The 226486-nt window shown below is 69.6% G+C and carries 200 protein-coding genes, 2 tRNA genes and 1 pseudogene (1 of these 203 cut by a window edge); 103 read left to right on the forward strand and 100 right to left on the reverse strand.

Annotated features, from left to right (window positions below; translation table 11 throughout):
• Positions 1-100: 100 nt before the first annotated feature.
• The gene (locus ASC98_RS32165; protein WP_162249308.1) at positions 101-2719 is read right to left on the reverse strand and encodes a LuxR C-terminal-related transcriptional regulator; all 2619 of its coding nucleotides are present in this window, start codon (positions 2717-2719) and stop codon (positions 101-103) included.
• A 292-nt stretch (positions 2720-3011) separates the two neighbouring features.
• On the opposite strand from ASC98_RS32165, the gene ASC98_RS23070 reads away from it, so the two are divergent.
• Entirely contained in the window at positions 3012-5744 is a 2733-nt protein-coding gene (locus ASC98_RS23070; protein ID WP_200957070.1) for a YncE family protein, read from the forward strand.
• Positions 5745-5753: 9 nt separating this feature from the next.
• On the opposite strand, the gene ASC98_RS23075 is transcribed toward ASC98_RS23070, so the two are convergent.
• Positions 5754-6302, reverse strand: coding sequence for a carboxymuconolactone decarboxylase family protein (locus tag ASC98_RS23075; RefSeq protein ID WP_056814861.1), 549 nt, complete (start codon positions 6300-6302; stop codon positions 5754-5756).
• Between the two features lie 139 nt (positions 6303-6441).
• On the opposite strand from ASC98_RS23075, the gene ASC98_RS23080 reads away from it, so the two are divergent.
• The 4 genes from ASC98_RS23080 (at position 6442) to ASC98_RS23090 (ending at position 8865) form a co-directional block, all read left to right on the forward strand.
• On the forward strand, positions 6442-7314 hold the full coding sequence (locus tag ASC98_RS23080; RefSeq protein ID WP_056814863.1) for an AraC family transcriptional regulator: 873 nt from the start codon (positions 6442-6444) through the stop codon (positions 7312-7314).
• 48 nt (positions 7315-7362) lie between these two features.
• The gene (locus ASC98_RS30795; protein ID WP_157598061.1) at positions 7363-7518 is read left to right on the forward strand and encodes a hypothetical protein; all 156 of its coding nucleotides are present in this window, start codon (positions 7363-7365) and stop codon (positions 7516-7518) included.
• A gap of 11 nt (positions 7519-7529) precedes the next feature.
• The gene (locus ASC98_RS23085; RefSeq protein WP_056814867.1) at positions 7530-8048 is read left to right on the forward strand and encodes an O-acetyl-ADP-ribose deacetylase; all 519 of its coding nucleotides are present in this window, start codon (positions 7530-7532) and stop codon (positions 8046-8048) included.
• Positions 8049-8151: 103 nt separating this feature from the next.
• Positions 8152-8865 carry a DUF899 family protein gene (locus ASC98_RS23090; RefSeq protein ID WP_056814869.1) on the forward strand — a complete coding sequence of 238 codons (714 nt, stop codon included), beginning with the start codon at positions 8152-8154 and terminating at the stop codon, positions 8863-8865.
• 29 nt (positions 8866-8894) lie between these two features.
• Here the strand turns inward: ASC98_RS23090 and ASC98_RS23095 are convergent, their stop codons facing one another.
• Positions 8895-9914: a zinc-dependent alcohol dehydrogenase family protein gene (locus ASC98_RS23095; protein WP_056814873.1), complete on the reverse strand. Its 1020-nt coding sequence runs from the start codon at positions 9912-9914 to the stop codon at positions 8895-8897.
• A 100-nt stretch (positions 9915-10014) separates the two neighbouring features.
• Here ASC98_RS23095 and ASC98_RS23100 point away from each other — a divergent pair, with 100 nt between their 5' ends.
• Together ASC98_RS23100 and ASC98_RS23105 are read left to right on the forward strand one after the other, a co-directional pair.
• Complete coding sequence (locus tag ASC98_RS23100) at positions 10015-10878, forward strand: LysR family transcriptional regulator (protein WP_056814877.1); 864 nt, start codon at positions 10015-10017, stop codon at positions 10876-10878.
• Between the two features lie 113 nt (positions 10879-10991).
• Entirely contained in the window at positions 10992-13169 is a 2178-nt protein-coding gene (locus ASC98_RS23105; RefSeq protein WP_056814880.1) for a hypothetical protein, read from the forward strand.
• A gap of 45 nt (positions 13170-13214) precedes the next feature.
• Here the strand turns inward: ASC98_RS23105 and ASC98_RS23110 are convergent, their stop codons facing one another.
• The 5 genes from ASC98_RS23110 to ASC98_RS23130 form a co-directional block, all read right to left on the reverse strand.
• Complete coding sequence (locus tag ASC98_RS23110) at positions 13215-14621, reverse strand: MFS transporter (protein WP_056814883.1); 1407 nt, start codon at positions 14619-14621, stop codon at positions 13215-13217.
• Positions 14618-15247, reverse strand: a complete 630-nt coding sequence (locus tag ASC98_RS23115; RefSeq protein ID WP_056814887.1) for a TetR/AcrR family transcriptional regulator — start codon at positions 15245-15247, stop codon at positions 14618-14620. Before ASC98_RS23115 ends, ASC98_RS23110 begins: the two co-directional genes overlap by 4 nt.
• A gap of 423 nt (positions 15248-15670) precedes the next feature.
• Positions 15671-17209: a hypothetical protein gene (locus tag ASC98_RS23120; protein ID WP_157598062.1), complete on the reverse strand. Its 1539-nt coding sequence runs from the start codon at positions 17207-17209 to the stop codon at positions 15671-15673.
• Positions 17206-17697 carry a hypothetical protein gene (locus ASC98_RS23125; RefSeq protein WP_056814891.1) on the reverse strand — a complete coding sequence of 164 codons (492 nt, stop codon included), beginning with the start codon at positions 17695-17697 and terminating at the stop codon, positions 17206-17208. Before ASC98_RS23125 ends, ASC98_RS23120 begins: the two co-directional genes overlap by 4 nt.
• 74 nt (positions 17698-17771) lie before the next feature.
• Entirely contained in the window at positions 17772-18638 is an 867-nt protein-coding gene (locus ASC98_RS23130) for a LysR family transcriptional regulator (protein ID WP_056814893.1), read from the reverse strand.
• A 104-nt stretch (positions 18639-18742) separates the two neighbouring features.
• On the opposite strand from ASC98_RS23130, the gene bla reads away from it, so the two are divergent.
• Entirely contained in the window at positions 18743-19636 is an 894-nt protein-coding gene (bla, locus tag ASC98_RS23135; protein WP_056814896.1) for a class A beta-lactamase, read from the forward strand.
• A 4-nt stretch (positions 19637-19640) separates the two neighbouring features.
• Here bla and ASC98_RS23140 read toward each other — a convergent pair whose 3' ends face one another.
• The 6 genes from ASC98_RS23140 to ASC98_RS23165 all read right to left on the reverse strand — a co-directional run bounded on the left by ASC98_RS23140 (position 19641) and on the right by ASC98_RS23165 (position 28630).
• Positions 19641-21557, reverse strand: a complete 1917-nt coding sequence (locus ASC98_RS23140) for a bifunctional diguanylate cyclase/phosphodiesterase (RefSeq protein WP_082542067.1) — start codon at positions 21555-21557, stop codon at positions 19641-19643.
• A 12-nt stretch (positions 21558-21569) separates the two neighbouring features.
• Positions 21570-22106: a YfiR family protein gene (locus ASC98_RS23145; protein ID WP_162249309.1), complete on the reverse strand. Its 537-nt coding sequence runs from the start codon at positions 22104-22106 to the stop codon at positions 21570-21572.
• Between the two features lie 148 nt (positions 22107-22254).
• Entirely contained in the window at positions 22255-24006 is a 1752-nt protein-coding gene (locus tag ASC98_RS23150; protein WP_200953063.1) for a beta-1,3-glucanase family protein, read from the reverse strand.
• Between the two features lie 181 nt (positions 24007-24187).
• Entirely contained in the window at positions 24188-26206 is a 2019-nt protein-coding gene (locus ASC98_RS23155; RefSeq protein WP_235581363.1) for an ATP-binding protein, read from the reverse strand.
• Positions 26203-26811, reverse strand: coding sequence for a YfiR family protein (locus ASC98_RS23160; RefSeq protein ID WP_082542070.1), 609 nt, complete (start codon positions 26809-26811; stop codon positions 26203-26205). Before ASC98_RS23160 ends, ASC98_RS23155 begins: the two co-directional genes overlap by 4 nt.
• 1 nt (position 26812) lies before the next feature.
• On the reverse strand, positions 26813-28630 hold the full coding sequence (locus ASC98_RS23165; RefSeq protein ID WP_162249310.1) for a TonB-dependent siderophore receptor: 1818 nt from the start codon (positions 28628-28630) through the stop codon (positions 26813-26815).
• A gap of 175 nt (positions 28631-28805) precedes the next feature.
• On the opposite strand from ASC98_RS23165, the gene ASC98_RS23170 reads away from it, so the two are divergent.
• A complete protein-coding gene (locus tag ASC98_RS23170) occupies positions 28806-29516 on the forward strand; it encodes an SDR family NAD(P)-dependent oxidoreductase (protein ID WP_056814909.1) in 711 nt (236 codons plus the stop codon).
• Positions 29517-29531: 15 nt separating this feature from the next.
• Here ASC98_RS23170 and ASC98_RS23175 read toward each other — a convergent pair whose 3' ends face one another.
• Entirely contained in the window at positions 29532-30095 is a 564-nt protein-coding gene (locus ASC98_RS23175) for an NADPH-dependent FMN reductase (protein ID WP_056814911.1), read from the reverse strand.
• A 324-nt stretch (positions 30096-30419) separates the two neighbouring features.
• Here ASC98_RS23175 and ASC98_RS23180 point away from each other — a divergent pair, with 324 nt between their 5' ends.
• Positions 30420-30827, forward strand: coding sequence for a hypothetical protein (locus ASC98_RS23180; RefSeq protein ID WP_056814914.1), 408 nt, complete (start codon positions 30420-30422; stop codon positions 30825-30827).
• 198 nt (positions 30828-31025) lie between these two features.
• Positions 31026-32597 (forward strand): methyl-accepting chemotaxis protein, encoded by a 1572-nt coding sequence (locus ASC98_RS32170; protein WP_056820527.1) that lies wholly within the window; start codon positions 31026-31028, stop codon positions 32595-32597.
• A gap of 78 nt (positions 32598-32675) precedes the next feature.
• Here ASC98_RS32170 and ASC98_RS23190 read toward each other — a convergent pair.
• The 6 genes from ASC98_RS23190 to ASC98_RS23220 form a co-directional block, all read right to left on the reverse strand.
• Positions 32676-32751 (reverse strand) — tRNA-Thr (locus ASC98_RS23190).
• Between the two features lie 27 nt (positions 32752-32778).
• Positions 32779-33816, reverse strand: coding sequence for a class 1 fructose-bisphosphatase (locus ASC98_RS23195; protein WP_056814917.1), 1038 nt, complete (start codon positions 33814-33816; stop codon positions 32779-32781).
• Positions 33813-36509, reverse strand: a complete 2697-nt coding sequence (gene pepN / locus ASC98_RS23200) for an aminopeptidase N (RefSeq protein ID WP_056814920.1) — start codon at positions 36507-36509, stop codon at positions 33813-33815. Before pepN ends, ASC98_RS23195 begins: the two co-directional genes overlap by 4 nt.
• A gap of 15 nt (positions 36510-36524) precedes the next feature.
• On the reverse strand, positions 36525-37187 hold the full coding sequence (locus ASC98_RS23205; protein ID WP_235581364.1) for an HAD family phosphatase: 663 nt from the start codon (positions 37185-37187) through the stop codon (positions 36525-36527).
• Positions 37187-38291, reverse strand: a protein-coding gene (gene prfB / locus ASC98_RS23210) for a peptide chain release factor 2 (RefSeq protein WP_156154857.1) whose coding sequence is annotated in 2 segments (ribosomal slippage) — positions 37187-38209 and positions 38211-38291 — 1104 coding nt in all. Because the reading frame shifts where the segments join, the coding sequence is not laid out codon by codon here. The genes ASC98_RS23205 and prfB overlap by 1 nt, the downstream gene beginning before the upstream one ends.
• Before the next feature lie 77 nt (positions 38292-38368).
• Positions 38369-39319 (reverse strand): alpha/beta fold hydrolase, encoded by a 951-nt coding sequence (locus ASC98_RS23220; protein WP_056814923.1) that lies wholly within the window; start codon positions 39317-39319, stop codon positions 38369-38371.
• A gap of 128 nt (positions 39320-39447) precedes the next feature.
• Here ASC98_RS23220 and ASC98_RS23225 point away from each other — a divergent pair, with 128 nt between their 5' ends.
• The 4 genes from ASC98_RS23225 (at position 39448) to ASC98_RS23240 (ending at position 42947) form a co-directional block, all read left to right on the forward strand.
• Positions 39448-39693, forward strand: a complete 246-nt coding sequence (locus ASC98_RS23225) for a hypothetical protein (protein ID WP_157598063.1) — start codon at positions 39448-39450, stop codon at positions 39691-39693.
• 114 nt (positions 39694-39807) lie between these two features.
• Positions 39808-40383: a hypothetical protein gene (locus ASC98_RS23230; protein WP_056814928.1), complete on the forward strand. Its 576-nt coding sequence runs from the start codon at positions 39808-39810 to the stop codon at positions 40381-40383.
• Positions 40380-42548 (forward strand): toll/interleukin-1 receptor domain-containing protein, encoded by a 2169-nt coding sequence (locus ASC98_RS23235; protein ID WP_056814931.1) that lies wholly within the window; start codon positions 40380-40382, stop codon positions 42546-42548. The genes ASC98_RS23230 and ASC98_RS23235 overlap by 4 nt, the downstream gene beginning before the upstream one ends.
• A gap of 12 nt (positions 42549-42560) precedes the next feature.
• The gene (locus tag ASC98_RS23240; RefSeq protein WP_056814933.1) at positions 42561-42947 is read left to right on the forward strand and encodes a hypothetical protein; all 387 of its coding nucleotides are present in this window, start codon (positions 42561-42563) and stop codon (positions 42945-42947) included.
• A gap of 316 nt (positions 42948-43263) precedes the next feature.
• On the opposite strand, the gene ASC98_RS23245 is transcribed toward ASC98_RS23240, so the two are convergent.
• A complete protein-coding gene (locus tag ASC98_RS23245) occupies positions 43264-45762 on the reverse strand; it encodes a winged helix-turn-helix domain-containing protein (protein ID WP_056814936.1) in 2499 nt (832 codons plus the stop codon).
• Positions 45763-46032: 270 nt separating this feature from the next.
• Here ASC98_RS23245 and ASC98_RS23250 point away from each other — a divergent pair, with 270 nt between their 5' ends.
• Genes ASC98_RS23250 through ASC98_RS23265 form a run of 4 tightly spaced genes read left to right on the forward strand, consistent with a single transcriptional unit; the run spans position 46033 to position 50107 of the window.
• Positions 46033-46734 carry a serine aminopeptidase domain-containing protein gene (locus ASC98_RS23250; protein WP_056814939.1) on the forward strand — a complete coding sequence of 234 codons (702 nt, stop codon included), beginning with the start codon at positions 46033-46035 and terminating at the stop codon, positions 46732-46734.
• 55 nt (positions 46735-46789) lie between these two features.
• On the forward strand, positions 46790-47299 hold the full coding sequence (locus ASC98_RS23255) for a GNAT family N-acetyltransferase (protein WP_235581365.1): 510 nt from the start codon (positions 46790-46792) through the stop codon (positions 47297-47299).
• Positions 47300-47318: 19 nt separating this feature from the next.
• Positions 47319-49043 (forward strand): acyl-CoA synthetase, encoded by a 1725-nt coding sequence (locus tag ASC98_RS23260; RefSeq protein WP_056814944.1) that lies wholly within the window; start codon positions 47319-47321, stop codon positions 49041-49043.
• Positions 49040-50107: an aldo/keto reductase gene (locus ASC98_RS23265; RefSeq protein ID WP_056814947.1), complete on the forward strand. Its 1068-nt coding sequence runs from the start codon at positions 49040-49042 to the stop codon at positions 50105-50107. Before ASC98_RS23260 ends, ASC98_RS23265 begins: the two co-directional genes overlap by 4 nt.
• Positions 50108-50147: 40 nt before the next feature.
• Here the strand turns inward: ASC98_RS23265 and ASC98_RS23270 are convergent.
• Both ASC98_RS23270 and ASC98_RS23275 read right to left on the reverse strand, forming a co-directional pair.
• Positions 50148-51146: pseudogene (locus tag ASC98_RS23270) on the reverse strand (thioredoxin family protein); the annotation flags it as partial.
• A gap of 105 nt (positions 51147-51251) precedes the next feature.
• Positions 51252-52274, reverse strand: a complete 1023-nt coding sequence (locus ASC98_RS23275) for an alpha/beta fold hydrolase (protein ID WP_056814954.1) — start codon at positions 52272-52274, stop codon at positions 51252-51254.
• A gap of 160 nt (positions 52275-52434) precedes the next feature.
• Between ASC98_RS23275 and ybaK the strand changes: the two genes are divergently transcribed.
• The 5 genes from ybaK to ASC98_RS32175 all read left to right on the forward strand — a co-directional run bounded on the left by ybaK (position 52435) and on the right by ASC98_RS32175 (position 56039).
• On the forward strand, positions 52435-52926 hold the full coding sequence (ybaK, locus tag ASC98_RS23280) for a Cys-tRNA(Pro) deacylase (protein ID WP_056814957.1): 492 nt from the start codon (positions 52435-52437) through the stop codon (positions 52924-52926).
• Between the two features lie 44 nt (positions 52927-52970).
• Entirely contained in the window at positions 52971-53684 is a 714-nt protein-coding gene (gene plsY, locus ASC98_RS23285; protein ID WP_056814960.1) for a glycerol-3-phosphate 1-O-acyltransferase PlsY, read from the forward strand.
• Positions 53681-54040 carry a RidA family protein gene (locus ASC98_RS23290; RefSeq protein WP_047587532.1) on the forward strand — a complete coding sequence of 120 codons (360 nt, stop codon included), beginning with the start codon at positions 53681-53683 and terminating at the stop codon, positions 54038-54040. Before plsY ends, ASC98_RS23290 begins: the two co-directional genes overlap by 4 nt.
• 95 nt (positions 54041-54135) lie before the next feature.
• A complete protein-coding gene (gene hemP, locus ASC98_RS23295) occupies positions 54136-54357 on the forward strand; it encodes a hemin uptake protein HemP (protein WP_056814963.1) in 222 nt (73 codons plus the stop codon).
• Positions 54358-54455: 98 nt separating this feature from the next.
• Positions 54456-56039 carry a methyl-accepting chemotaxis protein gene (locus ASC98_RS32175; RefSeq protein WP_056814966.1) on the forward strand — a complete coding sequence of 528 codons (1584 nt, stop codon included), beginning with the start codon at positions 54456-54458 and terminating at the stop codon, positions 56037-56039.
• A gap of 361 nt (positions 56040-56400) precedes the next feature.
• Here ASC98_RS32175 and ASC98_RS23305 read toward each other — a convergent pair whose 3' ends face one another.
• From ASC98_RS23305 to ASC98_RS23330, 6 genes are all read right to left on the reverse strand, one after another.
• Entirely contained in the window at positions 56401-57033 is a 633-nt protein-coding gene (locus tag ASC98_RS23305) for an L-threonylcarbamoyladenylate synthase (RefSeq protein ID WP_056814970.1), read from the reverse strand.
• 11 nt (positions 57034-57044) lie between these two features.
• A complete protein-coding gene (locus tag ASC98_RS23310; protein WP_056814973.1) occupies positions 57045-57971 on the reverse strand; it encodes a DMT family transporter in 927 nt (308 codons plus the stop codon).
• 10 nt (positions 57972-57981) lie between these two features.
• A complete protein-coding gene (locus tag ASC98_RS23315) occupies positions 57982-58854 on the reverse strand; it encodes a 3',5'-nucleoside bisphosphate phosphatase (RefSeq protein ID WP_056814977.1) in 873 nt (290 codons plus the stop codon).
• A gap of 64 nt (positions 58855-58918) precedes the next feature.
• The gene (locus ASC98_RS23320) at positions 58919-60025 is read right to left on the reverse strand and encodes a PQQ-dependent sugar dehydrogenase (RefSeq protein WP_056815391.1); all 1107 of its coding nucleotides are present in this window, start codon (positions 60023-60025) and stop codon (positions 58919-58921) included.
• Positions 60026-60030: 5 nt separating this feature from the next.
• Positions 60031-61755 (reverse strand): single-stranded-DNA-specific exonuclease RecJ, encoded by a 1725-nt coding sequence (recJ, locus tag ASC98_RS23325; RefSeq protein WP_056815394.1) that lies wholly within the window; start codon positions 61753-61755, stop codon positions 60031-60033.
• 8 nt (positions 61756-61763) lie between these two features.
• Positions 61764-62696, reverse strand: coding sequence for a hypothetical protein (locus tag ASC98_RS23330; RefSeq protein WP_056814980.1), 933 nt, complete (start codon positions 62694-62696; stop codon positions 61764-61766).
• A gap of 86 nt (positions 62697-62782) precedes the next feature.
• On the opposite strand from ASC98_RS23330, the gene ASC98_RS23335 reads away from it, so the two are divergent.
• Genes ASC98_RS23335 through sixA form a run of 4 tightly spaced genes read left to right on the forward strand, consistent with a single transcriptional unit; the run spans position 62783 to position 67279 of the window.
• A complete protein-coding gene (locus tag ASC98_RS23335; RefSeq protein WP_056814984.1) occupies positions 62783-63655 on the forward strand; it encodes a UDP-2,3-diacylglucosamine diphosphatase in 873 nt (290 codons plus the stop codon).
• On the forward strand, positions 63652-64734 hold the full coding sequence (locus tag ASC98_RS23340; RefSeq protein ID WP_056814986.1) for a glycosyltransferase family 1 protein: 1083 nt from the start codon (positions 63652-63654) through the stop codon (positions 64732-64734). The genes ASC98_RS23335 and ASC98_RS23340 overlap by 4 nt, the downstream gene beginning before the upstream one ends.
• A complete protein-coding gene (ppk1, locus tag ASC98_RS23345; protein ID WP_056814988.1) occupies positions 64731-66812 on the forward strand; it encodes a polyphosphate kinase 1 in 2082 nt (693 codons plus the stop codon). The genes ASC98_RS23340 and ppk1 overlap by 4 nt, the downstream gene beginning before the upstream one ends.
• A gap of 5 nt (positions 66813-66817) precedes the next feature.
• Entirely contained in the window at positions 66818-67279 is a 462-nt protein-coding gene (gene sixA, locus ASC98_RS23350) for a phosphohistidine phosphatase SixA (protein ID WP_056814991.1), read from the forward strand.
• Positions 67280-67357: 78 nt separating this feature from the next.
• Here the strand turns inward: sixA and ASC98_RS23355 are convergent, their stop codons facing one another.
• Entirely contained in the window at positions 67358-67876 is a 519-nt protein-coding gene (locus tag ASC98_RS23355; RefSeq protein WP_056814993.1) for a type III secretion system chaperone, read from the reverse strand.
• A 234-nt stretch (positions 67877-68110) separates the two neighbouring features.
• Between ASC98_RS23355 and ASC98_RS23360 the strand changes: the two genes are divergently transcribed.
• Genes ASC98_RS23360 through ASC98_RS23375 form a run of 4 tightly spaced genes read left to right on the forward strand, consistent with a single transcriptional unit; the run spans position 68111 to position 72747 of the window.
• Complete coding sequence (locus ASC98_RS23360; RefSeq protein ID WP_056814994.1) at positions 68111-69103, forward strand: cytochrome-c peroxidase; 993 nt, start codon at positions 68111-68113, stop codon at positions 69101-69103.
• A 23-nt stretch (positions 69104-69126) separates the two neighbouring features.
• Positions 69127-70932, forward strand: coding sequence for a DAHL domain-containing protein (locus ASC98_RS23365; protein ID WP_157598064.1), 1806 nt, complete (start codon positions 69127-69129; stop codon positions 70930-70932).
• 47 nt (positions 70933-70979) lie between these two features.
• Positions 70980-71921: a response regulator gene (locus tag ASC98_RS23370; protein WP_056814996.1), complete on the forward strand. Its 942-nt coding sequence runs from the start codon at positions 70980-70982 to the stop codon at positions 71919-71921.
• Positions 71922-71958: 37 nt separating this feature from the next.
• Entirely contained in the window at positions 71959-72747 is a 789-nt protein-coding gene (locus tag ASC98_RS23375; RefSeq protein ID WP_056814998.1) for an NUDIX domain-containing protein, read from the forward strand.
• A gap of 84 nt (positions 72748-72831) precedes the next feature.
• Here ASC98_RS23375 and ASC98_RS23380 read toward each other — a convergent pair whose 3' ends face one another.
• Positions 72832-74499, reverse strand: a complete 1668-nt coding sequence (locus tag ASC98_RS23380; RefSeq protein ID WP_056815000.1) for a Na/Pi cotransporter family protein — start codon at positions 74497-74499, stop codon at positions 72832-72834.
• A gap of 83 nt (positions 74500-74582) precedes the next feature.
• Between ASC98_RS23380 and ASC98_RS23385 the strand changes: the two genes are divergently transcribed.
• Positions 74583-76151, forward strand: a complete 1569-nt coding sequence (locus tag ASC98_RS23385) for an ABC transporter substrate-binding protein (protein ID WP_162249311.1) — start codon at positions 74583-74585, stop codon at positions 76149-76151.
• Between the two features lie 119 nt (positions 76152-76270).
• The gene (locus tag ASC98_RS23390) at positions 76271-78979 is read left to right on the forward strand and encodes a glycoside hydrolase family 76 protein (protein WP_157598065.1); all 2709 of its coding nucleotides are present in this window, start codon (positions 76271-76273) and stop codon (positions 78977-78979) included.
• A 4-nt stretch (positions 78980-78983) separates the two neighbouring features.
• Here ASC98_RS23390 and ASC98_RS23395 read toward each other — a convergent pair whose 3' ends face one another.
• Entirely contained in the window at positions 78984-79799 is an 816-nt protein-coding gene (locus ASC98_RS23395) for an IclR family transcriptional regulator (RefSeq protein ID WP_056815008.1), read from the reverse strand.
• 193 nt (positions 79800-79992) lie between these two features.
• On the opposite strand from ASC98_RS23395, the gene ASC98_RS23400 reads away from it, so the two are divergent.
• The 6 genes from ASC98_RS23400 (at position 79993) to ASC98_RS23425 (ending at position 84512) form a co-directional block, all read left to right on the forward strand.
• A complete protein-coding gene (locus ASC98_RS23400) occupies positions 79993-80346 on the forward strand; it encodes a hypothetical protein (RefSeq protein WP_056815010.1) in 354 nt (117 codons plus the stop codon).
• Positions 80347-80442: 96 nt separating this feature from the next.
• The gene (locus ASC98_RS23405; RefSeq protein ID WP_056815013.1) at positions 80443-81207 is read left to right on the forward strand and encodes an ABC transporter substrate-binding protein; all 765 of its coding nucleotides are present in this window, start codon (positions 80443-80445) and stop codon (positions 81205-81207) included.
• Positions 81207-81896, forward strand: coding sequence for an ABC transporter permease (locus tag ASC98_RS23410; RefSeq protein WP_056815016.1), 690 nt, complete (start codon positions 81207-81209; stop codon positions 81894-81896). Before ASC98_RS23405 ends, ASC98_RS23410 begins: the two co-directional genes overlap by 1 nt.
• A 10-nt stretch (positions 81897-81906) precedes the next feature.
• Positions 81907-82596 carry an ABC transporter permease gene (locus ASC98_RS23415; protein ID WP_056815018.1) on the forward strand — a complete coding sequence of 230 codons (690 nt, stop codon included), beginning with the start codon at positions 81907-81909 and terminating at the stop codon, positions 82594-82596.
• Positions 82597-82614: 18 nt separating this feature from the next.
• A complete protein-coding gene (locus ASC98_RS23420) occupies positions 82615-83733 on the forward strand; it encodes a succinylglutamate desuccinylase/aspartoacylase family protein (protein ID WP_056815021.1) in 1119 nt (372 codons plus the stop codon).
• A complete protein-coding gene (locus ASC98_RS23425) occupies positions 83733-84512 on the forward strand; it encodes an ABC transporter ATP-binding protein (protein ID WP_056815024.1) in 780 nt (259 codons plus the stop codon). The genes ASC98_RS23420 and ASC98_RS23425 overlap by 1 nt, the downstream gene beginning before the upstream one ends.
• A gap of 17 nt (positions 84513-84529) precedes the next feature.
• Here ASC98_RS23425 and asd read toward each other — a convergent pair whose 3' ends face one another.
• Together asd and ASC98_RS23435 are read right to left on the reverse strand one after the other, a co-directional pair.
• Positions 84530-85378 (reverse strand): archaetidylserine decarboxylase, encoded by an 849-nt coding sequence (asd, locus tag ASC98_RS23430; protein ID WP_056815026.1) that lies wholly within the window; start codon positions 85376-85378, stop codon positions 84530-84532.
• 67 nt (positions 85379-85445) lie between these two features.
• The gene (locus ASC98_RS23435; RefSeq protein ID WP_056815028.1) at positions 85446-86354 is read right to left on the reverse strand and encodes a dienelactone hydrolase family protein; all 909 of its coding nucleotides are present in this window, start codon (positions 86352-86354) and stop codon (positions 85446-85448) included.
• A 198-nt stretch (positions 86355-86552) separates the two neighbouring features.
• Between ASC98_RS23435 and ASC98_RS23440 the strand changes: the two genes are divergently transcribed.
• The gene (locus tag ASC98_RS23440; RefSeq protein WP_056815031.1) at positions 86553-87398 is read left to right on the forward strand and encodes a hypothetical protein; all 846 of its coding nucleotides are present in this window, start codon (positions 86553-86555) and stop codon (positions 87396-87398) included.
• A 3-nt stretch (positions 87399-87401) separates the two neighbouring features.
• On the opposite strand, the gene ASC98_RS23445 is transcribed toward ASC98_RS23440, so the two are convergent.
• From ASC98_RS23445 to ASC98_RS23455, 3 genes are all read right to left on the reverse strand, one after another.
• A complete protein-coding gene (locus tag ASC98_RS23445) occupies positions 87402-88280 on the reverse strand; it encodes an ion transporter (protein WP_056815033.1) in 879 nt (292 codons plus the stop codon).
• Complete coding sequence (locus ASC98_RS23450; protein ID WP_056815034.1) at positions 88280-89278, reverse strand: Gfo/Idh/MocA family protein; 999 nt, start codon at positions 89276-89278, stop codon at positions 88280-88282. Before ASC98_RS23450 ends, ASC98_RS23445 begins: the two co-directional genes overlap by 1 nt.
• Before the next feature lie 74 nt (positions 89279-89352).
• Positions 89353-89814, reverse strand: coding sequence for a GNAT family N-acetyltransferase (locus ASC98_RS23455; RefSeq protein WP_056815036.1), 462 nt, complete (start codon positions 89812-89814; stop codon positions 89353-89355).
• 80 nt (positions 89815-89894) lie between these two features.
• Between ASC98_RS23455 and ASC98_RS23460 the strand changes: the two genes are divergently transcribed.
• Positions 89895-89970: transfer RNA gene (locus ASC98_RS23460), tRNA-Ala, on the forward strand.
• Between the two features lie 135 nt (positions 89971-90105).
• On the forward strand, positions 90106-90270 hold the full coding sequence (locus ASC98_RS30800; RefSeq protein WP_157598066.1) for a hypothetical protein: 165 nt from the start codon (positions 90106-90108) through the stop codon (positions 90268-90270).
• Between the two features lie 123 nt (positions 90271-90393).
• On the opposite strand, the gene ASC98_RS23465 is transcribed toward ASC98_RS30800, so the two are convergent.
• The 9 genes from ASC98_RS23465 to ASC98_RS23505 all read right to left on the reverse strand — a co-directional run bounded on the left by ASC98_RS23465 (position 90394) and on the right by ASC98_RS23505 (position 99896).
• On the reverse strand, positions 90394-91620 hold the full coding sequence (locus tag ASC98_RS23465; RefSeq protein WP_056815039.1) for an AGE family epimerase/isomerase: 1227 nt from the start codon (positions 91618-91620) through the stop codon (positions 90394-90396).
• A 50-nt stretch (positions 91621-91670) separates the two neighbouring features.
• The gene (locus ASC98_RS23470; RefSeq protein WP_056815041.1) at positions 91671-92921 is read right to left on the reverse strand and encodes a YbiU family protein; all 1251 of its coding nucleotides are present in this window, start codon (positions 92919-92921) and stop codon (positions 91671-91673) included.
• A gap of 28 nt (positions 92922-92949) precedes the next feature.
• The gene (locus ASC98_RS23475) at positions 92950-94002 is read right to left on the reverse strand and encodes an ABC transporter ATP-binding protein (protein WP_056815043.1); all 1053 of its coding nucleotides are present in this window, start codon (positions 94000-94002) and stop codon (positions 92950-92952) included.
• 24 nt (positions 94003-94026) lie between these two features.
• A complete protein-coding gene (locus tag ASC98_RS23480) occupies positions 94027-94893 on the reverse strand; it encodes a carbohydrate ABC transporter permease (protein WP_056815046.1) in 867 nt (288 codons plus the stop codon).
• On the reverse strand, positions 94886-95755 hold the full coding sequence (locus ASC98_RS23485) for a carbohydrate ABC transporter permease (protein ID WP_056815047.1): 870 nt from the start codon (positions 95753-95755) through the stop codon (positions 94886-94888). The genes ASC98_RS23480 and ASC98_RS23485 overlap by 8 nt, the downstream gene beginning before the upstream one ends.
• A gap of 21 nt (positions 95756-95776) precedes the next feature.
• On the reverse strand, positions 95777-97027 hold the full coding sequence (locus ASC98_RS23490) for an ABC transporter substrate-binding protein (protein ID WP_056815054.1): 1251 nt from the start codon (positions 97025-97027) through the stop codon (positions 95777-95779).
• A gap of 126 nt (positions 97028-97153) precedes the next feature.
• Positions 97154-98146 (reverse strand): LacI family DNA-binding transcriptional regulator, encoded by a 993-nt coding sequence (locus ASC98_RS23495; protein WP_056815057.1) that lies wholly within the window; start codon positions 98144-98146, stop codon positions 97154-97156.
• Positions 98143-99180: a hypothetical protein gene (locus ASC98_RS23500; RefSeq protein WP_157598067.1), complete on the reverse strand. Its 1038-nt coding sequence runs from the start codon at positions 99178-99180 to the stop codon at positions 98143-98145. The genes ASC98_RS23495 and ASC98_RS23500 overlap by 4 nt, the downstream gene beginning before the upstream one ends.
• A gap of 41 nt (positions 99181-99221) precedes the next feature.
• Positions 99222-99896 carry an HAD family phosphatase gene (locus ASC98_RS23505; RefSeq protein ID WP_056815063.1) on the reverse strand — a complete coding sequence of 225 codons (675 nt, stop codon included), beginning with the start codon at positions 99894-99896 and terminating at the stop codon, positions 99222-99224.
• A 142-nt stretch (positions 99897-100038) separates the two neighbouring features.
• Between ASC98_RS23505 and ASC98_RS23510 the strand changes: the two genes are divergently transcribed.
• The 5 genes from ASC98_RS23510 (at position 100039) to ASC98_RS32185 (ending at position 105271) form a co-directional block, all read left to right on the forward strand.
• The gene (locus tag ASC98_RS23510) at positions 100039-100710 is read left to right on the forward strand and encodes a hypothetical protein (RefSeq protein ID WP_056815066.1); all 672 of its coding nucleotides are present in this window, start codon (positions 100039-100041) and stop codon (positions 100708-100710) included.
• A 4-nt stretch (positions 100711-100714) separates the two neighbouring features.
• A complete protein-coding gene (locus tag ASC98_RS23515; protein ID WP_056815069.1) occupies positions 100715-101233 on the forward strand; it encodes a hypothetical protein in 519 nt (172 codons plus the stop codon).
• Positions 101230-101796 (forward strand): hypothetical protein, encoded by a 567-nt coding sequence (locus ASC98_RS23520; protein ID WP_056815072.1) that lies wholly within the window; start codon positions 101230-101232, stop codon positions 101794-101796. Before ASC98_RS23515 ends, ASC98_RS23520 begins: the two co-directional genes overlap by 4 nt.
• A gap of 192 nt (positions 101797-101988) precedes the next feature.
• Complete coding sequence (locus ASC98_RS32180; RefSeq protein ID WP_304433554.1) at positions 101989-103083, forward strand: beta/gamma crystallin-related protein; 1095 nt, start codon at positions 101989-101991, stop codon at positions 103081-103083.
• A 196-nt stretch (positions 103084-103279) separates the two neighbouring features.
• The gene (locus tag ASC98_RS32185; protein WP_200953064.1) at positions 103280-105271 is read left to right on the forward strand and encodes a hypothetical protein; all 1992 of its coding nucleotides are present in this window, start codon (positions 103280-103282) and stop codon (positions 105269-105271) included.
• A 16-nt stretch (positions 105272-105287) separates the two neighbouring features.
• Here the strand turns inward: ASC98_RS32185 and ASC98_RS23535 are convergent, their stop codons facing one another.
• The gene (locus tag ASC98_RS23535) at positions 105288-105947 is read right to left on the reverse strand and encodes a TetR/AcrR family transcriptional regulator (protein ID WP_056815079.1); all 660 of its coding nucleotides are present in this window, start codon (positions 105945-105947) and stop codon (positions 105288-105290) included.
• 96 nt (positions 105948-106043) lie between these two features.
• Here ASC98_RS23535 and ASC98_RS23540 point away from each other — a divergent pair, with 96 nt between their 5' ends.
• The 8 genes from ASC98_RS23540 to ASC98_RS23575 all read left to right on the forward strand — a co-directional run bounded on the left by ASC98_RS23540 (position 106044) and on the right by ASC98_RS23575 (position 113694).
• Entirely contained in the window at positions 106044-106763 is a 720-nt protein-coding gene (locus ASC98_RS23540) for an AraC family transcriptional regulator (protein WP_157598068.1), read from the forward strand.
• Between the two features lie 137 nt (positions 106764-106900).
• Positions 106901-108232: an ABC transporter substrate-binding protein gene (locus ASC98_RS23545; RefSeq protein WP_056815088.1), complete on the forward strand. Its 1332-nt coding sequence runs from the start codon at positions 106901-106903 to the stop codon at positions 108230-108232.
• A 3-nt stretch (positions 108233-108235) separates the two neighbouring features.
• Entirely contained in the window at positions 108236-108742 is a 507-nt protein-coding gene (locus ASC98_RS23550) for a hypothetical protein (protein WP_056815091.1), read from the forward strand.
• Positions 108739-109428, forward strand: coding sequence for a GNAT family N-acetyltransferase (locus ASC98_RS23555; RefSeq protein ID WP_056815094.1), 690 nt, complete (start codon positions 108739-108741; stop codon positions 109426-109428). Before ASC98_RS23550 ends, ASC98_RS23555 begins: the two co-directional genes overlap by 4 nt.
• A 60-nt stretch (positions 109429-109488) precedes the next feature.
• Positions 109489-110670 carry an aminotransferase class V-fold PLP-dependent enzyme gene (locus ASC98_RS23560; RefSeq protein ID WP_200953065.1) on the forward strand — a complete coding sequence of 394 codons (1182 nt, stop codon included), beginning with the start codon at positions 109489-109491 and terminating at the stop codon, positions 110668-110670.
• Positions 110667-111287 carry a YdeI family protein gene (locus ASC98_RS23565; protein ID WP_056815099.1) on the forward strand — a complete coding sequence of 207 codons (621 nt, stop codon included), beginning with the start codon at positions 110667-110669 and terminating at the stop codon, positions 111285-111287. The genes ASC98_RS23560 and ASC98_RS23565 overlap by 4 nt, the downstream gene beginning before the upstream one ends.
• Before the next feature lie 199 nt (positions 111288-111486).
• The gene (locus ASC98_RS23570) at positions 111487-113007 is read left to right on the forward strand and encodes a hypothetical protein (protein WP_056815102.1); all 1521 of its coding nucleotides are present in this window, start codon (positions 111487-111489) and stop codon (positions 113005-113007) included.
• Between the two features lie 168 nt (positions 113008-113175).
• Positions 113176-113694, forward strand: a complete 519-nt coding sequence (locus ASC98_RS23575) for a hypothetical protein (protein ID WP_157598069.1) — start codon at positions 113176-113178, stop codon at positions 113692-113694.
• Between the two features lie 12 nt (positions 113695-113706).
• On the opposite strand, the gene ASC98_RS23580 is transcribed toward ASC98_RS23575, so the two are convergent.
• The 9 genes from ASC98_RS23580 to ASC98_RS23620 all read right to left on the reverse strand — a co-directional run bounded on the left by ASC98_RS23580 (position 113707) and on the right by ASC98_RS23620 (position 123858).
• Positions 113707-114639: a sugar kinase gene (locus ASC98_RS23580; RefSeq protein ID WP_369820466.1), complete on the reverse strand. Its 933-nt coding sequence runs from the start codon at positions 114637-114639 to the stop codon at positions 113707-113709.
• On the reverse strand, positions 114629-116098 hold the full coding sequence (locus ASC98_RS23585) for an amidohydrolase family protein (protein ID WP_056815112.1): 1470 nt from the start codon (positions 116096-116098) through the stop codon (positions 114629-114631). The genes ASC98_RS23580 and ASC98_RS23585 overlap by 11 nt, the downstream gene beginning before the upstream one ends.
• The gene (locus ASC98_RS23590) at positions 116095-116997 is read right to left on the reverse strand and encodes a MurR/RpiR family transcriptional regulator (protein ID WP_056815115.1); all 903 of its coding nucleotides are present in this window, start codon (positions 116995-116997) and stop codon (positions 116095-116097) included. The genes ASC98_RS23585 and ASC98_RS23590 overlap by 4 nt, the downstream gene beginning before the upstream one ends.
• Before the next feature lie 9 nt (positions 116998-117006).
• The gene (locus tag ASC98_RS23595) at positions 117007-118296 is read right to left on the reverse strand and encodes an alanine racemase (RefSeq protein ID WP_056820513.1); all 1290 of its coding nucleotides are present in this window, start codon (positions 118294-118296) and stop codon (positions 117007-117009) included.
• Between the two features lie 217 nt (positions 118297-118513).
• Positions 118514-119461: an ABC transporter ATP-binding protein gene (locus tag ASC98_RS23600; RefSeq protein ID WP_056815121.1), complete on the reverse strand. Its 948-nt coding sequence runs from the start codon at positions 119459-119461 to the stop codon at positions 118514-118516.
• A complete protein-coding gene (locus tag ASC98_RS23605; RefSeq protein ID WP_056815124.1) occupies positions 119458-120480 on the reverse strand; it encodes an ABC transporter ATP-binding protein in 1023 nt (340 codons plus the stop codon). Before ASC98_RS23605 ends, ASC98_RS23600 begins: the two co-directional genes overlap by 4 nt.
• Positions 120477-121316 carry an ABC transporter permease gene (locus ASC98_RS23610; RefSeq protein WP_056815127.1) on the reverse strand — a complete coding sequence of 280 codons (840 nt, stop codon included), beginning with the start codon at positions 121314-121316 and terminating at the stop codon, positions 120477-120479. The genes ASC98_RS23605 and ASC98_RS23610 overlap by 4 nt, the downstream gene beginning before the upstream one ends.
• Before the next feature lie 10 nt (positions 121317-121326).
• Positions 121327-122268, reverse strand: coding sequence for an ABC transporter permease (locus ASC98_RS23615; protein ID WP_056815131.1), 942 nt, complete (start codon positions 122266-122268; stop codon positions 121327-121329).
• Positions 122269-122295: 27 nt separating this feature from the next.
• Positions 122296-123858: an ABC transporter substrate-binding protein gene (locus ASC98_RS23620; protein ID WP_056815135.1), complete on the reverse strand. Its 1563-nt coding sequence runs from the start codon at positions 123856-123858 to the stop codon at positions 122296-122298.
• Positions 123859-124039: 181 nt separating this feature from the next.
• On the opposite strand from ASC98_RS23620, the gene ASC98_RS23625 reads away from it, so the two are divergent.
• The 4 genes from ASC98_RS23625 to ASC98_RS23640 all read left to right on the forward strand — a co-directional run bounded on the left by ASC98_RS23625 (position 124040) and on the right by ASC98_RS23640 (position 127805).
• Entirely contained in the window at positions 124040-124429 is a 390-nt protein-coding gene (locus ASC98_RS23625) for a RidA family protein (RefSeq protein ID WP_056815137.1), read from the forward strand.
• 91 nt (positions 124430-124520) lie between these two features.
• Positions 124521-126050 (forward strand): Fic family protein, encoded by a 1530-nt coding sequence (locus tag ASC98_RS23630; protein ID WP_056815140.1) that lies wholly within the window; start codon positions 124521-124523, stop codon positions 126048-126050.
• Positions 126051-126190: 140 nt separating this feature from the next.
• Positions 126191-126541 carry a helix-turn-helix domain-containing protein gene (locus ASC98_RS23635; RefSeq protein ID WP_056815142.1) on the forward strand — a complete coding sequence of 117 codons (351 nt, stop codon included), beginning with the start codon at positions 126191-126193 and terminating at the stop codon, positions 126539-126541.
• Positions 126531-127805: a type II toxin-antitoxin system HipA family toxin gene (locus ASC98_RS23640; RefSeq protein ID WP_056815145.1), complete on the forward strand. Its 1275-nt coding sequence runs from the start codon at positions 126531-126533 to the stop codon at positions 127803-127805. Before ASC98_RS23635 ends, ASC98_RS23640 begins: the two co-directional genes overlap by 11 nt.
• Positions 127806-127859: 54 nt before the next feature.
• Here the strand turns inward: ASC98_RS23640 and ASC98_RS23645 are convergent, their stop codons facing one another.
• From ASC98_RS23645 to ASC98_RS23685, 9 genes are all read right to left on the reverse strand, one after another.
• Positions 127860-129863, reverse strand: a complete 2004-nt coding sequence (locus ASC98_RS23645; protein WP_056815148.1) for a response regulator — start codon at positions 129861-129863, stop codon at positions 127860-127862.
• A gap of 20 nt (positions 129864-129883) precedes the next feature.
• Complete coding sequence (locus ASC98_RS23650; protein WP_056815151.1) at positions 129884-130759, reverse strand: sensor histidine kinase KdpD; 876 nt, start codon at positions 130757-130759, stop codon at positions 129884-129886.
• Positions 130756-131754: an ATP-binding SpoIIE family protein phosphatase gene (locus tag ASC98_RS23655; protein WP_235581366.1), complete on the reverse strand. Its 999-nt coding sequence runs from the start codon at positions 131752-131754 to the stop codon at positions 130756-130758. The genes ASC98_RS23650 and ASC98_RS23655 overlap by 4 nt, the downstream gene beginning before the upstream one ends.
• Positions 131755-131756: 2 nt before the next feature.
• Entirely contained in the window at positions 131757-132137 is a 381-nt protein-coding gene (locus tag ASC98_RS23660; protein ID WP_056815154.1) for an ATP-binding protein, read from the reverse strand.
• Between the two features lie 7 nt (positions 132138-132144).
• On the reverse strand, positions 132145-132525 hold the full coding sequence (locus tag ASC98_RS23665; protein WP_056815156.1) for an STAS domain-containing protein: 381 nt from the start codon (positions 132523-132525) through the stop codon (positions 132145-132147).
• Between the two features lie 9 nt (positions 132526-132534).
• Positions 132535-133383 carry an STAS domain-containing protein gene (locus tag ASC98_RS23670; RefSeq protein WP_056815161.1) on the reverse strand — a complete coding sequence of 283 codons (849 nt, stop codon included), beginning with the start codon at positions 133381-133383 and terminating at the stop codon, positions 132535-132537.
• A gap of 95 nt (positions 133384-133478) precedes the next feature.
• The gene (locus tag ASC98_RS23675) at positions 133479-135644 is read right to left on the reverse strand and encodes a peptidase domain-containing ABC transporter (RefSeq protein WP_056815163.1); all 2166 of its coding nucleotides are present in this window, start codon (positions 135642-135644) and stop codon (positions 133479-133481) included.
• Complete coding sequence (locus ASC98_RS23680) at positions 135641-136906, reverse strand: HlyD family secretion protein (RefSeq protein ID WP_056815166.1); 1266 nt, start codon at positions 136904-136906, stop codon at positions 135641-135643. The genes ASC98_RS23675 and ASC98_RS23680 overlap by 4 nt, the downstream gene beginning before the upstream one ends.
• An 88-nt stretch (positions 136907-136994) precedes the next feature.
• Positions 136995-138050 carry a LacI family DNA-binding transcriptional regulator gene (locus ASC98_RS23685; RefSeq protein WP_056815168.1) on the reverse strand — a complete coding sequence of 352 codons (1056 nt, stop codon included), beginning with the start codon at positions 138048-138050 and terminating at the stop codon, positions 136995-136997.
• Between the two features lie 226 nt (positions 138051-138276).
• Between ASC98_RS23685 and ASC98_RS23690 the strand changes: the two genes are divergently transcribed.
• The 4 genes from ASC98_RS23690 to ASC98_RS23705 all read left to right on the forward strand — a co-directional run bounded on the left by ASC98_RS23690 (position 138277) and on the right by ASC98_RS23705 (position 141655).
• Positions 138277-138762, forward strand: coding sequence for a gluconokinase (locus ASC98_RS23690; protein ID WP_082542089.1), 486 nt, complete (start codon positions 138277-138279; stop codon positions 138760-138762).
• Positions 138759-139277 (forward strand): TRAP transporter small permease, encoded by a 519-nt coding sequence (locus ASC98_RS23695; protein WP_056815173.1) that lies wholly within the window; start codon positions 138759-138761, stop codon positions 139275-139277. The genes ASC98_RS23690 and ASC98_RS23695 overlap by 4 nt, the downstream gene beginning before the upstream one ends.
• A complete protein-coding gene (locus ASC98_RS23700) occupies positions 139277-140569 on the forward strand; it encodes a TRAP transporter large permease (protein WP_056815177.1) in 1293 nt (430 codons plus the stop codon). Before ASC98_RS23695 ends, ASC98_RS23700 begins: the two co-directional genes overlap by 1 nt.
• 72 nt (positions 140570-140641) lie before the next feature.
• The gene (locus ASC98_RS23705) at positions 140642-141655 is read left to right on the forward strand and encodes a TRAP transporter substrate-binding protein (protein WP_056815180.1); all 1014 of its coding nucleotides are present in this window, start codon (positions 140642-140644) and stop codon (positions 141653-141655) included.
• A gap of 338 nt (positions 141656-141993) precedes the next feature.
• Here ASC98_RS23705 and ASC98_RS23710 read toward each other — a convergent pair whose 3' ends face one another.
• The 4 genes from ASC98_RS23710 to ASC98_RS23725 all read right to left on the reverse strand — a co-directional run bounded on the left by ASC98_RS23710 (position 141994) and on the right by ASC98_RS23725 (position 151022).
• On the reverse strand, positions 141994-143193 hold the full coding sequence (locus ASC98_RS23710) for a metallophosphoesterase (RefSeq protein ID WP_056820516.1): 1200 nt from the start codon (positions 143191-143193) through the stop codon (positions 141994-141996).
• Positions 143194-143206: 13 nt separating this feature from the next.
• Positions 143207-144907 carry a choice-of-anchor Q domain-containing protein gene (locus ASC98_RS23715; RefSeq protein ID WP_056815186.1) on the reverse strand — a complete coding sequence of 567 codons (1701 nt, stop codon included), beginning with the start codon at positions 144905-144907 and terminating at the stop codon, positions 143207-143209.
• Between the two features lie 120 nt (positions 144908-145027).
• Positions 145028-148009 (reverse strand): Ig-like domain-containing protein, encoded by a 2982-nt coding sequence (locus ASC98_RS23720; RefSeq protein WP_056820519.1) that lies wholly within the window; start codon positions 148007-148009, stop codon positions 145028-145030.
• A gap of 22 nt (positions 148010-148031) precedes the next feature.
• Positions 148032-151022: a choice-of-anchor Q domain-containing protein gene (locus ASC98_RS23725; protein ID WP_082542081.1), complete on the reverse strand. Its 2991-nt coding sequence runs from the start codon at positions 151020-151022 to the stop codon at positions 148032-148034.
• 674 nt (positions 151023-151696) lie between these two features.
• On the opposite strand from ASC98_RS23725, the gene ASC98_RS23730 reads away from it, so the two are divergent.
• The 8 genes from ASC98_RS23730 to ASC98_RS23765 all read left to right on the forward strand — a co-directional run bounded on the left by ASC98_RS23730 (position 151697) and on the right by ASC98_RS23765 (position 162370).
• On the forward strand, positions 151697-152977 hold the full coding sequence (locus tag ASC98_RS23730) for a nucleotide sugar dehydrogenase (RefSeq protein ID WP_056815193.1): 1281 nt from the start codon (positions 151697-151699) through the stop codon (positions 152975-152977).
• Positions 152978-152988: 11 nt separating this feature from the next.
• The gene (locus ASC98_RS23735) at positions 152989-154035 is read left to right on the forward strand and encodes an SDR family oxidoreductase (RefSeq protein ID WP_235581367.1); all 1047 of its coding nucleotides are present in this window, start codon (positions 152989-152991) and stop codon (positions 154033-154035) included.
• A 68-nt stretch (positions 154036-154103) separates the two neighbouring features.
• Positions 154104-154346 (forward strand): acyl carrier protein, encoded by a 243-nt coding sequence (locus tag ASC98_RS23740; protein ID WP_056815198.1) that lies wholly within the window; start codon positions 154104-154106, stop codon positions 154344-154346.
• Positions 154347-154378: 32 nt separating this feature from the next.
• The gene (locus ASC98_RS23745) at positions 154379-155554 is read left to right on the forward strand and encodes an acyl-CoA dehydrogenase family protein (protein ID WP_056815201.1); all 1176 of its coding nucleotides are present in this window, start codon (positions 154379-154381) and stop codon (positions 155552-155554) included.
• 650 nt (positions 155555-156204) lie between these two features.
• Positions 156205-157125, forward strand: a complete 921-nt coding sequence (locus ASC98_RS23750; RefSeq protein WP_056815204.1) for an amino acid--[acyl-carrier-protein] ligase — start codon at positions 156205-156207, stop codon at positions 157123-157125.
• Between the two features lie 10 nt (positions 157126-157135).
• Positions 157136-158107, forward strand: a complete 972-nt coding sequence (locus ASC98_RS23755; protein ID WP_056815207.1) for a DUF1839 family protein — start codon at positions 157136-157138, stop codon at positions 158105-158107.
• Between the two features lie 11 nt (positions 158108-158118).
• The gene (locus tag ASC98_RS23760) at positions 158119-160563 is read left to right on the forward strand and encodes a glycoside hydrolase family 2 protein (RefSeq protein WP_157598070.1); all 2445 of its coding nucleotides are present in this window, start codon (positions 158119-158121) and stop codon (positions 160561-160563) included.
• Positions 160553-162370: a serine aminopeptidase domain-containing protein gene (locus ASC98_RS23765; RefSeq protein ID WP_056815213.1), complete on the forward strand. Its 1818-nt coding sequence runs from the start codon at positions 160553-160555 to the stop codon at positions 162368-162370. Before ASC98_RS23760 ends, ASC98_RS23765 begins: the two co-directional genes overlap by 11 nt.
• Before the next feature lie 18 nt (positions 162371-162388).
• On the opposite strand, the gene ASC98_RS30810 is transcribed toward ASC98_RS23765, so the two are convergent.
• Positions 162389-163486: a hypothetical protein gene (locus ASC98_RS30810; RefSeq protein ID WP_157598071.1), complete on the reverse strand. Its 1098-nt coding sequence runs from the start codon at positions 163484-163486 to the stop codon at positions 162389-162391.
• Positions 163487-163650: 164 nt separating this feature from the next.
• Positions 163651-164664, reverse strand: coding sequence for a UDP-glucose 4-epimerase GalE (gene galE, locus ASC98_RS23770; protein WP_056815215.1), 1014 nt, complete (start codon positions 164662-164664; stop codon positions 163651-163653).
• 102 nt (positions 164665-164766) lie between these two features.
• Between galE and ASC98_RS23775 the strand changes: the two genes are divergently transcribed.
• From ASC98_RS23775 to aspS, 6 genes are all read left to right on the forward strand, one after another.
• On the forward strand, positions 164767-165300 hold the full coding sequence (locus ASC98_RS23775; protein ID WP_056815218.1) for a hypothetical protein: 534 nt from the start codon (positions 164767-164769) through the stop codon (positions 165298-165300).
• Positions 165297-166844: a ubiquinone biosynthesis regulatory protein kinase UbiB gene (gene ubiB, locus ASC98_RS23780; protein ID WP_056815221.1), complete on the forward strand. Its 1548-nt coding sequence runs from the start codon at positions 165297-165299 to the stop codon at positions 166842-166844. Before ASC98_RS23775 ends, ubiB begins: the two co-directional genes overlap by 4 nt.
• Before the next feature lie 138 nt (positions 166845-166982).
• Complete coding sequence (locus ASC98_RS23785) at positions 166983-168446, forward strand: sodium:solute symporter family protein (protein ID WP_056815224.1); 1464 nt, start codon at positions 166983-166985, stop codon at positions 168444-168446.
• A 94-nt stretch (positions 168447-168540) separates the two neighbouring features.
• On the forward strand, positions 168541-168888 hold the full coding sequence (locus ASC98_RS23790; protein WP_056815227.1) for an FmdB family zinc ribbon protein: 348 nt from the start codon (positions 168541-168543) through the stop codon (positions 168886-168888).
• Positions 168885-169562: a DUF502 domain-containing protein gene (locus ASC98_RS23795; protein WP_056815230.1), complete on the forward strand. Its 678-nt coding sequence runs from the start codon at positions 168885-168887 to the stop codon at positions 169560-169562. The genes ASC98_RS23790 and ASC98_RS23795 overlap by 4 nt, the downstream gene beginning before the upstream one ends.
• Positions 169563-169697: 135 nt before the next feature.
• Positions 169698-171494 carry an aspartate--tRNA ligase gene (gene aspS, locus ASC98_RS23800; RefSeq protein ID WP_056815233.1) on the forward strand — a complete coding sequence of 599 codons (1797 nt, stop codon included), beginning with the start codon at positions 169698-169700 and terminating at the stop codon, positions 171492-171494.
• A gap of 71 nt (positions 171495-171565) precedes the next feature.
• Here the strand turns inward: aspS and ASC98_RS23805 are convergent, their stop codons facing one another.
• A complete protein-coding gene (locus ASC98_RS23805; RefSeq protein ID WP_056815236.1) occupies positions 171566-175702 on the reverse strand; it encodes a fibronectin type III domain-containing protein in 4137 nt (1378 codons plus the stop codon).
• A gap of 239 nt (positions 175703-175941) precedes the next feature.
• Here ASC98_RS23805 and ASC98_RS23810 point away from each other — a divergent pair, with 239 nt between their 5' ends.
• The 16 genes from ASC98_RS23810 to ASC98_RS23885 all read left to right on the forward strand — a co-directional run bounded on the left by ASC98_RS23810 (position 175942) and on the right by ASC98_RS23885 (position 191952).
• Positions 175942-176739 (forward strand): CsgG/HfaB family protein, encoded by a 798-nt coding sequence (locus ASC98_RS23810; RefSeq protein ID WP_056815239.1) that lies wholly within the window; start codon positions 175942-175944, stop codon positions 176737-176739.
• A 108-nt stretch (positions 176740-176847) separates the two neighbouring features.
• Entirely contained in the window at positions 176848-177300 is a 453-nt protein-coding gene (nudB, locus tag ASC98_RS23815; RefSeq protein ID WP_056815242.1) for a dihydroneopterin triphosphate diphosphatase, read from the forward strand.
• Positions 177297-178082 carry an endonuclease/exonuclease/phosphatase family protein gene (locus ASC98_RS23820; protein ID WP_056815246.1) on the forward strand — a complete coding sequence of 262 codons (786 nt, stop codon included), beginning with the start codon at positions 177297-177299 and terminating at the stop codon, positions 178080-178082. Before nudB ends, ASC98_RS23820 begins: the two co-directional genes overlap by 4 nt.
• Complete coding sequence (clsB, locus tag ASC98_RS23825) at positions 178079-179419, forward strand: cardiolipin synthase ClsB (protein ID WP_082542082.1); 1341 nt, start codon at positions 178079-178081, stop codon at positions 179417-179419. Before ASC98_RS23820 ends, clsB begins: the two co-directional genes overlap by 4 nt.
• Positions 179420-179430: 11 nt before the next feature.
• Positions 179431-180516, forward strand: a complete 1086-nt coding sequence (locus tag ASC98_RS23830) for a ligase-associated DNA damage response exonuclease (protein ID WP_056815403.1) — start codon at positions 179431-179433, stop codon at positions 180514-180516.
• A complete protein-coding gene (locus ASC98_RS23835; RefSeq protein WP_056815249.1) occupies positions 180513-182255 on the forward strand; it encodes an ATP-dependent DNA ligase in 1743 nt (580 codons plus the stop codon). Before ASC98_RS23830 ends, ASC98_RS23835 begins: the two co-directional genes overlap by 4 nt.
• Entirely contained in the window at positions 182239-183627 is a 1389-nt protein-coding gene (gene gorA / locus ASC98_RS23840; RefSeq protein WP_235581368.1) for a glutathione-disulfide reductase, read from the forward strand. Before ASC98_RS23835 ends, gorA begins: the two co-directional genes overlap by 17 nt.
• A 186-nt stretch (positions 183628-183813) precedes the next feature.
• Positions 183814-185610: a hypothetical protein gene (locus tag ASC98_RS23845; protein WP_157598073.1), complete on the forward strand. Its 1797-nt coding sequence runs from the start codon at positions 183814-183816 to the stop codon at positions 185608-185610.
• The gene (locus tag ASC98_RS23850; protein WP_056815254.1) at positions 185607-186047 is read left to right on the forward strand and encodes a CesT family type III secretion system chaperone; all 441 of its coding nucleotides are present in this window, start codon (positions 185607-185609) and stop codon (positions 186045-186047) included. The genes ASC98_RS23845 and ASC98_RS23850 overlap by 4 nt, the downstream gene beginning before the upstream one ends.
• Before the next feature lie 71 nt (positions 186048-186118).
• Positions 186119-187000, forward strand: a complete 882-nt coding sequence (locus ASC98_RS23855; protein WP_056815257.1) for a hypothetical protein — start codon at positions 186119-186121, stop codon at positions 186998-187000.
• 23 nt (positions 187001-187023) lie between these two features.
• A complete protein-coding gene (locus ASC98_RS23860) occupies positions 187024-187866 on the forward strand; it encodes a DUF429 domain-containing protein (protein ID WP_056815259.1) in 843 nt (280 codons plus the stop codon).
• A 52-nt stretch (positions 187867-187918) separates the two neighbouring features.
• The gene (locus tag ASC98_RS23865; RefSeq protein ID WP_056815262.1) at positions 187919-188491 is read left to right on the forward strand and encodes a GbsR/MarR family transcriptional regulator; all 573 of its coding nucleotides are present in this window, start codon (positions 187919-187921) and stop codon (positions 188489-188491) included.
• A gap of 78 nt (positions 188492-188569) precedes the next feature.
• A complete protein-coding gene (locus ASC98_RS23870) occupies positions 188570-189031 on the forward strand; it encodes a thiol-disulfide oxidoreductase DCC family protein (protein ID WP_056815265.1) in 462 nt (153 codons plus the stop codon).
• A gap of 16 nt (positions 189032-189047) precedes the next feature.
• Entirely contained in the window at positions 189048-190007 is a 960-nt protein-coding gene (locus tag ASC98_RS23875) for an acyl-CoA desaturase (RefSeq protein ID WP_056815409.1), read from the forward strand.
• Positions 190004-190990 (forward strand): NAD-dependent epimerase/dehydratase family protein, encoded by a 987-nt coding sequence (locus ASC98_RS23880; protein WP_056815268.1) that lies wholly within the window; start codon positions 190004-190006, stop codon positions 190988-190990. The genes ASC98_RS23875 and ASC98_RS23880 overlap by 4 nt, the downstream gene beginning before the upstream one ends.
• Entirely contained in the window at positions 190987-191952 is a 966-nt protein-coding gene (locus ASC98_RS23885) for an SRPBCC domain-containing protein (protein WP_056815271.1), read from the forward strand. The genes ASC98_RS23880 and ASC98_RS23885 overlap by 4 nt, the downstream gene beginning before the upstream one ends.
• Here the strand turns inward: ASC98_RS23885 and ASC98_RS23890 are convergent.
• The 10 genes from ASC98_RS23890 to ASC98_RS23935 all read right to left on the reverse strand — a co-directional run bounded on the left by ASC98_RS23890 (position 191949) and on the right by ASC98_RS23935 (position 202083).
• Positions 191949-192161 (reverse strand): hypothetical protein, encoded by a 213-nt coding sequence (locus tag ASC98_RS23890; RefSeq protein ID WP_056815275.1) that lies wholly within the window; start codon positions 192159-192161, stop codon positions 191949-191951. The genes ASC98_RS23885 and ASC98_RS23890 overlap by 4 nt on opposite strands.
• A 123-nt stretch (positions 192162-192284) precedes the next feature.
• Positions 192285-193229, reverse strand: coding sequence for a LysM domain-containing protein (locus ASC98_RS23895; protein WP_157598074.1), 945 nt, complete (start codon positions 193227-193229; stop codon positions 192285-192287).
• Between the two features lie 128 nt (positions 193230-193357).
• Entirely contained in the window at positions 193358-193543 is a 186-nt protein-coding gene (locus tag ASC98_RS23900) for a hypothetical protein (RefSeq protein ID WP_056815283.1), read from the reverse strand.
• A 166-nt stretch (positions 193544-193709) separates the two neighbouring features.
• Positions 193710-194999 carry a TIGR02270 family protein gene (locus ASC98_RS23905; RefSeq protein WP_056815286.1) on the reverse strand — a complete coding sequence of 430 codons (1290 nt, stop codon included), beginning with the start codon at positions 194997-194999 and terminating at the stop codon, positions 193710-193712.
• Positions 194999-195877 carry a hypothetical protein gene (locus tag ASC98_RS23910; RefSeq protein ID WP_157598075.1) on the reverse strand — a complete coding sequence of 293 codons (879 nt, stop codon included), beginning with the start codon at positions 195875-195877 and terminating at the stop codon, positions 194999-195001. The genes ASC98_RS23905 and ASC98_RS23910 overlap by 1 nt, the downstream gene beginning before the upstream one ends.
• A gap of 26 nt (positions 195878-195903) precedes the next feature.
• Positions 195904-197049, reverse strand: a complete 1146-nt coding sequence (locus tag ASC98_RS23915) for a PAAR-like domain-containing protein (RefSeq protein ID WP_056815292.1) — start codon at positions 197047-197049, stop codon at positions 195904-195906.
• The gene (locus ASC98_RS23920; RefSeq protein ID WP_056815296.1) at positions 197046-198071 is read right to left on the reverse strand and encodes a 3-oxoacyl-ACP synthase; all 1026 of its coding nucleotides are present in this window, start codon (positions 198069-198071) and stop codon (positions 197046-197048) included. Before ASC98_RS23920 ends, ASC98_RS23915 begins: the two co-directional genes overlap by 4 nt.
• 10 nt (positions 198072-198081) lie before the next feature.
• Positions 198082-199206 carry a DUF2169 domain-containing protein gene (locus ASC98_RS23925; protein ID WP_056815300.1) on the reverse strand — a complete coding sequence of 375 codons (1125 nt, stop codon included), beginning with the start codon at positions 199204-199206 and terminating at the stop codon, positions 198082-198084.
• 19 nt (positions 199207-199225) lie between these two features.
• Positions 199226-199795: a DUF6484 domain-containing protein gene (locus ASC98_RS23930; RefSeq protein ID WP_235581369.1), complete on the reverse strand. Its 570-nt coding sequence runs from the start codon at positions 199793-199795 to the stop codon at positions 199226-199228.
• A gap of 8 nt (positions 199796-199803) precedes the next feature.
• Entirely contained in the window at positions 199804-202083 is a 2280-nt protein-coding gene (locus tag ASC98_RS23935) for a type VI secretion system Vgr family protein (RefSeq protein WP_056815302.1), read from the reverse strand.
• A 182-nt stretch (positions 202084-202265) separates the two neighbouring features.
• On the opposite strand from ASC98_RS23935, the gene ASC98_RS23940 reads away from it, so the two are divergent.
• The 5 genes from ASC98_RS23940 (at position 202266) to ASC98_RS23960 (ending at position 205179) form a co-directional block, all read left to right on the forward strand.
• Entirely contained in the window at positions 202266-202907 is a 642-nt protein-coding gene (locus tag ASC98_RS23940) for a type VI secretion system amidase effector protein Tae4 (protein WP_082542083.1), read from the forward strand.
• The gene (locus tag ASC98_RS23945) at positions 202904-203221 is read left to right on the forward strand and encodes a hypothetical protein (protein WP_056815308.1); all 318 of its coding nucleotides are present in this window, start codon (positions 202904-202906) and stop codon (positions 203219-203221) included. Before ASC98_RS23940 ends, ASC98_RS23945 begins: the two co-directional genes overlap by 4 nt.
• Before the next feature lie 54 nt (positions 203222-203275).
• Complete coding sequence (locus tag ASC98_RS23950) at positions 203276-203587, forward strand: hypothetical protein (protein ID WP_056820524.1); 312 nt, start codon at positions 203276-203278, stop codon at positions 203585-203587.
• A 168-nt stretch (positions 203588-203755) separates the two neighbouring features.
• Positions 203756-204121 (forward strand): hypothetical protein, encoded by a 366-nt coding sequence (locus tag ASC98_RS23955; protein ID WP_157598076.1) that lies wholly within the window; start codon positions 203756-203758, stop codon positions 204119-204121.
• Positions 204118-205179, forward strand: a complete 1062-nt coding sequence (locus tag ASC98_RS23960) for a cupin-like domain-containing protein (RefSeq protein ID WP_056815313.1) — start codon at positions 204118-204120, stop codon at positions 205177-205179. Before ASC98_RS23955 ends, ASC98_RS23960 begins: the two co-directional genes overlap by 4 nt.
• A gap of 114 nt (positions 205180-205293) precedes the next feature.
• Here ASC98_RS23960 and ASC98_RS31385 read toward each other — a convergent pair whose 3' ends face one another.
• On the reverse strand, positions 205294-205449 hold the full coding sequence (locus tag ASC98_RS31385) for a hypothetical protein (protein ID WP_200953066.1): 156 nt from the start codon (positions 205447-205449) through the stop codon (positions 205294-205296).
• 61 nt (positions 205450-205510) lie between these two features.
• Between ASC98_RS31385 and ASC98_RS23965 the strand changes: the two genes are divergently transcribed.
• The 4 genes from ASC98_RS23965 (at position 205511) to ASC98_RS30815 (ending at position 209807) form a co-directional block, all read left to right on the forward strand.
• On the forward strand, positions 205511-207694 hold the full coding sequence (locus ASC98_RS23965) for a di-heme oxidoredictase family protein (RefSeq protein ID WP_200953067.1): 2184 nt from the start codon (positions 205511-205513) through the stop codon (positions 207692-207694).
• Positions 207695-207869: 175 nt separating this feature from the next.
• Positions 207870-208724 carry a transglutaminase family protein gene (locus ASC98_RS23970; protein ID WP_082542084.1) on the forward strand — a complete coding sequence of 285 codons (855 nt, stop codon included), beginning with the start codon at positions 207870-207872 and terminating at the stop codon, positions 208722-208724.
• Entirely contained in the window at positions 208721-209413 is a 693-nt protein-coding gene (locus ASC98_RS32460; protein ID WP_082542085.1) for an RHS repeat-associated core domain-containing protein, read from the forward strand. The genes ASC98_RS23970 and ASC98_RS32460 overlap by 4 nt, the downstream gene beginning before the upstream one ends.
• A 10-nt stretch (positions 209414-209423) precedes the next feature.
• Positions 209424-209807 carry a hypothetical protein gene (locus ASC98_RS30815; protein ID WP_157598077.1) on the forward strand — a complete coding sequence of 128 codons (384 nt, stop codon included), beginning with the start codon at positions 209424-209426 and terminating at the stop codon, positions 209805-209807.
• Positions 209808-209821: 14 nt separating this feature from the next.
• Here ASC98_RS30815 and ASC98_RS23980 read toward each other — a convergent pair whose 3' ends face one another.
• From ASC98_RS23980 to galM, 16 genes are all read right to left on the reverse strand, one after another.
• Positions 209822-211135, reverse strand: coding sequence for a tetratricopeptide repeat protein (locus ASC98_RS23980; RefSeq protein WP_200953068.1), 1314 nt, complete (start codon positions 211133-211135; stop codon positions 209822-209824).
• A 38-nt stretch (positions 211136-211173) separates the two neighbouring features.
• The gene (locus ASC98_RS23985) at positions 211174-212136 is read right to left on the reverse strand and encodes a Fic family protein (RefSeq protein WP_056815323.1); all 963 of its coding nucleotides are present in this window, start codon (positions 212134-212136) and stop codon (positions 211174-211176) included.
• Positions 212137-212154: 18 nt separating this feature from the next.
• Entirely contained in the window at positions 212155-214872 is a 2718-nt protein-coding gene (gene tssH, locus ASC98_RS23990; protein ID WP_056815326.1) for a type VI secretion system ATPase TssH, read from the reverse strand.
• Entirely contained in the window at positions 214865-215953 is a 1089-nt protein-coding gene (tssG, locus tag ASC98_RS23995; RefSeq protein ID WP_200953069.1) for a type VI secretion system baseplate subunit TssG, read from the reverse strand. The genes tssH and tssG overlap by 8 nt, the downstream gene beginning before the upstream one ends.
• Positions 215950-217818, reverse strand: a complete 1869-nt coding sequence (gene tssF, locus ASC98_RS24000) for a type VI secretion system baseplate subunit TssF (RefSeq protein ID WP_056815328.1) — start codon at positions 217816-217818, stop codon at positions 215950-215952. Before tssF ends, tssG begins: the two co-directional genes overlap by 4 nt.
• 13 nt (positions 217819-217831) lie before the next feature.
• On the reverse strand, positions 217832-218356 hold the full coding sequence (tssE, locus tag ASC98_RS24005; RefSeq protein WP_056815330.1) for a type VI secretion system baseplate subunit TssE: 525 nt from the start codon (positions 218354-218356) through the stop codon (positions 217832-217834).
• A gap of 9 nt (positions 218357-218365) precedes the next feature.
• Positions 218366-219208 (reverse strand): type VI secretion system accessory protein TagJ, encoded by an 843-nt coding sequence (locus ASC98_RS24010; RefSeq protein ID WP_056815332.1) that lies wholly within the window; start codon positions 219206-219208, stop codon positions 218366-218368.
• Between the two features lies 1 nt (position 219209).
• Entirely contained in the window at positions 219210-219698 is a 489-nt protein-coding gene (locus tag ASC98_RS24015; protein WP_056815344.1) for a type VI secretion system tube protein Hcp, read from the reverse strand.
• A gap of 90 nt (positions 219699-219788) precedes the next feature.
• A complete protein-coding gene (locus ASC98_RS24020; RefSeq protein ID WP_056815346.1) occupies positions 219789-220271 on the reverse strand; it encodes a type VI secretion system tube protein Hcp in 483 nt (160 codons plus the stop codon).
• Positions 220272-220456: 185 nt separating this feature from the next.
• Positions 220457-221950, reverse strand: coding sequence for a type VI secretion system contractile sheath large subunit (gene tssC, locus ASC98_RS24025; protein WP_056815349.1), 1494 nt, complete (start codon positions 221948-221950; stop codon positions 220457-220459).
• 25 nt (positions 221951-221975) lie between these two features.
• Positions 221976-222485, reverse strand: a complete 510-nt coding sequence (gene tssB, locus ASC98_RS24030) for a type VI secretion system contractile sheath small subunit (protein WP_056815352.1) — start codon at positions 222483-222485, stop codon at positions 221976-221978.
• Between the two features lie 54 nt (positions 222486-222539).
• Positions 222540-223562 carry a type VI secretion system protein TssA gene (gene tssA / locus ASC98_RS24035; RefSeq protein WP_056815354.1) on the reverse strand — a complete coding sequence of 341 codons (1023 nt, stop codon included), beginning with the start codon at positions 223560-223562 and terminating at the stop codon, positions 222540-222542.
• Positions 223563-223645: 83 nt separating this feature from the next.
• The gene (locus ASC98_RS24040; RefSeq protein ID WP_056815356.1) at positions 223646-224974 is read right to left on the reverse strand and encodes a HAMP domain-containing sensor histidine kinase; all 1329 of its coding nucleotides are present in this window, start codon (positions 224972-224974) and stop codon (positions 223646-223648) included.
• A complete protein-coding gene (locus ASC98_RS24045) occupies positions 224971-225660 on the reverse strand; it encodes a response regulator transcription factor (protein ID WP_056815359.1) in 690 nt (229 codons plus the stop codon). The genes ASC98_RS24040 and ASC98_RS24045 overlap by 4 nt, the downstream gene beginning before the upstream one ends.
• Positions 225661-225781: 121 nt before the next feature.
• On the reverse strand, positions 225782-226249 hold the full coding sequence (locus ASC98_RS24050) for a Spy/CpxP family protein refolding chaperone (protein ID WP_056815362.1): 468 nt from the start codon (positions 226247-226249) through the stop codon (positions 225782-225784).
• A gap of 107 nt (positions 226250-226356) precedes the next feature.
• Positions 226357-226486: the final stretch of a galactose-1-epimerase gene (gene galM, locus ASC98_RS24055; protein ID WP_056815365.1), read on the reverse strand. 893 nt of this gene lie beyond the right edge of the window; only the last 130 of its 1023 coding nucleotides appear in the window; its start codon lies beyond the right edge, outside the window; the stop codon is at positions 226357-226359.

Raw genomic sequence — 226486 nt, forward strand, 5'->3', positions numbered from 1 at the left:
AAAGCCGATCTTCGCAGTGGAGTCGACGGGCCCCCAGGGGGCCCGTCGACCGCCCCAGCATGAGCCCCCAGCCCATCCCCTCACCCACCGCGACGCGCCCCTAGACCAAGCGCAAAGCCCGCGCCCGAACCAGCGCTCCGACCCGCGTCCCCACTCCCAGCTTCGCGAAGATGTTCTTCACGTGCCACTTCACGGTGGTCATCGAGATCTGCGCCCGCGCGCTGATCTGCTGGTTGCTCAGCCCCTGGGCCAGCAGCGCCAGCACCTCCAGCTCGCGCGCGGTCAGCGCATCCACCGCATGCGCAGGCCGCGCCTCGCTGCGCCCGAGCGCGGCGCCGAACACGCGCAGCACGTGCTCGGGCATCAGCCTGCGCATCGTCGGCACCTGCAACGCAGCCACCAGCACCTCGTGGAAACGCGGGTTGTCGTCGAACCAGCTGCGCGACGGCGCGTGGCCGCGGGCGCGCAGCAGCGACTGGTGCAGGCATTGCAACGCCTCGTCGCGCGAGCCGGTCTCCCACAGGTTGCTGGCCAGCGCCGCCTCGATGGCATGCAGGCGCAGCACATGGCCGGCCGCTTCGGCGCTGCCGCGCAGCACCTGCAGCACCGCCCGGGCATCGTCGTGCCGCTGCGCATGCGACAGCAGTGCGGCATGGGCCATGCCGCGCCGCTCCCAGGCTTCGTCGTAGGGCCGCGCATCGCGCCACTCGCTGCCGTCGACGATGCCGAACTCCGCCGCGCAATCGCGCGCCCGCACCGGCTCGCCCTGCGCCAGCCACAGCCGCACCTTGTCGAAGCCCACCTGCGCCGCGAAGCGCCGCTCGTGGCTGCCGCCGAGCACGCCGTGCAGGTAGTCGAGCAGGCGCATCGCGGCCTCGGGCTCGCGCTCGGCGGCGTGCACGCGGGCCAGCGTGCGCGTGGCGGCCACCAGCGTCTCGTAGGTGCCGCCGGCCTCGACGCGCGGCAGCAGTTCCTCGCACAACGCGCGCGCCTCGGGCAGCCGGTTGGTCTCGTAGCGCAGCACCGCGAGCGCCGTCGCCGCGTTGGCCCAGGCCGCGTTGCGCGGGCCGTTGCGCGCGCCGGCCCACAACGCCTCCACGCGGCGCGCGGCCGAACCGAAATCGCCCTTCGCCCGCTCGATCAGCGCCAGCAGGCTGCTGGCATAGCCTTCGCCGTACGGGCTGATCGGCTGCAGGATCTCGCGCGCGCGCATCGCGAGCCGCCACGCTGCATCGAAGCGGTGGGCGCAGAACAGCGCATAGGCCCGGTTGACGAGTTGCAGCCCGCGCAGCTGCGCATCGCCATCGCTCTCGTCGGCCGCCGGCGTCTCGTCGACCAGCGCCGCCGGCTCGCCGAGCAGCGCCTGCAGGATCTGCTGCAGCGTGCGCAGGTGGTAGCTGAACGGCGCGCCGGCACGCGTGGCCGGGTTGCCGGCCAGTTGGCGCAGCATCGCGCGTGCCTCGTCGAAGCGCCGGCACAGCACCAGGCAGGTCGTGAAGGTCACGCCGAGCGCGGGACGTGCCTGCAGTTGCGGCGGCGGCAACCGCTCGCACCACTGCACGACCTCGGCGATGTCGCCCGATTGCAGCCAGCGCGCGGCGGCCCGCTCCACCAGCTCCGCACACCACGTCGGTTCGCCGGACCGGAATGCATGTGCCAACGCCTCGGCAAAGCGCAACTGCGCCGCGAACCAGTGGCTGGCTCGGGCCTGCAACGCGCGCTGGCGCGCCGGGTCGGCCGCCAGCCGGCTGCGCAGGAAGCCGAGGAACAACGGGTGGTAACGGAAGGCCAGCCCGTGGCTGTCCTGCGCGGTGACGAACAGCTGGTGGCGCTCCAGCTTCTCCAGCACCGCCTGCGAGCCGTCGCGGCCGAGCAGCGCATCGCACAGCTCGCCGGTCATCGCATCCACGACGCTGGTCGAGACCAGGAACTCCTGCAGCGGCGCGTCCTGCTCGCTCAGCACCTCGCGCTGCAGGTAGGCGGCCAGGTCGACATGGCCGCCGTCGAAATCGGCCAGCGCGGCATCGAGCCCGCCCGCCTCGTTCGAGCGCGCGGCCAGCGCCAGCAGGCCGAGCTTGACGCCGGCCGTCCAACCCTGCGTGGTCGCCAGCAGGCGCTCGGCCTGCGCCCGGCTCGGTGGCTCGGCCATCAGCTTGCGGCCCAGCTGCACGATCTGTGCGGCGTCGAACGCGAGGTCGCCGCCGTCGAGCACTTCCAGCTGGTCGCGCAACCGCCAGGCCGGCAGGTTCAGCGCCGGCACGCAGCGGCCCGACAGCACCCAGTGCACGCCGGGCGCGCAGGCCGCCAGCAGCGTGTCGATCAAGCCGAGGCAGGCGGCATCCTGCGCGTGGTGCACGTCGTCGATGACGATCACCAGGTCGCCGCTGCGTTGCGCGAGCAGGGCTTGCAGGGTCGGCACGGCGCCATCGGCAGAAAGCGGCGTGCCGGGCTGCACGCCGGCCGCCGCCAGGCTGGACAGCAGCCGCGTGGCCAACGCCTGTGCACCGGGGAGCGGCCCGTCCAACGTCAGCCACGCTGCTGTCCGCCGCTGCCGGCGCTGGCGGAACCACTGGGTCAGCAGGCTCGTCTTGCCGGAGCCGGCCGGCGCGGCCACCAGCACGAGGCGCAGTTTGGACGCGGCATCGAGCCGCGCCATCAGGGCAGGGCGCGAGACGCTGGAAGGCGCCAGCAGCGGGGGCTCGATCGTCGTTTCTGACATCGCGGACGGCCGGGGAGGGTGAACCCTGGCAGGGGCGCGGGAGTGTAGCGCGCCCCCTCCCGGCGGAGGGGGCGCGGCGGGCAGGCGCTGCCTACGATCCATCCGCGAGCCACCGTCGAGGCAGGCCGCATCCAACAAAGAAACAAGGAGACACCACATGCAAGCGCATCCCATGCCGGGTCGGGGCAGGCCGCGGCCCATCCTGTCGTTGTTGCTGTCGTCGTTGGCTTTCACGCTGGCCCTGTTCGTGGCGCTCTGGTCTGCACCAGCGCATGCCCAAACGCCATCGTTCATGCAGTTCGAAAGCGGCCCGGTGCGGCCGATGGCGATGTCGCCCGACCGCACGCGGCTGTTCGTCGCGAACACGCCCAACAACACGCTCGACGTGTTCAACATCGCCGGTGCCGCGCCGCTGCTCGTCGCGCGCGTGCCGGTCGGGCTGGAACCGGTCTCGGTCGCGGTGCGCGGCAACACCGAGGTGTGGGTCGTGAACCACCTGTCCGACAGCGTCAGCATCGTCGACCTCGGCGGCACGCCGCGCGTGGTGCGCACGCTGCTGGTCGGCGACGAGCCGCGCGACGTCGTGTTCGCCGGCAACCCCGAGCGCGCCTTCATCACCACCGCGCACCGCGGCCAGCAGCGCAGCGACCCGTCGCTCGCCGGCGTGCCCGGCGCCGGCGACCCGCAGCTCACGACGCCAGGCATCGGCCGGGCCGACGTGTGGGTGTTCAACCCGGCGAGCCTCGGAAGCGCGTTCGGCGGCCTGCCGCTGCGCATCATGACGTTCTTCAGCGACACGCCGCGCGCGCTGGCGGTGAGCCCCGACCGCAGCACCGTCTACGTGGCCGCCTTCAAGTCCGGCAACCAGACCACCACCGTGCTGGCGGGCATGATCTGCGGCGGCTTCAACCCGAACCTGCCCTGCCTGGGTCCGAATTTCAAGATCGTGCCGGGGGGCAACCCGGGCCCGAAGACCAACTTCGAAGGCAAGCAGGCGCCCGAGGTCGGCCTGATCGTCAAGTTCAACAAGGCCACCCAGCGCTGGGAGGACGAGTTGCACCGCAACTGGAACAACGCGGTGCAGTTCCGCCTGCCCGACCGCGACGTGTTCGCCGTCGATGCCAACACGCTGGCGCAGAAGACCGCCTGGTCGGGCGTCGGCACGGTGCTGTTCAACATGGTGACCAACCCGGTCAGCGGCGCGGTCTACGTGTCGAACACCGAGGCCATCAACGAGGCCCGCTTCGAAGGCCCCGGCACCTACGCCGGCCACACGGTGCAGGGCAAGCTGGCGCAGACGCGCATCACGGTGCTGTCGGGCGCGAGCGCGTCGCCGCGCCACCTGAACAAGCACATCGACTATTCGAAGCTGCCGGGCAACGCGGGTTTCGACTGGTCGATGAAGAACCATTCGCTGGCGATGCCGCTCGACATGGTGGTCACCGGCGACGGCCGCACGCTGTACGTCGCGGCCTTCGGCTCCAGCCGCATCGGCGTGTTCGACACGGCTTCGCTCGAGAACGACAGCTTCGATCCGCGCAGCGCGAGCGCGCGCTACATCGAGCTGGCCGGCGGCGGCCCGAGCGGGCTGGTGCTCGACGAGGCGCGCGGCCGCCTCTACGTCACCACGCGTTTCGACAACGCGGTCAAGGTGGTCGACCTGGCCACGCGGGCGACGCTGTCGTCGGTCGCGATGAAGAACCCCGAGCCGGCCGCGGTGCGCACCGGCCGGCCGTTCCTGTACGACGCGCGCCGCTTCTCGGCCAACGGCGAGGCCTCGTGCGCGAGCTGCCACACCTTCGGCGATGCGGACGACCTGGCCTGGGACCTCGGCAACCCCGACGACCGCGTCACCAACAACCCGATCGTGAAGAACCTGGCGTCGCCGCTGGAGATCGCGCTCGGCAAGGTGCTGTTCGGCGTCAAGTCGCCGGTCAACGGCAGCGACAACGCCAACGAGTTCCACCCGATGAAGGGGCCGATGACGACGCAGACGCTGCGCGGCATGCGCAACTCCGGCGCGATGCACTGGCGTGGCGACCGCGCGACCGGACTGTTCGGCAGCAGCGGCACCGACAGCACGCTGTCGTTCAAGAACTTCGCGGTGGCCTTCGAGGGGCTGCTGGGCGGCACCGCGCCGCTGAGCGAGGCCGAGATGCAGCAGTTCGCCGACTTCCAGCTGCCGGTGATGCTGCCGCCGAACCCGATCCGCAAGCTCGACAACACGCTGACCGCGTCGCAGCAGCGCGGGCGCAGCTTCTACAGCGGCACGCGGCCGTCGGACGGCATCGACCTCGGCGCGCTCGGCGGGCTGGTGCCGAACCAGACGGCGTTCACCTGCGAGGGTTGCCACCGGCTCGATCCGGCCAGCGGCTTCTTCGGCACCGGCGGGCGCGCGAGCTTCGAGGGCATCACGCAGATCGTGAAGATCCCGCACCTGCGCAACATGTACCAGAAGGTCGGCATGTTCGGCTCGCCGCGGGTGGAGTTCTTCGGCGCGCCCGACACCGGCTTCCTGGGCGACCAGGTTCGCGGTTTCGGCTTCGTCAACGACGGCTCGGTGGACACGCTGTTCCGCTTCTTCACCGCGAAGGTGTTCAACCCGCAGCTCACGGTCGGCTTCCCGATCGTGGACCCGGATGCGACGCGGCGCGACGTGGTCGACTTCATGATGGCTTTCGACAGCGACCTCGCGCCGATCGTCGGGCAGCAGGTCACGCTGAACAGCGGCAATGCCGCGGCGGTGGCCGGCCGCATCAACCTGCTGCTGCAGCGTGCGGCCACGCCGTTCACGTCGAAGGAGCTGGGTGGCGCGACCACCGAGTGCAGCCTGGTGGTGCGCATCGTCGAAGGCGGCGTGTCGCGCGGGCTGCTCTACAACCCGACCGCGCAGGCCTTCGTCGCGTCCGACGGCAGCCAGCGCAGCGATGCCGCCGTGCGGGCGCTGGCGACGGTGCCGGGTCAGGAGGCGACGTACACCTGCGCGCCGCCGGGGTCGGGGGCGCGCATCGCGTACGACTCCTGACGACGAAGGTCAGGCTGCGGTGCGGCGCAGCTTGACGGCCGGGAAATCGACCGGCACCGCGAGGGCCACGTTGACGTAGTTGGTGAACAGGTTCAGCGCGACGTGGGCGACGATCTCGACGACCTGTTCGTCGTCGAAGCCCGCGCCGCGCAGCGCCTGCACATCGGCGTCGCCGACCTGCCCGCGCTCGTTGACCAGCTTCAGCACGAAGCGTAGCGCGACGGCCGTCTTCGGATCGGCCGATTCGCCGTGCTGCGCGGCCGTCATTTCTTCGCTGGTGGCGCCGGCCTTGCGACCGAGGGCGGTGTGGGCGGCCAGGCAGTACTCGCAGGCATTGCGGTCGGCCACCGCGACGGCGATCTGCTCGCCGAGCTTCACCGGGATCGCGCCGCCGCCCAGCGCGCCGAAGCTGCCCCACAGGCTCTTCAGCGCGGCAGGGGAGTTGGCGACGGCGCGGAACATCGCCGGCGTGGTGCCGAAGGCGCCGTGGATCTGGTCGAGCACGTGCTTGCGCTCGCCGTCAGTGGTCGAGGGATCGATCAGTTGGACGCGGGACATGGCGGATTTCCTTTGAGAGGTGGAGAGGTCGGGAGGGTGTTCGGCAGCTGCTGGTCGCCAGTGTGCGTCGCCAGGCTGTACCATTGGGCACTTATCGTCCTGATGACATGCCTGATCGTCCAGGTCGCGCATCCGCCGCATGAACCACCCCGACCCGGCCCCGATCGATCGCCTCTCCGGCTTGCTGGAGCGATTCAAGGTGCGCGCGCGGCTGTTCCACCACGGCCCGCTGTGCGGCACCACGCACTTCCCGGCCGAGCCCGGCCGCGGCTTCCTGCACGTGATGCGGCGCGGCGAGATGGAGCTGCGCCACGGCGCGAAGACGCAATTGCCGCGGCGCATCGTCGTCGCCGAGCCGACGCTGTTGTTCTACCCGCGGCCGCTGTCGCATGCGTTCCGCAATCCGCCGGTGGACGGCTCGGACTTCGTCTGCGCCGAGCTGGAGTTCGATGGCGGCGACCGCAACCCGCTGGTGCGCGCGCTGCCGCCGTTGATCGTGCTGCCGCTGTCGCGCGTCGACGGGCTGGAGCCGGCGCTTGCGCTGCTGTTCGGCGAGGCCGAGCGGCTGCGCTGCGGCCAGCGCCTGCTGGCCGATCGCCTGTTCGAGGTGGTGCTGATCCAGCTGCTGCGCTGGCTGATCGACCACCCGGCCGAGGCCGGCATGCCGCAGGGGCTGCTGACGGGGCTGTCCGATCCGCGGCTGGCGCGTGCGCTGGTGGCGCTGCACAACGCGCCCGGCGCGCCGTGGAGCCTGGCGGCGATGGCGGCCGTGGCCGGCATGTCGCGCAGCGCGTTCGCCGTCGCATTCAAGGCCGTGGTCGGCCAGCCGCCGGCCGGGTACCTCGCCGACTGGCGGCTCAGCCTGACGCAGTCGCAGCTGCGCCAGGGCCGCCAGGTCAAGGCCATCGCCGACGAACTGGGCTACGCCAACGCTTCGGCGTTGTCGCGCCTGTTCAGCCAGCGGGTGGGCCACTCACCACGTCAATGGCTGGAGCAGAACCAGGATGGCTGAACGAAGCATTCTTTCGGTGTGCGCGCTGGTGGCGATGGCGGGGCTCGCGTGCTGCGGCCTCGGCGTGCCGACGGCATCGCGGACGGCAGCCGCCTGTCGACCCGCCACCCGGAGGGCTACCTGCAGATGATGGTTGACTACGCGTTCGGGCCAGTGCTGAAGCCGGTGTATGGCACGGCGGTGCTGGCGCAGTCGCATCGGTAGACTGCACGCCCATGCCTGCAACGCTCCGTGCCCTTCGCGCCGACATCACCACCCTCGCCGTCGACGTGATCGTCAACGCCGCGAACTCGTCGCTGCTGGGCGGAGGGGGCGTGGATGGCGCGATCCACCGCGCGGCCGGCCCGGAACTCATTCATGAGTGCCGACTGCTCGGCGGCTGCAAGACGGGCGATGCGAAGCTGACGAAAGGCTACCGGCTCCAGGCGAAGTACATCGTCCACACCGTCGGCCCGGTCTGGCGGGGTGGCGAGCACGGTGAGGCGGACCTGCTGGCGTCCTGCTACCGGAGGTCGCTCGAAGTCGCTGCTTCGAAAGACGCCAGGTCGCTGGCGTTTCCGAGCATCAGCACCGGCATCTACGGCTATCCGGTCGAACTCGCGGCGCAGGTGGCGGTCCGCACCGTGCGAGGCCATCTGACGCAGTGTCCCGCGTTGACGGAGGTGGTGTTCTGCTGCTTCTCGCCGGGCGACCTGGCGGTGTATGAACGGGCCATCGGCCAACAGGCGAGCTGACTTTCGGCAAGACGCGCAGGCGCGGTCGAAAAAAGTCGCTCGCGCGGTCGATTCCGGCCCGCGCCGATCGTCGTCTTCATGTCACCTCACCCTGGAGATGCCCATGACCGCCCAGCCCACCCTCCGCCCCGCCAAGGACCTGGCCCAGTCGAAGCGCCGCTTCCCCGGCGAAACCCCCGAATACCGCGCCGCGCGCAATGCCCTGCTCGAGCAGGAGATCGAGCTGCGCCGCCTGAACGAGCGCGTCGCCGCGCAGCGCCGAGCGCTGCCGCCGGGCGGCGTCGTGCCGCACGACTACCGCTTCGACGGCGAGCAGGGCCCGGTCACGCTGTCGCAGATGTTCGGCGAGCACGACACGCTGGTCACCTACAACTTCATGTACGGACCACAGCGCAAGCGGCCGTGCCCGATGTGCACCTCGATGCTCGGCGCGTTCGACGGCGAGATGCCCGACATGCTGCAGCGCGTGTCGTTCGCGGTGATCGCGCGCTCACCGATCGCGCGCATCACCGCTTTCAAGAACGAGCGCGGCTGGCGCCACCTGCGCCTGTACTCGTCGGGCGGCAACGACTTCAACCGCGACTACGCCAACGAAGACCCGGCCAGCGCGTCCGACAACGCCGGCTTCAACGTCTTCACGCGCCGCGACGGCGTCATCCGGCACACCTGGGGCGACGAGATGGGACCCGAAAGCGCGGACCCCGGCCAGGACCCGCGCGGGGCGCCCGAGGTGATGCCGATCTGGATCGTGCTCGACATGACGCCCGAGGGCCGCGGCGTCGACTGGTACCCGGAGCTCGAGTACCCGCAGCGCTGAGGCGCGCGGCCCGCCCTCTTTCAGGCCGCTCAGGCCTCGCCGATGTCGATCGCGACCTTGCCGCGGGCGTGGCCACCGGCCATGCGCGCGTGGGCCGCGTCCACATCGGCCAGCGTGAATCGCTGCGCGTCCAGCATCGGCCGCAGCTTCCCTTCGGCGGCCAGCCGCGCGGCGTGGCCAAGGATCTCGCCATGGTGGTCGAGCCCTTCGCCGGTCAGCAGCGGCAGCAGCGTGAACACGCCGGAGTAGGTCGCGCCGCGGAACGACAGCGGCGCCAGCGCATGCGTGCCCCAGCCGAGGCTGCTGACGACATGACCGGTGTAGCGGCGCGCCGCGAGGAACGACGCGTCGAGCACCGCGCCGCCGACGGTGTCGAACACCACGTCGAAGCCGGCGCCGGCGGTGGCCTCGGCCACATAGCGCTCCGGCGGCGTCGCGGCATGGTCGATCGGCGTCGCGCCAAGCCGGTGGATGGCATCGAGCTGCGCCGCGCTGCCGGTCGCCCACACCTCGGCGCCGTGCGCGCGCGCCAGCTGCACCGCGATGTGCCCGACGCCGCCGGCGCCGCCATGCACCAGCACCCGGTGGCCGGGCTGCACGCGGGCGCGGTCGACCAGCCCTTCCCATGCGGTGATGGTGACCAGCGGCAGCACCGCGGCCTCGCGTGCCGACAAGGCTGTCGGCCGCAGCGCCAGCAGGCGCGCGTCGACCGCAATGAAGCCGGCGAGCGTGCCGGCATGCCCGCCGACGCCGCCGACCATGCCGAACACCTCGTCGCCCGGCTGCAGGTGCGACACCCCGGTGCCGACCGCGCGCACGGTGCCGGCCATGTCGATGCCCAGCACCGCCGGCAGCGGCTGCCGCGCATGGGCGGCCTGGCCGGCGCGGATCTTCGCGTCGAGCGGGTTCAGGCCGCTGGCGCGCACTTGCACCAGGACCTGGCCGGCAGCCACCGACGGCATCGGCTGTTCCCGCACGACGAAGGGCGCGCCGGCCGCATCGACGACGGCGGCGGTGGTGATCGATGGAAGGGTGAATGACGACGACATGGTGTTCTCCAGGAGTTGATGCGACCAGTGTTGTTCATTCACAAACGTTCATCAATCGACAAGAATGCACGCTGTTCATACGAAAACGCATGAGGGCGAGATGGAGTGGAGCGACGTGAAGGTGTTCCTCGCGGTGGCGCGCGAGGGGTCGCTCGGCGGTGCCGCGCGGCAGGTCGGGCAGACGCAGCCGACGATGGGCCGGCGCCTGCGCGCGCTCGAGGCCGCGCTCGGCCAGAAGCTGTTCCAGCGCGGCAGCGCCGGCTTCGTGCTGACCGAGGAAGGGCAGTCGGTGCTGCAGCATGCGCAGCGCATCGAAGAAGAGGCGCTGGCGATCGAGCGCCGGCTGGCCGGCGGGCAGGTCGCGCTGAGCGGCCTGCTGCGGATCTCGTCGTCCGACTGGTTCGGCGTGCACGTGCTCGCGCCGTGGTGCGCCGAGTTCATGGCGCGGCACCCGGAGGTGTCGATCGAACTGGTCACCGACAGCCGGCTGTTCAACCTGGCGCGCCGCGAGGCCGACCTGGTGTTCCGCATCGCGCCGTTCAGCGAACCCGAGGTGGTGCAGCGGCGCTTCATGCACCTCGATTACGGGCTGTACGCCGCGCGCAGCCGGCCGGGGCCGTTGCCGCGCCGCGGCAAGGGCCTGCGGCTGGTGACGATGGACAGCGCCTTCGACGACATGCCCGACGTGGCCTGGCTGAAGCGCAGCTTCCCCGAGGCCCGCACGGTGTTCGGCAGCAACAGCCGCGAAGTGCAGGCGCGGCTGTGCGCGGCCGGTGCCGGCGTGGCGGTGCTGCCCTGCGTGCTGGCCGAACCGATGCCCGGGCTGCGCCGCATCGCGCGGGCCGAGCCGCCGCCCGGCCGCGAGGTCTGGGCCGGCTACCACCAGGACCTGCGGCAGGCCGGCCGGCTGCGCGCGTTCCTCGAGTTCGCCGTCGCGAAGGCGGAACAGCGCGCCCCGGCCTGACCCCCGGATTCCACGCCGTCGAATATCAGCGCCAGGCTGATAGGCGGCCGCTGCGCCCACGGGCAGCATTCAGGTCGCATTGACTTGCCCCCGACGGCGAGTGGAAGGAGCGAATGAAGGCCGAGCCCTCGAAGACGCCGGGTCCGACCGGCCGGCGAGCCGCTGCTGCCGAGCCGAAGGCACGGCCCGATCCCGCGCCGGGGCCGTGGGCCGGCGCGATTGCGGACACCGAACGCATGGTGGCGCAGCGCCGCGAACTGCAGGCCGCGTTCGGTGCCGCGTACGGGCCGGTCGTGCAGCGCCAATGGCAGCGGCAGGACGACGGTCCGACCTACACGCAGGACGCGCCCATCGACGGTCGCCTGTGGACGGTGCGGCTTGCCCGGCGTGTCGGCGACGACGACCTCTATCGATTCGACGACGGCCAGGCGACCAGCGACTGGTTGCCGGCGGCGACGCATGTGCGCAACGGGCACCCGCCGCCGCAGGGCGCGCGCTTTGCGGAACAGCGCCTTGCCGACGGGCGCGGTCCGCAGGGCCGGGAAGGGGCCGACAAGTACGTGTTCGAAAGCAGCACCCTGGCCACGGGCACGCCGCTGACCATCAAGCAGGCCCATGCAGCGCTGGGCAGGCACGTGGCACGCATCCAGGAAGAGCGCCGGCACGACAAGGACATGCTCGACGTGCTGCTCCACGCCGAGCTGAAGCGCATCCGCGACGTGCTGGGCGTGCTGACCGGCGCGCTGCAGAACAACACCCTGAACGACGTGCAGTCGCTGGCGCTGCGCGAGCATTTCGCGCCGGACGACGTGGCCACGATGATCCGCAGCCGGGCCCTCAACGCGAAGCAGGCCGAAACGCTGGCTGCCGGCCTGCGCTACAAGCGCCTGTACGAGCACGAGCAGAACCTCCTCACCATCAACCGCCGTTCGCGCAGCGACATCGAGACGGCGTTGGACGAGGTCGCGGGCAAGTACGACCTGGACCTGGAGGTCGACGTCGACGACGATGCGAGCACCGAAGCGGTCAGCGTCCGGAACTTCGAGCACCGCGACTACGACCTCGGCACCTTCTACTTCGGCGCTGCGCGTTTCGAGCAGGTGTCCGGTCCGCTGGTGGAAGGCGGGTCGGCGGTGTACCGGCACCGCGGAACGAACAAGGAGTACGTCGAGGACATCGCCGGCAGCTTCATGCCGCGCTTCGTGTCTCGCGCGATCCGCTATGAAGACGCGTTGGCGCTGCTGGCCAACCAGTCGATGCCGACCAAGCTCGACCCCGACGCCTCGCTGTCCGGCAAGGAGGCCAGGGACTACGGTCCGGGCTTCCACGAAGGCCAGTCGATCGACTACAACCAGATGGTGATCGGCCAGATCCGGGGGTATGGGCGATTCCTGTCGGCGACCTCGTCGAAGCACATGGCGACGTCGACATCGCGCGGCACTTACGACTCGCCCTATGGCAAGGTGGAGATCGACCTCGCCAGGATGGGGCAGAACGACTACAGCGAAGCCCATTCCGAAGACGCCATGCAGCAGACCTTCGGTGTCGACGACCTCGGTGCCGTCGAGTTCGTTCCCAAGCACCTGGCGGGCGAGCAGGCCAAGGTCAAGGCCGCCCGCGATGCCTATCGCGCCCGCGAGGTCGTGGTGGACAGCCCGCCGGTCGACGCGGTTCGGACGGTGTCGCGCAACACCGGCGAAGTGGGGCTGGTCATCGTCGGCGTCACCGGATCGGCCGACGAAGACAGCGTCCGCGCGTCACTGGGCAAGTGGGCCGCGTTCGTGAGCTTCATCGAGGTCAACACCGACTACAAGCGCGACATCGACGGCCACAAGGGCAACACCGCGTTCGTGTTCTTCAAGGGGGTCGAGGCCATCGAGCCGGTGGTGGCCTACCTGCGGAGCGCCATCGAGGGCCGCCGGGCCACCAAGATCCAGCCGGAGGGTTTCGTGAAGGCGGTGCCCGGCAGCACCGAGCTCAACAACTACCGCAACCCCGAGCAGGCGTCGAACCGGCTGGCCGACACGACCTTCCTGGAAACCTGCCGGTCACGCCGGGACGCGATGCTCGACGAGCTCGACAAGGCCCTGCTCGCCGCGCCCGCGCGCAAGGTCCGGCTGCTCGTGCAGGGCGCCAGGCAGCAGCTGAACCAGCAGTGGCAGCGTCTCGAGCGGGACGCCGACCAGGGGGTCGATCCCACGCTGTTCGCAGCCGCCGCCGGCGAGATGCTCCGCGAAGGGGCGCTGCGCCAATCGAAGGTCCGGGCGGCGCTGGATCCGACGCAGCAGTGAGGGGCCATCGCCGCCGCGCGGGCCGTCGCGGTGTTCGCGCCAGGTTCAGGACGGCCGGGGCGCGGGCCGCGTGTTGACGAACAGGCACAGGAACGCCGTCAGCAATGCCAGGCCGATGTGCAGCGCGTAGACCGCATTGAAATCGCTGCGCTGCACGACGCCGTGGCCGAGCAGCAGCACCGTGATCGCGACGCCGATCACCGCGCCGATCTGGCGCGTGGCCTGGTTGACCGCGCTGCCGACCGCATAGTGCTGTGCCGGCAGCTTGCTGACCGCCGCGCCCGACAGCGAGGGCAGCACCATGCCGACGCTCGCGCCGCTGAGGAACAGGCCGGGCAGCCAGTGCGTCAGGTAGGCCGGCTCGGTGCCGGGCACGAGCATGAACCACAGCCCGGCCGCGGCGTAGAGCAGCGCGCCGCCGACCAGGAAGGGCCGGTGGCCGATTCGCCCGGCGAGGCGGCCGGTGACGATGGCCACCGGGATCACCGTCAGCGGGCCCGGTGCGATCGCGAGGCCGGCCTGCGCCTGGCTGTAGTGCCACACGTTGCCCATGTAGAAGAAGAACGCGAAGAACATCGTCGCGAACGCGATGCCGAACGACAGCGTCGCGGCATTGACGGCGCTGTAGGTGCGGTGGCGGAACAGGCCGAGGTCGACCAGCGGATCGCGCGCATGGCCGGCCCAGATCACGAACGCGACGAGTGCGACCGCGCCGGCGGCGGCGGCGCCGATCAGCTGCGTGCGCGTCCAGGCCGGCGATTCCGATTCGACGATGGCCAGCGCGATCGCGCCGACCGCGACGATCAGCAGCGCCATGCCGACCGCGTCGACCTTGCGCGGCGTGGTCGAGCGGGTCGATTCGCCGAGCAGCGCGGCACCGCGCCACAGCGACAGCGCGCCGATCGGCAGGTTGATGAAGAAGGCCCACGGCCAGCCGATGGTCTCGACGACCAGCGAGCCGAGGCTCGGCCCGACCGCGGCCGCGAAGCCGGCGACCGCGCCCCACAGGCTGACGGTCAACGCGCGCTTGTCCTGCGGGAACGCGGCCAGCACGATCGACAGCGAGGCCGGCGTCAGCAGCGCCGCGCCGACGGCCTGCAGCACGCGCGCGGCGATCAGCCAGCCGACGCTGCCGGCCAGCCCGCAGGCCGCCGAGGCCGCGATGAAGAGCGTGACGCCGAACAGGAAGACGCGCTTGCGGCCGTGCGTGTCGGCGAGCCCGCCGGCCGGGATCAGCATCGCCGCATAGACGACGGTGTAGGCATTCAGCACCCACGACATGTCGGCCGCGCTGGCCTGCGGGAAGCCGGCGCGCAGCGCGCCGAACGCGGCATACAGCATCGTGCTGTCGAGCGACACCAGGAAGGCCGCGACGCTCGCGACCCAGAACACCGGCCACGGGGAAGTGCGCCTGGCGTCAGGCTCGATGGCGACGGGCGTGGCGATGCTCATGGGGTGGTCCTGCGGGAAGAAGGGGCGGAGGCGGGAGACGAAGCGGAGGGGGTGTCGTAGTGCTGCAGCAGGGCCTGGCGCGCGTTCGAGAGCAGCGCGCGACCTTCGGCGTTGTCGCCGAGCGCGCGGGCCAGCTGCAACGAGCCGACCAGCGTGCCGGTGACCGCGCCGGCGGCGCTGCGGTGCGCGTCGGGCAGCGCGGCGGTCACGCGTTCGACGAGGCGGCGCACGCGCAGCGCGGAGGCGTCGCGGACGACGTCGGACTGGCGCGGCATGTCCGAGCCGAGCGCGGCCACCGGGCAGCCGCTGTCCATCGACGCGAGGTGGCGATCGGAGAGGTAGCTGTCGACCAGCGCGCGGAACGCGCTGACGCCCTTGGCAGCGCGTTGCGCGGCGGCGCGCATCACCGATTCGGCGCTGTCGCGGCCGGCGCGCTCGAGGGCTTCGACGAGCAGTGCGTCGCGCGACTCGAAGTGCGCATAGAACCCGCCGTGCGTCAGCCCGGCGTCCTTCATCACCTCGGCGACGCCGAGACCTGCATAGCCATGGCGACGGATCGCGCGGGCTGCCGCGTCGACGATGCGCTCGTGGGTCTCTTCCTTGCGGGTGTTGGCGGGGCGTGCCATCGCGTGGGTCCGGTGTGTTGCTTCGTTAATATGATTTGCATCATATTCTTGTTTGACGCTTCTTGCTGGCATGCGATTCGTGCGAGCAAAGGCGCGGGTGGGGAGGCTGTGGCGCGCCGTCGGGGGCGGTCCTCGGCCCCCCCGGGGGCCGAGGACTTCCCTCCGCTGGCTGGCTTCATGGCCCGTCGCCGAAACTCCCTCCGCTCACTTCGTTCGCTGTGGTCAAACAGTCGGCGACAGTCAGTCCACGAAGCGTGCTGCGCACGCGGGCCATGAAGCCAGCCAGCTCCGGCGCCCCCTCCCTATTGGCGCGCCACAGCCTCCCCACCCGCGCCTTTGCCGAGACCGTGGTGGACTTCGCCGTTTCCCGAGTGAGCCGCCGAACACGCGCCCTCAGTCGCAACCTGCGCGCCGGCCACCAGCTCACCAACCCGACATTCCGAAGCTGCGGCTCCAGCTGAGTTCGACCAGCGGCGTCGCCTGGCTCGCGCGCAGCGGCTTCATGGCCCCGGCCCCAAGGCGCCATTCGCTGCGCGGTGTCGGGTTCCAGCCTGCCCACAGCACGGTCTGCAGGATCGCACCGCCGTCGGTGGCAACGCCGCCACCGCCTGCCGCGCCACCCAATGCTTCGACACCGACACGCCATGGCGAACCCGGCCGGTTGGCGACGCCCGCGCCGACGAGACCGACCGAGTAGGCGCCGGCACTGCCCGCGAACGCACTGTGCGCCTGGCCACTGACGTAGACGTTGTCGTCGACGTAGCGGTTCAGCTTCAGGCCGATGGTGTCGAGGCCCTGGCGGCTGCCGTCGGTGCGGCGCACGCGGTCATGGTGCTGCAACACCGCGACCCATTCGGTGCGCACGACGCGCGGCGGCGTGTTGCGGCCGTCGTGGCCGGGTTCGAGGTCGATGCCGAGCCACAGCTGGGCCTGGCGCGCGCGCAGGCCCCCCTGCGCGGCATGGATGCGGCCGTACTCGCCGCCGATCGTCCAGCCCGGCGCGGGGCTCCACTCCAGCGTGCCGGAGGCCTTGCCGATCAGCCCGCCGCCGGTGGGCACCGCGCCACCGCCACCCAGCCCGGCGGCCACGCGCACGCCGGCCCGCCAGGTGGGCAGCAGCACCGGCCATGGCGCGAAGCTCGCACCGAGCGTGCCCAGCACTTCCATGTAGCCGGCAGCATCACCCTTGGCGGCCGCGGCGGATTCGATGCCCCACGACAACCCGTTCGCCAGCCGGCGCTCGGCGCGCGCGCCGGCGAGGCCGATGGTCGGCCGCAGCCCGCCGTCGAAGCGGTAGGCGGAGGCGGTGAACGCAATGCGGTCGAAGCCGAGGCCGGTGACTCCATCGGACGCGTCGGTCGTTCCGCCGTGCTCGCCGGCCAGGTGCTTGAAGCCGCCGCGCCACGCGAGGGCCACGCCCAGCTGCTGGCTCTCGATCTCGCCGCTCGGGAAATGCACCGCGGACAGCGAGACGCCGAGCTGCAGCGTGCTGCCGAGGTCTTTCAGCAGCGTCAGCGCCGGGCGCAGCATCAGGCCCGAGCCGACCGGCGCCGAGGCCCCACCGCCGCCGCCGGCGTACAGCCCCGAGGCCAGCGTCCACCCGGGCGTGAACTGCCAGCGGTGCTGCAGCTCGACACCGGCCACGAACAAGCCGCCGCGTTGCCCGGTGGCCGCGCCGTACACCGCCGGCCCGAACGCCCAGCCCGAGCCGACGTCGAACAACAGCGTTCCGCCGACCAGGCCCATGCGCTCGCCCTGCGGCAAACGCACCCGTTCGTAGCCGAACAGCGAGACGGTCGGGATCGATCCGGCGACCTCTCGAGGCCGGCCATCGCCGACCGTGTCGCCGGCTTCGCGCCCGGCCTGCTCCCGGGCAGGCGGCTCGGCCTGGGCCTGGGCCAGGCCGGCAGCCAGCAACGCACCGGCGCACACGGCCGCGCCGCGCAAATGGCGCCGGCTCAAGCGAGTTCGCGCGCGAGCCACGCAGCGGCCGAGTCGGCCGTCAGCCGGAAACCGGCGTCGACGCGCTTGCGGGCAACCTCCTGCCCGTCGGCGTCGCGCGCGGCGAGCGTGGCATACGGCTCGTCGTCGTCCGGCACGATGTCGAGCGTGACGACGAAGGCCCCGGCCTCGGTCGCGATCGACACCTGCTTGTGCAGCCGCGCCTGCAACTGCTGCTCATGGCGCCGCCGCACCTCATGCGCGGTCTTGACCAGCGTGTGGAACGCCGGTGCATCGAGCGGCTTCGGGTTCTTCTTGTCGCGGCCCATCGTCCACGGACCGATCAGCGCCGGCTCGGCCTCGCCGCGCAGCGTCATCGAGACCGCCCAGCCGTCGTCGTCTTCGTTCTTGATGACCTGGGCGATCCAGGTCTCGTCTTCCCAGTGGCGCGCTTCCTGGATCGGCGCGGCTTCGTCTACGGCGGTGGTTTCGTCGAAGGTGTCGGACATGACAGCGTGCAGAGTGAATGGACTGGGCGCGTACTGTATAGGCATACAGGCGGGACGTCGAGCGCTGTGGCGGTTCAGCCGGTTTGCAGCGCTTGCCGGACGATCCATGCCTGGAACACCCGCATCGCCTGCGTCGGCGTGCGCGACTTCAGCCGGGTGATCCAGTAGCGGCCGAGCGACACGCCGAGCGCGAACGGCTGCACCAGCCGTTCGGTGCGCAGCTCCTCGCCGAACATCGCCGGCGGCAGCAGCGCGACGCCGATGCCCTGCACCGCGGCGGCCGCCATCGCGATCGACGAATCGAACACCGGCCCGCGCAGCAGCGGCGTCTCGATGCCGGCGGCCGCGCACCAGCGCGCCCATTCGTCGGCACGGTACGAGCGCAGCAGGGTCTCGTCGGCCAACGCGGCCGGCGAGCGCAGCCGCCGCGCCAGCGCCGGCGTGCACACGGGCGACAGCGGCGCCTCCAGCAGCGGCTCGGCCTCGGTGCCGTGCCAGGCGCCGTCGCCGAAGCGGATCGCGCAATCGAGCCCCTCGGCGGCCAGGTCGACGCGGTTGTTGTTGGTCAGCAGCCGCAGGTCGATGAACGGATGGTCGCGCTGGAACCCCGCGAGCCGCGGCAGCAGCCAACCCACCGCGAAGGTGCCGACCACCGCGACGGTCAGCACCTCGCGGTGCAGGCCGCCTTCGAACTGCTCCAGCACGAGCCGCATGCGCTCGAAGCTCTCGCTCAGCATCGGCAGCAGCGCCGCGCCCTCGTCGGTCAACGCCAGCCCGCGCGGCAGCCGGCGGAACAGCGGCGCGCCGAGGCGCTCTTCCAGGTTCCTGACCTGCGCGCTGACGGCGTTCTGGGTGACGCACAGTTCCATCGCGGCACGGGTGAAGCTCAGGTGGCGCGCCGACGCTTCGAAGGCGCGCAGCGCATTCAACGGGAGTTGCATGCCCCAGATTATCTGGGGTCTCGCCCCCGAAAGCAGCGTTTGAGCGATGGCAGGGAGATCGCTATCGTGCACGCTCCGAACCGACATGCCACGAGGATTTTCCGATGCAAAGAAGACAGTTCAACAGCGCACTCGCCTGGTCGCTGACGACCGCGATGCCGATCGCATGCGCCGTGATGCCGGCGCAAGCTGCACAGAAAAACTTGGAGCAAGGGCATGACCCTCGCTGGGCCGCGATCGAGGCCGAATCGGGCGGGCGGCTCGGTGTCGCGGTGCTCGACACCGCGAACGGCCAGGTCGACGGTCATCGTCTCGACGAGCGCTTCCCGATGTGCAGCACTTTCAAGTGGCTGGCCGCATCGCTGGCGCTGCAGCGCGTCGACGCCGGGCTCGAGCGGCTGGACCGCCGCGTCGCCGTGCGCCGCGAGATGCTGGTCAGCAACTCGCCGGTCAGCGAGAAGCACGTCGGCGGCGACGGCATGAGCATCGCCGAGCTGTGCGAAGCGGCGGTGCTGGTCAGCGACAACGCCGCGGCCAATCTGCTGCTGGCGAGCTTCGGCGGGCCGGCCGCGATCACCCGCCATGCCCGCTCGCTCGGCGACATGAAGACGCGGCTGGACCGCACCGAGCCGGCGCTGAACGAGGCCCGCCCCGGCGACCCGCGCGACACGACCACGCCGCACGCGATGGCCATCGCGCTGCGCAGCGCGTTGCTCGGCACCGCGCTGTCCGATGCATCGCGGGCCCGGCTGGTGCAATGGATGGAGGCGGTGCGCACCGGTGTCGACCGTTTGCGCGCCGGCGTGCCGCCCGGCTGGCGTGTCGCCGACAAGACCGGCACCGGCGCACGCGGCAGCACCAACGACGTCGCCGTGATCTGGCCGCCGCAGCGCGCGCCGCTGGTCGTCACCGCGTACCTGACCGACAGCAAGGCGGACGCGGCGCGGCGCAATGCGGCGCTGGCGGCGGTCGCGCGTGAGGCGGTGACCAGAGCGTAGCGGGCTACCGAGGGGTCGTCATCAAGCGTCCGGCGGCCAGCATCGCGTCGATCGCCTGCGCGGTGACCGGCCGGCTGTAGAGGAAGCCCTGCGCGAAGTCGCAGCGCTGCGCGGCCAGGAAGTCGCGCTGCGCCGTCGTCTCGATCCCTTCGGCGACCACCGTCAGCGACAGGCTGTGCGCCATCGAGATGATGGCCGACGCGATCGCTGCATCGTCGCTGCTGTCGGGCAGGTCCTTCACGAAGGCGCGGTCGATCTTCAGCTTGCCGATCGGCAGCCGCTTCAGGTAGGCGAGCGACGACAGCCCGGTGCCGAAATCGTCGACCGCGACCTGGATGCCGAGCGCGCGCACCGCTTCGAGCTGCGCGACGTTGCTCGCCAGGTCCTCGACCATCGAATGCTCGGTGATCTCGATCTGCAGCGAACGCGGGTCGGCGCCCGAGGCGCGCAGCGCGGCATCGATCTGCGCCTGGATGCCGCGGCGGATCTGCAACGCCGAGACGTTCACCGCGACGTGCAGCCGGTGGCCGGCGTCGTGCCAGCGGCGGATCTGCAGGCACGCCGCATGCAGCACCCACTGGCCGATGTCGACGATCAGGCCGCTCGCTTCGGCGATCGGAATGAACTCGACCGGCGACACCGGGCCGAGCTGCGGATGTTCCCAGCGCAGCAGCGCCTCGACGCCGACCAGCCGCTGCGTGGCGAGGTCGACGATCGGCTGGTACAGCAGCCGCAACTGCCGGTGCGAGACGGCCTCGCGCAGGTCTGCTTCGAGCTGCACGCGGCGCGTGGTGTCGTTCAGCATGCGCGGCTGGAACACCGCGAAGGTGTTCTTGCCCAGGCGCTTGGCCTCGTACATCGCGGTGTCGGCGGCGAGCACCAGCGAGGCGGCATCGACCGCGTCGTTCGGGTACAGCGCGACGCCGGCGCTGCCGCGCACCCGCAGCAGCTGCGCGCCGACGGCCAGCGGCTCGTCGAAGGCGCGCATCGCCGCATTGGCGAGCGCCTGCAGCTGCACCGGGTCGACGACGCGCGGCGACAGGATCACGAACTCGTCGCCGCCGAAGCGGAACGCGATGTCGGTGGGCCGCATGAACTTCGTCAGCCGGCCGGCCAGTGCCCGCAGCAGTTCGTCGCCGACGCCGTGGCCGAGCGTGTCGTTGACGAGCTTGAAGTCGTCGAGGTCGAGCAGCAGCAGCCCGAAGCCCTCGCTGGTGCGGCCGACCGTCTCGATCAGCCGCTGGATCTGCTCGTTGGCCGCATGCCGGTTCGGCAGCCCGGTGACCGGGTCGTAGTGGGCGAGGTAGTCGAGGCGCTTCTCGGTGCCGTCGATCTGCCGGCGGATGCCGACCGCGAGCGCGAAGGCCAGCGCGAACGACACCAGGCTCACCACCAGCGTGATCGCGACGAACGCGGCGACGCGCTCGTACAGCGGGCGCAGGCTGGCGCTCAGCAGCACGTGGCCGACCACGCGGTCGCCCTCGCGCACCGGCACGCGCACCTGCAGGCGGTTCTCGGCAAAGCGGTGGCCTTCGTTGGCCAGTGCGGGCGGCGCGCCGTCGACGCGCTGCGTGCGCAGGCCGGGCGCGGTGTAGGCGGCGAGCAGGCGGCCCTGCAGGTCGTGCAGCGATGCGCGTTCGATGGCTTCCGACGACTGCAGGCCCGAGAGCGTCTGCGCCGCGGCGCCGTTGTCGCCGAACAGCACTGCGGCCGAGCTGTTGTCGGCGACGATGTGCGCCTGCGCGGTGAGGTCGTCGACCATCGCGGCGCGCAGCGAAAAGTACACGTAGGCGTCGAAGCTCAGCCCTGCCAGCAGCAGCGCGGTGCTGACGCTGAGCGCCACCGCGCGCATCAGCCGGCGGCCGAGCTGCGGGCCCGGCTGCACGCGGAACGGGTCGCGGCGGCGTTCGGTGTCGGTCATCGGGTCACCCGCTCACTCGGTGACGCGGTGCGCCACGCGCAGCAGCTTCGAGCTGACCTGCAGGCGCGACTGGCGGACGGTGGCGAGGTCGATGTCGAACACCACGCGCCCGGCGGTGCGGTGCAGCACCACGGCCGCCTGGACCGACGGTGCGGCATCGCCGTCGGCGATCAGCAGCGTGCCGACCGGCGGGCGTTCCGGCGCATTCGACGGGCTGTCCAGCAGCGCGGCATGGCAGGCCGACCAGCTGCCGGCGGACGCCAGGTCGCGCACGTCGAGCCGCCAGTGGCGCACGATGCGGCCGTCGAGCGCCTGCACCGCCGGCCGCAGCGGGCTCGCGCGGTCGATGCACAGCGCGAGCGACGGCGCCTGCGGCGGCAGCACGTCGGTGGGCCAGTCGATGAACAGCAGCAGGTTGAAGACGAGGGCCGCCTTCTGCTCGGCGTCGTCGGCCTGCGCGGCGGGCACCCATGCGCAGGCCGCGGCGCAGGCCAGCGCCGCCAGTCGCCGCGATGGCGGCCGAAGGACCGGAAGGGTGGAGCGATTCACGGCGCAGGAGGATGCACGGGTGCCGACAAGACAAAAAGCGCCGACCGCAACATGCGGACGGCGCCCGTAGCTTATCGGCCCGTACCCCTCCCGCTTGAGTGCCGGCCGCCAGACATGCGTACCGGCAGCGCCGCGGGGCGGGCCTGGCTTACCAGCCGATCGTGACGATCATGCCGCGCGGTGTCGGGTGCTCCAGCAGCGTGCTCTTGCTGCGCACGTCGTCGTAGGCGAAGCCGTAGGCCAGCCCGTCGATGCTGTGGTCATGCCAGAACTTCGCGTAGTAGTTGGCAGGGCCGGCGGGGTAGTACGCGGCCGAGTTGCTCCACTGCGACGGGTCGACGCTGATCAGCAGGTGGCGGTTGAAGGCGGCGGCGATCTGCGCCTGCACCACCAGCTCCTGCGAATTGCCGCTGGCCAGGTTGCCCGAGGCCTCGAGGATGCCCTGCGTCGTCGGCTTGCCGCGGATGTACAGGTTCTGCGGGCCGCCGTCCTTCGAGAACACGAAGTCGTTGCCGATCACGCGGCCGCGGAAGGTGCCGGCCTCGGCGCTGAACACCAGGTCGGTGCCGGCGTAGCGGCTCCACACCTGGTCGACATACGACGCGAAGTAGTTGCCCTGCGCGCGGCCGGTGCCGAACTGGCCCTTCGCCGGCGCGACGATGCGGTACGGGCGCTGCACCAGCGCGCGGAACTCGCCCTGCGGCAGCGCTTCGAAGTCGGCGAAGATCTGCGCCCGCGACGCGTTCTCGCCCAGCGTGCGGTCGTAGCCGTCCTTGCCCAGCAGGCGCGTCTTCAGCGGGAAGCCGAACTGGTCCACGCGGGTGGTGTTGCCGTGGTAGCCGCTGTTGTCCACCGTGAATTCGATCCACTCGAAGTTCACGTCCTGGTTCGGATCGGTCGGGTTGTTCAGGTCCGGACCGGCGAAGCCCAGGCGGCCGTCGCCGGCGGTGTTGATCTTGATGAACATCGGCGAACCGAGGCTGATGAACATGCGGCCCGAGTCGATCTTCGGGATCGAGACCCAGCCGGCGTCGCTCAGCTTGTTGAAGTAGTTCGAGTAGGTCGTGCCGTTCTTCGCGAGGCGGTTGCCGGCCGTGTTGTCGGCCAGCGCGGACGGCACCAGGCGGCCGCTCGCGTCGACGTGCGACAGCACCTTGCTCGACGGGTCGTAGCCGATGATCGACCAGTAGACCTGGTTGTCGGCGAAAGCGCCGCCGGTGTTGTTCACCAGCTTGATCGTCATCACGCCGCTGCCCACCGGCAGGTCGACGCTGCCGTTGCCCTGGCGCACGCGGAACGACGACACGATGTCGTTGAAGTTCACGTTGACCAGGTTGGGCGTGTCGGCGCCGAGCGTCAGCGTGCGGCCGCCGAAGTTGATGTCGTCGAACAGGTCGACCTGGTAGCCGCTCTTGACCTTGACCGACGAGACGCGGTCGTTCCAGGTGGCGCCGACCCAGCTGTTGTCGGCGTCGCCGCAGAACGAGGCGCCCTGGTAGTCGGCGTGCTCGTAGAAGCAGATCGTGCCGCTGGCCGCGGGCGGCGGGGTGGTGGTGCCACCGCCGACCGTCGCGGTGAAGCGGGCCGAGTCGTAGGCCGGCGCGCCGTTGTTGTAGGTGAAGAAGTAGCCGAGCGTGTTGCCGTTCGCGACGCCGGTGACGACCTGCTCGTAGCGGGCGGCGCCGCTGTTGTAGCCCATGCGCAGGTTCTGCTGCGGGCCGCCGTTGACCTGGTAGTGGATGTCGACCCAGGTGGTCGCGACGCTCGACTTGAACCAGATCGTCGCGGTGCTGCCCGAGCTGGTCATGCCCTGCGTGAAGTCGGCCGCACCGGCCGGTGCCGCGAAGCAGGCCAGCGCGGCGAACGCCGCCACCAGCCATCCCAGGAATCCTCTTCTCATGCCCGACATGCTCACTCCCTCGAAAGTTTCTTTCCACCGGCCGCGCCGGCAGTGCCGGGCATTCTCGAAGCGGGCGGGCCGCAGCGGGGCCGGGCTTTGCAACAAGATGAGAAAGCGCTTTCAGGGGCAGCGGCGACGGGCCTCCATTCCGCCGAACAATCTGTTGCACGTGCGATGGGGATCAGCGGTCGCCGCCGGGCAGCGCCCGCGCGAGGGCGTCGTCGATCGCCTTGTTGAGCTTGTCGATCGCGATCGGCTTGGTCACGTAGCGGAAGAAGCCGGCCGCGAGGCCGCGCGCCACATCGCCCGCCATCGCGTTGGCGGTCAGCGCGATCACCGGGATGTGGGCGGTGATCGGGTCGGCCTGCAGCACGCCCAGCGCATCCTTGCCGTTCAGGCCCGGCAGGTTGATGTCCATCAGGATGATCTGCGGCCGGTGCGCGCGGGCCAGCTCGATGCCCAGCTGCGCATCCGGCGCCGACATCTGCCGGATGTCGCCGCGCAGCGCGATGATCTCGCTGACGAGCTGCAGGTTGGCCGGGTTGTCCTCCACGTACAGCAGCAGCGGCGTGTCGTCCTGGTCGTCGGGCGCCAGACCGCTGCGCAGTTCGCCGTGGCCGGTGGTCGGTGCGCTGGGCGGCATCTCGTGCGCCGCGCGCAGCTCGATCGCGAACACGCTGCCGATGCCGGCGGTGCTGCTCGCCTCGATGCGCCCGCCCATCAGCTCGACGAGCCGTTTCGTCACCACCAGGCCGATGCCGGTGCCCTCGACGTTGCCGGCCTCCTGGCCGAGGCGGTTGAAGGGCTGGAACAGCAGCGCGAGCTGCTCCGGCCGCAGGCCGCTGCCGGTGTCCTGCACCGAGATGCGCACCTGCTCGGCCAGCGCCGTGCATTCGACGACCACCGTGCCGCGCTCGCGGTTGTACTTGACGGCGTTCGACAGCAGGTTGAGCAGCACCTGCTTGAGCCGCGTGCGGTCGGCGATCACGCTCAGGCCGGTGGTGTCGGGGAAGAACAGCCTGATGCCGCGCTGGTCGGCGGCCGGGCTGATCATGGTCTCGCATTCGCGCAGCATGTCGGCCAGGCCCACCGGCTCCAGCGACAGCATCAGGTTGGCCGATTCGATGCGTGCGAGGTCGAGGATCTCGTTGATCAGGTTCAGCAGGTGCCGCCCGGCCTTCAGGATCTGCTGCGTGAACTCGGCGCGCTTGGTGTCGGGCAGCGCATAGGCGCTGGACTCCAGCAGCTGGCCGAAGCCGAGGATCGCATTGAGCGGCGTGCGCAGTTCGTGGCTCATGCTGGAGAGGAATTCCGACTTCGCGCGATTGGCCTTCTCCGCCGCCTCGGTCGCGAGTGCCAGTTCCCGGTTCGACGACTCGAGCTGCGCGGTGCGTTCGCCGACCCGGCTTTCCAGCTGCTCGTTGAAACGCATCACCTCCTGCTGCGCCTGGCGCCGGTCGGCGATCTCCTGCTCGATCTTCAGCAGCGCCTGCTGGTTGTCGAGCGCATGCCGCTCCACCTCGGCCATCATGCGGTTGAACGAATCCACCAGCACGCCGACCTCGTCGTCGCTGATGCGTTCGGCGCGCCGCGAGTAGTCGCGCTGGTCGACCACCTCGCGCGCCACCTGGCCGATGGCGAGGATCGGGCGCGTGACGATGGACTGCAGCCAGCGCGAGATCAGCCAGGCCAGGCCCATGGCCAGCGCCGTCACGGCGGCGGCGATGCCGGCATAGTCGCGAAACCGGTCGTACAGCTCGTAGTCGGCACGCAGGTAGACGGTGCCCAGGAACTCGCCGCCGCTGACGACGCGGCGGAAGACGACCAGGTCGCGCCCGTCGACGCGTTCCAGGTCGGCGTCCGGGTGCGCCGGAAAGCGGGCCTGCAGCGGCGTCGCTGCATACGACGCGAACCGCTGGCCGCGCGCGTTGTACAGCGCCGCCGCATGCACCTGCGGCCTGAAGCGCAGCAGCCCGAGGTTCTCGGTCGCCGCCTTCGCATCGTCGAAGGCGAGTGCCGGGGCCGTGGTGCTGCCCATCAGCTCGGCCTGCGTGCCGATGTCGCTGACCCAGGCCTGGTGGTAGGCCCGCAGGTCGTAGGCCACCAGCGCGGCCAGCGCGACCGCGACCGCGGGCAGCGTCGTCAGCAGCACGATGCCGATCAGCTTGGCGCGCAGCGAGCCGGTGCGGCGCATCGTCATGGCGTGTTCACCTTGCGGGCCACCGCCAGCAGGCGCGAACTGACCTTCAGGCCGGCCTGTTCGACCGGGCGCAGCGCGACGTCGAAGCGCACCTTGTCGTCGACGACCAGGAAGTTGATCGCGCTGCCGAGCGCGAAGGCGTCGTCGGATTCGCTGACGATCAGCAGCGGCTGGCCCTTCACGGTGGCGGCGATCTGCGCGATCCGCGCGCTGTCGCTGCGGCCGACGAACAGCACGTGCAGGCCGGCGGCCGTGTCGCCGGCGTGCAGCCGTCGCACCAGGACGTCGTGGCCGTTGACCTCGCGCCCGGCAACGGCCTGTGCCAGCTCGCCGGCCAGTTGCTCCGAGCCGAGCACGCCGATGGCGATCGGTGCGTGCTCGCGTTCGAAGGCCTGGGGCGGCCATTCGATGTACGCGAGGAACTTGTAGAGGTAGGCGGCCTTGATCTGGTATTCGGCGGCGCTGGCCGGCGACTGCGCGGCGCAGGGCAGGGCGAACAGCGTGACGGACAACGCAACGAACAGCGCGGCCCACCATGGCGCGAGGCCCAACACCCGCCGCCACCCGGGGCGGCGCGGCGGGTCGGCTGCCCTGGCGGCGTCCACGTCAGTACGACCAGGTCACTTGCAGCAGCGCGCCGCGCGCGATCTCGCTGCGGGTCCCCGGGTCGCCGAACTCGGCATGCGACGGCTGGAACAGGTTGCGGCCGACCAGCGCCAGCAGCAGGTCGCTGCGCGGCCGCCAGCCGTAGCGCAGGTCCCAGGCGGTGTAGGCCGGCAGCTGCGGGTTGGGCAGCGCGGCGACACGGCGCACGTCGATGTCGAGCTCCTGGGTCGGTGTCAGGTCGAAGCTGCTGCGCAGCGACCACTGGTGGTGCGGATCGTTGCCGAGCGCGCTCGGGCCGACCGGGTCGGTGCTGCCGGGCATCACCCGCAGGTCTTCGTTCAGCAGCGCGAGGCCCGCGCTCAGCCGCCAGCGTGGCAGCGGCTGCCAGTCGGCCCAGGCTTCGATGCCCTGGGTGCTGCCGTCGATCATGTTCTGCACCAGCGCGTTCGGTGGCGGCTGGCCGCTGCGCAGGCGGCTCCAGCGGGTGTGGTGGGCCGCGACCGACCAGCTGAACTGCGCGCCCAGCTGGTCGCGCCAGCCGAGTTCTAAGACGGTGGCCACTTCGGAGACGAAGTCGGGGCCGCCGGCGATGATGTAGGCCGGCTGCGGCGGCGGCAGCGCCCGGATGTCGCGATCGAGGCGGGCCGGCGCCCGCACCGCGCGCGAGACGGCGCCCCACAGCAGCTGCTGGGGCGCCGGCTTCCAGGCCAGGCGCGCGCTGGGCAGGTTCTCGGTGCCGGTGTAGTCGTTGTGCTCCAGCTTGGCGCCGAGCGTCAGGTCGACGGTGTCGGCCAGGCGGATGCCGTCCTGCAGGAACAGGTTGGTCCAGCGCAGCGTGCGGCTCGTCGGCACGAAGCCGAAGACGAACCCGGGCTGCACGTCGTCGCTGGCCTGCCGGTAGCCGCCGCCCCACACGACCTGGTGCGCCCCCACGCGCAGCGCATGCTGGGCCTCGATGTCGGTGATGCGCTCCTGCGGCCGGTACGCCAGCGGGTCGTCGCGTTTGCTGCGGTCGTGGTAGGCCTGCAGCCGCAGGCTGGAGTCGCCGTCGAAGCGGTGCGTCCAGCGGCCCAGCAGGTTGGCGCCGGAGGCTTCGAGCTGGCCGAGCTTCACCACCCTGCGGAAATACTGCACATCGGAGACGCCGCGGTAGATGTCGCCCTGCAGCGTCCAGTCGTCTGCACCGGCGGACCCGTCGGCGCGGAACCCGGCCTGCTGCATGTCCCAGCGGTCGGTCGCTTCGGGACCATTCTCGGTGCGCGTCGGACTCAGGTGCGAGCGCTTGCCGTACAGGCGGAAGTGTCCGCGCTCGCCCAGCGTGCCGCCGTAGCGTGCGGCCAGCCGGCCCTCGCCGGTGCCGGCGGCCGCCACGGCCAGCACCCCCTGCGTCTGGGAGGCAGCGCGCGTGATGATGTTGATGACACCGTTCACCGCGTTCGAACCCCACAGCGTCGCACCCGGGCCGCTGATCACCTCGATGCGTTCCACGTCTTCCAGCAGCACGTCCTGCTGGTCCCAGAACACGCCGGAGAAGAAGGGCGTGTAGACGGTGCGCCCGTCGATCAGCACCAGCAGCTTGTTGCCGATGGCGTTGTTGAAGCCGCGCGCGGTGATCGCGTACTGGTTGGCGTTGATCTGCGCCACCTGCAGGTTGGGCGCCAGCCGCAGCGCCTGCGGCAGCGAGGTGGCGCCGGATCGCCGGATGGCCTCGGGGGTGATGACGTAGACCGCGGCGGCGGCGTCGCTCAGCCGTTCGGCGCGGCGCGACACCGACGTGATCTGCAGGTTGGCCAACTCTTCGATGGAGAGATCGGTCAAGCCCGGGTCCGCCGCCTGGACTACCGACACCGCAAAGCAGAGGGCCGCGCTTGTGGCTGCGGTCTTGACTCCCATCGGCGCAGCCTAAGACTTCCGCGCGCCACTGTCGACCCGCAACTGCCCTGGGTGGCCCGGCCTGCGGCGAGAATCCGGTCTCTTTTCCAAGGAGTTCACGATGAACCGTCCCGCGATCGTCCTCGTAGCCGGCGGCACCGGCGCGCTCGGCAGCGCCGTCACGCAAGCCTTCGTCGATGCGGGCGACAGCGTGATCGTCAGCTACCGCCAGCGTCGTTCCTACGACGAGTTGCTGGCGCAGTTGCGGCCCGGCGCGGTGGCGGTGCAGGGGATCGAGCTCGATGCCGGCGACGAGGCCGCGGTGCGGCAGGCGGTCGCCGCGTGCCTGCAACGGCACGGGCGCATCGATGCGCTGGTCAATGCGATCGGCGGCTATGCCGGCGGCGCACCGCTGTGGGAGCAGGACGGCGCGGTCCTCGACCAGATGATCGGCATGAACCTGCGCGCCATGCATGCGCTGCTGCACGCGGTGGTGCCGGCGATGCGCACGCAAGGCGCCGGGGCCATCGTCAACGTGGCCGCGATGTCGGGGCTGGGCCCGGCATCAGGCTCGGGGCTCTATGCGGCGTCGAAGGCCGCGGTGCTGTCGCTGATGGCCACGCTGGCCGAAGAGTTGCGCGGCAGCGGCGTGCGGGCCAACTCGGTGCTGCCCGGCACCATCGACACGCCGGCCAACCGCAGTGCGATGCCGCAGGCCGATTTCGGCACCTGGACCGCGCCGCAGGACATTGCGCGCGTCATCGCCTTCCTGTGCAGCGACGCTGCGCGCGCCATCCACGGCGCCGCGATCCCGGTGCGCGGCGGGCACTGAAGGCCCTCGGGCGGCTCAGCGCCGCTGGCGCTGGATCCAGGCCTCGAACTTCTGCAGCAGCTGCGTGCAGAACTCGCGCGATTTCTCGTCGCTGATCTCGCCATTGGGCCCGAGCAGCTTCGCGACGTTGCCGATGTAGGCCTCGGGCTGCTGCAGCACCGGCATGTCGAGGAACACCAGGCACTGCCGCAGGTGGTGGTTGGCGCCGAAGCCGCCGATCGCGCCGGGCGAACAGCTCACCACCGCCGCCGGCTTGCCCGACCAGACGCTCTTGCCGTAGGGACGCGAGCCGACGTCGATCGCGTTCTTCAGCACGCCGGGGATCGAGCGGTTGTACTCCGGCGTCGCGAACAGCACCGCGTCGGCGCGCGAGATGCGTTCGCGAAAGGCCTTCCATGCGGCGGGCGGGTCGGCCTCGCCGTCTTCGTCGTAGAGCGGCAGGTCGCCGATGCCGACGATCTCGATCTTCAGCGACGGAGGCGCGATCGGCGTGAAGGCTTTCACCAGCGCGCGCGTGTGTGACGCGCGCCGCAGGCTGCCGACGATCGCGACGACATCGAGAGAGGAAGAGCTGCTCATGCGGTGTTCTCCTTGAAGTGGTCAGGACGCGAGCCGACAGGCTACCCGGCGTCGCCTCGCACAACCGGGGCCCCGGGGCGATCTCCCCGACTTCAAGTCCGGTGGTCAACGTCCATTGTTGCGGTCGTGGCAATGATCAATTCACCAAACAGCCGTCGATGAATCCAGGGTAAACCACTAGAGTTCAGCCCATCGACTCTTTGTCTCCTTCCAGATGACCGGTCGAGTTCGAACGAGCCGGACACGCGATGAAGGCGTGGCGACCCGCAAGAAAACAAGCTCCATCAACCTTTCATTGCCACCTTCAAGCTCAAGGAACTCATCATGAACAGCAAGCTTTTCATCGCCGCCTCCCTCGCCCTTGCCGCCGTCCACGGCGCTGCGCTGGCCGACACTTCGTCGTATGCCGAAAGAATGCGCCTGATCGGCCGCACCGCCCAAGCCGGTGAACAGGCTCCGGCCCAGTTCGTCGACAACAGCGGCAAGCTGCGGACCGCTGCCGAGCAGCGTGCCGACCACGTCGCCCGCATGAACCTGATCGGCCGCACCGCGGCACATGGCGAAACGTCGGCAACGGTCGTCAGCGACACCTTCGCCGGCAACGCGCAACAGCAGTTCGAACAGCGCATGAAGCTGATCGGCCGCACCGTGTCGCAAAGCGAACTGGCCGGCTACAACGCCGAGACCAACAACCAGCTGAGCGCCCAGCGCGCAACGCGCTCGGCCCAATGAAGCCGGCGGCCTGAGGGCCGCATCTCACCCAGCGCCCCGCGTCGGCTTTTGCCGCGCGGGGCGTTTTTCGTGCGACGACGGGTCCCGCGGTGTGCAATACGGGACGTTTGTGCGCTTCATGCCGGCCCATCCGTCGTCGATATCGCCTTCAGTACGCCGGTAGTGGCCTCCCGCCGCAGCGTGCTCGGGACGATCACGATGAATTTCCTAGGCAGCTTCACGATCGGCAAACGGCTCGGTGCCGGCTTCCTGGTCACGATCACGGTGGCGGTCGCGATGGCGTTGGCGGCCCGGCAGCAGATGGCGACGATCAGCCAGCAGGTCGGCGACCTCACCAGCGGCGAGATGGCCAAGGTGGTCCAGCTGTCGCACATGAAGGACAACCAGAACGTGATCGCGCGCGGCGTGCGCAACATCGTGCTGCTGTCCGATCCGGCCGGCATGCAGGCCGAGAAGAAGCGCATCGACGAGATGCGTGCGAAGAACGCCGAGATCGTCGCGGACCTGGAAGCCACCGTGCGCAACACGTCGACCCGCGAGCTGCTGAAGGCGGTGTCGCAGGCGCTGCCGCCGTATGAGCAGGCACTCGACAAGGCGATCGCGCTCGGGCTGGCCGACGACGATGCGGTGGCGACGAAATTCCTGCTGGCCGATGTGCGGCCGATGCAGACCGCCTACTTCAAGGCGGTGGACGCGTTGGTCGAGGCGCAGCAGCAGGAGATGCGCCAGGTGGCGAGCGGCATCCAGTCGGCCGCCCGCGCCGATAGCCTGCTGATGCTCGGCCTGGCCGGCCTTGCGGCGGCGTTCGGTGCGCTGATCGCCTGGGCCGTCACCCGCTCGATCGTGCGGCCGCTGAAGCAGGCCGCGGCGCTGGCCGAACAGGTCAGCGAAGGCGACCTGAGCACCACGCTGAAGATCGACACGCACGACGAGACCGGCCACCTGCTGCGCGCGCTGCAGCGCATGCGCGACAGCCTGGTGCAGATCGTCGGCAGCGTGCGCGGCAACGCCGAGAGCGTCGCCACCGCCAGCTCGCAGATCGCGCAGGGCAACCTCGACCTGAGCCAGCGCACCGAAGAGCAGGCGAGCGCGCTGCAGCAGACGGCCGCGACGATGGAAGAACTGAACGTCACGGTGCGCAGCAACGCCGACAACGCGCGCCAGGCGAATCAGCTGGCGCTGGGCGCGGCCACGGCGGCGAACGACGGCGGTGCCGCGGTGGGCCGCGTGGTCGACACGATGCGCGGCATCCAGGCCTCGTCGAAGAAGATCGTCGACATCATCGGCGTGATCGACGGCATCGCGTTCCAGACCAATATCCTCGCGCTGAATGCGGCGGTCGAAGCGGCGCGTGCCGGCGAGCAGGGCCGCGGCTTCGCGGTGGTGGCGACCGGAGTGCGCACGCTGGCCCAGCGCAGCGCATCGGCGGCGCGCGAGATCAAGGCGCTGATCGGCCACAGCGTCGCGCAGGTCGAGCAGGGCACGACGCTGGTCGACCAGGCGGGGCACTCGATGCAGCAGATCGTCGCGGCGATCCAGCGCGTCAGCGACATCGTCGGCGAGATCAGCTCGGCGGCGGTCGAGCAGAGCTCGGGGGTGTCGCAGGTCGGCGAGGCGGTGTCGCAGATGGACCAGGCGACGCAGCAGAACGCGGCGCTGGTGGAAGAGGGCGCGGCGGCCGCCGAAAGCCTGAAGCAGCAGGCGCGCATGCTGGTGGAGGCGGTCGCGGTGTTCAAGCTGCGCGGCGGGCCGGTGGCCATGCCGGCCTGACGGGACAGCGCGCGGGCACAAAAAAAGCCGCTGTGAAGCGGCTTTTCCTGATCCGGCCCCCTGAAGGGCCGGCGATGTTGGTGCCGGTGAGAAGAGTCGAACTCCCGACCTTCGCATTACGAATGCGCTGCTCTACCAACTGAGCTACACCGGCGTGAAGCCAGCGAGTATAGCTCGGCTTTCAGCCGTTTTCGCGGTGATACGCGGTGACGCGCTCAACTTCGTTCTTCGACCCCAGGATCACGCTGACGCGCTCGTGCAACGCGGTCGGCTGCAGGTCGAGGATGCGCTGCCCCGCATTGGTCGCCGCGCCGCCGGCCTGCTCGACGATGAAGGCCATCGGGTTCGCCTCGTACATCAGCCGCAGCTTGCCGGCCTTCTTCGGCTCGCGCCGGTCCCAGGGGTACATGAACACGCCGCCGCGCGTCAGGATGCGGTGCACGTCGGCCACCATGCTGGCGATCCAGCGCATGTTGAAGTCCTTGCCGCGCGGGCCGGTGCTGCCGGCCAGGCATTCCTCGACATAGCGCTGCATCGGCGGCGCCCAGTGCCGCAGGTTGCTCATGTTGACCGCGAATTCCTTCGTGTCTTCCGGGATCTTCGCGCCGTCCTGCGTCAGCAGCCAGGCGCCTTCCTCGCGGTCGAGCGTGAAGATCGCGACACCGTCGCCCACGGTCAGCACCAGCATCGTCTGCGGGCCGTACACGCAGTAGCCGGCGGCGGCCTGCTGCGAGCCGGGCTGCAGGAAGTCGGCCTCGCTGACGCCGACCGTCGCGCCGGCGCTGTTCTCGGGCTTCTTCAGCACCGAGAAGATCGTGCCGATGCTGACGTTGACGTCGATGTTGCTCGAGCCGTCGAGCGGGTCGAACAGCAGCAGGTACTCGCCCTGCGGGAAGCGGTTGGGCACCACGTAGATGCCCTCCATCTCCTCGCTGGCCATCGCGGCCAGGTGGCCGCCCCATTCGTTGGCCTCGATCAGCACCTCGTTGGCGATGATGTCGAGCTTCTTCTGCATCTCGCCCTGCACGTTCTCGGTCTCGGCGCTGCCGAGCACGCCGCCGAGCGCGCCCTTGTTGACGCTGATGCTGATGCGCTTGCAGGCGCGCGCCACCACCTCGATCAGCAGCCGCAACTGGGCCGGGATGTTGCCGTGGCTGCGCTGCTGCTCGATCAGGTACTGGGTCAGGCTGATGCGTTTCGGGGTCAGGCGCTGCGTCATGCCGAGACCTCGCCGGACTGCAGCGCCCGGCCGACGATCTCGCGCACGTCGTTCGACAGGTCGGCCTTGGCCGCGACGCGCTTCAGCGCCTCGCCGGCCGCGGTGCGGTACGGCTCGGCCAGGTTGCTCCAGCGGTCCATGACGCGGGCGACGCGCGCGGCGAGCTGCGGGTTCAGGCTGTCGAGTTCGATCATCCGGTCGGCCCAGAACACGTAGCCGGCCGCATCGCTGCGGTGGAAGGCCGCCGGGTTCAGCATGCACAGCGTGGTGATCAGGCTGCGCGCGCGGTTCGGGTTCTTCAGCGAGAAGTCCCGGTGCTGCAGCAGCTGCTTGGCCCGCGTGAACACGCGGCCGTCCTTCTCGGGCGCACCCGCCTGCAGCGCGAACCACTTGTCGATGACCAGCGGCTCGGCCTTGAAGATCTCGTGGAAGCGCTGCAGCGCCGGCTCGGCCAGCTCGGCATGCGCATGCACCAGCGCGGCCAGCGCGCCCAGCCGGTCGGTCATGTTGCCGGCGTCCTTGAAGCGCTGGAAGGCGCGGCCCGGCCACACGCTGTCGCCACGGCGCGTCGACTCGAGGCACAGCATCGCCAGCGCCAGGTTGGCCAGCGCGCGCTTGCCGGCCGACACCGGATCGGGCGAGTAGCCGCCGAGCACCTGGTGCGTGTCGAACGCCCACTGCCAGTCGTCGCGCAACGCCTGCGCGAGCTGCAGCTTCATCGATTCGCGCGCCGCGTGGATGCGCTGCGGGTCGACCAGATCGAGCTGCTCGGCGACGTAGGTCTCGCTCGGCAGCGTCAGCGCCAGTTCCTTGAATGCCGCATCGAGCTCGTCATGCCGCAGCACCGCGCGCATCGCCTCGATGAAGGCGGCGTCCAGCGGCTGCGGCTGCTCGCTCGCCACCGCCGCCAGCAGGCGGTTCAGCGCCAGGCGCTGGCCGGCTTCCCAGCGGTTGAACGGGTCGCTGTCGTGCTTCAGCAGCACCAGCAGGTCGTCGTCGGCCAGGTGGTCGATCAGCATCACCGGCGCCGAGAAGCCGCGCAGCAGCGACGGCACCGGCTCGACCTCGACGTTGACGAAGGTGAAGAAGCTGCGCGCTTCGTGCAGCACCAGCACGCGCTCGGTACCACCGGCGGCCGCTTCGCCTTCGAGCTGCAGCGGCAGCGGCCGGCCGTCGCGGCCGATCAGCCCCATCGCGACCGGGATCACGTTCGATTCCTTCGCCATCTGCCCCGGCGACGGCAGGCAGTTCTGCTCGATGCCCAGCGTGTAGGTGCGGCTCGGCGCGTCATAGCGGCCGCGCGCGTTGACGCGCGGCGTGCCGGCCTGGCTGTACCAGCGCTTGAACTGCGTCAGGTGCTTCGCGAGCTCGCTGTCGGGGTTGGCATCGGCAATCGCCTGCGCGAAGTCGTCGCAGGTCACGGCCTGGCCGTCGTGGCGCGCGAAGTACAGCGTGATGCCGCGTGCGAAGCCTTCGCGGCCGACCAGCGTCTGCATCATCCGCACCACCTCCGAGCCCTTCTCGTAGATCGTCGCGGTGTAGAAGTTGTTGATCTCGACGTAGCTGTCCGGGCGCACCGGGTGGGCCATCGAGCCGGCGTCTTCGGGGAACTGGATCTGGCGCAGCTGGCGCACGTCCTCGATGCGCTTGACGGCGCGCGCCGTCGGGCTGCCGGCCATGTCCATGCTGAATTCCTGGTCGCGGAAGACCGTCAGGCCCTCCTTCAGGCTCAGCTGGAACCAGTCGCGGCAGGTGATGCGGTTGCCGGTCCAGTTGTGGAAGTACTCGTGGCCGACCACGCTCTCGATGCCGGCGTAATCCACGTCGGTCGCGGTGGCCGGGTTGGCGAGAACGAACTTCGTGTTGAAGATGTTCAGGCCCTTGTTCTCCATCGCGCCCATGTTGAAGTCGCCGACCGCGACGATCATGAAGCGCTCCAGGTCGAGCGGCAGCTTGAAGCGGGCCTCGTCCCACACGACGCTCGCGATCAGCGAGTTCATCGCGTGCTCGGTCTTCTCGAGGTCGCCGCGGCGCACGTACACCTGCAGCAGGTGGTCCTTGCCCGAGCGGGTGCGGATGTGCTGCTCGCGTGCGACCAGGTCGGCCGCGACCAGCGCGAACAGGTAGCTCGGCTTCGGGAACGGGTCGTGCCACTTCGCGAAGTGGCGGCCGTTGTCGAGCTCGCCCTGCTGAACCAGGTTGCCGTTCGACAGCAGCACCGGGTAGGCCTTCTTGCTGGCCTTCAGCGTCACGGTGTAGACCGCCATCACGTCCGGCCGGTCGAGGAAGTACGCGATGCGGCGGAAGCCTTCGGCCTCGCACTGCGTGAAGAAGCCGCCACCCGAGGTGTACAGCCCCGACAGCTGCGTGTTCTTCTCGGGCGCGCAGGTGTTGCGGATCTCGAGCGTGAACTCGCCGGCCGGCACGTCGGACAGGCTGTCGATCACCAGCATGCCGTCTTCATGGCGGAACGACACCGATTCGCCGTTGACCAGCACACGCGTCAGCGTCAGGTCTTCGCCGTGCAGGCGCAGCGGCTGCGGCGGCAGCGCGGTGTTGCGCTCCATCGTCATGCGGTTGATGACCAGCGTCTTCGCCGGGTCGAGGTCGAACGTCAGGTCGACGGTGCGGATCCAGAACGCCGGCGCGGTGTAGTCCTCGCGGCGGATCAGCGGTGCAGTGCCTTCACGCATGGTGTTCTTCTTTCGTCAGGGCTGATGGATCGGGAGGGTGAGCCGGATGTCGAGCAGGTCGGGCACCACGGCAACGACGTTGTCGAAGCCGGCGAAGGCGTCGGCGCCCATCGTCGTGGTCAGTGCGACGGCCTTCATGCCGGCCCGGCGCGCGGCCTCGACGCCGAGCGGCGCGTCCTCGAAGACCAGGCATTCGGCCGGGCTCACGCCGAGGCGCTTCGCAGCCTCGAGGAAGATGTCCGGGTGCGGCTTGCCGCGCAGGCCGTCGGCCGGGCTGACGGTGGTCTGCACCTTGTCGCCGATGCCGAAGCGGTCGTAGGCGAGCGCGATGTTCTGCGGCGTCGACGCGGTGCACACCGCGAGCTTCAGCCCGAGCCCGGCGGCGCGGTCGAGCAGCTCGTGCGTGCCGGCGATCAGGCCGAGCCGGGTGGCGGCGATGTCGCGGTAGATCGCCTCCTTCTCGGCGGCGAGCGCGGCGTAGTCGTCGCCGCTGCGGCCGGGCAGCATGTCGGTGAAGATCTCGACGTTGCTGCGCCCGGCCGTCTCGAGGAAGAAGCGCTCGGCGTCGATCGTCAGCTCGCGCCGCCGGTGCCACTCGACCCAGGCCGTGTGGTGGTGCGGCATGCTGTCGATCAGCGTGCCGTCCAGGTCGAAGAGCAGGGCCTTCAGCTGCGTCATCAGATGCCCTGCTTCAGGCTGGCGGTGATGAACTGGTCGAGGTCGCCGTCCAGCACCTTCTGGGTGTTGGAGATCTCCACGTTGGTGCGCAGGTCCTTGATGCGGCTCTGGTCGAGCACGTAGCTGCGGATCTGGTGGCCCCAGCCGACGTCGGTCTTGGTGTCTTCCAGCTTCTGCTGCTCTTCCATGCGCTTGCGCATCTCGTGGTCGTACAGGCGCGAGCGCAGCCGCTTCCAGGCCACGTCGCGGTTGCTGTGCTGGCTGCGGCCGTCCTGGCATTGCACGACGATGCCGGTCGGGATGTGCGTGAGGCGCACCGCCGAATCGGTCTTGTTGATGTGCTGGCCGCCGGCGCCACTGGCGCGGAAGGTGTCGGTGCGCACGTCCGACGGGTTGATGTCGATCTCGATCGTGTCGTCGACCTCGGGGTAGACGAACACGCTGGCGAAGCTGGTGTGGCGCCCGCCGGCGGAATCGAACGGGCTCTTGCGCACCAGGCGGTGCACGCCGGTCTCGGTGCGCAGCAGGCCGAACGCGTACTCGCCTTCGACCTTGATCGTGGCGCTCTTGATGCCGGCGATTTCACCGTCGGACTGGTCCTCGACCGTCGCCTTGAAATCCTTGCGCTCGGCGTACTTCAGGTACTGGCGCAGCAGCATGCCGGCCCAGTCGCAGGCTTCGGTGCCGCCGGCGCCGGCCTGGATGTCGAGGAAGCAGTTGAGCGGGTCGGCCGGGTTGTTGAACATGCGGCGGAACTCGAGCCCGTCGACGATCTCGGCCAGCTTCGCGGTCTCGGCCTCGATGGCCTGCAGGCCGTCGGTGTCGCCTTCGGCCTTCGACATCTCGTACAGCTCGGAGTTGTCGGCCAGGTTGCCGGTCAGGTGGTCGATGGTCTCGACGACCTGCTCCAGCGTGCGCTTCTCGCGCCCCAGCTCCTGCGCGCGCTTCGGCTCGTCCCAGACCTTGGGGTTCTCGAGCGCGGCGTTGACTTCGTTCAGTCGCAGTGCTTTGCGATCGTAGTCAAAGATACCCCCGGAGGCCGACCGTGCGCTCGGTCAGGTCGGCCAGGGTGTTGCCGATGGCATTGATGTGTTCGACGTCCATGGTGCAGTTCCCGTGTGTGTTTTGTGAATCGCGGGATTTTCGCACGCAGCGCATGCCCGCACGGGCCGGGCGGCTGGTCAGGCGTGGAGGAAGCGTGCCAGATGGGTGGCCAATGCCTCCGGCTGGTCGTGGTGCAGCATGTGCCCGGCCGGCGACAGCACCTGGCGCTCGACCCGCGGCACCTGCGCGAGGCGGGCGTCGAAGTCGCTGCGCGGGTAGCGGTCGCCCCACCACTTGGAGACGTCGGTGCGGTCGCCTTCGACCCACAGCAGCGGCGCGGCGATGCGCTGCCAGCAGGCCAGCACCTCGTCCTTCTGGTAGAGCACCGGGTTGGCGCGCTTGTGGGCCGGGTCGCCGAGGATGTGCCAGCGGCCGTCGTCCGCCTGGCGCGACCAGTGGCCGGCCAGCCAGGCCGCGCGGTCCTCGCGCAGCAGCGGGTTGGTCTTGCGCAAGCGGTCGGCCACCGCCTGCAGGCTGTCGTAGGGGCGCAGTTCCACCGGCTGCTTCAATTCGTCCAGCCATTGCTGGTAGCGCTTCGGCGCCTGCGCCGGGCGGGTGGCCGGCAGGCCGAAGCCCTCCAGGTTGACGAGCCGGCGGATCCGCTCGGGCCGCACGCCGGCATAGACCATCGCGACGTTGCCGCCCATGCTGTGGCCGAGCAGGTCGATCGGTGCGGCCGGGTCGACCTGCGAATCCAGCAGCGCGTCGAGGTCGCCGAGGTAGTCGGGAAACCAGTAGCAGTCGGCTCGGCCCGGGTCGCTGAGGCCGAAGCCGCGCCAGTCGGGCGCGATCACATGGCGCTCGCCGCCCTCGATCGCCGCCAGCGCATCGACCGCGAACTGGAACGACGCGCCGACGTCCATCCAGCCGTGCAGCATCACCAGCGTCGGCCGTTCGGCGCTGGCCTGGCTCGCATCGCCCCATTCGTGCAGGTGGCAGCGCAGCCCGCGCAGGTCGACGAAACGGCTGCGCCCGGGGCGGCGGGGGAGGTAGGCAGACGCGGAGGCAGGTGTGGAAGGGGACGGCATGGCCGCCGATCTTAGGAGCTTGCCTGCCGCCGCGCTGTCCGCCGAGGGACAGCGGCGGACAGCGCGGCTTCAGGACAATTCAGCCGCGCTTCAGGACGGCAGGCCGGTGCAGCGCCGACCATCGCGCCATGAAACCGATGCGCCCGATTGCCATGCTGCACACCCCCCAACTGCGCTTTGCCGCGGCCGTTCTCGGCGTCGCGGCCCTGTTCGCGGGGTTCCACGCGCTCGCGACGCCGGCGCCACTCGTGATTTCTTGCGCACTTCCGACCGCCGCTGGCCATGCGCGCACCGTGCAGTCATCCGACGCAGGGTCAACGCGCCCTATGCTCGGGGAGGAGGGCATGTCCGCCGTGAAGGAAAAACTGGACTGACCCGTGCCGTTCTGCAGTACCGACGTGAGGGAGCTCGAGGGGATCGCGACACCGGCACCGTGCCACCCACGGCCGCCGGCGCGGGGCTTGCACGTCGGTGTCACGGGGCATCGCTTGAATCGCATCTCACAACATCAGCTGGACCTGATCACGCCGCAGATCGAGCCGGTGCTCGCCCACCTGGCGAACGCATCGCGCTGCATCGAGCCGGTGCTGCTGTCGAACCTCGCCGAGGGCAGCGACCGCCACCTCGCATGGCTCGGCCTGCAGGTGGGCTACACCCTGCACGCGGTGCTGCCGCGCCCGCGCGATGACTACGCGCGCGGCTTCAGCAGCGCCGCGTCGCGCCTCGAGTACCGGGCGCTGCTGGCCGACGCGGCACGCATCACCGAGTTGCACGGGCCGCTGGGCGTGGCCGGGCGCACCTACCTGCGCGCCGGGCATGCGCTGCTCGACCAGGCCGACCTGCTGCTTGCACTGTGGGACGGCGCGCCGTCGCGCGGCACCGGCGGCACGGCCGACGTCGTTGACGAGGCCTTCCGGCGCCGCATCCCGGTGCTGCACCTGTCGACCCGGCCGCGCCAGCGCCCGCGACTGCTGTGGCCGCGGGCCGGCGGCACGGTGGAACAGTGCTGCGACCGCCGCCGGCTCGACGCGGTGCTGGCCCATGTGAGGGACGCGCGGCGATGAGCGCCGAGGAAACGCCAGCCACCGCATCGCCTGCCCCTGCACCGCGCTACGGGGCCTTCATCAGCTACAGCCACCACGACAAGGTGGTGGCACGCCGGCTGCAGCGGCAGCTCGAGACGTACCGCATCCCGCGCCGGTTGATCGGGCGCGCGACGCCGCACGGGCCGGTGCCGGCGCGCCTGCCGCCGCTGTTCCGCGACCGCGACGAGCTGAACGCCGGTGCCGACCTGAAGGCGAGCGTGCAGGAGGCCCTCGCGGCCAGCCGCTGGCTGATCGTCGTCTGCTCGCCGGACGCCGCGCGTTCGCCGTGGGTCAACCGCGAGATCATCGAATTCAAGCGCCTGCATGGCGAAGGCCGCGTGCTGGCGCTGATCGCGCGCGGCGAGCCGTTCGCGAGCAACACGCCGGGCCGCGAGGCGAGCGAATGTTTCCCGCCGGCGCTGCGTTTTGCGCTGACGTCCGACGGCCGCCCCGAAGGCGAGCCGCTGGAGCCGATCGCCGCCGACCAGCGAGCCGAAGGCGACGGCCCGCGCCGCGCCGCGCTGAAGCTGCTGGCCGGCATGATCGGCGTCGGCTTCGACGACCTGGTGCAGCGCGACACGCAGCGGCGGCTGCGCTGGCTGGCGGCGATCACTGCGGCTTCGGCCGTCGGCGTCGTCGTGTTCGCGCTGCTGGCGGTGCTGGCGGTGCGCGCGCGCAACGAGGCGCAGCACCAGCGCGCACAGGCCGAAGGGCTGATCGAGTTCATGCTCGGCGACCTTCGCAAGAAGCTCGAGCCGGTGGGCCGGCTGGAGGTGCTGGATTCGGTGGGCGAGAAGGCGCTGGCCTACTACGGCTCGCAGCAGGCGGACCGGCTGGATGCCACTGCGCTCGGCCATCGCTCGCGCGCGATGCACCTGATCGGCGAGATCCGCGACTTGCGCGGCAATGCCGCCGAAGCCCAGGTCGCATTCGAACAGGCTGCTGCCACCACGCAGCAGTTGTTGCTGAAGGCGCCCGGCGACGGACAGCGCATCTTCGACCATGCGCAAAGCGTGTTCTGGGTCGGCTATGCCGCATGGAAGCACCTGGACGGGCAGGCCGCGCTGGCGCGCTTCCAGGAGTACCTCGCGCTCGCGCAGCGGCTTGCCGTGCTGGATCCCGCCAACCTCGACTGGCGGGCCGAAGTGGCATTTGCACACGTGAACCTCGGTGGCGTGCAACTCGGGGTGGGACGGCCTTCGGATGCGCTCGCATCGCTGCGCCGGGCCGACGAGCTGTTTCGCGAACTGGCGCCCAAGCGTCCGGAGTTCGCCTCCGAATGGGCGCAGAACCATGGCTGGCTCGCCGAGACCTACGCGGCGCTCGGCGACTACGAGCATGCGCTGCGAGAGCAGCAGGAGAAACTCGCGCTGCACCAGCGGATGGCCGACTCGTCGAAGAGCCGCGTGGCGCAGCGCAGCATCCAGAACGCGCTCAACATCATCAGCTTCTTCGAGCTGGCGCTCGGCCGGCCGCACGATGCGGAACTGCACAGCCGTGCGGGATTGCAGATGGCCGACGCCCTGGTGCTGGCCGACGCGAGCAACATGCTGTGGCTCGGCGATGCGTGCTTTGCGCGGCTGCGCCTGATCGAGACCCTGGTGGCGCAATCGCGGCACGACGCGGCCCGCGGGGAGTTGTCCGCGGCGACCGCGTGCGTCGACAAGTTCCTCGCCGGCGAGGCACGCGATGCCCGTTACGCGGTCGGACTGCGCAGCCGCCTGCTCGAATTGACGGCGCAGGTCGTGCAGGCCCCCGGGCGCGGCGAGCTGATCTCGAAACTGCAGGCCTTGCTGGCGTCCACCGAGGTGCAGGCGAAGGGCGATGCGCACCTCGCCGCGCGGCAGGCGGTCGAGATCTCCGGCGCCGCCGCGGCATTGGCGGTGCTCGCCGAGCCGGACCGCCGCGATGTCGCGCAGCAGGCCTGGGAGCGCGTGGAGTCCGCGCTGGCGCCGTTCGCCGCGATGGACGACGGCGCGGTCCTGACCCCGCTCGCGCGGGCCCGGCTCGGGCTCGGCGATGTCAAGGGCGCCCAGGTGCTCGCGGCGCGGATCGAGAAAACCACTTACCGGCACCCCGCATATGCCGAACTCGCGAGACGATTGCAGACCGTGCGGGGCGGCAGCAGTCACCCATCCAACTAGAAGGACTACCCCATGAGCAACGAAGCCATCGTGCCGATCCCGCCGACATTGACCGTCACCATCGCTGCCTACATGACCGAAGAAGCGCCCAACGTCGTCGTAACGCGGGTGGAACCGGAGTTCCTGAACCTGACCGGCATCGGCGACAGCGTGAACGTGTTGTTCCAGGTGGCCACGTCGGGTTATGCGTTCCGCGACAAGCTTTCCGGCATCCAGCCCCTCTCGAACGGATGGGACGCCTCGTTCACGACGATCCAGTATTCGGACGACATGCGGACCGCGACGGTCTCGAACGTGAACCAGAGCGGCCTGGCCTACCCCTACCTGGTGAACGTCATCCACTTGGCCAGCGGGCTGACCGGCAGCGTGGATCCCGTCATTCAGAACGAGAATCGCTGAGCGCCGACTCGCGGTGCCTTCACTTTCAATTCAACACGGAGCAGAAATGACCCATATGACCACGATGAGCGTCGAGCTGGAATGTCCGCCTGAGGCGGAAGCGCTGAGTGATGAACCCGTGCAGGCCGTTGCGTCAATGCGGCAACTCAGCCCGGATGAACTCCGGGCAGTGACAGGAGGGCCCGTCGTCCAGAACGACAGCAGGTGAATTCGGCACTTTCCGAGCGATGACCTGAGCGACGTTCGTCCGCTTGAGCGCCCGCCTCGCGCGGGCGCCGTGCGTCGTGGCTGGCGAAGCGGTGAATCCGCCGGCGCTTCAATCGCCAGCCGAAGCGCCATCCCACAACGACACGATCTCCTGGTCGGTGAGCCGTGCACCCGCGGTGGTCGCACGGTCCGCTGCCGCCGGGGCCAGCGTCGCCAACAGGGGCTGCAGCCGCTGCCTCGCCTGCGCATGCTGCCCGGCCCGCGGCTCGTCGCGATGCCGGTACATCGCATCGGACCAGGCTGCCAGCTGCGCCGCCGTCTCGAGCCGATCGCGGCAGGCCGCCAGCCACGCGAAGGTGTCGGCTGCCTGCCACAGCATCGCGCAGTCGCCGGCCAGCCGCAGCGCGTCGTGCGACAGCGCGAACGCCTCGTCGACCGATCCGCGGACCAGCAGCGCATGCATCAGGTTCAGCTGCGCGGTGCACAGCGTCGCCGGCGCGCGCTTGTCTCGCAGCGCATCGACCAGTTGATGACCGAGGTACACCGCCTCGTCGACCTCGCCCATGGCCAGCGCCAGGTCGGCCAGGTGCGAGCGTGCGCGCCATGCGCCGCGTTCGTCGCCGGCGGCAATCCGCAATCCGAGTTCGACCTCGCGAGCGGCCCGGCTGTCCGCCAGCCGGCCTTCGGCGCGCGCCACGTCGGCGCGCGCGCGCTGGCCCCAGGCGCGCTCGCGGGCCGGCCAGTCCGGCCGCTCGAGTGCCAACGCTTCGTCCAGCGCCGCCCGCGCCGCCGGGTTCGGCTCGTGCCACAACCCGGCCAGGCCGGTCAACTGCGCGTACAGCCCATGCTCGTCGCCGAGCGCACGGAACAGCGACTGCGCATGATCGGCCGCGCCCCGCGAGCGCCCCGGCGAGGCTTCGGCCCACACCCATTGCGCGGCCCGCCACCAGGCCGCGGCCAGCGGCTTGGGAACGTTGCCATCAACCATCGCCTCGCTGATGTCGTGCCAGCGCCTGGCCTCGGCATGCAGCGACAGGTGGTGCCACAGCGGCGCGGCCGCGCCGACCAGCGCGACCAGCGTCTCGGGGTCGTGCTGCTGCGACCATGCGAGCGCGGCCCGCAGGTTGTCGAGTTCCGGCTCGTACAGCGCGAGCCACGGCGCGTCGGCCATCCGCAGCCAGTCGCGTTGCGCACCGGCGAAGAATGCGCGAAGCGCACGCGCATGGCGGCCGCGCAGCGCGTCGGCCTGCGGGTCTTGCGCCAGCCGGGACTGCGCATAGGCCCGCGCGCTCTCGCTGAGCGCATAGCGCGGCGGGTCGCCGTCGCCCACCTGCACCAGCGAATGGTCCGACAGCAGCGCCAGCCCGTCGATCGCGGCCCAGCCGTCGGCATCGCTGCCGTCGGCCAGCACCGCGCCGGCCAGCGCCAGCGTGAAACCACCGGCGAACACCCCGAGCGAGTCGAACAGCGCGCGCTGCGCCGGCGTCAGCAGCGACAGGCTCCAGTCGAGCGCCGCCTGCAGCGTCTGCTGGCGCGTGGGCGTGCCGCGCGTGCTGCTGGCCAGCAGCCGGAAGCGGTCGTCAAGCCGCGACGCGATCCCGGCAACGCCCAGCAGCGGCACACGCGCGGCCGCCAGTTCGAGCGCCAGTGGCACGCCGTCGAGCCGGCGGCAGATCTCGGTCACCGCGCCGACGTTGGCATCGGTCAACGCGAAGCGGCGGTCGACCGCCAGCGCGCGCTCGCAGAACAGCGCGACCGCGCCGTGCTGCAACGCCGGTCCGGCGGCGCTGCCGTCGGGCGGCACCGCCAGCGCCTCGATGCGCTGCAGCCGCTCGCTCGCCAGGTGCAGCGGCACCTGGCTCGTCACCAGCAGGCGCAAGCCGGGGGCGCCCTGCTGCAGCGCCTGCACCAGCGGCGCGAGGCCGTCGAGCAGGTGTTCGGCGTTGTCGAGCACCAGCAGCGCCTCCAGGTTCTTCACCGACGCCAGCAGCGCGGGGGTTGCATCGCCGCCCACCGCGATCTGCAACGACAGCGCCTGCGCGATCGCGCCGCCGATCAGCGAGGCATCGGTCAGCGACGCGAGTTCGACCCATGCGACGCCGTCGGCCCAGGCCTCCCGCCGCGCCTGGGCAGCGGCTCGCGCCAGCGAGGTCTTGCCGATGCCGCCGGGGCCGACCAGCGTCACCAGTCCCGAGCCGTCGAGCTGCGCCAGCAGCTCGGCCAGCTCGCGCTCGCGTCCGACCAGCGCGACAGGCCGCTCGGGCAACGCATCGCGCGGCGGCGGGGCCGGCGCGACCGCTGGAGCGGGCGACGGCGAGGGGGCCATCGTGAAGCGGTAGCCGCGCCCCGGCACCGTCGAGATCGCCTGCGCGCCCAGCAGCTTGCGCAGCGCCGAGACATGCACCTGCAGGTTGTTCTCTTCGACGACGAGGCCGGGCCAGACCAGGTCGAGCAGTTCCCCCTTCGACACCAGCCGGTCGCTGCGCTCGACCAGCGCCTGCAGCAGGTCGAACGCGCGCGCGCCGAGCAGCGCGGGCTGGCCGTCGATCAGCAGCTGGCGCGTGGCCGGGCTCAGCGCGATGCGTCCGAAGCGGTAGTGGTCAGGCAAGGGGATCCTCCAAGGCGGGGAATTTACGCGATGCCGCCGACTTTCAGAACGATTCAGGCCGGCTTCAGGCGCTTGAAGGACGGCGCAGGCGTGGAATCGGACACTGGGTTTCGCTCAGGGGGATTTTTCATCGTGGACATCGGCTCGGCAGCAACGGTCGTCGCTTTCACCGGCGTTCTCGCCTATGCGGCAGCGTGCCTCTGGTTCGCGCACCGTCACACACGGGCCCGTCCGAAGCCGCCGGCTCGCGGCGCAGCAGCCCTTGACCGGGTGAGTTTTGCAGCCCGCGACGGCAGCGCCCGCGTCTGCGGCGAGTACCTGCCGGTGCCGGCCGGCCGCGCGGCGGTGGTGCTGGTGAACGGCCGCGACGGCCGGCGCAACCGCGAGCTGGCGCAGGCGCTGCGGGCACAGGGCCTGTCGGTGCTGGCCATCGACCTGCGCGGGCGCGGCGGCAGCAGCGCCCACCGGGGCAGCTTCGGCCGCCGCGAGCGCCACGATGTGCTCGGCGCGGTCGACTACCTGCTGGAGCGCGGTCACCCGGCGGGACGCATCGGCGCGATGGGCTCGGGTGTCGGCGCGAATGCGGTGCTGGGGGCCGCGGCCGACGAGCCCGCGATCCGCGCGGTGCTGGCCGAGGGCACCGGCTCGACCCTCGATCGCGCACTGCGCCGCCAGTGGCAGGCGCTGCCGCAGATCGCCAGCGCGCTGGCGCCGGGCGTGCAGGCCGCCGCGTGGTGGCTGGGCAGCGCCGCCGTGGACGACGACTGGCTGCGCCGGCGCATCGGCACGCTGCGGGGCCGGGCGCTGCAGCTGGAGTCCGGGCGGGCTGCTGCCGGCGCGACGGCGGCGCACACGGCGCGCATCGCCGCCTTCTTCTGCCAGCACCTGATGACCCCGCGCACCGTCTGCGTGATCTGGCCCGAACCGGCCCGTGCCGCCCCGGCCGTGGCCTGGGAGCGGCTGGCCGCCTGAACGGGGGGAGGGCCTTCGGGGCGCGACGGGGTCGCGGGCCTGAGACAATCGCCGCATGCCCACCTCTTCGATGCCGCTCGACGGCAACCCCGCCTACGCGCTGCGACCCGCCGAACTGCGCGACGTCGTGCCGATCGTCGGCCTGATCCGCGAACTCGCCGAGTTCGAGAAGCTGACCCACCTGCTGCAAGTCACGCCCGAGAAGCTGCGGCCGAACCTGTTCGGCGAGAAGGCCGTCGCCGAGGCGATGGTCGCCGAGGCCGACGGCGAGGTGATCGCCTTCGCGCTGTTCTTCACCAATTTCTCGACCTTCCTGGCCCAACCCGGGCTCTACCTCGAAGACCTGTATGTGCAGCCCGCGCACCGCGGCGCGGGTGTCGGCGAGGCCATGCTGACGCGGCTGGCCCGCCTGGCGGTCGACCGCGGCTACGGCCGCTTCGAATGGAGCGTGCTCGACTGGAACGAGAACGCGATCCGCTTCTACGAGCGCATGGGCGCGACGGTGATGCCGGACTGGCGCATCTGCCGCATCACCGGGGAAGCCCTCGCGCGCTTCGGCGCCTAGCGTCATAAGCTTCGCGCCCATGCGCGAAGCCGATTCCTACGCCACCCTTCATTCGTCCTTCCGCTGGCAGGTGCCGGCCGACTTCAACATCGGCGAGGCCTGCTGCGGCCGCTGGGCCCGCGAGACGCCGGATGCGATCGCGATCCGCCACGAACGCGAGGACGGCACCCGCCGCACCTGCAGCTACCGCCAGCTGCAGGCCCGCTCACGGCGGCTGGCGGCCGCGCTGCAGCGGCTGGGCGTGCGGCGCGGCGACCGTGTCGCCATCGTGATGGCGCAGCGCATCGAGACCGCGGTCGCGCACATCGCGCTGCACCAGCTGGGTGCGGTGGCGATGCCGTTGTCGGTGCTGTTCGGCCCCGAGGCGCTCGAGTTCCGGCTGCAGGACAGCGAGGCCTGCATCGCGATCGGCGACGAAGCGTCGATCGCCGCATTGCGCGCGGTGCGCCCGCAGTGCCCGTCGCTCGCTTCGTTGATCGCGGTCGGCGTGGCGGCAGCCGGTCCGGGCGAGGTCGACTGGGATGCACTGCTGCAGCAGGACGAGGCCGGCTTCGTGCCGGTCGCGACGCGCGCCGCCGACCCGGCGATCCTGATCTACACCAGCGGCACCACCGGCCCGCCGAAGGGCGCGCTGCTGCCGCAGCGGGCGCTGATCGGCAACCTGAGCGGCTTCGTCGCGAGCCAGAACTGGTTTCCGCGCCGCGACGAGGTGTTCTGGAGCCCGGCCGACTGGGCCTGGACCGGCGGGCTGATGGACGCGCTGCTGCCGACGCTGTACTTCGGCCGCGAGATCGTCGCGTACCAGGGCCGCTTCGGCCCGGAGAAGGCCTTCGAGCTGATGGCGCGCTACGGCGTCACCAACGCCTTCCTGTTCCCGACCGCGCTGAAGGCGATGATGAAGGCCGTGCCGTCGCCGCGCGGGCGCTACGCGCTGCGCCTGCGCGCGGTGATGAGCGCCGGCGAGGCGGTCGGCGATGCGGTGTTCGCCTGGTGCCGCGAGCAGCTCGGCATCACCGTCAACGAGATGTTCGGCCAGACCGAGATCAACTACGTGGTCGGCAACTGCACCGAAACCCTCGATGCCGAGGGCCGCGCGCAGCCCGGCTGGCCGGCGCGCCCGGGCAGCATGGGCCGGGCCTACCCCGGGCACCGGGTGGCAGTGCTCGACGACGCCGGCCGCGAATGCCCGCGCGGCACGCCGGGCGACGTCGCGGTGCACCGCCGCGACGTGCACGGCGACCCCGACCCGGTGTTCTTCGTCGGCTACTGGCGCAACGACGGCGCGACGCGCGCCAAGTTCACCGGCGACCCGGACGACAGCTGGTGCCGCACCGGCGACACCGCGCTGATGGACGACGACGGCTACCTCTGGTACCAGGGCCGCAGCGACGACGTGTTCAAGGCCGCGGGCTACCGGATCGGGCCGAGCGAGATCGAGAACTGCCTGGTCAAGCACCCGGCGGTCGTCAACGCCGCGGTCGTGCCCAAGCCCGATCCCGAACGCGGCGCGCTGGTCAAGGCTTACGTGGTGCTGGCGCCCGGCGTGGCCGGCGATGCCGCGTTGGTCGAGCGGCTGCAGGCCCATGTGAAAGGCCGGCTCGCGCCATACGAGTACCCGAAGGAGATCGAGTTCATCGACGCGCTGCCGATGACGACCACCGGCAAGGTGCAGCGGCGGGTGCTGCGGCTGCAGGAAGAGGAGCGCGCACGGGCTTCCGGATTTCTCCCTAAACTTGCCCGATGACCACCTTCACCACCCTCCCGCTCGGCCGCAGCGACCTGCGCGTCACCCCCGTCTGCCTCGGCACGATGACCTTCGGCGAACAGGTCGACGAAGCCGCGGCGCACCGCATCCTCGACGAAGCCGTCGCGCGCGGCATCAACTTCATCGACACCGCCGAGATGTACGCGGTGCCGACGCGCCGCGAGACCTACGGCGCGACCGAACGCATCATCGGCAACTGGTTCGCGGCCCGGCCCGGCGTGCGCGGCAAGGTGGTGCTCGCGACCAAGGTGGCCGGCCCCGGCCGCAGCATGGACTGGGTGCGCGGCGGCAGCGCGAACCTGCGGCCGGCCGAGATCGCGCAGGCCTGCGACGACAGCCTGAAGCGGCTGCGCACCGATGTGATCGACCTCTACCAGATCCACTGGCCGAACCGCAATGTGCCGACCTTCGGCGCGCTGTACTTCGACCCGTCGAAGGACGCCGAATTCAGCAGCATCCACGAGCAGCTGCAGGCGCTGGCCGGGCTGGTGAAGGCCGGCAAGGTGCGGCACATCGGGCTGTCGAACGAGACGCCGTGGGGCGTCGGCGAATTCCTGCGACTGGCCGACCTGCACGGCCTGCCGCGCGTGGCCACCGTGCAGAACCCGTATGCGCTGACCAGCCGCGCGCTCGACAACGGGCTCGACGAGACGCTGTACCGCGAGCAGGTCTCGCTGCTCGCCTACTCGCCGCTGGCGTTCGGCGCGCTGACCGGCAAGTACGACGAGATCGGCTTCGACGCCGCCGACAAGCCGGGGCGGCTCGCGATCTTCGACGGCATGAAGAAGGGCCGCTGGGGCCGGCCCGAGGCGCTGGCCGCCGCGCGCCTGTACAACGCGCTGGCGCGCCGCCACGGGCTGACGCCGACGCAACTCGCGCTTGCCTTCGTCTACCGCAGCCGGCGCGTCGCAAGCACCATCATCGGCGTCACGTCGCTCGCGCAGCTGGACGAGAACCTGGCCGCGTGGGACACGACGTTGCCGCCCGAGCTGCTGGCCGAGATCGACGCGATCCGCTGGACGCACCGCGATCCGGCACAGTGAGTCCGGCGGGCTGAACCGCGGACGATCCCGGCGCGGCGGTTCAGCCGAAGGTGAACGCGAACGCGCGCACCCCGGCATCGAGGAAGCGGATCTCGATCGTGCGGTCGCCGATGCGGCCCTGCTGGCGCACCAGCTGGTACAGGCGCTCGCCGTCGATCACGCCGTTGCCGGCGGCATCGGTGTCGACGCCGTGGTCGGCGCCCGGCGGCTTGCCGTCCAGCGTCAGCTGGAAGCGCAGCGGCTTGCCGGCCCACCCGCGGCCGAGCACGAGGTGCAGGTCGCGCGCATGGAAGCGGTACACCACGCTGCCGCCGGCGCGGTTCAACTCGGCGAACTCGGGCCGCACGGTCCACTCACCCGACAAGCCCCATTGGTTCAGCCGCGGCGTGCCCGGCGCATAGGCATGGGCGCTGTCGAGGACGAGGCCGCCTGGCGACGCGAAGCCTTCGGCCTGCTGGTAGCCGACGTAGGTCTCCGACGACTTCGCGTTGCGCATGTCGGGCGGCAGGCCGACGCCGCTGGCGTCGAGCGCGGCCGGCGACACCGGCTTCAGCGCCGCTGCGGGGCCGGCCTCCTTCAGCAGCGACTGGATCGCCTTCTCGGTCGCGTCGAAGTCGCCTTCGCCGTACTGCTGGTGGCGCACGCGGCCCTGCGCATCGACGAGGTAGAACGCCGGCCAGGCCCGGTTCTGGAACGAACGCCAGATCGCGAAGTTGCTGTCGATCGCGACCGGGAAGCCGATCTTCAGGTCCGTGGTGGCCCGTTGGACGTTCGCGAGGTTCTTCTCGAACGCGAACTCCGGCGTGTGCACGCCGACGACGACCAGCCCCTGGCCGGCGTAACGCTGCGCCCAGGCCCGCACGTGGGGCAGCGTGCGCAGGCAGTTGATGCACGAGTACGTCCAGAAGTCCACCAGCACGACCTTGCCGCGCAGCGACTCGAGCGTCAGAGGCGGCGAGTTGAGCCAGCCGACGGCGCCGGCGAGGCTGGGCATCGGCGGCTCGGCCGCGCGGGCGGCCGGCAGGGCGAGACAGGCGGCCAGCACGGCCAGCAGGGTCAGCGGCCGGCACAACGAGGTGATGCGGTGGAGGATGGACATGGCGGTCAGTGTGGAGGAAGAAGCACGGAAATCGAAGGGAGGTGCTCAGGCCTTGGCCACGTCGATCACCGCCTGCGCGAACGCGCGCGGTGCTTCCTGCGGCAGGTTGTGGCCGATGCCGCCCGACAGGTTGCGGTGCTCGTACGGTCCGCTGAACTTGCCGGCGTAGGCCGAGGGTTCCGGGTGCGGCGCGCCGTTGGCGTCGCCTTCCAGCGTGATGGTCGGCACGCCGATGCGCGGCGCGGTGGCCAGCTTCGCCTCGATCTCGTCGTACTTCGATTCGCCGGCCGCGAGGCCCAGCCGCCACCGGTAGTTGTGCACCGCGATCGCGGTGTGGTCGGGGTTGTCCAGCGAGCGGGCCGAGCGCTCGAAGGTCGCGTCGTCGAAGCGCCACTGCGGCGAGGCGGTCTGCCAGATCAGCTTCGCGAAGGCATGGCGGTTCGCGTCGTAGCCGCGGCGGCCGCGCTCGGTCGTCAGGTAGAACTGGTACCACCACTGCAGTTCGGCGGCCGGCGGCAGCGGCTGCTGGGCCGCCTGCAGGTTGGTCAGCAGGTAGCCGCTGACCGACACCAGCGCCTTCGTGCGCTGGGGCCACACGGCCGCGATGATGCAGGCGGTGCGCGCGCCCCAGTCGCAGCCGGCCATCACGGCCTTGTCGATCTTCAGCGCGTCCATCAGCGCGATCGCGTCCTGCGCGATGGCCGCTTGCTGGCCGTTGCGCGGCGTGTCGGTCGACAGGAAGCGCGTCGTGCCGTAGCCGCGCAGGAACGGCACGATCACGCGCCAGCCGGCCGCGGCCAGCAGCGGCGCCACGTCGACATAGGTGTGGATGTCGTAGGGCCAGCCGTGGAACAGCATGACCACCGGGCCGTTGGCCGGGCCGGCTTCCGCATAGCCGACGCTCAGCACGCCGGCGTCGATCTGCTTCAGCGGGCCGAACGAGGTGGCGCTGCCGGGCGCCGCCTGCGCGGCGGAGGCCGGCGCGATCAGGCCCAGTTGTGCGGCGCCGAAGGTGGCCGCTGCGGCGCCGAACAGGTGGCGGCGTTGGAGATCGATCTTCTCGGACATGGCGAACCTCTTGTGTTGAAGACGGGTTGAAGGACAGGCCTCATTGAGCCGGCCCGACGTATCCACGGTGTGTCATGAACGCGGCCGTTTTGTCCCGCGCCGTGTCGTCGCCCGGTCCGGACAAAGAGCGATACAAACCGGATTCCCTACACTCGCGGCCATGGCACGCAAGGACCACGCTTCCGAAACCCCCGCGACGCAGCTGCTGCGCAAGCACGGCATCGCGTTCACCGAGCACCTGTACGACTACGTCGAGCACGGCGGCACCACCGAATCGGCCCGCCAGCTCGGCGTCGACGAACACCATGTCGTCAAGACGCTGGTGATGGAGGACGAGAGCGCCGCGCCGCTGATCGTGCTGATGCACGGCGATCGGCAGGTCAGCACGAAGAACCTCGCGCGGCAGATCGGCGCGAAGAAGGTCACGCCGTGCAAGCCCGAGGTGGCGCAGCGCCACAGCGGCTTCCTGGTCGGCGGCACCTCGCCATTCGGCACCCGCAAGGCGATGCCGGTGTATGTGGAGGCCAGCATCCTCGAGCTGCCCGGCCTGTACATCAATGGCGGGCGCCGCGGCTACCTGGTCGGCATCGCGCCCGCGGTGCTGACCGGCCTGCTCGGCGCGAAGCCGGTGCAGTGCGCCGGTGCAGAATGAGCGCCCAGCCGCCAAGGTAACCACAACAGCACGCCAAGCCCCCCATGGAGACTCTCTACACCGTTGCCGCCGTGATCGCGGCCTACCTGATCGGCTCGCTGTCGTTCGCCGTGATCGTCAGCCGGGCCATGGGCCTGAACGACCCGCGCAGCTACGGCTCGGGCAACCCGGGCGCGACCAACGTGCTGCGCTCGGGCAACAAGACCGCCGCGATCCTGACGCTGCTGCTCGACGCGCTGAAGGGCTACGTGCCGGTGCTGCTGGTGGTGCTGTTCGGCGCGCGCTTCGGGCTGCGCGAAGGCACCGTCGCGCTGGTCGGCCTCGCGGCCTTCGTCGGCCACCTGTGGCCGGTGTTCTTCCGCTTCCAGGGCGGCAAGGGCGTGGCCACCGCGGCCGGCGTGCTGCTGGCGTTCAACCCGTGGCTGGGCGCGGCGACGCTGCTGACCTGGATCATCATCGCGGGCTTCTTCCGCTACTCGTCGCTCGCGGCGCTGGTGGCCGCGGTGTTCGCGCCGTTCTATCAGCTGCTGATCTGGGACGGCGGCCCGCTGGCCGGAGCGATCGTCGTGATGAGCCTGCTGCTGGTCTGGCGCCACCTTCCCAACATCCAGAAGCTGATCGCCGGCACCGAGAGCAAGCTCGGCAGCAAGAAGAAGGCGCCGGCCCAGGCCGGGCCGGCCGACCAGGCGGCCCGGCATGCCGCCAAGCACGCCCACAAGCACTCCCACAAGCATTCCGACCACGGAGCCAAGTCATGACCCACGCCGTACGGCGTTTCCACGTCGAGGACCGCTATTCCGACATGGCCATCCACCACGGCACGGTCTACCTCGCCGGCCAGGTGCCCGACGACACCACGCAGGACATCCGTGGCCAGACCCGGCAGGTGCTCGCGATGGTCGACCGGTTGCTGGCCGAGGCGCACACCGACAACGCGCACATCCTGATGGCGCAGATCTTCCTGGCCGACATGGCCGATTTCGCCGGCATGAACGAGGTCTGGGACGACTGGGTCGCCCCCGGCGACGCCCCGCCGCGCGCGACGGTGCAGGCGAAGCTCGCGAACCCGGCCTACCGCATCGAGATCGTCGTCACCGCGGCACTGAAGGTCTGATTCCCCGCGCTGCCGGGCGAAAGCCGGGCCGGCGCAGGGGGTTTGTCGCCCAGGGGGCTTGTAGATGCGAACGGTTCGCATTTAAACTCAAGCCCATGCACACCTCCACCTTCCCGTCCGCCGCCGCGCAGGCCTTGCCCGCGGCGCCCGCCCGTTCCCTTCGTGCGCAGCCGGCCGGCGGCAGCACGACGGGGCCGGTCCGCTGCATCTCCAGCGCGCAGATCCTCGACGGCGAGACGGTCGTCGAGATCGAACACGACGGCATGCGCTACCGCCTGCGACAAACCTCGCTCGGCAAGCTGATCCTGACGAAATAGGGGTCGTTCGTCCTCAAGTCGGCGCGACCGGGCGCCGATAGCCTGCTGATCCCGTCGCGGCCGCCCAGGCCGTGCGGGCGAATCAGGAGACAACAAGCATGAAATTCGTCAACCGGATGAAGATCGGGACGCGGCTGGGCCTGGGTTTCGGCGTCGTGATCCTGCTGCTGGTGCTGATCACCGGCGTGTCGGTGTGGCGCATCCGCGCCATCAATGCGGCCACGGTCGAGATCGTCACTGAGGGCTACGGCCAGATCGCGCTCGCCACCGAGATCGACCGCGCCGTCAACAAGCAGGCCAACCACCTGCGCAGCGCGGTGCTGGCCGTCGGCGACGAGGCCGAGGTCAAGGGCTACATCACGAAGGTCAGCGAAGCCACGCGCGAGATCTCGCAGCTGCGCGAGAAGCTGGCCGCGACCGGCGCGTCGCCGAAGGGCGACGAGCTGCTGAAGGCGCTGCAGGAAAGCGGCGACGCCTACGTCAAGAAGCGCCAGAAGGTCGTCACGCTGCTGCAGGCCAACCTGCCCGATGCCGCGCGCAATTTCCTGCTGAAGGAAGTGCGGCCGCTGCAGGACGCCTACCTTGCCGCGTCGCTCGACATGGTGCGCTTCCAGGAATCGCAGATGCAGGCGGACGCGCAGCAGGCGCAGGCCTCCGGCCGCGCGGCGATCGTCACGACGCTGGTGCTGGCCGGCGTGGCCGCGCTGTGCGGCGTCGCGATCAGCCTGGTCATCAGCCGCTCGATCACCGGCGCGCTGCGCCGCGCGGTGCAGGTGGCCGAGACGGTGGCGGCCGGCGACCTGACCTCGCGCATCGAGGTGCACGGCGGCGACGAGACCGGCCAGCTGCTGGGCGCGCTGCAGGTGATGAACGACAGCCTGGTGCGGGTGGTCGGCGCGGTGCGCGCCGGTTCGGACAGCATCGCGACCGGTTCGAGCGAGATCGCCGGCGGCAACGCCGACCTGTCGCAGCGCACCGAAGAGCAGGCCTCGAACCTGCAGCGCACGGCCGCATCGATGGAGCAGATCACCGCGACGGTGCGGGCGAATGCCGACACCGCGCGGCAGGCCACGCAGCTCGCGAGCTCGGCCCGCCAGGTGGCAGTGCAGGGCGGCGACGTGGTCGGTCGGGTGGTGACGACGATGGAGGAGATCAGCGCGAGCTCGCGCAAGATCAGCGACATCATCGGCGTGATCGATGGCATCGCGTTCCAGACCAACATCCTCGCGCTGAACGCGGCCGTCGAAGCGGCCCGTGCCGGCGAGCAGGGGCGCGGCTTCGCGGTGGTGGCGGCCGAGGTGCGCTCGCTGGCACAGCGCTCGGCCCAGGCGGCCAAGGAGATCAAGGCGCTGATCGGCGCGAGCGTCGAGAAGGTCGCGGCCGGCACGCAGCTGGTGGGCGACGCCGGCGTGACGATGACGGACGTGGTCGCGCAGGTGAAGCGGGTGGCCGAGCTGATCGACGAGATCAGCAACGCGACCGGCGAGCAGACGGCGGGCATCGGCCTGGTCAGCGATTCGGTGATGCAGATCGAGCAGGTGACGCAGCAGAACGCGGCGCTGGTCGAGCAGTCGGCCGCGGCGGCGGACAGCCTGCAGCAGCAGGCGGCACGGCTGGTGGATGCGGTGCGTCAGTTCAAGCTGAAGGACGACGGGTTGCTGGTGGGTGCGGCGGCTGCCTGAGGCGTTCTTGTGCCTCGCGCGCGCGGTGCGGGGCGGCAGGGGGCGGTCGGGCGCTGGGGCTCATGCCGGGGCGGTCGACGCCCCCTGGCGGGGGCGCCGACTGCACGAAGAAGATCGGCTTCGGGGATGCATCGGCAAACTCCCTCCGCTCGCTTCGCTCGCTGTGGTCAGACAGTGCCGATGAGTCAGTCCACGAAGCGCGCTGGCGCGCGCCATCCCCAAAGCCGATCTTCTCCGTCGCCCCAGAAATCGCCCCAGCGCCCGACCGCCCCCTGCCGCCCCGCACCACGCGGACCGCTTGTGTTCGTGGCGGCAACCGCTTGTTGTCGACGGGACGGTTGGTGTGAGGTGAAGGTGGCCGTCAGGCCACCGGCAGGCCGAGCAATACGGGGTCGCCTCGGCCCAGGCGGAACAGCACCGGCTCGTCCGTCGTCAGGTCGACCACCGTGGTCGGCTCGCGCGGGCAGGCGCCGGCATCGACCACCGCCTGCACCCGGCCCGCGAAACGCTCGCGGATCTCGTCGGGGTCGTTCAGCGGCTCGGTCTCGCCTTGCGCGATCAGCGTCGTCGACAACAGCGGCTCGCCGAAGATGTCGAGCAGCTGCTGCAGCATCTTGTGGTCGGGCACGCGCAGGCCAATGGTGCGTCGCGACGGGTGCGAGACGCGTCGCGGCACTTCCTTGGTCGCTTCGAGGATGAAGGTGAACGGGCCCGGCGTCGCGTGCTTCATCAGCCGGTACTGCCGGTTGTCGACACGGGCGTAGCTGGCCAGTTCCGACAGGTCGCGGCACAGCAACGTCAGGTGGTGCTTGTCGTCGACGCCCCGGATGCGCCGCAGGTTCTCGGCCGCGTTCTTGTCGTCGAGGTGGCACACCAGCGCATAGCTCGAATCGGTGGGCACCGCGGCAATGCCGCCGTCGTGCAGGATCTGCGCGGCCTGCTTCAGCAGGCGCAGCTGCGGGTTCTCGGGGTGGACTTCGAAGAGTTGCGGCATGGGCGGCGATGCTAATCCGCGATCGTGTCGGCCGCCACTGTCGATGTCGCGGGGTGCGACGCGGTCTTTCGCATGTTCAGCCACGCGCTCGCGGCACCGCACACCGCGATCACGCCCATGCCGACCCAGGCCCAGCCGTCCGGCACGTAGCGGAACACCAGCCAGCTGACCGCCGCCGCGACGCCGATCTGCAGGTAGATGAACGGCATCAGCGTCGCCGTCGGCGCCAGGCCCAGCGCGAGGATCAGGAACAGGTGGCCGACGGTGCCCAACGCGCCGATCGCCAGCAGCAGCACCAGGTGCCGCGGCGGTGCGGCCAGCAGCGTGCCGTCGGTGTCGATCGCGCTGAAGAACAGCAGCGGCGTCAGCACCAGCGCGCCGGTCAGGCCGGTGTAGAAGTGCGTGGTGTAAGGGCTCTCCAGCACTGACAGCTTGCTGGTCAGCACCTGGAAGCTGGCGTAGGTCAGCGCGCCGGCCAGCGGGAACAGCACCGCCCAGCCGAACAGGCCGCTGCCGGGGCGGATCACGATGACGGCGCCGGCGAACGCGGCGCACACCAGCGCCCAGCGCGGCGCCGACACGCGCTCGTGCAGCACCCAGGCGGCCAGCAGCGTCACCACCACCGGCGTCAGCATGTTGATCGCGGTGAACTCGGCCACCGGCATCCGCTGCACGCCGAAGAAGCTCAGCGCGCTGGTCGCCAGCAGCAGCGCGCCGCGCGCCAGCTGGAAGCGCGGGTGCTCGGTGCGGAAGCCCGCGGTCTTCGAGCGCAGCAGCCAGACCCCCATCGACACGGCCTGGAAGGCATAGCGTGCCCACAGGATCAGCAGCACCGGGAGGAAGGCGCCGAGGTACTTGATCGTGGTGTCCATGGTCGCGAAACACAGCGCGGCCAGCGCGATCAGCGCGATGCCCCGAGCAGGGCGGTGTCCCTTCACGAAAGCAGGCTCACGACGGCAACTGCACCCGCTCGGCCAGCGCTTCCCACACCGGCGACAGCTGCCCCGGCAACGGCGGCAGCGTGCCCAGGTCGACGTGGCTCTCGTCCGGACTGTGGAAATCGGACCCGCGCGACGCCAGCAGCTCGAACTCGAGCGCCATGTCGGCGTACTTGATGAAATCGGCGCCGGAGTGGCTGCCGGTGATGACCTCGACCGCGCGCCCGCCGTGCGCCTTGAATTCGGTGAAGAGCGCGTACTCCTCGTTCGCGGTGAACTTGTAGCGCCCGGGGTGCGCGATCACCGCAATGCCCTGCGCCTCGCGGATCCATCGCACCGCGTCGCCGAGCTTCGCCCAGCGATGCGGCACGAAGCCCGGCTTGCCTTCGACGAGGAACTTGCGGAACACCTCGTGCGTGTCCTGGCAGACACCGCTGTCCACCAGGTGCCGCGCGAAGTGCGTGCGCGAGATCAGCTCCGGGTTGCCGACGTATTTCAACGCGCCGTCGTAGGCCCCGGGGATGCCAACCTGCGCCAGGCCGGCCGCCATCTCGCGGGCGCGTTCCTCGCGGCCGCCGCGGGTGGCCGCCAGGCCGGCGGCGAGTTGCGCATCGTCGGCATCGAAGCCGAGCCCGACGATGTGCACCGTCAGGCCTGCAAAGGTCACCGAGATCTCGGCACCGGTCAGGTAGGGCAGGCCCAGCGCCTGCGCCGCCGTCCGGGCACGCTTCAGGCCGCCGACCTCGTCGTGGTCGGTCAGCGCCCACAGCTCGACGCCGTTGGCCTTCGCGCGCGCCGCGAGCTCCTCGGGCTGCAGCGTGCCGTCCGACACGACGGAATGGCAGTGCAGGTCGGCGTTGGTCCAGACAGCAGGTTGGCTCACGTCGCCATTGTAGGGAGCCTGGTCAGGCTGCCTCACCGCAGGGGTAAGCCCCCACCCGTTCGCCTCAGGGCACGACGCGCAGCACGCGGCCGGGGTTGTTGTCGGTCAGCAGGTAGAGCAAGCCGTCCGGTCCCTGGCGCACGTCGCGGATGCGCTCGTGCAGGTCGGTCAGCAGCCGCTCTTCCTTGACGACCTTGTCGCCGTCGAGCTGCAGCCGCACCAGCATCTGCCCGGCCAGCGCGCCGACGAACAGGCTGCCCTTCCAGCCGGCGTAGCGATCGCTGGTCAGGAAGGCCATGCCGCTCGGCGCGATCGACGGCACCCAGTACGTCAACGGCTGCTCCATCCCCGCCTTGGCCTTGCCCTCGCCGATCGCCGCGCAGCTGCCGTACTCGCAGCCGTAGGTGATCACCGGCCAGCCGTAGTTCCTGCCGGCCATGTCGAGGTTGACCTCGTCGCCGCCCTGCGGCCCGTGCTCGTGCGTCCACAGCGCACCGGTCCACGGGTTCAGCGCGGCGCCCTGCAGGTTGCGGTGGCCGATGCTCCACAGCTCGGGCCGCGCACCGGCCGTCCTGACGAACGGGTTGTCGGCCGGCACGCCGCCGTCGGCGTCGATGCGCACCACCTTGCCGAGGTGGTTGCCGAGGTTCTGCGCATCGTCGCGCCGCAGGTAGCGGTCGCCGAGCGTGACGAACAGCCGGCCGCTGCGGTCGAACACCAGCCGCGAGCCGAAGTGCGCGGTGCTCTTCACCTTCGGCAGCTGCCGGAAGATCACGCTGACGTCGGTCAGCCGCTCGCCCTGCAGCCGGCCGCGCGCGACCGCAGTGCCGTTCTTGTCGGCCTCGCTGCGGCTGCCGGCTTCGGCATAGCTCCAGTAGACGAGTCCGTTGCTGGCGAATTTCGGGTCGAGCGCGACATCGAGCAAGCCACCCTGGCTGCGCGCATCGACCGCCGGCAGGCCCTGCAGCGGCTCGCCGAGCCGGCCGTCGGCGGCGACGATGCGCAGGCGGCCGGGCCGCTCGGTGACCAGCATGCGGCCGTCCGGCAGGAAGGCCAGGCCCCACGGGTTCTCCAGCCCGGTGGCCACCGGCACCACGTCGACCGCATGCGCCGCACCCGTCGCCGCCGACATCGCCACCGACATTGCGCCCACCAGCGCCGCCCGCCTCATCGCGTTCATCCCGCTCCTTCCACGACCATCTGCACCCGCTGCTGGCCGTTGTAGTCGTCGACGCGCAGCTGATACGCCAGCCGCACCCGCGCGCCGACCGGTTCGGTGTGGCCGAACCAGATCGCGTCGCGCAGCGCGCCGGCATGCCGTACCGACAGCTTCAGGTGCTTCTCGCCGACCAGCCGCTGCGACACCACCTCGACCTCGTCGCAGAACAGCGGCGGCTCGAAGGCCTGGCCCCAGACCTGCGCATCGAGCGAACGCACCGTCTCGGCATTGAAGTACTCGGCCGGCAGCGGCCCGTCGGTCAGCAGCGTGCGCGACAGCGTCGCCGCATCGAGCCATTCGTGCGCGACCTGCTGCAGCGCGCCGTCGAAGGTGTCGAAATCCTCCTCGGCCAGCGTGCAGCCGGCCGCCATCGCATGCCCGCCGAAGCGCTTCAGCACGCCGGGGTGGCGCTTGGTGACGAGGTCGAGCGCGTCGCGCAGGTGGAAGCCGGGGATCGAGCGGCCCGAGCCCTTCAGCAGCCCGTCCTGGCCGAGCGCGAACACGAAGGTCGGCCGGTGCAGCCGGTCCTTCAGCCGCCCGGCGACGATGCCGACCACGCCTTCGTGGAACTCGGGGTCGTAGAGGGCCAGCGCCGGCGGCGCATCGCCCTCGGGCATCAGCATCTCGAGCATGGCCTCGGCCTGCTCGCGCATGCCAGCCTCGACCTCGCGGCGTTCGCGGTTGATGGTGTCCAGCGTCTGCGCGAGTTGCGCGGCGCGCGCCGGGTCGTCGGTCAGCAGGCATTCGATGCCGAGCGACATGTCCGACAGCCGGCCGGCCGCATTGATGCGCGGCCCGAGCGCGAAGCCGAAATCGAAACCGCTGGCACGCGATGCGTCGCGCCCGGCGGCGCTGAACAACGCGGCGATACCCGGGTGCATGCGGCCGCTGCGGATGCGCCGCAGGCCCTGCGCGACCAGCCGGCGGTTGTTGGCATCGAGCCGCACCACGTCGGCCACGGTGCCGAGCGCCACCAGGTCGAGCAGCGCGTCGAGCCGCGGCTGCTGCTCGGCGCTGAAGGCCCCGCGCGCGCGCAGTTCGCTGCGCAGCGCGAGCAGCACGTAGAACATCACGCCGACGCCCGCCAGGTTCTTGCTCGGGAAGCCGCAGCCGGGCTGGTTCGGGTTGACGATCACGTTCGCGTCCGGCAGCACGATCTGTTCGCCTTCCTTCGCCGGCAGGTGGTGGTCGGTGACCAGCACGTCGAGGCCGAGCGCGCGGGCATGCGCGACGCCGGCGAGGCTCGCGATGCCGTTGTCGACGGTGAGCAGCAGGTCGGGCCGGCGGTCGGGCCCTTGGCCGAGCGCCAGGTCGACGATGGTCGGCGTCAGCCCGTAGCCGTGTACCGCGCGGTCCGGCACCACGTGCTGCAGCGTGGCGGGCGCCGCGCCGAGCAGCGCGAGCCCGCGCAACGCGACCGCGCAGGCGGTGGCGCCGTCGCAGTCGTAGTCGGCCACCACGCAGATGCGCTTGCGCGCCGCGATGGCATCGGCCAGCAGCACCGCGGCGGCCTGTGCACCGAGCAGCTCGGTCGGCGGGATCAGGCGGGCCAGGCCGTCGTCGAGTTCGTCGTTGCTGCGCACGCCGCGCGCCGCGAACAGCTGGGCCAGCAGCGGGTGCACGCCGGCCTGCTCCAGCGCCCACACGCTGCGCGGCGGGGCGTCGCGGCGCGAGATCCGCAGCTCGGCCATCACAGCGCCTCCAGCAAGGCCAGCGGCGACGATCCGCCGAAGCGCCGCGCCAGCCGCGCGAGAAAGCCTTGCGACTGCGCCTGCAGCCGCTGCGCGAAGCGCTCGCCGCACAGCGTCAGCGACACCGCCTCGCCGGCATCGTGGCGCTCCAGCAGCTCGCGCACCGGTCCGGCGTCGAGCGCGCGCCAGGCCTCCGCCCAGTCGCCCCAGTTCTCGCCGAGCAGCGGCGCGCGCAGCCGCGGGTCAATGACGAGGCCGGCGGTGGCGGCCGCCGGCTGGCGGCGCCCGCAGCCGCTGAGCCAGAACGAGTTGACCGGCATCATGCTCATCTCGGCGCGGTGGTCGTTCTCGGGCTGCTGGTACAGCATCATCTGCACCTCGTTCTGCAGCCGGCGGACCGCCTTGGCCTGCGGGTGGTCGGGCATCCACAGGTCGAGGTTGCGGCCGATCACGCGCTCGAGCGACGCGGTGGGCAGGCCGTCGAGCGACGCGTGCGATGCATACCAGCGCAGCGGCGAGCCCCAGCTCAGCTGCCAGCCTTCGCCCTCGAACAGCGGCCGCACCGCTTCGAACAGCGCATGCGATTCGGTGGCGCTCAACCGCAGCTGCTCCGGGTAGCCGACGCTGACGTGCTCGGCGCCGACATGCCAGTGCACCGGCGTCAGCAGGCCCCAGGGTGCGTCGCCGACCGGCACGCCGTCGGCCGCGGCGGCCTGGGCGGCCCACGGCAGGCAGCCGTCGGCGCCGTGCCAGCCCAGCAGCTGCGCGTGCGCCTGTTCGGCCGGCGTGCTCAGCGAGTATTCGTCGGTGCCCAGCCGCTCGGCGGGCACCATGCGCGGCAGCAGGCGCTGCAGGTGGGGAAGGGCGAGGCCGCGTTGGGCCGGCAGGCCAGCGTCCGAGAGCGTGCTGGCGTAGGGGATCAACAAGTGCATCGGGCGATTATCGGCGGCGCACGCGTCACCGGGCCGTCATGCCCTTGCCACCGCCGCGTCATGCCCGGCTGCGAAGCTGGGCGTCCATGCAACGAGACGCCTTTCTTCGTGCCTGGACCGTCCCGCAAGTGCCCCCGCCCGGGCCGGAGGACGAACCGACCGCGCACCGCCTGCGCTACCGCAGCGTGTGGATCTCGGACCTGCACCTGGGCACGCCCGGCTGCCGCGCCGATGCGCTGCTCGATTTCCTGCGCCACGTCGAGAGCGACACGCTGTTCCTGGTCGGCGACATCGTCGACGGCTGGCAGCTGCGGCGCCACTGGTACTGGCCGCAGTCGCACAACGACGTGGTGCAGAAGCTGCTGCGCAAGGCGCGCAAGGGCACGCGCGTCGTCTTCGTCCCCGGCAACCACGACGAGTTCGCGCGCCGCTACGTCGGGCACGAGTTCGGCGGCATCGAGGTCGCCGACGAGTGGGTGCACGAGACGGCCGACGGCCGCCGGCTGTGGATCCTGCACGGCGACCTGTTCGACGGCGTCATCCAGTGCGCCAAGTGGCTGGCTCACGTCGGCGATACGCTCTACGAGTTCACGCTGAAGCTGAACCGCCACCTCAACTCGCTGCGCGCGCGCATGGGCCTGCCGTACTGGAGCCTGTCGAAGTACCTGAAGCTGAAGGTCAAACGGGCCGTCAGCTTCATCGGCGATTTCGAGAACGCGGTCGCCCGCGAGGCGCGCCGCCGCGGCATGCACGGCGTCGTCTGCGGGCACATCCACCATGCCGAGCTGCGCGAGATCGACGGGATCACCTATGCGAACGACGGCGACTGGGTCGAGAGCCTGACCGCGCTGGTCGAGCATGCGGACGGGCGGCTCGAGATCATCGACTGGGCGCAGCAGCTGCGCGACCGCGAGTCGCAGGCGGCGGCGACCGCGCCCGCCGTCGCGGAGGCCGCATGAGGATCCTGCTGGTCACCGATGCGTGGAAGCCGCAGGTCAACGGCGTCGTCACGACGCTGGTCGAGCTGCAGCAGGGGCTGACCGCGCTCGGCCACGAGGTGCTGATGATCGAGCCGTCGGGCTTCAAGCGCTTCGCCTGCCCGGGCTACCGCGAGATCGAACTCGCGTGGCGGCCGGGGCGCGAGGTGGCACGGCGCATCGACGATGCCGCGCTGCACGATGGTGGCATCGATGCGATCCACATCGCGACCGAAGGCCCGCTCGGCGGCGCCGCGCGTGCGCACTGCATCCGGCGCGGGCTGGCGTTCACGACGGCGTTCCACACCCGCTTCCCCGAGATCCTGGCGCGGGCGCTGCACCTGCCGGAGCGCTGGGGCTATGCCTGGTTCCGCCGCTTCCATGCGAAGTCGAGCGGCATCATGGTGCCGACCGCCGGCATGTTCGACATCCTGCAGGCCTACGGCTTCACGCCGCTGCGGCGCTGGTCGCATGGTGTCGACCTGGGGCTGTTCGAGCCGGTGCCGGGCGCCGACCTCGGGTTGCCGCGGCCGGTGTTCCTGCATGTCGGCCGGCTCAGCTACGAGAAGAACCTGGAGGCCTTCCTCGACCTCGACCTGCCGGGCTCGAAGATCGTCTACGGCGTCGGGCCGCTGCAGGAGCGGCTGCAGCGCGAGTACCCGCAGGTGCACTGGCGCGGCGTGGTCGACCGCAGCGAGCTGGCGCGCATCTACAGCGCGGCCGACGTGTTCGTGTTCCCCGGCCGCTCCGAAACCTTCGGGCTGGTGATGCTGGAGGCGCTGGCCTGCGGCACGCCGGTCGCCGCCTACCCGGTGGCCGGGCCGCTGGACGTGGTCGCGCCGCAGCGAGACGGGCGCGATGGCGGCGTATTGCACGACGATCTGCGCACGGCAGCGCTGCAGGCGCTGGAGATCCCGCGCGATCGGGCCCGCGAACGCGCGCTGCAGTTCGGCTGGGAGCCGGTGTGCCGCGAGTTCCTCGGCCACCTGGTGCCCGCCACGCCGGGCGCTGACAGGGCTGTCACGAAACCGACGCAAAACCTTCATAAACTCGTCGGATGACCCCGCCGCCCGCCGCTTCGCCGGCACCGCTGATGCCGGCGCTGCTGAACCGTGAAAGCGCCATCCTGGAGTTCAACCGCCGCGTGCTCGCCCAGGCCCGGCGCGACGATGTGCCGCTGCTGGAGCGGCTGCGCTACATCTGCATCGTGTCGTCCAACATGGACGAGTTCTTCGAGGTGCGCTTCGCCGACTACATCGAGGCGGTGCGCCAGCCCGGCGCCGGCGTCTCGGCGCGCGACCTCGCGACGGTGGCCGCCGAGGCCCACCTGCTGATCGACGACCAGTACCGCTGCTTCAACGACGAGGTGATGCCGGCGCTGAAGCAGCAGGGCATCCAGATCCTGAACCACAGCGACCGCAACGAGGCCCAGCGCCGCTGGGTCGACGCCTTCTTCCAGCGCCAGGTGCGCCCGCTGCTGGTGCCGGTGGGGCTGGATCCGTCGCACCCGTTCCCGCAGGTCGCGAACAAGTCACTGAACTTCATCGTGCGGCTGGGCGGCAAGGACGCCTTCGGGCGCGAGAACACGATCGCGATCGTCAAGGTGCCGCGCGTGCTGCCGCGCGTGATCCGGCTGCCGGACGACATCGCCGGCGGCGGCCAGGCCTTCGTGCTGCTGACCAGCGTGATCCGCGCCCACCTGGCCGAGCTGTTCCCCGGCCGCGAGGTCGAGGCGTTCTCGCAGTTCCGGCTGACGCGCGATTCCGATCTGGCCGTCGACGAGGAGGACGTCGCCAACCTGCGCCAGGCGCTGCGCTCGGGGCTGACGACGCGCCACTTCGGCCAGGCGGTGCGGCTGGAGGTGGTGAACACCTGCCCGCCGGAGCTGTCGGAATTCCTGCTGTTGCAGTTCGCGTTGCCGCAGGCGGCGCTGTACCACGTGAACGGGCCGGTGAACCTGGTGCGGCTGAACGCGCTGATCGACGGTGCCGATGCGCCGGCGCTGCGCTTCGCGCAGCACGATGCGCCGTGGCCGGCCGGGCTGTCGCGCGACCATTCGATCCTCGAGCGGCTGCGCCATGGCGATGTGCTGATGCACCACCCGTTCGAATCGTTCGAGCCGGTGGTGCAGTTCCTGCGCGAAGCGGTCGAAGACCCCGACGTGCTCGCGATCAAGCAGACGATCTACCGCACCGGCAGCGAGTCGCCGCTGATGGACCTGCTGATCGATGCGGCGCGGCGCGGCAAGGAGGTGATGGCCGTCGTCGAGCTGAAGGCGCGCTTCGACGAAGAGGCGAACATCAACTGGGCCGAGCGGCTGGAGGCTGTCGGCGCGCAGGTGGTGTACGGCATCGTCGGGCTGAAGACGCACGCGAAGCTGCTGCTGGTGACCCGGCGCGAAGAGGGCCGGTTGCGGCGCTACGGCCACCTGTCGACCGGCAACTACAACCCGAAGACCGCGCGGCTGTACACCGACGTCGGCTGCCTGACGGCCGATGCCGAGATGACCGCCGACATCGACGCGGTGTTCCAGCAGCTCGCGAGCCTGGGCAAGATGCGGCCGCTGCGCCAGCTGCTGCAGGCGCCGTTCACGCTGCACAAGCAGATGCTCGCGCACATCCACCAGGTGGCCGACGCGGCGCGAGCGGGGCGGCCGGCGCGCATCGTCGTGAAGATCAATGCGCTGACCGATGTGCCGCTGATCGAGGCGCTGGTCGCTGCCGGCCAGGCCGGCGCCGACATCGACCTGATCGTGCGCGGCGCCTGCATGCTGCCGCCGGGCATCCCGGGCCGCACCGACCGCATCCGCGTGCGCTCGGTGGTCGGCCGGCTGCTGGAGCATTCGCGGGTGCTGTACTTCCGCTGGGGCGAGGGCGAGGCGGACGAGGCCTTGTTCATGTCGAGCGCCGACTGGATGGGGCGCAACATGTTCCGCCGCATCGAGGTGGCCTGGCCGGTGCGCAGCGCCGCGTTGCGCCAGCGCGTCATCGACGAATGCCTGGTGCCCTACCTGCACGACCGCCAGGACGCGTGGTCCCTGCAGTCGGACGGCAGCTACCAGCGCATCGGCACCGAAGGCCCGAGCGCGCAGCAGGCACTGATGCGGCTGATGACGGCGAAGCCATCCGGAGCGGGGTGATCGACATGGACCTGATCCTGTGGCGCCATGCGGAAGCGCACGTGTTGCGCGACGGCCAGGGCGACCTCGAGCGTGCGTTGACGCCGAAGGGCGAGCGCCAGGCGCAGCGCATGGCCGAATGGCTGAACCAGCGGCTCGCGCATTCGACGCGCATCCTGGTCAGCCCGGCGATGCGCACGCAGCAGACCGCGAAGGCGCTCGACAAATCGTTCAAGACCGTGCCGGCGCTGGCGCCCGAGGCCACGGCAGAGGCGGTGCTGAAGGCCGCGCGCTGGCCCGATGCGACCGAGCCGGTGCTGATGATCGGCCACCAGCCGACGCTGGGCCAGGTGGCGGCGCTGCTGTTGAGCGGCCAGCCGCAGGCCTGGTCGATCAAGAAGGGCGCGGTGTGGTGGTTCCGGCGGCGCGACCGCGAAGGTGTCGTCGACACCGTGCTGCAAGCGGTGCAGGCGCCGGACTGCCTGTAGCGCAGCGTCAGGGCCTGCGGAGCAGCGCCTCCGAGATGTTTCTGCGGTTTCTGCTGCGCGGTGACAGCCGACGCTGCGTCACAGCATCAGCTGCAGCTCCAGTTCCAGCGGGTCCATCGACGGGAACTCGCTGACCTCGATCACTTCGGCGTTCTCGACATCGGGCCCGGCCGCGATCATCGCGGCGAGCCGGGTCAGGTCGTCGAGGAACCGCTTGAGCCAGTTCGCGAACTTCGCATCGTCGAGTTGCGCGACCGGCGCACTCGCCAGCTGCAGCACGCTGCCGGTCGATTCATGCCAGCGCAGCGCCGACGTGAAGCCTTCGGCATCGGTGAGGTCGGTGCGGTCGGTGCTGGCGTGCCAGTGGCCTTCGCCGTGCCGCTCGGGCAGGTGATCTCGGAGGTGCTCCAGGCCGAAGGGCATCGTGCCGGCGTCGGCGAACAGGTGGATGCGGGATTCGTCGGGCTCGTGCAGCAGGCTCACGACGTACTTGCCGTCGGCCACCAGCTGCAGGTGGCCTTCGCCGTCGAACTCGAAGTGCGCGCCGTCGACGCGACGCGCGAAGCCGTCCGCCAGGTTCTTCAGGATGTTGCTCATGGATCGATGGTCGTGCCGAGGGATTCGGTGCCGACTGAGTGGCTTGACGGCGCCGCGGGTTCCCATGGCGTTGCGATGCATCCGTACCGGTGATGGGCGTTTCAGCGCAGTTGGCAGTTGTTGACCTTTTGGGTGGACGACCTGTGCGGCAATTCCTTACGTCACGTGACAACCTGCGCCGATAGTCGTCGGGTGCAGTGACGCATCACGCACACAACGATTGATGAGGTCCTCATGCCCTGGTTGGATGCCGAAAAAATTGCCACCGTTGTTCTCGCCGCCGCGCTCGGCGGTTTCGCTGCAGGACAAGCGTGGGCGCAGGTCGACGAGCCGATCCGGCCGATCCCGCTCGATGTCCGGCTCGATGCACGCAAGGTGGCGCTCGGCGACCGCCTGTTCCACGACAAGCGCCTGTCCGGCGACGACACCATCGCCTGCGCGAGCTGCCATTCGCTGGAGCGCGGCGGCGTCGACGGCCGCGTCAGCGCGGTCGGCATCGGGGGCGCGGTGGGCCCGATCAACGTGCCCACGGTGCTGAACAGCGGCTTCAACTTCCGCCAGTTCTGGGACGGCCGCGCGGCGTCGCTGGAGGAGCAGGCGGCCGGCCCGGTCCACAACCCGAAGGAAATGGGCAGCAACTGGTCGCAGGTGATCGAGAAGCTGTCGCGCGACAAGAGCCTGGTGTCGGCCTTCGGCGAGTCGTACCGCGACGGGCTGAAGCCGCGCAACATCCAGGACGCGATCGCGGTGTTCGAGCGCTCGCTCACGACGCCGAATGCGCGCTTCGACAAGTACCTGCGCGGCGACACGACGGCGCTGCACCGCGACGAACTGCAAGGCTACCGGCTGTTCAAGAGCTACGGTTGCGTGGCCTGCCACCAGGGCGTGAACGTCGGCGGCAACATGTTCCAGGTGTTCGGCGTGATGGGCGACTACTTCGCCGGCCGCGGCGAGCCGACCGGCGCCGACATGGGTCGCTACAACGTGACGCACAACGAGGCGGACCGGCACATGTTCAAGGTCCCCAGCCTGCGCAACGTCGCACTGACGGCGCCGTACTTCCACGACGGCTCGGCCCGCACGCTCGACGATGCGGTGGACACGATGTTCCGCTACCAGCTCGGCCGACCCGCCCCGCAGCAGGACAAGGCACTGATCGTGAAGTTCCTGTACACGCTCACCGGCGAGCTTCGCGGCCGCTCGCTCGAGCCCCGCATCCAACCTTGAACGAGCGAGCTCCCATGATCACGATGAACAAGAGAACCTGGGTGAACCTGCTGGTCGGCACCGGGCTGGCCCTGGTGCTGGCGCTGCTGGTGGACAAGACCTCGGATGTGGACCACGCCGAATACGGCGAGATCAGCTCGCTGCTGCGCCAGCTCAAACAGATCGATGCCGAATGGAATGTCGACGTGCTGCGCTCGAAGACCGGCCTGAACACGAGCTACGACCCGGTCGCGAGCCCGTTGCCGGTGATCGAATCGCTCGACGACCTGCTGCGCAGCAAGACCAACCTGTTCTGGAGCGGTCGCGGCGACAGCGGCGCGCGCATCGTGCCGCTGCTCGACAACTACCGGCAGCTGATGGCGTCCAAGGTCGAGCTGATCGACCGCTTCAAGTCACAGCATTCGATCCTGCGCAACTCGACCCGCTACCTGCCGTCGGCGGCCGCCGAGGTGCTGGCCGCGGGGCCGGCCGCCGAACGCGACGGGCTGATCCAGGCGGTCGACCGCGTGCTGGTCGACACGCTCGTCTACACCGACACGCCCGACGCCGGCGTGGTCGCCCGTGTCGACGACAGCATCGCCCACCTGCGCAAGCTGGCCAAGGCGCTGCCGGACGCCACGGCCGAGCGCATGGCGGGTTATGCGGCCCATGCCGAGACGGTGGTGCGCCAGCAGCAGCTGGGCGACAGGCTGCTGAAGCAGCTGGCGGTGCTGCCGACGGCGCGCGCGCTGGACGAGCTGGCCGACATGAATGCGCTGGAGCACGAGAAGCTGCTGGTCTCGCAGCAGACCTGGCGCTGGGTGCTGGTGGCCTATTCGGCCGCGCTGCTGGTCGCACTCGGCTGGTTCGCGTGGCGCCTCGTCGCCAGCTACCGCCTGCTGGCCCGCGTCAACCTGGAGCTGACGCGCAGCCACGACGAACTGAAGGAGTCGCAGGTCCACCTGGTGCAGTCCGAGAAGATGTCGGCCCTCGGGCAGATGGTGGCCGGCATCGCCCACGAGATCAACACGCCGCTCGCGTACGTCAAGGGCACGTTCGAGGTGCTGCGCGAGCAGGTCGTGCCGGTGGCGCAGCTGGCGGCCAACAGCGTGCAGTTCGCGCAGATGCTGCACCTGCCGAACGAACAGCGCGACTGCGCGCAGTTGCAGACGGTGGCGCACCAGTTCGACAAGTCCACACGCGAGGTCTCCGGCAGCCGCGTGATGGACGAGATGGGGCAGTTGCTGGCCGACGGCATCCACGGCATCGAGCAGATCTCGGAGATCGTCACGAACCTGAAGAACTTCAGCCGGCTCGACCGCGCGAAGGTCAGCGAGTTCGCGGTGCACGAGGGCTTGGAGAGCACGCTGCTGCTCGCGCGCAACCTGCTGAAGAACACGGTCGAGATCCGCCGCGAGCTGGCCTTCGACCTGCCGAAGATCCAGTGCTCGCCGTCGCAGATCAACCAGGTGTTCCTGAACATCATCACGAACGCGGTGCATGCGATGCCGGCGGAGCGCGCCGAGCCCGGCGTGATCACGCTGCGCACCGCGCGCGAGGGCGACGACATGGTGCGCATCGAGATCCAGGACAACGGCAGCGGGATCCCGGCGAACGTGCTGCCGAAGATCTTCGACCCGTTCTACACGACCAAGCCGATCGGCAAGGGCACCGGCATGGGCCTGTCGATCTCGTTCAAGATCATCCAGGAGCACGGCGGCAAGATCCTCGTCGACACCGAGCCCGGTGTCGGCACCGTGTTCTCGATCCTGCTGCCGCTGGGCCCGCGCGAGCCCGAAAGATCCGACAAGGCCGACAAGGCCGACAAGCCGGTCCTGCTGGCCGCCTGATCCCCGCGACCGACCCCACCTGCCAACCCACCGACGGAGCCCGCCACGTGACAGCCCCGCAGAAAGCCCGCATCCTGTTCGTCGACGACGAAGAACGCATCATCAACCTGCTGCGCGTGATGTTTCGCAACACCTACGAGGTGTTCACCGCGTCGAGCGGCGCGCAGGCGCTGGAGATCCTGCGCCACGAGCCCATCGACGTGATCGTCAGCGACCAGCGCATGCCCGGCATGACCGGTGTGCAGCTGCTGGCCAAGGTGTGCCAGCAGTGGCCGCACACGGTGCGCGTGCTGTTGACCGGCTACGCCGACCAGGAGGCCATCCTCGGCTCGGTCAACGACGGCCAGATCTTTCGCTACCTGACCAAGCCCTGGGACCAGGACGCGATCCGCACGACGCTGGCGGACGCGGCCGAGGTCGGCCAGATGCAATCGCGACCGGCCCCGATCGTCACGCCGCCGGGTTCCGCGGGCCGCGCCGCGGCGGCGCCGGTGGCCGGCGTGCTGCTGCTCGACGACAGCGAAGACGACTGCGCGCTGGTCCGGCAGGCGCTCGGCGCGGAGCTCACGGTGTACCGGGCCGACAGCGTCGCCGGCGCGTTGCAACTGCTGGCGCGCCACGCCATCGGGGTGATGGTGTGCGAAGCGCGCGTCGGCGGCGCCGACACCGGCCAGCTGCTGCACGCGTTGAAGACCCATTTCCCGGCGCTGATCACCGTGATGCTGACGGACCACACCGATGCGGACGAGGTCGTGCGGTTGATCAACCAGGCACGCATCTACCGCTTCGCCAGCAAGCCGATCCGTCCGGCGGTGCTGAGCCTCGCGGTATCGGCGGCGATGAAGGAGCACCTGCGCTGCCTGGGCGACTCCCGCCATGTCGCGCTGCACCGCACGGTGCGCGCTTCGGGGCTCGACACGCCGGTCCCGACCGGCATCCTGCAGGGGCTGAAGGCGATGACCGCGCGCTGGCGGCTGTTCTCGGCTTGACCGGGGCGGCGCCGGAGCCGATACCATCGCAGCCACGATGGACGACACACCCGACTGGCTGCACCACCTCCACACCCTGGCCGACCAGCCCCCGCAGACGCTGCGCGAGCGGCTGTGGCTGCAGGCCACCGACGCGGTGATCGGCTCGATCGAGCCGCTGCTCGCCCGCCACATGGAACAAGCCGACCTGCCGGTGCGCCCGCGTGCCGGCGGCTGGCAGGTCGAGGGTCCGCCGGACGCGGCGCTGGCGGTGATTGCCCACTGGCTGCACGAGCACGGCCTGGGCGGCGCCTGGCGCGACGAGCTGCTGGCGGTGACGAACGAGCACGACGAGCGGCAGGCGCTGATCGAACGTGCGGCGGTGCGCCCGCTGGGCATCGCGACGGTCGCGGTGCACCTGGTGGGTCACACCGGCGACGGCCGCGTGTGGGTGCAGCAACGGGCGTTCGACAAGGCGACCGACCCCGGCCAGTGGGACACGCTGTCCGGCGGCATGCTGTCGGCGAGCGAGACGGTGGCGTCCGCGCTGCACCGCGAGACCTGGGAGGAAGCCGGGCTCGAAGTGGCGACGATGCGCAACGTGCGCGCGCTCGGCCACCAGCGGGTGCGCCGCCCGGTCGACGGCAACGGGTACATGGTCGAGCGCATCGAGATGTTCGAGGGCGAGGTGCTGCCCGGCATCGATCCCGACAACCAGGATGGCGAGGTCGAAGGCTTCGACTGCGTGCCGGCCGAACAACTGCTCGAGAGCCTGAAGGCCGGCGTCTTCACGCTCGAGGCGGCCCTGGTGCACGCCCACTGGCTCAAACGGCACGGCTATTTCTGACGGGCGGGCCGAGCGCCGGGCCGTCCCAAGCCGGCCCGCATCCCCGCGGGGGATCGGCCGGCGTACCCGCCGACCGAGGGGTCGTCATGACTCGTCGGAAGACAGCGCCGACAGCTGCGAATGCCGGATCCGCGTCTGCGACAGCGCGCCGGCCGATTCGAGGATCGGGTACGCGATCGAGCAGATGTGCGAGTTGATGCGCTTCAGGTCGCTGATCAGGTCGATGTGCAGCGAGCTGGTCTCGATGCTCTGCGCGGTGTTCTCCTGCAGCCGCACGATGTGGCTCGCGGCGTACTCGTGCTCCAGGTCGCGGAAGCGCGCCTTTTCTTCCAGCAGCCGCTTCGCGTCGCGCACGTGGCCGTCGAGGAACACGCTCATGCCCAGCCGCAGGTTGGCCATCAGCCGTTCGTGCAGGTGCACGATCTCGGCCATGCCGGCGTCGGAGAAGCTGCGGTTCTTGCGCACCTTCTTGTCCTCGATGTCCTGCAGCACGCGCTCGATGATGTCGCCGATCTGCTCCATGTTGATCGTGAACGAGACGATGTCGGTCCAGCGCCGGCTCTCGCGCTCGGACAGCGCCGCCCGCGAGATCTGCGTCAGGTAGAACTTGATCGCCGAGTACAGCTCGTCGACCACGTCGTCCATCTTGCGGAGCTGCTCGGCCAGCGCCAGGTCGTTGTAGCGGATCACCGGCAGGATGCCGCGCAGCATCGTCTCGACCACGTCGGCCTGGTGCAGCGCCTCGCGCGCGGCGCAGGCGATCGCGACCGACGGCGAGCTCAGCGCCAGCGGGTCGAGGTGGCGCGGCCGGTCGGTGCCGAGCGCGCGCGGCTGCGGCAGGTATTTGTCGAGCAGGCGACCGACCAGCGGCGTGAACGGGATGAAGAGCACCGAGCGGGCGATGTTGAACGCGAGGTGGAACACCACCACCTGCTGCAGCACGGTCGGCACGACTTCCTGCAGCAGCACGTGGGCCTGCGGCAGCAGCGGAATCATCGCGAGGCAGCCGACCAGCTTGAACAGGAAGTTGCCGAGCGGCATGCGGCGTGCCTGCACCGAGCCGCGCGCGGTCGCCAGCAGCGGCAACGCGCCGGTGCCGAGGTTGGCGCCGAGCACCAGGCCGAGCGCGACCGGCGCCGGCAGCAGCCCGGCATTCGCCAGCATCGCGACCAGCAGCACGGTGGCGAGGCTGGAGTACGAGACGACCGCCAGTACCGCGCCGATCGTGATCTCGAGCATCACGTCGTTCGGCAGGCTGACCAGCATCGCGCGCACCGCCGGCGAGCGCGTCAGCGGCTCGGTGGCGGCGACGATCAGCTGCAGCGCGAGCGTGATCAGCCCGAGGCCGATGACGACGCGCCCGACGCGGCCGATGCCGCGGTCCTCCTGCGACAGGAACATCACGACGCCGGCGAAGATCAGCAGCGGCGACACCCACGACAGGTCGAACGACAGCAGCACCGACATCAGCGCGGTGCCGATGTCGGCGCCCAGCATCACGGCCAGCGCGGCGCCGGTGTCCATCAGGCCCTTGCCGACGAACGAGGTGACGATCAGGCTGGTGGCGGTGCTCGACTGCACCAGCGCGGTGACGCCGACGCCGGCCAGCAGCGCGACGATGCGGCTGCGCACGCTGCGCGAGATCACGGCCCGCAGGTTCTCGCCGAACACCCGCAGCATGCCGACCCGCACGATGTGCGTGCCCCAGACGAGCAGGGAGATGGCGGCGAGCAGGTTCAGCAGGTGTTGCATGTGGTGAGGTTGTAACCCAATTTCAGGCCCGCCTTTGCGATCATGCAGGCATCCAACTGCGGGGGAGGTTCATGAAGCGGCACATGAAGCGGTGGCGGGGGATGGTGGTGGCACTGTGGATGGGGTGCGCGGCAGCGTCGGCATCCGCGGCCGGCCTGAAGGTGGCCAGCGGCTTCGATCCGCAGACGATGGACCCGCATGCGCTCGCGCTGCTGTACCACTCGCGGGTCATCACGCAGGTGTACGAGTCGCTGGTCGGGCGCGACGAGCAGTTCCGGCTGGAGCCGGCGCTTGCGTTGTCGTGGCAGGCGCTGAACGACCGCAGCTGGCGCTTCCGGCTGCGACCGGGCGTGCTGTTCCACGACGGCGCACCGATGACCGCCGACGACGTGGTCTTCTCGGTCGACCGGGCGCGCCAGCCGCCGTCGCAGCGCGCCTTCCAGCTCGGCGCGGTGGCCGAGGTGCGCAAGGTCGACGGGCTGACGGTCGACTTCGTGTTGAGTTCGCCCGACGCGGTGTTCCCGGAGAAACTTCCCTTCATCGGCATCATGAGCAAGGCCTGGGCCAGCCGGCATGGCGTCGAGCGCTCGCAGGACTTCAACGGCAAGCAGGAGACCTTCGCGGTGCGCAATGCCAATGGCACCGGGCCGTTCCGGCTGGAGCGCTACGAGCCGGATGTGCGCGTGGTGCTGAAGGCCAACGAGCGCTGGTGGGGCCGCGGCGACAAGCGCAACGGCAACCTCGACGAGGTGAGCTTCCTGCCGATCCGCCAGGAGGCGACGCGGCTGGCGGCGCTGAGCTCCGGCGAGGTCGACCTGGTGCTGGACCCGCCGTTCCAGGACGTCGCACGCCTGAAGGCCGACCCGGGCCTGACGGTGCTGCAGGTCGCCGACCTGGGCCAGCAGTACCTCGCGTTCGACCAGTCGCGCGAGCAGTTGCTCGACGCCGACGTGAAGGGCCGCAACCCCTTCAAGGACCGGCGGGTGCGCCAGGCGGTCTACCAGGCGATCAACGTCGACCTGATCGTCGGCAAGGTGCTGCGCGGACAGGGCACGCCGACCGGGGCCTTCCTGTCGCCGCTGGTCGATGGCTCGCTGGCCGAGCTGGACAGGCGACTGCCCTACGACCCGGCGGCTGCGAAGAAGCTGCTCGCGCAGGCCGGCTACCCGGACGGCTTCGCGGTGACGCTCGACTGCGTGAACATCGCGTGGCGCGAGAACGTCTGCCAGGCCGCGACCGCGATGCTGGCGCAGGTGGGCATCCGCACGACGCTGCGCTCGTCGGCGACCAACCAGTTCTTCCCGAAGCTGAGCCAGGCGACCGGCAGCTTCGTCGAGTTCGGCTGGACGCCGACCACCGACGCCTGGGCCACGCTGAACGCGCTGTTCCACAGCTTCGGCAAGGGCGGCGCGGGCACCTTCAACGTCGGCCGCTACAGCAACCCGGCGCTCGACACGCTGATCGACGGCATCCGCGTCGAGCCCGACCTGATGCGCCGGCGCGCGATGGTCGGCGTCGCGCTGAGGTTGATCGGCGAAGACCTGCCCTACGTGCCGCTGTACCGGCGCACGCTGAGCTGGGCGATGCAGAAGAAGGTGAAGGCGGTGCAGTGGCCGGACGACATCGTCGCGCTGCGCTGGGTCCGCAACTAGGGGCTACACCTCGACACCGATGTCACCTGCGCCGGGCTGGTGCGATGGAATGAGTGTTCTACATTGTTTTTAAAGTAGAACATTTTTTCCATCGTGGCCGCCGGTTCCAGGAGACTCCCTTGAAGACTTCCCTCTCATGGCTCGCGCTGGTCGCGGCCTCTGCGTTGACGGCTGCCTGCGGCGGTGCGGACGATGCTGCGGGCCCGGATGCGGCGGCAGCGGCCGCGGTGGTCGATGAGCTCGAATCCGCCGCGGCCGTCGCCGCCACGCCGCCCACCACGTTGATGCTGCTCGGCGATTCGATCACCTACGGCTACGACGGCAAGGGCACGCAGGGCGGCTACCGCCTGCCGCTCTACAACGCGCTGCGTGCCGACGGGCTGAACGTCGACTTCGTCGGCTCTCAGTCCGACGGGCCGGCGGCGCTGGCCGACAGGAACCATGAAGGCCACTCCGGCTGGCGCATCGGCGGCATCGCCGGCTCGGTCGACGGCTGGCTGGGGACCTACAAGCCGCAGGTCATCGCGCTGATGATCGGCACCAACGACGTGGTGTTCAACGACGACCTCGCCAACGCGCCGGCCCGTCTCGGCCGCCTGATCGACCAGATCACCGCGAAGCTGCCCGACAGCCGGCTGCTGGTGTCGTCGATCACGCCCGAGAGCGATGCCGCGCTGAACGCCAAGGTGAAGGCCTACAACGCGGCGATCCCGGCGCTCGTGCGGCAGAAGGCCGCGGCCGGCCGCAAGGTCGGCTTCGTCGACATGAACGCCTCGGTCGCGCCTGCCAACCTGTTCGACGGCACGCACCCCGACGCCACCGGCTACGGCAGGATGGCGCAGGTCTGGCGCAACGCGTTGCTGCCGGTGCTGCGCGCCGGCACGGCGAGCCTGCCGCTGAACACCACCAAGTCGTTCCAGGTCACGACCGCCGGCCTCACGGCGCAGGTGATGCGCCATGACGCGGGCCTGGGCGTCACCGGCCCGGTCAACACCGGCAGCTCGGCGCTCCAGAAGCAGCAGGCCACCTTCCGCATCGTGCGCGGCCTGGCGAACCCGGCCTGCTATTCGCTGCAGTCGCTCACCGCGCCGCTCGGCTACCTGCGGCACGCCAACTCGCGCCTGCGGCTGGACACCGTCGACAACAGCGAGCTGTTCAGGCAGGACGCCACCTGGTGCGCACGGCCGGGCGTGTCCGGCCAGGGCGTGTCGCTGGAGTCGTTCAACTTCCCGGGCCGCTTCATCCGGCATTTCAACGACCAGCTGTGGCTGGCGTCGGGCGCCGACCTGAACGGCTTCGACGGCGCCGGGCCGTTCGCCGACGACGTCAGCTGGAAGCTGCAGCAGCCGCTCGCGCCCAACGTGGCGACCGGCGGCAGCGCCGAGGCGCGCGACGATGCGGCGATGGCGCAGCTGCTGACGAGCTTCAACGTGCGCACCAACGGCTGGACCAAGGGCCCGACGCTCGACGCGATCATCAACGCCTACGAACGCACCGGCGACCCGAAGTACCGCACGCTGATCGACCAGTCGCTGCAGTACGGCCGCGGCTGGCGCTCCGGCGATTCCAGCAAGGTCTACCACGACGATTCCGGCTGGTATGCCAATGCCTGGCTGCGCGCCTACGACGTGACCGGCGACGAGGCCTTCCTGGTCGAGGCGAAGGCGATCTTCAGCGACATGTCCAAGGCCTGGGACGGCACCTGCGGCGGTGGCCTGTGGTGGACCTCCGAGAAGACCTACAAGAACGCGATCACCAACGAGCTGTTCCTGCTGGCGGCCGCGCGGCTCGCGCGCCGCGCGCCGAACGGCACCGGCCCGGGCAGCTACCAGGACTGGGCGTTGAAGGAGTTCGACTGGTTCGTCAACCGCAGCGGCATGATCAACGCGCAAGGCCTGGTCAACGACGGGCTGACGACCGCCACCTGCAGGAACAACGGGCAGGCGACCTGGTCGTACAACCAGGGCGTGATCCTCGGCGGGCTGACGGAGCTGTGGCGGCTGAACGGCGACCGCGGCTACCTGGCGCATGCCGAGCGCATCGCCGAGGCGACGATCTCGCGCATGGCCTATGCGGACGGCGTGCTGCGCGACGCCTGCGATCCGAACGGCTGCGGCGGCGATGCGCTGATCTTCAAGGGCATGTTCGCGCAGGGCCTGGCCCGGCTGTACAACGCCGACCGCGGCAACAAGCCGCAGTACGGCGAGTACCTGGGCCTGAACGCCGACAGCGTGTGGGACCACAGCCGCAACGCGCAGAACGGGCTGGGCGTGAACTGGGCCGGGCCGGTCGGCACGCCGACGCCGTCGTCGCAGGCGGCCGGTGCGCTGCTGCTCGGCAGCATCGCGCTGCTGAACGCCGGCGGCGAGACCAGCGAGCCGCTGAAGCCGAAACCGGGCGCGCTGAGCGGCCCCCACACGCTGCTGCCGCGCAGCTCGCCCGGCATGGCGCTGGACGACTTCGGCGGCAGCACGCAGGCCGGCAACCGCATCGTGATCTGGGGCATCAACGGCACCGGCGCGCAGTCGTGGGTGCTGTCGACCGACGGCGTGTCGCCGGCCGGCCACTACCGGATCGCGCTGGCGGCGGGTGCGCACTGCCTGACCTCGGGCGCGGCCAGCGGGTCGGCCGCGACGCTGCAGCCGTGCAGCGGCGCGTCGACGCAGGCCTGGAAGGCGGTCGCCGCGAGCGGCGGCGGCAGCAGCTTCAGCCCGGCGAGCAACCCGGCGCTGTGCCTGGACGTCGCGTCGTCGGGCACCGCTGCCGGCACGACGGTGCAGTCCTGGAGCTGCAACGGCACCGCGGCGCAGCAATGGGAGCTGCGCTGAGGCCTCAGGTCTTCATCTGCAGCAGCCGCGAGATCGTGTCCGCCGCCTCCAGCAGCTTCGGCAGGAAGGCCTCCAGCATGTGGGCCGGCGGCGTGCGGTTGACCTGGCCGCTGATGTTCAGCGCGGCGATCGAGCGGCCGGAACGGTCGCGGATCGGCGCCGACATCGACACCAGCCCTTCCTCCAGCTCCTGGCTGACGAGGCTCCAGCCCTGGCGCCGCACCTGGGCGATCAGCCCCTTCAGGCGCTGCGGGTCGGTCTCGGTGTGCGGCGTGCGGGCCGAGAGCGTCATCGCGTCGATGCGCTGGTCGAGCTCGTCGGGCGGCAGCCCGGCCAGCAGCGTGCGGCCCATCGACGTGCAATAGGCCGGCAGCCGGCTGCCGATGCCCAGGTTGATGCTCATGATCTTGTGCGTCGGCACGCGCAGCACGTAGACGATGTCGGCGCCTTCGAGCACCGCCGCCGAGCTCGATTCCTTCACCTGCTCGACCAGCGCCTCCATCACCGGCTCGGCCAGGTTCCACAGCGGCAGCGACGACAGGTAGGCGAAGCCGAGGTCGAGGATCTTCGGCGTCAGCCGGAACTGCCGGCCCTGGCTCTCGACATAGCCCAGGCCTTCCAGCGTCAGCAGGATGCGGCGCGCGCCGGCGCGTGTCAGGCCGGTGCGCTGCGCGACCTCGCTGAGCGTCTGCTGCGGCGCCTTCGCGCTGAACGAGCGGATGACGCTCAGGCCGCGTGCGAACGACTGCACGTAGGTGTCGCCGGGGCGGGGTTTGTCGGCGGGCGGGACAGCGGGGGAGGCGTCGTCGGGCGAGGTCATCGGCGCAGTCTAGCGCCGGCTTTCGCGCGCTTGGCCGGCGCTCGGCATGAGATCGATTGCGACCGCAGATGTCGTGCGCGTCGCGCGGTGTGGCATCAGGGTTTCACCGGGTAAAGGCGCTGCGGCCCGGGGAACGGCAGGCGGCGCGGGGCGACCCAACCCGTACCCCTCACGCCTTGCGAAAGGATGTTCCATGAGACCCCTCCTGATCCTCGCCGTCGCTGCCCTTGCCACGCAGGGTGCCGCCTTTGCCGCAGCCACCGGCCGCGAGACCGCCCCCGACGCCGCCTGGGCCGAGCGCATGCGGCTGATCGGCCGCACGCCCGAGCCCGGCGAGCAGGCCGTGCCGCTGCCGCCCGACACGCTGGCGCAGAGTGCTGCCGAGCGCCGGCAGGACTATGTGGAGCGCATGGCGCTGATCGGCCGTACGCCCGGTCCGGCCGAGGTGGCCGCCGCGACGACGGCGCCGGGCCACCCGATGCTGGCCGCGGCACCGAGCTTCGACGAACGGATGAAGCTGATCGGCCGCAGCCCTTGGTCGCAGTGACGGTGGGGCCGGGAAACCCGGCACCGGAACCGGCCTCGGGGCGCGGTATGGTTCGGGACTTGCAACGCGGTCCCGTCCCCTACCGGAGCCCCCCTGATGAAACGATTCCTCCCGCTGCTGCTGTGGTTCGCCGCGCTCGGTGCGCAGGCGCTTGACCTGTCGAAGCTGCGCATCGGCGTCGAAGGCGCCTACCCGCCGTTCAGCACCATCGCCCCCGACGGCACGCTGCAGGGCTTCGACATCGACATCGCCAACGCGCTATGCACCGAGATGAAGGCCCGCTGCACCTTGGTGCAGCAGGAGTTCGACGGGCTGATCCCGTCGCTGCAGTCGCGCAAGTTCGACCTGATCGTCGCGTCGATGGCGATCACGCCCGAGCGGCTGAAGGTGGTCGCGTTCACCGACAAGTACTACAACAGCGCGAACAAGCTGATCGCGAAGATCGGCTCGCCGATCGACGGCACGCCCGAGCGCTTCAAGGGCCTTCGCATCGGCGTGCAGCGCACCACGATCAACGACCGCTACGTCACGGCCAAGTTCACCACCGCGACCATCGTGCGCTATGCGAGCCAGGACGAGGTCTACCTCGACCTCGCGGCCGGCCGCGTCGACGCGACGATGGTTGACGGCATCGCCGGCGACGTCGGCTTCCTGAAGACGCCGGCCGGCAAGGGCTTCGGCTTCGTCGGGCCCGACTACCGCGACCCGGAGTACTTCGGCGCCGGTGCCGGCATCGCGCTGCGCAAGGGCGACACCGAGCTGCGAGACCGGCTGAACGCCGCGATCAAGGCGATCCGCGCCAACGGCACCTACCAGAAGCTCGCGTCGAAGTACTTCAACTACGACATCTACGGCCAGTGATGCTGCACGGCTACCTGCCGAGCCTGATCGAGGGCCTGCGGCTGACGCTGGGCGTCGCGCTCGCGTCGCTGGCCGTCGCGGTGCTGCTCGGGCTGGCAGGCGCTGCGGCCAAGCTGTCGCATTCGGCGTTCTGGCGGCGCAGCGCGACCGTCTACACCACGCTGATCCGCGGCGTGCCCGACCTGGTGCTGATGCTGCTGATCTTCTACGGCGGGCAGCTCGCGGTGAACGAGATCGCGCCGCACCTGGGCATCGACGACGCCATCGACATCGATCCGTTCGTCGCCGGCGTGGCCACGCTCGGCTTCATCTTCGGCGCCTACCTGACCGAGACCTTCCGCGGCGCGATCCTCGCGATCCCGCACGGGCAGGCGGAGGCGGGGCTGGCCTTCGGCATGACGCCGGCGCAGGTGTTCCGGCGCATCCTGCTGCCGCAGATGCTGCGGCTCGCGCTGCCCGGCTTCGCGAACAACTGGCTGGTGCTGGTGAAGTCGACGGCGCTGGTGTCGGTGATCGGGCTGACCGACATGATGCAGAAGGCCGGCCAGGCCGCCGGCGCGACGCGCGAGCCGTTCACGTTCTACCTGGCCGCGGCGGCGGGCTACCTGCTGATCACGTCGCTGTCGGTCGTCGTGCTGCGCGCGCTGGAGAAGCGCTGGTCTGCCGGCGTGAAGGCCGTGCTGCTTTGAAGGAAGCGCGATGAGCTTCGACGCCATCGTCGACAACCTGCCGCTGTACCTGTCGGGCGCGTGGACGACGCTGCGGCTGCTGGCGATGTCGCTGGCGCTCGGCCTGCTGGCCGCGATCCCGCTCGGCGTGATGCGCGTGTCGAGCCGGCGCCGCTGGTGGCTGCCGGTGGCGTGCTTCACCTTCGTGGTCCGTGGCACGCCGCTGCTGGTGCAGCTGTTCCTGCTGTACTACGGCCTCGCGCAGTTCGAGTCGGTGCGGGCCAGCCTGCTGTGGCCGCTGCTGTCGAGTGCCTGGTTCTGCGCGGTGGCGGCGTTCGCGATCAACACCTGCGCGTACACCACCGAGATCATCGCCGGTGCGATCCGCGCGACGCCGGCGGGCGAGGTCGACGCGGCGCGCAGTGTCGGCATGCCGTGGACGCTGATGGTGCGGCGCATCCTGCTGCCGTCGGCGCTGCGGCGCGCGCTGCCGGCCTACGGCAACGAGGTGGTGCTGATGCTGCATGCCACCTCGCTGGCCAGCATCGTCACGCTGCTCGACCTGACCGGCGCCGCGCGCGACGTCAACTCGCGCTTCTTCCTGCCGTTCCCGGCCTTCGTCACCGCGGCGCTGTTCTACCTCGCCATCACCTTCGCGCTGGTGGCGCTGTTCCGGCGCGCCGAAGCCCGCTGGACGCGCCACCTGCGTCCCCGCTCCTGAAACCTTGCCGATCCTCCGATGCAAACCCGACACCACCCGCTGAGCGGCGCTTCGCTGCTGACCCGACGCGAGATCGTCAGCTTCCACTACGGCCCGCAGGACAGCGGCCGCAAGGTCTACGTCCAGGCCTCGCTGCATGCCGACGAGCTGCCCGGCATGCTGGTCGCGCACCACCTGCGCCTGCGGCTCGCGCAACTGGAGAGCGAAGGCCGGCTGCGCGCCGAGGTTGTCGTCGTGCCGGTGGCCAACCCGATCGGGCTCGGCCAGTCGCTGCTGCGCATGCCGATCGGGCGCTTCGAGCTCGGCAGCGGCGAGAACTTCAACCGGCACTACCCGGCCTTGTTCGAGCCGGTGCGCGCGCGCATCGATGCGACGCTCGGCGAGGACCCGGTCGCCAACGCGCGGCTGGTGCGCGAGGCGCTGCGCGACGCGGTGCGCGCGCTGCCCGAGACCCACGAGCTGATGAGCCAGCGCAAGACGCTGATGGCGCTGGCCTGCGATGCCGACGTGGTGCTCGACCTGCATTGCGACAGCGAGGCGGTCGCGCACCTCTACACCGCGACGCCGCTGTGGCCCGAGGTCGAGCCGCTGACCCGCTGCCTGGGTGCGCAGGCCTCGCTGCTGGCGCTGGAGTCGGGTGACAACCCGTTCGACGAGGCCTGCTCGCAGACCTGGTGGCAGCTCGCGGCGCATTTCGGCGAGACGCGCCCGGTGCCGCTCGGCTGCCTGTCGGTCACGGTGGAGCTGCGCGGCGAATCCAGCGTGACGCACCCGCAGGCGTCGGCCGATGCGGCCGCGCTGATCGACTTCCTGGCGCTGCGCGGCCTGGTCGACGGCCCGACGCCGACGATGCCGCCGCTGCTGTTCCCCGCCACGCCCTTGTCGGGCACCGAGGTGGTGTCGGCGCCGGCGAGCGGCGTGGTCGCCTACCACCGCGAGCCGGGCGACGTGGTGCGCGCCGGCGACCTGATCGCCGACGTGATCGACCCGATCAGCGGCGAGGTGCACCCGCTGCACACCCGCGTCGACGGCCTGTTCTTCGCGCGCGACCGCGTGCGCTACGCCATGGCGGGCCGCCCGCTGTTCAAGGTCGCGGGCGCGACGCCGGTGCGCAGCGGCAAGCTGTCGAGCGATTGATGACGGCCCTGCGGACCGAGCAGCTGCGGGTCGAGGACCTGCACAAGAAGTTCGGCGATACCGAGGTGCTGAAGGGCGTCTCGCTGGCCGCGGGCCAGGGCGACGTGATCAGCATCGTCGGCTCGTCGGGCTCGGGCAAGAGCACGTTGCTGCGCTGCATCAACCTGCTGGAGTCGCCCGATGCCGGCCGCATCACGCTGTCCGGCGAGACGATCGCGCTGAAGCCGGGGCGCGACGGCCGGCTGCGGGCCGTCGACGCGAAGCAGCTGCAGCGCCTGCGCAGCCGGCTCGCGATGGTGTTCCAGCACTTCAACCTGTGGGCGCACATGACCGCGCTCGAGAACGTGATCGAGGCGCCCATCCACGTGCTGGGCGTGCCGAAGGCGCAGGCGGTGGAGCGCGCCGAGGCGCTGCTCGCGCGCGTCGGCGTGCTGCACCGCCAGGGCCTCTACCCGTCGCAGCTGTCGGGCGGCGAGCAGCAGCGCGTCGCGATCGCGCGGGCGCTCGCGATGGAGCCGCAGGTGATGCTGTTCGACGAGCCGACCTCGGCGCTCGACCCCGAGCTGGTCGGCGAGGTGCTGAAGGTGATGCGCGAACTGGCCGGCGAGGGGCGCACGATGATCGTCGTCACCCACGAGATGGCGTTCGCGGCCGAGGTGTCGCGCCACGTGATGTTCCTGCACCAGGGCGTGGTCGAGGAAGAGGGCGACCCGCGCGAGGTGCTGGTGCGCCCGCGCAGCGAGCGGCTGCAGCGGTTCCTGGCCGGCAGCCTGAAGTGATCGCGTGACGCGGCCGGTCAGCCGCTGGTGTTCGCCATCGCCTCGCCGAGGCGGATCGCGCCGCCCGGCGCCCACGCCGGATTGAAGGCCAGCGGCCCGGCGGGAAACAGCATCACCACGGTGGAGCCGAGCAGGAAACGGCCCATTTCGGCGCCTTGCTTCAGCTCCTGCGGCTCGATCTCGTAGCGCCAGTCGCGAACCTGGCCGGTGCGCGTCGGGTTGACGACGCCGTGCCAGACCGTCGCCATGCTGCCGACGATGGTGGCGCCCACGAGCACCAGCACGAACGGCCCGGCGGCCGATTCGAACACGCAGACGACCCGCTCGTTGCGCGCGAACAGCCCCGGCACCCCGCGCGCGGTCGTCGGGTTGACCGAGAACAGCGCACCGGGCACGTGGATCATGCGCACGATGCGGCCGTCGCGCGGCATGTGGATGCGGTGGTAGTCGCGCGGGCTGAGGTACAGCGTCGCGAAGTGGCCGTCGTCGAAACGCCTGGCCAGCGCTGCATCGCCGCCGACCAGCGCGGTCGTGCTGTACTGGTGTCCCTTGGCCTGGAAGATCTGGTCGCGCTCGATGCGGCCGAACTGGCTGATCGCGCCGTCCACCGGGCAGATCAGGTCGGCCTTCGCGATCGGACGTGCGTCCGGTTTCAGCGCCCGCGTGAAGAACTCGTTGAAGGTGGCGTAGCTCTCGATGTCGGGCCGCGCCGCCTCGCTCATGTCGACGCCGTAGCGCTTGACGAACCAGCGGATCAGCCGCGTCGTCGACGGGCCGGCGCTGGCCGACGCGATGCGCCCGGCCAGCAGCGTCAGCGCTTGCTTGGGAAGAAGGTACTGCGGCAGGACTGAGAAGCGATCCGACACGATGGGGGGCGCGAGGCTGGGCGAAGCTGCGCAGTGTAGCGACGCCGCCGCGCGCGCCCCCCGGGGATCATCCCGCAGTGCGCAGCTGGGTGTTGAAGAACGCGATCGTGCGCGTCCAGGCCTGCTTCGCGGCCGCCTCGTCGTAGCGCGGCGTGGTGTCGTTGTTGAAGCCGTGCTGCGTGCCGGGGTACTTGTAGGCGTCGAACTTCACCTTCGCGGCCTTCAGTGCCGCCTCGTACGGCGGCCAGGCAGCGTTGATGCGCTCGTCCTTGTCGGCGAAGAACAGCAGCAGCGGCGCCTTGATGCCGGCCACCTTGTCGAGCGCCGGCGCGTTGCCGTAGAACGGCACGCCGGCCGCCAGCTCGGGCACGCGCGTGGCCAGCGTGTTGACGACCCCGCCCCCATAGCAGAAGCCGACGGCGCCGAGCTTGCCGTTGCCCAGCGGGTGCGCGCGCAGGTAGTTGGCGGCGGCCACGAAGTCTTCTTCCGTCTTGGCCTGGTCGAGCTTGGCGAACAGCTCGCGCGCCTTGTCCTCGTCGCCGGGGTAGCCGCCGAGCGGGAACAGCGCGTCCGGCGCGAACGCGATGAAGTTCTCGAGCGCGAGGCGGCGGGCGATGTCCTCGATGTGCGGGTTCAGCCCGCGGTTCTCGTGTACCACCAGCACCAGCGGCAGCTTGCCGGAGACGCGTGCCGGCTTGACGAGGTAGCCGCGCACCTTGCCGTAGCCGAGCGGCGACGGGATCTCGACCGATTCGGCCGAGATGCGCGGGTCGGTCTTCGGCACCTGTTCGGCGGCGGCGAACTTCGGGCTCAGCGCCTCCAGCAGGCCGACGGCCGTCAGTCCGCCGACGGCGTACTTGCGGGCGCCGTCGAGGAACCCGCGGCGGTCGATCTGGCCGTGCACGTACTTGTCGAACAGGCGCAGCACCTCGGGGTCGAAGTCGTTCGCGGTCTGGCGGGGCTTGTCGTGGGCCATCGGTGTTCCTCGCTGATCGGGGGGGAAACGGGTTGAACGGGCTGAGCCGTGCAGTGGAGTCGCAAACGACGTGCCTGTCATCCTGCCGGGCGATTGCCAACGTACAGAACTCAGGTTTTCGGGCGCATGTCGCACGCGTGAACGCCGGCCTGCCCGCGCCGCCCGCAGAATGCGCGATCTCCGCTACCGCCGCGCCCCGTGATCCCCTACGACCCCAGCCGCAACGCCCTGTACGCGCCCGAGCGGGCCCCCACGCTGTTCGCGCCCGGCGCGCCGCCGACGCTGCTGCAGCTGACCACCGAGGCGTCGCGCCTGGCCTATGTGCGCGCCGAGGGCTCGAAGGCCGAGGCCGACCGGCTGGCCGCCGCGCTGGCGCGGGCCGGGTTCGAGGCGCCGCGGCTGTTCGTCGACGCGGCCAGCGGCTCGCAGGCCTTCGGTGCGCTGCGCCCGGCCGACGGGCTGGTGCTGGTGGCCTTCCGCGGCACGCAGCCCGACGAACTCGCCGACCTGGCGACTGACCTGAACGCGCTGACGACACCGTGGTCCGAAGCCGCCGGCCGGGTGCACGTCGGCTTTGCCGGCGCGGCGCGCACGCTGCTGCCGCGCATCGGTCATTGGCTGGATGGCGACGCGAAGCCGCGCAACGGGCTGCTGCTGACCGGCCACAGCCTGGGCGCGGCCCTGGCGACCCTCGCGGCCTCGGTGTGGCCCGAAGGCCGGCTGGTGACGCTCGGCTCGCCGCGGGTCGGCGATGCGGCCTTTGCCGCCGGGCTGCGCAATCCGCAGCGCATCCGGCTCGTCAACTGCTGCGACCTGGTCACCGACCTGCCGCCGAGCCTGAGCGCCTACACGCACGTGACGCCGGCCAGCTACATCACGAGCGGCGGCGAGCTGGTCGAACGGCCCGATGCGACGCAGGTCGACGACGACCGCATGCGCGCCCGCACCACCTACTTCGGCGAGCACGCCGGCAAGCCCGGCGCCGTGCTGCTGCGCGACCTGGCGGACCATGCGCCGATCAACTATGCGCGGGCGTTTTTCTGAACCTCAGGCGCGGGTGTCGGGCAGCGCGGCACCGCAATCGCTGCAATAGCGCGCGCTGGCGGCATGCCCCTCGGTCAGGCAGGCCGGGCAGGTGCGCGTGGTGGGCGCCGGCTGCCCCCGAAAGCGCAGCGCGGTGAATTCGGCGCTGACGATGCCGGTGGGCACCGCGAGCGTGCCCCAACCGACCAGCATCATGAACGACGCGATGAAGCGGCCGAGCCCGGTCTTCGGCGTGATGTCGCCGAAGCCGACGGTGGTCATCGTCGAGATCGCCCAGTAGACCGACACCGGGATGTTGTCGAAGCCGTTGCCCGGCCCTTCGACCGCATACATCAGGCTGCCCATCACGAGGGTCACCAGCAGCACGAAGCTCAGGAACACCAGGATCTTGCGGCGGCTGGCCATCAGCGCTTCGCCGAGCGCGCGGTATTCGGCGATGTAGGCGGCCAGCTTCAGGATCCGGAACAGCCGCAGCAGGCGCAGCGCGCGCACGTCGATCAGCGCATGCAGGCCGGGCACCACCAGCGCGGCCCAGGTGGGCAGCACCGCCAGCAGGTCGATGATGCCGAACACGCTGCCGGCGTAGCGGCCGGGCCGCTGCACGCAGGCGAGCCGCGCCAGGTACTCGAGGCTGAACAGCACGGTGAACACCCATTCGAGCACCGAGAAGACTCCGCCCCAGCGCGCGTGCACCGACGCGAAGCTGTCGAGCATCACGACGGCGACGCTCGCGAGGATCAGCCACACCAGCACCAGGTCGAACAGCCGGCCGCTGCGCGTGTCGGCCTCGAAGATCACCGTGAACAGCCGCAAGCGCCAGCCGGTGGGCGGGCGGCCGAAGCGCTCGGCGGGCTCGGCCGGGGCAGCGGGTGGCACCGGCATCAGACGGCTTCCCAGCGCTCGCTGCGTTCGGAGCGGAACAGCGCGTCGATCACCCGCATGTTGGTGATCGCATCGTCGACGCCGTAGGGCAGCGCGATCTCGCCGCGCACCGCGCGCGAGAACGCATCGCCCTGCAGCGTGTACTGGTCGGCCTCGGGCAGCGTCTCGGTCTCGACGGCCGAGCCGTCGAGCGCGCGGCCGGCGTCGATGAAGATCTTCGTGCGGCCGCCGAGCGGCGCATTGAACGGGATCTGGATCTCGATGCGGCCGGTGGTGCCGACCACCTGCACGCGCTGGTACGGCACGCTTTGCGTCGACACCGTGAAGTCGAGGTGGCGGCCGCCGCCGAAGTCGGCGAGCGCGCTGCAGCTGCGGTCGGTGTGGAAGTTCGGGTCGCGGTCGACCAGCGCGATCACGCGTTTCGGATCGGCTTCGAACATGAAGCGGCCGGCGACGATCGCGTAGCAGCCGATGTCGTACAGCGCGCCGCCGCCGATGTCGGGCATGTTGCGGATGTTGGCCGGGTCGTCGTTGAAGTACGAGAAGAACACCTGCACCTGGCGCACGGTGCCGATGCGGCCGGCGCGCAGCAGCTCGCGCACGCGCAGCCACTGCGGGTGGTAGCGCACCATGAAGGCCTCGCTGATGAGCACCTTGTCGGCGACGGTGCGCAGCTCGGCCGCTTCTTGCGCGGTGATGGACACCGGCTTCTCGCACAGCACGTGCTTGCCGGCGCGGGCGGCCTGCAGCGTCAGCGGGATGTGCAGGTGGTTGGGCAGCGGGTTGTAGACGGCCTCGATCTCGGGGTCGGCGAGCATCTCTTCGTACGAACCGTAGGCCTTCGCCAACCCGAGCTTGTCGGCCGCCCGCTGCGCCGGTTCGAGCGAGCGCGACGCGATGCCGCGCACCTCGCAGAAGGCGCTCTTCTGCAATCCGGGGATGACCTTCTCGATGCCGATCTTCGCGGTGCTGAGAACACCCCACACGACCTTCTTCATGTTGCCTCCGGGAATTGATGCCGGCCGACACTGTAGTCCGGCCGGAGCTTCCGTGGAATCCGGCGGGGGATGGGTCAGCCGCGCAGGTCGCGCCGCATGCGCACCGCGTCCTCGACGTCTTCGTAGTAGCCGGAGACGATGCCGGTCTCGCGGAAGCCGTGGTGGCGGTAGAACGAGCGGGCCTGCGTGTTGCTGGCGCGTGCCTCGACGCGGATCACCGCGATGCCGGCGGCGCGGGTGGTGGCATCGAGCCAGGCCATCAGGCCCGAGCCGATGTGGCGGTGGCGCTGCGCCGCGGCCACGGCGAGCAGCAGCAGGTGGGCTTCCTCGTCGTCGTATTTCATGATCGCGAAGCCGTGCAGCGCGCCCTGTTCGTGGCAGACGATCACGTTGGTGCTGCGGTCGCGCAGGCTGCGGCGCACGCGCTGCGGCGTCCAGCGCCAGGGCAGGCCGTGCTCGATGGCCTCGCGCGACAGTGCGGCGATGGCGTGCGCGTCTTCGGGCAAGGCGAGTCGGATCTCGACGGGGGCGGGCATGGCGCGCAGCTTAAGCGCTCCGGCACCCTGATCCGGGCGCGCAGGCCCGCCGTTTTTTTTGATAGACTGGCGCCCTTGTTGGGGGGGTAGCTCAGCTGGGAGAGCGTCGCGTTCGCAATGCGAAGGTCGGGAGTTCGATCCTCCTCCTCTCCACCAACAAACCCTTGAAGCCCGTTGGATGTCCAACGGGCTTCTTCATTTGTGCTGTGAGCCGTATGCGGTCGGTGCCTCGTCACTGCGGAAGCCGACGAGACCACATTCGCATCATCTCGATGCGCAAGGCAGACCGACATGAACAAGTCCCCTACCGCGAAAACCTCGCCTGAGCGGCGCGCAGAAAAGCCGCTGCGCCAAGCCGACATCGACGCCGGGAAACTGGTGCTGCGCAAGCGCGACGTGATTGGCGCCGTGCTGCCCAACAAGCAGCGCGTCAACATCATTCTCGATGGGCGGTGATCGAGCACTTCAAGGCGAAGGCTGGCCACCGCGCCTGTCAAACCTTGATCAACGAGGCGTTGAAGCAGGCTATCCAGGCCGAGACGCTGGAGAGCATGGGATCCGTGAGGAGCTTCGGCGTCTTCAGCCCCCCATCCCCCTCAGCACGTCATAGCAAGCCCCCATCGTGTGGTAATCCACCTTCCCGGCCGGGCTCTTCTCGTCCGAGATCTTGCGGTTGTCGGGCGTGAGGATGCGGTACCAGGCGCCATGCTCGTGGTCGATCATGTGCGCCCAGGCGTAGCCCCACAGCTTGTCGTACCAACCCCAGTAGCCGGCGTCACCGGTGCGCAGCGCCAGCAGCGCGGCCGCGGCCAGGCTCTCGGCCTGCACCCAGAAATACTTGTCGCCGTCGCACACGCTGCCGTCCGGCGCGAAGCCGTAGACCAGCCCACCGTTCGCCGCGTCCCAGCCGCGGCGCATCGCGGTGTCGAAGAAGCGCCGCGCCGTCGGCAGCAGCCATGCCGGCCGCTGGTCGGCCGGCAGGTGGGTCTCCAGTTGCAGCAGCAGCTTGGACCATTCGGTCAGGTGCCCGGTCTGGAAACCCCACGGCCGGAAGATGTTCGTCTTGTCGTCGCGGTTGTAGTCCCAGTCCACCGACCAGTCGGCGCGGTAGTGCTCCCACACCAGCGGCCCGTCCTGCGTGTCGGCCAGCGCCGCCTGGCGCTGCGTGATCGACTCGGCCAGCGTCAGCGCGCGTTGCAGGTACTTCGCGTCCTTGGTCGCGTCGTAGGCGGCGATCATCGCCTCGCAGCTGTGCATGTTGGCGTTCTGGCCGCGGTAGCTGCCCACCTTCCACGCCGCATCAGCCTCGTCGGCATACAGCCCGCGCGCCGGCTCCCAGAAACGCTGCTCCATCAGCGCAAAGCTCGCATCGAGCCCCGCACGCGCCTCCTCCACGCCGGCCATCAGCGCATGCGCATGCGCCAGCACGACGAACGCGAGGCCGTAGCAGTGGTTGGTCGCATCCTGCACCGTGGCCTTCGTGCCGTCCCAGTCGAGCTGCCACGCATAGCCGCCATTCGGCTGCAGATGCGCCTGCTGCAAGAAGCGCAGCGCATGGCGCGTGTTGTCCTGGTAGCGCTTCTCGCCGAAGCGGCGGAACGCCATCGCCTGCGTGAACACGAAGCGCGTGCTGCTGACCAGATGCCGCGTGCGCCGGTCGTAGACGGTGCCGTCGTCCTTGTAGAAGTGGAAGAAGCCGCCGCTGTCGTCGCGGCAGCGGCCGTCGTAGAACGCGAGCGTGTGGCGGATGTGGGCGAGCAGCGGCTCGGGGCGGCGGAAATCGGGCAGGGGCGGCGTCGTTGTCATGGGAATCGTCGAAAGGAATCGATCGGCAAAAGTCGATCAGGGGAAATCGGTCAGGTCCATTCTCTCAGTCCCATCTGCATGCGGCCGAGCGGGCTCAGGTTCTCCTCGCGCGCGCGGCCGTCGAAGCCGAGCTCGTAGTCTTCCGGCGCGAAATCCGGGCTGCTGCGTCCTTCGAGGAACGCCGGCGCCTGGCGCTGCGCGAACGCGGCGTTCTTGCCGCACCACGGCGCCGCGCCGATGTAGATCACGTTGCTGTAGCCGCTGCCCGCATGCTGGTCTTCCACCGCGTGGATCACGTCGGAATGCCACCACACGGTGTCGCCCGGTTCCACCCGCGGGATCGACACCAGCCCCGCCAGCAGCGGCGCATGCCATTGCGGCGACGCGCCCAGCGCGCGCCCCGGCTGCGCGCCGCACAGGTCGCCGTCAGACACATCGGGCTGCAGCGCGCGCAGCAGCATCCACGGCGTGGTCTTCGCGATCGGCACCAGCTTCAGCGTGCCGTCGCCCGGGCCCTGGCGCGTCAACGCGGTCCAGCCCTGGAAGGTGCGGAAGGCCGAGCACACGGCCGGCGACGGGATCTCGCGCGTCGCGGTGCGGCCTTCGGCGTCGAACGGGTCGAAGGCCAGCGGGTCGCCGTCGAACACCTCGCGGTAGACGTGGCGAAAGCTCGGCTCGCACCAGCGCTCGACCGAGCCACCGTCGGAATGCGGCGAGAGCCCGAGCGTCGAATCGCCCGGCTCGCGGCGGCGGATCCGGTCGGCGTAGTTGAACTGCCGGTCCGGGTCGAAATACCGTGTGCCGTTCTTCTCGAAGGTCCACAGCCGGTTCAGCCACGCGCGCACCGCGGCCATGTCGGCATGCTGGCGCGCCTGCATCTGCGGCAGCGACCAGTACAGGCTGTAGATCTGCGGCCGGCTCGAACCGAGCGCGCTGAAGTACTTGTCCAGCCCCGCCTTCTGCGGCATGCGCTGCAGGTACTGCACCGCGTCGATGTAGCGCACGATGGCCTCGTTCCACGCGCCGACCAGGTCAGGGTCGAACACCCGGCGCACCACCACGCAGCCGCGCCGCTTGATGTGCGCCCGCTGCGCCGGCGTCACGCGGCCGGCGGCCACGTCCTTGAACAGCAGTTCGGGCACCGCGCCGCCCTGCGCCTGCTCGGCGCGGATCGTGGCCACCTCGGCCTCCAGCGCATCGCTCAACCGCGCGAAGCGGCCGGGCAGGTCGCGCACGTCGCGGCGCAGTTGCTGTTGCGATGCCCGCACCGCGGCGGGCACGTCGTTCATCCAGGCTTCCATCGCACCACCTCCCGGCTCGTTCGAGCCATCAGTTCAGACGCTCGCCCGTCTCGGACGCAAACACGTGCAGCGACTGCGGCGGCACATGCACCCGCACGGCCGCCCCGGGTACCACGTTCGGCAGGCCACTCATGCGCACCGTGATCTCGGTGTGGCCGAGATCGACCAGCGCATAGGTCTCCGGTCCGGTCGGCTCCACCAGCGAGATTTTTCCGGCGAGCTGGCCGTCGTCGCGCAGGCTCATGTCTTCCGGCCGCACGCCGACGGTCACCTTGCCGGCCGGTCCGTTCGCGAGTTCGCCGATCGCGGTCCCATCAGGCAAACGCAGCAGGCCCGCGGCATCGCGCGTCGCATCGAACAGGTTGATCGATGGCGAGCCGATGAAGGTCGCGACGAAGCGGTTGGCCGGCCGCGTGTAGATCTCGAGCGGCGTTGCCAGCTGCTGGATGCGCCCGGCGTCGAGCACCGCGATGCGCGTGCCCAGCGTCATCGCCTCGACCTGGTCGTGCGTCACGTAGATGGTGGTGACGCCGGTGCGCATGTGCAGCCGCTTGATCTCGGCGCGCATGTCCACGCGCAGCTTCGCGTCGAGGTTCGACAGCGGCTCGTCGAACAGAAAGAGCTGCGGATGTCGCGCCAGCGCCCGCCCGATCGCGACGCGCTGGCGCTGGCCGCCCGACAGCTGGCGCGGCTTGCGTTGCAGCAGTGGGGTGATCTGCAGCATCGCGGCCACGTCCTGCACGGTCTTCTCGCGCTCGCTTCTGGAAACGCCGCGCATCTCCAGCGGGAACGCGATGTTCGCCGCCACCGTCATGTTCGGGTACAGCGCGTACGACTGGAACACCATCGCGATGTTGCGGTCGGCCGGGCCGGCGGCGGTGATGTCCTGGCCGCCCAGCACGATGCGCCCGCCGCTCGGCTCCTCCAGCCCGGCGATCAGGTTCATCAGCGTGCTCTTGCCGCAGCCCGACGGGCCGACGAGCACCAGGAACTCGCCGTCGGGCAGCTGGATGTCGATCTCGTGCAGCACGCGGGTCGCGCCGAACAGCTTGTGGAGGCCTTGCAGGGCGAGTTCTGCCATGGTGTGTGTCGGAAACTGCGGAGATCAGCCCTTGACCGAGCCGGCCATCAGGCCGCGGACGAAGTACTTGCCGGAGACGATGTAGACCAGCAGCGTCGGCGCGCCGGCGATGAACGCCGCCGCGAAGTGCACGTTGTATTCCTTGACGCCGGTGCTCGAATTCACCAGGTTGTTCAGCGCCACCGTGATCGGGAAGCTGCTGTAGTCGCTGAACGACGCGCCGAACAGGAAGTCGTTCCAGACGTTGGTGAACTGCCAGATCACCGAGACCACGATGATCGGCACGCTGTTGGGCAGCAGCAGCCGGAAGAACAGCCGGAAGAAGCGCGCGCCGTCCATGCGCGCCGAGCGCACCAGCTCGGGCGGGAAGGCCGCGTAGTAGTTGCGGAAGAAGAGGGTGGTGAAGCCGATGCCGTACACCACGTGCACCAGCACCAGCCCCGGCACCGTGCCGGCCAGGTGCAGCAGCCCGAGCGTGCGCGCCATCGGGATCAGCACGATCTGGAACGGGATGAACACCGAGAACATCAGCATCGCGAACACCAGGTGCGCGCCGCGGAAGCGGAACTGCGTCAGCACGTAGCCGTTGAAGGCGCCGATGCCGGTGGAGATCAGCACCGCCGGCAGCGTCATCAGGAAGCTGTTGACGAAGTAGGGCTTCAGCCCGGTGGCCTGCACGCCGATCTGCGCGAGGCTCCAGGCGTCGTGCCATGGCTGCAGCGTGAACGCGTCGGGCCAGGCCATCAGGTCGCCGCCGCGGATCTCGTCGAGCGGCTTCACCGAGTTGACCAGCATCACGTACAGCGGCATCAGGAACAGCAGCGCCGCATAGCCGAGCACGCCGTACAGCACCACACGCGGCAACACGGACTTCAGCGAGCGCTCAGCCATGCGCGTCTTCCCCGCGCGTCTCGCGCAGGATGTAGGGGATCACGACGATCGCGATGGCAATGAGCATCAGCACCGCGCTGGCCGCGCCGACCGCCATCTCGTTGCGCGTGAAGGTGTATTGGTACATGAAGAGCGACGGCAGCCAGCTGGCGCGCCCCGGTCCGCCATTGGTCAGCGCGATCAACAGGTCGTACGATTTGATCGCCATGTGCGCGAGGATCACGAAGGCCGAGATGAAGCTCGCACCCAGCTGCGGCAGGATCACGCGCTGGTAGATGCGCCAGGTGCGCGCGCCGTCGAGCCGCGCGGCGTTCACCACCTCGGTGTCGACGCCGCGCAGCCCGGCCAGGAACAGCGCCATCACGAAGCCGGAGGTCTGCCACACCGCGGCGATCACGATGCAGTAGATCGCGAGGTCGCTGTCCTTGACCCAGCCGAACGCGAAGCCGGTCCAGCCGATCGCGTGCATCGAGCGTTCGAGCCCGATGCCAGGGTCCATCAGCCACTTCCAGGCGGTGCCGGTGACGATGAACGACAGCGCCATCGGGTACAGGAAGATCGAGCGGAAGCCCGCCTCGGCACGCACCTTCTGGTCGATCAGCACCGCGAGCAGCAGCCCCAGCACGCCGCAGCCGAGGATGTACAGCGTCGCGAAGATGCCGAGGTTCTTCACCGACAGCACCCAGTTGTTCAGCCCGACGAGGCGCACATACGCCTCAGGGCCGGACAGCGTCGTCACCGGCACCATCGTCGATGCGGTGAACGACAGCCACGCGGTGAACGCGATGTAGCCGTAGACGCAGACGCCGATCAGCAGCACGCTCGGCGACAGCACCGCCTTCGCGATCAGGGGAGCCTTCATCGGCAGTCGGTGCCCGGCGGATCAGTTGTCGACCGCGGCGACCATCTCCTTGACGGCGGCCTTGCTGTCGATCTGGCCATTGAAGTGGCGCGTGATCACGTCGTAGAACGCGTTCTTGATGCCGGCCGGCACGGCATGGCCGTGCGCCATCGAGCCGACCAGCGCGCCCTTGCCGCTGGCTTCGGCCAGGTCCTTGATGCCCTTCTTGCCGCAGTCGTCGAACGCCGCGTCGGAGACGTCGGTGCGCGCCGGCACCGAGCCCTTGACGACGTTGAAGGCCGACTGGAACGCCGGGTCCATCACCGCGCTGGCCATCTTGGCCTGCGCCGCGGCCTTGTCGCCGCCGACCTTGAACATCGCGAACTGGTCGGAGTTGAACGACACCATGCCCTGCGTGCCGGGGAAGCGCATGCAGATGAAGTCGACGCCCGGCTTCTTCTTCGCCGCGACGAACTCGCCCTTGGCCCAGTCGCCCATCATCTGGAAGCCGGCCTTGCCGCTGATGACCATCGCCGATGCGAGGTTCCAGTCGCGGTTGGAGAAGTCCTTGTCGACCAGCTTGCGCAGCTGGCCCATGCGGTCGAAGGCCTGCAGCATCGTCGGCGAGCCGAGCGCGGCCTTGTCCTTCTGGATGAAGACCTTCTTGTAGAAGTCGATGCCGCCGGTGCTCAGCACCACGCTGTCGAACAGCGTCGCGTCCTGCCACGGCTGGCCGCCGTGCGCGAGCGCGACGAAGCCGGCCTTCTGCACCTTCTCGGCGGCGGCGATGAATTCGTCGAAGCTGGTCGGCATCGCGGTGACGCCGGCCTTGTCCAGCACCGACTTGTTGGCCCAGACCCAGTTGGTCGAGTGCACGTTGACCGGCGCGGCGATCCACTTGCCGTCGTACTTCGAGAACGCCTGCAGCGCGCCCGGCACGACCTTGTCCCAGCCTTCCTTCGCGGCGACCGCGTTCAGGTCGGCCAGCACACCCTGCTTGGCCCAGTCCTGGATGTCGAAGCCGAGCAGCTGCACCGCGGTCGGCGGGTTGCCGGCCGTCACGCGGGCGCGCACCGCGGTCATCGCGGCCTCGCCGCCGCCGCCGGCCACCGGCATGTCGTTCCACTTGACGCCCTGCTTCTCGAGGTTGCCCTTCAGCACGTTCAGCGCCGCGGCCTCGCCGCCGGAGGTCCACCAGTGCAGCACCTCCACGCTTTGCTGTGCGGCCGCGCCGGCGCTCAGCGCGAGCCCGCAGGCCGTGACGATCAGGGTCTTCAGATGGCGTCGTGTCATGGGTTTGTCTCCTGCTTGTAGGGGCGTGACGTCGAGGTCACGCCGATCAGGATAGGCCGCCGCAGGCAACGTTCTGACGGGGGATTCCCGCGCAAGAGTCAGCGCAGATCGCGAAACAAGCGCTGTTTAGCGCGGCGAGCCGGAGCTTTCCCTCAGCACCAGTTCGACCGGCTGGACGATGTCCTGCGGCATCGAGTCCCCCTGCATCACCATCTCGACGCCGGTGCGGCCGAGCGCCTCCTTGTCGACGCGCATCGTCGTCAGCCCCATCGTGCCGTAGGCCGCGGCGGCGATGTCGTCGAAGCCGACGAAGGCGATGTCCTGCGGCACGCGCAGCCCGGCCGCCTGGCAGACGCGGATCGCCGCCAGCGCCGCCATGTCGTTGTAGGCGAACACGGCATCCGGGCGCGGGCGCAGCTTCAGCAGCTCGCGCATCGCGGCCTCGGCGCCGGCGGAGGTGTCGAGGCCGGGCGGCGCGACCACTTCGAGGTCGGGATCGGCCAGCACGCCGGCCTCGAACAGCGCGCGCCGGTAGCCGCGCTCGCGCTCGCGGATGCTGAAGTGGGCCAGCGAGCCGGCCAGGTAGGCGATGCGCCGGTAGCCCTGCGCCAGCAGGTGCTGCGTCGCGAGGTAGCCGCCCTGCGCGTTGTCGGGGTTCACCGCGCGGCAGCCGGGCATCCAGAAATCGACCAGCGCCAGCGGCAGGTCCATCGCGCGCAGCAGGTCGACGACCTCGGCCTCGAAGTAGCCGGCGGCCATCAGCGCATCGGGTTCGTGCAGGCGCAGCAGCTGGCGCACCGGATCGGCAGGGCCGGTGCTGAGCACGGTGGGCACCACGCCGAACTCGCGGCAGGCCTCTTCGACGCCGTGCATCACCTGCGAGAAGAACGGGTTCAGCGAGAAGCTGCTGTGGTGGCGGTGCACCATGAACAGCAGCCGCCGCGCCTTGGCCGAGCGCAGCCGGCCGGGGTCGTAGCCGAGGTTGCGCGCGACCTCGCGCACCTGGCGGCGGGTTTCGTCGGAGAGGCCGCGCTGGTTCTTCAGCGCGCGCGAGACGGTGCCGATCGAGACGCCGGCCGCCTCGGCGATGTCGCGAATGGTCACGCCATCAGTGCTCATGGCGTCAGCGGCCGCGCCGACAGGCGATAGCGGATCACGCATGCCGCATCCGGATGCAGCGCGATGCCGTCGCGTGCCGCGAGCGGGTGATCGGCCGGCGGGCGGCCGATGCGGCCCAGGTCCCAGGCGCCGTTCACCGGCTCGACGCCGAGCGCGAGGTGCCGGCCACTCCACGGCGGCGCGAGGCGGCCGCGCTGGCTCACCCACAGCATCAGGTCGGGCAGCAGCGCGCGGTCCCAGTCGAGTGTCAGCGACCAGCCGGCGTCGAGGTAGCGGGCGCTGACCGGGCCGACGATGTCCATCAGCTGCAGCAGGTCTTCGCCATCGGCCGGCTGCGGGAATTGCGTGAAGTCGCCCGGCGTGTCATCGCTTGCGGCGTCCGCCAGCGGCACCGCGTCGAGGCGCTCGAAGCGGGCACCGGGCATGAGCCGCGAACGGCCGGGCTCGGTCGGCATCGGGTAGGCGAAGCCCGCGCCATCGTGCTGCACGTCGAGCGCCACGCGGCCGAGGTCCAGCCGCAGCGTCGGGTGCAGCGCGACCGGCAACCGGCAGGGCTTGCGCGCGTCGATCTGCAGCTCGATCTCCAGCGCCGGCGCGTCGGCCACCGCACGCACGCGGCGGGTCAGGCGCTGCACCGGGTGCCCGGGCGGCATCTCGATGCGCAATGCCAGCGTCAACGGGTCCGAGGGCAGCCAGTGCCAGCGGTGGTGCGAGGCGTAGCCGTGCGCCCAGTCGTCGGCGGGTTGGCGGGCCTGCCAATTGGCGGGCAGCCCGTCGGGCCGGTCGCAGCGCCCGAACGGCACGCACGGCCATTCGCCGCGCAGCCGGCCCAGCAGGCCGGGCCATTGCTGGTGCGCCTGCGGATCGTCGGCCCACGGCGCGACGTGCAGCGGCGAAAAATCCGCCCGCCCGGCCGCGCGAAAGTGCACCGGCGCCAGCATCCCGCCAAAGGCGTGCAGCGCCGCGTCGCCATGCGCCCAGTGCAGCCGGCGGGCATCGTCTTCGGGAAGAAAATGGGAGGGCGTTGGGGCCACGATCGGGCCAGTGTAGAAACCCGTCGTTGTTTAGTAAACGTCTAAAGCCCGGGCAGGGTGTTCCTGGGGGCGGTCGGGAACCAGTCGTCGAGGTGCTGCAGCGCGTCGACGAGCGATGCCAGTTGCCGCAGCGAGCTGGCGGCATCGGGCGTCTTCAGGTCGGGCACGGTGACGACCTGCAGGCCGGCGGCGCGCGCGGCGGCGCTGCCATGGTCGCTGTCCTCGAACGCGAGGGCGCTGAGCGGGTCGATGCCGGCGCGCTGCGCCGCGAGTCGGTACACGGCCGGGTCGGGCTTGCCGCGCGGCACCTCGTCACCGCCGGCCACCGCGCGGAAGAAGCCGTCGATGCCGGCCACCGCAAGGCGGCGGCGCACCTCGGCGACGTGGGTCGACGAAGCGACCGCGCACGGCACGCCGCGCTGGCGAAGCGCCTGCAGCACCACCATCGCGCCGGGCTTCAGCGCGAACACCACGCCGGCCTCGGGCGCGAGCCGCCGTGCCGCATCGCGCTGCACGCGCTCGTAGTCGTGCGTGCTGCCGAGCAGTGCGGTAAGCCGCGCGGTCGCTTCGGCGTGTGCGAGCCCGATCACGCCGATGTAGTCGGCCTCGTGCAGCAGCACGTCGAGCGCGCGCGCCGAATCGAGCCACGCCTGCATGATGGTGCGTTCGGAATCGAGCAGCAGCCCGTCCATGTCGAAGATGGCAGCGGTGAACATGGGCGCGATTGTGTCGCGTGGTGGGTCACAATCGCCGCGCCGATGTGCCTGCCTTTCCATCGATTCGACGAATGAGTTCCACAGCCGTCCAGTTCCATGCGCGGCAGGGACACGTCCGCCACGACTTCCGCGCGCCGCCCCCATGACGACGACCGTCCTGCTGCCCACCTGCCTGGCCGGCCTCCGTCCGGAAGCGTTCAGCCTGATCGAGGCGGACCCGGCCGACGTCATCGCGCTGTGCCGCTCGCTGTGGGAGGCCGCCGTGCGTGACGGCTGGGTCGCATGGCACCAGCTGCCCTGCCGCTTCGACATGTCGGCGGTGGACCGCTACGCGGGCCGGGTGCAGTTCGGCGTGCTCGCGTCCTCCGCCAGCCGGCCCGGACAGACCTGCCTGTGGAGCGCCGAGGCCGATCGCGCCGACGGCCTGCTGACGATGATCGCGATCCGCCTGCGGTGTCGGGTGATCAGCACCGCGCTCTGTCACGACTGGCAGGACGCCGATGCCGTCGGCGAACTGGTGGTGCGGCAAGGCGCTGCGGCGACGCGCCCGCGCATCGTCCGGGTCATGCGCAACGACCACGGCCGACTCGACTACTTCGAGGCGGGCGAGCCGCTGGATTTCGAGCAACCGGCGCACTACGCGAAGCGCCTGTTGAAGCATCGCGTCAGCGAAGACGTGCTGATGTCGTACTGGCACGAACTCGGCGTCGATGTGGCGGCGGAGCGGGCCGACTGGTCCGGGCGGGGCGGCATCGCCTACGTGCGGGCCAACAGCGTTCCGATCGCGGCCGGCGCCGCATTGCAGGCGGCATGACCCGATGGACAAGACGCGACTCGATCGACTGACCCTGGCGCAGGTGGCGCAGCACCCGCTGTGGAAATTCGTGCCCGCGCCGAAGCCGGACCGCGTCGCCTGGGTTGCTCCTGACGCAGCGTGTCGGCCCGCGACGCTGAAGAACCGCGTGGTGGCCACCGAACTGCAGCTCGCCGATGGCACCCGGCTGGGCGCGCTGCTCGAGAACATCGACGTGGACCTGCCCGAGTTCACGCGGCATTGGCTGGTGGTGCACCTGCGTGTCGACGCGCGCTGGTGGCGGCTTGCGCGCTATCACGATGCCGATGCGGCGAAGCGGTCACCCCAGGTGCTGGCCGAACGGCTGCGCAAGCCGGTCAATGCAGTGTTCCCGATGCGCTATGACGTGAGTGCGGTGTGTGCCACCGATTCGCTGGCGCTTGCGGGCGTGATCGAGGCTGAGCCGCCGGTGCGCCTGAAGCGCGCCGAGATCATCCGGATGGCCGTGCCGGTGCGCACGCCGAAGCCCCGCACCGACCCATGACGCAGATCCGCCACTTCGTGCTCTGGGGTGCCGACAACGATGGCTACTGGACGCCGGACCTGAAGAACGACGCGCTGTGCTGCCCGCTGTGCAGCTGCAAGCTCAGTCGCGCGATCGAGAACCCGGGTTTCCGGTTGAAGAAGCGGCACTATGACTTGTCGGCGACCTACGACGGCTTCACGGTGGCCTCCGCGAAATTCTTGGCGCTGCTGGAGGCGGTGGCGCCGGATTCGTTCGACGCTACCGAGCTGCACGCCAACCTGCGCGATGGCGTGCGCCATTGGAAGCTCGAATTCAAGAGGATGCTGCCGCTCGACCTCGCTCGCGCGCGGCCTGTGTTCGGCCCGCGCTGCGACCGCTGCGGCCGCCACACGCATGTGAGCGGTGCCATCGACTACTTCGTCGAAGGCGACGCCGTGCCGCAGCAGGGCCTGTTCCGCACCGACCTCGAGTTCGGCAGTGGTTTCGAGCAAGGCCCGATCCTCCTCGCCGGCGTGCAGACCGCGCAGCGCCTGGCGCAGGCCGGCCTGAAGGGCCTGACGCTCGACCCGGTGGCTGCCTGACGCGACAACGCGCACAAGAATGATGACGTTGCATGTCGCGACCTGGTGTTCGTCGGCGAGTAACGCGGCGGAGTGCGTGTCAGGATGTAAAGCCGTGTGATCGGGCCCTGCGTGGGTCGTCGGATGTCGCGCCAGGCGCGTTGTGAGCAGCACTTGCCGACCACCAAGGACGAAATCTCCATGAAAGCAGTCTTGAGGCTCCTCTTCGCACTGTGTGCGCTCGCCGGTGCCGGCGCCGCGTCGGCCGAGGCCACCTTCTACGAACACGACAACTTCGGCGGCCGCAGCTTCGCCGCCCGCGACCCGCTGCCCGACTTCACCCAGTTCGGCTTCAACGACCGCGTCTCGTCCGTCGTCGTGCGCGGCGAGCCGTGGGAGGTCTGCGAGCACGTCGGGTTCGGTGGCCAGTGCTTCATCCTGCGGCCTGGCAGCTATGCGTCGCTCGGCACGATGCGCATGAACGACAAGCTGTCGTCGGCACGCCCGCTCGAACGCGACCGCCGCCATGACGAAGGCCGCTATGCGCCGCCGCCGATGGACGGGCAGATCACCTTCTTCGAACACGAGGGCTTCCAGGGCCGCGCCTTCAGCACCGAGCGCGACGTCGTCAACTTCGACCGCTTCGGCTTCAACGATCGCGCGTCGTCGGTGATCGTGCTCGGCGAGCGCTGGGAAGCCTGCGAGCATGCCGACTTCAGCGGCCGCTGCGTGATCCTGCGCCCGGGCCGCTACCCCGACCTGCGCTCGATGGGGCTGAACGACCGGCTGTCGTCGGTGCGCGCGCTGCACCCGGCGGCCCGCTACGACGAAGGCCGCTACGCGCCGCCGCCGGCGCCCGTCTACGACTGGCGCCGTCGCCCGCAGGAACGCATCTTCGAGGTGCCGGTGACCGCGGTGCACGCGGTCTATGCGGCGCCGACGCAGCGCTGCTGGATCGAGCGCGAGCAGGTCGTGAAGAACGAGCGCGGCGACCCGAACGTCGGCGGCGCGGTGATCGGCGGGATCGTCGGCGGCATCCTCGGCCACCAGGTCGGCAGCGGCTCGGGCCGCGACATCGCGACCGTCGGCGGCGCGGTGGCCGGTGCGGTGATCGGCGCCAACGTCGGCCGCGACGGCCGCAGCGTGTCGACGCAGGACGTGCAGCGCTGCGCCGCCGTGCCGGCCCAAGGCCGCCCCGAATACTGGGACGTGGCCTACCAGTTCCGCGGCGTCGAGCACCACGTGCAGATGACCGCGCCGCCGGGCCGCACCGTGGTCGTCAACGACAACGGCGAGCCGCGCCTGTGAACGTCCGCAGGTAATGGCTGCTTACACGATGGACGCACAGCGCGCGCGTCCATCGTGCTGCGGCATGCGATCCATCGCGCACCGCGGGTGACGATGCAGGAATCGTCAGATCTTCTGCGGCAGCACGGGTCGTGACAAAGGCACGCTTTCTGCGTCATGGAACGGACACCGTTCCGTGTAACAGGAAGAGAGCGCCATGCAGCCCGACGATTTCACCCACCCGCGCACCGCGTCGCGTGCCGCGCTTCTTGCGGCGATGTTCGCCTCGGCGATGGCCGTGGCGGCCTGCGGTGGCGGCAACGACGACGCGCCGGCCGGCAGCCCGCCGAGTTCGTCGGCGCCTTCTCCCGCGCCGGCACCTGCGCCGAGCCCGGCCCCAGCGCCTGCACCGAGCCCTTCGCCGGCGCCTGCGCCGAGTCCTTCGCCCGCACCGGCGCCCGCGCCGAGCCCGGCACCCAGCCCTGCGCCTGCGCCCGCCCCGGCACCCGCGCCCGCACCCGCACCCGCACCCGCGCCCGCACCGGGCCCGGTGCCCGACACCGGCGCGACGCCCGACCTCGGCCCGAACGTGCTGGTGTTCGACCCGTCGACGCCGCAGGCCACGCTGCAGGCCAAGGTCGATGCGGTCTTCGCGACGCAGCAGACCAACCAGTTCGGCACCGAGCGCTATGCCCTCGCGTTCAAGCCGGGCACCTACAAGGTCAACGTCAACGTCGGCTTCTACACGCAGGTGCTGGGCCTCGGCGCGTCGCCGGACGATGTGACGATCAACGGCCGCACGCAGGTCGATGCCGCGTGGTTCAACGGCAATGCGACGCAGAACTTCTGGCGCAGCGCCGAGAACCTGTCGGTGGCGCCGCAGAACGGCGAATCGCTGCTGTGGGCGGTCGCGCAGGCCGCGCCGTTCCGCCGCATGCACGTGAAGGGCAGCATGACGCTCGATCCGGGCGGCGGCTGGTCCAGCGGCGGCTTCATCGCCGACAGCAAGATCGACGGCAACACCGGCTCGGGCAGCCAGCAGCAATGGATCTCGCGCAACGCGTCGTTCGGCAGCTGGAGCGGCGGCGTGTGGAACATGGTGTTCGTCGGCAGCGACGGCGCGCCCCCCGGCAACGCCTGGCCCGGCACGCCGCACACCACCGTGGCGCAGACGCCGTCGGTGCGCGAGAAACCGTTCCTGACGGTCGGCAGCGACGGCCGCTACGCCGTCGTCGTGCCGGCGGTGCGCAGCAACAGCCACGGCGTCAGCTGGTTGAACAACAACGCGCCGGCGAGCCAGACGATTTCGATCGCCGACTTCTTCGTCGCGAAGCCGGCCGACAGCACTGCCACGCTGAACGCCGCGCTGGCCGGCGGCAAGCACCTGCTGTTCACGCCGGGCGTGTACCACCTGAAGGAGACGCTGAAGGTCACGAAGGCGAACACCGTGGTGCTGGGGCTGGGCCTCGCGACGCTGATCCCGGATGGCGGAGTGACTGCGATGCAGGTGGCCGACGTCGACGGCGTGAAGGTCGCCGGCTTGCTGTTCGATGCCGGCACGACGAGCTCGCCGTCGCTGCTGGAAGTGGGCACGACGAACGGCACAGCCGACCACTCGGCCAACCCAAGCTCGCTGCACGACCTGTTCTTCCGCGTCGGCGGTGCCGGGCCGGGCAAGGCCGACACCAGCCTGGTGATCAACAGCCGCCAGGTGCTGGGCGACCACTTCTGGGTCTGGCGCGCCGACCACGGCTCGGGCGTGGGCTGGACGGTCAACACGACGCGCAATGGCGTGGTCGTCAACGGTGCCGACGTGACGCTGTACGGGCTGTTCGTCGAACACTTCCACGAGTACCAGACGGTGTGGAACGGCAACGGCGGCAAGCTCTACTTCTACCAGAGCGAGATCCCGTACGACGTGCCGAACCAGGCGTCGTGGATGAACGGCGCAGCCAACGGCTACGCGTCGTACAAGCTGGGCAGCCAGGTGACGAGCCACCTGGCGACCGGGCTCGGCATCTACTGCTTCTTCCAGGACAACCCGCAGGTCAAGCTGGGCAGCGCGATCGAGGCGCCGGTGGCCGCCGGCGTGCAGTTCACGCGCATGGCGACGGTGTCGCTGGGCGGAAAGGGCGAGATCACGCACGTGATCAACGGGCGTGGCGACACGGTGAAGGACGGGGCGAACAACGCGTACCTGGCGCAGTAGCGAGCGACCCTCGGGTTCAACGGCGACGCCGTGGCGGTGGCGCCGCCGCGCCGTGGAAGCAGAAATCCACCAGCGGCCCGATCAGCGCCGACGCATCGACCCGGCGCCCGCGCCGGCTCTCGCCCGGCGCGCGTGCCGCCTGGGCCGCCATGCCCAGCGGGTGCAACAGCGATTCGGTGATGCTGCCGAACACGCAGGCCGCCGCGATGCGGGTGTCGGCCACGCGCAGTTCGCCGCTCGCCTGGCCCTCGTCGAGCAGCTTCTGGAACAGCGCGATGAATTCGGCGTGGAACTGCAGCCGCAACTGCTCGACCTCGGCGTCGGTCGGCTCCAGCACGAGCGCGTACGAGAGCCGTCCGCCGTTCAGCGCCCGCTGCGCGAAGCTGCCGATCGCGGCCGCGAGGCGTTCGCGCGCCGTGCCCGGCTGCGCGACGATGGCGGTCGTGATCGCCAGCTCGTTGTCCGCCTGCGCGCAGTAGAGCTCCAGCAGCAGCTGCGTCTTCGACGGGAAATGCAGGTACAGCGACCCCGTCGACAAGCCCGCCAGCGCGGCGACGGCCGACATCTGCACGTCGCGCCAGCCGCCTTGCGACAGCAGCGTCAGGCCGGCCTCGATGAAGCGGTCGCGGGCCTCGGCACGCTTGCTCTCGACGTAGGGGGTGCGCTGATACGCCATGCGGGTTGATCAACCGGGTCGGGTCGCCTAAGCTATGAATCCGGATTCATGACATGAACTCGGGTTCAATATTCAACCGGCGCCGCGCTGCTGTCAATGAGTCCCGTCCCGCCCCCCGCTTCGATCTCGATGCTGAGCTCGTGCACCGCCGACGGCACGCTGCCGGCCAGCGACCATTTCCAGGTCGTCTTCGGCCTGCAGGGCCGCCTGGAGCTGGTGCTGAAGGGCCGCCGCCATGCGGTGCAGGCCGGCCGCGTGCTGGTGATCCCGCCCGGCGAGCAGCGCCGCTGCACGGTGCGCGCCGGCGCAGCCTGCCTGGTGCTGCGCTCCGGCGAGGCCGCGCACCGCGCGGCACTCGCGCCGCTGGCCGGGCAGCTGCGCTCGGTGCATGCGTCGACCGCGCACCTGATGCGCTACCTCGCGAGCCGCCGGCATGCCGATGACGCCGCCTCGCAGGCGGCGACCATCGAGTTGCTGGTCGCGAGCCTGGCCGCCAGCCTGCCGCTCGGCGGGCCGCGGCTGCGCCGGAGCATCGACTGGGAAGCGCTCGACCGCTGGGTCGACGAGCGCCTCGATGAGCCGCTGGCGGTGGCCGACCTCGCGGCGCAGGTCCACCTGAGTGCGCCGCAGTTCGCGCTGCGCTGCCGCGCCGAACTCGGCGTCAGCCCGATGGCGCTGGTGCGGCGGCGCCGGCTCGCGGCGGCCCGGCGTTGCATCGATGCCGGCATGCCGGTCTACCAGGCCGCGCTGGAGTGCGGCTACCAGTCGCCGTCGGCGCTGACCGCGGCGCTGCGCCGCGAGCCGTTGGCGGCCTGAGAGCCTCTGACGCGAACATTTGCAACATCGCTGCGCGACGAAGCAACGTCGCCGCGCGACGAGCCCGCGAGGGGTCTCCTCCTACGCTGTGCGACATGTCCCGACCGGGGCATGCCAACCGCCTTGAGGACCCCTCGATGAACACCTTGCTGAAGAGACTGATGACCACCGTCGCCGCTGCCGTTGCCGCCTGTGCCGCGGTGCCCGGCCATGCCGCGATCCCGAACGAACAGTTCTTTCCGGTGCTGGTGTTCCGCACCGGCGCCTATGCGCCGAACGGCGTGCCGTGGGCGAACGGCTTCGTCGACTACCTGAACCTCGTCAACGAGCGCGACGGCGGCATCGGCGGCGTGAAGATCACCTACGAGGAATGCGAGACCGGCTACTCCACCGACCGCGGCGTCGAATGCTACGAGCGCCTGAAGGGCAAGGGCCCGACCGGTGCGACCAGCTTCAACCCGCTGTCCACCGGCATCACCTTCGCGCTCGGCGACAAGGTGGCCGCCGACAAGATCCCGTTGATCACGATGGGCTACGGCCGCTCGGAGTCGACCGACGGCAGCGTGTTCAAGTGGAATTTCCCGCTGCTCGGCACCTACTGGGACGCGGCCGACATGCTGGTGCAGCACGTCGCCGAGCGCGAGGGCGGCATGCCGAAGCTGCGGGGCCGCAAGATCGCGCTGCTGTACCACGACTCACCGTACGGCAAGGAGCCGATCCCGGTGCTGCAGGCCTTGTCGCACCGGCTCGGCTTCGAGTTCGTCGCGATCCCGGTGGCCCACCCCGGCATCGAGCAGAAGGCGGCCTGGCTGCAGATCCGCCAGACCCGCCCCGACCATGTGTTCATCTGGGGCTGGGGCGTGATGAACTCGACCGCGATCAACGAGGCCATCGCGGTGAACTACCCGCGCGATCGCATGTACGGCGTCTGGTGGGCGGGGGCCGAACCCGACGTGCTGCCGTCGCAGGCGGCCGCGGCCGGCTACCACGCGCTGACGCTGCAGCACAGCGCCGACCAGCGTCGCGTGCACGACGACATGCGCCGCTACGTGTACGGCCGCGGCAAGGGCGCCGGCGACGCGTCGGCGATCGGCCAGGTGCTCTACAACCGCGGGCTGCTGAATGCGCTGCTGGTGGTCGAGGCGGTGCGCACCGCGCAGGGCCGCTATGGCCGCCAGCCGCTGACCGGCGAGCAGGTGCGCTGGGGTGCCGAGCACCTGGCGATCGACGCCGGCCGCATCGGCACGCTGGGCATCGACGGCATGCTGCAGCCGCTGCACACCTCCTGCGCCGACCACGAAGGCGCGCACCGGGCCCGCATCCACAGCTGGAACGGCACGGCGTGGCACTACACCTCCGACTGGTACGAGTCCGACCGCACGCTGCTCGGCCCGATGATGGCCGTGGCCGCGAAGAAGTACGCGGCCGACAAGGGCCTGCCGGTGCGCGACTGCAACCAGGAGGGCTGAGCGATGAAGGCACGCTTCAAGTGGCTGTTGTTGCTGCAGGCCTGCGGGCCGCTGCTCGCGGCAGCGCATGACGCCGACGAACTGCATGTCGCGTTCGGCGACTACAGCGTCAGCCGGCGCGAGGTCATCGCGACCGGCCGGCCCGACGGCGAATCGATCGTCGTGGTCGAGAGCCTGGCCCGCACGCGCGTCGATGGCGGCAGCGGCCCGTTCCACGTGGCCAGCGGCCGCTGCATCAGCCTGCGCGGCGCCGGTGTCGTGAGCCGCCGCACCTGCGTGCTGGTCGATCCCACCGGCGATCGTTTCGTGTTCGAGACGCAGGCCGACGAGGCCGAACTCGAGGGCTACGGCGTGCGGCGCAGCCGGCTGGTGGGCGGCAGCGGCAAGTACGCCGGGCTGGTCGGCGAGGTGCTCGCCTACCCGGTGTCGGTCCGCGCCGGTGCGCGCAGCAGCGGCCGGCTGGAGATCCGCTACCGCAGCGCCGGTACGGCGATGGGAGGGGTGTCATGAGCGAGTCCCCGACTACCGAAAGAGCGCTGCTGGACGGCGTGCTCGACGCGTCGCCGCTGCCGGCGGGCTACCGCTTCGAACTGCTGCGGCGCGACGACATCGGCGCGCTGGTGGCCCACCTCGACCGCTGGTACCCGGACGTGGGCGTCGGTGCGGCGAGCGGCTTCCTTCGTCGCGGCTTCTATGAGCGCGAGGTGCTGCTGCCCGACGCGCCCGGGCGCAACTTCATCGTCGTCGTGATCAAGTTCGGCGAGCGCATCGCCGGGATGATCGCGTGCGAACGCGAGCCCGAGGCGCTGACGCTGTACGGCCGGCTGGCCGTCGTCGCGCCCGAACACCGCGGCGCCGGCCTCGGCCTGCATGCGATCGCCGCGATCGAGCGCGTCGGCCGCGCGCTCGGCATGGGGCTGATCTACGGCATGGCGACGCTGAAGATCCCGCACACCCAGCAGGCCTTCGAGCGGCTGGGCTGGCGGCTGATCGGCATCGTGCCCGGCTATGACCGCGAGATCGTCGGCGCGGGCGGCGCGGTGCGGCGCATCTACGAGGCGGTGTACGCGAAGGTGCTGGCGGCGTGCCACGAACTGCAGCACCCGGATCCGCGGCAGATGACGCCTCGCACGCGACAGTTGTTCGAACTGCTGTTCGCAGCGGCCGAGAACCCGGCCGAAGAGTCTCTTTCATGAGGCCGCGCTTGCGTCAGAATCGCCCCCTGGCGGCCACGACCGCCAGGGAGGACCGACAAGGTGCGCTTCGGACGACAGATGCTCGAACACTGGTGGCTCGACCCCGACGCCACCTACCTGAACCACGGCACTGTCGGCGTCACGCCGCGCCGCGTGCTCGATGCGCAGCAGCACCTGCGCGAGCAGGTCGAGCGCCACCCGGCGCGGTTCCTGCTGCGCGAGCTGATGAGCCTCGCGCCGCAGGCGCCGGCCGAACCCACCCGCATGCGCGCAGCGGCTGCGCGCGTCGCGGCCTTCGTCGGCGCCACCGGCGATGACATCGTCTTCGTCGACAACGCGAGCGCCGGCGTCAACGCGGTGCTGCGCTCGCTGCGGCTGCAGGCCGGCGACGAGATCGTGCTGTTCGACCATGCCTACGGCGCGGTGTCGCGCACCGCCGCGTTCGTCGCGCGCGAGCAGGGCGCCCGCGTCGTCACGCTGACGCTGCCGTTCCCGCTCGCCGATGCGTCGCTGCCGCAGCGCCTGCTCGAGCCGGTGCTGAACGCCCGCACGCGGCTGGTGATCCTCGACCACGTCACGTCGGAGACCGCGCTGGTGCTGCCGCTCGCGCAGCTCGCCGCGCTGTGCCGCGCCCACGGCGTGCCGGTGCTGGCCGATGGCGCGCATGCGCCGGGCGCGATCCCGCTCGACATCCCGTCGCTCGGTGTCGACTGGTATGTCGCGAACCTGCACAAGTGGGCCTTCGCGCCACGCGGCTGCGGCCTGCTGTGGGCCGCACCGGGCCGTCGCGACGGACTGCATCCGCCCGTCATTTCGTGGGGCCTGGATGTCGGTTGGCACCAGGAATTCGACTGGACCGGCACGCGCGACCCGACGCCTTTTTTGTGCGCCCCTGATGGCATCGATTTCATCACCGGCTTCCTCGGCGAGGCGGCGATGCACGACCACAAGCACGCGCTGGCACGCCGCGCGGCGCAGCGGCTGGCGTCGCTGTGGGGCCAGGCGTGGCAGACGCCCGACGCGATGACCGGCTGCATGGTCACGCTGCCGCTGCCGCAGCGGTTCGCGCAGGGCGATGCCGCCCGGGCGCTGCGGCTGAAGGACTGGCTGCTGGACGAGCGCCGCATCGAGGTGCCGGTGATCTCGCGCGGCGATCGCCTGTTCGTGCGGGTCTCCGCCCAGGTCTACAACGATGACGACGACATCGAGCGCCTGGCGCATGCCGTCGCGGAGCTGCCATGAGCAAGGAAACCAGGGAAACCAAGGAGACCAAGGAAACCACGGAGACGCCCGAAGGCAGCGCCCGCCGCTTCGCCACCGTTCGCGGTTGGGAGACCTGGCTTGCGAAGCACCACGCCGACGCCGACGGCGTGTGGCTGCTGATCTCGCGCCCGGGTGCCGAGAAGGGGTCGGTCAGCTATGCCGAAGCGCTCGAGGTCGCGCTGTGCCACGGCTGGATCGACGGGCACAAGAAGGGCCTGGACGAGCACCACTGGCTGCAGCGCTTCACGCCGCGGCGGGCGCGCAGCCTCTGGTCGAAGGTCAACCGCGAGAAGGTCGCCGCGCTGACCGCGCAGGGCCGCATGCAGCCGGCCGGCCAGCGCGAGATCGACCGCGCGAAGGACGACGGCCGCTGGGACCAGGCCTACGACTCGATGCGCACGATCACCGTGCCGCCGGACCTGCAGGCGGCGTTCGATGCCCAACCGGTGGCCGCCGCCTTCTTCAAGACGCTGAACAGCACCAACCGCTATGCGGTGCTGTGGCGCGTGCAGACCGCGAAGAAGCCCGAGACCCGGGAACGCCGCATCGCGACGCTGGTCGCGATGCTGGCCCGCCATGAAAAGCTCCATCCCTGAGCGCGATGGCTGGCGCGACATCTGCTTCTTCCAGGGGGATGCTTCGATCGCCGTTGGTAACACGTCGATGCCTTCGCGTTGGAGCGCGTGACTTTTCTCACGGGCTCCCTCGATGTATGACAACCACCGTCCGACCACCCCGTGGGCTCGGCTCCAATGAGTGCCCACCGCCGGATTTCGCAGCGATGAATTTCTGACCATGACGACGCCTCGCGCCCCCCAGAAACCCGACTTCGGTCCGACCACGCAGTTCGACACCGTGCCGGCCAGCGACGTGCTGCTGGCGGGTGCGCGCGTCGGCGGGTTCCGCATCGTCGAGCTGCTCGGCCGCGGCGATTCCGGTGTCGTCTACCTGGCGCTGGATTCGTCGCTGCAACGGCAGGTCGCGATCAAGGAGTACTTCCCGACGACGCTGGCGCAGCGCGGTGACGGCGTCGAGGTGGTGCCGCGGCGCAGCGGCCATGCCACGGCCTTCGAAGCCGGCCGGCGCGAGTTCCTGCAGCGCGCCAAGCTGTTCGCCCGCTTCGAGCATTCGGCGCTGATCCGGGTGCAGAGCTTCTGGGAAGAGAACGGCACCGCCTACTACGCGATGAATTTCGTGCCGGGCCCGAACCTGGCCGGCGCGCTGAAGGCCTTGCCGCGCGCGCCCGACGAAGCCTGGCTGCGCGCGATGCTGACGCCGGTGCTCGATGCGGTCGACCTGCTGCATGCGGCGCAGGCCCACCACGGCGGCATCTCGCCCGAGGCGATCGTCGTGCGCGGTGTCGGCGTGCCGGTGCTGCTGGCCAGCGCGCCGCCGCCGACCGACGAGAAGCCGCTGGCGCCGCCCGGGGCGTGGTCCGACCTGCGCGCGCTCGCCAGCGTGCTGCACGCGGCGGTCACCGGCCAGGCCGCGCTCGGCTCGGCGGTGCCGCGCGTTCACCGGCCGCTGACCGGGCTGCCGTACGACCCGCGCTTCCTGGCCGGCATCGACCGTGCGCTGTCGGTCGACCCGCGGCAGCGGCTGCGCAGCGTGGCCGAGTTCCGGCGCTGCCTGGGGTGGGCGCCGCCGGCCGCGGAGGCTTCCTCAACGACGGCCCCGGCCCCGGCCCGTGCTGCGGCGCCGGTGCTGTCGGCCGCGGCTGAACGTGCCCTCGCGCCGCCGGTCCGTCCGGCGACGCGCAGCCCCGGCGGCAGTCGCGCCGAGCCCGGCTTCGGCGACTCGCGCTTCCAGTCGCGCTTCGACCCGCCGCCGCTGCCGGTGGCGCCACCGCGCCGCACCGGCACCTGGCTGGTGCTGCTGTGCGCCGCCTCGCTGGCCGGCGCGGCGCTGTACCTCACGCTGCGGCCGCGCGCGCCCAAGCCGGTGCCGGTGCCGGCCGTGGCCTTGCAACCGCTGGCCGCGCCGCTGCGCGCCGCGCCGGCCGAGCCGGACAAGGCGGCCGATGACGAGGCCCCCGAGGCCGCGCCGGCAGCGGCTGCCGCACCGCCGCCGCCCGAACCGGCGGCCGTCGCCCCGGTCGAGGCACCACCGGCGCCGCGTGTCGAAGCCGCGCCGGCGCCCACCACCGCGAAGCCACCGGCCGAGGCCGTCGTGGCCAACGCGACCAACCCGCGCGCGGCCTGTGGCACGCGCGTGAATTTCGCGCTGCTGTATTGCATGCAGTCGCAGTGCGCGAAGCCGCAGTTCGCGAAGCACGCGCAGTGCGACGAACTCCGGCGCGCCGGCGAAGTTCAATAGCACCGGGACCAACGACGCTGGAACCACCCGCCGCCTGAGGTTACTCAGCGGGCGGGTCGGCGACCTGCGCCGACCGACTCACTCCGGGAGTTCGGAATGCGGCGGTTCCTGCATCAGTTCAAGCACCTTCCTTGCCATCCGGCGAAGACGCCTGCGACGACGAGGCCCGTGCCGGATCCGGAACACGCCGGTGGCCTCGTCGCCCGCGCCGGCCGCCCCCATCGCTGGCTGCGGCGCTTCGCGACACCCCCGTCGCTGAAAGACGCCTGCTGCGCGCCACGCCGGGCGCCTGCCCCGCTGACCGGCATCCACTACATGGCCATGCCCGATGCCGACACCCGCGATGCACTGGAGGCGCTGGTGAATGCATGGCGCCAGGCGGCCGATGCGTTCGGCGAATCGATGCTGCAGTACGCCGAGCGCCGGATGTTCGAAGGGCGCCAGGTGGCGCTGCCGTCGGTCGACACGCCACCGCCGGCCGACGGCGCGGCGTTCGCGGTGCGTGCCGTCTCGAACGACGACGTGCAGCAGTTCGAGAGCCCGATGGTGCGCATCGAGGTGCGTGCGCCCGACACGCTGTCGGGCCTGGGCGAGCTGATGGTCCGCTGGGCGGTGCTCGCCGACGGCCGGGCCTGGAACTTCATCGAGATCGGCTGGCAGCGCATGGTGATGCTGCAGGCGGCCTGACCACTGCGCCGTTCAATCCTCCGCCGCGAAGACCTCGGCCAGCGTCGGCAGCGGTGCCACCGCGCCATGCCCGCAGGTGCTGAGCGCCGCGGCGATGTTGGCCAGCCGGGCCGCGCGGTCCAGCGTGTCGCCGGCCGACAGCCGCGCGAGCAGCGCGCCGGCGAAGCAATCTCCCGCACCGGTCGCGTCGACCGGCGTCACCGGGTGCGGCGCGATCAGCCGCGCGCCGTTCGCGTCCGACACCAGGCAGCCGGCCGCACCGAGCTTCAGCGCGACGCGCTTCGCGCCCTGGTCGTGCGACCAGCGCAGGATCTCGTCGTGGCGCAGCAGCCCGGTCAGCGCGCCGATCTCGTCGATGCTCGGGAAGAACAGGTCGCAGTGCGCCAGCGTCTCGCGTGCGATGGCCAGCGCGCGGGCCGCCGGCCACAGCGCCGGGCGGAAGTTCAGGTCGTAGCTGATGCGCGTGCCGGCGCTGCGGGCGCGGGCGATGGCCTCGAACACCGCATCGCAGGCCGACGCGCCGATCGCCTGCGAGATGCCCGAGCAATGCAGCCAGTGCGCGCCCTGCACGACACCCGGCGGCAGGTCGACCGGCCGCAGCCGGCTGGCGGCGCTGCCGGCACGGCGGTACGAGAAGCGGTGTGCGCCGTCGGCGTGCGTGACGAAGTACAGCCCGGTCTCGGCACCGGCGAGCCGCTGCACGCCCTGCGTCCCGATGCCTTCGTGCCGCCACAGCGCCAGCAGCTGCTCGCCGAACAGGTCGTCGCCGACCTGCGTCAGGTAGCCGGTGCGCGCGCCCATGCGGGCGGCGGCGATCGCGCAGTTCGAGGTGTCGCCGCCGAAGCCGGCGAGGTAGCGGCCGTCGGGCTGCTGGTTGAACTCGGCCATCGCTTCGCCGATCGCCAGCACATCGAGCGATTTCTCCAGCATCTGTTCAGACGGCACTCGGTGTTCCCCTCGTCAACATGCGGCCGGCGCGCTGCAGCACCATCGGCTGCGGCCCTGCAGCATAGGCGCGCACGCCGTTCACGTGCACTGAGGCAATCCCGATGCTCGCGCTGATCGGCACGTCGTAGGTGGCGGTGTCGGCAATGCGGGCCGGGTCGAACACCACCACGTCGGCCATCATCCCCGGGCGCAGCAGGCCGCGCTCGGCAATGCGGAAGTTGCGGGCCGTCAGCCCGGTCATCTTGTGCACCGCCTGCTCCAGCGTGAACAGCTGCTTCTCGCGCCAGTAGCGTGCCAGCACGCGCGGGAACGCGCCCCACAGCCGCGGGTGCGGGTGGCGGTCGTGCGGCAGGCCGTCGGAGCCGATCATCGTGCGCGGGTGCGCGATCACGCGCTCGACGTCGTCCTCGTTCATCTGGAAGTAGCAGGCGCCGCCCGGCTGCAGCCGGCGGCACGCGGTCTTCTGGTCGACGCCCCAGTCGTCGGCGATGGCCGACAGCAGCCGGCCGGTGTGCTCCGGGTGGGTGTCGCTCCAGGTCAGCATCACGTCGATCACGCCGTCGACCAGGTCCTCGCGCAGCACGGTCGAGCCGGCGACGTAGGGGTAGACGTCCATCGCGACCGGCTGGCGCGCGCCGAGCGCATCGATCAGCGGCAGCGTCTCGCGCGTGCGGCCCCAGTTGGCCGGGCCGGCGCACTTGTGGTGCGAGATGACCAGCGGCACGCCGGCCTCGAACGCGGTGTCGCCGGCCTCGTGCAGCGCCTCGATGATCTGCGCCATCTCGCTGCGCAGGTGCGTTGCGTAGATGCCGCCGTGGCGGGCGACGATGCGCGCGAGCTGCGTCACCTCGTCGGCCGGCGCCGGGTAGGCCTCCTCGTAGAACAGCCCGGACGACAGGCCGTGCGCGCCGTCGGCCATGCTCGCCTCGAGCAGCGCGGCCATGCGCGCACGCTCGTCGGCGCTGGCCGGCTGCGACAGGTCGGCGACTGCCGCGAAGCGCAGCGTCGTGTGGCCGACCAGCGCGGCGACGTTCAGCGACGGCTGCACGGCCCGCACCGCATCGCGGTACGCGGCCATCGTCGGGTAGCGGAACGAGCCGGCGCCGAGCAGGTTCAGCGGCGGCTTCGCGGCGTCGGTGACGAAGGGCGCGAGCGAGATGCCGCAGTTGCCGGTGACGACGGTCGTGATGCCTTGCGACAGCTTCGGCAGCCCGTCGGGGTCGCGCAGCACGATCGCATCGTCGTGCGTGTGGGCGTCGATGAAGCCGGGGGCGATCGCGAGGCCGGTGCAGTCGACGGTCTCGACCTCGGCGGGCGACAGGCCGTCGGGCAGGCGGTCGCGCAGGCCGACGCCGGTGCGCAGGATGCGGTCGCCGGCGATCAGCACGTCGCCGGTCCATGACGGGTCGCCGGAGCCGTCGACGACCCGGCCGTTCTGCAGCAGTGTCGCCTTCATGGCTTGGTCCCCACGCCGCCGCCATCCCAGCTCTGCAGCGGGTGCGTGCGCACGTCGATGCCGTGGCGCTGCAGCGCCTCGCGCACGTAGGTCAGGCGTTTCACCGCCGGGTCGCCGCGGCGTTGCGCGACCAGCACGGTCAGGATCTCGATCACGGTCAGGTGGGTCAGGTAGGCGTCGATGCCGACGTGCATCACCGCATCGTCGGGCACGCTCAGCGCGATCAGCATGTCGGCGCGCTCGGCCAGCGGCGTGCCGGGGCGGGTGATGCAGACCGCCTTCGCGCCCTGCGCGCGCGCGATGTCGACCGAATCGAGCAGCGACGGCATGCCGCCGACGTGCGAGATCGCGATCACGACGCCGCTGTCGTTCTGCGCCGCGGCCGCCACCTGCTGCAGGTGGTAGTCGGCCCAGGCGGTGGCCGACAGCCCGAGGCGGAACAGCCGCGCCTGCAGGTCCTGCGCCATGAACCACGAGGTGGAACCGGCGCCGTACAGGTCGACGTGGCGCGCGAACGCGAGCGCATCGACGGCGGCGCCCAGCGCGGCCATGTCGAGCTGCGCACGCACGCCGGCCACCGACGCGGCGGCGCTGCGCGAGATCTTCGTGACCACCTCGTCGGCGCTGTCCTCGATGTTGACGCGCCGGTGCAGCGGCGAGCCGCCGAGCGCCAGCGCGTGGGCCAGCGCGAGCTTGAATTCGCGCAGCCCGGCGAAGCCGAGGTCGCGGCAGGTGCGCATCACGGTGGGCACCGAGCTGCCGGCGCGCTCGGCCAGCGATTCGAAGCTCTCTTCGAGCACGCGGTCGGGGTCGTCGAGGATCAGGTCGAGGATCGCGCGGCGCGCGGTCGGTGCGCCGTCGCGCGCCGCGGCCACGTTCTCCAGCAGGCTCTTGGTCATGGTCGTGGGTCAGAAATGCATCGCGACCGCGTCGCTGACGCGGTAGTCGTTCTCGACGACCGGCATCCAGTGCCATTTGTCGAAGGTGGTGCAGGGGTGCGAGATGCCGAGGCCGATGCGCTCGCCGACGGCCGGTGCCGTGGCCTCGTCGGCCGCGTCCCAACGCAGGTACGCATGCTGGTCGTTCAGCCCGGTGATGGACCAGCTGGCCGGCACCGCACCGGCCTGCCGCGCGCCGCGTGCGGCGCGCGCGATCGGCACCGGCAGCGCCAGGTCGAACGAGATGTCGCGCTTGCCGACCGCGAGGATCGCGAGGCCCGGCTCCGGGCGCGACTGCACCATCGCCCAGACCTCCATCGCCGGCCGCAGCGTCTCGCCGCAGCCGCAGCCCAGGCGGGACTCGACGCTGTTCACCATGCGCTTGTAGAAGCCGTGGTCGTGCGTCACGTAGCAGCCGGAGCGCAGCAGGCCGCGCACCGGGCGCGCGAGCGACGGCGTCAGCCGGCCGGCCACCAGGTCGAAGATGGCCGAGCCGCCGGCCGACAGCAGCACCTCGTCGGCGTCGAACAGGCCTTCGGCATCGGCGGTCTTCGCGATGGCTTCGACGCGATCCATCAGCGCCTTCGCATACGGCACGTCGGCATCGGTCTCGCCCTTGGCGCCCAGGCCCTCGTAGCATTCGATGCCGACCAGCTTCAATGCCGTGCTCTCATGCATCCGGCGCGCGAGTGCGGCGCCTTCGTCGAGCGTGCGCACGCCGCTGCGGCCGCCGGCGACGCCGACCTCGAGCATCGCCTCGAAGGGCAGGGCGCCGGGATGGGCCAGCGCCCAGGCCTCGATCAGGTCGAGCTGCGCGAGCGAATCGACCAGGAACACGATGCGCAAGTCCGCATGGCTGCGCAGCAGCGCCTGGATCGCCGCGAGGTCGGCGTCGTGCACGACCTGGTTGGCGATCAGCGTGCGGCGCGCGCCGGCGGCGACACCGACCGCGAGCTGGTTCACCGTCGCGAAGGTCAGGCCCCAGGCGCCCGCATCGAGCTGGCGGCGGAACAGCTGCGGCGACATCGTCGTCTTGCCGTGCGGCGCGAGCTCGATGCCCCAGTCGGCGGTGCGCTGCTGCATCCACGCGATGTTGTGCTCCAGCGCCTCGCGCTTCAGCACCGCGAGCGGCAGCGGCAGGTCGCCGGCCAGCACGTTCCAGCCGGCCGCGGCGACCTCGCTGCGGCGGCGCGGCGAAGCGGTCAGCGGGTAGCCCTTCAGGCCGGGTTGCAGCAGCGGGTCGATCAGGTCGTGGGTCATGGCATGACTTTCTTTGCGAGTGAACTCCGCTCCCGTTCGCCCTGAGCTTGTCGAAGGGCCCGATCATCCTGAGCTTGTCGAAGGACCTGAGCTTGTCGAAGGGTCGGGCTGAGCCTGTCGAAGCCCCGGTTGGCGCGCTTCGGAGGCCGCCCTTCGACACGGGCCCTCGACAAGCTCGGTCCCTGCTCAGGGTGAACGGGAGAGAAGTGATGCAGCTTCACAGGATGCACGCCGAGAACCGCCCGGGCGCCTTTTCTTCCAGCGGCGGGATGGTTTGCGCGCACGCGTCGACCGCCTTCGGGCAGCGCGTGCGGAACACGCAACCCGACGGCGGGTTCATCGGGCTCGGGATGTCGCCCTTCAGCGGGATGATCTCGGTCTTGTCCAGCGGGTCGGGCTTCGGGCTCGCGGCCAGCAGCGCCTGCGTGTACGGATGCAGCGGCCGCGCGAACAGCTCCGCCGTCGTCGACACCTCCATCACGCGTCCGAGGTACAGCACGACCACGCGGTCGCACAGGTACTCGACCACGTCGAGGTCGTGCGAGATGAACAGCATCGTCAGCGACAGCCGCTCGCGCAGCTCGGCCAGCAGGTTGATCACCTGCGCCTGGATCGACACGTCCAGCGCCGACAGCGGCTCGTCGGCGACGATGAACTCCGGCTCCACCGCCAGCGCACGCGCGATGCCGATGCGTTGCCGCTGGCCGCCGGAGAACTCGTGCGGGAAGCGGCTCGCATGCTCGGGGCGCAGCCCGACCAGCTCGAGCAGTTCGGCGATGCGCTCCTTGCGCCGGCCCTTCGCGAGCCCGTGCGTCGACAAGGCCTCGTCCAGGATCGCGCTGATCCGCATCTTCGGGTTCAGGCTGGCGTACGGGTCCTGGAAGATGATCTGCAGCTTGCTGCGCAGCTTGCGCATGCGCTCGGCCGACAGCGCGCCGAGGTCGTCGCCGCGGTACAGCACCTGGCCGGCGGTGCGCTCGATCAGGCGCAGCACGGTGCGGCCGATGGTGCTCTTGCCCGAGCCCGATTCGCCGACCAGGCCGAGCGTCTCGCCGGCCCGGATCGCGAACGACACGTCATCGACCGCGCGCACCGGCTTGTCATTGCTGCCGAAATAGCGCTTCAGGTTCCTCACCTCGATCAGCGGGGTGGCAGCGTCGCTCATGCGGCGTTCCTTTCAAGCGACGGCACGCGGATGCAGCGCGCCTGTCGCGCGTCGTCGGTGGGCAGCAGCGGCGGCACCGCCTGCGCGCAGGCCGGGATCGCCTGGTCGCAGCGCGGCTCGAACGCACAGCCCGGCGGCGGCGCGAGCGGGCTCGACACCTGGCCGCGGATCGCGAACAGCCGCTTCGGCCGCGGCTGCCCCGGGGTCGATCCCGCGTGCGCCTTGCCCGGCAGGCAGGCCAGCAGCCCCTGCGTGTACGGGTGCGCCGGTGACGCGAACAGCGGCCGCACCGGCGCCGACTCGACGACGCGGCCGGCATACATCACGACCACGTCGTCCGCATGGTGCGCGACCACGCCGAGGTTGTGCGTGATGAACAGGATGCTCATGCCGGTCTCGGCCTGCAGCCGGCGCATCAGCACCAGGATCTGCGCCTGGATCGTCACGTCGAGCGCGGTGGTCGGCTCGTCGGCGATCAGCAGCGTCGGGTCGCAGGCCATCGCCAGCGCGATCATCACGCGCTGGCGCATGCCGCCCGACAGCTGGTGCGGGTACTCGTGCAGGCGCTGCGCGGCGGCGGGGATTTCCACCAAGTCCAGCATGCGCTTCGCGTGCGCGAGCGCGGCCGTGCGGTCCAGCCGCTTGTGCAGGCGCACGCTCTCGGCGATCTGCTCGCCGACGGTGAACACCGGGTTCAGGCTCGTCATCGGCTCCTGGAAGATCATCGCCAGCTCGTTGCCGCGCAGCGCGCGCATCGGCGCATCGGCCAGCGTCAGCAGGTCGACCTCGGTGCCGGCGCGGGTGACGAAGCGCGCGCTGCCTTCGACCTGCGCGCGCGCGGTCTTCGGGAGCAGGCGCATCAGCGTCAGGCTGGTGACCGACTTGCCCGAGCCCGATTCGCCGACGATCGCGGTGGTCTTGCCGGGGGCGATGCCGAAGCTGACATCGGCGACCGAGCGCACCAGCCCGTCTTCGGTCGGGAAGCAGGTGCTGAGGCCGGTGACGGTGAGGCGATTCATAGCGTCTTCTTCAGCTTGGGATCGAGCAGGTCGCGCACGCCGTCGCCGAGGATCTGCAGCGAGAGCGCCGTCACGATGATCGCGAGGCCGGGGAACAGCACGACCCAGAACGCGCGATCGGCGTACTGCTGGCTGCCGGCGACCATCGTGCCCCAGGTGGGAATCTCCGGCGGCACGCCGACGCCGAGGAACGACAGGCCGGCCTCGGCCAGGATCGCATACGCGAAGATGAACGACACCTGCACCAGGATCGGCGACAGCAGGTTCGGCAGGATGTGGCGCCACAGGATGCGCGAGGTGCGCACGCCCAGCGCGCGCACCGCCTCGACGAACAGCAGCTCGCGCACCACCAGCGTCGACGCCCGCACCACCCGCGCGACGCGCGGCGTGTAGACCAGCACCAGCGCCAGCACCACGTTCAGCAGCGAGGCCCCGAGGATCGCGACCAGCGCGATCGCCAGCAGGATGTCGGGGAAGGACATCATCGCGTCGACCACCCGCATCAGCGGGGTGTCGAGGCGGCGGAAGAAGCCGGCCACCAGCCCGAGCAGCGTGCCGGCGAGCACCGAGCCGAGCGCCGTCAGCGCCGCGATCGCCAGCGAGTAGCGCGCGCCGTGCACGATGCGGGCGTACAGGTCGCGGCCAAGCTCGTCGGTGCCGAGCAGGTGGGCGGCGCTCGGCGCCTTCAGGCGGTCGAGCACCGCGGTGTCGTTCGGGTCGAACGATGCGAACCACGGCGCACCGAGCGCCAGCACCGCGATGACCAGCAGCAGCGCGGCCGAGACCATCACGATGCGGCGGTGCATCAGTTGCTTGAGGAGGCGAGGGATCTTCACAAGGCCATCCTCAGAGCTTGACCCGGGGGTCGACGGCCACGTAGAGCAGGTCGATTGCAAAATTGATCAGCACGTAGATCGCCGCGATCACCAGCAGTGCGCCCTGGATCACCGGGTAGTCGCGCCGCAGCACCGCATTGACCACCAGGTTGCCGATGCCCGGCAGGCCGAACACCGTCTCGGTGACGACCGCGCCGCCGATCATCAGCGCGACCGTCAGCCCGAGCACCGTGACCACCGGCACCAGCGCGTTGCGCAGCGCGTGCTTCAGCACCACCGTGCCTTCGCCGAGGCCCTTCGAGCGCGCGGTGCGCACGTAGTCTTCGCCGAGCACGTCGAGCATCGAGGCCCGCGTGAAGCGGATGATCAGCGCCGAGTTCAGCACGCCCAGCACCAGCGACGGCAGCATCAGCGCGTGGATGCGCTCGCCGAGCGCGGCGTCGGGCGCGCCGTAGCCGGACACCGGGAACCAGCCGAGCGACACCGCGAACAGCTGGATCAGCACGATGCCGAACCAGAAGCTCGGGATGCTGGCGCCCAGCATCGCGGCGCCGGTGACGACCTGGTCGAGCCAGCGCCCGCGGTACACCGCCGAGACGATGCCGCACGGGATGCCGATCAGCGCCGCGATGGCGACCGCCATCAGCGCGAGCAGCGTGGTCGGCTCGGCGCGCTCCCACAGCGCCTGCGTGACCGGGCGCTGCAGGAAGATCGACTGGCCGAGGTTGCCGTGCAGCACCTCGCCGAGCCAGTACGCGAACTGCACCGGCAGCGGCTTGTCGAGGCCGTAGTCCTTCTGCACGCGGGCGATGTCCTCGGCGGTGGCCTGGTCGCCCAGCAGCACCGAGATCGGGTCGCCCGACGCGGCGCGCGTCAGCACGAACACCATCACCGCGACGATGGCGAGCACCGCCAGCATGCCGGCGAGGCGGGAGAGGAGGTAGCGATGCATCGGCTGCCTGTGCGGATGAAGCGGGACTTACTTGATCCGCGCGTTCCAGAAGAACGGCCAGGTCGCCGGCACGTAGCCGTCGAGCGCCAGGCTGCGCGCCGACAGCCCGTTGAAGCGGCCGACGTTGATGTACGGCACCTCGTCGTACACCACCTGCTGCACCTTGCCCCACAGCGCGCCGCGCTTGGCCGCATCGGTTTCCTGGTTGAAGGCCGCGAGCGCCGCCTGCTTGGCCGGCGAGCTCCACCAGCCGGGCGCGCCTTCGCCGAGTTGCGGCGGCGACAGCATCGGCTCGGGGAACTGGCCGGAGTGGGTGACGTACAGGTCCCACAGCTTCGAATCGTTGCGGCGCTGCACCAGCGTGGCCCAGTCGACGACGTTGAGCTCGACCTTGAAGCCGGCGCGCTTCAGCTGCTCGGCCATCAGCAGCGCCATGTTGTAGTGGAAGTCGTACTGGCGGCTCGTCAGCACGCGCACCGGCTCGCCCTTGTAGCCGGCCTTCTCGGCCTCGTCCTTCGCCTTCTTCGCGTTGCGCTGGTTGTAGAGGTCGGTGCCCACGTTCGAATAGAACGGCGAGCCCTTCGGGAAGTGGTTGCCTTCGGCGCTGAAGAAGCGGGTGTCGCCGAAGCCGGCGGCCAGCATCTCGCCTTCGCCGATCGCGGTCTGCAGCGCGCGGCGCACGCCGACGTTGGCGGCCACGCCTTCCTTGGTGTTCAGCACCAGGTACGGGAAGCCGAACGAGGGCGTCAGGATCGGCAGCGTCTTGCCGGTGGCCTTCTCGAGCCGCGACAGCGCCTCGACCGGCAGCAGGTCGGCGAAGTCGTACTGCGCCGCGAGCGCGCCTTCGACGCGGGTGTTCGCGTTGGGCACCGGCACGAAGCGCAGCTCCTCGATCAGCGCCTCGCGCTTGCCGGCGTAGCCGCTTGCGGCTTCCTTGCGGGCGCTGTACTTGTCGAAGCGCGTCAGCAGCACGTAGGCGTCGGGCTTGCGTTCCTTGAAGCGGTACGGGCCGGTGCCGACGAACTCCTTCAGCGGCGTCGCGATCGATTCCTTGGCCATGATCGCGGCCATGCCGCTCGGCAGCGCGAGCTGGGCCAGCAGCGGCGCATACGGGTTCTTCAGCACGATCTGCACCGCGAGCGGGCCGGTCGCCTTCAGGCTGTCGAGCTCCTTCGCGACGGCCTTGCCGCGCGGCGCCTGTTCCATCCAGCGCTGCAGGCTCGCGACCACGTCGTCGGCGGTCAGTTCGCGGCCGCTGTGCAGCATCACGCCCTTGCGCAGCGTGATCGCGTAGGTCTTGCCGTCGGCGCTGATCTTCGGTTGCGATTCGGCCAGCATCGGCACCACGTTCCACTTCGCGTCGAAGGTGTAGAGCGGCTCGTAGACGTGCTGCATGATGGTGCCGACCAGGTCGGCGGTGGAACCCATCGGGTCCAGCGTCTGCGGTTCGCCGACCATCGCGAGCGTCGCGAAGTTGCGCGGGCCCTGGGCCTGCGCGGCGCCGGTGGCCCCGAGCAGGCAGGCGGCCAGGCCGAGCGCGGCGGGCAGCTTCAGCAAGGTGCGGCGGGGGAGGGATGCGGTGCGGGGCATGGCGGGTCTCCAACAAGTGCGTACGGCTGAAATCTGAAAGTATTTTTCAGAGCGACGCGACTATGGAGCAATCCTCGTGCCAAATAATCGGGGTTTACCCGCCATATGACGGTGTTGACTGAAAGACGCTTTCACATCTATGGTGCACAGCTGCACTGTTTTCATCCTGAAGGAGTCTTCCATGCCCCTTGAATACCTTGGCGCCCCGCCGGTGGCTTCCGACCGCCAGGCGCGGCCGTTCTCGCCGGCCGTGCGCGCCGGTGACTTCATCTACGTGTCGGGCCAGGTCCCGGCGGATTCGAACGGCGAGATCGTCGCCGGCGGCATCGAGGCGCAGACGCGCCAGGTGATGGAGAACCTGAAGGCGGTGCTGGCGCTCGCCGGCGCGAGCTTCGACGATGTCTGCAAGAGCACCTGCTGGCTGCAGGACGCGCGCGACTTCGGCGCGTTCAACCGCATCTACATGAGCTACTTTCCGAACGGCAAGCCGGCCCGCTCGACGACCGAGGCGCGGCTGATGGTGGACGCGAAGGTCGAGATCGACGTGATCGCGTTCAAGCCGGTGAAGTGAGAGGCTTGTAATCGTTTTGTTGACGATCTGTCGATTTTTAATCAATATCTCGGTCGGTTAATCGATTTCCATCACCAACCGGGGTTCCGAAGTGATCGACTGGATCGGGTACCAGTGGCTGGCAGAGCGCCATGGCGTGGCGCCGGTACAGGCCTTTCGTACCGTCAGCGCCATGGCCGGCTCTCGCAGCACCGTGCGCGAGAACGGCTACGTGCGCGAGCACTACCCGGCATCGGCCCGGCCTTCGGACACCGTGGCCGGGCATCTGGCCTTCGCGTTGAAGCGAGAGGGCGTCCACCTCGAGTTCCTGGCACGCCTGTTCGCCGTGGTGGAGGTGTCGGCGCTGGAGGCCTGGATCGCCGCCGAACCGACCGGCCAATATGCGCGCCGGGCCTGCTTCTTCTACGAGTACCTCACCGGGCGCCGGCTTGCTTTCGCGGGCGTCGCTTCCGGCAACTACGTGGCTGCGCTCGACGAGGAATCCTGCGTGACCGCGCGCCAGGTCGTGAATGACCCACGCTGGCGGGTGCGCGACAACCTGCCGGGCACGCGAGATTACTGTCCGATGGTGCTGCGCACGGCCCCTGTGCGCGACGCCGAGGACTACGACTGTGCGAAGCAACTCGCCGCGCTTGAAGTCGAGTTCGGCGCTGACCTGCTGCTGCGCAGTGCGGTCTGGCTGACGGTCAAGGAAAGCAGGGCGAGCTTCGCGATCGAGCACGAAGAGCAGCATGTCGATCGTGTGCGGCGCTTTGCGTCGGCGATGGAGCAGCGTTGTGGCCAGGGCGACGGTCCCTTGTCGATCCACGCGTTGGGCGAACTGCAATCGCAGATTCTCGGTCCGCGCGCGACGCGTTACGGCGTGCGCCGCTCACCGGTGTTCGTCGGCGAGGTCGATGGCTTCGTCGAGGTGGTTCACTACATCGCGCCGCATTGGAAAGATGCGCCTGCGCTGCTGTCCGGGTTGCGAAGTTTTGCAGAACGCACGGCCGGCGGGTCGGCGTTGGTGCGGGCGGCGGTGCTGTCGTTCGGCTTCGTCTACATCCACCCGATGTCCGACGGCAACGGGCGGATCTCGCGCTTCTTGATCAACGACACGCTGCGGCGCGATGGGGCGGTGGCGGCGCCGTTCATTCTTCCGGTGTCGTCCACGATCATCAGCAGCGTTGTCCGCCGGCGTGGCTATGACGAGGTGCTCGAGTTGTTCTCGCGGCCCTTGATGCGCAAGTACGCCGAAGCCTGGCGCTTCGGTGCGGACGAGGTCGCAGACGATGGCGTGCGCAGCAACTTTCGCTTCGATGCCTATGACGATGCCTTGCCCGCGTGGCGCTATCCCGACCTGACCGACCACGTGGAGTACCTGGCCGAGATCGTGCAATCGACCCTCGAGCAGGAGATGCGCAAGGAAGCGCGCCATCTGCGCAGCCTTCGCAGGGCGCGCGAACGGGTCAAGCAGGTGATCGAGGGGCCCGACGCGGACATCGACCGGATCATCCGATCGGTGCGGGACAACGGCGGGCTGGTGTCGAACAAGCTGAAGAAGGAGTTTCCGGCGCTGTTGCAGGAGAGTCTGGCCGTGGAGGTTGCGGCAGCGATTGGCACTGCGTTCGACGGGGGATGAAAATGGGACGAATGGACTGATTCAGTTTCGCAGCGATTTGCGTCTTAATTGCCGCCTTATCTTGGTAAGACTGCAAATATGACTGATTACTTTATGCGTAGTGCATCAGATATGATGTACGCCTTTGACTGCAAGAAGTCATGCGCCGTCCCGAAGCCGCCTTTGCAAGCCCTGCGTCCGTCGCGGCCTCCGGCCAGCTGGGGGCTGCGATCCGCCTGGCCCGCCTGGCACGCAACCTCACGCAAGCCGACTTTGCGGAGCGTGCCCGCATGAGCGTCGCCACCTTGCAGCGGATCGAGAGGGGGGACCCCGCGGTCAGCTTTTCTTCGTGGCTGTCCGCGATGGAAGTCTCCAACCTGCTGCCGATTCTTCAACGGGCCGCGGAACCCGACGCGGATGCCACCGGCCGTGCCCGGCGCCAGCTCGAACAGCGCCAACGCGCCACCGGATCGAGGGGCAAGGACGCCGCGGAGGATCCCTATGCCTTCTGAATTCAAGGGCGTCGTCTTCGCCTGGCTGCCGGGCGAGCTGAAGGCCGTTCCGGCCGGGCAACTGTCGATCGTCGAAGAGGGGCTGACGGTCGTGTCGTCGAGCTTCGGCTTCGGTGCCAAGTACCTCGAGCGGCCGAAGGCCATTCCGATCGATGCCGCGACGCTGTCGCTGGCCGCCGCGGTTCCGGGTTCGCAACGCAGGTACGAACCGGCCAACGGGCTGGCGTTCTTCGGTGCCGTGCGCGACGCCATGCCGGACCTGTGGGGCCGGCGGGTCATCGAGAACATCCTGAAAGCTCCACCGAACGCCCTGGCCGAGACGCGCTACCTGATGGAGGCCGGGTCGAACCGGTTCGGCGCGCTCGACATCCGACCGGGCCTGGAGCACGACGAAACCCGGGGCCGGCTGGTGCCGGTGGCCGACGTGCGCTACCTGCTGGACGCGGCCGACAAGGTGCAGCGCAGCGAACCGGTGCCGCAGGAGCTCGAGCAGCTGTTCGATGCCGGACCGAGCATGGGCGGCGCTCGTCCGAAGGCGGTGGTGGTGAAGGACGGTGTGCAGTACCTCGCCAAGTTCCCGTCGGCCGGCGACCGCTTCAACATCCCCGCGGTGGAGCGCGCCACGCTGGAACTGGCGCGCACCTGCGGACTGGCCGTGCCGCTGACCGAACTGATGCGCCTGCCGGACGGCCGCGACGTGATGCTGATCGAGCGCTTCGACCGCTACCGCTGTGCGGATGGTTTTGCGAGGCGACATGCCATCAGCGCGTTGACGGCGCTCGAACTGCACGAGTCGCAATCGGCGCAGGCCTCGTATGCCGACATCTCGCTGAAGCTGGCCGGCATCGGCGCGGCGGGGCGGGTGCAGAGCGACCGGACGGAGCTGTTCGGCCGGATGGTCTTCAACGTCCTGGTCAGCAACGACGACGACCACCTGCGCAACCACGCCTTCGTCTGGCAGCCTCAGGCGAAGGGCTGGACGCTCAGCCCGCTGTACGACGTGCTTCCGAAGCCGCAGGTGTCGCACACGCGCTATCTGCACCTGAGCGTCGGCACCGAGGGGCGGCTGGCCACCCTTCCCAATGCGCTGAGCCGTGCGCCGTTGTTCGGGCTGACCACTGAACAGGCGCGCGAGATCGTCGACCGGATCGCGCGCTGCGTGCGTGAGTGGCGAACCTGGTTCGAGGAATTCGGCGTCGAGGCAAGAGACCTGGAGATCGTCAGTTCGGCAATGCGGCAACCGCGCGACGTCGGGTGGGCGTAGCGACAGAATGGACCGCAATCACAGTCGCTGAGGCGCTACGGACTGCAACCGCACTCACGGAATCGGCGGCGGCCGCGCCTCGTGCCGCCCGACCAGCGACTCCACCGCCTGCAGCAGCTTCAGCGGCCGCAGCGGCTTCGGGCAGTGCAGGTCGAAGCCGGCGGCGATCGCCTGGTTTTCGTCCTGCATGCGGGTGAACGAGGTCAGCGCGATCGACGGCAGTCGCGGCTGCTGCGTCGCCGCCTCGTCGGCGCGGATGCGGCGCATCAGCGCGTAGCCGTCCTGGCCCGGCATGCCGATGTCGCTCACCAGCACGTCGGGGCGCAGCGTCTTCAGCACCGTCAGCGCCTCGTCGAAGCCGTTCGCCGTGCTGACGGTGGCGCCGCGGTCGCCGAGGATGATGCCGAGCATCGCGCAGGCGTCGGGGTCGTCGTCGACGATCAGCACATGGATGCCGACCAGCCCGGTCTCGGCCTGTCCCGGCGACGCCATCTCGTCGGCCGACGTGTCGGCGGCCTCGCTCTGGCGCGCCTCGATCGCATCGGTGGGCAGCTCGACGACGAACTGCGTGCCGCGGCCGACCCCTTCGCTGTGCGCGGTGATCGCGCCGCCATGCGCCTCGACCAACTGCTCGACGATCGACAGCCCCAGGCCCAGCCCGCCACGCCGGCGGTTGCTGCCGGCATCGCCCTGCGTGAAGCGCTCGAACAGCAGCGGCAGGAACTCCGCCTCGACGCCCTGGCCCTGGTCGGCCACCGTCAGCGTCAGGCCGTCCGGCCGGTCGCGCAGCGAGACGCGGATCTCGCTGCCCTTCGGGGAAAACTTGATCGCGTTGCTGAGCAGGTTCCACACCACCTGCTGGATGCGCGCGCTGTCGGCGCGGATCGCGCGGTGCGGCGGCTGCACGTCGAGCACCACGCGCTGCCCGTTCTCGTCGAGCGACGGCTGCATCGCGTCGACCGCGGTGGTCACCACCTGCACCGGGTCCATCGGCTCGAACAGCAGCGGCATCTTGCCCAGGTTCAGGCGCGACATGTCGAGGATGTCCGAGATCATCCGCGCCTGCATGCGGCCGTTGCGCTCGATCGCGTCGAGGCCGCGCACCGTCTCTTCGTTGCCGCCGCGCTTCTGCAGCACGTGGGTCCAGCCGAGCATCGCGTTCAGCGGCGTGCGCAGCTCGTGCGACAGCACCGCGATCAGCTCGTCCTTCATGCGGCTGATGCGCTCGGCATCGCTGCGCGCCGCCTGCTCGCGCTCCATCAGGTCGCGCTGCTGGCGCTCGATCGCGCCGCGGTGCGTGATGTCGGTGGCCACCGCCAGCATCGCGTCGCGTTCGATGTGCGGCGTCAGCGTCCATTCGAGTTCGGTGCGGCTGCCGTCGGCGGCCAGCAGCGAAAACGCGGCCCGCGTGTCATCGCCGGCCGCGGCGGCGGCATGGCGCGCGATCCAGGCGTCGAACACCGGCACCTGTTCGGGCAGTGCAAACGCCTTCAGCGGCTGGCCGGCAACGGCGTCGAACGGCCGCCCCAGGAAGCGCAGCATCGCCGGGTTGGCGTCGACGATGCGCGCCTGCGCGTCGAGCAGGCAGATGCCGGCCGGCACCTGCGCGTAGATGGCGCGGAACTTGGCCTCGCTCAGTCGCATGCCCTCTTCGGCCCGGCGGGCCCGCACCAGCGCCTGCACCGTGGCCACCAGCACCGCCGGCTCGACCGGGTGGGTCAGGTAGGCGTCGGCCCCCGAATCCAGGCCGCGCACCTTGTCGTCGTCGGTGACGTAGGCGGCCGACAGGTGCAGCACCGGGATCCGCGCGGTGTCGGGCCGCGAGCGCAGGCGCCGGCACAGCTCGAAGCCGTCGATGTCGGGCAGGTGCACGTCCAGCACCATCGCCGAGATGCCGGCATCGGCGGCGGCCAGGCCTTCGGCACCGGTGCCGGCCTCGCGGGTCTGGAAGCCTGCCTTGTGCAGCAGGCGCACCGTCGCGTAGCGGCTGACCGGGTCATCGTCGACGATCAGCAGCGTGTGTGCCGAACGGTCGATGGGGCGGAACTCGGTGCTCATCGGTTCAGGTCCTCACGTCCTCAGGTTCGTGGCTTGCGGCGTTCCGGCACGACCTGTCCGGAGCGCTGCAGCTGCAAGGGTACCGTCACCGAGAAGACGGAGCCGCGGCCGAGCTCGCTGTCGAGCGCCACCGAGCCGCCCAGCAGCTCGGCCAGGTGCCGGCTCAGCGACAGCCCGAGCCCGGTGCCGCGCAGCCGGCGCTGGACCGGCGAGTCGACCTGCACGAAGTCCTGGAAGATCGCCGGGTGGTGCGCGCGGTCGATGCCGATGCCGGTGTCGCTGACCGAGAAGGTGATCGACTCGTCGCCGTTCTGCACCGCCGACACCCGCACCTCGCCCTTCAGCGTGAACTTCAGCGCGTTGGAGATGTAGTTGCGCAGGATCTGCGACAGCTTCTTGTCGTCGGTGTACAGCGGCAGCGTCTGCTGCGGCTCGTCGAACACCAGCAGCACGTCGGGGTTGGTCAGCACCGGCTTGAACATGCCGCGCAGCGCCGAGAACAGGTCGACCAGCTCGAACCACTCGGGCGAGATCTCGACCCGGCCGGCCTCGACCTTGGCCAGGTCGAGCAGGTCGTTGATCATCTCGGCGAACTCGGCCGAGGTGCTCTGGATGAACTGGATCTGCTTCTCCTGCTCGACCGTCAACGGGCCGTCGACGCGGTCGAGCAGCAGGCGCGCGAGGCTGCGGATCGACGCGAGCGGCGTGCGGAACTCATGGCTCATGTAGGCCAGGAAGCGGCTCTTCAGCTCGGTGGCCTGGCGCAGCTGCTGGGCCTGCGTGTCGAGTTCGGCGTACAGCGCGAGCACGCCCTGGTTGGTCTCCTCGAGCTCGGTGCGCAGCGCGTCGATCTCGAGCGCCTGCGCGGCCAGCCGTTGTTCGAGGTCACCGCTCATGCCGCGATCCTCTGCACCACGGCCACCGTGGCATCGTCGCGCCCGCGCAGGTACTCGCGGACCAGCCAGCCGGCGATCACCAGCGGGTCGCACTGCAGCAGCCCGGGCGCTTCGGTCGGCGACCAGCGCGTCACGATGCCGTCGGAGTGCAGCACCAGCAGCGCGTGCGGCGGCCAGTCGTAGCTGATGTCCTGCAGCTGGCGCACCTGGAAGCCGACCGTGCCGTGCTGCGACAGCAGCGTGCGGTCGCCGACGCCCGAGATGATGCGGCCGGCGATGTTGCCGGCGCCCGAGAACACGATCTGGCGCGTGCGGTCGTCGAGCGTCGCGATCGCGACCGCCGCACCGCGCGTCGTGCGCAGGTTGCGGTGCGCGCGCTCGAGAATCACCGAGGGCGTGGCGCCCGGCATGTCGTCGAACACCGCGACGGCCGCGTCGGCCGCTTCGGCCGCGACCGGGCCGTGCCCCAGCCCGTCGACCACCAGCAGTTCGGCGCGTTCGCCGTTCTGCCGGAAGCGCCAGGCATCGCCGCAGGCGGTTTCGCCGGGCGCCGCGAGCGAGACCGCGCCGATGCGGTACGCCGCGGGCGCCGGCGGCGGCGCGGTGCCGGCCGCGAGCTGCACGCCGATCACGGTGCCCTTGCCGGGCAGGCTGAAGACCGAGAAGCGCGTGGCCAGCCGCTGGATCGCGCCCAGGCCGTTGCCCGGCGTGCCGGCGGTGGAGAAGCCGTCGCGCAGGCAGGCCGCGACATCGGCCATGCCCGGGCCGTCGTCGAGCGACAGCACCTCGATCGCGCCGTCGTCGTTGGTCGCGAACAGCAGCCGCCCGCCGCGCGCATGGCGGGCCAGGTTGGTCGCGAGTTCGGTGACGACGATCGCTGCCGCGCCGGCTGCCACCTCGCCGAAGCCGAGTTCGCTCGCGAGCCGGGCTGCGTGGCGCCGTGCCTCGCCGACCTGGCTGGGTTCGGTGACGGGGATGACCTGATGCGCCGCCACGGCTACTTCCAGCGCGTGATCGTCACGCAGGTGCCTTCGCCGGGTGCGGTGCGGATCTCGAAATCGTTGACCAGGCGCTTGCTGCCGGTCAGCCCCATGCCGAGGCCGCCGCCGGAGGTCCAACCGTCGGTCATCGCGAGTTCGAGGTCGGCGATGCCGGGGCCGTGGTCTTCGAACGCCAGGCGCAGGCCGCGCCTGGCGCCGTTCTCGACGATCTCCCAGCGCATCTCGCCGCCGCCGCCGTAGCTGACGCAGTTGCGCGACAGCTCGCTGGTGGCGGTCACCATCTTGGTGAGGTCGACCAGCGAGAACTTCATTTCCTGCATCAGCCTGCGGACGTGTTGCCGGCTCAGGACGATGTCCTGCTCCGAGCGCAGGGGCATCTGCCCGCTAGGAGACGTCGTCAAGGCCGTCCTCCTGCAAGCTGCGTCGCAGGAGCTTCATGCCGCGCTCCACGTTGAGCGCGGTGCGCACGCCTTCGAGCGACAGGCCCAGCTCGACCAGCGTGATCGCGACCGCCGGCTGCATGCCGACCACCACCGTGGTGGCGTCGAGCACGCGGGCGATGCCGGAGATGCTGGCCACCATGCGGCCGATGAACGAATCGACGATCTCGAGCGCCGAGATGTCGATCAGCACGCCGCGCGCACCGGTGGCCTCGATCTTCGCCGCCAGGTCGTCCTGCAGCGCGAGGGCGGTCTGGTCCTGCAGGTCGACCTGGATGGTCACCAGCAGGCAGCGGCCCATTTCCAGGATGGGAATGCGTTGCATCGGGTGGCCTCAGGCCTTGGTGCGGCCGACGCTGAAGCCGAGCGACTTGATGGCCAGTGCCAGCGCGTCGGCCAGCGTCGCCTTGGTGGTGATGCCTTGCAGGTTGATGCCCAGGTGCACGATGGTCTGCGCGATCTGCGGACGCACGCCGCTGATGATGCAGTCGGCGCCCATCAGCCGGATCGCGGTGACGGTCTTCAGCAGGTGCTGCGCGACCAGCGTGTCGACGGTCGGCACGCCGGTGATGTCGATGATGGCGATCTCGGAGCCGGTCTCGACGATGCGCTGCAGCAGCGACTCCATCACCAGCTGCGTGCGGCTGCTGTCGAGCGTGCCGATCATCGGCACCGCCAGCACGCCGTCCCAGAGCTTGACGACCGGCGTCGACAGCTCGAGCAGCTCCTGCTGCTGGCGCAGGATGACTTCCTCGCGGGTGCGCTGGTAGGTCGACATCGTGAACTGCGCCATCTTGTCGACCAGCGTCGAGATCGCCCAGACGGCGGCGACCAGCTCTTGCGGCCTGGCCGCCAGTGTGGCCTGCAGCCCGGAGAACAGCGGCTTCTTGACGGACAGCACCAGCTGGCTGGTGTTCTCGGCGCTGGCACCCTGGGCCGCACGCGAGCGCGACAGCCCGGCGAGCACGTCGCGGACGCCGTCCCAGGCGGCGACATCGAGGCGGCTGGGGTCGCCATCGGCCCGCAAGCCGGCGTGCAGGGCTTTCAGCAGCGCGCTGGTCTCGGCCTTCACGTCGCCACCGCCCTGGGTGCCGGACTGGCCGTATTCGGCTTGCCATTCGGCCAGGACCTGGCTGCCGCTGGCGCTCAACAGGTGGTCGAGCGCGCTGTTTTCTTGTCGCATGGAATCCCTTGTGAGGTGGAGCGAGCGCAGCGCGGCGAAGCCGGCACATGCGTCGAAGGGCACAGCACCCTGTGCGTTTCGATGGTAACCGGCGCTCAGGCCACTTGCGCTGGTACGGGGGCTTCGCTGCGTCCTACACGCCCGTGCTCGATCACCACCACCCGGTCGGCCATCGCGATGGTGTCCGGCCGGTGCGCCACCACCACGCGCGTCAGCTGCATCGCCGCCACCGCATGGTTCACCGTCTGCTCGTTGCGCACATCGAGGTGGCTGGTCGCTTCGTCGAGCACCAGGATGCGCGGCTCGCGGTACAGCGCGCGCGCCAGCAGCACGCGCTGCTTCTGCCCGCCCGAGATGCCGATGCCGACGTCGCCGACCAGCGTGTGGTAGCCCATCGGCATCGCCTGGATCTCGGCCTCGATCGCCGCGAGGCGCGCGCAGGCCTCGATGCGCGCCATGTCGGGCTCGGCATCGAAGAAACTGATGTTGTCGGCCAGCGAGCCGGAGAACAGCCGGTCCTCCTGCATCACGGTGCCGATCAGCGCGCGGTAGTTCGCCAGGCCCAGGTGCAGGATCGGCGTGCCGTCGAACAGCACCTCGCCCTGCGTCGGCGGCAGCAGCCCGAGCATCACCTTCACCAGCGTCGTCTTGCCGCAGCCCGATGCGCCGGTCAGCGCGAGGCACTCGCCGGCCTCCACCGTCAGGTCGATGTTCTCGAGCACCCAGGGCTCGGTGCTCGCGTAGCGGTACGACACGCCGCGCAGCTCGATGCGGGCCGGCCGGCGCGACAGGTCGACCTCGACCGCGTTCGCGCCGCCCAGCCCTTCGGCCGCCTCGGCCTCGGCCAGCACGATGTCGGCCACGCGCTCGCCGTGCAGCCGCAGCATCGCGAGTTCGGACAGCTTGTCGATCATCGACGCGACGCGGGTCGAGAACAGCTCCTTGTAGGCCATGTACGCGAACAGCATGCCGACGGTGAAGCTGCCGGCCAGCACCGAGCGCGCCGCGAGCCACACCACCAGCACCCGCTCCAGCCCGAACAGCAGCGTCTGCGCCGTCTCGTTGCTGACGTGCACCCGCTGCACGCGCAGCCCGGCGTTGAACTGGTCGGCCAGCATGTTCATCCAGCCGGCGCGGCGCAGGTTGCCGCGGCCGAACAGCCGCACGCTCTGGATGCCGCTGGCGGTCTCGAGGAAGTGCGTCTGCTGGCGCGCGGCGTGGATGATCTCCTCGGCGCTCGCGGCGCGCAGCGCGCGGAACACCGACCAGCGCAGCCCGGCGTACAGCAGCGTCGCGGCCAGCGACACCGCCATCAGCTTCAGGCTGTAGGCGGCCATCATCGCGGCGGTGCCGAGCACCATCAGCGCGTCGACCAGCGCGGTGACCACGCCGGTCGTCAGCGTCTTCTGGATCACCGTCACCGAGCCGAAGCACGAGATGATGTGGCCGACGTGCCGCTTCTCGAAGAACTCCAGCGGCAGCTTCACCAGGTGGCCGAACACGTTGCCCAGCCACTGGAAGTTCAGCCGCGCGCTCAGCGTCGCGACCCACCAGCCGCGCACCGCGCCGAGGCCGCTCTGCAGCAGCACCAGCAGGCCGAAGCCGATCGCGAGGATCGCCAGCAGGTCGAGGTCGGCGGCCAGCAGCCCGTGGTCGACCACCCACTGCAGGTAGAACGGCAGCGCGATCACCACCACCTCGAGCGCCACCGCCAGCGCGAGGATCTGCCCGAGGCTCGCGCCCAGCCCGGTGATGCGGCCCATCAGCCCGCGCAGCGTGAAGTCGAGCTTCTCGCGCCGCGGCTCGAAGCCGGCGGCCGGCGTCAGCTCCATCGCGATGCCGGTGAAATGCGGCGCGAATTCTTCCGGCGTGAACGAGCGCACGCCGATCGCCGGGTCGTGGATCACGATGCGCCGCGCCGACACCGACTTCAGCACCACGAAGTGGTTCATGTCCCAGTGCAGCACGCAGGGCAGCGCGAGCTGCGACAGGTGCTCCATCTCGAGCTTCAGCGGCCGGTTGTCGAGCCCGAGCGCGCCGGCGATGCGCACCATGCTCTCGAAGTTGGTGCCCTTGCGCGACAGCGCGAAGCGCAGCCGCAGCGTCGGCAGGTCGGTGTCGATGCCGTGGTAGACGGCGATCATCGCGATGCTGGCGAGTCCGCATTCGGTGGCCTCGGTCTGCACGATCACCGGCAGGTGGCGGGCGAGGCCGAGCCGGCGCGTCACGCCGGGCGGCACCGGGTCTTGTTCGAGGCTCATCGGGCCGCCACCTGCAGGCCGGCCAGCGGCTCCAGCACCCATTCGATCAGCGTGCGCTTCTCGGCGACCAGGCTGGCCTGCACCCGCATGCCGGCCTTCAGCGCGTCGCGCCAGGCGAGGGCTGCGGCGTCGGTCGGGTCGATCACGACGCGCACGCGGTAGATGCCGCCGCTGTTGACGCCGTTGTTGCCACCGTCGGCGCTCGGGCCGTCGGCCGGTGCGACCGCGCTCTGCGACACCTCGCGCACATGCGCCGGCAACTGCCCGAAGCGCGCATACGGAAACGCGTCGACGCGCAGCTTCACCGCGGTGCCCGGCTTCACGAAGCCGGCGGCGCGCGTCGGCACGTCGAGCTCGGCTTCGAGCGCGCCGCCGCTGCCGCCGGGCAGCAGCGTCGCGAGCAGCTGCCCGGCCGCGACCGACTGGCCGGGGCTGGCCAGCACCGTGGCGACACGCCCGGCCTGCGGCGCGAGCACCGCCGTCTCGCGGCGCGCCTCGTTCTCGGCCTGCTGCTGCGTCAGGGCCTGCGCCTCGCGGCGCAGCTGCGAGCCTTCGCGCTCGGCCTGCAGCGGCACCGCCTGGCGCTGCGCACGGGCGCTCGCCAGGTCCTGTTGCAGCGCGAGGCGCTGGCGCTCCAGCGTGGCCAGCCGCGCGCGCTGGTCGAGCACCTCGGCGTTCTTCTCGGCCACCTCGACCGGCGAGACCGCGCCCGAGCGCACCAGTTCGGGGTAGCGCGAGGCGATGTCCTGCATCACCGCGATGCGCTCGCGCTGCAGCGCGAGTTCGCGCTCGTGCTGCTGCAGCGTGGCGTCGAGGTTGGCGATGCGGGCGTCGAGCGCGGCGGCCTGCTGGCGCGCCTGCTCGGCCTGCTGCTTCAGTTCGTCGAGCAGCGCGCGCTGGCGGCTCGTCAGCGAATCGGCGACCGCCGATTGCGTCGGCCCCTGCGCGCTGGACTGTTCGGCCGACAGGCGCAGCACCGGCGCGTTCGCCGCCACCGGCTGCCCCTGCGCGACGCCGCCCGGCAGCACCACGCCGGCCTGCGGCGCCACCAGCCGCAGCACGCCGCCGCTCGGCAGCAGCACGCCGCTGACGGTCTCCTGGCGTGCGAAGCCCTGCGTCGCGGCGAAGCCGATCAGCGCGAGCACCAGCAGCACGAAGAAGACCGTCCACGCGGCCTGCTGCGGGCTGCGCGTCAGCACGATGGCACCGTGGAACTTCTGGCGCTGGTGGTCGATGGCCTGGCGGCGGAACAGGTCGGGCACGACGGCGTGGGGGTCGGTTGCGGGCCGGGAATCCGGAACGCGCAAGCGTAACTCAGTACGTCACCTCGCCCGGGCCCCTTCAGGCTTCTCAGGTGCTGGCACGCACCATCAGCTGATACCCCGCATCCACCGCGGGCTGCGCGACGCTTTCGCCGCGCATCAGCGCGAGCAGCATGCGGGCGGCCGCCGCGCCGACCTCGCCGCGCGGCGTGCGCACGGTGGTCAGTGCCGGCAGCATCTGGTCGCTGCCGGTCAGGTCGTTGAAGCCGGCGATCGCGATGCGCTCCGGCACCGCGACGCCCAGCCGCAGTGCGGCCAGCAGCGCGCCCTGCGCCAGGTCGTCGTTGCAGAAGAAGATCGCGTCGACCGGCCGCTTCAGCTCGAGGATCTGCTCCAGCATCTGCCCGCCGAGCGCGAGCGACGACGGCGCCGGGTTCAGCCATTCGAGCGTTGCGTCGTAGGCGCCGGCCAGCTTCAGCTCGCGCCGCCAGCCTTCGCGCCGCTGCATCGTGCGCGGGTCGAGCTGGGCCGCGGCGAACGCGATGCGGCGGCGCCCGCGAGACAGCAGGTGGCGCGTCAGCGTGGCGGCCGCGTCGGCCTGCGAGAAGCCGACGCTGTAGACGCCGGGCACCTCCGACAGCTCCATCAGGTGCACGCAGGGCACGCCGCTCTGCGCGATCAGCGCCCGCGTGGCCTCGCTGCGGTCGAGCCCGGTCACCATCAGGCCGGCCGGGCGGTGCTGCAGCTGTTCGCGCAGCAGTTGCTCTTCTTCGCCGATGTCGTAGTGGGTGACGCCGATCAGGCTCTGGTAGCCGGCAGCGCGCAGCGTGCGCTGCACTTCTTCGAGCAGGTCGACGAACAACGCGTTCGACAGCATCGGGATCAGCACCGCGACGTGCGCGCTGTGGCGCGACGCGAGGGCGCGCGCCGCCGGGTCGGGCACGTAGCCCAGGCGCTGCGCCGCGCTCTTGACCCGCGCGACCAGGTCGGGGTGCACCGCGCGCTCGCCGCGCAGCGCGCGCGACACCGTGATCGGGCTCACCTCGGCCAGCCGCGCCACGTCGGCCAGCGTCACGCGGCCGGTGGCGCGTGGGCGGGAGGGGGCGCTGCTCGTGCTGGTGACAGGGCTCGCGTCGGTGGTCATGGCGCGTTGGATCAGGGAGTCCGATCAGGGAAAGTCCGCATCGGTGGGCACACCATTGTTCACTAGGATAGCGCTGTCCTGCAACTGGATTGATGCAGTGATTCCCCTGATGCCTCCATCAAAACGATGGAGGACAGCGCTGTCTCAGCCGTGACCCGGCCAGGCGGCCCAGGCCTTGTTTTGACAGCTTCTCGTGCGACTGCAGATGATCGGTTCGGTGGTGATGATGGGTGTGGCCGGGTGCGGCAAGTCGACGGTGGGCGCGGTGGTCGCGCAGGCCGAGCGCTTGCAGTTGATCGAGGGTGACGATCACCACAGCGCGGCCAACCGCGACAAGATGAGCCGCGGCATCCCGCTGGCCGATGCCGACCGCGTCGGCTGGCTGGCGACGCTGGCCGGCGAGCTGGCCGCGCACCCGCAGGGCATCGTGCTCACCTGTTCGGCCTTGCGCCGGGCCTACCGCGAGCAGCTGCGCGCCGCCTCGCCGGCGCTGCGCTTCGTGTTCCTCGACCTGACGCGCGAGCAGGCGCTGGCGCGCGTCACCGCGCGGGCGTCGTCGCACTTCTTCTCGGCCACGCTGGTCGACAGCCAGTTCGAGACGCTCGAATCGCCGGTCGGCGAGCCGCGGGTGCTGCGCGTCGACGCCACCGCGCCGCTGGCCGAACTCCAGACCCGCATCTCGGCCTGGCTGCATGCCACGGAGACCCCATGACGACGACTTCTTCCTCTGAACGGCAGGCGCCGCGGCACCCGCTGCTGCGCCTTGCCAACTGGGCGATGGCCGCCTGCCTGGGCGTGATGGCGGTGGCGGTGTTCATCAACGTCGTGCTGCGCTATGGCTTCGGCAGCGGCGTCGCGGCGAGTGAAGAGCTGTCGCGGCTGCTGTTCGTCTGGATGGTGTTCATCGGCGCGACGGCGGCCTACCCGCTCGGCGAGCACATGGCCTTCACCAGCCTGCTGGGGGCACTGCAGCGCAAGCCGCTCGCGCTGCGCGCGCTCACCGTGCTGATCCGCGTGCTGGTCGTGCTGGCCAGCGTGCTGCTGGCCTGGGGCGCCTGGCAGCAGGTGGTGGTCGGCATGGGCAGCAGTTCGGTGGTGCTCGGCTACCCGGCGGCGCTGCTGCCGCTGCCGGCCTTGCTGTGCGCCGGCGCGATCGGCGTGATGGCGTTCATCGAATTGATCCGGAACCGGCCGATCGTGCTAGGCCACGGCGCGGAGGTCGAGTGATGTCGCCCGAAGGTCTCGCATTCGTCGTCTTCTCGGCCGGCATGCTGCTGCTGATGGGCATCGGCATGAACATGGCGCTCGCGCTGGTGCTCACCGGCGCCGGCATGGCCTGGGTGCTCGGCTTCTGGGACAGCCAGCTGCTGGCGCAGAACCTGGTGGCCGGCATCGACAGCTTCCCGCTGCTGGCCGTGCCGTTCTTCATCCTGGCCGGCGAGCTGATGAACTCCGGCGGCATCAGCCGCCGCATCATCGACATGGCGCAGGCCTGGGTCGGCCACATCCGCGGCGGGCTCGGCTACGTGGCGATCGGCGCGGCGGTGCTGATGGCCAGCATGAGCGGCTCGGCGCTGGCCGACACCGCGGCACTCGCCACCATCCTGCTGCCGATGATGCGCCAGCAGGGCTACCCGATGGCGACCTCGGCCGGGCTGATCGCATCGGGCGGGATCATCGCGCCGATCATCCCGCCGTCGATGCCGTTCGTGATCTACGGCGTGACGACCAACACCTCGATCTCGGCGCTGTTCATCTCCGGCATCGTGCCGGGGCTGCTGATGGGCGCGGGGCTGATCGTCGCGTGGCGCTGGGTGCTGCGCCGCATCGAGCTGCCGCGCGGCACGCCGCTGCCGATGCGCGAGCGGCTGAAGGCAACGGCCCGTGCGTTCTGGGCGATGCTGATGCCGATCATCATCATCGGCGGCATGAAGAGCGGCGTGTTCACGCCGACCGAGGCGGCGGTGGTCGCGGCCTTCTATGCGCTGGTGGTGGCCTTGTTCGTGCACCGCGAGATGCGCATCGCCGAGGTCGTCGGCGTGCTGGAGCGGGCGGCCAAGACCACCGCCATCGTGATGTTCCTGTGTGCCGGCGCGCAGGTCGCGAGCTACATGATCACGCTGGCCGACCTGCCAAGCGTGCTGACGAACTGGCTGGGCCCGCTGGTCGAGAGCCCGCGGCTGCTGATGGCGGTGATGATGATCGTGCTGGTGCTGATCGGCACTGCGCTCGACCTGACGCCGACGATCCTGATCTTCGGCCCGGTGATGCTGCCGATCGCGGTGAAGGCCGGCATCGACCCGGTCTATTTCGGGCTGATGTTCATCCTGAACGGCGCGATCGGGCTGATCACGCCGCCGGTTGGCACGGTGCTGAACGTGGTGGCCGGCGTCGGCCGGCTGTCGATGGGCAGCGTGATCAAGGGCGTGAACCCGTTCCTGCTGGTCTACGTGCTGCTCCTCGCGCTGTTCGTCGTGTTCCCGCAGATCGTCACTGCGCCGGTGCACTGGATGCGCTGACCGACGCCGCAGATTCCATCCCTGCTTCTTCCTTCCTTTCTTTCTTTCTTCCATCCCCCAGAGGAGACAACCATGAAACTCATTCGCCGTACGCTCGTGGCCGCCGCCGCGCTCGCCAGCCTGGCCGCGCCTCTCGCCGGTTTCGCGCAGGACATCAAGCCGCGCCTGATCCGTTTCGGCTACGGCCTGAACGAGCAGAGCAACCAGGGCCGCGCCGCGAAGTTCTTCGCCGAGCAGGTCGAGAAGGCGTCGGGCGGCAAGATGAAGGTGCGTGCGATCGGTGCGGCCGCGCTCGGCCCGGATGTGCAGATGCAGCAGGCGCTGATCGGTGGTGCGCAGGAGATGATGGTCGGCTCGACCGCGACGCTGGTCGGCATCACGAAGGAGATGGCGCTGTGGGACACGCCGTTCCTGTTCAACAACGCGAAGGAAGCCGACGCGGTGCTGGACGGCCCGATCGGCCAGAAGGTGATGGCCAAGCTGCAGGAGAAGGGCCTGGTCGGCCTGGCCTACTGGGAGAACGGTTTCCGCAACCTGACCAACAGCAAGCGGCCGATCACGAAGCTGGAAGACCTGAACGGCGTCAAGCTGCGCGTGATGCAGAACAACGTCTACCTCGACAGCTTCAAGACGCTGGGCGCCAATGCCGTGCCGCTGCCGTTCTCGGAGCTCTTCAGCGCGCTGGAGACGAACACCGTCGACGGCCAGGAAAATCCGTACAACACCATCCTGTCGAGCAAGTTCTTCGAGGTGCAGAAGTACCTCAGCATCACCAACCACGTCTACAGCCCGTGGATCGTGCTGGTCAGCAAGAAGTGGTGGGACGGGTTGTCGAAGGACGAGCAGAAGGTGCTGGCCGATGCGGCGAAGGCGAGCCGTGACTTCGAGCGCAAGGACACGCGTGACGAAGCGGGCAAGGCGCTGGCCGACCTGAAGTCCAAGGGCATGCAGATCAACGAGCTGTCTGCTGCCGAGGCTGGGCGCATGCGCGACAAGCTCACGCGCGTCAATGCGGGCATTGGTGCTGGCATCGGGATGGAACTCTGGCAGGAGACCCAGGCTGAGCTGGTGCGTTTGCGGAAGTAATCCGTCCTCTGCCTTCGGGGCGTGGGGAGCTGAGGGGCTCCTCTGCGGTCATGTCCCCCGCGCCTTGATGGCCTCCCGGCCCTCAAGGCGCTCCTCCTTTACTTCCCTCCGAGGAGCCCCTCAGCTCCCCACGCCCAACCGCGCACTTCCTCAAAAACAAGGGAGCGTCGTCGTCTTTTCGCGGAAAGTGAGGGAGCGGTGCCGCCGCGAGGAGGTGGGGTGCCCCTCGGAGGGAAGTAAAGGAGGAGCGGAAGGCCTGCCGCCAGGCAGGCGTTTCGCGGGGGACATGACCGCAGAGGGGCGCCCCGCCTCCTCGCGGCACAAAACACAAAAGAAAGTCAGCGCGTGAACGTATCGAGCGTCGCCCCGTCCGCGCCGATGGCCTTGACCGTGATGGTCGAGTCCTTCACGTCGAGCCGCAGGTAGTGGTAGGCCGCAGTGGCCTTGGCATTCAACGAACCGATGGCCCGGAACCCGGCCAGTTCCGAGCCACCGCCGCCGGTGATCACGTAGACCGTGCCCTTCGCGTCGTCGCGCACACCCGCCTGGTTCGCGCTGTCGGCATACACCGGCACCGAACGCTCGTAGACGTGGTTGTGGCCCGAGATCACCATCTTGACCTTGTACTTGCTGAACTCCTGCAGCAGCGTGTTCCATGACGCGTTCGCCGCATGGCCGTCGGAGTAGGTCACCAGCGGCGCATGCGTCAGCACGATGGTGTTCCTGATGGCCGGGTTGGCCGCCGCCTTCGCCAGGTCATAACGCAGCCAGTCGAGCTGGTGCTTGTAGTAGTAGGCGTCGTAGTTGCCTTCGTTCGCCGCGTTGCAGTTGTTCGAACACTCCATCAGGTTGTAGTAGTCCGAATTCAGGTGCATCACCGTGAAGTGCGTGTTCTTGTAGTCGAACGAGTAGTACATGAACTCGGCATACACGCCCTTGGTCTTCGCGCAGGCCGATGCATAGAACTCACCGTCGGTCAGGTGCTGGATGTCGGTGCGCGTCCAGTCCTGGAAGTAGGCCTTGGCCTGCGTGTGGTTCGGCACCAGCTTCTGCACCGTCGCCTGGCTGAACACGTCGCAGAAACCGTTGCCGAACTTGTCGGGGTACCAGCCGTCGCCGAAGTTGTCGTCATGGTTGCCGACCACCGGGAAGTAATACACCGGCAGCCCCGCCGCCGGCGCCTTGTTCTGCAGCGGCGCAATGATTTCCTTGAAGCTGCCCTTGGCCGCATCGCTCGCGCAATCGCCGCGCTGCACCCAGTTGGTCGACTTGTCGTAGCCGGTGATCATGTCGCCGGTGTTGAAGACGAACGCGGTGTTGGCCTCGGCCGCCATCTTGCCCACCAGCTTGATGTGCGTCGCGTTGCCGTCGCAGCCCCCGCCGGACCGGCTGTCGCCATAGGCCATGAAGCTGAAGCTCGTGCCGTCGCCGACCGGCGGCGTGCCGGGCGCGGCTTCGGCCGAATCGCCGCCACCGCCGCCGCTGCAGGCCGCCACCGCCGCGAGGACCGCCAGCGTGATGTGGAAGAAGCGATGCATCACCGTGCTCCGATCAGTATTCATACGCGCCGACGTCGATCGTGCCATTCTGCGGGCGCAGCGTGGCGAGGAAATCGCGCGCCACCAGCGCGGTCGGCAGCCCGGTGTTGATCGCCGGGCTCGTGGGCTTCAGTGTCAGCGGCGTGCCACCCGTCGTCGTCGCGAACTGCGGGTCGAGCACGCGACTCGCGTCGGTCAGCCCGGTCACGCTGTTGTACAGCGTCGACCACTGCCCGGCCGGCACCAGCGCGTCGCCGATCGCGAAGGTCGGCGCGCCGTTGGGGGTCCAGTAGAGGTTGCCGCTGATGCGCAGCGTCTTGACGTCGGTCATCGCATCGGCGGTGACCTTGATCACCGGCCGGTTGCCCGAGCCGTAGACGATGTTGTTGACGATCTCCACGTTGGTGCCGGCCTGCCCGACTTCCGATTCGTTCGACACGAAGATCGAGCCCTGGCTCGCGGTCGCGGTGTTGTAGCAGCTGTTGTTGTAGATGCGCACGTTCGACGACGAGGACGTGGCGACGCAGGCCCAGGTGGCGTTGACGACGACGTTGTTGCGCACGATGCCGTCGTAGCTCTCGTAGCGGCCGTCGGCCAGCCGGTCCGAATCGGTCTCCTGGCCCAGCATGATCGCGTGGCCGTTGTCGGCCCGGCCGATGTTGACCAGCAGGTTGTTCTCGAAGATCGTGCTGCGCGCATTGCCCTTCGCGTACATGCCGAAATCGGGCACGTCGTGCACATAGTTGCCGGCCACCCGGGTGTTGTTCGCGCCGACGATGTCGATGCCCTGCGCATTGCTGCCCGGCGTCACCGTGCCGGCGTTCTGGAAGATCTCGTTGTCCAGCACCTCGACGTCATTCGCGGTGCGCACCAGCTTCACGACGTCGGCGACGCTGCAGCACAGCTTGTTGCCCTGGATGCGCACCTTCGCGGTGTCGATCTTGATCACGTTGCCGTCGTCGCCGCCGGTCGTGCTGCCGCGCACTTCCAGTCCTTGCACCGTCCACCAGCTGGCGAAGCAATCGACATTGCCGCTGCCGGTGCCGATGGTGTCTTCGTCGCAGGCATCGTTGTAGAAGTAGATCGTCGGGCCGGTGCCGCTGCGCTGCAGCACCGGGCGCACCGGCAGGTCGGCGGTGTAGCCGTGCAGCGTGATGCGGGCCGTCGAGGTGCCGGCGGTGCGGATCACCACCGCTTCGGTGTAGGTGCCGGCCCGCACTTCGATGGTGTCGCCGGCGGTCGCGACGCCGACCGCCTTCATGATGGTCTTGAACGGCGCGGCGAGCGTGCCGGCGGCGCTGTCGCTGCCGGTGGCGCTGACGAACCAGCTCTTGCCGTTGGAGCTGCCGCCCGGCGTGAAGCTGGCGCTCACGATGGCCGCGGCGCCCATCGTCACGGTGCAGCCCCCGGTGCCGCTGCAGGCGCCGCCCCAGCCGCTGAACACATAGCCGGTGCCCGGCACGGCGTTCAGCACGAAGCTCGTGCCCTGCGTCAGCGAGACGCTGCAGTCGCTGCTGCAGCCCAGCCCGGCGACCGTGGAGGTGATGCTGCCGGAGCCGTCGACGTGCGCCTGCAACGTGACCTGCGGCCCGGCCGGCTCGCCGCCGGTGCCGCCATCGCTGGATCCGCCCCCGCCGCCTCCGCTGCACCCGGCCAGGCCGATGACGACGACAGCGGCAAGCGCCGCGAACTGCTGGATTCTGCTGATGACCACGGCGACCTCGGAGAAACGACGGCGCCCGGGCGGTGCCCGGGCGAGTCCCGATTGTCTGACAAGGCCGCGGCCCTGCGCCGGCCCACCCCCCCACTCAGGGTGGCCGCCGCATCCTCCAGGTTATCGAGAGAACGAATCGAGGACGGTGCCGTCCTTGCCGATCGTCTTGACCGTCAGCGTGCCGCCGTTCACGTCCAGCTTCATGTAGTGGTGCGCCGCGGTCGCCTTGGCATTCAGCGGGCCCAGCGTCTTGAAGCCGGCCAGCGCCGAGCCGCCGCCACCGGTCACGACGTAGACGGTGCCCTTGGCATCGTCGCGCACGCCGTTCGGATTGGCATCGTCGGCATACACCGGCACCGAGCGCTCGTAGACGTGGCTGTGGCCCGAGATCACCATCTTCACCTTGTACTTGCTGAACTCCTTGACCAGCGTCGGCCACGAGGCCACCGGTGCATGGCCGTCGGAGTACGAGATCACCGGCGCGTGCATCAGCACCACGGTGTTCTGGATCGCGGTGTTGGCCACCGCCTTCGCCAGGTCGTAGCGCAGCCAGTCGAGCTGGTGCTTGTAGTAGTAGGCGTCGTAGTTGCCTTCGTTCGCGGCGGTGCAGTTGCTCGAGCACTCCATCAGGTCGAAGTAGTCGGAGTTGATCCGCAGCACGACGAAGTGGGTGTTCTTGTAGTCGAACGAGTAGTACATGAAGTCGGGGTACACGCCGTTGCGCGTGGTCGCGCAGGCAGCGGTGTAGAACTCGGCATCGCTGTAGTGCTTGACGCTGGAGGTCGTCCAGTCCTTGAAGTACGACTTGTTCTGCGTGTGGTTCGGCACCAGCTGCTTCGGGTCGAACACGCTGCAGAAGCCGTCGCCGAACTTGTCGGGGTACCAGCCGTCGCCGAAGTTGTCGTCGTGGTTGCCGACCACCGGGTAGTAGAAGACCGGCAGGCCGGCGGCCGGCGTCTTGGTCTGCAGCGGCGCGATGATTTCCTTGAAGCTGCCCTTCGACGCATCGCTCGGGCAATCGCCGCGCTGCACCCAGTTGGTCGACTTGTCGTAGCCGGTGATCATGTCGCCGAGGTTGAACACGAACGACGCCGGCTCGGCCACCATGCGGTTGACCAGCGCGATGTGCGCGGTGTTGCCGTCGCAGCCGTTGCCCGAGCGGCTGTCGCCATAGGCCATGAAGCTGAACGCGCCGCCCGCGACCGGCGCGGCGCCGGTCGTGAAGGTCCACGACTTCGCGGCCGCCATCGCATTGCCGGCCACGTCCTTCACCGCGGTCGTCACCTGCGCGGTGTAGCTCGTCGAATACGCCAGGCCCGCGGCCGGCGTGAAGATCGCGGTCGAGCCGCTGCACGACACCGTGCCGCTGACACCGGTGATGCCCAGGCTCGCGCTCGTCACGGTGCTGCAGTTGACGGCTTCGGAGAAGCTCACCGAGACGGTGGTCGCGATGCCGATCGACGTGCCGCCGGTGGCCGGCGTCGTGCTCGAGACGGTGGGCGGCGTGGTGTCGGCCGGCCCGGTCGACGCGAAGCTCGCGGTGACCGACGCCGCCTGCGACATCGTCACCGTGCAGGCGCCGGTGCCGGTGCAGGCACCGCTCCAGCCGCTGAAGGTGCCGCTGCTGCCGGGTGTCGCATTCAGCGTCACGACGGTCCCCGACGTGAAGTTCTGCGTGCACGACGCGCCGCAGCTCAGGCCGGTCGGCGTCGCGATCGCCACCGTGCCGGTGCCGCTGGTTGCGACCGTCAGCGTGTACTTCGGCTTCTCGGTGAAGGTCGCGCTCACGGCCTGGTTCGCGCTCATCGTCAGGCTGCAGGTCGCGACCTTGCTGCTCGCGCAGGCGCCGCCCCAGGACGCGAACTGGAAGCCCTCGGCCGGCGTCGCGGTCAGCGTGGTCGCGGTGCCGGTCTCCAGGCTCACGCTGCAGGTCGCGCCGCAGTCGAGCCCGCCGGCGGACGACTTGATGCTGCCCGAGCCGGTCTTGGTCGCGGTCAGCGTGTAGGTGATGGCCTGGAACGCCGCGTTGACCGAGGTCGCGCTCGACAGCGTGACGTTGCAGGTGGCGGCGGTGCCGGTGCAGCCGGAGGTCCAGCCGGTGAAGCGCTGCTTCGCGGCGGCCTGGGCCGTCAGCTTGACCTGGGTGCCCATCGGCAGCGATTCGCTGCAGTCGCCCGGGCAGTTGATGCCCGACGGCGCCGACAGCACGCTGCCGCTGCCGTCGACCTTGACGTTGATCGCCGCCATGCCCGCCGGCGTCGGCGTGAAGGTGGCCGTGACGCTCTGCGCATTGCTCATCGTCACCGTGCAATTGCCGCTGCCGGTGCAGCCCGCGCCGCTCCAGCCGTTGAACGTGAAGCCGCTGCCGGCGCTGGCAGTCAGCGTGACGCTGCTGCCTTGGGCGAAGCTCTTGCTGCAGGCGGTGCCGCAGCTGATGCCGGCCGGCGACGAGCTGACGCTGCCCGAGCCGCTGAGGATCACGTTGAGCGCGAAGTTCGCGGTCGGCACCGCGGTGAAGGTGGCGGTGACCGAGCGGGCGCTGCTCATCTGCACCTGGCAGCTGCTGCCGCTGCAGGCGATGCCGCTGCCGCTCCAGCCGCTGAAGGCGTAGCCGGTCGCCGGCGTCGCGGTCAGCGTGACGGCGGTGTTGGCCGCGTAGTTGCCGATGCAGTCGCTGGCGGTGGCGCAGGTCAGGCCGCCGACGTCGGCGGCGATGCTGCCGCTGCCGGCGATCGTCAGCGCGAGGTTGAAGCGGGTCGCGGCCTGTTGGCTGAAGGTGGCGGTCACCGCCTTCGAGACCTCGACCGTCACCGCGCAATCGCCGGCGCCCTTGCAGTCGAGTCCGCTGCCGCTCCAGCCGATGAAGTCGTAGCCGCTGGCCGGCTCGGCGCTCAGCGTCACCGACGCGCCGCTCGCGAAGGTCTTGACGCAGACGCTGCCGCAGTCGATGCCGCCGGGGCTCGACTGCACCTGGCCCTGGCCGACACGGCTCACGGTGAGCGTGGCCTGGTCGGTCGACGCGGGGGTGTCGTCCTCGCCCTTGCCGCAGGCAGCGAGGGTCAGTGCGACCGCGAGGGTCGCCAGCAGGCGCAGGTGCTTCATGGGATGGGGTACGTCCAGGAAATCAGTATTCGTAGGCGCCGACGTCGATGACGCCGTTCATTGGGCGAGCGGTGCCGATGTAGTCGGTCGTCACCAGCGAGGTCGCGATGCCGGTGTTGATCGCCGGGCTGCCGGTCGACAGCGTCAGCGGCTTGCTGGTCGCGCCGGTCACGGTGGTGCTGGCGTACTTCGGGTCGACGATGCGGCTGGTGTCGGTGCGGCCGGTCGCGCTCTTGTACTGCGCAGCCCAGGCGGAGGCCGAGACGCTGCTGTCCTTCAGCACGAAGGTCGGCGCGCCGCCGGTCACCCAGTAGATGTTGCCGTCGATGCGCAGCGTCGTGAAGTCGGTCATCGCGTCGCCGTTCACCTTGATCACCGGCCGGCCTGCCGAGCCGTAGATGATGTTGTTGTAGATCTCGATGTTGACGCCCGGCGTGCCGATCTCGGATTCGTTGGACACGAAGATCGAGCCTTGCCCGGTGGTCGCGGTGTTGTAGCAGCTGTTGTTGTAGATGCGCACGTTCGACGACGAGGACGTGGCCACGCAGGCCCAGGTCGCGTTGACGACGACGTTGTTGCGCACGATGCCGTCGTAGCTCTCGTAGGCGCCGTCGGTCAGGCGGTCGGTGTCGGTCTCCTGGCCGAGCATGATCGCGTGGCCGTTGTCGCTGCGGCCGATGTTATAGAGCAGGTTGTTCTCGAAGATCACGTTGCGGGCGTTGCCCTTGGCGTACATGCCGAAATCGGGCACGTCGTGCACGTAGTTGCCGGCGACGCGCGGGTTGTTCGCGCCGACGATGTCGACGCCCTGCGCATTGGTGCCCGGCGTCACCAGCGAGGTGTTCTGGTAGATCTCGTTGTCCAGCACCTCGGTGTCGTTGGCGGTGCGCACCAGCTTGACGATGTCGGCGACGCTGCAGCACAGCGTGTTGCCCTGGATGCGCACCTTCGCGGTGTCGATCTTGATCACGTTGCCGTCGTCGCCGCCGCTGGTGCTGCCGCGCACTTCCAGGCCCTGGATCGTCCACCAGCTGGCGAAGCAGTCGGTGTTGCCGGTGCCGGTGCCGATGGCGTCTTCGTCGCAGGCGCTGTTGTAGAAGTAGATCGTCGGGCCGGTGCCGGTGCGCTGGATCACCGGGCGCTCGCCGTTGTAGCCGCGCATCGTGATGCGGGCGGTCGACGTGCCGGCGGTGCGGATCACGACGGCTTCGGAGTAGGTGCCGGCGCGCACCTCGATGATGTCGCCGGCGGTGGCCACGCCGACCGCCTTGGTCAGCGTCTTGAACGGTGCGGCGAGCGTGCCGGCGGCGCCGTCGCTGCCGGTGGTCGCGACGAACCAGCTCTTGCCGCTGGTGTTGCCGCCACCGCCGCCGGTGCTGGTCGCGGTGAAGGTGGCGCTGACCGACTTCGCGGCCGTCATCGAGACCGCGCAGGTGCTGCTGCTGCCCGAGCAGGCGCCGCCCCAGGCGGTGAAGGTGTAGCCGCTGGCCGGCGTGGCCGTCAGCGTGACGCTGGTGCCCGACGCGAAGCTGCTGCAGCCGGTGCCGCAGGCGGTGCCGGCCGGCGAAGCGCCGACACTGCCCGAGCCGGTGGTTGTCACCGTCAGCGCGACGGTCGGCACCGCGGTGAAGACGGCGGTCGCGCTGCCGGCCGCGTTCATCGTCAGCTGGCAGGTGCTGCTGGTGCCGGTGCAGGCACCGGTCCAGTTGCTGAAGGTGTAGCCGCTGGCCGGCGTGGCGGTCAGCGTGACGGCGGTGCCGGCATTGAAGCTCGCGCTGCAGGTGCTGCCGCAGGCGATGCTGCCGCCGGTCGACGCGACGCTGCCGCTGCCTTGCTTGACGACCGTCAGCGTGTAGGTGTTCAGCGCGAACGCGGCGCCGGCCTGGGTCGCGGCGCCGACCTTCACGGTGCAGGTGCCGCCGCTGGTGGTGACGGTGCCGGTCGACGCGCAGGCGCCGGTCCAGCCGCTGAAGTGCGACGCGCTGCCGCTGGTGGCGGTCAGCGTGACGCTGGTGCCCGACGCGACGGTGCTGCTGCAGGCGGTCGGGCAGTTGATGCCGGACGGGTTCGAGACCAGCGTGCCCTGGCCGGTGCCGGTCACGGTGGTGGTCAGCGCGTAGCTGCTGGCCGGCACCACCGCGAAGGCGGCGGCGACCGCGCGCGCGGCCGACATCGTCACCACGCAGGTGTTGGTGCCCGAGCAGCCGGCGCCGCTCCAGCCGCTGAACGAATAGCCGCTGGCCGGCGTCGCGGTCAGCGTGACGACGGTGTTCTGGTCGTAGCTGTGCGCGCAGGTGCTGCCGCACGAGATGCCGGCCGGCGACGAGCCGACGGTGCCGGAGCCGGTGACCGTGACGCCGAGCGCATAGGTCGGCGCCGCCACCGCGGTGAAGCTGACGCTGATGCTGCGCGCCGCGCTCATCGTGACCTGGCAGCTGCTGCCGCTGCAGCTGACGCCGCTGCCGCTCCAGGCGCCGACGGCGTAGCCCGAGGCCGGCGTCGCCGTCAGCGTGACGACGGTGCCGGCGGCGTAAGTGCCGCCGCAGTCGGTGGCGGTGCTGCACGAGAACGGCGTCGCGTTGGCGGCGACCGTGCCCGAACCGGCGATCGTCACGCCGAGTGCGTACTCGGGCGCATCGACCGCGCTGAAGGTCGCGACCAGCGACTTCGACTGGTCGAGCATCAGGCTGCAGTCGGCGGTGCCGGCGCAGTCCACCCCGACGCCGCTCCATCCGACGAACTGGCTGCCCTGGGCGGCCGCGGCATGCAGCGAGACGTTGCTGTTCTTGCTGTACGACCCGGCGCAGTCGGTGCCGCAATCGATGCCGTTCGGGGTGGAGACCACGCTGCCCTGGCCGATGCGGCTGATCGACAGTGCCGACATCTGCGGCTCGGGCGAGGCGGCGGTGTCGTCGCCCTTCGAGCCACCGCAGGCCACCAGGGCCGCACCGAGCGCGAACAAGGTCAGATACTTCGTGACACAGGAGAGGGCGGAGATCGGGGTCGAGGACATCGCAGGTTCCAGCTGAGACCACGATCCGACACGGACGGTGGCCGGAGCGGATTGTGTTGGCACCCACTCACGCACCTGTTTCCAGATGTGGGATAGACAGCTTACAGGTGGCTGTGGCGGGTTTCAGACGGTCGAGCCGGCGCGTGGGCACCTGCTCGCATCGATTCGTGGCGCAGCGCACACGGTGCATCCATCGGATGTCCGAATGGCTGACATCGCGAGCTCCAACTGTCGGTCGCCTGCAACGCCGGCCGGCCGGCACCTGACTGCGGCAGCCCGCGGCCACCCCCTCGGTCGCGGGGGCGCTGTTACAAAAACAATCGGAAAAGTCTGCCGGTGTGCGCCGCCTGCCTGGCAGAACTTGCAGCGGTGTGCACGGGGTGAAGGCCTGCGCCTGGCTTGGGAGATACCTGCGCAAGGGCCTCCGCGCCGCGTGGCCCGACCCCACAACTCAGGGATTGGCGCTGCCAGGGGGTTCTCGGATCATCCGGTCCATTCAAAAGGGGAGTGTCAGCGAGGTCCGGAATTGATATTGGTATTCAGGGCGGGTTGGCAGTAAACACGTCACTTACGATTCGTCCTTCATCCGGTCCGGTGCTCTCTTCCATGGCAACGCTGGGCTTTCTCAATACACCGCGGCGAGATTCGCGGCACCACTTTCAAACAAAAGAATCATGACCACCGTTGCTATCGTCGGCCTGGGGTATGTCGGATTGCCTCTGGCAGTTGAATTCGGCAAGAAATACAAGACCATCGGATTTGATTTGTCGGCCGCGAAAATCGCCGCCTACCGCGAACACATCGATCCGACCGGCGAAGTCAGCACCGAAGCGCTGAAGGCCGCGAGCCAGCTGCACCCGACCACCGACGCCAGCGCGCTGAAGGATGCCGACTTCATCGTCGTCGCGGTGCCGACGCCGGTGGACGACGCCCACAACCCCGACCTGTCGCCGCTGGTGGGTTCCAGCACCTCGGTCGGCCGCAACCTGAAGCGCGGCGCGACCATCGTCTTCGAATCCACCGTGTACCCCGGCGCGACCGAAGAGGTCTGCATCCCGATCATCGAGCGCGAATCCGGCCTCAAGTGGAAGCAGGATTTCTTCGTCGGCTATTCCCCCGAGCGCATCAACCCGGGCGACAAGCAGCACACGCTGACGACCATCACCAAGGTGGTGTCGGGCGATACCCCGGAGACGCTGAACCTGGTCGCCGAGATGTATGGCAGCGTCATCACCGCCGGCGTCTACAAGGCCACCAGCATCAAGGTGGCCGAGGCCGCCAAGGTGATCGAGAACACCCAGCGCGACCTGAACATCGCGCTCGTCAACGAGCTCTCGCTGATCTTCCACCGCATCGGCATCGACACGCTCGAGGTGCTGGAAGCGGCCGGCACGAAGTGGAACTTCCTGCCGTTCCGCCCGGGGCTGGTCGGCGGGCACTGCATCGGCGTCGACCCGTACTACCTGACGCACAAGGCCGAGCGCCTGGGCTACCACCCGCAGGTCATCCTGGCCGGGCGCCGCATCAACGACGGCATGGCCAAGTACGTCGCCGAGCAGACCATCAAGAACCTGATCCAGGCCGGCTTCCAGGTGAAGGGCGCCGACGTGATCGTGCTGGGCCTGACCTTCAAGGAAGACTGCCCGGACCTGCGCAACTCGAAGGTGATCGACGTGGTGCGCGAGCTCGAGAGCTACGGCGTCACGGTGCACGTGCACGACCCGGTGGCCGCGGCCGGCGAGGCGAAGCACGAGTACGGCGTCGACCTGGTCGCCTGGGACGCGCTGCCGAAGGCGCAGGCCGTGGTGGCCGCCGTCGCGCACAAGGCGCTGAAGGCCCGCCCGATCGACGACTTCGTCGCGAAGCTGGTACCGAACGGCCTGTATGTCGACGTGAAGAGCCAGGCCGATGCGAAGGCCCTGAAGGCGCGCGGCCTGAACGTCTGGCGCCTGTGATGGAAGCCGACGTGACGACCAACGAATTCCTCGACCCGGTGCTCGAACAGCTGCGCGCCGCGCCGCGCCGCTGGCTGGTCACCGGCAGTGCCGGCTTCATCGGCTCGCACCTGCTGGAGAACCTGCTGCGCGCCGGCCAGCAGGTCACGAGCCTCGACAACTTCTCGACCGGCCACCAGGCCAACCTCGACGAGGTGCGCCGCCTCGTCGGCGAAGAGGCCTGGTCGCGCCACACCTTCATCCGTGGCGACATCGCCGATTTGGCGAGCTGCACGCAGGCCTGCGACGGCGCCGAGATCGTGCTGCACCAGGCCGCGCTCGGCTCGGTGCCGCGCTCGATCAAGGACCCGCTGACCACGCACCGCTCGAACGCGACCGGCTTCCTGACGATGCTCGAAGCCGCGCGCACCGCCGGCGTCAAGCGCTTCGTCTATGCCGCATCGAGCTCGACGTATGGCGATTCGCCGACGCTGCCGAAGGTCGAGGACACGATCGGCCGGCCGCTGTCGCCGTACGCGGTGACCAAGTACCTGAACGAGCTGTATGCCGAGGTGTTCGGCCGCTGCTACGGGTTGTCGACGATCGGGCTGCGCTACTTCAACGTGTTCGGCCCCCGCCAGGACCCGAACGGCGCCTATGCCGCGGTGATTCCGCGCTGGGCGGCCGAGATGCTCGACGGCTCGCGCTGCGTGATCAACGGCGACGGCGAGACCTCGCGCGACTTCTGCTTCGTGACCAACGCGGTGCAGGCCAACCTGCGCGCCGGCCTGTGCGCCGATCCGGAGGCGTCGAACCAGGTCTTCAACGTGGCGGTCGGCGACCGCACCACGCTGAACCAGTTGCACGGCGCGATCGCCGAGGCGCTGCAGCGCGAATGCCCGCAGCTGCGCGTCGAGCCGCCGCAGTACGCCGCGTTCCGCGCCGGCGACGTGCGCCATTCGCTGGCCGACGTGTCGAAGGCGCGCCGGCTGCTCGGCTACCAACCCAGCCACGACGTGCGCGCCGGGCTGCTCGAGGCGATCGGCTGGTACGTGCAGCGTGCCCGCCAGACCGCCTGATCATTTTCTCGACGCTGCGAGGCACCGGCCGCGCGGCAGAAACTTCCCTTGAAACGCAGGACATCGACATGCACACCGACAAGATCCGTTCCGTCATCGCCAAGCACGCCCGCCTGTCGGTGGACGCCGCCACGCTGACCGAAGACAGCGACCTGTACGCCGCCGGGCTGACCTCGCTGACGACGGTCAACCTGATGCTGGCGCTGGAGGACGAATTCGACATCGAGTTCTCCGACAAGATGCTCGGCCGCAAGACCTTCGAGAGCATCCGCTCGCTGTCCGAAGCCATCGAAGAACTCGTCAGCGCCTGAAGCGCTGCACTGCCGCCTTTCCTGGAGACACCATGTCGCAACCGACCCGCCTCAGCCCCCAACTGCCCGCACTGCTCGAAGGGCTGCACGGCATCGGCCGCGACATCATCGCGCCGCACGCCGCCGAGGTCGACCGCGACGCGCGCTTCCCGCACGAGGCCTACGCGGCGCTGCGCCAGCAGAAGCTGCTGAGCTGCTACGTGCCGGTCGAGTACGGCGGCATGGGGCTGAACATCAGCGACCTGTCGCAGATCTGCGAGGTGCTGGGCCAGTACTGCGGCTCGACCGCGATGATCTTCGCGATGCACCAGATCCAGGTCGGCTGCATCGTGCACCACGCGCTGGAATCCGAATTCTTCCAGGCCTATGCCCGCGAGATGGTCGAGAAGCAGACGCTGATCGCATCGGCCACCACCGAGCTGGGCATCGGCGGCGACGTGCGCTCCAGCCTGTGCGCGGTGCAGGTGAACGGCGACCGATTCACGCTGGAGAAGCAGACGCCGGTGATCTCGTACGGCGCGACGGCCGATGCCATCCTGGTGACCTGCCGCAAGTCGGAGGACGCGGCACGCAACGACCAGGTGCAGGTGCTGGTGCGCAAGGGCGACTACGAACTGACCAAGCTCTCGGGCTGGGACACGCTGGGCTTCCGCGGCACCTGCAGCGAAGGCTTCGTGCTGAAGTCGCAGGGCCGCGTCGAGCAGATCCTGCCGCAGCCGTATGCCGACATCCACCGCCGCACGATGCACCCGTTCTCGCACGTCGTGTGGGCCTCGCTGTGGCTGGGCCTGTCGATCGACGCGGTGAGCCGCGCGCGCAGCGCGGTGCGGGCCGAAGCGCGCAAGAACCCGAGCGTGACGCCGATCTCGGCGACGCGCCTGGCGGAGCTCGACACGGTGCTGTTCTCGATGCGCGGCGGCGTGTACCAGACGCTGCGCGAGTACCACGACGTGCTGATCGCCAACGATCCCGAGGCCTACTCCGGCTTCAGCTTCGCGATCAACATCAACAACCTGAAGCTGACGGCCTCGCAGTTCGTCGTCGAGGTGGTCGGCAAGGCGATGCTGATCTGCGGCATCCAGGGCTACCGCAACGACTCGAAGCTGACGCTGGGCCGCCACCTGCGCGACGCGTACGGCGCGGCGCTGATGGTCAACAACGACCGCATCCTCGGCCAGAGCGCCACGATGCAGATCGTTCAGCGCTGATTGAGACTGAGCGGGATGAAGGTCTTTGTCTTCTCCGGTTGGCGCGGCAAAGGCGCGGGTGGGGAGGCTGTGGCGCGCCGTCGGGTGCGGTCCTCGGCCCCTGGGGGCCGAGGACTGCCCTCCGCTGACTGGCTTCATGGCCCGTCGCCGAAACTCCCTCCACTCACTTCGTTCGTTGTGGTCAAACAGTCGGCGACAGTCAGTTCACGAAGCACGCTGCGCGTGCGGGCCATGAAGCCAGCCAGCTCCGGCGCCCCCTCCTTATTGGCGCGCCACAGCCTCCCCACCCGCGCCGTTGCAGAGACAGTGGCTCACTTCGACGAACACAAGGCCTTTCCGCCTTTCCGCAAACACAAGCCGCTCGCAGGTTGCGGCTGGGGGGCTGGGCTGGGGGCGATTTCTGGGGCGACGAGAAGGGCAGTGCTTGCGGGTGGCGTGCGCAGCACGCATCGTGGACTGACTCATCGCCACTGTTTGACCACAGCGAACGAAGTGAGCGGAGGGAGTTTGGCGATGCACCCGCACGCGCAGCCCTTCTCGTGGAGTCGGCCCGCCAGGGCCGACCGCCCCGGCATGAGCCGCCAGCCCAGCCCCCCGGCCGCAACCTGCGCGCATAAAAACTGACAGCGATTCTTTCAAGGACTCCCGCCATGTGCACCCAACACGACGACCCCTACAAGCAGTACCAGGCCGAGCTGATCGAGGCCGGCCTGCTGATCCCTTCGGGCGTGCGCGGCGTCTACGGCCGCAGCGGCACCTTCGAGAACATCATCGACCAGTTCGAAGGCCTGGTGACGCGTGAAGGCGCGTTCCAGAACGCCGAGGTGATGCGCTTCCCGCCGATCTTTCCGCGCGCCAACTACGCGCGCATCGACCACATCAACAACTTTCCCGACCTGATGGGCTCGGTGCACAGCTTCCTCGGCGGCGAGAAAGAGCACCAGGCCATGCTCGGCAAGTTCGAGGCCAAGGAAGACTGGACCAGCTCGCTGTCGCCCGCCGAAGTGATGCTGGTGCCCGCCGCCTGCTACCCGCTGTACCCGACCGCCACCGGCACGCTGTCGGCGCAGGGCCGCGTCGTCGACCTGAAGACCTTCGTGTTCCGCCACGAGCCGTCGGACGATCCGGCGCGCATGCAGATCTTCCGCCAGCGCGAGTTCGTGCGCCTCGGCACCCCCGACCAGGCGCTGAACCACCGCAACGACTGGCTGGCGCGCGGCCAGGCCATCCTCGAGTCAGTGGGCCTGCCGGTGAAGAAGGTGCTGGCCGACGACCCGTTCTTCGGCCGCGGCGCGCGCATCATGAAGGCGACGCAGCGCGAGCAGGACCTGAAGTACGAACTGGTGGTGCCGATCTGCAAGGAAGACAAGCCGACCGCGATCACCTCGTGCAACTACCACCTCGACCACTTCGGCATCTCGTTCGACATCCTGCAGGCCGACGGCACGCCGGCGCACACCGCCTGCATCGGCTTCGGGCTCGAACGCATCGCGCTCGCGCTGCTGAAGACGCACGGCTTCGACCCGAAGCGCTGGCCGCACGAGGTGCGCCAGCAACTGGCCATGGTCTGACGAGGGCCGCATGAAACGTGTCCTGCCGATCGAGCCGGCGAGCTTCCAGCGCCACCCGATCCACACCGAGCCGCGCACCTGGGCCGAGACCAACTGCTACGCCGACGTGCTGATCGAGCTGCTGCACGGCCTCGGCCACGACCCGGTGCCGGCGCTCGCGTTCACGCTCGGCGTCGACTTCGAAGGCGACCAGTGGACCTTCTTCAAGTTCCCCGATGGCGACCTGTACGACCTGTACGGCGTCGACATCCAGGAGCTCGCGGTGTGGCGGCCGCTGGTCGACCACATCGAGGACCAGGTCGGGCAGGGCCGTCCGGTGCTGGTCGAACTCGACTCGTGGTTCCTGCCGGACACCGCCGGGTCCGCGTACAAGCTCGCGCACACGAAATCGACGGTCGGCGTCAATGCGATCGACGTGAAGGCACGTCGCATGGACTACTTCCACAACCAGGGCTTCTACGCACTGGAAGGCGATGACTTCCGCGACGTGTTCCAGCTCGACGGGCTGGTGCACGAGCGCATGCTGCCGCCGTACATCGAGTTCCTGAAGACCCGGCCCGGCTTCACGCCGCCGACCGGCGCGGCGCTGGTCGACGGCTCGCTCGCGCTGCTGCGCAAGCACCTGACGCGCGTGCCGGCGACCAACCCGTTCACGCGCTTCAAGACGCAGTTCGCGAAGGACCTCGACTGGCTGATGCAGTCCGACATCGCGGTCTTCCACACCTATTCGTTCGCGACGCTGCGCCAGTACGGCGCGTGCTTCGAGCTCGCGGAAACCTACCTGCGCTGGCTGGGGTCGCAAGGCGTCGATGTCGTCGCTTCGGCCGATGCGTTCGCGCAGATCTCGCAGACCGCGAAGGCGTTCCAGTTCCAGTTGGCGCGATCGATGGCCCGCAAGAAGCCGCTCGACCTGTCGCCGATCGATGCGATGGGCGAGGCCTGGTCGTCGGGCATCGCCGAGCTGCGACGCCGACACGGGTGACGCACGCGGCCATGAACGCGGCGATCGCGCTGGACAGCGGCTGGGAGATCGCCGCAGGTGCGTCCGATGAGCTGGCCTGGGCACCGGTGCGCGAGCTCGGCACCGTCGGCGCGAGCCTCGGCGTCGGGCTTGACACGCCGCATGGACGCTACGACACGCAGGACTGGTGGTACCGCTGCCGTTTCCCGGCGCCGGCATCGCACGGTGCTGATCGCCAGCACCTGCGCTTCGACGGCCTGGCCGGCATCGCCGAGGTCTGGCTGAACGACGAGCCGATCCTCACTGCGCGCAACATGTTCACCACCGAGCGGGTCGACGTGACCGGCCGGCTGCGGCCCGACAACGAGTTGCGCCTCTGCTTCCGCTCGCTCGACGCCGAACTCGCCACCCGCAAGCCGCGCCCGCGTTGGAAGACCGCGCTCGTCGAGGCACAGAACCTGCGCTGGGTGCGCACCACGCTGCTCGGCCGCATCCCCGGCTGGACGCCGCCGGTCCACCCGGTCGGCGTGTGGAAACCGGTGTGGCTCGAGACGGTGTCGCCGGGCGGCATCGCGTCGATCGACCTGCAGTGCGATGCCGAGGCCGGCGTCGGCCGCGTGCGGCTGCGCGCCACGCTGACCGCCGGCAGCGACGTCGCCGAGGCGCGCCTGCGCATCGGCGACCGCACCCATGCGCTCGCGCTCGACGGCGACACGCTGTCGGCCGACCTGCAACTGCCCGCTGTCGCGCTGTGGTGGCCGCACACGCACGGCGCGCCGGCGCTGCACGACTGCGCGATCGAACTGCGCCAGGGCACGCAGTGGACCGCGATCGACCGCGGCCGCATCGGCTTCCGCCAGGTCGAGGTGCGGCGCGACGACGGCCTGGTGCAGTTCCGTGTCAACGGCACGCCGGTGTTCTGCCGCGGCGCCTGCTGGACCACCGACGACTTCCTGCGTCTGCACGGCGACCCGCAGCAGTTGCGCCGCACGCTGACGCTCGCGCGCGACGGCGGCCTGAACATGCTGCGCATCGGCGGCACGATGACCTACGAGTCGGACGCGTTCTACGCGCTGTGCGACGAACTGGGCATCCTGGTCTGGCAGGACTTCATGTTCGCCAACATGGACTACCCGGTGGCCGACGAGGCCTTCCGCGCCGAGATCGAGCGCGAGGCTGACCAGCAGCTCCACCGCCTGCAGGCGCACCCGTGCATCGCCGCGTACTGCGGCGGCAGCGAGGTCGAGCAGCAGGCCGCGATGCTGGGCCTGCCGGCCGAGCAGTGGAGCAACGATTTCTTCAGCGAGACGCTGCCGGCGCGTTGCGCGAGCCGCCATGCCGGCGTGCCGTACTTCCGCTCGTCGCCGTGCGAAGGCGCGTTGCCGTTCCACGTCGGCACCGGCATCTCGCACTACTACGGCGTTGGCGCCTACCGCCGGCCGATCAGCGACGTGAAGCACGCCGGCGTCAAGTTCACGACCGAATGCCTGGGCTTCTCGCACGTGCCCGAGCCCGAGACCATCGAGCTGCTGGCCGGCCAGCCGACGATCGCGCCGCACCACCCGCTGTGGAAGCAGCGCCAGCCGCGCGACAACGGCGCCGGCTGGGACTTCGAGGACATCCGCGACCACTACCTGCGCGAGCTCACCGGGCTCGATCCGGTCGCGCTGCGCAGCACCGACATCGCACGCTACCTCGCGCTGTCGCGCGCAGTGACCGGCGAGGTGCTGAAGCGCGTGTTCGCCGAATGGCGCGCACCGGGCAGCGTCTGCGGCGGCGGCCTGGTGTGGTTCCTGAAGGACCTGTGGCCGGGCGCCGGCTGGGGCCTGATCGACAGCACCGGCCGGCCGAAGGCGGTGTACTGGGCGCTGAAGCGCGCGTGGGCAGCACGCACCGTGCTGATCACCGACGGCGGGCTCGACGGTCTGCAGCTGCAGGTGCACAACGAGGGCGGCGAGCCGCTCGCGGGCAGCGTCGAGATCGCGCTGTACCAGGATGGGCAGGTGCGCACCGCCGGCGGCAGCCTCGACGTGATCCTGGCGGCGAACCAGGGCCTCGCGCTGCAGGCCGATGCGCTGATCGGCCACTTCGCCGACACCGCCTACGCCTACCGCTTCGGGCCGCCGCAGCACGACGTGGCGGTCGCGCGCTTGAAGAACGAAGCGGGCGACACGTTGGCCGAGGATTTTCATTTTCCGCACGGGTTGAACCTGCCGCCGCAGCGCGCCGGCACGCTGACGGCGCAGGCGCAGCGGCAGGCCGACGGCAGCGTGCTGGTCACGCTGGAGGCGGCCGCGTTGATCCAGTCGCTTCACGTCGAATGCGCCGGCTACGCGGCCGACGACCTGCATTTCCACCTGGCGCCGCAGTCGCGCCGCACGCTGCGCTTCAGGCCGCTCGATGCCGCGCCGCGCAAGTTCAAGGCGCACCTCGGCGCGCTGAACCTGCGGGAACTGGTGACCGTCCGTGCGGACTGACGACATCCCGCTGCCGCCGGAGGCCGCGCGCCGCCCCGAGGTCCGGCGCGAGCCGCTGATGCTCGGCAGCGATGCGCAGCCGCTGTTCGGCTGGTACCACGTGGCCGATGCGGTGCCGCGCCGCGATGCGGTCGTCGTGATCTGCAACCCGATGGGCTACGAGTACGCGCACGGGCACCGCTCGCTGCGCCACCTGGCCGACGACCTCGCGCGCTCGGGCGTGCCGGCGCTGCGCTTCGACTACCACGGCAGCGGCGATTCGCCGGGCCTGGAGACCGACGCCGGCCGGCTGCAGCGCTGGCAGGACGACGTCCACACGGCGATCGCCGCGGCGCAGGCGCTGAGCGGCAGCGCGCGCGTCGGGCTGCTCGGCGTGCGGCTCGGTGCGACGCTCGCGGCGCTGGTCGCGGCGCAGCGCGAGGTCGACTGGCTGGTGCTGTGGAACGTCTGCGCCTCGGGCCGCCGCCATGTGCGCGAGCTGCAGGCGCTGGACATGGCGGCCGGCGGCGGCCAGCGGCCGGTCAGCGCGCCGTTGGAGCCGGCGGGTTTCCTGGTGAGCCGCGAGACGCAGGACGCCGTGAAGGCGGTGCAGCTGACGCGCGAGGCGCTGCGCGTCAGCGGCCGCGCGCTGCTGGTCGCACGCGACGACCTGATCGGCGAGGAAGAGGCGCTGGGCGAGCACCTGCTGACGCTCGGCATCGCGACCGATGCGATCGCCTGCGCCGGCTATGCCGACATGATGGCCGAGCCGGTGCACACCGTGGTGCCGCGCCAGGCGCTCGACAGCATCGTGCAGTGGATGGTCGCGCAGACCGCGCTGCGCGAGGCCGCGCCGCCGCTGCTGCCGTCGCCGGTCGGGGCGACGCAGGCGCGCTTCGCGCATGCGACCGCCGATGGCCGCGCGGTCGCGCTGACCGAGACGCTGTGCGCGCTCGGCAACGAGGGGCAGCTGTTCGGGCTGCTCGCGCAGGCCGATGGCGTCGACCTGGCTGCGCGGCCGATGGTCGTGCTCTTCAATTCGGGCACCGTGCACCACGTCGGCCCGAACCGGCTGTACGTGACGCTCGCGCGCGAGTTCGCGGCGCTCGGCTTCCCGACCGTGCGTTGCGACCTCGAAGGGTTGGGCGACAGTGTGCAGCGGGGGACCGGGCGGGAGAACCACCCGTATCCCGACAGCGCGGTGCCCGATGCGCAGCAGGTGCTGCACAGCCTGCGCGAGCGCTTCGGCGTGCGCGAGTTCGTGCTGATGGGCTTGTGCTCCGGCGCGTACACCGCGTTCCAGACCGGGCTGGTCGAGCAGGCGGCGCAGATCAGCGAGCTGGTGCTGATCAACCCGCTGACCTGGCGCTGGGTCGAAGGGGATGCCGTCGACACGAAGCATTTCTCGGCAGTGGCGCACTACAAGGGCACGATGCGCCGGCTCGACAGCTGGAAGAAGCTGCTGCGCGGGCAGGTGAACCTGGTCTACCTCGGCGGCGTGGTGTTCTCGCACCTGCGCAAGCAGGTGGCGTCGCGCGTGAGTGCGATCAACGAGATCTTCTTCCCGTCGCGCGGGCCGTTGCTGTCACGGCAGTTGCGGCAGTTGTTCGCGGCGAAGCGTCACGTGACCCTGATCGTGTCGTCGGGCGATCCGGGTTGGGACATGCTGCAGGACGGCGCGCGCCAGACCGCTCAGCGCGCAATCAAGAACCGCGAGCTCGCGCTGGAGTTCGTCGACGACGCCGACCACACGTTCTCGCGCGAGGCGGCGCGGCAGCGGGTGGTGGCGGCGATCGGGCGGCGGTTGCTGAAGCGGTTTGGCGGCTGAATCGGCAGATTGCTGCCCTCACTCATTCTTCTGCTTCGACTTGAAGAGCTGTGCAGCGACTTTTCTAGGGCTTCTCAACGGCTTGCTCGATTTCGGATTCTCATCCGATTCAAAGTCGATTTTGAAATTGGCCCATTTGACGCAAAATTTTTCATTGAGTTTGGGGTCGCGTTTCCATCGATCGGTGTTGTGTGCGTCACATTTTTCAAGATGCTCACGGAGCATTTGCTGCGCACGCATGAATTCTCTGCCATTGGGCTTGGAGTTTGATTTGACGGCGTCCCACAATTCCTGTGCCAGATCGACGTCTACCAGCAGCAGCCAACTGATAAGGGTCAGAACCTTGTTGTGCAAATCGGAATTTTCAGTGCGGGCCATCTGTTTTAAAACGACTTCGTTGATGGTGAACGCGCACGCACTCACGTCAACGATGTCCAGGAGGCCGGCAGCAGCCCGCAGCGCTTTGTGAAGTTCCGGTTCAGCAGCATTCTGCTTCATCTTCGCATACCGCCGCGCCGCAATTTGACTGAGCGAACTGATGTGTTCAGGACGCAGATTGCCGCCGTGCGTTTGCTGCTGCTTCAATTTCCCTTGAAGCTGCATCACCGCTTTCTCAAGCTCGCCGATCATCAAGTTTGCGCAATGGCGAGTAGGCGCCTCTGCTTTGGCCGCTGCCCTCAGGATCACATTCATCGTCTGATCATCCCCTCGTCCTGCGGCTAGCGCATAACGTTCCATCAGATCCTTCCATTTCCTCTGCCATTTCCCTTCTTCTGCTGCTGCTTGCTTTTCTTTTCTCAGTTCAGCCAATGCCAAGTGATCGCCGCCCGCTTTGAATATTTCTTTTTCAAATTTCTTCGTGGATCCCGGGGATATCTGGTCATTTAAGAGTAAGTTATAGCGCGCTACTTTGTCGACCACTCGACGTGGTAGTTCGTATAATGGGCCGTTCTTTGCGCAGTCGCCTTTAACGAGCGTGCGGAAGACAAGGAAATAAGCACTGAGTTGGTTCTTGGTTATTTCCTGGCGCAACAAAGGTATTTTAGGGATGGCGGGAGGCCGGCGCATCAATTTCGAGTTGCGATCGATCTTGGGCGCATCATTTTTTTTTAGCATTTATTTGGAATCCTGGAATTCATCTTGATGGATAGCTGCGGCGACAATTCAGCGCGCAGAGACCCCTGAGTAACCACAGGATTCGAAACGTTCCACAGGACGGTGCGGGCAGACGGCTTCGACAGGCTCAGCCCGAACGGGTCAGGCTCAGCCAAGACCGGCTTTCACTCAAACCCGCGCGGATTCCCGCTCTGCCACCGCCATGCATCCGAGCACATCGCCTCGATGTCGCGCGTCGCCGTCCAGCCCAGCAGTTCCCGTGCGAGCGACGGGTCCGCATAGCAGGCCGCCACGTCCCCCGCGCGCCGCGGCATCACCCGGTGCGGTACCGGCCGGCCGCTGGCTCGCTCGAACGCCTTCACCACCTCCAGCACGCTGTAGCCCCGCCCCGTCCCGAGGTTGACCGTCAGCGACTTCTGCTGCGCCAGCAGGTAGCGCAACGCCGCCACATGCCCGTCGGCCAGGTCCATCACGTGGATGTAGTCGCGCACGCCGGTGCCGTCGGGCGTGTCGTAGTCGTCGCCGAACACCTGCAGGAACTCGCGCTGGCCGACCGCCACCTGCGCCACGTACGGCATCAGGTTGTTCGGCACGCCGCGCGGGTCTTCGCCGATGCGCCCGCTCGGGTGCGCGCCGACCGGGTTGAAGTAGCGCAGGAAGGCGATCTGCCACGCCGCGTCGCAGCGCGCCAGCTCGCGCAGCAGCTCTTCGCCGAGCAGCTTGGTGGTGCCGTACGGGTTGGTGGCCGACAGCGCCGAATCCTCGGTGATCGGCAGCCGCTCGGGCTGGCCGTAGACGGTGGCCGACGAGCTGAACACCAGCCGCTTGCAGCCATGGTCCTGCATGACCTGCGCGACGTTGATCAGCCCGCCCAGGTTGTTGCGGTAGTACTCCAGCGGCTTCTGCGCCGATTCGCCGACCGCCTTGTGCGCCGCGAAATGCACCACGGCGTCGATGCGGTGCTGAAGGAACACCTCGTCCATCGCCGCGCGCTCGCAGACGTCGGCCTCGACGAACACCGGCGCCTGCCCGCCGAGTTCGGCCAGCCGGTCCAGCACGATGCGCGAACTGTTCGAGAAGTTGTCGACGCCGACCACGTCGAAGCCGGCGGCCTGCAATGCGAGCCAGGTGTGGGAGGCGATGTAGCCGGTGGCACCGGTCAGCAGGATCGTGGGCATGTCGTCGTTCGAGTGGCGCAGGGCGGACGATCATAGGCCGCATGCGCTGCGGCGAGAGCCCCCAGGGTGAAGGGCGCCGGTGCGCCACCTACAATCCCGCGCATGCTGAATGCCTTCTTCGCGTCGCTAGGCGCCGGTGCGCTGGAGCGCATCACCCTGTTGCTCAACCACGTGATCGCGTCCGAGACCGTCGCGACGGATCGCCTCAAGCCGCACGCCGGTCGCAGCGTGCAGCTCACGCTGACCGGCTGGCCGGCGATGCTGCCGCCGCCCCCGCAGATCGCGTTCCGCATCACGCCGGCCGGGCTGCTCGAATACGCCGGCGGCGAGCCGGTCGCCGCGCCCGACCTGCGCGTCACGCTGGATGCTTCCAACCCGGCGCGCCTGGCCGCCCAATGGTTCGGCGGCGTGCGTCCGAAGGTCGGCATCGAAGGCGATTCGGCCTTCGCCGCCGACGTCAGCTGGCTGATCGACAACCTGCGCTGGGACCTGCAGGACGACCTGGCCAAGGTCATCGGCCCGGCACCGGCGCACGAGCTGTCGCGCTTCGCCGCGATGGTGGCCGGCGGCCTGCGCGAAGCCGTGCACGTGCTGCAGGGCCTGGTGAACCGCAACGGGGGCGGCTCCCCCCGATGAGGCACCTGCTGCGCCTGCTGTTCATCGGCTTCATCGTCCTGCGCTACGGGCTCGACGAGCTCGCGCTGTCGGGCTTTCGCCAGCGCTGGGTGCGCCTGCTGGTGCGCGTGATGACGCTCGGCCGCCGGCTGCATGCGCCGCGCGGCGTGCGGCTGCGCGAGGCGCTGGAGCGGCTCGGGCCCATCTTCGTCAAGTTCGGCCAGGTGCTGTCGACCCGGCGCGACCTGCTGCCCGACGACCTGGCCGACGAGCTGGCCCGGCTGCAGGACAACGTGCCGCCGTTCCCGGCCGCGCTCGCGCGCCAGCTGGTCGAGCGGGCGTACGGCCGGCCGATCGAGGACCTCTTCGCGAGCTTCGACGCCGAGCCGGTCGCCAGCGCGTCGATCGCGCAGGTGCACTTCGCGACGCTGAAGAGCGGCCGCCAGGTCGCGGTGAAGGTGCTGCGGCCCGGCATGCTCGCGGTGATCGAGGACGACCTGACGCTGCTGCGCAGCATGGCCCGCTGGATCGAACGCATGTCGTCCGACGGCAAGCGCCTGAAGCCGCGCGAGGTGGTGGCCGAGTTCGACAACTACCTCCACGACGAGCTCGACCTGGTGCGCGAGGCCGCCAACGCCGCGCAGCTGCGCCGCAACATGCAGGGCCTGAACCTGGTGCTGGTGCCCGAGATGGTGTGGGACCTGTGCACCACCAGCGTGATCGTGATGGAACGCATGTACGGCGTGCCGATCAGCCAGTCGCAGCGGCTGCGCGATGCCGGCGTCGACATCCCGAAGCTCGCGCGCGACGGCGTCACGATCTTCTTCACGCAGGTGTTCCGCGACGGCTTCTTCCATGCCGACATGCACCCCGGCAACATCCAGGTCAGCCTGGACCCGAAGACCTTCGGGCACTACATCGCGCTCGATTTCGGCATCGTCGGCACGCTGACCGAGATCGACAAGGACTACCTCGCGCAGAACTTCATCGCGTTCTTCCGCCGCGACTACAAGCGCGTGGCCGAGCTGCACGTGGAGTCGGGCTGGGTGCCGGCGAACACGCGGGTCGACGAGCTCGAAGGCGCGATCCGCGCAGTCTGCGAACCGCATTTCGACCGGCCGCTGAAGGACATCTCGCTGGGCCAGGTGCTGCTGCGGCTGTTCCAGACCTCGCGCCGCTTCAACGTCGAGATCCAGCCGCAGCTGGTGCTGCTGCAGAAGACGCTGCTGAACGTCGAGGGCCTGGGCCGCCAGCTCGATCCGGAGCTCGACCTGTGGAACACCGCGAAGCCCTTCCTCGAACGCTGGATGAACGAGCAGGTCGGCTGGCGCGGGCTGCTGCAGAACCTGAAGCGGGAAGCGCCGCGCTACGTGCAGCTGCTGCCCGAGCTGCCACGGCTGCTGCACCACGCGCTGCAGCAGCCGCGCGGCACCGAGCCGCGCCTGCTGGAGGCGGTGCTGGCCGAGCAGCGCCGCACCAACCGGCTGTTGCGCGCCATCATCTACGGGGCGGTCGGCTTCGTGCTGGGGCTGATCGCGACGCAGGTCATGACGCACTGGCGGTAACCTCGGTGCCCATCCGGGAACCCGGGTTGCCAGTTGCCACCCGAGCTACGGTGAATCCCGGGTCCGGGACTTGCGTGTCGGGGTGCTGCTGCATGGATAATCCCGCCCGCCTCCAACCCGCGCCGCGAGCCTAGGTCGATGAACACCACCCTGATTTCCTTCGTCGTGCTGTATCTGCTGGGAACCCTGGGCCTGGGCGTCTGGGCCGGCACGCGCATCAAGAACACCCGCGATTTCGCGATCGCCGGCCGCAGACTGCCGTTGATCATGGTGGTGACCACCACCTTCGCGACCTGGTTCGGCGCCGAGACGGTGATGGGCATCCCGGCCAAGTTCGTGCAGAGCGGCCTCGGCGCCATCGTCGAAGACCCGTTCGGCGCCGGCACCTGCCTGATCCTGGTCGGCCTGTTCTTCGCGACCAAGCTCTACAAGCAGAACCTGCTGACCATCGGCGACTTCTATCGCAAGCGCTACGGCAAGGGCGTCGAGGTGTTCTGCTCGCTGGCCATCATCCTGAGCTACCTCGGCTGGGTGGCGGCGCAGATCACCGCGCTCGGGCTGGTGTTCTCGGTGCTTACCAACGGCGCGATGTCCGAGACGGCCGGCATGATCGTCGGCACGCTCGCGGTGCTGATCTACGTGGTGGTCGGCGGCTTCCTCGCGGTGGCCTGGACCGATTTCATCCAGATGATCGTGCTGGTGATCGGCCTGAGCATCATCGCGGTGTTCGCCAGCGACCTGGCCGGCGGCACCGACAAGGTGTTCGCGCTCGCGCAGCAGAAGGACCTGTGGAAGTTCCTGCCGCCGCCGAGCTTCACCGAGATCGCGATGTTCGTCGGCGCGGGCCTGACGATGATGCTGGGCAGCATCCCGCAGCAGGACGTGTTCCAGCGCGTGATGTCGGCGCGCAGCCCCGAGACCGCCCGCAACGGCGCGGTGATCGGCGGCGTCAGCTACATCCTGTTCGCGTTCGTGCCGATGTTCATCGTCGCCTGCGCGGTGATCGTGATGGGCGACAGCGCGGTCGAACTCGCCAAGAACGACTACCAGCGCCTGCTGCCGACCTTCGTGCTGACGAAGATGCCGCTGGTGATGCAGATCCTGTTCTTCGGCGCGCTGCTGTCGGCCATCAAGAGTACCTCGTCGGCCACGCTGCTCGCGCCCAGCACCAGCTTCGTCGAGAACATCCTGAAGAACCTGCGCCCCGGCATGAAGGACCGCGAGCAGCTGTTCGCGATGCGCTGCACCATCGTCGTGTTCGCCGCGCTGGTGCTGGCCTATGCGATCGCGATGAAGGGCACGTCGATCTACGACCTGGTGTCGGCGGCCTACCAGATCACGCTGGTCGGCGCCTTCGTGCCGCTGGTGATGGGCCTGTACTGGAAGCGCTCGACCACGCAGGGCGCCATCGTGTCGCTCGGCGCCGGCATCGCGGTGTGGGTGGTGTTCTTCCCGCAGATCTCCTCGTGGGGCGAGCACTTTCCGGGGCAGCTGGCCGGGCTGATCGCCGCGTTTGCGGGCATGATCGCGGGTTCGCTGGCGCCCCAGGTGCTGCAGAACCGCCACGAGCCGCGCCACCTGGCGGCGGGCTCGAACGGCTGACCGCCGCGCCGGGCTGCGGCACGGGCCGCCCCGCGCTGTCGGGGGGCAAGCCCGGGCCACTTATAATTTCGCGTTTTGAATCAAAGGCTTAGCCATGCCTATCTACGCCTACCGGTGTGCGGCCTGCGGCCACGCCAAGGACGTCCTGCAAAAGATCTCCGACCCCGTGCTCACCGTGTGCCCGAATTGCGGTGCCGAAGCCTTCCAGAAGCAGGTCACCGCCGCCGGCTTCCAGCTGAAGGGGTCGGGCTGGTACGTCACCGATTTCCGCAACGGCTCGACGCCGCCGGCCACCGGCACGGCTGCGTCGGGGTCTGACAAGGCCGCCGCCGGCAGCGGCACCGGCGCGTCCGAGGCTGCCGCGCCGAAGGCCGATGCCCCGGCCGCGGCACCGCCTGCCGCCACGCCGGCCGCTCCGCCGAAGCCGCAAGGAACCCAGTGAAGAAATACCTGATCGCCGGCCTGCTGGTCTGGTTGCCGCTGGCCGTGACCATCTGGGTGCTGCACTCGGTGCTGGGCCTGCTCGACGACGTGTTCGGCAGCCTGGTCTCGGCCACGCAGGCGGTGCTGCCCGAGGCGGCACGCCAGCCGCTGACCGACCTGCGCAACATCCCCGGCCTGGGCATCGTGCTGCTGATCGCCGGACTGCTGCTCACCGGCATGTTCGCCGCCAACATGTTCGGCCAGTGGTGGCTCGCGCAGGCGCACCGGGTGCTCAACCACATCCCGATCGTCAAGTCGATCTACAGCTCGGTGAAGCAGGTGTCGGACACGCTGTTCTCGAGCAGCGGCAATGCGTTCCGCGAAGCCGTGCTGGTGCAGTACCCGCGCGCCGGGTCGTGGACCATCGCGTTCGTCACCGGCCGCCCCGGCGGCGAGGCGGCCACGCACCTGAGCGGCGACTACCTCAGCGTCTACGTGCCGACCACGCCGAACCCGACCTCGGGCTTCTTCCTGATGGTGCCGCGTGCCGACGTGGTGGTGCTCAGCATGAGCGTCGACGAAGCACTGAAGTACGTGATCTCGATGGGCGTGGTGGCCCCGCCGATGCCCGCGCCGCCGCTGGTGATGTCGCAAGGGACGCCACCGGACGGGCCGCGAAATCAGACCGGTTGAGCGCCTGGCAGCCGCTCAACCGGTGCGCACCCCGCGGGGCTTGCAAGCGCGCCCGCCAACGCCTACCACCTTGATGATGCCGATGCACGCTGTGCGCAGCGTGCCGGCCACGATGACCGATTCCGGAGAAGACACATGAGAACAACGTATTGCGGCCTCGTCAGCGAGGCACTGATGGGCCAGACCGTCACCCTGATGGGCTGGGCCCACCGCCGCCGCGACCATGGCGGCGTGATCTTCATCGACCTGCGCGACCGCGAAGGCCTGGTGCAGCTGGTGTGCGACCCCGACCGTGCCGAGATGTTCAAGGTCGCCGAGGGCGTGCGCAACGAGTTCTGCCTGAAGATCGTCGGCAAGGTGCGCCCGCGCCCGGCCGGCACCGAGAACAGCAACCTCACCAGCGGCAAGATCGAGATCCTGTGCCATGAGCTCGAGGTGCTGAACCCGAGCGTCACGCCGCCGTTCCAGATCGACGACGACAACCTGTCGGAGACCACGCGCCTGACGCACCGCGTGCTGGACCTGCGCCGCCCGGCGATGCAGAAGAACCTGATCCTGCGCTACCGCGTGGCGATGGAGGTGCGCAAGTTCCTCGACGCCAACGGCTTCATCGACATCGAGACCCCGATGCTGACGAAGAGCACGCCGGAAGGCGCGCGCGACTACCTGGTGCCGAGCCGCGTCAACGAAGGCATGTTCTTCGCGCTGCCGCAGAGCCCGCAGCTGTTCAAGCAGCTGCTGATGGTGGCCGGCTTCGACCGCTACTACCAGATCACCAAGTGCTTCCGCGACGAAGACCTGCGTGCCGACCGCCAGCCGGAATTCACGCAGATCGACATCGAGACCAGCTTCCTGACCGAGGAAGAGATCCGCGGCATGTTCGAAGGCATGATCCGCAACGTCTTCCGCAGCACCATCGGCGTCGAGCTGCCGGTGTACCCGGTGATGACGTATGCCGACGCGATGTTCCGCTTCGGCTCCGACAAGCCCGACCTGCGCGTGAAGCTGGAGTTCACCGAACTCACCGAGCTGATGAAGGACGTCGACTTCAAGGTGTTCTCGGCCCCGGCCAACGCGGTCGACGGCCGCGTGGTGGCGCTGCGCGTGCCGGGTGGCGGCGAGATGAGCCGCGGCGAGATCGATGCCTACACCGAGTTCGTGAAGATCTACGGTGCCAAGGGCCTGGCCTGGATCAAGGTGAACGACGCCGGCAAGGGCCGCGAAGGCCTGCAGAGCCCGATCGTGAAGAACCTGCACGATGCCGCGATCACCGCGATCATCGCGCGCACCGGCGCGCGCAACGGCGACCTGATCTTCTTCGGCGCCGACAAGGCCAAGGTGGTGAACGACGCGATCGGCGGGCTGCGCGTGAAGATCGGCCACAGCGAGTTCGGCAAGAAGAACGGCCTGTTCGAGGACAAGTGGGCGCCGCTGTGGGTGGTCGACTTCCCGATGTTCGAGTACGACGACGACGGCGAGCGCTGGAACGCGGTGCACCACCCGTTCACCGCACCGAAGGACGGCCATGAAAACTACATGGATACCGACCCGGGCAAGTGCATCGCCAAGGCCTACGACATGGTGCTCAATGGCTGGGAACTGGGCGGCGGTTCGATCCGCATCCACCGCGCCGAGGTGCAGAGCAAGGTCTTCAGCGCGCTGAAGATCGGGCCGGAAGAAGCGCAGCTGAAGTTCGGCTTCCTGCTCGACGCGCTGCAGTACGGCGCCCCGCCGCACGGCGGCCTGGCCTTCGGCTTGGACCGGCTGGTGACGCTGATGACCAAGGCCGAGTCGATCCGCGACGTGATCGCCTTCCCGAAGACGCAGCGCGCGCAGGACCTGCTGACCCATGCGCCGAGCCCGGTGGATGAGAAGCAGCTGCGGGAGCTGCACATCCGGTTGAGGAATCCGCAGGCGACGCAGGCGGGGTGAGTCGAAAAAAAGCACCGCCCGGGAGGGGCGGTGCTTTGGATGGCGGGTCGCCGGTTGTTGTGTTGAATCAGTTACTCCGTAACGCTTTTCCCCCAGCACGAGGCGGCAACGGGGACCGTGGTGGCGGCAGACCCATTGCCGAAGGCGTTGTGTGCCGATATCTTGGCGGTAAAGGTGCCACTGCCAACGTTGGTCCATTGCATCGAACCGGCGGCAGCGCCGGTCGTGTTCTGAGGCGTCTTCGTGGTGGTGCGGCCGTTTTGCTCGAGGACTAGGACTATGGTGAAGTAGTCCACCGCGGCGCTTCCATTCGGACTCGGCAAACCCCAGGAAACTGTCGCATTGGCAACCTCTCCCTGGGAGCCGCTGCAGGAGGTCGTCAAAGACACATTCGTCGGCTGGCCGGGAACGGTAGCCGGCAGCACCACTGGCATCGAGGCTTTGGCCACTCCCGCGCCTTTTGAGGCCGTGATTCCGCACATGTAGGTGCTTCCGTTGGCAAGACCGGTGATCTTCAAGGGGTTGTGGCCACTGCTGCCTGTGCCGACCGTCGTGCCGGTATCGATGGTTGCGCAGCTCGCCGTGTACAGCGTGCCGCTCGGGTTGGTCTCTGGCTCCTTGAAGCTCAGCGAGACCAGGCCGTCGCCGGTGATCGACCCTAGCAGCGTCGCTGGGGCCAGCGGGGTCGCGCTGGTGCTTGCCGCCGAGGTGACCGATACGTTCGACGGGTTGGTGGCCGTGACCGTGCAGGTATAGGGGGTTCCGTTGGTCAGTCCCGTCACCGTCACGTTGCCGTCGGAGCCCTTGTTGAAGCTCGTGCCGCCGTTGCAGCGCCCGGTGTAGCCGACGTTGCTCTCCGCGTTCGGGGTGAAGCCCAGCACGATCTGCTGGTCGCCTGCCGCGGCCAGCGAGATGCTCGGTTTCGACGGCGTGGGCGACAGCGCCACTGGAATCGAGGCTTTGGCTACTCCCGCGCCTTTCGAGGCCGTGATCCCGCACATGTAGACGCTTCCGTTGGCAAGACCGGTGACCGTCAAAGGGCTGAGGCCACTGCTGCCTGTGCCGACCGTCGTGCCGGTATCGATGGTTGCGCAGCTCGCCGTGTACAGCGTGCCGCCCGGGTTGGTCCCTGGCTCCGTGAAGCTCAGCGAGACCTGGCCGTCGCCGGTGACCGGCCCTCCCAGCGTCGCTGGGGCCAGGGTGGTCGCGCTGGTGCTTGCCGCCGAGGTGACCGATACGTTCGACGAGTTGGTGGCCGTGACCGTGCAGGCATAGGTTGTTCCGCTCATCAACCCCGTCACCGTCACCTTGCCGTCCGAACCCTTGTTGAAGCTCGTGCCGCCGTTGCAGCGCCCGGTGTAGGCGACGTTGCTCTCGGCGTTCGGGGAGAAGCTCAGCACGATCTGCGTCTCGCCCGGCACGGCCAGCGAGATCACCGGCTTCGACGGCGTGGGAGGCGTGGCGTTGGCCAGTGTTGTGGCGGTCACCGTGGTCGACGCCGTGCCACCAGGGTTGGTGGCGCTGACGGTGCAGGTATAGGACGTGCCGCTATCCAGGCTGCTGATGACGAAGGTGGAGCCGGTGTCCATGGCCGAGCCCGCGCCGCAGCTCGCGCTGTAGACGACATCCGCCGCGTTGCCGGCCGGCCGGGTGTACGGGATCGTCAGCATGCGGTCTCCGGCCAACACGGTGCCGAGCCCCGGGGCGACGGGTTTCACGGTGGTCGACTTCGCAGCCGGCGTGCCTTTCGCGATGGGCGAATTGCTGCTGGTGGCCGTCGCAGGGTTGGTGGCGCTGACTTGGCAGGCGTACTCCGTGTCGTTGATAAGGTTGGTGACCGTCCACTCGTTGGCGTCGAGGGCCGGCAGGTTGATGGCGCCGGGTGAGCAGACGAGCTCGTAGGTCACGGTGCTGTCGTTGGCTACCGGCCGACTGAAGTGGATCGTCAGCTGCTGGTCGCCAGCGTCTATCCCGGGTTTGCTCGGTGCCTCGGGCGGCGTGGGGTTGCTGCTGCCGGCCACCGGGGTGGCGCCGGCCACCGCCGAGGCGGGCCCGGTACCGGCCGAATTGACTGCTTGTGCTCTGCAGTCATAGGCCTTGTCGTTCTCGAGCCCGGTCACCACGATCAATCGATCGCTTGCCTTCGACATCGGCGACACATGGCTGTCGCCCACCCTGTCGCAGGTGGCGACGTAGCCCAGAACCTCGGCGCCGCCGTCATCCTGCGGTGTCGCATAGCTCACGGTGATCGACAGATTGCCTCCCACAGCCTGCACCGAGAGCGGTTGGCCGGGCACGGTGCGCGGCTTGGCCGGTTTGCTGTTGGACGACTTGCCGTTGACGCCCGCCTGGTTGGTGGCGTAGACCGAGCAGGAATACGTCTGCCCGTTGACCAGGCCCGACACGGTGATCGGGCTGCTGCCGGCGCTGACCGGCGTGGTGCCGGTGCCGCAAGTGGCCGTGAAGCCGGCGATGCTCGACACGTCATCGGACGCGGCCCTGAAGCTCAGCTTGATCGTTTGGTTGCCGGGGATCGGGTCATCCAGGTCCGGGGCCTTCGGAACCGCGGCGGCGAGGGTGACCTTCACCGCTGTCGATGCCTCACCGCTGCCCGCATTGGCGCGCGCGGCGACCGAGCAGGTGTACTCGACATCGCTGCGCAGTGGACTCACGACGATCGGCGAGGTCAGGCCGGTGCCGGGCACCGTCTCGTTGCCGGCGCTGCAGGTGACGGTGTAGTCGAGCACTGCCACGGTGCCGCCGGTGACCGGCGTGAACGAAAAAGTGGCGCTGCCGTTTCCGGCGGTGGTCTGGAGCTGGAGCGACGTCGGCGCGGCCGGCAGCTGGCTCGCGTCGGGGGCTGGCGCATCGTCGGGCCGGCTGGGGCTGGCGCGGCGCGATTCGGAGGCATCGCTGCTGCGGTCGGACGCATTGCGGGCGACGATGCTGCAGAGGTAGGTGCTGCCATTCGTCAAGCCGGCTACGGTGACGGTGCCGGCACTGGTGGTGTCGGCGCCGGCCGTGTTGACAACGCCGGTGCCGTTGGCCTGTCCTTCGGCGAGGCAGGTCGCGTGGTAGCCCTGGACAGCCGATCCGCCATCGGAGGCTGGCGCCAGGAAGCTCAGCGTGGCAATGCGGTCGCCCGAGGCGATGTCGGTCAGCGTCGGCGCGTCGGGGACCGTGAACGGCACGACGGACGCGGGGCTCGACTTGCTGCTGGTGACTGCACCCATCGTGGCGGTGACCACGCACGAATAGGTTCGGCCATTGGTCAGGCGAGGCACCGTGATCGGGCTGGCGGGCGATTCGGCGCTGACGGCACTGCCGGCGGTCGAGCAGGTGGCGCGATAGACCACGGCGGTGTTGCTGCCGCCGGTGAGCGCGGAGACGAAGGCGATCGATGCCGAGCCGGCACCGGGAGTGGCGGCGACGTTGGACGGTGCCGTCGGGGCGGCGGCATCCGCGGGAGCGTCGGCCAGCGGCCGCACCGTGAACGACGCGGACGCCGTGCCCTGGCCGTCGGCGTTGATGCCGCTGACCGAGCAGGTGTAGTCGACGCCGGGCGTCAGCCCTTCGACGACCAACGGGCTCGCCACGGCGTAGCTGTACGCGGTGAGGTCGGCGCCGGTGCAAACGCCGACATAGGAACTGACGGCGGTGCCGCCGTTCACCGTGGCGCCGCTGAAGTCGATCACCGCCGAGGTCGGCCCGGCGGTGACGGTGGTGTCGCGCGGCTGGTCGGGCGTGTTGCTGCTGCCGCTGTTCGTGGCGGCCACCGGCGCGGTGGCGGCGCTGGAGACGCTGCCGCCGTTGAAGGCGGTGACGGTGCAGCTGTAGTGCTGGTCCTGCGCATGGGTCAGACCGATGATCCGCACTTCGCCGGAGGCGGTGCCGTTGGCCGAGGCGGTGGCGGTGACGGCCTGGTCGGTGCCGACGCAGGTGGCCTTGAAGCCGGTCACGTTCTGCGGCTCGGGCACGGTGAAGGTCAGCACGACGGTGTCGTCGCTGGCGGTGGCGACCACATCGGTCACCGCAGCGGGAGCCACGACGGGCACGATGCCGCCGGAGGAATCGCCGCTGCTGCTGCCACTGTCGCTGCCGCCACCACCGCAGCCGGCGATGAGCAGTGCGACGAGCCAGGCCGTCGCAAGGCGGCCGGGTCGGGACGAACAGGGGCGAGTGGTGTCGATGCGGGCCGGATGCTTCATGGCTTTCTCTGCTCCTGGAAAGTGCCCGCCGGCGCAATGGGCTGCCGGAGGCTGCTGCGGGATCGACGGAGCTTGCGGACCGAATTTGCAGAACTTGTGCAGACGCGCGCGTCATGCAAACCAAGAACAAAGTGCTACGAATTGATGGACCCGTGATTGAGGGGGGCCTGCCGGACGCCGGTGGTTGCGCTGGCATGATCGGCGCCTTGTCTGGAATCGATGGCTTGGAAAGGCTCCGCATGAACCGCGTCACCGTTGCATCAGGTCTGGTGCTGGCATTGGTCGTTGCCGGCTGCGGCAAGCAGGGCGCTGCGCTCGGCGAAGGCGGCTCGGTCGTGACCGGCTCGGCCGGGCCCGCCGGGGCGCAATCGGCCGCGCGCGAGCTGGTGCGGTGCGACGCGCCGGTGGCCACGCTTGCGCTGGTCGAGAACCCGAACGGCTACACGATGGTGTCGGGCTACAACCTGCCGCAATCGCCGGTACCGCTGATCCGGCTGCTGGCACAGCAGAGCGGCTGCTTCCGGGTGGTCGACCGCTCGGCCGGGCTGCGGGCCACGGTGCAGGAGCAGGAGCTGAAGAACGCCGGCATCGTTCGGCAGAACAGCACGGTGGCCAAGGGCAAGGGCTACGAGGCGCAGTACTCGCTGACGCCCAGCCTCACCTTCAGCGAACAGAACGCCGGCCGCGAGATCGGCGGCATCCTCGGGATGATCCCGGTGCTCAACAAGTTCGTCGGCGTGGCCGACAGCGTGAAGCTGAAGGAAGCGCAGGTCGCGCTGCTGCTGACCGACAACGAGACCACCGAGCAGCTCGCGGCGTCGACCGGCTCGGTCCGCGTCACCGATCTCGGCATGGGCGGCCTGGTGCTCGGCAAGCTGGGCGGCGCGGCCGGCGCCGGCTGGAGCAACAGCAACGAAGGCAAGGTGATCGCGGCCGCGTTCCTCGATGCGCACAACCACCTGGTGACGCAGGTGCGCATGCTGCAATCGAAGGAGCTGCCGCCCGCGGTGGCGGTGAAGGCCGGCGCGAAGGGCTGACCCGACGCGCGATGCCGCGGTGGATCGCGGGGGCCGGGCGTTTCCCCGACCCGGCGGCGAGGTGTCGGCCGACACGGGCCGGCCGCGGCGAGCCGCTATCCTTCACGCATGAAACTGCCGGAATCGGTGCTGGTGCTGATCCACACGCCGCAGCGCGAGGTGCTGCTGCTGGAACGCCGCGATGCGCTGCGCGGCTGGCAGAGCGTGACCGGCTCGCGCGCGTCGGCGGCCGAGCCGCTGCGCGACACCGCGGTGCGCGAGGTCGCCGAGGAAACCGGCATCGCGATCGGCTCGGCGTCGGTGCCCGCGACGCGACTGGTCGACCTCGACCTCCGCCACGTCTACGAGATCCTGCCGGCCTGGGCCCACCGCTACGCCCCGGGCATCACCCACAACACCGAGCATGTGTTCACGCTGCAGGTCGATCGCGCGACGCCGGTCCGCCTGAGCCCGCACGAACACCTGCGCTTCGAATGGCTGCCGTGGCGCGACGCCGCCGCGCGGTGCTTCTCGCGCACCAACGCAGCCGCCATCCTCGACCTGGGAGCCACCGCGAGATGAACGCGTCACCGTCGACCCTGCACCCGCCGCACGTGCTGCGTGTGGCCACCTACAACATCCACAAGGGCGTGCGCGGCGTGGGCCCGCGCAAGCGGCTGGAGATCCACAACCTCGGCCTGGGCATCGAGGCGCTCGACGCCGACATGGTGTTCCTGCAGGAGGTGCGCAGCTTCCACCATGGCGAAGCGCGGCGCTTCCCCGACACCCACATCGGCTGGCCGCGCGTGCCGCAGGCCGAGTACCTGGCGCCCGACGGCTACCACGCGGCCTACCGCACCAACGCGGTGACGCCGGGCGGCGAGCATGGCAATGCGCTGCTGTCGCGCTGGCCGCTGGGCGACGAGATCGGGCACCACGACGTCTCCGACCACCGCTTCGAGCAGCGCGGGCTGCTGCACGTGCGGGTGCACTGGAACGCGGTGGTGGTGCATGCGATCGTGGCCCACCTCGGGCTGATCCATTCGAGCCGCGTGCGGCAGGTGGAGCGCATCGGCGCGTTCGTCGCGAGCCAGGTGCCGGCGAACGAACCGGTGGTGCTGGCCGGCGATTTCAACGACTGGGGCGGCAAGCTCGACGCGCCGATGCATGCGCTCGGCCTGTACCGAGCCGAGCGGCGCGGCGTCAGCTCGCAGCGCACCTTCCCATCTCGCATGCCGGTGTTCTCGCTCGACCGCATCTACACGCGCGGCTTTCGCTGCACCGGCACCTCGGTGCCGCGCGGGGCGGCCTGGGCGCGGATGTCCGACCACCTGCCGCTGGTGGCCGAACTCGAACTGGCATGAGCGTGCCGGACCGCGCATTGAGCTCGACCACCACCCGGACCCGCCGTCATCGCCGCCGGCACGGCGAGCCGTTGCCCGACGACCTGTGGAGCACCGTGCCGCGCGCGCTGTTCTGCGGCGACAACCAGGTCGAGCTGCTCAGTGGCGGCGATCAACTCTTTCCGGCGATGGCACGGGCCATCGATGCGGCCCGCCACGAGGTCTGGCTCGCGACCTACATCTACCAGCACGAGGGCAGCGTCACCGCCGTCACCGATGCGCTGCTGGCGGCCGCGGCGCGCGGCGTCGCGGTGCGCGTCGTGCTCGACGGCTTCGGCTCGCGCGCCTTCTTGCCGCAGCTGCAGCCGCTGCTCGAAGACGCCGGCGTCGACCTCGCGGTGTTCCGCCCGATCACCAGCTGGTGGAGCTGGTTCCAGCCCGGCCAGCTGCGCCGGCTGCACCAGAAGCTGTGCGTCGTCGACGGCGAGGTCGGCTTCGTCGGCGGCATCAACCAGATCGACGACCGCATCGACCTGGTGCACGGCGCGACCGAGCAGCCGCGGCTCGATTTCGCGGTGCAGCTGCGCGGGCCGGTGGTCGCGCCGGTCGAGCAGGCGATCCGCGCGGTGTGGACGCGTGCCGACCTGGGGCAGGATTTTCGCGACGAGATGGTGGCGCTGGCGCGCAGCGCCGAGCCGATCGCCCGTGCCAAGCGCCTGCTGCGCCGGCTGCGCATGCCGCGCAGCAAGGGCCTGCAGCTCAGCCCCGATGCGCTGCCGCCGGTGCGCGCCGCCTTCGTGTTGCGCGACAACCTGCGCCAGCGCCGCACCATCGAGCGCAGCTACATCGATGCGATCCGCGCCGCGCGCGAACGCGTCGACCTGATCAGCCCGTACTTCTACCCCGGCCGGTCGTTCCGCCGCGCGCTGCGCGATGCGGCCGACCGCGGCGTCGCGGTGCGGCTTCTGCTGCAGGGCAAGCTCGACTACCGCATCGCCGGGCTGGCCGCGCGCGTGCTGTACGACGAGCTGCTGGCGCACGGCGTGCGCATCCACGAATACATGCCCGCCTACCTGCACGCCAAGGTGGCGGTGATCGACGGCGACTGGGCGACGGTCGGCAGTTCGAACATCGACCCGCTGTCGCTGCTGCTGAACCTCGAGGCCAACGTGATCGTGCGCGACGAGGCCTTCACGCGCTCGCTGGCCGAGCGCTTCGATGCCGCGGTCGCGCAGTCGCGCGAGATCGACCCGAAGCTCGCGCACCCGCGCACGCTGGCCGGCACGCTGCGGCGCGGCTTCGTCGCGTGGTGTGCGCATGTCTACCTGCGGATCGCCGGCCAGACCGGCCGCTATTGATGGCGCCGGCGATGGCGGTCGACGACCTGGTGATCGAACGGCCCGAAGGGCTGTACTGCCCGCCCGGCGATTTCTTCATCGACCCGTGGCGGCCGGTCGAGCGGGCGGTGATCACGCATGCGCACGGCGACCACGCGCGGCGCGGGCATGCGCACTACCTCGCGTCGGCGCCGTCCGAAGGCGTGCTGCGCGCGCGGCTCGGCGACGACATCGCGCTGCAGACGCTGGCCTACGGCGAGTCGATCGAACACCACGGCGTGCGGCTGTCGCTGCACCCCGCCGGCCACGTGCTCGGCTCGGCCCAGGTGCGGCTGGAGCACGGGGGCCGCGTCTGGGTGGCGTCGGGCGACTACTTCGTCAGCGGTGCCGGCGACGACAACCGCACCTGCGTGCCGTTCGAGCCGGTGCGCTGCGATTGCTTCATCACCGAATCGACCTTCGGGCTGCCGATCTACCGCTGGCAGCCGCAGCGCGAGGTGTTCGCCGACATCGACGCCTGGTGGCGCGCCAATGCCGACGCCGGCCGCGCGAGCCTGCTGATGGCCTACAGCTTCGGCAAGGCGCAGCGGCTGCTGGCGGGGGTCGATGCGTCGATCGGGCCGATCGTCGTGCATGGGGCCGTCGAGCCGCTGAACCAGGCGTATCGCGCGGCCGGCGTGGCGCTGCCGCCGACGCAACTCGCGACCGAGGTCACCGACAAGGCGAGCCTCGCGCGGGCGCTGGTGATCGCGCCGCCCTCGGTGCAGGGCTCGGCCTGGACGCGCCGCTTCGGCGACTACGGCGATGCGTTCGCGAGCGGCTGGATGCAGCTGCGCGGCACGCGCCGCCGGCGCGCGGTCGACCGCGGCTTCGTGCTGAGCGACCATGCCGACTGGCCCGGGCTGCAGCGCGCGATCGCCGCGACCGGCGCGGCGCGCGTGATCGTCACGCATGGCTACGAGGCGGTGATGGTGCGCTGGCTGCAGGAACAGGGGCTGCAGGCCGGCGCGTTCCACACCGAATACGACGACGAGCGCAGCGACGCGGCGGATCCCGGTGCCGCCTCCGATGCCGCTGCGGAAGCGGCCGCCGCGCCCGGTCCGGAGCCGGCCGCATGAAGCGCTTCTCGCGGCTCTTCGCCGAACTCGATGCGACCACCGCCACCTCGGGCAAGGTCGCCGCGCTGCAGCGCTACTTCGCCGATGCCGCACCCGCCGATGCGGCGTGGGCGGTGTACTTCCTGTCGGGTGGCAAGCCGCGGCAGGTCGTGCCCACCGCGACGCTGCGCGCGTTGGCCTGCGAACGAGCCGGCATCAGCGACTGGCTGTTCGACGAGTGCTACCAGGCGGTCGGCGACCTGGCCGAGACGATCGCGCTGGTGCTGCCGGCGCCGCAGCACGAGAGCGATGTCGGGCTGGCCGACTGGGTCGAGCAGAGGCTGCTGCCGTTGCGCGGGCTGTCGCCCGCCGAGCAGGCGGCGCGCATCGCGGCATTCTGGGACGAGCTCGACACCACCGGCCGCTTCCTGCTGACCAAGCTGATCGGCGGCGGCTTCCGGGTCGGCGTCAGCAAGCTGCTGGTGCAGCGCGCGCTGGCCGCGCACGCCGGCCTGGACGACAAGCTGCTTGCGCAACGCATGATGGGCTGGACCGATGCGAAGCAGACGCCCGATGCGGCGCGCTTCTCGGCGCTGCTGGCGGCCGAAGGCGAAGGTGGCGCGGCGCCGCTCGGCCAGCCGTATCCGTTCTTCCTCGCGCATCCCGTCGAGGGGTTGCCGCCCGAGTTCGACACGCGGCTCGGCGCACCCGGCGACTGGCTGGTCGAATGGAAGTACGACGGCATTCGCGCGCAGATCGTGCGGCGCGGCGGCGGCACCTGGATCTGGTCGCGCGGCGAAGAACTCGTCACCGAGCGTTTTCCCGAGGTCGTCGCGCTCGCGCAGGAGTGGCCGGACGGCACCGTGCTCGACGGCGAGATCCTGGTGTGGAAGGGCGATGCGCCGGCGCCGTTCAACCTGCTGCAGCAGCGCATCGCGCGCAAGACGCTGACGAAGCGGGTGCTGGCCGATGCGCCGGCCAGCTTCATCGCGTACGACCTGCTCGAATGGCAGGGCGTCGACCTGCGCGCCCGGCCGCAGCGCGAGCGGCGTGCGCTGCTCGAAGCCGCATCGGCCGGGCGAAGCATGCGGGTCTCGCCGGTCGAGCAGCGCGACAGCTGGGCCGCGCTGGCCGAGCTGCGCGAGGAATCGCGCGCCCGCGGCGTCGAGGGCTTCATGCTGAAGCATGCGCAGGCGCAGTACGGCAGCGGCCGGCGCAAGCAGGAAGGGCTGACGGGCGGCACCTGGCTGAAGTGGAAGATCGACCCCTTGAGCGTCGACGCGGTGCTGGTCTATGCGCAGGCCGGGCATGGCCGGCGCGCCAGCGTCTACACCGACTACACCTTCGCGGTGTGGAGCCACCCGCCGCAGGATGCCGCCGAGGCGCAGCAGGTGGTCGACGCCATCGCGCGGCGCGAGCCGGCACAGCCCGGAGCGCTGCAGCTGGTGACCTTCGCGAAGGCCTATTCGGGTTTGAGCGATGGCGAATTCGCCGAGGTTGACCGCATCATCCGGCAGACGACGCTCGAGAAGTTCGGTCCGGTGCGCAGCGTGCGGCCCACGCTGGTGTTCGAGCTGGGCTTTGAGGGCATCAACGCGAGCCCGCGCCACAAGAGCGGAATCGCCGTGCGCTTTCCACGCATGCTGCGCATCCGGCACGACAAGCCTTTGCACGAGGCCGACAGCCTCGCTACGCTCAAGGCCTTGATGGATGACGGTGGACGAAGAGAGAGGGAGCCTTCGAATGACGATGACAGCTGACGCATCCTACGACTGCGACCTGTTCGTGATCGGTGCCGGCAGCGGCGGTGTGCGGGCCAGCCGCGTGGCCTCGCAGCTGGGCGCCCGGGTGATCCTGGCCGAGGGCAGTGCGCTCGGCGGCACCTGCGTGAACCTGGGCTGCATCCCGAAGAAGCTGTACAGCTATGCGGCGCACTACCACGAGGCCTTCGCGCAGGCGCGCGGTTTCGGCTGGACGCTGGCCGAGCCCGAGTTCGACTGGGACGTGCTGAAGGCGCGGCGCGGCGCCGAGATCGCGCGGCTCAACGGCGTGTATGCCGAGTTGCTGCGCGGGGCCAACGTGCAGCTGGTGCGCGGCTGGGCCAAGCTGCTCGATGCGCACACGGTGGCGGTCAAGACCACCACCCACGAGCAGCGCTTCACCGCGCGCCACATCCTGCTGGCCACCGGCGGCGAGCCGTTGCGCATCGAAGGGCCGGGCGCGCAGTGGGCGATGAGCTCCGACGACATGTTCGACCTGTCGCCGTTCCCGAAGCGGCTGGTGGTGGTCGGCGGCGGCTACATCGCGTGCGAGTTCGCATCGATCTTCCACGGCCTCGGTTCCAAGGTCACGCTGCTGCACCGCGGCCCGCAGCTGCTGCGCGGCTTCGACGGCGAGATGGCGCGATTCGTCACGGCCGAGATGCGCAAGAAGGGCATCGACATCCGGCTCGAATCGCGCATCGCCGCGGTCGAGCGGCGCGGCGAGGTGCAGCGGCTGCAGCTGGCCGACGACAGCGTGCTCGAGGCCGACACCGTGCTGCATGCCACCGGCCGGCGCGCACGCAGCCGCGGGCTGGGGCTGGCCGAGGTGGGCGTGAAGGTCAACGAGGACGGCACGGTGCCGGTGGACGCCGGCTTCACGACCAACGTCCCGTCGGTGCATGCGCTGGGCGACCTGGTCGGCAACAAGGCATTGACGCCGGTGGCGCTGGCCGAGGCGATGGTGCTGATCGACGGGCTGTTCGGCGAAGGCCGCCGGCCGGCGCTCGACTATGCGACGGTGCCGACCGCGATCTTCACGCACCCGCAGGCCGCGACGGTCGGCCTGAGCGAAGAGGTGGCACGCACGCGGCATGGCGTGCTGCGCATCTACCGCAGCGAGTTCAAGCCGCTGCAGCACACGCTGAGCGGCAGCACCGAGCGCACGCTGCTGAAGCTGGTGGTCGACGACGCGAGCGACCGCCTGCTCGGCGCGCACATGGTGGGCGGCGATGCGGGCGAGGTGCTGCAGGGCTTCGCGGTCGCGGTGCAGGCGGGGCTGACGAAGGCACAGCTCGACCGCACGATCGGCATCCACCCGACGGTGGCGGAGGAGTTCGTCACGATGCGGGTGGCGGCGTCGAAGGGGTGAGAGGAAGGATGGGTCGGGAGGCCCGACTCGGGGGCGTTGCGACCGGAACGCATGTCGGCGCGTGCGGTGGGAACCGCGGCCCGACGACGGTCACTCACCACGACACCTTGGCAAGGCCGGTCTCGCGCGACCACTGCGAACGATGCGGCATGCCATCCGGCCCTTTCATCGTCACGAGCGTGAACCATGCAGTACCCCGCCTCCGCCTCTTACCGAAACAACCCGCGCGCGTCGCTGGTCAACCAGCGGGGGGAGTTTCCTGCGAATGTTCACGGGCCTTACGAGGTGGCGCGCGCTGAAGTGAATGGCAGCCCCGTGGAGTTCGATCGGAAGGTCAGCCGCTCCACCGCAACAACAGGCCAGCGCACGATGTATGTCGTGCGTGAGGTCGGGGCCGACAGCCTGTACAGCTGCAGATTGGTGCCGATGACTGCAAGGCGTCAGGCAGAGTGCTATCCCATTTTCTCAGGCAACCTGGAATCTCATATTCGTGCCTCGAACGGTGAGTCGCACTGGTTGTTCGGCCGTGCATCTGAGTGTGGTGGTGATCGATTCATGAACTCGCTGCGGGAAGGCGGACGAAACTGTTCTGTGTCTGCCTTGGCGACCTACGTGATCTTGGTCGAACACTACGCTCAATATGCAATGTCGCGATGTGACCGAATCGAGGTTGTCAGCTCAACGCAAGTCGACCATTGCTTCGTTCGCGTATGGCTGCGAGATGGCTCCTGCGTCATTCATGATCATTGGATCAACCCGGAGGCATTTCTGCCGGAGGATGGCAGGTTCAGCACGGTGAACGATCTGATCGTTGTCGCGGTTTGGCGTCCTGGGGATGGTGTTCAATTCCGCTGGGAAGACCTGAAGCGGCAGGCGAGGTCCCTGGGTGAGATCCGCGATGTCGAGCTTCCCCCTGAGTGGCAGCCTTTCCTCGGAAACTCCAGTTCAAGCGACCTTGTTTCATATGCCAAGCGGAAGATCCTCACCAACGGCCGGAAGGACAGAACCGAGACTGATTGCCTCCTCACGCGGGAACAGGCGGCGCAGAAAGGCATGCAGCCGAACGAGCAGGTCGTCTACCACCACCGGGGACACTACTACTCGAACGACATAGTGGCCGAATCGTCGATCGAGAGATTGGACGAACCCGCCGATCGGCCGAAGTTTCCCGAGTTGCACCTGCAGCAGGCGCAATGGGAACTGGAGGTGGAAGGCGCGTGTGTCCGTCAGGATCGGCAGGAACTGACCCGGCTGCTGCAGCGTACCGACGTGCGCCAATGGTTCCCCGAACGTCATCGAGACCTGTGCCTCGGTGCGACGAACACGGCACTTTGCGGCCCGCTCGATGAGCGCAACATGGCGCTCATCGGCGAGCTGTACAAGAACGCCATCGACGCTTCCACGGCAACGCAGATGAACATGATGCTGCGGATGCGCATGATCGACGACGCGTTGAAGAATCGCGATAGGCCTGCGCTGACAAGGTGGCTGAACACGCAAAGCCTCGCGGCCTGCGGAGACCAGGGCTCGAGATGGCTGATGATGGCTTGCATGCACCTCGACGTGCGGGGCGTCAGACGGCTGTTGAAGGCGGGCGCACAGTTCGGTGCGTCTCACGGTCTGGAGAATGGATTGAGCCTGGCGATACAGGCCGGCGGAGCCGACATGGTGAAACTGTTGCTGAGGCGGGGAGCTTCTGCCTTGCGGCCGAACGGTGTCGGGCTCGTCGCGTGGGAATTCGCGCAACAGATGCTGCGAGACGCTCACGCGGCCGGGGGCGACGTTGCGCGTCAACGAGAGGTTGCAGCAATCATCTGTGGTGAAGCGGTCGCGCAGGCGATTGCATTGCAGCCATCGAACCTTGCGCTGCTGGAGACATTGAGGGCGGGCATCGACGACGAGGCTCTGAGAGACAATCTGACGCTCGCGGTCGAGATGATCGAGCATGCTCAGGCTGACAGCGCGCAGGAGGGATTGCAATGACACCGTTGCTGTCATTCCAGGATGTCGTCCGCCCGCTGTGCGAACGCATCGGCATCGCGCCGCCCGGCGAACACCGGCTGAGCGTCGCACTCTCCGTCGATGACGGGTTGACAGTCGGCTTGCTCGGTCACCAGGAGGGATTCCTGGTCGTGATCGCCGAGATCGCCGCGCCGGTCGATCCGCGCGATGCCCAGCGCCTGTTGCCGCTGCTGGCGGCCAACCAGTTCTCCGCGGAACACCCCGCGCTGATCGGAGCCCTCGAACCGGACGGCGGACGGTTCTCCCTGTGGACGCGCGAGAGCCTGTCCGAACTCGATGAACCCGCGCTGATGGCCTTGTTCGATCGCGTGCTGGCGGCTGCCAGCAGCGTGCGCGATTGGTTGCTGGAGCCGCTGGCGCCGGAGCCGGCGGCGCACGGGTTCCAGCTTCGGGCGTGACGGGCCGAAACCCGGGGATGTTCCCAGCGCAACTCTGACGACAATGCGGGTTTCGCCTCGCCTGCGTCCTCATGTCCCTGTTCGCGCTCTGCCTCGTCCTGATCGCCGCCCTGCTGCACGCCGCCTGGAACCTGGTCGCCAAGAAGGCCGGCGGTGACAGCCGCTTCGCGCTGCTGTGCAGCCTGATGATCCTGGTGCTGTGGGGGCCGGTCGGCATCTGGGCCGCATGGGGCACGGTGCCGTTGTGGGGCGCCAAGGAATGGGCGCTGATCTTCGCGAGCGGCATCACCCATCTGGTGTACTTCAACGTGCTGCTGCGCGGCTATGCGGCCAGCGACCTGACCGTGGTGTACCCGGTCGCGCGCGGCACCGGGCCGTTGATCAGCTCGTTCGGTGCGCTGCTGCTGCTCGACGAGCACATGAGCCTGGGCGGCGTGCTCGGCGTGTTCGCGGTCACCGGCGGCGTGTTCCTGATCGCCGGCGGCCCGTCGCTGTGGGCGCGTGCGCACGACCCGGTGCAGCGGCAGCGCGTGATGGCCGGCCTAGGCTACGGCGCGGCCACCGGCTGCATGATCGCGCTGTACACGCTGATCGACGGCTACTCGGTCAAGGTGATGCTGATCTCGCCGATTTTGATCGACTACTTCGGCAACCTGCTGCGGGTGCCGTTCATGCTGCCGACGGCCTTGCGCCGGCCCGAGGCTTTCATGGCGTCCGCACGCGCGCTGTGGAAGCACGCGCTGGTGCTGGCGGCGATCAGCCCGCTCGGCTATGTGCTCGTGCTGTACGCGGCGCGGCTCGCACCGCTGTCGCACGTGGCGCCGGCGCGCGAGGTGTCGATGCTGTTCGCCGCGCTGCTCGGCGGGCGATTGCTGGGTGAGGGGGAGCGCGGCACGCGCATCGCGGGCGCGGCGTGCATCGCGGCGGGGGTGGTGGGACTCGCCGCCGGCTGATGCGACCGACGTTGCCGGCACCCATGACTTCTACCTTCCTTCCGGACACCGATTTGCCGCTGGCCGGCGTCGACTTCACCAGCCGGCCGACACGGCGCAAGCCGATCACCGTGGCACGCGGCCGCGTCGCGCATGCCGTCGTGAAGCTGGAGCGAATCGACACGCACGAGCACTTCGACGGCTTCGCTGCCTGGCTTCGCACGCCCGGGCCGTGGCTCGCGGCCTTCGACTTTCCGTTCGGCCTGCCGCGCGAGCTGGTGCAGTCGCTCGGCTGGCCGCTCGACTGGCTGCCGTTGATGCGCCACTACGCCGGGCTGTCGCGCGATGAGATCCGCATGCGCTTCGCGGCCTTCTGCGATGCGCGGCCGGTCGGCGCGAAGTTCGCGCACCGCGCGACCGACGGGCCGGCCGGTTCATCGCCGTCGATGAAGTGGATCAACCCGCCGGTCGCGCTGATGCTGCATGCCGGCGTACCGCTGCTGGTCGATGCCGGCGTCGACCTGCCCGGGTTGCGCGCCGGCGATGCGCAGCGCGTCGCGCTCGAGGGCTACCCCGGCCTGCTGGCGCGCGAGCTGATCGGCCGGCGCTCGTACAAGGCCGACGACAAGGCCCGCCAGACCCCCGACCGCCTGATCGCCCGCAAGGACCTGCTCGATGCGCTGGAGCAGGGCCGCTCGCGCCTCGGGCTGCGCCTGCGGTTGTCGCATGCACAACGCGATGCGCTGGTGGCCGATGCCTCGGGCGACCGGCTCGACGCGGTGCTGTGCCTGATGCAGGCCGCATGGGCCGCCGGGCAACCCGGCTTCGGCAGGCCGGCCGATGCCGATCCGCTGGAAGGCTGGATCGTCTCGGCGCCGGTCGATTGATTTTTCAATTTCTGCATTGACAGAAATATCGGGCGACCCTAGAGTCCGCCTCATGAACCTGTCGCCGACCCTCTCCCGATTCGTGCTGCACTGGGGCGAGATGGGCACGCGCTGGGGCGTCAACCGCACGGTCGCGCAGATCCATGCGCTGCTGTTCATCACCGGCCGGCCGATGCATGCCGAGGAGATCGCCGACACGCTCGACGTCGCACGCTCCAACGTCAGCAACAGCCTGCGGGAGTTGCAGGGCTGGAACCTGATCAAGCTGACGCACCTGGCCGGCGACCGGCGCGATCATTTCGAGACCTCGACCCAGGTGTGGGAGCTGCTGCGCACCGTGGTGCGTGAGCGCCAACGCCGAGAGATCGCGCCGACGATCGAGGTGCTGAACGAGCTGCTGGCCGACCCGGCGCTGAGCCGCGATCCGGCCGAGGCCCGCCTGCGCATCCGCGAGACGCAGGAACTGCTGGTCACGCTGACCGCCTGGAGCGACGAGATGCTGAAGCTCGACACCGACACGCTGACCAAGGTGCTGAAGCTCGGCGCGAAGATCAAGAAGCTGCTCGGCCGCGACAGCGCGGCGGCAACCGACGAGGTCAATCCGGTGCAGTTGCTCGGGCCTTGAGGGGCCCTCCTTTTTTTGATCTTTGGTTTCTCTATAGACAGAAATTACTGACATAAATAACACGCGAAATCACCCACCATGACCCCCATCACCTACCCGTTGACCCTCTTCTACGACGCCGCCTGCCCGGTGTGTTCGCTCGAGATGGATTCGCTGCGCGAGCGCGATGCCGGCGGTCGGCTGGTGTTCGTCGACATCAGCGCGCCGTGCTTCGATGCCTCGCCGTGGGGCACAACGCGGGAGGCGATGGACGCCGAGATCCACGGGCTGGCCGGCGACGGGCAGTGGCTGCGCGGCGTGCATGTCGTGCGGCTCGCCTACGAGGCCGTCGGGCTCGGCTGGATGTGGCGGCCGCTGCAATGGGCGCCGCTGCAGCCGGCGCTCGACACCAGCTACCGGTGGTTCGCGCGCCACCGCCATGCGATCTCGGCGACCGCGGCACCGCTGGTGCGCGGCATCCGCGCATGGCGTGCGCGCCGCGCCGTGGCGGACCCGCGGGCCTGTCGCGATGGCCGCTGCGCCGATCGCCGCGCCGGCTGATCGCGGAGCCATCGCCATGCGCAACGACGTCACCACCCTCCATGCCGATGCGCACGCCAGCGCCGTCGAAGGCCGCGTGGCCTGGGCCCCGGCGCGTTCGCTGTGGTGGTTCGCGATGGCCGCCGGCGGCGTGGTGGCCGTCGGCGTGTTTCCGAGCTGGGGCGGGCTCGCGCTGTTCCTCGCCAGCAGCGCCGTCACGCTGTGCCTCGGGCATTCGCTGGGCATGCACCGGCGGCTGATCCACCGCGCGTATGCCTGCCCGCTGTGGCTCGAACGCGGGCTGGTCTACCTCGGCGTGCTGGTCAGCATGGCCGGGCCGGTCGGCATGATGCGCACCCACGACCTGCGCGACTGGGCCCAGCGGCAAACGCGCTGCCATGATTTCTTCGCGCACCGGCGCGGCTTCTTCGTCGACGCGTGGTGGCAGTTGCATTGCGAGTTGCGCCTCGCCCGCCCGCCGCGTTTCGAGCTGCCCGGCCACCTGGCCGGCGACCCCGTGCTGATGTGGATCGAGCGGCACTGGTTGCTGCAGCAGCTCCCGTGGGCGCTGCTGTTCTTCGCGCTCGGCGGCGTCGGCGCGGTGCTGTGGGGCGTGTGCCTGCGCTGCGTCGTCAGCCTCACCGGCCACTGGATGGTGGGCCACTTCGCGCACCGCGTCGGCCACCGCAGCTGGCATGTCGACGGGGCCGGCGTGCAAGGCCACGACGTGCGCGGCTGCGGCCTCATCACCTTCGGCGAGGGCTGGCACAACAACCACCACGCGTTTCCCGGCTCGGCCCGCCTCGGGCTCTACCCCGGCCAGGCCGATCCCGGCTGGTGGGTGCTGTGCGTGCTGAACCGTCTCGGCCTGGTGTGGGACATCAGCCTGCCTGCCACCTTGCCGCCTCGCGCCGGGCTTCAGGCGCTCGAACCCGAGGCCGCCCGTGTGCTCGATGCCGCGTGCCCCGGGCCCTGCATTCCAAGGAGGTCGTCATGAAGGTCCTCGTCTGCGGATCGACCGGCTGCATCGGTGCGGCCGTCGTCCATGCGCTGCGTGCGCGCGGCCACAAGGTCGTCGAAGCCTCGCGCCGACCGGGCGCGGCGCGCCAGCACTGGCCGCTGGATTTCTCGAACCCGGTGGCGCCGCAGCGCTGGGCCGAGCGGCTGCGCGAAGCGCAGGTCGACACCGTCGTCAACTGCGTCGGCATCCTGCGGCCCTCGCGCGGGCAGTGCTTCGAGCGCGTGCATGCGCAGGGGCCGATCGAGCTGTTCCGCGGCGCGGCCCTGGCCGGCGTGCGGCGCGTGATCCAGGTGTCGGCACTCGGCGTCGGACCCGGTGGCATCGACAGCGAGTACCTGCACAGCAAGCTGCTCGCCGACGACCTGCTCGCGACACTGCCGCTCGACTGGGCGGTGTTGCGCCCGTCGCTGGTGTACGGGCCGCGCAGCGCGAGCGCCGCGCTGTTCGCGACGCTCGCGGCGCTGCCGGTCGTCAGCCTGCCGGGGCGCGGGCTGCAGCGCCTGCAGCCGCTGCATGTCTACGAACTGGCCGAGGCGATCGCACGGCTGGTCGAGCAGCGTGGCGCGCTGCGTTCGGTCTGCGAGCTTGGCGGTCCGCAGGTCGTCAGCTACCGCGAGATGCTCGCCGGCTACCGCGCCGCGCTCGGCCTGGGCGAGCCGCTGTGGCTGCCGGTGCCGATGTCGCTGATGAAGCTCGCGGCCCGCGTGGCTGGCCTGCTGCCGCAGAAGTCGTTCAGCCCCGAGACGCTGCGCCTGCTCGAACGCGGCAGCGTGCCGGTGACCAATGAATTGCCGACGCTGCTGGGCCGCAGCCCGACCGCGCTGGCGCAAGGCCTGCGCATCAGCCCGCCCGAGCCGCGCATCGAGTGGCGCGCCGGCATCGCACGCGCCGTCTCGCTGGCGCAGAAGCTGACGATCGGCGTGCTCGCGCTGCTGCTGTGGATCGCGCACACGCGATGAGCACCGGCCACCTTCCGTACCGCTACCGCTGGCCGGTGCTCGCCGGCGCGCTGGCGGGCATCGTGCTGCGGCTGGCGTTCTCCGGCGCGGCCGGCAGCCGTTGGTCGGCGATGGCCGGCGCCTTCGTGTTCCTCGCGCCGATCGCGGTGGGCATGGTCACCGTCTACATCGCCGAGCGCGAGGCGCCTTGCTCCTGGGGCTACTGCATCGCGGCGCCGTTCCTCGCCACCGGGCTGTTCGTCCTCGGCACGCTGCTGATCAACATCGAAGGGCTGATCTGCGCGATCGTCATCGCGCCGCTGTTCGGCGTGCTCGGCAGCGTCGGCGGGCTGCTGATGGGCGTCGCCTGCCGCGTCACCGGCTGGCCGCGGCCGACGCTGTATGCGGTCGGCGCGTTGCCGCTGCTGCTCGGCGGACTGGTGCCCGGCACCGCGTTGCAGGACGAACAGAGCCGCATCGAGCGCAGCCTGTGGATCGCCGCCCCCGCCGCGGTGGTGTGGCAGCAGTTGACGCAGCTGCCGGACATCCAGGCCGGCGAGGTGGAACGTGGTTGGGCCTACCGCATCGGCGTGCCGCCGCCGCAATCCGGCATCACCGGATCGGCCGGCGGCCGGGTGCAGCATTTCCGGATGGGCAAGGGCATCCATTTCGATGGCGACATCACCGACTGGCAACCGGCGCGCCGCATCGCCTGGACCTACCGCTTCGCCGACGACTCGGTGCCGTCGGGCGCGCTCGACGACCACGTGCGCATCGGCGGGCTGTACTTCGACCTGCACGACACCGTGTTCGAACTGCGGCCCGAGCGCGGCGGCACCCGCCTGACGATCAGCACCGGCTACCGCGTCAGCACGCAGTTCAACTTCTATGCGGACGGGGTCGCGCGGCTGCTGCTCGGCAACGTCAGCGAGGTGCTGCTCGAGTTGTACGAACGGCGCTCGGTGGCCGACCGGCGAGGCTAGTGCTTCAGCTCGATCGTGCCGCGCGCCACGTAGCGCTGGAAATCGCCGATCGGGATCGCGGTGGAGCCGTGCGTGTCACCGTCGACCCAGCTGAGCGTCGCGTCGGTGAGGGTGGTCTCGACCTCGATGGGGCCGGGTCGGATCTCGATCGCCTGGCCGTCCCCTTCGCGGTACTCGACCTTGCCGATGATCTGGGCTTCCTGGGGCATGGGTTCCTCCTTGATGTCATGTCATGGCTTGCGTGACACCAAGAGTCCCCGGCATGGCCGGTCGCGAGAATCGGACGGCATGCCGCAGCGGCGTAGGGCATTTCCTACGCCGCCGCCAGCAGCTCAGAGCGCGTTGACCTTTTCCTTCAGGCGCAGGGCCTTTTGCCGTTCGAGCCTGGCCGTCTCGTTGGACGGATCGAGCTCGAGCACCTTGTCCCAGGACTTGACCGCGCCGTCCAGGTCCTGGCGCGCCAGCGCCGAGCGGGCATTGCGCGAGTGCGTGTCGACCAGCCGCTTGCTGGTCGCGTCCGCCTTCGGGCCGGCGGCCGCCACGCCCAGGCTGGCCGCCTGCTTGTAGTCGGCCAGCGCGCGTTCCAGGTTGCCGGCCTTGGCCGAGGCTTCGGCGGCGCGGAACGCCTTCTCGCCGGCCGACGGCTCGGCGGGTGCGGCGGGCGCGGCCGCCACCGGCGGCGGTGCCGGTTCGGCGGCCGGTTCGGGCTTCGCCGGTGCGGGCCGGGTCGGGCGGGCCGGCTCGGGCGGGGGCGCCTTGCCGGGGATGCGCAGCGTCGTGCCTTCGCCGACCTGGCGCGGCACCTTGATGTTGTTGTAGCGCGCGAGGATGTGGAAGCTGTAGATGTCGCCGAGGAAGCGGCCGGCGATGCGCGACAGCGTGTCGCCCGAGCGCACCACGTACGGGAACGACTCGCGGCCGAGCGTGGCCTGCGGGTCGTCGGTCATCTGGCGCTGCAGGTTGAGCGCCAGCTTGTTGGCCGGGTCCAGTGTCAGTGCGCGCTGCAGCTCGGCACGCGCCTGCTCTTCGTTGCCGGCCTCGAGCAGCTCGACGACGCCTTGCGCGACCTTCTGCGACTGTGCCTGCATCGCCGGGGTCGGCGGCGGCGGCGGTTCCGGCGCGGGGGCGGGGGCCGGCGTGATGGCCGGCGGCTCGGGGGGAGGTTCGGCCGTTTTGGTGGCACAGGCCGACAGCGCCAGCGCCGCCACCAGGGCCGTCATCAGGACGGCCGTGCCGGCGAGGCGGGACGGTGCCGTGCGATCAGTGGTTGCGATCATGCGTTCCATCTTCAGTCGAAGTGAGCGGAGCCCGGCAGCCGGGCTGCCGTCCGGGTGGGGTCGGCGCCGCTGGGGCGAACGGCAGATTGTGCCCCGACCCGGGGTCGGATCAGACCTGCTTCACCCCGTCATCCGTGTGAAGAAAGTGCTTGCCACCACAACCACGTGGCCACCGCCGAGAAGATCGCACCGACCAGCAGCCAGGCCTTGGCCTGCGGGATCACGCGTCCGGCGGTGAGCCAGCGTGCGAGGCCGAGCACGAGGAAAGCGGGGCCGAGGATGGCGAGGATCAGCTTGGCGTCGATGGGGGGCATCGGTTTTCCCTGGGGTGTTCTGGCGAGCCGCGCGAGGGGCGCGGCGAGTATTGCATGGGGTGTGGGTCGGCGACGACGCGGGCGATCGACGCAGGGTGATGTCCCGCCAGGCCGAGCCGTCGAACATGAAGAGATCCCTTTCGCCGGCCGACGCGAGTCTGTGCAGTCAGGCGGGTATGGACGCGACCAGTCGTTGCTGCCGCCATGCGGGTGCTGCGACATTGAACAATGGCGTTCCCGGCTTCAGCAGGCACAGGTACTCGGCTGCAGCCATGCGTTGACGTTGCAAACCCGTGGTGAGCACCGACAAGCAATGTTTCCAGGTGGGAGCTGCACCGACGAAGTATTTCGTGCCTGCAGTGAACCGTGACCCGTGTGTTTGCCACCATGCCTGGATCTTCGATGGATCCGGCCAAGGCAGGCCGTGGTCCTCATCGAGCGCTGGATCGCTTTCGTCGGCGCTCTCACCACTCTCCTGATCGGCATTCGCCGGCGCATCGAGTTCCATGTCGAGCATCGAGAGATCGAGCCCTGTGATCATGCTGAACGACTCGCCAGCGAGGCGCGTCAGCCTGGCGTCGGTCATTTGCGTGATCAGCCAGGGGATGTAGAACGGATCCCCTGCTGCCGCAATGGCACGAATCAGAAGCCGACTCTGGGCAGGCTCCTTGGCCAGGGAGCGCAGCATGTCGGCAGCCCGGTCGGGCGCGGCGACCCGCAACCACAGCCCGGTGGCCTGGGCTTGTTGGCCGCCCGGACTGCGCAGCAACGACGACAACGCGTCCATGGCTGTCGTCCGGTCGCCAAGAAGCAGGGCGGACCGGGCGGCGAGAAGTCGCAATGCCGGGTTTGTGGCGGTGAGGGCCGTCAAGCATGCCGGCAGACGTTCGGTGCGGCCGGATTCGCCTGCAGCAGCGAGCACCCTGCCTGTGTACCGTCCGCTGGACAACGCAGCGTCCAGGGGTGCTCCAGGATCGACCTGGTGCAACCGGCATGCGGCCAGACCGATGTCGCATCGAGCCGAACTGGCCGAGGTCAGCAGGTTCTGGACGGTTCCTCGCAATTCGTTGGCGGGTACCCAGCCGAAGGCTGAAACCAGACCGACCATCGCAGCGGGTTCGGCCTCCGCGATGGCGACCAGGGTGTCCAGGCTCAGCGGATCCTGGTGGCGAATCGCGTTGACTCCCGCAGTGAACATCGCGCCAGTCGTCGGCTGCTCCAGGGCCCGCAGACTCCATTGGATCCCCTCGGCACCAGCCTCTGCCACGCCGTCCAGGTGTGCGGCCAACCGATCATCGAGGCGTCGCAGGTGGTGCAGTCGAACGTGCGGTGCACGTACGAGACCCGAGCGCACCGAACGCAGCACGGCAGCGTCTTCGAGGTGCTGCTGCAGCACGGCCTTGACAGGTGGCCGCCGGAACGGCGAGGCGGCAGAGGAGTCAGGCAGCGCAGGCATCAGTCGATACGCTTCCAGGCATTGCCATCGAAGGAGAAGATGTCCGAAGCCCCGATGGACCAGAGGACGCCTTCGGCCTGGGTCAGGCGATGGAACGTCGCCGGGCGGTCGGCGCCGAAGTCGACGGACTGCGGGCCGTCATCCGTCAGCACGAACAGATCGGTCATGCTGCTCAGGTAGAGCTGCCCCTTGTACCAGGCGACATCCCACAGGTCTTCGGCGAAGTCACCCAGGTCGACGACATCCCATTGCTGGCCACGACCGCGCAGCAGGCTGCCGCTCTGGCCGCAGATGACGACGTCCTTGTCGGTCGTGCACAGCGCGGTGAGGATGTAGTTGGTCAACGCGCCGAGGGATGTCCAGGTCACGCCGTTCCAATGCCAGATCTCTCCGGCCCATCCCGCCGCGTAGACCTCGGTGCCGGCGAAACCGCCGATGGCCTCGAAGCCGGCGTTGGTTCCGGCGGCCGGCGCGGGCGCGCTGATGTCGCTCCAGCGGCCTTCGTCGTCGCGCCGATAGACCTGACGCTTCATCCCGCAGGCGTAGACCAGGCCGTCGATGACGCCAGCCGAACGGATCACGCTCGGCACGGGTGTCAACTGCTCTTCGGTGTGCTTGCCGGCGGCATAGGTGAACACGGCGCCTTCTTCGCTGACGACCACCATCCGCTCGCTGGGCCGCCTCGCGATGGCAATGGCGGTCGCTGTCCAGTTGCGATCGCCCATGTGGCCGAACTTGCCGCCGTCGAAGCCGATCAGCCGCGAATGCTCGACATGCTGCTGATCCAGGTTCCGGTCGCGTCCGATGACGTAGACCAGGTCACCGAAACGTGCGGCGCCGACGCCGAACACGGTGGATTTGGAGATGGGTTTTTCCATGAGAGTGTCGGCCTCGTCCGAGGCGCTTAGCGGAGGACGACCTCAGGCTGGTAGGCCTGGGCGCGTGAGGATATGTCCTGGTTGGACATCGTACTGCCCGAGGGGCTGTGCTTGACATCGCGGTCCTGCGAGCCCATGCCCTTGTGGCCTTGCCTGAGCTGGTCCTCGATGCAGCTCTGGCTGCAACCCGACCCCTTGAAGACTTCCGCGGCACCGGCCGCTGCGAGCGTCACTTCGGCCTCGAACGGGTGATAGACCCCCTTGCCCGGGCCGTTGGCCTTGTGATGCGAATGGCGCAGGCCATGGCTGCCGGCGGTGTTGCTGCCGCCTTCCGCACACATGCACGGTGCCTTGGAATCGTCGTAGTTCTGCCAGTCGGGAAGTTTCACGCCGTCTTCGTAGCCCTTGACGAAGAACGAGGCCTTCGGGACCAGGTGATCGGCGGTCTGTGCCGGGCAGCAACCCGAGACCCCGTCCTTCTTCGAGTTGTACGGCACGAGGCGGCAGCGGCGAGCGGCCAGGCACTTGTTGGCCGCGGACTTCTTGCTCTTGTCGTCCGCCCAGGCCTTGGGCGTCGCGAACCCTGCGGCCTGCGCGTCGGCGCCGCTCTGGATCACGTTGCCGGACAAGCCGGCGTCGGCGCACACGTCGGTGTCCTTGTACGGCGCATATTCTTCGCACGCCGATTTTTCCCGGTCCACGTCGCCCTTGCAGTTGCCCCCGCCGGCCGCCATGGTCATCTCGTCGATGTGGGGCCAGGGCGTCGTGTTGGGACCCTGGGAGGCATGGTTGTGGGTGGTCAGGTCGAGGTGGCGAACGACGTTCTCGCCCTCGACCTTCACATCCATCGACCACATCGTGAAGTAGACCTTGCCCTTGATCTGGCTCGTCACGACCCCCTTCTTCGGCGCCGAGCCGGCTTCATCGCCGGTGCTGGTCTTGAAGTACGACTTGTTCTTGAGCATGACCTCCTTGCCGGAGATCTGGATGGTCGTGGAGCCGTCGGTGCAGTCCGAGGCCATGCCGGTGTTGGGGTAGGGAATTGGCACGCCCGGGGGCGTGGCCGGTGTCAGCGGTGGCGTGAAGCACACGTCCGGAAAGGCGCATATCGACTTGCCGGCGGCAGCCTTGCACGACACTTCCATCATGTTGGCGAAGACTTGATTGCTCACAGGGCCTCGGCGTAATGAAGAATGGCAGCGGCGCGTTGTCCGGCATCGTTGCCGAAGTGGGTGACGATGTTCGGCCCGAGCGTGTAGCCCTTGCGGCAGGCGGCTTCGGCCACGCACAGGACGGCCAGGCCGCTCGCCGAGCCGGTCTCGCCGATGCACTCCGCAGGGTGCCAGATGTCGAAGGCTTCCTTGCGTCGGCGCAGCGTGCGGGACAACGCGAGGGCGGCCTCCTTGAAGTAGTACTGCTCACCGGACACGTCAGTGATGCGGAAATCCATGTCGTGCATCTCGCGGCCGGCATCGACCAGGGCCTGCTTGATGGCGGTGGCGAGGCCATCGGCGCGAAGCGGCTCCTCGGAATTCACATGTGCTTTCTCGACGCCGAAGCCGACCCCGAGGCAGCGCAGTTCGGCGCGCGCGCTGCCTGCCCGCCCCAGCAGCACGGCGCCGGCCGCTTCACCAGGCAGGAATCCGTTCGAGTTGGTGTCCGTGAGCAAGCGGTCGCCTTGTTCCATCGCGCTCAAGGTGGGCCACGACAGCAGGCTGTCGACGCCTGCCACGATCACGCCGGGGCATTGCGGATCCTGGAGCATGCCGTGCGCCGACGCGAGTGCCACCGCGGTGCCGACCCGGCCATGGGCCACGACGGCGGAGTTGGCCGCGAAGCGTGTCGACAGCAGTTCCTGGATCTCGCCGAACAGCCGGTCGTCGAGACCGTCTTCGCGGCCGGGACGCTCGCGTTCGGCCACGCAGAGCAGCAAGGGAACGCGTGCCTTCTCTTCGGGGCCGAGGCCGACCAGGCATTCCTCGATCGCCATCGCGGCCATGCGTGCCAGCCTGTGCAAGCCACGCCAGGGCTTGTCCAGGCTCACTTCATGGGCCGCAATCGGCCTGCCGGCCGGATCGATGAAGCGCGTCACGCCGGGATTGGAGATCTTGGCGCGGATGGCCGCACAGGCGGTCGAAGCCGTCAGCCCCACGCTGGTGACCAGACCGGTCTGCCGGATGGCAATGGACGTCATCGGCATGTCGTCAGGGCGCCAGGGTTGTTTCACGCCGGGGGACGTGGATCATCACGACGGGCACGGGGAAGCTGTTGAGGTCGCGTTGCTGCCACCATTCCCGCCCCTTCTTGCCCACCAGCACTTGCGCGATCTCGAACAGGTTCTTCTTCAGTGGCCGCGCGACGCGCCACGTGAGGCTGAACCGCTGCAGCTCCGGCTCGATCACGATCGTGTCGAGCGTCGCGGTGTAGTCCTCGCGCTCTCCGCGCTTCGGGAACACGTGCACCGGCGCCACCAGGTTCGGGATCGTGAACCGCGTCAGCCCCTCGGGCGTCAGGTTCGCCAGCGCCACCTCGACCGGCCCGCCGACGAACGCCTGCAGCGGCAGCTGCTGGTCCAGCGGCGCCGCCTGGAAGTACTGCGCGTCGAAATCCGGCGGCAGGAACGGGAAATGCTGGTCGAGCCATTCGTCGTCGTAGGTGCCGGCGAAGCGCGAGCGCGACGACCACCCGCGCCCGAGCGGCCCGTACGACATCGGCGCGTAGTCGCTGTCCGGATCGCTGACGCTGCGCCCGATCTCCTCGGTGCGCGGCAGCGGCTTGCCGTCGACCCAGGCCTTCTTCAGGTGCTTGTGGAAACCTGTGCCGACCGGGTTCGCCATGTAGGCGGCATGCTGCGACGGGTCTTCATGCGCGAGGTCGGCACCGCCATACGCCACGTCGTAGCTGATCGGCTGCGTGACGAACGGCTCGGCCGGCGTCGCGCGCAGCGTGGCCAGGCCGCAGTCCCAGTGCCGTGCACCGACCACCGCGATGCGCTTGCTCCAGTTGCCGATGCGGATGCCGGTCTCGACGCGCGTCGTCGGCCGGCCGTGCGGCGCATGCGCACTGCCGAGCAGCAGCACGTCGACGCGTGGCTTGCGCGGCGCGAAGTCGACTTCGTACACCGGCGCCGACAGCCCCGGTTCGCCGGTGAAGGTGTCGGCCATCACCAGCGGAAGCTGCTCGTCGTGCAGCGCGAAATGCGTCGCCGGTTCGCCGGCGAGCGGAAAGCGGAAGGTGCCCTTGATGACGACCACGAGCGACTCGCGCCCGCTCGGCTCGAGCCCCATGTTGTAGCCCGCCGTCATGCGGGTGGCGTTGATCAGCTCCATGCGGGTACTGCAGCGTCGATCAGTTCAACTGCACCGAGCCGCCCTTGATGCGGTTCACGCCGGTCGAGCGGCTGGAGACGTAGCTGCCCTGGATCAGCACCTTGCCGGCTTCGGTCAGCGTGATGCTGGCCTTGCCGCAGCGCAACGTGAGCTCCTTCTTCGCGCTGACCAGCATGCGCTGGCCGTCGCTGTCGAGCTGCACCTGGTCGGGCCGGTCGGCCAGCGGCCAGCCGGCGGCCGGGCGCAGCACGCCGGTGACGATCGGCAGCGCCGCATCGCCGTTCTCGAACATCAGCGTGACCTGCGCACCGATGTGCGCGCCATGCAGGTCGAGCACCGAGCGCGCACGCAGCGCCGCGGTGCCGGGCTGGCCGGGGTACAGCACCAGCGGCGTCGCGCCGTCGTCGGTGATCGCGATCAGTTCGCCGACCACGACCGACGGCAGCGGCTCGCTGCGCAGCACCGCCGCGCGCGACTGCAGCAGCGGCTGCAGCGCATCGTGCGGATCGCCGACGGGCGGGAGTGGCGTGGCTTCCTCGCGCTCGTGCGCTTCCAGGAGTTGTTGGTCCAGCGTGTCGCGGCCGCTCATCGTGTGCCTCAGTTCTGCAGAATCTTGGAGCCCTTCATCACGATGTTGCCGCCGGCCTTCTTGTTGATGTTGCCGGAGCCCTCCACCGTGATGTCCTTGCCCTTGATGACGATCGTGCCGTCTTTCTTCATCGTGATGCTGGCGTTGCCAGTCTTCAGCGTGATGGAGTCGGCCGCCTCGAGCACGTAGTTCTTGCCCACCTTCAGCGTGTTGTCTTCGCCGATGGTGGTGTTGCGCGCCTTGGCCACCTGCACGCTCTGCTTGCCGCCGACGCTCAGGCTGCGGTCGGAGCCGACGTCGATGCTCTGCTTGGCGCCGATCGAATGGCTTTCGTTGATGCCGACCGAGACCGAGCGCGTGGCGCCCACCGTGATGCTCTGCGCCGCGCCGACCACCACTTCCTGCGCCGCGCCGATCGCCACCGTTTCGTTGACGCCGACCGCGCGGGTGCGCTGCAGCGCGACCGTCTCGGTCTTGCTGGCGCCGATGGTCACCGTGCGGTTGCTGCCGATCGCGATCGTCTCGTTCGAACCCACCGTTTCGGTGCGGTTGACACCGATCGCGATGGTCTCGTTGCTGCCGACCTTCTCGTTGCGGTTGACGCCGATCGTGATGTCTTCGTTGTTGCCGACCTTCTCGGTGCGGTCGACGCCGATCGTGATGGTCTCGTTGTTGTCGACGGTCTCGGTGCGGTCGTGCTTGACGTGCACCGTCTCGTCGTGGTCGATGGTCTTGGTGCGGTCGTGGCCGACCCATTTGGCTTCGTCGTTCTCGACCTCGATCAGCTGGTCTTTCTCGGCGTGCAGCCACAGCTGCTCGGCGCCCTGCTTGTCCTCGAAGCGGATCGCGTTGGCGTTGCCGTAGCCGCCGCCTTTCGACGAGCGGGTCAGGATGCCCGACTGCGTCGCGTTGGCCGGCAGATCCCACGGCGGCATCTGCTCGGCGTTGTAGACGCGGCCGGTGATCAGCGGCTGGTCGGGATCGCCCTCGAGGAAGCCGACGACCACTTCCTGGCCGATGCGCGGAATCGAGATGCCGCCGAAGTTCTTGCCGGCCCAGGGCGACGACACCCGCACCCAGCACGAGCTCTTCTCGTTGTTCTGGCCGAGGCGGTCCCAGTGGAACTGCACCTTCACGCGGCCGTACTTGTCGGTGAAGAGTTCTTCGCCGCCGGGGCCCACCACCACGGCCGTCTGCGGGCCCTGCACGAAGGGCTTGGGCGTGATGCGCTGCGGGCGGAACTGCTGCTTGCTCGGGATCGCCGAGAAGGCGCACTGGAAGCCGGCGCCGGCACCGCCCGAGTCGTGCACGCCGAGCTCGGCCTTCACCGACATCGACGTGATCAGGTACTCGCTGTTCTGGTCTTCGCGCGGGTGCTTGGTGAGCTTCAGGTTGCAGCCGACCTTCAGGCCGAGCGCGTTCGACGCGCCGCGCAACTGCGTGTAGCGCGACTGGATCTCGTCCATGCGGTTCTCGATCCACTGCGAGCCGTCGGCCTTCTGGACGTAGTCGCCCTGGTAGTCGAAGCTTTCGTAGTCGGCGAGATCGTGCGAGCGGGTGTTGGCGGTCTCGACCTCGAGCGAGGTCGACGGGCGCTCGAAGTCGTAGCTCGTCATCACCGTCTTGCCGGTGCGCACCGATTCGTCGAACACCCAGTTCGAGATGTATTCCTGGTCGGGCGGCGCGCTCGCGCTGTCTTCGATGTAGCGCATGCTTTCGTAGCCCGGCGCTGCGTCGTGCGCGCTCTGCGAGTCGACGAGGATCAGCTTGTGCGCGCCGTCGGTGTGCTCGAAGTACCAGTAGATGCCTTCGTGCTCCAGCAGGCGCGCGATGAAGTTGTAGTCGCTCTCGCGGTACTGCACGCAATACGTCCACGGCTGGTACGAGCGGAACAGCTTGGGTTCGAAGCTCGCGACGCCGTGGTCGCCGAACACCTTCTTGACGATGTCGGGCACCGACATGTCCTGGAAGATGCGGCAGTCGGTGGTGCGGGTCAGGAACCACAGCCACGGCCGCACGGTGGCGCGGTAGCCGAAGTAGCGGCCCTTGTGCCCGCCCAGGCCGAAGCGCGTGACGTAGCCGTTGTAGTGGCGCTTGGCGCCGCTCGCGAGCGTGACGTTGACGGTGACCAGCTTGCCGAGCAGGTCCTGCGGCTTCAGGTCGGACTTTTCGCTCAGCAGCGACAACTGCATGTCGCCCAGCGAACTCAGGCCGGTCGAGTACGTCATCGACTCGAAGAACAGGTCTTCGGCCGGAAGCGGTGAACTCAGCGTGATGGGATTGGCCATGGGTGCGCTTGCTGTGCAGACAAAGGGCGCACGGGCGGTGCACCATGGTCCCCAGAGTAGGAAAACCGGCCCGGGGGGTAAAGCGACGAAAGTCATGTACCCCCCGGGACGGGGCGCTCGCGCCGGGTGGTTTGCCCTAGCATCCGCGCAGGCCGGAAGGCCGATCAGGTGAGGAGAACACGATGGGCGCAAGAAAACCAGGGCCGCTGTGCGTGACCAGCGCGGAGCGCCGCGACAGCGGCACCGCGTGCCTGCACCGCACCGATCCGCCCGGGCCGACCCGCTCGAAGACCGAGCCCAAGCCGCCGGAACTGACCTTCGACAAGCTGTGGCAGGGCTACCCGAGCAGCAAGCCCTATGTGGACAAGTCGGGCGATCCGCCGAAGGGCTTCGAGAACCAGTGCGCGATCAAGGTCAGCGTCGCGCTGCATGCGGCGGGCGTCGACATGAAATCGTTTCGAGGTGCATCGGTCAGCGTCGACGACAAGCGCCTGGCGATCCGCGCGGAGGAACTGGCGGCGTGGTTAAAGACGCAGCATCTCATCGGGCTGCCGCTGAAGCCGGAGAACGTGACCGGCAAGGAGTGGCAGGAGAAGATCAAGGGGCGCAAGGGGATCGTGTTCTTTGCGAACTACTGGGCGCGACCGGGCGAAAAGAATCTGACCGGGGACCACATCGACCTGTGGAACGGCAGCCGACTGACGGCTTCCGGCTGGCAAGGCATTGCAGTCACGGTGGCGCGGTTTGGCCTCGGCATGGAGTCGGGCCTCGGTTTCTCGAACCTGGGTGATGCCACGTCGATCCTGTTCTGGGAGATTCGATGAAGAGGCTTTTCTTTTCTACCGCCGTGGCGGTGGGGTTTCTCTTGGGCTGCGCCATCGCCCGTGCCTTGTGGGGAGCATGGACGCCGCTCTGTTCCGAAACCTGTGCTCCCTCGTTGACCTTGAGTCTGTACGCGTTCTCTTTGGCGTTGCCGTTCATCTGGGGCTACGTGGGCGCGACCGTGGGATCGCCAACGAGTAGCCGCAAGCGCAAGGTCACCACTGCCGTGGTTGCATCTGCTTTCACGGCGGCAACCATCGTGGGCTTGACCATTGCGCTGCATGTGGTGCCGCCGGTGAACTCGATATCCGGCTGAGCGGTCGTGACAGAAGGTGGGCGAAAGAAGTGGTTGCCACGCTTGGCGAGCGTCATGAAATCGCTCGTCGCCGCGATTGGTGCATTCGTGGTCGGTCTTCTTCTGACGTGGCTTTGCCTCTACACGCTGAGTCACGCGCATCTGCCGCACCTTGGGCAGAAGCGCAGCGGCTGCGATGTCGACCATTGCGGACCCTCGTGGGTTGCGCCCGCCACTCTCGTGTTCTTGCTGTTGCCCGCGGTGGGTTTTGCCTTCACGGGATACGTGGCTGCTCGCCGTGGGTGGACGGTGCGCAAGACGGGAGGGATCTTCGCAATCCTGATCGTTGCCACCACGCTCCTGTTTACCTGCATGTTCATGCTGTAGCCGCTCTATGGCGCCTCGCCACTCACCAACCGTTACGCCTCCACCCCTCGATCCGCCGATTCCCCGTTGTCCAACGCCCCCCGGCGCCCGTAACATTCCTGCCGCAATGGAAGAGGGCAGACGGGCGCCACCCAGGACGCCCGCGTCGACCGCATCGGAGGGATCTTCATGGCATTGCATGGCGCCAACACCGCCCCGCAGGAAAACCTGCCCGAACTGACCAGGCTGCGCTTCATCGTCGGCGGGCAGCACGGCGTCAACTTCTTCTTCGTGCTGAGCGGCTTCATCCTGACCTATCGCCATCACGACTGGTTCGACGGCGGCGTTCGCGATGGCTTCGAAGGCGGTCCGCCGCTGGTGCACGGGCTGTTCGTGCTCGGCACCGTGGCCGCTTCCGTGCTCTGCTACCGCTTCGTCGAGGTGCCGTGGCGGCGCCGCTTGCGCGGCACAGTCGGTGCTGACACGCTGGACACTCCCGCGGCCGCCGCACCGGCCGCATCCCTGCAATCCCAACCGAGACCCGCTCTGCCATGAACTCTTCCACGCTGATGCCCGCGCCGCGCCCGCGCGAGATCGAGGCCCAGACCCGGCCGGTCGACAACGGCTGGCTGCAATGGGTGGCCGAGAACAAGCTGCGCAACTGCGCGATGGAGTCGATGCTGCAGACGATGACGGCCGCCGGCCTGTCGCGTGCCGAGTCCGAGGCCGCGATCATCCGCATGGACAGCGACCCGGCCTACCTCGCGGCCAAGCGCTACCAGCAGATGCAGCGCAAGTTCGAATCGGTGCTCGCGAACCAGCAGAAGCTGTGGGAATCGTCGCCGCACTACGGCCGCGTCGAGAAGCGCAGCCATGTGTCGCGCGACGAGTTCATTGAACGCTATGTGCGCGGCAGCCGCCCGCTGGTGCTCACCGAAGCGGCACGCGACTGGCCGGCGCGCACGCGCTGGTCGCCGCAGGACCTGAAGACTCGCTTCGGCCACCTCGACGTCGAGATCCAGGCCGAGCGCAACGCCGACTCGAACTACGAGCAGAACAAGCTCGAGCACCGGCGCACGGTGCGGCTTGGCAACTTCGTCGACCAGGTGCTGGCCGGCGGCGCGACCAACGACTACTACCTGACGGCCAACAACGAGGTGCTGCGCCGCCCCGAGTTCGCGCCGCTGCTGAAGGACATCGGCACGTTGCCCGAGATCTGCGACCCGGCGCAGCTGGCGGCGCGCTCGTCGTTCTGGTTCGGGCCGGCCGGCACGCGCACGCCGCTGCACCACGACACGCTGATGCTGATGCACACGCAGATCGTCGGTCGCAAGCGCTGGCGTTTCATCTCGCCGCTGGAGACGCCGAAGCTCTACAACCACTTCCGCGTCTACAGCCCGATCGACCTCGACGCGCCGGACCTGGTGCGCCACCCCGATTTCGCGAGCGTGAAGGTGCTGGAGGTGATCGTCGAGCCGGGCGAAACGATGTTCCTGCCGCTCGGCTGGTGGCACCAGGTGACCTCGCTGGACGTGAGCCTGTCCTTCTCGTACTCCAACCTGGCGATCCCGAACGACTTCACCTACGTGAACGCGGAGATCCACAACTGGTGATGTGACGCTCCTTGTCTGGAATGCCTCTTGCAACTGGTGCTCGAACAAAACGAATGCCAGCACGGGCGGGTAACCGCCTGTATCAGCAACAGCGAACAGGGAGGGTTCCATGAATCAGAAGCGCACGCCGGCACGAGCCGGTCGGAACGACAGGTCGCGAACACTCGCCACGGTGGCGATGCTGTTCAGCACCGCGATGGCGCTGTCGGCCTGCGGTTCGGGCGGAGGCGATGACTCGGGCGCCGCGAGCAGTCCGCCGCCGACGAGCAATGCGCCGGCACCTTCACCGGCTCCGGCTCCAGGCCCCACGCCTTCGCCCGCGCCCGCCCCGGTGCCTGCGCCGTCCCCTGCACCGGTTCCGGCGCCGAGCCCCGCACCGTCCCCCAGCACCCCGGTCTCGTCGGCACCCGCACCTGCCGGCACCGGTGCGACCGACTACGTGCCGCTGTTCAACAGCAGCACCCAGCTGATCGAACAGATCCAGGTCACCGAAGCCGACGGCACGCTGGTCACTTATGCCGGTTTCCGCCCGACCCCGCGCCATGCGCGCGAAGGCGGCGAGCCGTGGACCGACACCGTCGACAAGGGGCCGGGCAGCTACTTCGCCTTCCCGCCGTTCTACTTCCAGAACCGCACCTTCGGCCTGGTGATCCGCGACGAGGTGCCGGCCGGCCGCCAGAAGATCACCGCGTACCTGAAGCCGAACGTCGGCACGATGATCAACAACAGCTTCAGCGCCTTCCGCCGGCTGGACCCGAACGTCATCGAGTACGGCTGGAAGATGGGCGTCGGCTACACCAACCCGAAGGACGGCACGCAGCGCTGCAACCCCGCCACCGCGATCGCCGACCTGTGCGTGGCCCAGAGCATCACCGACTACTGGCGCATGGCCGACGAGGCGCAGTACCAGGGCATCACGCGGGCGAACAACAAGCTGAAGGTCGGCGACAAGATCGAGATGTCGCCCGGCGTGTTCCTCGACTACACGCCCGGCACCGACATCGCGCTGATCGACGGCGGCCACAACCGCGACTACTCGTTCGAGCAGCTCTACGTGGTGGGCAAGGGCATGGTGCCGTGGTACGGCATCGCGCCGAAGCTCGACACCACGCCGCTGCCCGACGACGCGCTGCTCGGCGGCCAGGCCAGCGTCTCGTACAACTATTCGGAAGAGCCGCACCGCGTGTTCCAGCAGGCGGCCAACAACATCGGCATTGCCGACATGCAGCGCTTCGTCGAAGGGCGCCGGCTGTTCCACACCTCGTTCCTCGACGGCAAGCACTCCGAGAGCCCGACGGTGAACCCGGTGTTCACCGCGCACGCCGGCCAGCTGGGCGAACGCTTCAACGAAGTGCGCTGCCTCGGCTGCCACACGCTGAATGGCCGCAGCCCGGCGGCCGACGTCGGCACGCCGCTGAACAAGTTCGCGGTGCTGACCGCGGCGGCCAGCAGCACGGCGGGCGTCACGCCCGACGCCACCTATGGCATCAACGTGCAGCAGCTGTCGCGCACCGCCGGCGCGGCCGACTACGGCGTCAGCATCCAGTCGTACGTGAAGACGGTGCGCACGCTGGCCGGTGGCGAGACGGTCGAGCTGCAGAAGCCGGTCTATGCATTCAAGGGGCCGGTGCCGGCGCAGCTGTCGGTGCGGCAGGCGCCGCAGGTGGTCGGCATGGGGCTGATCGAGGCGCTGGACGAAGCGACGATCCTCGCGCTGGCCGATCCGGACGACAAGAACGGCGACGGCATCCGCGGCATCCCGAACTGGTCGACCAACCCCGAGACCGGCCAGCGCCACCTGGGCCGCTACGGCTGGAAGGCCGGCAAGGCGACGGTGCGCCAGCAGGCGGCGGGTGCTTTCCTGCAGGACATGGGCGTCACCACCCCGGCCTTCAAGACACTGGGCTGCCTGCGCGGCGCGGCCGATTGCAAGACCAGCACCGCGACGCCGGCCGTCAGCGACCTGGAGCTCGACCGCATCGCGTCGTACCTGCAGCTGCTGGGCGTGCCGGCGCAGCGCAAGTACGCGAGCGGCTACACGGATGGCACGGTGACGCCGCCGGAGCACGACATCCCCGACACGCTGCGTACGGCGATTGCGCGCGGCAATCAGCTGTTCGCTCAGGCGGGGTGCATCGGGTGCCACACCGCCGAGCTGAAGACCGGCGGCAACCACCCGTTCCAGGAACTGCGCAACCAGACCATCCACCCGTACACCGACGTGCTGCTGCACGACATGGGCGCGGAACTGGCCGACACGATGACCGAAGGCCAGGCCGGCCCGAGCCTGTGGCGCACGCAGCCGCTGTGGGGGTTGGGTTCGCTGAAGTGGGTGCAGAAGGAAACCGGCTTCGCGGATGCGAGCACCGTGCGCTACCTGCACGACGGGCGCGCCCGCACGCTGGTGGAGGCGATCGGCTGGCACGGCGGCGAGGGCAGCGGCAGCCGGGCGAAGTTCGAGGCGATGAGCAAGGCAGATCGCGATGCGGTCGTCGCGTTCCTCGAGTCGTTGTAGACGTATGAGGGCGGCCGGCCTCAGTGCCGCGCCGCCGCCCTGAACAGCGGCGCCCAAGACGCCGTCAGGGGCCGGCGCGCAGAGCCGCCAAGACCTCGCCGTGCCAAAGGGCATCTGCACTTTTTCTCCAAAGTCCCTGTCGAGACTCCCGGCGAAGTCCAACCAGGGAGATGACATGGACCACACGCTGTCGAGTCCGCATCGCGGCGGGCGACGAGTTCGCGGCCTGATCCGGCGCTGGCTGTTTCCACCGTTCATCGCGTGCTGTGCGATTGCAGCGGCGGCAGCACCGGCGGCGGTAACCAATCGACTGGCTTCGACGTACGGTGGAGACCTCGCGATCGTGCGCGGCATCCTGACGCAACAGGAGTCCGAGATCGACCTCGCGACCGCCAAGCTGACGATCGATCGGCTGATGGATCCCGGCATCGACGTGCCGTCGACGCTTCGGCAACTCGATGCGATGGCGACAAGCCTCAAGACGGCAATCCCGGCAGGCGCATCCTCGCGGCTGAAGCTGGAGGCGCTGCGCCAGCAGCTCTACACAGCCAACGCGTGGAATGGCCATCGGCGTTACCACTACGACCTGGACGATTCGTTGGGCCGGAACCTGCGCAACAAGCTGTTGCCGGCGTACCTCAAGACTCGCGCGGGCAACTGCATATCGATGCCGTTTCTGTTCGTCGTGCTCGGCCAGAAGCTGGGCCTCGATCTCGCGATCGCGACGTCGCCTAACCACGTGTTCATCAAGTACCGCGATGAGCGCGGCGAGCTGTTGAACCTTGAAACGACCAGCGGTGCCGGCTTCACCCGCGACGTGTGGATGCGCCAGCAGTCTGCGATGACCGACAAGGCCATCGCATCGGGGTTGTACATGCGCGCGGTGGGCAAGAAGGAGGCGCTTGCGCTGCGGCGCCTGTACGAACGGGCCTGGTCACTGGGCTGGCGGCCGCCGGATGACGAGCAGGACGAAGCGGTTCGTCGGCGTGCTGCGGCGGGAAAGGCAAATCAACAGGAGAAAAAGAAATGAACTGCAAGATCGCATCGGCGTTGTTGGCGCCATGTCTGGTGGCCATGCTGTGTCACTCTCCGATGGCGAATGCTCGCTATGTGCAGAGCGACCCGATCGGCCTGGCTGGCGGCGTCAATACCTACACCTACGTCGAAGGCAATCCGCTGAGCCACGTTGATCCGAGGGGGCTTTCCTGTACGACGGCCGATGGTCGAACAGTGTGCTCGTTCCCATCCGGGCCGACGTTCTCGGTGCCTGCTCAGCCGGGATTTCCGGCGTATCTTGGTCCGACGCATCCGCTTTATCACAAGTACGACGTCATCCAGCCGCTTGGCTTGGCTGATCCAGCGTGCGTGATGCAGGCGCTGATCAACATGCCGACTCCGGGCGTACCGAGCGCAGCCACGCTGCAAGGTACGCTGAACAATGCCATGGTGGCGGGCCGAAACAACTGGGTGACTTCGTATTTGACGAGTGATACAGGCGGTGCGCCGGTCGTCGCCAACATCACGGGCTCGAACAGCCTCTTTGCATCGGGCTACGTCGCGCGGACGATCGCCGGCGGCCTGGTTCGCACCTATGGAGAGGGAACCAACTGGAAGCAGTCGCCGCTGATCTCCGGATTCGACATTCAAGCCGTGGCCAACGAAGTGGTCTGGGGTGCACAGATGAAGAAGATCGTTGACGACTGCACCTGCAAGCGGTGAGAGTCACAGCATGAGACAAGCGACTGCCACCGTCCTGGGATTCTGTGCCGCGTCTGCTGTCCCGGCAGCATGGCTCGCTGTCACTTCGCCTCTGGGCGGAGAGTTCAGCCTCCAGTCGATCGCAGGCACCTTCATTGTGTTGAGCTTCTTTTCCACGCTGGCCACCTGCGTTCTGGGGTTGCCTGCGTTTCTTCTGCTGCAACGATGGAATCTCGTTTCGTGGTGGTCTGCGTCGCTGGCAGGCCTCGGGGTCGGCGCCGTCGCCGCAATGGCAATGCGTTTGCCGGGTCCGGCCGATCCGGCGGATCTGCTGACTTTTTCGCTGTTGGGAGGCGTGGCGGCGGTTGCCTTCTGGGCAGTCTGGAGAGTTGGGAGGAGCGCTCCGGTCAACTGATCTCGCGGCCGGCCTCACCGCCGCGCCGCCACCAACCACCCCGTCACCGGCTTCCCACCCTCCTGCCGCAGCGTCTCGCCGCTGATCTCCACCAGCGTGAACCCGTTCGCCGCCAGCGCCGCCTCCACATGCGCTCGCGCATGCGCATAGCGGCCGTGCGGCTCCAGGTGGAACATCTCCGGGCGATCGTCGGGCAGCGCCTCGACGGTGAACACCATCAGCCCGCCCGCCTTCACCGAGCCGCTCGCCGCGGCCATCAACGGCATCAGGTCGCCGAAGTAGCACAGCGTGTCGGCCGACAGCATCACGTCCCACTGGCCGGGCGACTCGCGCAGGAACTCCGTCAGTTCGGCCTTGAACAGGTCGCCATACACACCCTTGGTCTGCGCGTGCTTCAGCATGCCGCCCGACAGGTCGACGCCCGCCAGCACGCGTGCCCACGGCGCCACCAGCGGGCCGCACAGCCCGGTGCCGCAGCCAGCGTCCAGCACGGTGAACTGCTTCGCCGCCGGCGGCAGCAGCCGCGCGAGCAACTGCCCGCACAGTTGCGGCGCGCGGTAGTCCAGCCGCTCGTTCAGCTGTGTCTCGAAGCTGTCGGCGAAGTGGTCGAAGGTGTACTCGACATAGTCGTCCGACGCGCGCTCCGGCGCACCGCTGCCGGAGCACGCCGCAAACATGTGCTGCGCCATCGGGTGGCCCGGCTCGTCGGCCAGCCACTGGCGGAACACCTCGGCCGCCTCGCGCACCTTGCCCATCGTGTAGTAGGTCATGCCGAGCAGCTTGCGGCCGTCCGGGTGCTCGGGCAGCAGCTCGATCGACTTGCAGTACCAGCGGATCGATTCCGGCAGGTCGTCCTGCGACGCCGCCAGCAGTCCGAGGTTGTTGTGCGCGTTCAGGTGCCGCGGGTCGAGCTCGATCGCGCGCAGGTACGCGGCCCGTGCGTCGGCCGGGCGCTTCTGCGCGCGGTACAGCGAGCCGAGGTTGTTCTGCAGGTCGGCGCTGCCGGGCTGCAGCGCGCCCGCGCGTTCGTAGGCCGCGGTGGCCTCGGGCAGCTCATGGCGCGACACATGGATGTTGCCGAGGTTGTTGTGGTAGCCGGCGTAGTCCGGCACCAGCGCGATCGCGCGCCGGATCGACGCGATGCCTTCCTCGTCGCGGCCGGTCTGGTGCAGCACCATGCCCAGCAGGTGCAGCGCGTCAGGGTGGTCCGGCGCCACCGCGAGCACGCGGCGGTAGACCTCTTCGGCGCCGGCGAGCTGCTGGTTCTGATGCAGCCCGATCGCGAACTGCAGCGCGTCGTCGAGGCTGAGGTCGGCAGGCTCGGTCACGGCGGTACCTCGGTCAGTGGAGCAATCGGTGGTGTGCGTCACATGTCGCCGAGCGTCGCGCCGAGCCGGTTGTTCGGCACGACCATCGGCACGCCGCCGCTCAGCAGCATCAGCACGTAGGCGAGGCGCGCTGCGCGCTTGTTGCCATCGGTGAAGGCCTGCGTGGTGATGATCGCGCCGAACAGGTACAGCGCCCGCTCGTACCACTCGTCGCTGCCCTGCGCCGGCATCGGCGAAGTACTCAGGTCGGACAGCACGTCGCCCAGCACCTTGGCACCGCCGATGTTCGACGGGTACTTCTGCATGCCGGCCGCGTTGTTCCAGCCGCGGTAGGCCGGGGCCAGCGGCACCATCCGCTGCCAGGCCGCCTGCAGCGGGGCGAGCGTGCCGCCCAGTGGGAAGCTGCCGTCGCGCTTGACCAGCCCGAGCAGCACCTGCGAGTAGGCCGACGCATCGCCCTGCACGCCGTTCGTCAGCCAGGCCAGGCCCCGGGCCTGGTCGAGCGAGCGCTCCGACCGCGGCGGCACCGCTGGCGTGCCGGGTTGCTGCACGACCGGCGCCGGCCCCTGGTAGTAGCTGGCCTCGGGCTGCGTCTCGGCCCGCAGTTGCGGCAACAGCAGGTTGGAGCCGGCCTTGCCTTTCAAGCCGTTCGCGTAGGCCGCGCGCCGCTCGATCAGCTTCAGGTCCATCTCGAACATGCCTTCGATCGCGGTCATGAAGAAGTTGAGGCCCGCCGCGTCGGCAAAGCGCAGCACCGTCGGGTTGCCGGCGTTGGCATTGGTGCCGAAGTGCCAGAAACCGTCGGTCCCCATCGCGCGCAGCGATTCGGTGAAGGCGTTGTCGAATGCGGTGGCGGCCGGCAGCAGGCCCACCGCCTGGCTGTACTGCCGGTAGATCGGCCGCGGCCGCATCGTGGTGATGAACTGGGTCCGGTCCATCGTGATCGCACCGGCCGGCGCGACGTACGGGGCGACCTTGGGCTTTTTGTCGAAGAGGGCCATCGTGCTGTCTCGAAAAAATCAGAACGCGTAGTGGAAGTTGTTGTCGACGACGCTGACCGTCACCCGCTCGATCGGCGTGCCGTCCATCATCCGCGTCAGGAACTCCTTCGAAATGTCCGGCAGCATCGTGTTGGTCAGGATCGCGTCGATCATCCGGCCACCCGATTCGCTCTCGGTGCAGCGGCTCACCACCAGCTTCACCACGTCGTCGCCGACCTCGAACGGGATCTTGTAGCGCGCCTCGACGCGCTTCTTGATGCGCCCGAGCTGCAGCTTGACGATCTGCCCGAGCATCTCGTCCGACAGCGGGTAGTACGGAATGGTCACCAGCCGGCCCAGCAGCGCCGGCGGGAAGATCTTCAGCAGCGGCTCGCGCAGCGCCTTCGCCAGCCCCTCGGCCTCGGGCATCAGCTCCGGGTCCTTGCACATGTTGGCGATCAGCTCGGTGCCGGCGTTCGTCGTCAGCAGGATCAGCGTGTTCTTGAAGTCGATGAAGCGGCCTTCGCCGTCTTCCATGAAGCCCTTGTCGAAGACCTGGAAGAACATCTCGTGCACGTCCGGGTGGGCCTTCTCCACTTCGTCGAGCAGCACCACCGAATAGGGCTTGCGCCGCACCGCCTCGGTCAGCACGCCGCCTTCGCCGTAGCCGACGTAGCCGGGCGGCGCGCCCTTCAGCGTCGAGACGGTGTGGGCCTCCTGGAACTCGCTCATGTTGATCGTGATCAGGTTCTGCTCGCCGCCGTACAAGGCCTCGGCCAGCGCCAGCGCCGTCTCGGTCTTGCCGACGCCCGAGGTGCCGGCCAGCATGAACACGCCGATCGGCTTGCTCGGGTTGTCGAGCCCGGCCCGCGAGGTCTGGATGCGCTTGGCGATCATCTCCATCGCATGGTCCTGGCCGATCACGCGCTGGCTCAGCAGCGACGCCACCTTCAGGATGGTTTCCATCTCGTTGCGCGCCATGCGGCCGACCGGGATGCCGGTCCAGTCGCCGACCACGCTGGCGACCGACTGGTAGTCGACCGTCGGCAGGATCAGCGGGTGCTCGCCTTGCAGCGTGGCCAGTTCGGCCTGCACCTGCTTCAGCTCGGTCAGCGTCGCGGCGCGCGCTTCGTCGGACAGCTTCGGTGCATCGGCGGCCACCGTGGCGGCCGCCTTCTCGGCGTTCTGCTCCAGCGCGCTGCCGGTGCCTTCCACTGCGCCGGCCACACCGCGCAGCTTCGCGCGCAGCGCCAGCAGCTTGTCGACCAGCACCTTCTCGGCCGTCCAGCGCGTCTTCAGCTCGTCGAGCCGCTGGCGCTCGATACCGAGCTGTTCGGTGACGATCGCGCTGCGCTCGCGGGTGTCGATGCCGATCGCCGACTCGCGGCCGATGATGCCCTGCTCGGTCTCCAGCGCCTCGATGCGCTTGCTGCAGTCGTCCACCTCGGCCGGCGTCGCGTGCAGGCTGACGGCCACGCGCGCGCAGGCGGTGTCGAGCAGGCTGACCGATTTGTCGGGCAGCTGGCGCGCCGGGATGTAGCGGTGGCTCAGCTTCACCGCCGCTTCGAGCGCCTCGTCGAGGATCTGCACCTTGTGGTGCTTCTCCATCGTCGACGCGACGCCGCGCATCATCAGGATCGCCTTCGGCTCGTCCGGCTCGTCGACCTGCACGCTCTGGAAGCGCCGCGTCAGCGCCGGGTCCTTCTCGATGTACTTCTTGTACTCGGCGAAGGTGGTTGCGCCGATGGTGCGCAGCTGGCCGCGCGCGAGCGCCGGCTTCAGCAGGTTGGCGGCGTCGCCGGTGCCGGCCGCGCCGCCGGCGCCGACCAGCGTGTGGGTCTCGTCGATGAACAGGATGATCGGCTTCTCGCTCGCCTGCACCTCGTCGATCACCGAACGCAGCCGCTGCTCGAACTCGCCCTTCATGCTGGCGCCGGCCTGCAGCAGGCCGACGTCGAGCGTGCGCAGCGTGACGTCCTTCAGCGCCGGCGGCACGTCGCCGCGCGCGATGCGCTGCGCGAAGCCTTCGACCACCGCGGTCTTGCCGACACCGGCCTCGCCGACCAGGATCGGGTTGTTCTGGCGGCGCCGCATCAGGATGTCGACGACCTGGCGGATCTCGTCGTCGCGGCCGACGATCGGGTCCATCTTGCCGCCGCGGGCCTGCTCGGTCAGGTCGGTCGTGAAGCGCTTCAGCGCCTCCTGCTTGCCCATCGCGGCCGGTGCGATCGCCTCGCTGGCCTCGCCCGGCGCGCCGCCGTCGCTGGCGGCCTGCGCATGCTCGGGCGATGCCGCGAGCAGCGATGCGAAGCGGTCGATCAGGTCGTCGAGCTTGATGCGCTCGAACTGCTTGCTGATCGCCAGCAGCGCATTGCGCAGCGACGGCGTCTTCAGCGCGCCCACCAGCAGGTAGCCGGTGCGCACCTGGCGGTCGCCGAACATCAGCGAGCCGTAGACCCAGCCGCGTTCGACCGCGTTCTCGACGATGCTCGACAGGTCGGTCACCGAAGTGGCGCCGCGCGGCAGCCGGTCGAGCGATTGCGTCAGGTCGGCCACCAGCTGCGCGCCGTCGAGCTCGTAGTGCTTGACGATGCGGTGCAGGTCGCTGTCATTGCCGTTCAGGATCTGGTAGATCCAGTGCTGCAGCTCGACGTACGGGTTGCCGCGCAGCTTGCAGAACACCGTGGCGCCTTCGATGGCCTTGTAGGCGATCGGGTTGAGCTTGCCGAAGAGGGCGGTGCGACTGATTTCAGCCATGGTCGTTCCTTGGGGTGGAAGGGGGCGCGGTGACGGGTGTCATCTGCGCCGGGTTCAACAGGAGTTCGCCGCGGTCGGGGTGCGGCGTCTTGCGGCCGAGCCAGCTGGTCAGGCCGAGCGCCGCCGGTGTCGCGCCCGACAGGCCGAGCGCCGGCACCGCGCTGCCCTGCAGGATCAGCCGCAGGTCCCACAGCATCTCGAAGCCGAGCAGCTGGCGCATCCAGTCGCGCAGCTCGACCAGCGAGCGCTGGCCGGGCAGGAACTGGCGGTACTGCGCGAGCGTCAGCGGGCCGATGTGCAGCCGCAGCTTGTACTGGCGGTCCCAGACCTTGCTGCCGGCCACCGCCGAGACGCCGAGCGCCGCGCCCATGCCGCCGCGGCCACCGAGTCGGGTGCGGTCCTCGGGACGCAGCGGCAGCCAGTGGCCGACGTGCGATTCGACGCGGATCGGCACCGCGAAGTACTGGCGCAGCACCTTGACGATCGATTCGGGCCGGCGCGTCGCGCTCGCCAGGTGGCCGCTCATGAAGCGCTTGGCGGCATCGGGCACCTGGTCGGCGCGACGCAGCGCGGTGGGCGCCTGGCCGAACAGCGCGCCGACCCATTTGGCGAACTGGTCGTCGCTCGCGCGGTCGGCCTGCACGGCCGGCTGCGACTGCGCCCACGCGCGGTAGAACAGCAGCAGCATGCGGTGGTGGAACAGGTCGGCGAAGCGCGCGAAGGTGGCGTCGCCATGGTTGCGCAGCCGGTCGCGCGCGTGTTCGGTGTAGTGCAGCGGCAGCGGCCCCATCGGGCCGAACAGCCCGAAGAAGCGCACGCCGAGCCGCGGCACGTTGCGCTCGCTGGCGTCGAACGACATCACGCCGGCCGGCGCGAAATCGAGCTCCGGGTCCTGGCCCAGCCGCACCGGCTCGGCCCCGGGCCGCAGCGCCGAGCCGAGCCGCGGCGACTGCGGCCACAGCGCGTCGATCTGGCGCAGCACCGCGAAGAAGTCGTGCGCCCACGGCTGCTTCGCGATCTCGTCGAACAGCCGCGTGCGGCGTTCGTACAGGGCCTGCGGATCCGGTGGCGTGGCGCTCACAGCATCGCCTTCGAGCCGACGCGCGGCTGCGATCGCAGGATCTCGCCGCGCGTCGCCGAGCGGACGATGGTTTCGGAAAAACTGTTGGCCGACGCATGCCGGGCGTAGAAGTGCTCCAGCACGCAGCCGAGCAGGAAGGCGCTCGAGCCCTGGAAGCCGAGCTCGTCGACGGTGGTCGTCACCTCGACGCCGCAGCCGAAGGTCAGCGGTCCGGGGAAGGGCAGCCGGCGCACCACCGCGCGCGCGTCCACCGCCTGGATGCCCTCGACCTGCTTGGCCCAGCTGACGTCCTGTTCCGGCCCGTGCAGCGCCATCAGGCTGCGCAGCGCCGACGCGGCACGGCGCGGGTCTTCGCCGGCAATGCTCAGGTAGTTCAGCGTCAACAGGCTCACCAGCGACCAGCCGACGTCGCCGCGCGCGATGCGCTGCACCGGCCGCGACGGGCCGCGCAGCGTCTCGATGCGGCCGGCCGGTCCGGCGACGTCGAGCGCCCAGGTGCTGGCCGAACCGGGCAGCAGCGTCGGCAGGTCGCGGTTGGTGACCAGCGCGGTCAGCGAGACCTGGCGGATGTCTTCGCGGTACGGCGCGTTGCGCGGGTCGACCAGCGACAGGAACACCTCCTGGCCGACGTAGGCCGAGCGCGGCCCTTCGAGGCGCTGCCGGCTCGACAGCAGCCGCGGCTCGCGGCGCAGCGTGTAGAACGCGCCGTGGTTGCGCGACTCTTCGTGGAAGGTGGCGTACAGCGGCAGGAAGCGCTGCTCGGCGACCTGACCGGTGCCGAAGCCGGTGACGCTCTCGATCGTGTGGACCTCGTAGTCCATCGGCCGCGTGCGGTCCGGCACCGCGTGGTGCTCGAAGCTGCCCGGGCCGAGCTGGATGCGGTCGAGCCGCTTCGGGAACAGGTTGATCGCCGGCGTGCAGTACAGCGCAAGGCTGTTCGCATCGACCAGCGATTCGAGCGCCGGCTCGCCGCGCCCGAACAGCAGCACGATCTCGCATTCGCTGCTGTCGATGCGCGCCAGCCGCCGCGCCAGGTCGGTGACCGAGAAGAACAGGAAGCGCTGCGGCAGCGCCGCGTACTCCTGCAGCAGCCGGTGGCCGCTGAAGCCGCGCAGCGTGTCGGGCAGCAGCGCCTGCTCGTCGTCGTAGCCGACCGCCTCGACGGATGCGCCGTCGGCATAGCCCTGGTTCGGCGAGCGCGCGGCACCGCCGTGCACCCAGGTCGCGAGGCTCGCGCCGAGCACCAGTTCGTGCAGGCGGAACGCGACGTCGTCGCCGGCGCTGATGTAGAAGCTCAGCTGCTCCATCGGCAGCTGGCTGAACTTGAGGCCGGCGCTCGCCTTCAGCCGGATGCGCAGCCCGCCGCGCACCTGGCGGGCCGGCGGCAGGTGGGCCAGCGGCAGGTCGGGTGCGTGCGTGAAGTACGTTACCGCGTCGATCTCGACCGGCCACAGCGTCACGTCGTGCGCGGTGCGGAATTCGCAGCGGGTGTTCTGGCCGCGCACCAGGTCGCTGTGCAGCGCGCTGCCGCGCTTGACGCCGAAGCCGCGCGCCAGGTTCGGGTCGAGCGGATCGGGCCGCATGCGCGCGATCATCGTCGACGGCATCGGCGACAGGAAGCCGGGGTAGACGGTCTCGAGCAGGTGCTGGATCAGCCGCGGGTGCTCGGCGTCGATCTTCAGCTGCACCCGCGCGGCCATGAAGGCGAAGCCCTCCAGCAGCCGTTCGACATACGGATCGGTGACCTCGACGCCGTCCATCGACAGGCGCGCGGCGATCTTCGGAAACTCTTTCGCGAACTCGGCGCCGACCTCTTTCAGGTGGCCGAGTTCGTCGTTGTACAGGCGCAGCAGGTTCGGATCCATCGGGGCGAGCCGCTCAGGTCTTGCGTTTCAGGGAACTGCTGGTGGCGTCGCGCACCTCGATCTGCCCGGCCTCCAGGTCGACCTGGGTGCGCAGCAGCAGTTCCAGCGGCACCGGCTGGGCCCACATGAAGCCGCGGATCTCGAACTCGATGACGTTGTGGGTGTCGAGCACGCTGGACGGTTCGAGCGCTTTCACGTCGAGCGAGTCTTCCATCACGCGCGGCTCGAAGCGCAGGATGGCCTGCTTGATCGTGCGCTCGAGCAGCGGCACGTCGATGCGCGACGCGAGCTGGCCCGACATCGGCGGCAGCCCGTAGTTGATGACCGAGTCGCCTGCCAGCGGGTAGGTTTGCGACAGCAGCGGCATCGGCTTGACCGCGTTCAGCAGCCACGACAGGTCGCGCAGCACCGCCTCGCGGATCTGCGCCTTGTTCATCACGCGGCTGTCGTCGGACTCGACGCGCGACTGCGGGTCGAGGTCGGTCAGGCGGTCGAGCAGGACCGGCTGCAGCCGATCGCGTACCTCATGGTTGGCCATGGTCGTCGGTCAGGCCGCGGCGTCCGGCGTCGGCTCGTCGTCGGGCACCGGCAGCGGCTCGAGCGTGATCTCGCGCACCGCCAGCAGGTCGCTGTCGTGCTCACCGAGCGCCAGCACGCGCTGGCCGATGCCGCGGAAGTGCTCGTCGTTCAGCGCCTGCCATTCGGTGCGGCGCGCCAGTTGCGCCAGCGCATCGCCTTCGGTCGCGGTGCCGGGGTAGCGGGTCGGGATCAGCGCGACCGACTGGCCGCCGTTGGTGAAGTCGAGCTGCGCGGCGCTCCACACCATGTCGCGCAGGTCGGCAGGTTCCTCGATCGTGATCTTCGTCAGCGCGCTGAACGGCACCCAGCAGTAGCGGCCGTTGATCAGCGCTTCGAGCACCGGGCCGAGCCGCGAATCGGCGTCGGCGATCCAGTCGAAGGGTTGCCCGTTCAGCGTGCCGGGCGTCGGCGGCGCGGCGTCGAAGGCATCGGTGCGCAGCTTCGCGGCCAGTGCCGCATCGCCGCGCGCATCGGCCATCAGCGCTTCGACGAGCCAGGCCACCCAGGCCTGCGGTCGGCCGAACACCATCGGCGTGGTCTTGCCGGCGAACACCGCTTCGCGCAGCGTCTCGCACTTCAGCGCCTCGCGGTAGGTGTTGACCATCGGCAGCGTCGACGCGTCGAGCTCGCCGCACACCTCCAGCTGGGTCATCGCGCGCGGCCACTGGCCCAGCACGCACAGCAGCTGGAACAGGAAGACGCGCAGCTTCGGGTCGGCCGGCTTCGCGCGCACGCCGTCCTGCAGGCTCTTCAATGCGGCATCGGTGCGGCCCTCTTTCAGGGCCTGTTCGGCGGCTTGGACGGGCGTCATGTCAGCTGGCCTGGACTTCGTTCTCGAAGGTGTTCACGCCCTTGGCGGCGCCCGCCATGTCCTGTGCGCGGTACTCGACCTTCACCTTGAAGAAGGCGATGCGGATCTCCTCGATCAGCTCCGGCGCGCCGTCGGTTTCGTTGCGCAGCCGGTGCGACAGGATGCGCGCCTTCTCGACGGTGATCGTCAGGTACGGGATCGACGCCATGCCACCGGCCTTGTGCACCGACAGCGTGGCCTTCTTGATGACTTCATTGGCACGCAGCGCCGACATCAGCCCGGTGCTCGCCGAATCGACGCGCTTGCGCACGATCAGCTCCTGCATCGTCGTGCGGGCGGCCGCGCTGCCGAAGGCGGTCGCATTGCCGTCCAGGCCCCAGCTCCAGCCGACGACCTCGATCTCGTCGGTGTGCTTGGCATCGCGCGATTCGCCCTTGATCGGGCCCTGCGCCGTGCCCTCGACCTTGAGGTACATGTCGGCTTTGGACATAGGGTCTTTCCTTGCTGGCGTTTCAAAAAGGGAGCGCCACGAAAAGGCCCGAAGGCCGATCCGTGGCGTGCGCAGGAAGCCTGCGGCCGCTTACGCGATCGTGTTCGTCGCGCGATCGATGCCGACGGTGCTGGTGGAACCCTTGCCGCCGGTGTCCGACTGCGTGGTGTATTCCATCTTGAACTTCGAGAAGTTCAGGCTGATGTTTTCCGTCAGGCGGTCTTCACCACCGCTGCCGCCGGTCGACAGCGACGACACGATGACGCTGTCCAGCGTGATCTTGATGTACTCGAGCGGCTTGTCGCCGGCCTTGCGCACGGTCAGCACGGCCTGCTTGATGTGCGTGCCCTTGAAGCTGGCCATCGCCAGTGCGGTCGACGACGCGTCGACGTACTTGGTCAGCGACAGGTCCTGGACGCTGACCTTGCCCGAACCGCCACCGGCGCCGTTGCCGAACGAGGCGCTCTGCGCGCAGCCCCAATTCCAGGCCAGGACGTCGATCTCGTCCTTGTGCGACGAATCCTTCGACTCGCCCTTGATGTCACCGATCTTGATGAACATGTCTACAGCCATGATGCTTCTCCTTCAACTAAGTTGACCCGCTTGTGGGATGCCGGGAGAGGGGTGCCGCGACGTCTGGGTATTCCGTCGCGCGCCCGGCGTTTCTGTTTCGTTTCCCGGCAAGCTGAACCTCCCGGGCTGCGATTCGCGTGGCCGCCGTGGGAGGTTCCACGCCGGCCCCGCTTTCCTGCGTCTGATCAAGCCGCCTTTTGAGAGGGCAGCTTCGAAACCAGGCGCAGAGACACTGTCAAACCTTCCAGCTGGTAGTGGGGGCGCAGGAAGAACTTCGAGCTGTAGTAGCCCGGGTTGCCTTCGACTTCTTCCACCACCACCTCGGCCGCCGCCAGCGGGCGACGGGCCTTGGTGTCTTCCGACGAGTGGGCGGGGTCTCCGTCCACGTAATTCATGATCCAGTCCTGCAGCCAGCGCTGCACTTCGTCGCGTTCCTTGAACGAGCCCACCTTGTCGCGCACGATGCACTTCAGGTAGTGCGCGAAGCGGCAGGTCGCGAACAGGTACGGCAGGCGCGCGGCCAGGTTGGCGTTGGCCGACGCATCCGGGTCGTCGTACTCGGCCGGCTTCTGCAGCGACTGCGCGCCGATGAAGGCCGCGAAATCGGAGTTCTTGCGGTGCACCAGCGGCATGAAGCCGTTCTTCGCGAGTTCGGCTTCGCGCCGGTCGCTGATCGCGATCTCGGTCGGGCACTTCATGTCGACACCGCCGTCGTCGGTCGGGAAGGTGTGCGTCGGCAGGCCTTCGACCGCGCCGCCGGATTCGATGCCGCGGATCCGCGAGCACCAGCCATACTGTTTGAAAGAACGATTGATGTTGACCGCCATCGCGTACGCCGAGTTTGCCCAGGTGTACTTGGTGTGGTCGGCGCTGCCGGTGTCTTCTTCGAAGTTGAAGGCCTCGACCGGGTTGGTCTTCGCGCCGTACGGGATGCGCGCCAGGAAGCGCGGCATCGCCAGGCCGATGTAGCGCGCGTCGTCCGATTCGCGCAGCGAGCGCCAGCCGGCGTACTCGGGCGTCGTGAAGATCTTGCTCAGGTCGCGCGGGTTCGCGAGTTCCTGCCACGAGCCCATCTGCATCAGGCCCGGGTCGGCGGCGGCGATGAACGGCGAGTGGGCCGCGGCCGAGACCTTGGCGATCTCGCCCAGCAGCTCGACGTCGGGCGGGGTCTGGCCGAAGTAGTAGTCGCCGACCAGGCAGCCGAACGGCTCGCCGCCGAACTGGCCGAACTCTTCTTCGTAGACGCGCTTGAAGATCGGGCTCTGGTCCCAGGCCGTGCCTTTGTAGCGCTTCAGCGTCTTGCTGAGGTCCGTCTTGCTGATGTTCATCACGCGGATCTTCAGCTGCTCGTCGGTCTCGGTGTTGTTGACGAGGTGGTGCAGCCCGCGCCACGCGCTTTCCAGCTGCTGGAATTCGGGGTGGTGCATGATCAGGTTGATCTGCTCGCTGAGCTTCTTGTCGAGCTCGGCGATCATCGCCTCGATCGAGTTGACGACGTCGGTGCCGATCAGCTTGGTCTGCGCGAGCGCCTGCTGCGCGAGCGTCAGGATGGCGGTCTCGACCGCCGATTTCGCCTCGTCGCTCTTCGGCTTGAATTCCTTGTTCAGCAGGCTGGCGAAATCGCCGCCCTGGAATTCGACGCCCTGCAGCGCGGAGGATTGGTTCTGTGCTTCTGCCATTGCGTTCTCCTGTGTCGCGCTGCGCTTATTCGGCCTTCGGCTCGTCGGCCTTCTTGGCGCCCGCCAGGCTGCTCAGCAGGGCCGGGTCGGCCATCACCTTCGCCAGCAGTTCCTCGGCGCCGCTCTTGCCGTCCATGTAGGTGATCAGGTTCGACAGCTGCTGGCGGGCTTCGAGCAGCTTGCGCAGCGCATCGTTGTTGCGCGCGATGGCCGCCGGCGAGAAGTCGTCCATGCTGTTGAAGGTGAGGTCGACGCTGACGTTGCCCTCGCCGGTCAGCGTGTTGGGCACCTGGAACGCGACGCGCGGCTTCATCGACTTCATGCGGCTGTCGAAGTTGTCGACGTCGAACTCGAGGAACTTGCGGTCGGCCACCGGCGCGAGCGGGTCGGCCGGCTTGCCCGACAGGTCGGACAGCACGCCCATCACGAACGGAAGCTGCACCTTCTTCTCGGCGCCGTAGAGCTCGACGTCGTATTCGATCTGGACACGCGGCGCACGGTTGCGGGCGATGAATTTTTGACTGCTGGTGGCCATGGTGGACTCCCGTGGTGTTGACAGGCCCTGGGGCGGGTTCGGTGGTTCAGTTTGCTACTGGTCGGGACTGCCGGCGATGCGTTCGACCTGGCCGAGGCCGTCGGACGCGAGGTCGCGGATGATGTCCATGAAATTCTTGCCCATCAACCGCTGCGCCCGGCGGATCAGCAGCGGCGCCGGGTTGCTGGGCTCGTTGCGTTCGATCCATTCGCAGACGCGGTCGAGCGTGCGGCTCACGTCTTCGCGGCTGCGCAGCGCGCCGACCGCGACGGCGCTGCCGCCGGTGTTCGTGGCACCGCCGGCATCGCCGCCGTCGGCAGCTTCCGCGGCGGCGGCCTCGCCGTCGGCCGCCTCGGCCTGCGCCGCGGCGCTCGCCAGGCACTGGGCCAGCACGCGCAGCGGGCGCAACTCGGGACCCTGGCTGCCGCCGACCTTGTCGATCAGCACCGCTTCGATGCGGGCCATCTCGTCGCCGGCCTGCTTCAGCGCGGCCAGCGTGCCGGGAACCTGGGCTTCGGCGGCCTTCAGTGCCTGCTGCACGCCTTCGGGGCTGGGGGCGGATTCATTGCTGTTCGGCTGGGCCTTGCCGGCGGCCAGCTCGATCTGGCGCACGGTGAGCTGGGCGCGGCCGCCGCCGACCGGGGCGTGGCGCAGGTCGGCCAGCCCGAACGACGGATCGACCAGCGGCGCCAGCGCGTTCAGCCGCATCGTCGGGTCGTTGTTGTCGTCGGCGTCGAGCAGCGGGTAGGCACGGTCCCAGTGGCGTTCCAGCAGCCCGGCGATCAGCGCCAGCGCACTGGCGTACATGGCCGCGCCATGCTGGCGGGCGCCGGAGCGGGCCAGCAGCACGGCGACCCGCAGGTCGCGGGTGCGCTCGGCGAGCTGGCGGGATTGTTCGAAAACGGTGCGCCAGTCGGGGTCTTCGGCCGGGATCACGGTGTCGCCGAACTGCTGCTCGGGCTTGCCGCGCGACGCTTCTTCCAGCGCAAGGAACGCCGGGTCGTACTCCAGGTCCGGCCCGCAGGGCGCGTCGTCGGAGAGCGGCGCCAGCAGTTCTTCGACGGGGAGGGCGTTCATGGAGGTGCGGGACGGCAGGCAGTGACGATGGGGTGGACTCTAGAAAGGAGGGGAGTCCTCCACATCTGCCGAAAGTCACTTCTTCACGGTCCGGGCTCGGTTCTTCCCCCATGTCCAGGGGGGGCGAAGCGCAGCGACACCTCGAGTCCCGGCCCGGCCAGCCGGATCTGCAGCGCACTGCCGTGCGCCTGCGCGACCAGCCGGCACAGGTACAGCCCGAGGCCGACGCCGCCGGTGCTGCGCTGGCGCGCGCGGTCGAGCCGGTAGAAGGCCTGGCTGAGCTGGGCCAGCTGCTCCGGCGGCACGCCCGGGCCGTGGTCGCGCACGCTGAGTGTCACGCCGCCGTCATCGTCGAGCCGGGTGCCGACGACCGGCGGCCGGCCGGCGTCGGCCGCATGGCGCAGCGCGTTGTCGACCGCGTTGCGCAGCAACAGCCGCAGCCGCATCCGGTCGAGCGCCAGCATCGGCAGTGCCGGCGCCAGCTGCTGCTCGACCGGCTGGCCGGCGAAATGCGCCGCCAGCGTGTCGGCGACCAGCGCGTTCAGGTCGGTCGGCTCGCGCTGCAGCGCGGCATGGCCGGACGCCAGGCGCTCGCTCTCCAGCAGGTCGCTGACCAGGTCGCGCATCTCGGCCAGGTCGCGCAGCAGCGCGCTGCGCTCCGGGCTGTCGTCGACCAGCTCGGCATTCACCCGCGCGCGGGTCAGCGGCGAGCGCAGCTCGTGGCTGATGGCCAGCAGCAGGCCGCGCTTGGCGTCGAGCATCGCGCGGATCTCCTGCGCCATCGTGTTGACCTGGCGGGCCAGCTCGCCGAGTTCGTCGTCGCGCCGCACCGGAATGGCGTCGTCGAACTCGCCGCGGCCGAAGCGGATCGCGCCGGCGCGGATGTCGTCCAGCGGCCGCAGCAGGTGCCGCACATGCCGGAACGCGACCCAGGTGATCGCCAGCAGCAGCGTCAGCGTGCCCCAGCCGACCCATTTCGGATGCACCTCCGGGCTGGGCGGCGCGAGGCCGAACACCAGCCGGTGGCCGTCGGCCAGCGTGCGGACATGGATCATCCCTTCGGGGTTGCCGGGCGACGGGATGCGCTGCCATGGCGCCGGGCGCTGCGGGTGCGAATCCCACCGGACCTGCGGGCCGTCGATGTGCAGCGAGATCGGCAGCCGCGCGACCAGCGCCTTCGCGCGTTCGACGTCGGGCGGCGTGCCGATGTCGGCGGCCAGCAGCGTGACGTAGTCGGCCAGCAGCGGGCGGCCCCAGCCCTGCCAGCCCAGGCGCACGATCTCCTTCATGCCGACCAGGAAGATCACCGTGGTGCCGAGCGCCAGCAGCAGGAACAGCCGCACCAGCTTCCATTTCAGCGAGTGGTTGACCCGCTGGCGGGCCCGGTGCCACGGGCGCGTCCACGGGTTCATGCGGCGGGTCCGGCCGCGAAGCGGTAGCCGACGTTGCGCATCGTCTTGATGCAGTCCAGCGGTTCGAGCTTCTTGCGCAGGCGGCTGACCAGGATGTCGACGGCACGGGTGTAGAGGTCGTCGGCGGCCTGGCCGCGCAGCTGCTCCAGGATCTCGTCGCGAGAGAACACCTTGCCTGGCATCGTCGCCAGCATCACCAGCAGCTCGAACTCGGTGCTGGTCAATTCCAGCGGCTGGCCGTGGCGGCGCGCCTCGCGGCGCTGCAGGTCGATCAGCAGGCCGTCGAACGCCAGCTGGGTCGGTGCGTTCAGGCGCAGCGAACTCGGCCGGGTGCGGCGCAGGATGGCCTGCACGCGCACCAGCAGCTCGCGCGGCTCGAAGGGCTTGGGCAGGTAGTCGTCGGCGCCGAGCTCGATGCCGACGACCCGGTCCATCACGTCGCCGCGCGCGGTCAGCATCACGATCGGGATGTCGCTGAAGCGGCGGATCTCGCGGCACACCTGGAAGCCGTCCATCTCGGGCAGCATCACGTCGAGGATCGCGAGGTCGTAGGTCAGGCCGCGCAGCGCCGGCAGCGCGGCGCTCGGGCGCGTGACGGCGTCGAGGTCGAGATCATGGCGGTGGAAGTAGGTCCGCAACGGCCCTGCCAAGTGTTCGTCGTCGTCGATCAGCAGGATTCGTTGCATGAGCGATTGTGCAAGCGCAGCGAAGCACCCATCAAGCAACTCTCCGAGGAACCGGCTTTGCCGGGCCTCTGGAGAGGCGCCCCCTCGGGGGGCAGGAGCGCAGCGACGTGGGGGCCGTCATTCAACTCCAGGGTCCGTGCCGCTGCTGCAGGAAGTCCCGCACCTGCCGCTGCTGCTCCGGCCGAAGGCTGTCGTAGAAATCGCCGACCGCGGCCACCAGCTTCGGGCTGCCTTCGCGCACGCTCGCGAGCTTGCTGTTGATCAGGTCCTGCGCATGCCAGCGGTCGAAGGTGCCGTCGCCCATCAGCGCCTGGAACTGCGCACGCGGATCGGCACTGCCGCGCAAGGCCTGGCGCTGCTGCTGCAAGGTGTCGATCAGCACGCCGAGCCGCGCCTGCTGCACGGCGTCGAGGTCGAGGCGGCGCGTTGCATGGTCGATGGCCCGCGACTTGAAGCGCGCGACATCGGCCTCGCTCATCGATTCCCAGCGCCCGAAACCGTGCGGATGCTGCGACCAGGCCGCGAAGCCGCCGAACAGGGCCGAGGCGCCGAAGACGCCGATCAGGGTGCGTTTGAGCCAGGGTCGCATGAAGATTCCTCCTGCAGGTGTGAACATGGCCTGCATGCTCGGCGCTGCGTCTTCCGGCGTCTTGTCGTGGCGGTATCGCTGTGTATCGTTTTTATTCAGGTTTCGTTTCAGCGCACCGTGAACGCGTAGCGCAGCGCCTGCTCGAAGCGCTGCCCCGGCCGCAGCACGCAGCCCGGCCACTCGGGGTGGTTCGGCGTGTCGGGCGAGTACTGCGGCTCGAGCGCGAAGCCGGCGTGT

The sequence above is a fragment of the Rhizobacter sp. Root1238 genome (assembly GCF_001425825.1).
Classification (GTDB): domain Bacteria; phylum Pseudomonadota; class Gammaproteobacteria; order Burkholderiales; family Burkholderiaceae_C; genus Rhizobacter.

What these genes read in the sequence shown, in the direction of transcription:
- ASC98_RS32165 (WP_162249308.1), bottom strand. Translation starts at nt 2,719, where the DNA reads ATGTCAGAAACGACGATCGAGCCCCCGCTGCTGGCGCCTTCCAGCGTC.
- ASC98_RS23070 (WP_200957070.1), top strand. Translation starts at nt 3,012, where the DNA reads ATGCAGTTCGAAAGCGGCCCGGTGCGGCCGATGGCGATGTCGCCCGAC.
- ASC98_RS23075 (WP_056814861.1), bottom strand. Translation starts at nt 6,302, where the DNA reads ATGTCCCGCGTCCAACTGATCGATCCCTCGACCACTGACGGCGAGCGC.
- ASC98_RS23080 (WP_056814863.1), top strand. Translation starts at nt 6,442, where the DNA reads ATGAACCACCCCGACCCGGCCCCGATCGATCGCCTCTCCGGCTTGCTG.
- ASC98_RS23085 (WP_056814867.1), top strand. Translation starts at nt 7,530, where the DNA reads ATGCCTGCAACGCTCCGTGCCCTTCGCGCCGACATCACCACCCTCGCC.
- ASC98_RS23090 (WP_056814869.1), top strand. Translation starts at nt 8,152, where the DNA reads ATGACCGCCCAGCCCACCCTCCGCCCCGCCAAGGACCTGGCCCAGTCG.
- ASC98_RS23095 (WP_056814873.1), bottom strand. Translation starts at nt 9,914, where the DNA reads ATGTCGTCGTCATTCACCCTTCCATCGATCACCACCGCCGCCGTCGTC.
- ASC98_RS23100 (WP_056814877.1), top strand. Translation starts at nt 10,015, where the DNA reads ATGGAGTGGAGCGACGTGAAGGTGTTCCTCGCGGTGGCGCGCGAGGGG.
- ASC98_RS23105 (WP_056814880.1), top strand. Translation starts at nt 10,992, where the DNA reads ATGAAGGCCGAGCCCTCGAAGACGCCGGGTCCGACCGGCCGGCGAGCC.
- ASC98_RS23110 (WP_056814883.1), bottom strand. Translation starts at nt 14,621, where the DNA reads ATGAGCATCGCCACGCCCGTCGCCATCGAGCCTGACGCCAGGCGCACT.
- ASC98_RS23115 (WP_056814887.1), bottom strand. Translation starts at nt 15,247, where the DNA reads ATGGCACGCCCCGCCAACACCCGCAAGGAAGAGACCCACGAGCGCATC.
- ASC98_RS23125 (WP_056814891.1), bottom strand. Translation starts at nt 17,697, where the DNA reads ATGTCCGACACCTTCGACGAAACCACCGCCGTAGACGAAGCCGCGCCG.
- ASC98_RS23130 (WP_056814893.1), bottom strand. Translation starts at nt 18,638, where the DNA reads ATGCAACTCCCGTTGAATGCGCTGCGCGCCTTCGAAGCGTCGGCGCGC.
- bla (WP_056814896.1), top strand. Translation starts at nt 18,743, where the DNA reads ATGCAAAGAAGACAGTTCAACAGCGCACTCGCCTGGTCGCTGACGACC.
- ASC98_RS23140 (WP_082542067.1), bottom strand. Translation starts at nt 21,557, where the DNA reads ATGACCGACACCGAACGCCGCCGCGACCCGTTCCGCGTGCAGCCGGGC.
- ASC98_RS23150 (WP_200953063.1), bottom strand. Translation starts at nt 24,006, where the DNA reads ATGAGAAGAGGATTCCTGGGATGGCTGGTGGCGGCGTTCGCCGCGCTG.
- ASC98_RS23155 (WP_235581363.1), bottom strand. Translation starts at nt 26,206, where the DNA reads ATGACGATGCGCCGCACCGGCTCGCTGCGCGCCAAGCTGATCGGCATC.
- ASC98_RS23170 (WP_056814909.1), top strand. Translation starts at nt 28,806, where the DNA reads ATGAACCGTCCCGCGATCGTCCTCGTAGCCGGCGGCACCGGCGCGCTC.
- ASC98_RS23175 (WP_056814911.1), bottom strand. Translation starts at nt 30,095, where the DNA reads ATGAGCAGCTCTTCCTCTCTCGATGTCGTCGCGATCGTCGGCAGCCTG.
- ASC98_RS23180 (WP_056814914.1), top strand. Translation starts at nt 30,420, where the DNA reads ATGAACAGCAAGCTTTTCATCGCCGCCTCCCTCGCCCTTGCCGCCGTC.
- ASC98_RS32170 (WP_056820527.1), top strand. Translation starts at nt 31,026, where the DNA reads ATGAATTTCCTAGGCAGCTTCACGATCGGCAAACGGCTCGGTGCCGGC.
- ASC98_RS23195 (WP_056814917.1), bottom strand. Translation starts at nt 33,816, where the DNA reads ATGACGCAGCGCCTGACCCCGAAACGCATCAGCCTGACCCAGTACCTG.
- pepN (WP_056814920.1), bottom strand. Translation starts at nt 36,509, where the DNA reads ATGCGTGAAGGCACTGCACCGCTGATCCGCCGCGAGGACTACACCGCG.
- ASC98_RS23205 (WP_235581364.1), bottom strand. Translation starts at nt 37,187, where the DNA reads ATGACGCAGCTGAAGGCCCTGCTCTTCGACCTGGACGGCACGCTGATC.
- ASC98_RS23220 (WP_056814923.1), bottom strand. Translation starts at nt 39,319, where the DNA reads ATGCCGTCCCCTTCCACACCTGCCTCCGCGTCTGCCTACCTCCCCCGC.
- ASC98_RS23225 (WP_157598063.1), top strand. Translation starts at nt 39,448, where the DNA reads ATGAAACCGATGCGCCCGATTGCCATGCTGCACACCCCCCAACTGCGC.
- ASC98_RS23235 (WP_056814931.1), top strand. Translation starts at nt 40,380, where the DNA reads ATGAGCGCCGAGGAAACGCCAGCCACCGCATCGCCTGCCCCTGCACCG.
- ASC98_RS23240 (WP_056814933.1), top strand. Translation starts at nt 42,561, where the DNA reads ATGAGCAACGAAGCCATCGTGCCGATCCCGCCGACATTGACCGTCACC.
- ASC98_RS23255 (WP_235581365.1), top strand. Translation starts at nt 46,790, where the DNA reads ATGCCCACCTCTTCGATGCCGCTCGACGGCAACCCCGCCTACGCGCTG.
- ASC98_RS23260 (WP_056814944.1), top strand. Translation starts at nt 47,319, where the DNA reads ATGCGCGAAGCCGATTCCTACGCCACCCTTCATTCGTCCTTCCGCTGG.
- ASC98_RS23265 (WP_056814947.1), top strand. Translation starts at nt 49,040, where the DNA reads ATGACCACCTTCACCACCCTCCCGCTCGGCCGCAGCGACCTGCGCGTC.
- ASC98_RS23275 (WP_056814954.1), bottom strand. Translation starts at nt 52,274, where the DNA reads ATGTCCGAGAAGATCGATCTCCAACGCCGCCACCTGTTCGGCGCCGCA.
- ybaK (WP_056814957.1), top strand. Translation starts at nt 52,435, where the DNA reads ATGGCACGCAAGGACCACGCTTCCGAAACCCCCGCGACGCAGCTGCTG.
- plsY (WP_056814960.1), top strand. Translation starts at nt 52,971, where the DNA reads ATGGAGACTCTCTACACCGTTGCCGCCGTGATCGCGGCCTACCTGATC.
- ASC98_RS23290 (WP_047587532.1), top strand. Translation starts at nt 53,681, where the DNA reads ATGACCCACGCCGTACGGCGTTTCCACGTCGAGGACCGCTATTCCGAC.
- hemP (WP_056814963.1), top strand. Translation starts at nt 54,136, where the DNA reads ATGCACACCTCCACCTTCCCGTCCGCCGCCGCGCAGGCCTTGCCCGCG.
- ASC98_RS32175 (WP_056814966.1), top strand. Translation starts at nt 54,456, where the DNA reads ATGAAATTCGTCAACCGGATGAAGATCGGGACGCGGCTGGGCCTGGGT.
- ASC98_RS23305 (WP_056814970.1), bottom strand. Translation starts at nt 57,033, where the DNA reads ATGCCGCAACTCTTCGAAGTCCACCCCGAGAACCCGCAGCTGCGCCTG.
- ASC98_RS23320 (WP_056815391.1), bottom strand. Translation starts at nt 60,025, where the DNA reads ATGAGGCGGGCGGCGCTGGTGGGCGCAATGTCGGTGGCGATGTCGGCG.
- ASC98_RS23330 (WP_056814980.1), bottom strand. Translation starts at nt 62,696, where the DNA reads ATGCACTTGTTGATCCCCTACGCCAGCACGCTCTCGGACGCTGGCCTG.
- ASC98_RS23335 (WP_056814984.1), top strand. Translation starts at nt 62,783, where the DNA reads ATGCAACGAGACGCCTTTCTTCGTGCCTGGACCGTCCCGCAAGTGCCC.
- ASC98_RS23340 (WP_056814986.1), top strand. Translation starts at nt 63,652, where the DNA reads ATGAGGATCCTGCTGGTCACCGATGCGTGGAAGCCGCAGGTCAACGGC.
- ppk1 (WP_056814988.1), top strand. Translation starts at nt 64,731, where the DNA reads ATGACCCCGCCGCCCGCCGCTTCGCCGGCACCGCTGATGCCGGCGCTG.
- sixA (WP_056814991.1), top strand. Translation starts at nt 66,818, where the DNA reads ATGGACCTGATCCTGTGGCGCCATGCGGAAGCGCACGTGTTGCGCGAC.
- ASC98_RS23355 (WP_056814993.1), bottom strand. Translation starts at nt 67,876, where the DNA reads ATGAGCAACATCCTGAAGAACCTGGCGGACGGCTTCGCGCGTCGCGTC.
- ASC98_RS23360 (WP_056814994.1), top strand. Translation starts at nt 68,111, where the DNA reads ATGCCCTGGTTGGATGCCGAAAAAATTGCCACCGTTGTTCTCGCCGCC.
- ASC98_RS23365 (WP_157598064.1), top strand. Translation starts at nt 69,127, where the DNA reads ATGAACAAGAGAACCTGGGTGAACCTGCTGGTCGGCACCGGGCTGGCC.
- ASC98_RS23375 (WP_056814998.1), top strand. Translation starts at nt 71,959, where the DNA reads ATGGACGACACACCCGACTGGCTGCACCACCTCCACACCCTGGCCGAC.
- ASC98_RS23380 (WP_056815000.1), bottom strand. Translation starts at nt 74,499, where the DNA reads ATGCAACACCTGCTGAACCTGCTCGCCGCCATCTCCCTGCTCGTCTGG.
- ASC98_RS23385 (WP_162249311.1), top strand. Translation starts at nt 74,583, where the DNA reads ATGAAGCGGTGGCGGGGGATGGTGGTGGCACTGTGGATGGGGTGCGCG.
- ASC98_RS23395 (WP_056815008.1), bottom strand. Translation starts at nt 79,799, where the DNA reads ATGACCTCGCCCGACGACGCCTCCCCCGCTGTCCCGCCCGCCGACAAA.
- ASC98_RS23400 (WP_056815010.1), top strand. Translation starts at nt 79,993, where the DNA reads ATGAGACCCCTCCTGATCCTCGCCGTCGCTGCCCTTGCCACGCAGGGT.
- ASC98_RS23405 (WP_056815013.1), top strand. Translation starts at nt 80,443, where the DNA reads ATGAAACGATTCCTCCCGCTGCTGCTGTGGTTCGCCGCGCTCGGTGCG.
- ASC98_RS23410 (WP_056815016.1), top strand. Translation starts at nt 81,207, where the DNA reads ATGCTGCACGGCTACCTGCCGAGCCTGATCGAGGGCCTGCGGCTGACG.
- ASC98_RS23415 (WP_056815018.1), top strand. Translation starts at nt 81,907, where the DNA reads ATGAGCTTCGACGCCATCGTCGACAACCTGCCGCTGTACCTGTCGGGC.
- ASC98_RS23420 (WP_056815021.1), top strand. Translation starts at nt 82,615, where the DNA reads ATGCAAACCCGACACCACCCGCTGAGCGGCGCTTCGCTGCTGACCCGA.
- ASC98_RS23425 (WP_056815024.1), top strand. Translation starts at nt 83,733, where the DNA reads ATGACGGCCCTGCGGACCGAGCAGCTGCGGGTCGAGGACCTGCACAAG.
- ASC98_RS23435 (WP_056815028.1), bottom strand. Translation starts at nt 86,354, where the DNA reads ATGGCCCACGACAAGCCCCGCCAGACCGCGAACGACTTCGACCCCGAG.
- ASC98_RS23445 (WP_056815033.1), bottom strand. Translation starts at nt 88,280, where the DNA reads ATGCCGGTGCCACCCGCTGCCCCGGCCGAGCCCGCCGAGCGCTTCGGC.
- ASC98_RS23450 (WP_056815034.1), bottom strand. Translation starts at nt 89,278, where the DNA reads ATGAAGAAGGTCGTGTGGGGTGTTCTCAGCACCGCGAAGATCGGCATC.
- ASC98_RS23455 (WP_056815036.1), bottom strand. Translation starts at nt 89,814, where the DNA reads ATGCCCGCCCCCGTCGAGATCCGACTCGCCTTGCCCGAAGACGCGCAC.
- ASC98_RS30800 (WP_157598066.1), top strand. Translation starts at nt 90,106, where the DNA reads ATGAACAAGTCCCCTACCGCGAAAACCTCGCCTGAGCGGCGCGCAGAA.
- ASC98_RS23465 (WP_056815039.1), bottom strand. Translation starts at nt 91,620, where the DNA reads ATGACAACGACGCCGCCCCTGCCCGATTTCCGCCGCCCCGAGCCGCTG.
- ASC98_RS23470 (WP_056815041.1), bottom strand. Translation starts at nt 92,921, where the DNA reads ATGGAAGCCTGGATGAACGACGTGCCCGCCGCGGTGCGGGCATCGCAA.
- ASC98_RS23475 (WP_056815043.1), bottom strand. Translation starts at nt 94,002, where the DNA reads ATGGCAGAACTCGCCCTGCAAGGCCTCCACAAGCTGTTCGGCGCGACC.
- ASC98_RS23480 (WP_056815046.1), bottom strand. Translation starts at nt 94,893, where the DNA reads ATGGCTGAGCGCTCGCTGAAGTCCGTGTTGCCGCGTGTGGTGCTGTAC.
- ASC98_RS23485 (WP_056815047.1), bottom strand. Translation starts at nt 95,755, where the DNA reads ATGAAGGCTCCCCTGATCGCGAAGGCGGTGCTGTCGCCGAGCGTGCTG.
- ASC98_RS23490 (WP_056815054.1), bottom strand. Translation starts at nt 97,027, where the DNA reads ATGACACGACGCCATCTGAAGACCCTGATCGTCACGGCCTGCGGGCTC.
- ASC98_RS23495 (WP_056815057.1), bottom strand. Translation starts at nt 98,146, where the DNA reads ATGAGCACTGATGGCGTGACCATTCGCGACATCGCCGAGGCGGCCGGC.
- ASC98_RS23505 (WP_056815063.1), bottom strand. Translation starts at nt 99,896, where the DNA reads ATGTTCACCGCTGCCATCTTCGACATGGACGGGCTGCTGCTCGATTCC.
- ASC98_RS23510 (WP_056815066.1), top strand. Translation starts at nt 100,039, where the DNA reads ATGACGACGACCGTCCTGCTGCCCACCTGCCTGGCCGGCCTCCGTCCG.
- ASC98_RS23515 (WP_056815069.1), top strand. Translation starts at nt 100,715, where the DNA reads ATGGACAAGACGCGACTCGATCGACTGACCCTGGCGCAGGTGGCGCAG.
- ASC98_RS23520 (WP_056815072.1), top strand. Translation starts at nt 101,230, where the DNA reads ATGACGCAGATCCGCCACTTCGTGCTCTGGGGTGCCGACAACGATGGC.
- ASC98_RS32185 (WP_200953064.1), top strand. Translation starts at nt 103,280, where the DNA reads ATGCAGCCCGACGATTTCACCCACCCGCGCACCGCGTCGCGTGCCGCG.
- ASC98_RS23535 (WP_056815079.1), bottom strand. Translation starts at nt 105,947, where the DNA reads ATGGCGTATCAGCGCACCCCCTACGTCGAGAGCAAGCGTGCCGAGGCC.
- ASC98_RS23540 (WP_157598068.1), top strand. Translation starts at nt 106,044, where the DNA reads ATGAGTCCCGTCCCGCCCCCCGCTTCGATCTCGATGCTGAGCTCGTGC.
- ASC98_RS23545 (WP_056815088.1), top strand. Translation starts at nt 106,901, where the DNA reads ATGAACACCTTGCTGAAGAGACTGATGACCACCGTCGCCGCTGCCGTT.
- ASC98_RS23550 (WP_056815091.1), top strand. Translation starts at nt 108,236, where the DNA reads ATGAAGGCACGCTTCAAGTGGCTGTTGTTGCTGCAGGCCTGCGGGCCG.
- ASC98_RS23555 (WP_056815094.1), top strand. Translation starts at nt 108,739, where the DNA reads ATGAGCGAGTCCCCGACTACCGAAAGAGCGCTGCTGGACGGCGTGCTC.
- ASC98_RS23565 (WP_056815099.1), top strand. Translation starts at nt 110,667, where the DNA reads ATGAGCAAGGAAACCAGGGAAACCAAGGAGACCAAGGAAACCACGGAG.
- ASC98_RS23570 (WP_056815102.1), top strand. Translation starts at nt 111,487, where the DNA reads ATGACGACGCCTCGCGCCCCCCAGAAACCCGACTTCGGTCCGACCACG.
- ASC98_RS23585 (WP_056815112.1), bottom strand. Translation starts at nt 116,098, where the DNA reads ATGAAGGCGACACTGCTGCAGAACGGCCGGGTCGTCGACGGCTCCGGC.
- ASC98_RS23590 (WP_056815115.1), bottom strand. Translation starts at nt 116,997, where the DNA reads ATGACCAAGAGCCTGCTGGAGAACGTGGCCGCGGCGCGCGACGGCGCA.
- ASC98_RS23595 (WP_056820513.1), bottom strand. Translation starts at nt 118,296, where the DNA reads ATGACCCACGACCTGATCGACCCGCTGCTGCAACCCGGCCTGAAGGGC.
- ASC98_RS23600 (WP_056815121.1), bottom strand. Translation starts at nt 119,461, where the DNA reads ATGAGCGACGCTGCCACCCCGCTGATCGAGGTGAGGAACCTGAAGCGC.
- ASC98_RS23605 (WP_056815124.1), bottom strand. Translation starts at nt 120,480, where the DNA reads ATGAATCGCCTCACCGTCACCGGCCTCAGCACCTGCTTCCCGACCGAA.
- ASC98_RS23615 (WP_056815131.1), bottom strand. Translation starts at nt 122,268, where the DNA reads ATGCATCGCTACCTCCTCTCCCGCCTCGCCGGCATGCTGGCGGTGCTC.
- ASC98_RS23620 (WP_056815135.1), bottom strand. Translation starts at nt 123,858, where the DNA reads ATGCCCCGCACCGCATCCCTCCCCCGCCGCACCTTGCTGAAGCTGCCC.
- ASC98_RS23625 (WP_056815137.1), top strand. Translation starts at nt 124,040, where the DNA reads ATGCCCCTTGAATACCTTGGCGCCCCGCCGGTGGCTTCCGACCGCCAG.
- ASC98_RS23635 (WP_056815142.1), top strand. Translation starts at nt 126,191, where the DNA reads ATGCGCCGTCCCGAAGCCGCCTTTGCAAGCCCTGCGTCCGTCGCGGCC.
- ASC98_RS23640 (WP_056815145.1), top strand. Translation starts at nt 126,531, where the DNA reads ATGCCTTCTGAATTCAAGGGCGTCGTCTTCGCCTGGCTGCCGGGCGAG.
- ASC98_RS23645 (WP_056815148.1), bottom strand. Translation starts at nt 129,863, where the DNA reads ATGAGCACCGAGTTCCGCCCCATCGACCGTTCGGCACACACGCTGCTG.
- ASC98_RS23650 (WP_056815151.1), bottom strand. Translation starts at nt 130,759, where the DNA reads ATGAGCGGTGACCTCGAACAACGGCTGGCCGCGCAGGCGCTCGAGATC.
- ASC98_RS23660 (WP_056815154.1), bottom strand. Translation starts at nt 132,137, where the DNA reads ATGCCCCTGCGCTCGGAGCAGGACATCGTCCTGAGCCGGCAACACGTC.
- ASC98_RS23665 (WP_056815156.1), bottom strand. Translation starts at nt 132,525, where the DNA reads ATGCAACGCATTCCCATCCTGGAAATGGGCCGCTGCCTGCTGGTGACC.
- ASC98_RS23670 (WP_056815161.1), bottom strand. Translation starts at nt 133,383, where the DNA reads ATGCGACAAGAAAACAGCGCGCTCGACCACCTGTTGAGCGCCAGCGGC.
- ASC98_RS23675 (WP_056815163.1), bottom strand. Translation starts at nt 135,644, where the DNA reads ATGAGCCTCGAACAAGACCCGGTGCCGCCCGGCGTGACGCGCCGGCTC.
- ASC98_RS23685 (WP_056815168.1), bottom strand. Translation starts at nt 138,050, where the DNA reads ATGACCACCGACGCGAGCCCTGTCACCAGCACGAGCAGCGCCCCCTCC.
- ASC98_RS23690 (WP_082542089.1), top strand. Translation starts at nt 138,277, where the DNA reads ATGGGTGTGGCCGGGTGCGGCAAGTCGACGGTGGGCGCGGTGGTCGCG.
- ASC98_RS23695 (WP_056815173.1), top strand. Translation starts at nt 138,759, where the DNA reads ATGACGACGACTTCTTCCTCTGAACGGCAGGCGCCGCGGCACCCGCTG.
- ASC98_RS23700 (WP_056815177.1), top strand. Translation starts at nt 139,277, where the DNA reads ATGTCGCCCGAAGGTCTCGCATTCGTCGTCTTCTCGGCCGGCATGCTG.
- ASC98_RS23705 (WP_056815180.1), top strand. Translation starts at nt 140,642, where the DNA reads ATGAAACTCATTCGCCGTACGCTCGTGGCCGCCGCCGCGCTCGCCAGC.
- ASC98_RS23710 (WP_056820516.1), bottom strand. Translation starts at nt 143,193, where the DNA reads ATGCATCGCTTCTTCCACATCACGCTGGCGGTCCTCGCGGCGGTGGCG.
- ASC98_RS23720 (WP_056820519.1), bottom strand. Translation starts at nt 148,009, where the DNA reads ATGAAGCACCTGCGCCTGCTGGCGACCCTCGCGGTCGCACTGACCCTC.
- ASC98_RS23725 (WP_082542081.1), bottom strand. Translation starts at nt 151,022, where the DNA reads ATGTCCTCGACCCCGATCTCCGCCCTCTCCTGTGTCACGAAGTATCTG.
- ASC98_RS23730 (WP_056815193.1), top strand. Translation starts at nt 151,697, where the DNA reads ATGACCACCGTTGCTATCGTCGGCCTGGGGTATGTCGGATTGCCTCTG.
- ASC98_RS23740 (WP_056815198.1), top strand. Translation starts at nt 154,104, where the DNA reads ATGCACACCGACAAGATCCGTTCCGTCATCGCCAAGCACGCCCGCCTG.
- ASC98_RS23745 (WP_056815201.1), top strand. Translation starts at nt 154,379, where the DNA reads ATGTCGCAACCGACCCGCCTCAGCCCCCAACTGCCCGCACTGCTCGAA.
- ASC98_RS23750 (WP_056815204.1), top strand. Translation starts at nt 156,205, where the DNA reads ATGTGCACCCAACACGACGACCCCTACAAGCAGTACCAGGCCGAGCTG.
- ASC98_RS23755 (WP_056815207.1), top strand. Translation starts at nt 157,136, where the DNA reads ATGAAACGTGTCCTGCCGATCGAGCCGGCGAGCTTCCAGCGCCACCCG.
- ASC98_RS23760 (WP_157598070.1), top strand. Translation starts at nt 158,119, where the DNA reads ATGAACGCGGCGATCGCGCTGGACAGCGGCTGGGAGATCGCCGCAGGT.
- ASC98_RS30810 (WP_157598071.1), bottom strand. Translation starts at nt 163,486, where the DNA reads ATGCTAAAAAAAAATGATGCGCCCAAGATCGATCGCAACTCGAAATTG.
- galE (WP_056815215.1), bottom strand. Translation starts at nt 164,664, where the DNA reads ATGCCCACGATCCTGCTGACCGGTGCCACCGGCTACATCGCCTCCCAC.
- ASC98_RS23775 (WP_056815218.1), top strand. Translation starts at nt 164,767, where the DNA reads ATGCTGAATGCCTTCTTCGCGTCGCTAGGCGCCGGTGCGCTGGAGCGC.
- ubiB (WP_056815221.1), top strand. Translation starts at nt 165,297, where the DNA reads ATGAGGCACCTGCTGCGCCTGCTGTTCATCGGCTTCATCGTCCTGCGC.
- ASC98_RS23785 (WP_056815224.1), top strand. Translation starts at nt 166,983, where the DNA reads ATGAACACCACCCTGATTTCCTTCGTCGTGCTGTATCTGCTGGGAACC.
- ASC98_RS23790 (WP_056815227.1), top strand. Translation starts at nt 168,541, where the DNA reads ATGCCTATCTACGCCTACCGGTGTGCGGCCTGCGGCCACGCCAAGGAC.
- aspS (WP_056815233.1), top strand. Translation starts at nt 169,698, where the DNA reads ATGAGAACAACGTATTGCGGCCTCGTCAGCGAGGCACTGATGGGCCAG.
- ASC98_RS23805 (WP_056815236.1), bottom strand. Translation starts at nt 175,702, where the DNA reads ATGAAGCATCCGGCCCGCATCGACACCACTCGCCCCTGTTCGTCCCGA.
- ASC98_RS23810 (WP_056815239.1), top strand. Translation starts at nt 175,942, where the DNA reads ATGAACCGCGTCACCGTTGCATCAGGTCTGGTGCTGGCATTGGTCGTT.
- nudB (WP_056815242.1), top strand. Translation starts at nt 176,848, where the DNA reads ATGAAACTGCCGGAATCGGTGCTGGTGCTGATCCACACGCCGCAGCGC.
- ASC98_RS23820 (WP_056815246.1), top strand. Translation starts at nt 177,297, where the DNA reads ATGAACGCGTCACCGTCGACCCTGCACCCGCCGCACGTGCTGCGTGTG.
- clsB (WP_082542082.1), top strand. Translation starts at nt 178,079, where the DNA reads ATGAGCGTGCCGGACCGCGCATTGAGCTCGACCACCACCCGGACCCGC.
- ASC98_RS23830 (WP_056815403.1), top strand. Translation starts at nt 179,431, where the DNA reads ATGGCGGTCGACGACCTGGTGATCGAACGGCCCGAAGGGCTGTACTGC.
- ASC98_RS23835 (WP_056815249.1), top strand. Translation starts at nt 180,513, where the DNA reads ATGAAGCGCTTCTCGCGGCTCTTCGCCGAACTCGATGCGACCACCGCC.
- gorA (WP_235581368.1), top strand. Translation starts at nt 182,239, where the DNA reads ATGACGATGACAGCTGACGCATCCTACGACTGCGACCTGTTCGTGATC.
- ASC98_RS23845 (WP_157598073.1), top strand. Translation starts at nt 183,814, where the DNA reads ATGCAGTACCCCGCCTCCGCCTCTTACCGAAACAACCCGCGCGCGTCG.
- ASC98_RS23850 (WP_056815254.1), top strand. Translation starts at nt 185,607, where the DNA reads ATGACACCGTTGCTGTCATTCCAGGATGTCGTCCGCCCGCTGTGCGAA.
- ASC98_RS23855 (WP_056815257.1), top strand. Translation starts at nt 186,119, where the DNA reads ATGTCCCTGTTCGCGCTCTGCCTCGTCCTGATCGCCGCCCTGCTGCAC.
- ASC98_RS23860 (WP_056815259.1), top strand. Translation starts at nt 187,024, where the DNA reads ATGACTTCTACCTTCCTTCCGGACACCGATTTGCCGCTGGCCGGCGTC.
- ASC98_RS23865 (WP_056815262.1), top strand. Translation starts at nt 187,919, where the DNA reads ATGAACCTGTCGCCGACCCTCTCCCGATTCGTGCTGCACTGGGGCGAG.
- ASC98_RS23870 (WP_056815265.1), top strand. Translation starts at nt 188,570, where the DNA reads ATGACCCCCATCACCTACCCGTTGACCCTCTTCTACGACGCCGCCTGC.
- ASC98_RS23875 (WP_056815409.1), top strand. Translation starts at nt 189,048, where the DNA reads ATGCGCAACGACGTCACCACCCTCCATGCCGATGCGCACGCCAGCGCC.
- ASC98_RS23880 (WP_056815268.1), top strand. Translation starts at nt 190,004, where the DNA reads ATGAAGGTCCTCGTCTGCGGATCGACCGGCTGCATCGGTGCGGCCGTC.
- ASC98_RS23885 (WP_056815271.1), top strand. Translation starts at nt 190,987, where the DNA reads ATGAGCACCGGCCACCTTCCGTACCGCTACCGCTGGCCGGTGCTCGCC.
- ASC98_RS23890 (WP_056815275.1), bottom strand. Translation starts at nt 192,161, where the DNA reads ATGCCCCAGGAAGCCCAGATCATCGGCAAGGTCGAGTACCGCGAAGGG.
- ASC98_RS23895 (WP_157598074.1), bottom strand. Translation starts at nt 193,229, where the DNA reads ATGATCGCAACCACTGATCGCACGGCACCGTCCCGCCTCGCCGGCACG.
- ASC98_RS23900 (WP_056815283.1), bottom strand. Translation starts at nt 193,543, where the DNA reads ATGCCCCCCATCGACGCCAAGCTGATCCTCGCCATCCTCGGCCCCGCT.
- ASC98_RS23905 (WP_056815286.1), bottom strand. Translation starts at nt 194,999, where the DNA reads ATGCCTGCGCTGCCTGACTCCTCTGCCGCCTCGCCGTTCCGGCGGCCA.
- ASC98_RS23910 (WP_157598075.1), bottom strand. Translation starts at nt 195,877, where the DNA reads ATGGAAAAACCCATCTCCAAATCCACCGTGTTCGGCGTCGGCGCCGCA.
- ASC98_RS23920 (WP_056815296.1), bottom strand. Translation starts at nt 198,071, where the DNA reads ATGACGTCCATTGCCATCCGGCAGACCGGTCTGGTCACCAGCGTGGGG.
- ASC98_RS23925 (WP_056815300.1), bottom strand. Translation starts at nt 199,206, where the DNA reads ATGGAGCTGATCAACGCCACCCGCATGACGGCGGGCTACAACATGGGG.
- ASC98_RS23930 (WP_235581369.1), bottom strand. Translation starts at nt 199,795, where the DNA reads ATGAGCGGCCGCGACACGCTGGACCAACAACTCCTGGAAGCGCACGAG.
- ASC98_RS23935 (WP_056815302.1), bottom strand. Translation starts at nt 202,083, where the DNA reads ATGGCCAATCCCATCACGCTGAGTTCACCGCTTCCGGCCGAAGACCTG.
- ASC98_RS23940 (WP_082542083.1), top strand. Translation starts at nt 202,266, where the DNA reads ATGGGCGCAAGAAAACCAGGGCCGCTGTGCGTGACCAGCGCGGAGCGC.
- ASC98_RS23945 (WP_056815308.1), top strand. Translation starts at nt 202,904, where the DNA reads ATGAAGAGGCTTTTCTTTTCTACCGCCGTGGCGGTGGGGTTTCTCTTG.
- ASC98_RS23950 (WP_056820524.1), top strand. Translation starts at nt 203,276, where the DNA reads ATGAAATCGCTCGTCGCCGCGATTGGTGCATTCGTGGTCGGTCTTCTT.
- ASC98_RS23955 (WP_157598076.1), top strand. Translation starts at nt 203,756, where the DNA reads ATGGCATTGCATGGCGCCAACACCGCCCCGCAGGAAAACCTGCCCGAA.
- ASC98_RS23960 (WP_056815313.1), top strand. Translation starts at nt 204,118, where the DNA reads ATGAACTCTTCCACGCTGATGCCCGCGCCGCGCCCGCGCGAGATCGAG.
- ASC98_RS23970 (WP_082542084.1), top strand. Translation starts at nt 207,870, where the DNA reads ATGGACCACACGCTGTCGAGTCCGCATCGCGGCGGGCGACGAGTTCGC.
- ASC98_RS32460 (WP_082542085.1), top strand. Translation starts at nt 208,721, where the DNA reads ATGAACTGCAAGATCGCATCGGCGTTGTTGGCGCCATGTCTGGTGGCC.
- ASC98_RS30815 (WP_157598077.1), top strand. Translation starts at nt 209,424, where the DNA reads ATGAGACAAGCGACTGCCACCGTCCTGGGATTCTGTGCCGCGTCTGCT.
- ASC98_RS23985 (WP_056815323.1), bottom strand. Translation starts at nt 212,136, where the DNA reads ATGGCCCTCTTCGACAAAAAGCCCAAGGTCGCCCCGTACGTCGCGCCG.
- tssH (WP_056815326.1), bottom strand. Translation starts at nt 214,872, where the DNA reads ATGGCTGAAATCAGTCGCACCGCCCTCTTCGGCAAGCTCAACCCGATC.
- tssF (WP_056815328.1), bottom strand. Translation starts at nt 217,818, where the DNA reads ATGGATCCGAACCTGCTGCGCCTGTACAACGACGAACTCGGCCACCTG.
- tssE (WP_056815330.1), bottom strand. Translation starts at nt 218,356, where the DNA reads ATGGCCAACCATGAGGTACGCGATCGGCTGCAGCCGGTCCTGCTCGAC.
- ASC98_RS24010 (WP_056815332.1), bottom strand. Translation starts at nt 219,208, where the DNA reads ATGACGCCCGTCCAAGCCGCCGAACAGGCCCTGAAAGAGGGCCGCACC.
- ASC98_RS24015 (WP_056815344.1), bottom strand. Translation starts at nt 219,698, where the DNA reads ATGTCCAAAGCCGACATGTACCTCAAGGTCGAGGGCACGGCGCAGGGC.
- ASC98_RS24020 (WP_056815346.1), bottom strand. Translation starts at nt 220,271, where the DNA reads ATGGCTGTAGACATGTTCATCAAGATCGGTGACATCAAGGGCGAGTCG.
- tssC (WP_056815349.1), bottom strand. Translation starts at nt 221,950, where the DNA reads ATGGCAGAAGCACAGAACCAATCCTCCGCGCTGCAGGGCGTCGAATTC.
- tssB (WP_056815352.1), bottom strand. Translation starts at nt 222,485, where the DNA reads ATGGCCACCAGCAGTCAAAAATTCATCGCCCGCAACCGTGCGCCGCGT.
- tssA (WP_056815354.1), bottom strand. Translation starts at nt 223,562, where the DNA reads ATGAACGCCCTCCCCGTCGAAGAACTGCTGGCGCCGCTCTCCGACGAC.
- ASC98_RS24040 (WP_056815356.1), bottom strand. Translation starts at nt 224,974, where the DNA reads ATGAACCCGTGGACGCGCCCGTGGCACCGGGCCCGCCAGCGGGTCAAC.
- ASC98_RS24045 (WP_056815359.1), bottom strand. Translation starts at nt 225,660, where the DNA reads ATGCAACGAATCCTGCTGATCGACGACGACGAACACTTGGCAGGGCCG.
- ASC98_RS24050 (WP_056815362.1), bottom strand. Translation starts at nt 226,249, where the DNA reads ATGCGACCCTGGCTCAAACGCACCCTGATCGGCGTCTTCGGCGCCTCG.